General features: G+C 69.2%; 201 protein-coding genes and 27 pseudogenes (2 of these 228 only partly in view). 126 read left to right on the forward strand and 102 right to left on the reverse strand.

Going from position 1 to position 225,139, the window contains the following annotated elements:
* Positions 1–635, reverse strand: partial view of a TetR/AcrR family transcriptional regulator gene (locus ACGFNK_RS14170; protein WP_266841022.1) — the 5' portion only. Its footprint begins 13 nt before the window's first position; the window shows 635 of its 648 coding nt (coding positions 1–635); it begins with the start codon at positions 633–635; its stop codon lies beyond the left edge, outside the window.
* Positions 636–796: 161 nt separating this feature from the next.
* Between ACGFNK_RS14170 and ACGFNK_RS14175 the strand changes: the two genes are divergently transcribed.
* The 8 genes from ACGFNK_RS14175 (at position 797) to ACGFNK_RS14210 (ending at position 7,400) form a co-directional block, all read left to right on the forward strand.
* Entirely contained in the window at positions 797–2,014 is a 1,218-nt protein-coding gene (locus tag ACGFNK_RS14175; RefSeq protein WP_393415657.1) for a cytochrome P450, read from the forward strand.
* 122 nt (positions 2,015–2,136) lie between these two features.
* Positions 2,137–2,334, forward strand: a complete 198-nt coding sequence (locus ACGFNK_RS14180) for a ferredoxin (protein ID WP_266842203.1) — start codon at positions 2,137–2,139, stop codon at positions 2,332–2,334.
* Entirely contained in the window at positions 2,331–3,572 is a 1,242-nt protein-coding gene (locus ACGFNK_RS14185; RefSeq protein ID WP_393415659.1) for an NAD(P)/FAD-dependent oxidoreductase, read from the forward strand. The genes ACGFNK_RS14180 and ACGFNK_RS14185 overlap by 4 nt, the downstream gene beginning before the upstream one ends.
* A gap of 455 nt (positions 3,573–4,027) precedes the next feature.
* A complete protein-coding gene (locus ACGFNK_RS14190; protein WP_393415661.1) occupies positions 4,028–4,708 on the forward strand; it encodes an SDR family NAD(P)-dependent oxidoreductase in 681 nt (226 codons plus the stop codon).
* A 408-nt stretch (positions 4,709–5,116) separates the two neighbouring features.
* Entirely contained in the window at positions 5,117–5,632 is a 516-nt protein-coding gene (locus tag ACGFNK_RS14195; RefSeq protein ID WP_241267589.1) for a hypothetical protein, read from the forward strand.
* On the forward strand, positions 5,629–5,871 hold the full coding sequence (locus ACGFNK_RS14200) for a hypothetical protein (protein WP_241267588.1): 243 nt from the start codon (positions 5,629–5,631) through the stop codon (positions 5,869–5,871). Before ACGFNK_RS14195 ends, ACGFNK_RS14200 begins: the two co-directional genes overlap by 4 nt.
* A gap of 194 nt (positions 5,872–6,065) precedes the next feature.
* The gene (locus tag ACGFNK_RS14205) at positions 6,066–6,191 is read left to right on the forward strand and encodes a hypothetical protein (protein WP_241267590.1); all 126 of its coding nucleotides are present in this window, start codon (positions 6,066–6,068) and stop codon (positions 6,189–6,191) included.
* Positions 6,192–6,398: 207 nt separating this feature from the next.
* Positions 6,399–7,400, forward strand: coding sequence for a recombinase family protein (locus tag ACGFNK_RS14210; protein ID WP_165269956.1), 1,002 nt, complete (start codon positions 6,399–6,401; stop codon positions 7,398–7,400).
* Between the two features lie 393 nt (positions 7,401–7,793).
* Here the strand turns inward: ACGFNK_RS14210 and ACGFNK_RS14215 are convergent, their stop codons facing one another.
* The 11 genes and pseudogenes from ACGFNK_RS14215 to ACGFNK_RS14265 form a co-directional block, all read right to left on the reverse strand.
* Positions 7,794–7,943 (reverse strand): hypothetical protein, encoded by a 150-nt coding sequence (locus ACGFNK_RS14215; RefSeq protein ID WP_393415663.1) that lies wholly within the window; start codon positions 7,941–7,943, stop codon positions 7,794–7,796.
* Positions 7,944–9,253: 1,310 nt separating this feature from the next.
* Entirely contained in the window at positions 9,254–22,024 is a 12,771-nt protein-coding gene (locus ACGFNK_RS14220) for an amino acid adenylation domain-containing protein (protein WP_393415665.1), read from the reverse strand.
* A 119-nt stretch (positions 22,025–22,143) separates the two neighbouring features.
* Positions 22,144–22,824, reverse strand: a pseudogene (locus ACGFNK_RS14225) (CU044_5270 family protein); the annotation flags it as partial.
* 30 nt (positions 22,825–22,854) lie between these two features.
* Positions 22,855–23,412 (reverse strand): annotated as a pseudogene (locus ACGFNK_RS14230) (integrase core domain-containing protein); the annotation flags it as partial.
* 65 nt (positions 23,413–23,477) lie between these two features.
* Positions 23,478–24,551 (reverse strand): integrase core domain-containing protein, encoded by a 1,074-nt coding sequence (locus ACGFNK_RS14235; protein WP_393415667.1) that lies wholly within the window; start codon positions 24,549–24,551, stop codon positions 23,478–23,480.
* A 645-nt stretch (positions 24,552–25,196) separates the two neighbouring features.
* A complete protein-coding gene (locus ACGFNK_RS14240) occupies positions 25,197–25,898 on the reverse strand; it encodes a hypothetical protein (protein ID WP_393415669.1) in 702 nt (233 codons plus the stop codon).
* A complete protein-coding gene (locus tag ACGFNK_RS14245; RefSeq protein WP_393415671.1) occupies positions 25,895–28,156 on the reverse strand; it encodes a hypothetical protein in 2,262 nt (753 codons plus the stop codon). The genes ACGFNK_RS14240 and ACGFNK_RS14245 overlap by 4 nt, the downstream gene beginning before the upstream one ends.
* Before the next feature lie 54 nt (positions 28,157–28,210).
* The gene (locus tag ACGFNK_RS14250; RefSeq protein WP_393415673.1) at positions 28,211–29,026 is read right to left on the reverse strand and encodes a hypothetical protein; all 816 of its coding nucleotides are present in this window, start codon (positions 29,024–29,026) and stop codon (positions 28,211–28,213) included.
* Positions 29,027–29,128: 102 nt separating this feature from the next.
* Entirely contained in the window at positions 29,129–29,770 is a 642-nt protein-coding gene (locus ACGFNK_RS14255) for a Crp/Fnr family transcriptional regulator (RefSeq protein WP_393416255.1), read from the reverse strand.
* A 61-nt stretch (positions 29,771–29,831) separates the two neighbouring features.
* Positions 29,832–30,392, reverse strand: coding sequence for a hypothetical protein (locus ACGFNK_RS14260; protein WP_393415675.1), 561 nt, complete (start codon positions 30,390–30,392; stop codon positions 29,832–29,834).
* 218 nt (positions 30,393–30,610) lie between these two features.
* Positions 30,611–31,708: an integrase core domain-containing protein gene (locus ACGFNK_RS14265; RefSeq protein WP_393415677.1), complete on the reverse strand. Its 1,098-nt coding sequence runs from the start codon at positions 31,706–31,708 to the stop codon at positions 30,611–30,613.
* A 316-nt stretch (positions 31,709–32,024) separates the two neighbouring features.
* Between ACGFNK_RS14265 and ACGFNK_RS14270 the strand changes: the two genes are divergently transcribed.
* On the forward strand, positions 32,025–33,089 hold the full coding sequence (locus ACGFNK_RS14270) for a hypothetical protein (protein ID WP_393415679.1): 1,065 nt from the start codon (positions 32,025–32,027) through the stop codon (positions 33,087–33,089).
* 242 nt (positions 33,090–33,331) lie between these two features.
* On the opposite strand, the gene ACGFNK_RS14275 is transcribed toward ACGFNK_RS14270, so the two are convergent.
* From ACGFNK_RS14275 to ACGFNK_RS14285, 3 genes are all read right to left on the reverse strand, one after another.
* On the reverse strand, positions 33,332–33,496 hold the full coding sequence (locus ACGFNK_RS14275; protein WP_393415681.1) for a hypothetical protein: 165 nt from the start codon (positions 33,494–33,496) through the stop codon (positions 33,332–33,334).
* Positions 33,497–33,582: 86 nt separating this feature from the next.
* Positions 33,583–34,472, reverse strand: a protein-coding gene (locus ACGFNK_RS14280; RefSeq protein WP_393416257.1) for an IS5 family transposase whose coding sequence is annotated in 2 segments (ribosomal slippage) — positions 33,583–34,121 and positions 34,121–34,472 — 891 coding nt in all. Because the reading frame shifts where the segments join, the coding sequence is not laid out codon by codon here.
* Positions 34,473–34,509: 37 nt separating this feature from the next.
* Entirely contained in the window at positions 34,510–34,899 is a 390-nt protein-coding gene (locus ACGFNK_RS14285; RefSeq protein WP_393415683.1) for a RidA family protein, read from the reverse strand.
* Between the two features lie 72 nt (positions 34,900–34,971).
* Between ACGFNK_RS14285 and ACGFNK_RS14290 the strand changes: the two genes are divergently transcribed.
* Together ACGFNK_RS14290 and ACGFNK_RS14295 are read left to right on the forward strand one after the other, a co-directional pair.
* Complete coding sequence (locus ACGFNK_RS14290) at positions 34,972–35,880, forward strand: LysR family transcriptional regulator (protein ID WP_393415685.1); 909 nt, start codon at positions 34,972–34,974, stop codon at positions 35,878–35,880.
* Positions 35,881–36,171: 291 nt separating this feature from the next.
* On the forward strand, positions 36,172–37,269 hold the full coding sequence (locus ACGFNK_RS14295; RefSeq protein WP_393416259.1) for an integrase core domain-containing protein: 1,098 nt from the start codon (positions 36,172–36,174) through the stop codon (positions 37,267–37,269).
* A gap of 71 nt (positions 37,270–37,340) precedes the next feature.
* Here the strand turns inward: ACGFNK_RS14295 and ACGFNK_RS14300 are convergent, their stop codons facing one another.
* The 3 genes from ACGFNK_RS14300 to ACGFNK_RS14310 form a co-directional block, all read right to left on the reverse strand.
* Complete coding sequence (locus ACGFNK_RS14300; RefSeq protein WP_393415687.1) at positions 37,341–38,876, reverse strand: PQQ-dependent sugar dehydrogenase; 1,536 nt, start codon at positions 38,874–38,876, stop codon at positions 37,341–37,343.
* A 287-nt stretch (positions 38,877–39,163) separates the two neighbouring features.
* Positions 39,164–40,162, reverse strand: a complete 999-nt coding sequence (locus ACGFNK_RS14305) for a lytic polysaccharide monooxygenase (protein ID WP_393415689.1) — start codon at positions 40,160–40,162, stop codon at positions 39,164–39,166.
* 810 nt (positions 40,163–40,972) lie between these two features.
* On the reverse strand, positions 40,973–41,419 hold the full coding sequence (locus ACGFNK_RS14310; protein WP_386341236.1) for a hypothetical protein: 447 nt from the start codon (positions 41,417–41,419) through the stop codon (positions 40,973–40,975).
* 83 nt (positions 41,420–41,502) lie between these two features.
* On the opposite strand from ACGFNK_RS14310, the gene ACGFNK_RS14315 reads away from it, so the two are divergent.
* Positions 41,503–41,970, forward strand: coding sequence for a hypothetical protein (locus tag ACGFNK_RS14315; RefSeq protein WP_386341238.1), 468 nt, complete (start codon positions 41,503–41,505; stop codon positions 41,968–41,970).
* An 89-nt stretch (positions 41,971–42,059) separates the two neighbouring features.
* Here the strand turns inward: ACGFNK_RS14315 and ACGFNK_RS14320 are convergent, their stop codons facing one another.
* Entirely contained in the window at positions 42,060–42,452 is a 393-nt protein-coding gene (locus ACGFNK_RS14320) for a hypothetical protein (RefSeq protein ID WP_393415691.1), read from the reverse strand.
* Between the two features lie 262 nt (positions 42,453–42,714).
* Here ACGFNK_RS14320 and ACGFNK_RS14325 point away from each other — a divergent pair.
* Positions 42,715–43,478 (forward strand): annotated as a pseudogene (locus tag ACGFNK_RS14325) (integrase core domain-containing protein); the annotation flags it as partial.
* Positions 43,475–43,873 carry a hypothetical protein gene (locus ACGFNK_RS14330; protein WP_393415693.1) on the forward strand — a complete coding sequence of 133 codons (399 nt, stop codon included), beginning with the start codon at positions 43,475–43,477 and terminating at the stop codon, positions 43,871–43,873. The pseudogene ACGFNK_RS14325 and the gene ACGFNK_RS14330, both read left to right, overlap by 4 nt.
* A 22-nt stretch (positions 43,874–43,895) precedes the next feature.
* On the opposite strand, the gene ACGFNK_RS14335 is transcribed toward ACGFNK_RS14330, so the two are convergent.
* The 7 genes from ACGFNK_RS14335 to ACGFNK_RS14365 form a co-directional block, all read right to left on the reverse strand.
* Positions 43,896–45,590, reverse strand: coding sequence for an IclR family transcriptional regulator C-terminal domain-containing protein (locus ACGFNK_RS14335; RefSeq protein ID WP_393415695.1), 1,695 nt, complete (start codon positions 45,588–45,590; stop codon positions 43,896–43,898).
* A 187-nt stretch (positions 45,591–45,777) separates the two neighbouring features.
* Positions 45,778–46,554 (reverse strand): IclR family transcriptional regulator, encoded by a 777-nt coding sequence (locus tag ACGFNK_RS14340; RefSeq protein WP_393415697.1) that lies wholly within the window; start codon positions 46,552–46,554, stop codon positions 45,778–45,780.
* A 29-nt stretch (positions 46,555–46,583) separates the two neighbouring features.
* The gene (locus ACGFNK_RS14345) at positions 46,584–47,417 is read right to left on the reverse strand and encodes an ABC transporter ATP-binding protein (RefSeq protein WP_393415699.1); all 834 of its coding nucleotides are present in this window, start codon (positions 47,415–47,417) and stop codon (positions 46,584–46,586) included.
* 13 nt (positions 47,418–47,430) lie between these two features.
* Positions 47,431–48,213, reverse strand: a complete 783-nt coding sequence (locus ACGFNK_RS14350; protein WP_393415701.1) for an ABC transporter permease — start codon at positions 48,211–48,213, stop codon at positions 47,431–47,433.
* The gene (locus tag ACGFNK_RS14355) at positions 48,210–49,079 is read right to left on the reverse strand and encodes an ABC transporter permease (RefSeq protein WP_393415703.1); all 870 of its coding nucleotides are present in this window, start codon (positions 49,077–49,079) and stop codon (positions 48,210–48,212) included. The genes ACGFNK_RS14350 and ACGFNK_RS14355 overlap by 4 nt, the downstream gene beginning before the upstream one ends.
* Positions 49,076–50,050 carry an ABC transporter substrate-binding protein gene (locus ACGFNK_RS14360; RefSeq protein WP_393415705.1) on the reverse strand — a complete coding sequence of 325 codons (975 nt, stop codon included), beginning with the start codon at positions 50,048–50,050 and terminating at the stop codon, positions 49,076–49,078. Before ACGFNK_RS14360 ends, ACGFNK_RS14355 begins: the two co-directional genes overlap by 4 nt.
* A 228-nt stretch (positions 50,051–50,278) precedes the next feature.
* Positions 50,279–50,551 carry a glycoside hydrolase N-terminal domain-containing protein gene (locus tag ACGFNK_RS14365; protein WP_393415707.1) on the reverse strand — a complete coding sequence of 91 codons (273 nt, stop codon included), beginning with the start codon at positions 50,549–50,551 and terminating at the stop codon, positions 50,279–50,281.
* 92 nt (positions 50,552–50,643) lie between these two features.
* On the opposite strand from ACGFNK_RS14365, the gene ACGFNK_RS14370 reads away from it, so the two are divergent.
* A complete protein-coding gene (locus tag ACGFNK_RS14370) occupies positions 50,644–51,072 on the forward strand; it encodes a hypothetical protein (RefSeq protein WP_393415709.1) in 429 nt (142 codons plus the stop codon).
* Between the two features lie 40 nt (positions 51,073–51,112).
* Here the strand turns inward: ACGFNK_RS14370 and ACGFNK_RS14375 are convergent, their stop codons facing one another.
* Complete coding sequence (locus ACGFNK_RS14375; protein WP_393415711.1) at positions 51,113–52,633, reverse strand: carboxylesterase/lipase family protein; 1,521 nt, start codon at positions 52,631–52,633, stop codon at positions 51,113–51,115.
* 342 nt (positions 52,634–52,975) lie between these two features.
* Here ACGFNK_RS14375 and ACGFNK_RS14380 point away from each other — a divergent pair, with 342 nt between their 5' ends.
* The gene (locus ACGFNK_RS14380; protein WP_393415713.1) at positions 52,976–54,049 is read left to right on the forward strand and encodes an alpha/beta hydrolase fold domain-containing protein; all 1,074 of its coding nucleotides are present in this window, start codon (positions 52,976–52,978) and stop codon (positions 54,047–54,049) included.
* 27 nt (positions 54,050–54,076) lie between these two features.
* On the opposite strand, the pseudogene ACGFNK_RS14385 reads toward ACGFNK_RS14380, so the two are convergent.
* The 12 genes and pseudogenes from ACGFNK_RS14385 to ACGFNK_RS14440 form a co-directional block, all read right to left on the reverse strand.
* Positions 54,077–54,414 (reverse strand): annotated as a pseudogene (locus tag ACGFNK_RS14385) (sugar phosphate isomerase/epimerase and 4-hydroxyphenylpyruvate domain-containing protein); the annotation flags it as partial.
* 631 nt (positions 54,415–55,045) lie between these two features.
* A pseudogene (locus ACGFNK_RS14390) lies at positions 55,046–56,143 on the reverse strand (integrase core domain-containing protein).
* Between the two features lie 106 nt (positions 56,144–56,249).
* Positions 56,250–57,011 (reverse strand): enoyl-CoA hydratase-related protein, encoded by a 762-nt coding sequence (locus ACGFNK_RS14395; protein ID WP_393415715.1) that lies wholly within the window; start codon positions 57,009–57,011, stop codon positions 56,250–56,252.
* On the reverse strand, positions 57,008–57,220 hold the full coding sequence (locus tag ACGFNK_RS14400; RefSeq protein WP_393415717.1) for a hypothetical protein: 213 nt from the start codon (positions 57,218–57,220) through the stop codon (positions 57,008–57,010). The genes ACGFNK_RS14395 and ACGFNK_RS14400 overlap by 4 nt, the downstream gene beginning before the upstream one ends.
* A gap of 11 nt (positions 57,221–57,231) precedes the next feature.
* Positions 57,232–57,385 (reverse strand): annotated as a pseudogene (locus tag ACGFNK_RS14405) (dioxygenase); the annotation flags it as partial.
* 100 nt (positions 57,386–57,485) lie between these two features.
* On the reverse strand, positions 57,486–58,151 hold the full coding sequence (locus ACGFNK_RS14410; protein WP_393415719.1) for a GntR family transcriptional regulator: 666 nt from the start codon (positions 58,149–58,151) through the stop codon (positions 57,486–57,488).
* An 89-nt stretch (positions 58,152–58,240) separates the two neighbouring features.
* On the reverse strand, positions 58,241–58,912 hold the full coding sequence (locus ACGFNK_RS14415; RefSeq protein WP_393415721.1) for an RraA family protein: 672 nt from the start codon (positions 58,910–58,912) through the stop codon (positions 58,241–58,243).
* 10 nt (positions 58,913–58,922) lie between these two features.
* Positions 58,923–59,630 (reverse strand): 4-carboxy-4-hydroxy-2-oxoadipate aldolase/oxaloacetate decarboxylase, encoded by a 708-nt coding sequence (locus ACGFNK_RS14420; protein ID WP_329231922.1) that lies wholly within the window; start codon positions 59,628–59,630, stop codon positions 58,923–58,925.
* Positions 59,627–60,610, reverse strand: coding sequence for a hypothetical protein (locus tag ACGFNK_RS14425; RefSeq protein WP_329231924.1), 984 nt, complete (start codon positions 60,608–60,610; stop codon positions 59,627–59,629). Before ACGFNK_RS14425 ends, ACGFNK_RS14420 begins: the two co-directional genes overlap by 4 nt.
* A gap of 11 nt (positions 60,611–60,621) precedes the next feature.
* Positions 60,622–61,593 carry an amidohydrolase family protein gene (locus ACGFNK_RS14430; RefSeq protein WP_393415723.1) on the reverse strand — a complete coding sequence of 324 codons (972 nt, stop codon included), beginning with the start codon at positions 61,591–61,593 and terminating at the stop codon, positions 60,622–60,624.
* Positions 61,590–62,006, reverse strand: a complete 417-nt coding sequence (locus ACGFNK_RS14435; protein ID WP_393415725.1) for a RidA family protein — start codon at positions 62,004–62,006, stop codon at positions 61,590–61,592. The genes ACGFNK_RS14430 and ACGFNK_RS14435 overlap by 4 nt, the downstream gene beginning before the upstream one ends.
* Positions 62,007–62,051: 45 nt before the next feature.
* Complete coding sequence (locus ACGFNK_RS14440; RefSeq protein WP_393415727.1) at positions 62,052–62,669, reverse strand: RraA family protein; 618 nt, start codon at positions 62,667–62,669, stop codon at positions 62,052–62,054.
* 167 nt (positions 62,670–62,836) lie between these two features.
* Between ACGFNK_RS14440 and ACGFNK_RS14445 the strand changes: the two genes are divergently transcribed.
* From ACGFNK_RS14445 to ACGFNK_RS14480, 8 genes are all read left to right on the forward strand, one after another.
* Positions 62,837–64,702, forward strand: a complete 1,866-nt coding sequence (locus ACGFNK_RS14445; RefSeq protein WP_393415729.1) for an FAD-dependent monooxygenase — start codon at positions 62,837–62,839, stop codon at positions 64,700–64,702.
* 19 nt (positions 64,703–64,721) lie between these two features.
* Positions 64,722–65,480, forward strand: coding sequence for an alpha/beta hydrolase (locus tag ACGFNK_RS14450; RefSeq protein WP_393415731.1), 759 nt, complete (start codon positions 64,722–64,724; stop codon positions 65,478–65,480).
* Positions 65,481–65,492: 12 nt separating this feature from the next.
* Positions 65,493–67,091 (forward strand): acyl-CoA synthetase, encoded by a 1,599-nt coding sequence (locus ACGFNK_RS14455; protein ID WP_365123303.1) that lies wholly within the window; start codon positions 65,493–65,495, stop codon positions 67,089–67,091.
* Between the two features lie 186 nt (positions 67,092–67,277).
* Positions 67,278–68,264 carry an ABC transporter substrate-binding protein gene (locus tag ACGFNK_RS14460; protein ID WP_393415733.1) on the forward strand — a complete coding sequence of 329 codons (987 nt, stop codon included), beginning with the start codon at positions 67,278–67,280 and terminating at the stop codon, positions 68,262–68,264.
* A 17-nt stretch (positions 68,265–68,281) separates the two neighbouring features.
* Positions 68,282–69,091 carry an ABC transporter permease gene (locus ACGFNK_RS14465; protein WP_393416261.1) on the forward strand — a complete coding sequence of 270 codons (810 nt, stop codon included), beginning with the start codon at positions 68,282–68,284 and terminating at the stop codon, positions 69,089–69,091.
* Positions 69,088–69,870, forward strand: a complete 783-nt coding sequence (locus ACGFNK_RS14470; RefSeq protein ID WP_393415736.1) for an ABC transporter permease — start codon at positions 69,088–69,090, stop codon at positions 69,868–69,870. The genes ACGFNK_RS14465 and ACGFNK_RS14470 overlap by 4 nt, the downstream gene beginning before the upstream one ends.
* Positions 69,871–69,909: 39 nt before the next feature.
* On the forward strand, positions 69,910–70,719 hold the full coding sequence (locus ACGFNK_RS14475) for an ABC transporter ATP-binding protein (protein ID WP_329231942.1): 810 nt from the start codon (positions 69,910–69,912) through the stop codon (positions 70,717–70,719).
* A 158-nt stretch (positions 70,720–70,877) separates the two neighbouring features.
* Entirely contained in the window at positions 70,878–71,645 is a 768-nt protein-coding gene (locus ACGFNK_RS14480) for an alpha/beta fold hydrolase (protein ID WP_393415738.1), read from the forward strand.
* 153 nt (positions 71,646–71,798) lie between these two features.
* Here the strand turns inward: ACGFNK_RS14480 and ACGFNK_RS14485 are convergent, their stop codons facing one another.
* Positions 71,799–72,212 (reverse strand): DUF6262 family protein, encoded by a 414-nt coding sequence (locus ACGFNK_RS14485; RefSeq protein ID WP_393415740.1) that lies wholly within the window; start codon positions 72,210–72,212, stop codon positions 71,799–71,801.
* 401 nt (positions 72,213–72,613) lie between these two features.
* On the opposite strand from ACGFNK_RS14485, the gene ACGFNK_RS14490 reads away from it, so the two are divergent.
* The 3 genes from ACGFNK_RS14490 to ACGFNK_RS14500 all read left to right on the forward strand — a co-directional run bounded on the left by ACGFNK_RS14490 (position 72,614) and on the right by ACGFNK_RS14500 (position 74,409).
* A complete protein-coding gene (locus tag ACGFNK_RS14490; protein ID WP_393415742.1) occupies positions 72,614–73,519 on the forward strand; it encodes an alpha/beta hydrolase in 906 nt (301 codons plus the stop codon).
* A gap of 81 nt (positions 73,520–73,600) precedes the next feature.
* Complete coding sequence (locus tag ACGFNK_RS14495; protein WP_393415744.1) at positions 73,601–74,185, forward strand: TetR family transcriptional regulator; 585 nt, start codon at positions 73,601–73,603, stop codon at positions 74,183–74,185.
* Between the two features lie 5 nt (positions 74,186–74,190).
* Positions 74,191–74,409: a GNAT family N-acetyltransferase gene (locus tag ACGFNK_RS14500; RefSeq protein WP_393416263.1), complete on the forward strand. Its 219-nt coding sequence runs from the start codon at positions 74,191–74,193 to the stop codon at positions 74,407–74,409.
* 22 nt (positions 74,410–74,431) lie between these two features.
* Here ACGFNK_RS14500 and ACGFNK_RS14505 read toward each other — a convergent pair.
* Positions 74,432–75,067: pseudogene (locus tag ACGFNK_RS14505) on the reverse strand (IS5 family transposase); the annotation flags it as partial.
* A 92-nt stretch (positions 75,068–75,159) separates the two neighbouring features.
* Between ACGFNK_RS14505 and ACGFNK_RS14510 the strand changes: the two are divergent.
* Positions 75,160–75,747: a DinB family protein gene (locus ACGFNK_RS14510; RefSeq protein WP_393415746.1), complete on the forward strand. Its 588-nt coding sequence runs from the start codon at positions 75,160–75,162 to the stop codon at positions 75,745–75,747.
* A gap of 608 nt (positions 75,748–76,355) precedes the next feature.
* Here the strand turns inward: ACGFNK_RS14510 and ACGFNK_RS14515 are convergent.
* Together ACGFNK_RS14515 and ACGFNK_RS14520 are read right to left on the reverse strand one after the other, a co-directional pair.
* A pseudogene (locus tag ACGFNK_RS14515) lies at positions 76,356–76,876 on the reverse strand (transposase); the annotation flags it as partial.
* Positions 76,877–76,885: 9 nt separating this feature from the next.
* A pseudogene (locus ACGFNK_RS14520) lies at positions 76,886–77,413 on the reverse strand (winged helix-turn-helix domain-containing protein); the annotation flags it as partial.
* Between the two features lie 347 nt (positions 77,414–77,760).
* On the opposite strand from ACGFNK_RS14520, the gene ACGFNK_RS14525 reads away from it, so the two are divergent.
* The gene (locus ACGFNK_RS14525) at positions 77,761–78,216 is read left to right on the forward strand and encodes a hypothetical protein (protein ID WP_393415748.1); all 456 of its coding nucleotides are present in this window, start codon (positions 77,761–77,763) and stop codon (positions 78,214–78,216) included.
* Positions 78,150–78,557: a hypothetical protein gene (locus ACGFNK_RS14530; protein ID WP_393415750.1), complete on the forward strand. Its 408-nt coding sequence runs from the start codon at positions 78,150–78,152 to the stop codon at positions 78,555–78,557. The genes ACGFNK_RS14525 and ACGFNK_RS14530 overlap by 67 nt, the downstream gene beginning before the upstream one ends.
* On the opposite strand, the pseudogene ACGFNK_RS14535 reads toward ACGFNK_RS14530, so the two are convergent.
* Positions 78,508–79,011: pseudogene (locus ACGFNK_RS14535) on the reverse strand (ADP-ribosylglycohydrolase family protein); the annotation flags it as partial. The gene ACGFNK_RS14530 and the pseudogene ACGFNK_RS14535 overlap by 50 nt on opposite strands.
* 44 nt (positions 79,012–79,055) lie before the next feature.
* Positions 79,056–79,804: pseudogene (locus ACGFNK_RS14540) on the reverse strand (transposase family protein).
* A 136-nt stretch (positions 79,805–79,940) separates the two neighbouring features.
* On the opposite strand from ACGFNK_RS14540, the gene ACGFNK_RS14545 reads away from it, so the two are divergent.
* Complete coding sequence (locus ACGFNK_RS14545) at positions 79,941–81,458, forward strand: recombinase family protein (RefSeq protein WP_393415752.1); 1,518 nt, start codon at positions 79,941–79,943, stop codon at positions 81,456–81,458.
* A 40-nt stretch (positions 81,459–81,498) separates the two neighbouring features.
* On the opposite strand, the gene ACGFNK_RS14550 is transcribed toward ACGFNK_RS14545, so the two are convergent.
* Positions 81,499–81,675, reverse strand: a complete 177-nt coding sequence (locus ACGFNK_RS14550) for a hypothetical protein (protein ID WP_165259325.1) — start codon at positions 81,673–81,675, stop codon at positions 81,499–81,501.
* 163 nt (positions 81,676–81,838) lie between these two features.
* On the opposite strand from ACGFNK_RS14550, the pseudogene ACGFNK_RS14555 reads away from it, so the two are divergent.
* Positions 81,839–82,015: pseudogene (locus ACGFNK_RS14555) on the forward strand (ABC transporter ATP-binding protein); the annotation flags it as partial.
* Between the two features lie 75 nt (positions 82,016–82,090).
* Here the strand turns inward: ACGFNK_RS14555 and ACGFNK_RS14560 are convergent.
* Positions 82,091–83,032, reverse strand: a complete 942-nt coding sequence (locus ACGFNK_RS14560) for a LysR family transcriptional regulator (protein WP_393415754.1) — start codon at positions 83,030–83,032, stop codon at positions 82,091–82,093.
* 121 nt (positions 83,033–83,153) lie between these two features.
* Here ACGFNK_RS14560 and ACGFNK_RS14565 point away from each other — a divergent pair, with 121 nt between their 5' ends.
* From ACGFNK_RS14565 to ACGFNK_RS14605, 9 genes and pseudogenes are all read left to right on the forward strand, one after another.
* Complete coding sequence (locus tag ACGFNK_RS14565) at positions 83,154–84,158, forward strand: fumarylacetoacetate hydrolase family protein (protein ID WP_393416265.1); 1,005 nt, start codon at positions 83,154–83,156, stop codon at positions 84,156–84,158.
* The gene (locus tag ACGFNK_RS14570) at positions 84,155–85,126 is read left to right on the forward strand and encodes a cyclase family protein (protein ID WP_165259188.1); all 972 of its coding nucleotides are present in this window, start codon (positions 84,155–84,157) and stop codon (positions 85,124–85,126) included. Before ACGFNK_RS14565 ends, ACGFNK_RS14570 begins: the two co-directional genes overlap by 4 nt.
* 23 nt (positions 85,127–85,149) lie before the next feature.
* A complete protein-coding gene (locus ACGFNK_RS14575; RefSeq protein WP_393415756.1) occupies positions 85,150–86,235 on the forward strand; it encodes an amidohydrolase family protein in 1,086 nt (361 codons plus the stop codon).
* A gap of 24 nt (positions 86,236–86,259) precedes the next feature.
* On the forward strand, positions 86,260–87,198 hold the full coding sequence (locus tag ACGFNK_RS14580) for a VOC family protein (protein WP_165259185.1): 939 nt from the start codon (positions 86,260–86,262) through the stop codon (positions 87,196–87,198).
* A 104-nt stretch (positions 87,199–87,302) separates the two neighbouring features.
* Complete coding sequence (locus tag ACGFNK_RS14585) at positions 87,303–88,274, forward strand: fumarylacetoacetate hydrolase family protein (protein WP_165259183.1); 972 nt, start codon at positions 87,303–87,305, stop codon at positions 88,272–88,274.
* Complete coding sequence (locus tag ACGFNK_RS14590; protein WP_386347153.1) at positions 88,271–89,023, forward strand: SDR family NAD(P)-dependent oxidoreductase; 753 nt, start codon at positions 88,271–88,273, stop codon at positions 89,021–89,023. Before ACGFNK_RS14585 ends, ACGFNK_RS14590 begins: the two co-directional genes overlap by 4 nt.
* Positions 89,020–89,790: pseudogene (locus tag ACGFNK_RS14595) on the forward strand (SDR family NAD(P)-dependent oxidoreductase). Before ACGFNK_RS14590 ends, ACGFNK_RS14595 begins: the two are co-directional and overlap by 4 nt.
* An 11-nt stretch (positions 89,791–89,801) precedes the next feature.
* Entirely contained in the window at positions 89,802–90,557 is a 756-nt protein-coding gene (locus ACGFNK_RS14600; protein ID WP_393415759.1) for a CoA transferase subunit A, read from the forward strand.
* Positions 90,554–91,228: a CoA transferase subunit B gene (locus tag ACGFNK_RS14605; RefSeq protein WP_277611328.1), complete on the forward strand. Its 675-nt coding sequence runs from the start codon at positions 90,554–90,556 to the stop codon at positions 91,226–91,228. Before ACGFNK_RS14600 ends, ACGFNK_RS14605 begins: the two co-directional genes overlap by 4 nt.
* A 413-nt stretch (positions 91,229–91,641) precedes the next feature.
* Here the strand turns inward: ACGFNK_RS14605 and ACGFNK_RS14610 are convergent.
* Positions 91,642–92,204: pseudogene (locus tag ACGFNK_RS14610) on the reverse strand (ISKra4 family transposase); the annotation flags it as partial.
* 80 nt (positions 92,205–92,284) lie between these two features.
* Complete coding sequence (locus ACGFNK_RS14615; RefSeq protein ID WP_241266805.1) at positions 92,285–92,656, reverse strand: hypothetical protein; 372 nt, start codon at positions 92,654–92,656, stop codon at positions 92,285–92,287.
* A 312-nt stretch (positions 92,657–92,968) separates the two neighbouring features.
* Here ACGFNK_RS14615 and ACGFNK_RS14620 point away from each other — a divergent pair, with 312 nt between their 5' ends.
* Together ACGFNK_RS14620 and ACGFNK_RS14625 are read left to right on the forward strand one after the other, a co-directional pair.
* Positions 92,969–95,056, forward strand: coding sequence for a HelD family protein (locus tag ACGFNK_RS14620; protein WP_393415762.1), 2,088 nt, complete (start codon positions 92,969–92,971; stop codon positions 95,054–95,056).
* 78 nt (positions 95,057–95,134) lie between these two features.
* On the forward strand, positions 95,135–95,425 hold the full coding sequence (locus tag ACGFNK_RS14625) for a DUF4193 domain-containing protein (protein WP_165259173.1): 291 nt from the start codon (positions 95,135–95,137) through the stop codon (positions 95,423–95,425).
* A gap of 315 nt (positions 95,426–95,740) precedes the next feature.
* Here the strand turns inward: ACGFNK_RS14625 and ACGFNK_RS14630 are convergent.
* A pseudogene (locus ACGFNK_RS14630) lies at positions 95,741–95,833 on the reverse strand (IS630 family transposase); the annotation flags it as partial.
* 322 nt (positions 95,834–96,155) lie between these two features.
* Between ACGFNK_RS14630 and ACGFNK_RS14635 the strand changes: the two are divergent.
* Together ACGFNK_RS14635 and ACGFNK_RS14640 are read left to right on the forward strand one after the other, a co-directional pair.
* On the forward strand, positions 96,156–96,488 hold the full coding sequence (locus tag ACGFNK_RS14635; protein WP_165259171.1) for a transposase: 333 nt from the start codon (positions 96,156–96,158) through the stop codon (positions 96,486–96,488).
* Positions 96,476–97,396, forward strand: coding sequence for an IS3 family transposase (locus ACGFNK_RS14640; protein ID WP_393415764.1), 921 nt, complete (start codon positions 96,476–96,478; stop codon positions 97,394–97,396). The genes ACGFNK_RS14635 and ACGFNK_RS14640 overlap by 13 nt, the downstream gene beginning before the upstream one ends.
* An 83-nt stretch (positions 97,397–97,479) precedes the next feature.
* Here the strand turns inward: ACGFNK_RS14640 and ACGFNK_RS14645 are convergent, their stop codons facing one another.
* The 4 genes from ACGFNK_RS14645 to ACGFNK_RS14660 form a co-directional block, all read right to left on the reverse strand.
* Positions 97,480–98,136, reverse strand: coding sequence for a DsbA family protein (locus tag ACGFNK_RS14645; protein WP_165259159.1), 657 nt, complete (start codon positions 98,134–98,136; stop codon positions 97,480–97,482).
* 183 nt (positions 98,137–98,319) lie between these two features.
* Positions 98,320–99,153 (reverse strand): alpha/beta fold hydrolase, encoded by an 834-nt coding sequence (locus tag ACGFNK_RS14650; protein ID WP_053740676.1) that lies wholly within the window; start codon positions 99,151–99,153, stop codon positions 98,320–98,322.
* A gap of 206 nt (positions 99,154–99,359) precedes the next feature.
* Positions 99,360–100,601 (reverse strand): SDR family oxidoreductase, encoded by a 1,242-nt coding sequence (locus ACGFNK_RS14655; RefSeq protein ID WP_393415767.1) that lies wholly within the window; start codon positions 100,599–100,601, stop codon positions 99,360–99,362.
* 43 nt (positions 100,602–100,644) lie between these two features.
* Complete coding sequence (locus ACGFNK_RS14660) at positions 100,645–101,286, reverse strand: maleylpyruvate isomerase family mycothiol-dependent enzyme (RefSeq protein ID WP_393415769.1); 642 nt, start codon at positions 101,284–101,286, stop codon at positions 100,645–100,647.
* Positions 101,287–101,389: 103 nt separating this feature from the next.
* On the opposite strand from ACGFNK_RS14660, the gene ACGFNK_RS14665 reads away from it, so the two are divergent.
* Both ACGFNK_RS14665 and ACGFNK_RS14670 read left to right on the forward strand, forming a co-directional pair.
* Positions 101,390–101,830 carry a MarR family winged helix-turn-helix transcriptional regulator gene (locus ACGFNK_RS14665; protein WP_393415771.1) on the forward strand — a complete coding sequence of 147 codons (441 nt, stop codon included), beginning with the start codon at positions 101,390–101,392 and terminating at the stop codon, positions 101,828–101,830.
* 489 nt (positions 101,831–102,319) lie between these two features.
* Positions 102,320–103,777, forward strand: coding sequence for an NF041680 family putative transposase (locus ACGFNK_RS14670; RefSeq protein WP_393416267.1), 1,458 nt, complete (start codon positions 102,320–102,322; stop codon positions 103,775–103,777).
* A gap of 13 nt (positions 103,778–103,790) precedes the next feature.
* On the opposite strand, the gene ACGFNK_RS14675 is transcribed toward ACGFNK_RS14670, so the two are convergent.
* From ACGFNK_RS14675 to ACGFNK_RS14705, 7 genes and pseudogenes are all read right to left on the reverse strand, one after another.
* Positions 103,791–104,558, reverse strand: coding sequence for an SDR family NAD(P)-dependent oxidoreductase (locus ACGFNK_RS14675; RefSeq protein ID WP_393415773.1), 768 nt, complete (start codon positions 104,556–104,558; stop codon positions 103,791–103,793).
* Between the two features lie 262 nt (positions 104,559–104,820).
* Positions 104,821–105,599: pseudogene (locus ACGFNK_RS14680) on the reverse strand (fumarylacetoacetate hydrolase family protein); the annotation flags it as partial.
* A 23-nt stretch (positions 105,600–105,622) separates the two neighbouring features.
* Positions 105,623–106,586: pseudogene (locus tag ACGFNK_RS14685) on the reverse strand (cyclase family protein).
* Between the two features lie 11 nt (positions 106,587–106,597).
* Entirely contained in the window at positions 106,598–107,617 is a 1,020-nt protein-coding gene (locus tag ACGFNK_RS14690; RefSeq protein WP_393415775.1) for a dihydrodipicolinate synthase family protein, read from the reverse strand.
* A gap of 107 nt (positions 107,618–107,724) precedes the next feature.
* The gene (locus tag ACGFNK_RS14695; RefSeq protein WP_393416269.1) at positions 107,725–109,203 is read right to left on the reverse strand and encodes an NAD-dependent succinate-semialdehyde dehydrogenase; all 1,479 of its coding nucleotides are present in this window, start codon (positions 109,201–109,203) and stop codon (positions 107,725–107,727) included.
* A 16-nt stretch (positions 109,204–109,219) separates the two neighbouring features.
* Positions 109,220–110,194, reverse strand: coding sequence for an ornithine cyclodeaminase family protein (locus ACGFNK_RS14700; RefSeq protein ID WP_165264692.1), 975 nt, complete (start codon positions 110,192–110,194; stop codon positions 109,220–109,222).
* A gap of 31 nt (positions 110,195–110,225) precedes the next feature.
* A pseudogene (locus tag ACGFNK_RS14705) lies at positions 110,226–111,151 on the reverse strand (VOC family protein).
* Between the two features lie 208 nt (positions 111,152–111,359).
* Here ACGFNK_RS14705 and ACGFNK_RS14710 point away from each other — a divergent pair.
* The 6 genes from ACGFNK_RS14710 to ACGFNK_RS14735 all read left to right on the forward strand — a co-directional run bounded on the left by ACGFNK_RS14710 (position 111,360) and on the right by ACGFNK_RS14735 (position 116,717).
* The gene (locus ACGFNK_RS14710; protein ID WP_393415777.1) at positions 111,360–112,316 is read left to right on the forward strand and encodes a LysR family transcriptional regulator; all 957 of its coding nucleotides are present in this window, start codon (positions 111,360–111,362) and stop codon (positions 112,314–112,316) included.
* 179 nt (positions 112,317–112,495) lie between these two features.
* Complete coding sequence (locus tag ACGFNK_RS14715) at positions 112,496–113,878, forward strand: Rieske 2Fe-2S domain-containing protein (protein ID WP_393415779.1); 1,383 nt, start codon at positions 112,496–112,498, stop codon at positions 113,876–113,878.
* Positions 113,875–114,414, forward strand: coding sequence for an aromatic-ring-hydroxylating dioxygenase subunit beta (locus ACGFNK_RS14720; RefSeq protein WP_165264695.1), 540 nt, complete (start codon positions 113,875–113,877; stop codon positions 114,412–114,414). Before ACGFNK_RS14715 ends, ACGFNK_RS14720 begins: the two co-directional genes overlap by 4 nt.
* Positions 114,411–114,629, forward strand: a complete 219-nt coding sequence (locus ACGFNK_RS14725) for a ferredoxin (RefSeq protein WP_393415781.1) — start codon at positions 114,411–114,413, stop codon at positions 114,627–114,629. The genes ACGFNK_RS14720 and ACGFNK_RS14725 overlap by 4 nt, the downstream gene beginning before the upstream one ends.
* The gene (locus ACGFNK_RS14730) at positions 114,626–115,897 is read left to right on the forward strand and encodes an NAD(P)/FAD-dependent oxidoreductase (RefSeq protein ID WP_393415783.1); all 1,272 of its coding nucleotides are present in this window, start codon (positions 114,626–114,628) and stop codon (positions 115,895–115,897) included. The genes ACGFNK_RS14725 and ACGFNK_RS14730 overlap by 4 nt, the downstream gene beginning before the upstream one ends.
* The gene (locus tag ACGFNK_RS14735; RefSeq protein WP_393415785.1) at positions 115,884–116,717 is read left to right on the forward strand and encodes an SDR family oxidoreductase; all 834 of its coding nucleotides are present in this window, start codon (positions 115,884–115,886) and stop codon (positions 116,715–116,717) included. The genes ACGFNK_RS14730 and ACGFNK_RS14735 overlap by 14 nt, the downstream gene beginning before the upstream one ends.
* A 613-nt stretch (positions 116,718–117,330) precedes the next feature.
* On the opposite strand, the pseudogene ACGFNK_RS14740 reads toward ACGFNK_RS14735, so the two are convergent.
* Positions 117,331–118,096, reverse strand: a pseudogene (locus ACGFNK_RS14740) (transposase); the annotation flags it as partial.
* A gap of 698 nt (positions 118,097–118,794) precedes the next feature.
* Here ACGFNK_RS14740 and ACGFNK_RS14745 point away from each other — a divergent pair.
* The 3 genes and pseudogenes from ACGFNK_RS14745 (at position 118,795) to ACGFNK_RS14755 (ending at position 122,582) form a co-directional block, all read left to right on the forward strand.
* Positions 118,795–120,606, forward strand: coding sequence for a 3-hydroxyacyl-CoA dehydrogenase (locus ACGFNK_RS14745; protein WP_165264698.1), 1,812 nt, complete (start codon positions 118,795–118,797; stop codon positions 120,604–120,606).
* Positions 120,607–120,720: 114 nt separating this feature from the next.
* Positions 120,721–120,924: pseudogene (locus ACGFNK_RS14750) on the forward strand (Zn-dependent oxidoreductase); the annotation flags it as partial.
* 101 nt (positions 120,925–121,025) lie between these two features.
* Positions 121,026–122,582 carry a bifunctional 3-(3-hydroxy-phenyl)propionate/3-hydroxycinnamic acid hydroxylase gene (locus ACGFNK_RS14755; protein WP_165264699.1) on the forward strand — a complete coding sequence of 519 codons (1,557 nt, stop codon included), beginning with the start codon at positions 121,026–121,028 and terminating at the stop codon, positions 122,580–122,582.
* 142 nt (positions 122,583–122,724) lie between these two features.
* Here ACGFNK_RS14755 and ACGFNK_RS14760 read toward each other — a convergent pair.
* Positions 122,725–123,452, reverse strand: a pseudogene (locus ACGFNK_RS14760) (4-hydroxy-2-oxovalerate aldolase); the annotation flags it as partial.
* A gap of 46 nt (positions 123,453–123,498) precedes the next feature.
* Between ACGFNK_RS14760 and ACGFNK_RS14765 the strand changes: the two are divergent.
* Positions 123,499–123,684 (forward strand): hypothetical protein, encoded by a 186-nt coding sequence (locus ACGFNK_RS14765; protein ID WP_393415788.1) that lies wholly within the window; start codon positions 123,499–123,501, stop codon positions 123,682–123,684.
* Between the two features lie 458 nt (positions 123,685–124,142).
* On the opposite strand, the gene ACGFNK_RS14770 is transcribed toward ACGFNK_RS14765, so the two are convergent.
* Positions 124,143–125,075: an alpha/beta hydrolase gene (locus ACGFNK_RS14770; protein ID WP_338146004.1), complete on the reverse strand. Its 933-nt coding sequence runs from the start codon at positions 125,073–125,075 to the stop codon at positions 124,143–124,145.
* 444 nt (positions 125,076–125,519) lie between these two features.
* Between ACGFNK_RS14770 and ACGFNK_RS14775 the strand changes: the two genes are divergently transcribed.
* From ACGFNK_RS14775 to ACGFNK_RS14785, 3 genes and pseudogenes are all read left to right on the forward strand, one after another.
* Positions 125,520–125,993, forward strand: a complete 474-nt coding sequence (locus ACGFNK_RS14775) for a group II intron maturase-specific domain-containing protein (protein WP_393415790.1) — start codon at positions 125,520–125,522, stop codon at positions 125,991–125,993.
* A gap of 6 nt (positions 125,994–125,999) precedes the next feature.
* Positions 126,000–127,220, forward strand: a complete 1,221-nt coding sequence (locus tag ACGFNK_RS14780) for a PucR family transcriptional regulator (RefSeq protein ID WP_393415792.1) — start codon at positions 126,000–126,002, stop codon at positions 127,218–127,220.
* A gap of 29 nt (positions 127,221–127,249) precedes the next feature.
* Positions 127,250–127,388, forward strand: a pseudogene (locus tag ACGFNK_RS14785) (succinyl-CoA--3-ketoacid-CoA transferase); the annotation flags it as partial.
* 187 nt (positions 127,389–127,575) lie between these two features.
* On the opposite strand, the gene ACGFNK_RS14790 reads toward ACGFNK_RS14785, so the two are convergent.
* Positions 127,576–128,220: a helix-turn-helix domain-containing protein gene (locus tag ACGFNK_RS14790; RefSeq protein WP_393415793.1), complete on the reverse strand. Its 645-nt coding sequence runs from the start codon at positions 128,218–128,220 to the stop codon at positions 127,576–127,578.
* Between the two features lie 108 nt (positions 128,221–128,328).
* Between ACGFNK_RS14790 and ACGFNK_RS14795 the strand changes: the two genes are divergently transcribed.
* Positions 128,329–129,102, forward strand: a complete 774-nt coding sequence (locus ACGFNK_RS14795; RefSeq protein ID WP_393415795.1) for an IclR family transcriptional regulator — start codon at positions 128,329–128,331, stop codon at positions 129,100–129,102.
* 104 nt (positions 129,103–129,206) lie between these two features.
* On the opposite strand, the gene dmpG is transcribed toward ACGFNK_RS14795, so the two are convergent.
* The 5 genes from dmpG to ACGFNK_RS14820 are packed head-to-tail and all read right to left on the reverse strand — an operon-like array spanning position 129,207 to position 133,898.
* Positions 129,207–130,214 carry a 4-hydroxy-2-oxovalerate aldolase gene (dmpG, locus tag ACGFNK_RS14800; RefSeq protein WP_393415797.1) on the reverse strand — a complete coding sequence of 336 codons (1,008 nt, stop codon included), beginning with the start codon at positions 130,212–130,214 and terminating at the stop codon, positions 129,207–129,209.
* The gene (locus tag ACGFNK_RS14805; RefSeq protein WP_165264712.1) at positions 130,211–131,155 is read right to left on the reverse strand and encodes an acetaldehyde dehydrogenase (acetylating); all 945 of its coding nucleotides are present in this window, start codon (positions 131,153–131,155) and stop codon (positions 130,211–130,213) included. The genes dmpG and ACGFNK_RS14805 overlap by 4 nt, the downstream gene beginning before the upstream one ends.
* A gap of 18 nt (positions 131,156–131,173) precedes the next feature.
* The gene (locus tag ACGFNK_RS14810) at positions 131,174–131,974 is read right to left on the reverse strand and encodes a 2-keto-4-pentenoate hydratase (RefSeq protein WP_165264703.1); all 801 of its coding nucleotides are present in this window, start codon (positions 131,972–131,974) and stop codon (positions 131,174–131,176) included.
* On the reverse strand, positions 131,971–132,918 hold the full coding sequence (locus tag ACGFNK_RS14815) for a 3-carboxyethylcatechol 2,3-dioxygenase (protein ID WP_393415799.1): 948 nt from the start codon (positions 132,916–132,918) through the stop codon (positions 131,971–131,973). The genes ACGFNK_RS14810 and ACGFNK_RS14815 overlap by 4 nt, the downstream gene beginning before the upstream one ends.
* On the reverse strand, positions 132,915–133,898 hold the full coding sequence (locus ACGFNK_RS14820; protein ID WP_393415801.1) for a zinc-binding dehydrogenase: 984 nt from the start codon (positions 133,896–133,898) through the stop codon (positions 132,915–132,917). The genes ACGFNK_RS14815 and ACGFNK_RS14820 overlap by 4 nt, the downstream gene beginning before the upstream one ends.
* Positions 133,899–133,999: 101 nt before the next feature.
* On the opposite strand from ACGFNK_RS14820, the gene ACGFNK_RS14825 reads away from it, so the two are divergent.
* Genes ACGFNK_RS14825 through ACGFNK_RS14855 form a run of 7 tightly spaced genes read left to right on the forward strand, consistent with a single transcriptional unit; the run spans position 134,000 to position 140,870 of the window.
* Positions 134,000–135,352 (forward strand): SRPBCC family protein, encoded by a 1,353-nt coding sequence (locus tag ACGFNK_RS14825; protein ID WP_393415803.1) that lies wholly within the window; start codon positions 134,000–134,002, stop codon positions 135,350–135,352.
* On the forward strand, positions 135,349–135,684 hold the full coding sequence (locus ACGFNK_RS14830; protein ID WP_165264706.1) for a non-heme iron oxygenase ferredoxin subunit: 336 nt from the start codon (positions 135,349–135,351) through the stop codon (positions 135,682–135,684). The genes ACGFNK_RS14825 and ACGFNK_RS14830 overlap by 4 nt, the downstream gene beginning before the upstream one ends.
* Positions 135,681–136,895, forward strand: coding sequence for an NAD(P)/FAD-dependent oxidoreductase (locus tag ACGFNK_RS14835; RefSeq protein ID WP_393415805.1), 1,215 nt, complete (start codon positions 135,681–135,683; stop codon positions 136,893–136,895). The genes ACGFNK_RS14830 and ACGFNK_RS14835 overlap by 4 nt, the downstream gene beginning before the upstream one ends.
* 60 nt (positions 136,896–136,955) lie before the next feature.
* Entirely contained in the window at positions 136,956–137,531 is a 576-nt protein-coding gene (locus ACGFNK_RS14840) for a 3-phenylpropionate/cinnamic acid dioxygenase subunit beta (RefSeq protein ID WP_053740131.1), read from the forward strand.
* A gap of 29 nt (positions 137,532–137,560) precedes the next feature.
* Positions 137,561–138,418 (forward strand): alpha/beta fold hydrolase, encoded by an 858-nt coding sequence (locus tag ACGFNK_RS14845; RefSeq protein ID WP_393415807.1) that lies wholly within the window; start codon positions 137,561–137,563, stop codon positions 138,416–138,418.
* Entirely contained in the window at positions 138,415–139,251 is an 837-nt protein-coding gene (hcaB, locus tag ACGFNK_RS14850) for a 3-(cis-5,6-dihydroxycyclohexa-1,3-dien-1-yl)propanoate dehydrogenase (protein WP_053740133.1), read from the forward strand. The genes ACGFNK_RS14845 and hcaB overlap by 4 nt, the downstream gene beginning before the upstream one ends.
* A gap of 20 nt (positions 139,252–139,271) precedes the next feature.
* Positions 139,272–140,870 carry a long-chain-fatty-acid--CoA ligase gene (locus ACGFNK_RS14855; protein ID WP_393415809.1) on the forward strand — a complete coding sequence of 533 codons (1,599 nt, stop codon included), beginning with the start codon at positions 139,272–139,274 and terminating at the stop codon, positions 140,868–140,870.
* A 64-nt stretch (positions 140,871–140,934) separates the two neighbouring features.
* On the opposite strand, the gene ACGFNK_RS14860 is transcribed toward ACGFNK_RS14855, so the two are convergent.
* Entirely contained in the window at positions 140,935–141,273 is a 339-nt protein-coding gene (locus tag ACGFNK_RS14860; protein WP_165263474.1) for a hypothetical protein, read from the reverse strand.
* Positions 141,274–141,420: 147 nt separating this feature from the next.
* Here ACGFNK_RS14860 and ACGFNK_RS14865 point away from each other — a divergent pair, with 147 nt between their 5' ends.
* Positions 141,421–141,654 (forward strand): pentapeptide repeat-containing protein, encoded by a 234-nt coding sequence (locus tag ACGFNK_RS14865; protein ID WP_165263499.1) that lies wholly within the window; start codon positions 141,421–141,423, stop codon positions 141,652–141,654.
* Positions 141,655–141,787: 133 nt separating this feature from the next.
* Here ACGFNK_RS14865 and ACGFNK_RS14870 read toward each other — a convergent pair.
* Positions 141,788–141,933 (reverse strand): annotated as a pseudogene (locus ACGFNK_RS14870) (transposase); the annotation flags it as partial.
* Positions 141,934–142,056: 123 nt separating this feature from the next.
* Between ACGFNK_RS14870 and ACGFNK_RS14875 the strand changes: the two are divergent.
* Positions 142,057–142,426, forward strand: a pseudogene (locus ACGFNK_RS14875) (transposase); the annotation flags it as partial.
* 50 nt (positions 142,427–142,476) lie between these two features.
* Here ACGFNK_RS14875 and ACGFNK_RS14880 read toward each other — a convergent pair.
* Positions 142,477–143,544: an ADP-ribosylglycohydrolase family protein gene (locus ACGFNK_RS14880; protein ID WP_393415811.1), complete on the reverse strand. Its 1,068-nt coding sequence runs from the start codon at positions 143,542–143,544 to the stop codon at positions 142,477–142,479.
* A gap of 127 nt (positions 143,545–143,671) precedes the next feature.
* On the opposite strand from ACGFNK_RS14880, the gene ACGFNK_RS14885 reads away from it, so the two are divergent.
* Positions 143,672–143,950 (forward strand): hypothetical protein, encoded by a 279-nt coding sequence (locus tag ACGFNK_RS14885; RefSeq protein ID WP_393415813.1) that lies wholly within the window; start codon positions 143,672–143,674, stop codon positions 143,948–143,950.
* Positions 143,951–144,085: 135 nt separating this feature from the next.
* Positions 144,086–145,252 carry a glycerate kinase gene (locus tag ACGFNK_RS14890; protein ID WP_393415815.1) on the forward strand — a complete coding sequence of 389 codons (1,167 nt, stop codon included), beginning with the start codon at positions 144,086–144,088 and terminating at the stop codon, positions 145,250–145,252.
* Positions 145,253–145,336: 84 nt separating this feature from the next.
* Here the strand turns inward: ACGFNK_RS14890 and pssA are convergent, their stop codons facing one another.
* The 9 genes from pssA to ACGFNK_RS14935 all read right to left on the reverse strand — a co-directional run bounded on the left by pssA (position 145,337) and on the right by ACGFNK_RS14935 (position 156,349).
* Positions 145,337–146,155, reverse strand: a complete 819-nt coding sequence (pssA, locus tag ACGFNK_RS14895) for a CDP-diacylglycerol--serine O-phosphatidyltransferase (protein ID WP_386349727.1) — start codon at positions 146,153–146,155, stop codon at positions 145,337–145,339.
* 28 nt (positions 146,156–146,183) lie between these two features.
* The gene (locus ACGFNK_RS14900) at positions 146,184–146,840 is read right to left on the reverse strand and encodes a phosphatidylserine decarboxylase (protein ID WP_386349687.1); all 657 of its coding nucleotides are present in this window, start codon (positions 146,838–146,840) and stop codon (positions 146,184–146,186) included.
* Between the two features lie 167 nt (positions 146,841–147,007).
* The gene (locus ACGFNK_RS14905) at positions 147,008–148,213 is read right to left on the reverse strand and encodes an acyl-CoA dehydrogenase family protein (RefSeq protein WP_393415817.1); all 1,206 of its coding nucleotides are present in this window, start codon (positions 148,211–148,213) and stop codon (positions 147,008–147,010) included.
* Between the two features lie 2 nt (positions 148,214–148,215).
* The gene (locus ACGFNK_RS14910; RefSeq protein WP_393415819.1) at positions 148,216–148,728 is read right to left on the reverse strand and encodes a MaoC family dehydratase; all 513 of its coding nucleotides are present in this window, start codon (positions 148,726–148,728) and stop codon (positions 148,216–148,218) included.
* 6 nt (positions 148,729–148,734) lie between these two features.
* A complete protein-coding gene (locus ACGFNK_RS14915; RefSeq protein WP_393415821.1) occupies positions 148,735–149,754 on the reverse strand; it encodes an HpcH/HpaI aldolase/citrate lyase family protein in 1,020 nt (339 codons plus the stop codon).
* Positions 149,751–151,814, reverse strand: a complete 2,064-nt coding sequence (locus tag ACGFNK_RS14920; protein WP_393415823.1) for a protein meaA — start codon at positions 151,812–151,814, stop codon at positions 149,751–149,753. Before ACGFNK_RS14920 ends, ACGFNK_RS14915 begins: the two co-directional genes overlap by 4 nt.
* A 9-nt stretch (positions 151,815–151,823) precedes the next feature.
* Positions 151,824–153,161 carry a crotonyl-CoA carboxylase/reductase gene (gene ccrA / locus ACGFNK_RS14925; RefSeq protein WP_393415825.1) on the reverse strand — a complete coding sequence of 446 codons (1,338 nt, stop codon included), beginning with the start codon at positions 153,159–153,161 and terminating at the stop codon, positions 151,824–151,826.
* Positions 153,162–153,591: 430 nt separating this feature from the next.
* Complete coding sequence (locus ACGFNK_RS14930; RefSeq protein WP_393415827.1) at positions 153,592–154,404, reverse strand: TetR family transcriptional regulator; 813 nt, start codon at positions 154,402–154,404, stop codon at positions 153,592–153,594.
* Positions 154,405–154,543: 139 nt separating this feature from the next.
* Positions 154,544–156,349: a 3-hydroxyacyl-CoA dehydrogenase family protein gene (locus tag ACGFNK_RS14935; RefSeq protein ID WP_393415829.1), complete on the reverse strand. Its 1,806-nt coding sequence runs from the start codon at positions 156,347–156,349 to the stop codon at positions 154,544–154,546.
* A 367-nt stretch (positions 156,350–156,716) separates the two neighbouring features.
* On the opposite strand from ACGFNK_RS14935, the gene ACGFNK_RS14940 reads away from it, so the two are divergent.
* The gene (locus tag ACGFNK_RS14940) at positions 156,717–157,307 is read left to right on the forward strand and encodes an adenylosuccinate lyase (protein ID WP_393415831.1); all 591 of its coding nucleotides are present in this window, start codon (positions 156,717–156,719) and stop codon (positions 157,305–157,307) included.
* Positions 157,308–157,463: 156 nt separating this feature from the next.
* On the opposite strand, the gene ACGFNK_RS14945 is transcribed toward ACGFNK_RS14940, so the two are convergent.
* From ACGFNK_RS14945 to ACGFNK_RS14960, 4 genes are all read right to left on the reverse strand, one after another.
* A complete protein-coding gene (locus ACGFNK_RS14945; protein WP_393416272.1) occupies positions 157,464–158,003 on the reverse strand; it encodes a GNAT family N-acetyltransferase in 540 nt (179 codons plus the stop codon).
* Between the two features lie 14 nt (positions 158,004–158,017).
* The gene (locus tag ACGFNK_RS14950) at positions 158,018–158,416 is read right to left on the reverse strand and encodes a RidA family protein (protein WP_386349707.1); all 399 of its coding nucleotides are present in this window, start codon (positions 158,414–158,416) and stop codon (positions 158,018–158,020) included.
* A 73-nt stretch (positions 158,417–158,489) separates the two neighbouring features.
* Positions 158,490–160,079, reverse strand: coding sequence for an alpha/beta hydrolase (locus tag ACGFNK_RS14955; RefSeq protein ID WP_393415833.1), 1,590 nt, complete (start codon positions 160,077–160,079; stop codon positions 158,490–158,492).
* Positions 160,080–160,249: 170 nt separating this feature from the next.
* Positions 160,250–161,293, reverse strand: coding sequence for an Rv2578c family radical SAM protein (locus ACGFNK_RS14960; protein WP_393415835.1), 1,044 nt, complete (start codon positions 161,291–161,293; stop codon positions 160,250–160,252).
* 196 nt (positions 161,294–161,489) lie between these two features.
* On the opposite strand from ACGFNK_RS14960, the gene ACGFNK_RS14965 reads away from it, so the two are divergent.
* The 16 genes and pseudogenes from ACGFNK_RS14965 to ACGFNK_RS15040 all read left to right on the forward strand — a co-directional run bounded on the left by ACGFNK_RS14965 (position 161,490) and on the right by ACGFNK_RS15040 (position 177,657).
* Positions 161,490–161,879, forward strand: coding sequence for a VOC family protein (locus ACGFNK_RS14965; protein WP_393415837.1), 390 nt, complete (start codon positions 161,490–161,492; stop codon positions 161,877–161,879).
* Positions 161,880–162,010: 131 nt separating this feature from the next.
* A complete protein-coding gene (locus tag ACGFNK_RS14970) occupies positions 162,011–162,454 on the forward strand; it encodes an SRPBCC family protein (RefSeq protein ID WP_386341872.1) in 444 nt (147 codons plus the stop codon).
* Between the two features lie 214 nt (positions 162,455–162,668).
* A pseudogene (locus ACGFNK_RS14975) lies at positions 162,669–165,162 on the forward strand (SpoIIE family protein phosphatase).
* 150 nt (positions 165,163–165,312) lie between these two features.
* Entirely contained in the window at positions 165,313–166,035 is a 723-nt protein-coding gene (locus tag ACGFNK_RS14980) for a class I SAM-dependent methyltransferase (protein WP_393415840.1), read from the forward strand.
* 123 nt (positions 166,036–166,158) lie between these two features.
* Positions 166,159–166,299 carry a 3-methyl-2-oxobutanoate hydroxymethyltransferase gene (locus ACGFNK_RS14985; RefSeq protein ID WP_393415842.1) on the forward strand — a complete coding sequence of 47 codons (141 nt, stop codon included), beginning with the start codon at positions 166,159–166,161 and terminating at the stop codon, positions 166,297–166,299.
* A 217-nt stretch (positions 166,300–166,516) separates the two neighbouring features.
* Positions 166,517–167,761, forward strand: a complete 1,245-nt coding sequence (locus ACGFNK_RS14990; RefSeq protein WP_393415844.1) for an MFS transporter — start codon at positions 166,517–166,519, stop codon at positions 167,759–167,761.
* 343 nt (positions 167,762–168,104) lie between these two features.
* On the forward strand, positions 168,105–169,274 hold the full coding sequence (locus ACGFNK_RS14995) for an NAD(P)/FAD-dependent oxidoreductase (protein WP_393415846.1): 1,170 nt from the start codon (positions 168,105–168,107) through the stop codon (positions 169,272–169,274).
* Entirely contained in the window at positions 169,271–169,594 is a 324-nt protein-coding gene (locus ACGFNK_RS15000) for a (2Fe-2S)-binding protein (protein ID WP_393415848.1), read from the forward strand. The genes ACGFNK_RS14995 and ACGFNK_RS15000 overlap by 4 nt, the downstream gene beginning before the upstream one ends.
* Positions 169,575–171,002 (forward strand): FAD-dependent oxidoreductase, encoded by a 1,428-nt coding sequence (locus ACGFNK_RS15005; RefSeq protein ID WP_393415850.1) that lies wholly within the window; start codon positions 169,575–169,577, stop codon positions 171,000–171,002. Before ACGFNK_RS15000 ends, ACGFNK_RS15005 begins: the two co-directional genes overlap by 20 nt.
* Positions 171,003–171,285: 283 nt before the next feature.
* Positions 171,286–172,191, forward strand: a complete 906-nt coding sequence (locus ACGFNK_RS15010; RefSeq protein ID WP_393415852.1) for a dihydrodipicolinate synthase family protein — start codon at positions 171,286–171,288, stop codon at positions 172,189–172,191.
* 16 nt (positions 172,192–172,207) lie between these two features.
* On the forward strand, positions 172,208–173,209 hold the full coding sequence (locus tag ACGFNK_RS15015) for a proline racemase family protein (protein ID WP_393415854.1): 1,002 nt from the start codon (positions 172,208–172,210) through the stop codon (positions 173,207–173,209).
* Positions 173,210–173,254: 45 nt separating this feature from the next.
* Entirely contained in the window at positions 173,255–173,932 is a 678-nt protein-coding gene (locus tag ACGFNK_RS15020) for a GntR family transcriptional regulator (protein ID WP_393415856.1), read from the forward strand.
* A 120-nt stretch (positions 173,933–174,052) separates the two neighbouring features.
* Positions 174,053–175,048 (forward strand): branched-chain amino acid ABC transporter permease, encoded by a 996-nt coding sequence (locus ACGFNK_RS15025; protein WP_393415858.1) that lies wholly within the window; start codon positions 174,053–174,055, stop codon positions 175,046–175,048.
* 11 nt (positions 175,049–175,059) lie between these two features.
* Positions 175,060–176,052 carry a branched-chain amino acid ABC transporter permease gene (locus ACGFNK_RS15030; protein ID WP_393415860.1) on the forward strand — a complete coding sequence of 331 codons (993 nt, stop codon included), beginning with the start codon at positions 175,060–175,062 and terminating at the stop codon, positions 176,050–176,052.
* Entirely contained in the window at positions 176,042–176,914 is an 873-nt protein-coding gene (locus ACGFNK_RS15035; protein WP_393415862.1) for an ABC transporter ATP-binding protein, read from the forward strand. The genes ACGFNK_RS15030 and ACGFNK_RS15035 overlap by 11 nt, the downstream gene beginning before the upstream one ends.
* Before the next feature lie 2 nt (positions 176,915–176,916).
* The gene (locus ACGFNK_RS15040) at positions 176,917–177,657 is read left to right on the forward strand and encodes an ABC transporter ATP-binding protein (RefSeq protein WP_393415864.1); all 741 of its coding nucleotides are present in this window, start codon (positions 176,917–176,919) and stop codon (positions 177,655–177,657) included.
* 22 nt (positions 177,658–177,679) lie between these two features.
* On the opposite strand, the gene ACGFNK_RS15045 is transcribed toward ACGFNK_RS15040, so the two are convergent.
* Positions 177,680–178,927, reverse strand: a complete 1,248-nt coding sequence (locus ACGFNK_RS15045; RefSeq protein WP_393415866.1) for an ABC transporter substrate-binding protein — start codon at positions 178,925–178,927, stop codon at positions 177,680–177,682.
* Positions 178,928–179,118: 191 nt separating this feature from the next.
* Between ACGFNK_RS15045 and ACGFNK_RS15050 the strand changes: the two genes are divergently transcribed.
* From ACGFNK_RS15050 to ACGFNK_RS15080, 7 genes are all read left to right on the forward strand, one after another.
* Entirely contained in the window at positions 179,119–179,952 is an 834-nt protein-coding gene (locus tag ACGFNK_RS15050) for a M55 family metallopeptidase (RefSeq protein WP_393415868.1), read from the forward strand.
* Positions 179,945–181,258 carry a M20/M25/M40 family metallo-hydrolase gene (locus ACGFNK_RS15055; RefSeq protein WP_393415870.1) on the forward strand — a complete coding sequence of 438 codons (1,314 nt, stop codon included), beginning with the start codon at positions 179,945–179,947 and terminating at the stop codon, positions 181,256–181,258. Before ACGFNK_RS15050 ends, ACGFNK_RS15055 begins: the two co-directional genes overlap by 8 nt.
* Positions 181,259–181,419: 161 nt before the next feature.
* Positions 181,420–183,393: a prolyl oligopeptidase family serine peptidase gene (locus ACGFNK_RS15060; protein WP_393415872.1), complete on the forward strand. Its 1,974-nt coding sequence runs from the start codon at positions 181,420–181,422 to the stop codon at positions 183,391–183,393.
* Positions 183,390–184,313 (forward strand): LD-carboxypeptidase, encoded by a 924-nt coding sequence (locus ACGFNK_RS15065; protein WP_393415874.1) that lies wholly within the window; start codon positions 183,390–183,392, stop codon positions 184,311–184,313. Before ACGFNK_RS15060 ends, ACGFNK_RS15065 begins: the two co-directional genes overlap by 4 nt.
* A gap of 199 nt (positions 184,314–184,512) precedes the next feature.
* Entirely contained in the window at positions 184,513–185,073 is a 561-nt protein-coding gene (locus ACGFNK_RS15070) for a GNAT family N-acetyltransferase (RefSeq protein ID WP_386341310.1), read from the forward strand.
* Positions 185,074–185,078: 5 nt separating this feature from the next.
* Positions 185,079–185,981, forward strand: coding sequence for an arginase family protein (locus ACGFNK_RS15075; RefSeq protein ID WP_393416274.1), 903 nt, complete (start codon positions 185,079–185,081; stop codon positions 185,979–185,981).
* 67 nt (positions 185,982–186,048) lie between these two features.
* Complete coding sequence (locus ACGFNK_RS15080; RefSeq protein ID WP_388680666.1) at positions 186,049–186,453, forward strand: DUF5709 domain-containing protein; 405 nt, start codon at positions 186,049–186,051, stop codon at positions 186,451–186,453.
* 10 nt (positions 186,454–186,463) lie between these two features.
* Here ACGFNK_RS15080 and ACGFNK_RS15085 read toward each other — a convergent pair whose 3' ends face one another.
* Positions 186,464–186,817 (reverse strand): VOC family protein, encoded by a 354-nt coding sequence (locus ACGFNK_RS15085; RefSeq protein WP_393415876.1) that lies wholly within the window; start codon positions 186,815–186,817, stop codon positions 186,464–186,466.
* Positions 186,818–186,931: 114 nt separating this feature from the next.
* On the opposite strand from ACGFNK_RS15085, the gene ACGFNK_RS15090 reads away from it, so the two are divergent.
* Positions 186,932–187,468: a phage holin family protein gene (locus tag ACGFNK_RS15090; RefSeq protein ID WP_393415878.1), complete on the forward strand. Its 537-nt coding sequence runs from the start codon at positions 186,932–186,934 to the stop codon at positions 187,466–187,468.
* Between the two features lie 3 nt (positions 187,469–187,471).
* The gene (locus ACGFNK_RS15095; protein ID WP_393415880.1) at positions 187,472–188,542 is read left to right on the forward strand and encodes an SDR family oxidoreductase; all 1,071 of its coding nucleotides are present in this window, start codon (positions 187,472–187,474) and stop codon (positions 188,540–188,542) included.
* A 74-nt stretch (positions 188,543–188,616) separates the two neighbouring features.
* Here the strand turns inward: ACGFNK_RS15095 and ACGFNK_RS15100 are convergent, their stop codons facing one another.
* Complete coding sequence (locus ACGFNK_RS15100; RefSeq protein ID WP_393416276.1) at positions 188,617–189,708, reverse strand: enolase C-terminal domain-like protein; 1,092 nt, start codon at positions 189,706–189,708, stop codon at positions 188,617–188,619.
* A 181-nt stretch (positions 189,709–189,889) separates the two neighbouring features.
* Positions 189,890–190,855: an LLM class F420-dependent oxidoreductase gene (locus tag ACGFNK_RS15105; RefSeq protein ID WP_393415882.1), complete on the reverse strand. Its 966-nt coding sequence runs from the start codon at positions 190,853–190,855 to the stop codon at positions 189,890–189,892.
* 164 nt (positions 190,856–191,019) lie between these two features.
* Here ACGFNK_RS15105 and ACGFNK_RS15110 point away from each other — a divergent pair, with 164 nt between their 5' ends.
* Genes ACGFNK_RS15110 through ACGFNK_RS15170 form a run of 13 tightly spaced genes read left to right on the forward strand, consistent with a single transcriptional unit; the run spans position 191,020 to position 201,109 of the window.
* The gene (locus ACGFNK_RS15110) at positions 191,020–192,876 is read left to right on the forward strand and encodes an FAD-dependent oxidoreductase (RefSeq protein ID WP_393415884.1); all 1,857 of its coding nucleotides are present in this window, start codon (positions 191,020–191,022) and stop codon (positions 192,874–192,876) included.
* On the forward strand, positions 192,873–194,720 hold the full coding sequence (locus tag ACGFNK_RS15115; protein ID WP_393415886.1) for a transketolase: 1,848 nt from the start codon (positions 192,873–192,875) through the stop codon (positions 194,718–194,720). Before ACGFNK_RS15110 ends, ACGFNK_RS15115 begins: the two co-directional genes overlap by 4 nt.
* Before the next feature lie 54 nt (positions 194,721–194,774).
* A complete protein-coding gene (gene ligD, locus ACGFNK_RS15120; protein WP_393415888.1) occupies positions 194,775–195,698 on the forward strand; it encodes a non-homologous end-joining DNA ligase in 924 nt (307 codons plus the stop codon).
* 58 nt (positions 195,699–195,756) lie between these two features.
* On the forward strand, positions 195,757–196,119 hold the full coding sequence (locus ACGFNK_RS15125) for a gas vesicle protein (RefSeq protein WP_393415890.1): 363 nt from the start codon (positions 195,757–195,759) through the stop codon (positions 196,117–196,119).
* A 55-nt stretch (positions 196,120–196,174) separates the two neighbouring features.
* A complete protein-coding gene (locus tag ACGFNK_RS15130; RefSeq protein WP_393415892.1) occupies positions 196,175–196,612 on the forward strand; it encodes a gas vesicle structural protein GvpA in 438 nt (145 codons plus the stop codon).
* Positions 196,609–197,427 carry a GvpL/GvpF family gas vesicle protein gene (locus tag ACGFNK_RS15135; protein WP_393415894.1) on the forward strand — a complete coding sequence of 273 codons (819 nt, stop codon included), beginning with the start codon at positions 196,609–196,611 and terminating at the stop codon, positions 197,425–197,427. The genes ACGFNK_RS15130 and ACGFNK_RS15135 overlap by 4 nt, the downstream gene beginning before the upstream one ends.
* Positions 197,428–197,431: 4 nt before the next feature.
* Positions 197,432–197,689, forward strand: a complete 258-nt coding sequence (locus ACGFNK_RS15140) for a gas vesicle protein GvpG (protein WP_165343179.1) — start codon at positions 197,432–197,434, stop codon at positions 197,687–197,689.
* Between the two features lie 2 nt (positions 197,690–197,691).
* Positions 197,692–198,360 carry a DNA primase gene (locus tag ACGFNK_RS15145; protein WP_393415896.1) on the forward strand — a complete coding sequence of 223 codons (669 nt, stop codon included), beginning with the start codon at positions 197,692–197,694 and terminating at the stop codon, positions 198,358–198,360.
* Positions 198,357–199,478, forward strand: coding sequence for an SRPBCC family protein (locus ACGFNK_RS15150; RefSeq protein ID WP_393415898.1), 1,122 nt, complete (start codon positions 198,357–198,359; stop codon positions 199,476–199,478). The genes ACGFNK_RS15145 and ACGFNK_RS15150 overlap by 4 nt, the downstream gene beginning before the upstream one ends.
* Entirely contained in the window at positions 199,475–199,837 is a 363-nt protein-coding gene (locus tag ACGFNK_RS15155) for a gas vesicle protein (RefSeq protein ID WP_393415900.1), read from the forward strand. Before ACGFNK_RS15150 ends, ACGFNK_RS15155 begins: the two co-directional genes overlap by 4 nt.
* A complete protein-coding gene (locus ACGFNK_RS15160; protein ID WP_393415902.1) occupies positions 199,834–200,643 on the forward strand; it encodes a GvpL/GvpF family gas vesicle protein in 810 nt (269 codons plus the stop codon). Before ACGFNK_RS15155 ends, ACGFNK_RS15160 begins: the two co-directional genes overlap by 4 nt.
* Complete coding sequence (locus ACGFNK_RS15165; protein WP_386341340.1) at positions 200,640–200,828, forward strand: gas vesicle protein; 189 nt, start codon at positions 200,640–200,642, stop codon at positions 200,826–200,828. The genes ACGFNK_RS15160 and ACGFNK_RS15165 overlap by 4 nt, the downstream gene beginning before the upstream one ends.
* The gene (locus ACGFNK_RS15170) at positions 200,825–201,109 is read left to right on the forward strand and encodes a gas vesicle protein K (protein ID WP_388680628.1); all 285 of its coding nucleotides are present in this window, start codon (positions 200,825–200,827) and stop codon (positions 201,107–201,109) included. Before ACGFNK_RS15165 ends, ACGFNK_RS15170 begins: the two co-directional genes overlap by 4 nt.
* A 29-nt stretch (positions 201,110–201,138) precedes the next feature.
* Here ACGFNK_RS15170 and ACGFNK_RS15175 read toward each other — a convergent pair whose 3' ends face one another.
* From ACGFNK_RS15175 to ACGFNK_RS15185, 3 genes are all read right to left on the reverse strand, one after another.
* Complete coding sequence (locus tag ACGFNK_RS15175) at positions 201,139–201,309, reverse strand: hydrophobic protein (RefSeq protein ID WP_386341344.1); 171 nt, start codon at positions 201,307–201,309, stop codon at positions 201,139–201,141.
* 46 nt (positions 201,310–201,355) lie between these two features.
* Positions 201,356–202,171: a class I SAM-dependent methyltransferase gene (locus tag ACGFNK_RS15180; protein ID WP_393415905.1), complete on the reverse strand. Its 816-nt coding sequence runs from the start codon at positions 202,169–202,171 to the stop codon at positions 201,356–201,358.
* Between the two features lie 108 nt (positions 202,172–202,279).
* The gene (locus tag ACGFNK_RS15185) at positions 202,280–203,770 is read right to left on the reverse strand and encodes a bifunctional phosphatase PAP2/diacylglycerol kinase family protein (RefSeq protein WP_393415907.1); all 1,491 of its coding nucleotides are present in this window, start codon (positions 203,768–203,770) and stop codon (positions 202,280–202,282) included.
* A 79-nt stretch (positions 203,771–203,849) separates the two neighbouring features.
* Between ACGFNK_RS15185 and ACGFNK_RS15190 the strand changes: the two genes are divergently transcribed.
* Complete coding sequence (locus ACGFNK_RS15190; RefSeq protein ID WP_393415909.1) at positions 203,850–205,469, forward strand: ABC-F family ATP-binding cassette domain-containing protein; 1,620 nt, start codon at positions 203,850–203,852, stop codon at positions 205,467–205,469.
* A 48-nt stretch (positions 205,470–205,517) separates the two neighbouring features.
* Here ACGFNK_RS15190 and ACGFNK_RS15195 read toward each other — a convergent pair whose 3' ends face one another.
* Positions 205,518–206,657 carry a Vms1/Ankzf1 family peptidyl-tRNA hydrolase gene (locus ACGFNK_RS15195; protein ID WP_393415911.1) on the reverse strand — a complete coding sequence of 380 codons (1,140 nt, stop codon included), beginning with the start codon at positions 206,655–206,657 and terminating at the stop codon, positions 205,518–205,520.
* Between the two features lie 86 nt (positions 206,658–206,743).
* Between ACGFNK_RS15195 and ACGFNK_RS15200 the strand changes: the two genes are divergently transcribed.
* On the forward strand, positions 206,744–206,977 hold the full coding sequence (locus tag ACGFNK_RS15200; RefSeq protein WP_165343168.1) for a DUF6158 family protein: 234 nt from the start codon (positions 206,744–206,746) through the stop codon (positions 206,975–206,977).
* 75 nt (positions 206,978–207,052) lie between these two features.
* Here the strand turns inward: ACGFNK_RS15200 and ACGFNK_RS15205 are convergent, their stop codons facing one another.
* From ACGFNK_RS15205 to ACGFNK_RS15215, 3 genes are all read right to left on the reverse strand, one after another.
* The gene (locus tag ACGFNK_RS15205) at positions 207,053–207,592 is read right to left on the reverse strand and encodes a type 1 glutamine amidotransferase domain-containing protein (RefSeq protein WP_393415913.1); all 540 of its coding nucleotides are present in this window, start codon (positions 207,590–207,592) and stop codon (positions 207,053–207,055) included.
* 108 nt (positions 207,593–207,700) lie between these two features.
* Positions 207,701–208,141: a CBS domain-containing protein gene (locus tag ACGFNK_RS15210; RefSeq protein WP_393415915.1), complete on the reverse strand. Its 441-nt coding sequence runs from the start codon at positions 208,139–208,141 to the stop codon at positions 207,701–207,703.
* Positions 208,142–208,298: 157 nt separating this feature from the next.
* Positions 208,299–208,700, reverse strand: coding sequence for a DUF2795 domain-containing protein (locus ACGFNK_RS15215; protein ID WP_393415917.1), 402 nt, complete (start codon positions 208,698–208,700; stop codon positions 208,299–208,301).
* Positions 208,701–208,836: 136 nt separating this feature from the next.
* On the opposite strand from ACGFNK_RS15215, the gene ACGFNK_RS15220 reads away from it, so the two are divergent.
* Positions 208,837–208,968, forward strand: coding sequence for a hypothetical protein (locus tag ACGFNK_RS15220; protein WP_393415919.1), 132 nt, complete (start codon positions 208,837–208,839; stop codon positions 208,966–208,968).
* Between the two features lie 172 nt (positions 208,969–209,140).
* Here the strand turns inward: ACGFNK_RS15220 and ACGFNK_RS15225 are convergent, their stop codons facing one another.
* Positions 209,141–211,204, reverse strand: coding sequence for a PhoX family protein (locus ACGFNK_RS15225; protein ID WP_393415921.1), 2,064 nt, complete (start codon positions 211,202–211,204; stop codon positions 209,141–209,143).
* Positions 211,205–211,624: 420 nt separating this feature from the next.
* Here ACGFNK_RS15225 and ACGFNK_RS15230 point away from each other — a divergent pair, with 420 nt between their 5' ends.
* The 5 genes from ACGFNK_RS15230 (at position 211,625) to ACGFNK_RS15250 (ending at position 216,192) form a co-directional block, all read left to right on the forward strand.
* Positions 211,625–212,602: a PstS family phosphate ABC transporter substrate-binding protein gene (locus ACGFNK_RS15230; protein ID WP_393415923.1), complete on the forward strand. Its 978-nt coding sequence runs from the start codon at positions 211,625–211,627 to the stop codon at positions 212,600–212,602.
* Entirely contained in the window at positions 212,599–213,549 is a 951-nt protein-coding gene (gene pstC, locus ACGFNK_RS15235; protein ID WP_393415925.1) for a phosphate ABC transporter permease subunit PstC, read from the forward strand. Before ACGFNK_RS15230 ends, pstC begins: the two co-directional genes overlap by 4 nt.
* Positions 213,549–214,448 (forward strand): phosphate ABC transporter permease PstA, encoded by a 900-nt coding sequence (gene pstA / locus ACGFNK_RS15240; protein WP_393415927.1) that lies wholly within the window; start codon positions 213,549–213,551, stop codon positions 214,446–214,448. Before pstC ends, pstA begins: the two co-directional genes overlap by 1 nt.
* A gap of 54 nt (positions 214,449–214,502) precedes the next feature.
* Entirely contained in the window at positions 214,503–215,351 is an 849-nt protein-coding gene (pstB, locus tag ACGFNK_RS15245) for a phosphate ABC transporter ATP-binding protein PstB (RefSeq protein WP_393416278.1), read from the forward strand.
* Between the two features lie 91 nt (positions 215,352–215,442).
* The gene (locus ACGFNK_RS15250) at positions 215,443–216,192 is read left to right on the forward strand and encodes a winged-helix domain-containing protein (protein WP_393415929.1); all 750 of its coding nucleotides are present in this window, start codon (positions 215,443–215,445) and stop codon (positions 216,190–216,192) included.
* Positions 216,193–216,412: 220 nt separating this feature from the next.
* On the opposite strand, the gene ACGFNK_RS15255 is transcribed toward ACGFNK_RS15250, so the two are convergent.
* On the reverse strand, positions 216,413–217,117 hold the full coding sequence (locus ACGFNK_RS15255) for a low molecular weight phosphatase family protein (protein ID WP_393415931.1): 705 nt from the start codon (positions 217,115–217,117) through the stop codon (positions 216,413–216,415).
* 166 nt (positions 217,118–217,283) lie between these two features.
* Here ACGFNK_RS15255 and ACGFNK_RS15260 point away from each other — a divergent pair, with 166 nt between their 5' ends.
* The 5 genes and pseudogenes from ACGFNK_RS15260 (at position 217,284) to ACGFNK_RS15280 (ending at position 219,459) form a co-directional block, all read left to right on the forward strand.
* Complete coding sequence (locus ACGFNK_RS15260) at positions 217,284–217,655, forward strand: ArsR/SmtB family transcription factor (RefSeq protein ID WP_393415933.1); 372 nt, start codon at positions 217,284–217,286, stop codon at positions 217,653–217,655.
* Between the two features lie 29 nt (positions 217,656–217,684).
* A pseudogene (locus tag ACGFNK_RS15265) lies at positions 217,685–218,280 on the forward strand (pyridine nucleotide-disulfide oxidoreductase); the annotation flags it as partial.
* A gap of 140 nt (positions 218,281–218,420) precedes the next feature.
* A complete protein-coding gene (locus tag ACGFNK_RS15270; protein ID WP_393415935.1) occupies positions 218,421–218,747 on the forward strand; it encodes a hypothetical protein in 327 nt (108 codons plus the stop codon).
* The gene (locus ACGFNK_RS15275) at positions 218,744–219,004 is read left to right on the forward strand and encodes a MerR family DNA-binding transcriptional regulator (RefSeq protein WP_393415937.1); all 261 of its coding nucleotides are present in this window, start codon (positions 218,744–218,746) and stop codon (positions 219,002–219,004) included. The genes ACGFNK_RS15270 and ACGFNK_RS15275 overlap by 4 nt, the downstream gene beginning before the upstream one ends.
* Positions 219,005–219,123: 119 nt before the next feature.
* Positions 219,124–219,459, forward strand: a pseudogene (locus ACGFNK_RS15280) (YnfA family protein).
* Between the two features lie 94 nt (positions 219,460–219,553).
* Here the strand turns inward: ACGFNK_RS15280 and ACGFNK_RS15285 are convergent.
* Positions 219,554–220,294, reverse strand: a complete 741-nt coding sequence (locus tag ACGFNK_RS15285) for a TniQ family protein (protein WP_393415939.1) — start codon at positions 220,292–220,294, stop codon at positions 219,554–219,556.
* A gap of 105 nt (positions 220,295–220,399) precedes the next feature.
* Entirely contained in the window at positions 220,400–222,193 is a 1,794-nt protein-coding gene (locus ACGFNK_RS15290; protein WP_393415941.1) for a thiamine pyrophosphate-requiring protein, read from the reverse strand.
* 234 nt (positions 222,194–222,427) lie between these two features.
* Here ACGFNK_RS15290 and ACGFNK_RS15295 point away from each other — a divergent pair, with 234 nt between their 5' ends.
* Positions 222,428–223,222 carry an RNA polymerase sigma factor SigF gene (locus ACGFNK_RS15295; protein ID WP_386341365.1) on the forward strand — a complete coding sequence of 265 codons (795 nt, stop codon included), beginning with the start codon at positions 222,428–222,430 and terminating at the stop codon, positions 223,220–223,222.
* A gap of 176 nt (positions 223,223–223,398) precedes the next feature.
* Here the strand turns inward: ACGFNK_RS15295 and ACGFNK_RS15300 are convergent, their stop codons facing one another.
* Positions 223,399–224,532: a GAF domain-containing protein gene (locus ACGFNK_RS15300; protein ID WP_393415943.1), complete on the reverse strand. Its 1,134-nt coding sequence runs from the start codon at positions 224,530–224,532 to the stop codon at positions 223,399–223,401.
* Between the two features lie 110 nt (positions 224,533–224,642).
* Here ACGFNK_RS15300 and ACGFNK_RS15305 point away from each other — a divergent pair, with 110 nt between their 5' ends.
* Positions 224,643–225,139, forward strand: partial view of an ANTAR domain-containing response regulator gene (locus tag ACGFNK_RS15305; protein ID WP_393415945.1) — the 5' portion only. Its footprint extends 217 nt past the window's final position; 497 of the gene's 714 nt are visible here — the first part of the coding sequence; the start codon lies at positions 224,643–224,645; the stop codon falls past the right edge of the window.

Below are 225,139 nucleotides of genomic sequence, written 5' to 3' on the forward strand. Positions count from 1 at the left end.
GGCAGCAGTCTCCTCATCAACGCCTCCTCAAGCTCGCGCAGGATGGTGTCGTCATCGACAAAGGAATGCGGCAGGGTGTGCCAGAGGGCGAACTGACCGTGCAGGCCGGTCCACAGCAGGACCCCCAGCGTCTCGGCCTCCTCGCGTTGCTCGGGACAGGCTGCGGCGAGGTACTGGTCAACGGCATCGGTCCACGCGATCAGCACCCGGTCGAGCGGATGCCCGGTGGCGCGCCGGTCCTCCGCCGAAGTCTGCTGCTCCAGGCTGAACATGAGCCGATAGCGGCGGGGATTGTCGACGGCGAACCCGCGGTAGGTGCCCACGATGGCGCGCAGGACACCCCATGCGTCGGCACCGGCCTCGGCGGCCGCGCTTCCGGCCTCGCGCATGGTCGACGCCAGCGCGGCGTACCGGGCATCGAGCACCGTCCGCACCAGGTCGGTCTTGTCGTTGAAGTGCAGGTAGATACTGGGCGCGGCGATGCCCAGCTCGCGGGCGATGCCACGCAGAGACAGGGCGTCCTCGCGACCGGACTCCTCCAGGATGCGGGTCGCCGTGTCCAGGATGTCCTGCCGGAGGCGCTCCCCTTCACCCTGCCGGTAGGGCACACGCCGCCTCTGGGCTGCCAAGTCCACGCTTCCTCCTCCGTACCCCGCCGGTTGCGACTGGGCTTTCATCATCGGCCATCCACGGCTTGCCACCCGTCTGGAACGGGCCTCGCCAAAACCACCTAACGGCGTTAGGCTCACCTCGACAACCACCTAACGGCGTTAGTCAACCTAACGCCGTTAGGTCGATGAGAGGAGCCCTCGTGCCCCCTGGCCCCACGCCCGAATTCGTCCTCGCCCGGCCGAGGACCGCACCCCTCGATCCGCCTCCCGCTTACTCCCGCCTGTGTGAGGAGGCACCGATCAGCCGCGTCACCATCTGGGACGGCCGGCGCGGCGCCTGGCTGGTGACCCGCTGGGAGGACGCCCGTGCGGTGCTCGGCCACCCCGCCTTCAGCAGCGACCCCTCACAGCCCGGCTACCCGGACGTGCAGCCGGATCAGCCGCCCCAGCCGCCCGGCTTCTTCGCCAACGTCGACGCACCCGTCCACACCACGATGCGGCGCACGCTCACCCGCGAGTTCATGGTCAAGAAGATCGACGCACTGCGTCCCACCATCACCGGCATCACGGGACAGCTGCTGGACGAGATAGCCCGGTCACAGGGGCCGGTGGACCTCGTGGAGCGTTTCGCCCTGCCGCTGCCCTCGCTGGTGATCTGCGAGCTGCTCGGCGTGCCGTACGAGGACCACGAGTACTTCCAGGAGCGCTCGAAGGTCTTCGTGGACATCACGGCCACAGGGGAACAGTTCACCCAGGCATGGGGGGAGCTCAATGCCTATCTGCTCGACCTGCTCGCCGCCAAGCGGAAGGCCCCCGGCGACGACGTCCTGTCCCGCCTCGTCGAGCAGGTCGACGCGGGCACCGTCACCGAGGGGGACGCCACCGACCTCGCGGTGTTCCTGCTGTTCGCCGGCCACGAGACCACCGCGAACATGATCGCACTCGGCACCGTCGCCCTGCTGCAGAACCCCGGCGAGATACCCCGGCTGCTCGCGGGACCGGCCGAGACCGCGCAGGCGGTGGAGGAACTGCTCCGTTACCTGTCCATCGTTCACATGGGCCTGCGCCGCCTTGCTCGCGAGGACGTCACGATCGGCGGTGTCACCATCTCGGCCGGGGACGGCGTGATAGTCCCCATCCATCTGGCCAACCGCGACCCGGAGGCCTTCACCGACCCCGACCGCCTTGACCTCGGCCGGGCCAACGCGCGCCAGCACGTGGCGTTCGGGTACGGCATCCACCAGTGTCTCGGCCAGCCCCTGGCCCGCGCCGAACTCCAGATCGCCCTGCCTGAACTCTTCCAGCGGCTCCCCGGACTGCGGCTCGACGCACCCCTCGAGGACCTCGCCTTCAAGCAGGAAACGGCCGTCTACGGAGTCAGCGAACTGCCCGTGACGTGGTGAACGGACCGCCCCACCGGGCCCGAACGCGCCCCCACTCTGCCGAACCCGTCACCACTCGGCTCGGAACCTCTCCACCGAGTCGAACGACATCCTCGAACCAAGCGGAGCACAACCCCATGAACATGAAGGTGGAAGTAGACGTCCCCAAGTGCGTCGCCGCCGGACAGTGCGTGCTGCTCGCCCCGGAGGTCTTCGATCAACGGGACGCCGACGGCATGGTCGTCCTGCTCGACGAGACCCCGGCGGCCGAACTGCACGACAGCGTCCGTGAGGCGGCGCTGGTCTGCCCGGCCGCGGCGATCCGGCTGGTGGAATCGTGAGTACCGCCGGGCACCCCCAACGCTCCCCTGGCCTCCCGGACCGTATCGTGATCGTCGGCGCGTCCGCGGGCGGCCTGGCCACGGCCGAAGCACTGCGCAGACAGGGCTACCGGGGATCAGTCACCCTGATCGGCGACGAGCCGCATCTGCCGTACGACCGTCCACCGCTGTCCAAGCAGTTCCTCAACGGGCAATGGCAGCCCGAGCGGCTCAGGCTGCGCCCACCGGCGGAGATCGACGCACTGGACCTCGACCTACGGCTGGGCAACGCGGCCACCGACGTGGACCGCGCGGAGCGGACCGTGGTGCTGTCGGACGGCCGGATCCTGCCCTACGACGCCCTGGTGGTCGCCACCGGCGTCCGGCCGCGGCGCTTTCCGGGTAGTACGGGCGTATCCGGGGTGCATGTACTGCGCACCCTGGAGGACGCGACAGCGCTGAAGGCACGGCTGGCTCCCGGGCAGCGCCTGGTCGTCGTCGGCGCAGGTTTCATCGGCGCCGAGGCCGCCGCGGCCGCCCGCAGGCTCGGCATCGACGTGACGATGATCGAACCGGCGCCCGTACCGCTGGCGCACGCCGTCGGCGAAGCTGTGGGCCGGGCCCTGACCCGGACCCACCTCGACCACGGCGTCGACCTCCGCACCGGTGTCACGGTCAGCGAGATCCTCTTGCACGACGGCCGGGCCACCGGCGTCGGCCTGGCCGACGGGACCGTCGTCCCGGCGGACGATGTGGTGGTGGGCATCGGCTCGCACCCGAACGTCGAATGGCTTCAAGGCAGTGGGCTGCGGCTGGACGACGGCCTGGTGTGCGACCAGTTCTGCCAGGCGGCGCCCGGCGTGCACGGGGTGGGCGACGTGGCCCGCTGGTACAACCCGCTGTTCGGGACGACCATGCGGATCGAGCACCGCACGAACGCAGCCGAGCAGGGCATGGCGGTCGCCCGCAACCTGCTGAACCCGGAGAATCCCCGGCCGTTCGCCCCCGTGCCGTACTTCTGGTCGGACCAGTACGACATGAAGATCCAGGCGTACGGACATCTGCGCGACCACGACGAAGCGGTGATCGTGGACGGCGACTTGGCGTCCCGTCGCTTCATCGCCGCCTACCGCAAGGGCGACCGCCTGACAGGCGCCCTGTCGGTCGGCATGCCACCGAAGGCGATCCGCGCCTGGCGATCCGCCATCGCCACCCGACAGGAATGGTCGAAAACGCTGAGCGACGCGCACGCCGCGTGACCTCATGACGCCCAGTGGCGACACCCGAGGCCGAACACATAGGCAGGCCGGCGGGATCGGACGGCCTCCTCGCCTCACCTGCCGACCCACTGCCACCAAGCCGTACTCACCTCACCCGAGGGGAAGCGCCATGAAACCACCCACCGGATCCACCGGTCTCTCGGGCAGGCCCCTCATCGTCACCGGCTGCGGACGCGCATCGACGGCTCCACCGAGGTGCACCTGATCGACTTCACCGGCGACCTGGATGACCAGGTGCGTGCGCTCACCCACGGCGGGGTCGACGTGATGATGCACCTGGCTGGCGACGGCGCACAGCTCACGGGCCTGTTGCGGCCGGGCAGGAGACTCGCTTCCACACTGGCTCCGGCCCCGACCCGTCGAAGGACAGGCTCGCCCTCACCTGCTCCTGAACTCCTCCCGCCCCCTCCACCTCTACGAAAAGAGATCTGATCGTGCCCTCTCTCGCCATCGTCGGCGCCGGCCCCGGCATGGGCCTGGCCATCGCCCGTACCTTCGGCAAGCGCGGCTTCGACGTCGCCCTCATCGCCCGCACCAAGGGGAAGCTGGACTCCCTCGTCGACCAGCTCGGCCAGGAAGGCATCACGGCCGCCGCGTTCCCCGCCGACGTACTGGACCGCCCCTCCCTCACCGAAGCCCTCGACGCGGCGAAGGCCCACTTCGGTGGCATCGACGTACTGGAGTACTCCCCGGCACCGCACTCGCTGGTGCCCGGCCTCACCATGGCCACCCCGAGCGAGTCCACGGTGGAAAACCTGCAGCCGCAGATCGAGTACAACTTCTACGGCGCCGTCACCGCCGCCCGCGCCGTATTGCCCGCCATGCGGGAGGCCGGAGCCGGGACCCTGCTGTTCACCACCGGCGGCGGCTCCATCAACCCCGTCCCCATGCTCGGCAACGTCAACGCCGCGGCCGGAGCACTGCGCAACTGGGTGCTCAACCTGCACAACGAACTGGCGGGGAGCGGCGTGTACGCCGCGCACGTGGCGATCAGCACCTGGATCGGTGACGACGGCCCCGAAGGCATCCCCGCAGCCACCCCCGACCAGATCGCACCCTTGTACTGGGACCTGCACGAGCGCCGCGACCAACCCGAGGCCGTCTTCACCGGCTGACTCACGCCGGCACTCCGTCCGCTGCCCACGGGCGGCGGACGTCGTTCTCGCGGTCGGCCCGAAGCTGCCGGTATGGGCTCGATATCCCAAGTCGGCGATGGTGGGCGGTTCGTGACGGTCGGAGGATACGCCTGCCGGCACGACTTCCGGTGATCATGGAGTGTCGAGTTCGCTGATCACCACAAACGGAAGACCGTGCCTGCTGCGCAGCGCAACGCGTCGGCCCCGCCCTACGGGCCGTACGACCCGCCGCCCGCCGGTTCAGCCCAGACCGTCGGCGCCGACCGGGACGGCGGATTCGTTCGAGCAGGGCGTCGGTGACGGTACGGCGCAGTCATAGACCGTATCTCGCTCGCCGAGGTCGCCCGCCGCATCCAGGACGGTGTCCCGCCGTCCCTGCGCGGCCGGGTGTTCGCGGCGACCGCCGACCTGGCGGCGCTCGCGGGGTGGGTCAGCCACGACTGCGGCCGGTACGCCATCGCCCAACGCTTCTGGAGTTACGGCACGTACGCGGCCGGGGAAGCGGGGCGGCGCGACCGCGGGGTGGAGATCGTCACCCGCATGTCGCACCAGATGATCTACCTCGGCCACCCGCAGGACGCCCTCGGTCTCCTCGGCGTCGCCGCGAAGAAGGCCACCCTGCCCGCGACGAGAGCGCTGGTCGCCTCGCAGACCGGCCGGGTGCACGCGGCCCTCGGCGACGAGCGGGAGGCCGACCGGTACCTCGGCGACGCCGACGGCCTCCTGGCGGACGGACTCGGCGACGACGTCCCCGAGTGGGTGAGCTACTTCGACGCGGCCGAGCATGCCGGCGCCCGCGCGGTCTCCGCCCGCGACCTCGCCGGACTCCACCGCGGCCGCCGAGTGGCGAGCGGCCATTTCGAGGACGCCCTGAAGCTGCGCAAGCCCGGCTCGACCGCGTGAAGGTCATGGACCGCGTCGGGCTCGCAGCCGCGCTGCTCGACGAGGGCGAGGCGGAGCGGGGAGCCGCCGCGGCGCACCAGGCGCTCGACGACGCGGCCCGCGTCGACTCCACCCTCGTGGCCTCCCGCCTCAACATGCTGCTGGAGGCGGCCCGGCCGTACGAGACCGCCGCGGTGCAGGACGTACGTACCAGGGCTCGGGATCTCGCCACCGCCCGTCCGACCACCATCGCGGCCTGAGACCATCGAGCGCATGGGTAAGCACTCCCGACCCGGACCCCTGAACCAGCCGTCGCGCGCCGTCCCGCGCGTCGACGACGGCGACCCGCTCGCCGCGTACGAGAAACGGCGCCGCCCACCCATGGACGTCCACCGGCGTCACCGGCCCCTGCACGGCGGCGCCGGAACACCTCCGCCCGGACGAGCCGCGGGCCCTGGAGGAGTGGAACGGATTTTCGTACGAACCGGCGGGCACGGCGCCGAACCTCGCGGAGGCTCAGCAGTGGGTGAACGAACAGGTGTCCGGTGAACGCGGTGACGAGTCGGCGTCCGCCGCGTGACGCTCGCATCGCTGCCGCGAACGGACATGTAGCGCAGTGTGACGGCAGTCACCGGCGGTCATTCTCATAAATGACCCTTTGCCCGAGCAGGATCAAGAACGGGACGCCGGACCCTTGATGATCTTGAATTGGTTCCCGGAACCCGTTCTCACTCAAAAGTGGGAGCGACCCCCTTCTGAGACTTGCATTGTGCGAAGATCCGGGGTCATGACGGACCCTCAAGACCCTTCCGCGTCCGGCCGGTCGGACGCGGACGACGTCGAACGCCGCCCCTGCCCGAAGTGCGACGCACAGCCGGGCTCGCCCTGCCGCTCGCGCTCCGGCGCGGTCGCCTCCGCTTACCACACCGGCCGCTTCACCAAGGTGCCCCGGCTCGCCAAGCTCCTGCGGGTGCCCACCCCGGCCGACCGTGGGCCCGGACAGCCGTGGCGGCCCGGCACCCCGCCGCCGGCCCCCATCGACCCGGCCCTGCCGGGCGCGGACATCCGCATCGGGTACGCGAGATGCTCGCACCGCAGCCAAGAACTCGACTCGCAGCTCGACGCGCTCACCCAGCACGGCATCCCGCGGGACAAAATCTTCAGCGAGAAGATCAGCACCCGCATCCGCGTACGCCCACAGTTCGAGGAGGCGCTCAAGACCGCGCGGGAGATCAAGGCCCACGCCCCCCACTGCCGCGTGATCTTCACGGTGTACGAGATGAAGCGACTGGGACGGGACGCGGCAGAGCTGACCGCCCTCGCGGACCATCTGACCGCGCACGGCCTGGTCCTGGAGATGCTCGCCGGACCGCTGCCGGGAATGTACGACCCCAGCGGCCCCGGCAAGCTGCTGTTCGCGTTCTTCGCAGCGATGGCTGAGACCGAGCGGGAGAACATCCGGGAGTCGACGCTCGAAGGGCTCGACACCGCCGCCCGCAAGGGCAAGCACGGCGGCCGGCCGCCGGTCATCACCGACGACATGCTGCACACCGTGCTGCGGCGCCGGGCACTCGGTGAGTCCGTCGAGCAGATCCAGCCCGACCTGATCATCCCCACAGGCAAGCGCAAGGGACAGAACCCTTCGGTGGCAAGCGTCTACCGGGCCCTGGCCGAGTACGCCAGGCGCGAGGCGTACCCCGAAGCCGTCGAGGCGGCCCACGCCGACTTCGCCGCCCTCCAAGCCAGCGAGTTCCCGGGCCCGCGGGCCGAGCCCGAGACCGTACGGTGAGCCCCGCACGGTTCCGGACAGCACAACAGCCCAGACCCGAGCATGATCATTCCTTAGCGTTCAATCCTGGAGCGTTACCGGCGGGACCCCTGGGACGACCGTCGGCCAATCGGCGAAGAGCACGACGGCACAGAGGGCCTGCGCTGACCTGAGCGCACACACGGAAACGCCCCAGTGAGCGTCAGGGAAGTCACAGGGGTCGTCTGGGCCTGGCAGGGCGATTGTCTGCAGGCTGGTTCCGCGCGGCCTGTGCGGGCCGGTGCAGACTACCTCGACGGCGTCTTGGGCGACTGACGCGTTCCTGAAGTGTGGCTGCTGCTGGTGCGTCGGTACAGGCGCTTCGCTGTGCGGTCGCGCAGCAGTGCTGGAACACCGGCCTGGTGGGGGCCGTTTCTAGGCGGCGATCGGCTTCGACTCGGTCGGTTTGCGCGGGAGCAGGGCTTTGAGACGGTCCCGCTGCTCGGGGGTGAGTGGGGGCGCCTGGTCGGCCAGTTTCTGGGCGTAGCGCCGAATGTCGGCGATCTCCGCAGCGGTCAACGCCATCAGTGATCTCCTCACCAAGGCGTACATCCTCGACGACGGCCTTGATGCTGGACCGCGGCGTCACTGGGCCGGGCAGTTCGCGGCATACATTCCGACGGGATCGGCCGGCAGGGGAGTGAGGCAGCTGCGGGGGCTCCGGCAGCGCCGGCCGGTCGTCCGGCTCCCCGGGGACCGAAGCGCCCTCTGGTGAGGGCATCGGTATCTGTGTGATGTGCGGCTGCAGTCTGGGGTGTGGGTTCGCAGCCGCAGTGGGTTGAGCGCGGTGCCTGCTCGGCACCGGCTGCCGCCTTGCGAGCGCGGCGTGCCAGGGCTGTCAGCCCTGCGTGGTGTGCGGCTATCGAAGCGGCAACGGCGCCCCCGGCCTGGATGGCCAGTAGGGGGATCGGACGGAGGGCGACAGCGGCCGCAGCTGCAGCCTGTGAGTTGCTGGGGCGCTCGGCAGGCGTCGCAGGGTCGGGACGGGAAACGGTCCTTGACGAACGCAGTGTGTGAAGGGCCGGAGCGTGGCTGCGGGGCCAGCCACGCATGGGCCGGTGGTGCCGAGAGTGTTGCCATGCTCCACGATTCTATCGCGGGGAGTCCCCTATGCACATTTCTTCCTGAATGCCTCTGATGAACTGTTCCGCTCGCTTTGTGTGAATATGTGTAATGCTCACCTGGAGCAGGGGACCTGCCCCCGAGTGGTGGTCCCGACCACGGTCGGCCGGTGCAGGGTTGCTCTCCTCGTGTGTCTCCCCCAACGCGCGATGTGCACCATGCCCGCGCATCCACGCCGGCGGAGGCATCACTCGCTGGCGAGTTAGCCATGGCGCAACCTTCGCCCGGCGCCCACGGCGGATGATCGTGCGCCCGCCACACGGCCGCGCGATCCCGTCAGCCAGCGCGGGGGCTCATCGACGGGCCCGCGCCTCTCCGCGAACGCCAACGAGATCTTCCGCGACCTGGCAGGGCTGACACTGGCTTCTGGCGAACCTGGCCACGATCAGCGGGGCTGCTGTGGGTGTGAGGGGGTCGGGTAGGGCCGTGCCAGCCCTGGCTGACCTGGCCGTGGGGGCAGGTGACATGCTGACGGTCGTAGTCGATGTGGAAGTGGTCCCCGGCGAAGCCCCCGCCCCGGCGGTGCTGACGGGTGGGGTTGCTCCGCGTCCCGTCGGGCCCGCTTGTATCCATTGGCCGCGTTCCTGGGCCTGTCCGGGCTCAGACCACCGGTGCGCCGGCGCAGGCCGCGTCAGTCACCGTCACCAACGCAGCCCAGTACGAGCCGACCTTGATCACGCTGCCCCGAGCTCGCGGGCGAGGGCCGGGGCGGCTCAGCGGGGTCGCTGCGGTGGGGGCAGTGCGCTCAGGGCCTGCGGTGGGACGGTGTGGTCGAGGAGGTGGAGGGGGGCGGGGCGGACTCCTGCGGCTTCGGCGGCGTCCCAGTGGGCGAGGGCCCGTGGCAGATCGACGAGACCGTGGATCAGGGGGAGTTGAGCTCCGCCGGGGCGCCGGTAGGTGAGGTGGGCGTGGAGGAGGGACTCCAGGCGGCAGGAGGCAAGGGTGCCGGGGAGGTGCAGGGTGGGATGGTGCTGGGTGCGGGCGGTGGCGTGGCCGGTGAGTGCGGCGGCCGGGAGGTCCGGTGCCAGGTGGGTCTCGGTGGCATCCAGGGCCAGCAGGCCGCCTCCGAGGATCAGTACGTCCCGGGCGTCACGCATACGGTGCAGGGCGCGCGCGGTGTCGAAGCAGTGGGGGAAGGAGTCGTCCACGACGATCGTGCCGGGTCGCAGCCGGTCCACGTCCAGCAGGGTCGTGGTGCTGCCGCTGACCGCCGCGACGATGACGTCGGCCGCCTCGTAGATCTCGGCGGGGAGGGTCCTGGAGACGTCTGCTTCGGCGACCCGCACGGCCGTCAGCGGGTGGTCGGCCGACAGTTCGGCGGCCAGCTCGCGCAGACGGGGCGCACTGCCGGGCAGGTCGCAGAGCAGCAGGCGGGCCGGCGGGTGGGGGCTGCGGGCCAGGAGCAGGCGTAGGGACGACGTGCCGATGGAACCGCAGCCGACGACGGCGAGGGCGAGTTCGCCGAGGTCGCGGCCGGTCGCGGCGAGGGCGGTGTGGACGGTTTTGACGACGGCGACGGTCGTCGTGGCGTGCCCGGTGGTGAGGGAGGCGGGCGTCGGCGTGGCGCCGGCCGCCGGGGTTTCGCGCAGTACGTCGTAGCCGTAGCCGGTCAGGGACGGGATCATGCCGGCCAGCGAGACACAGCGGGCGCCGAGGGACGCGGCGTGGTCGACGGCGCGCGCGGTGAGGCCGGCCAAGCCGGTCTGGTCACCGGTGCGGAGCGGGCCCGTGAGTTCGTCCGCGAACAGCGGGAGGGACACGAAACCGGATCTACCCAAGGGAGTGGTGAGGTGCTCCAGGAGTCTGGCCCTGCCGTCGGGGAACAGGAGGGTCCGGATGTCCTCGCGGCTGGGCGCCGCGTGTGCGGGGAGTCCGGCGAATGCGGCCAAGTGGTGGGGCGCGGGCAGGTATCCGATGAGCGCCGCGTCGAGCCTGCCGTCGAGGGAAGCGGAGGACGACGGGGCGGAGATCCTTTCGCGAGGGGCGGGTTCCGCCAGCTGACCTTGCAACTCGACCGCGAAGTCGGCGAGTTGCGCGGCGGTGAGGCCGGTCGCCGACGCGCGGGCCGTGACGCGCAGGCCCTCGCCGTCGTCGGAGGGGCGTACGGCCAGGAAGACGTCGGTGCCCAGGGGAGGCGGGGTGAGTTCGGTGTCGGCGTCGTCGGGTTGGAGGGTCAGGGCCGTGTCGGGGAGCGTGCCGAGAGCGGTGAAGTCGAGGAAGGTGAAGAAGAACTGGGCGGTGCGGGGGAGCCCTTGGGGTGTGCGCAGGTCCAGGGGGCCGGCGGCGCGGGCCGCGATCGACTCTGCGGCGACACGGCGCAGGTCCTCCTCGAAGCACGGGACGGGGGAGGGCGACTCCGCAGAGTCGAGTCCTGGGCGCAGGGCCACGGCCTCGCTGAACGGGCCGAAGACGCGGTGGGCGTCCTGCGTGGTGTCGTCCCGTCCGGTGACGGCCATGCCGAGAACCAGGTCGCGGCGTCCGGTGAGGGCGGCGAGGGCGCGGAAGTACGCGGTCAGGACCGGGGCGTGCAGCGTGGTGCCGCAGCTTTGGGCGAGGCCTCGCAGGGCTCGGGTGCGGTCCGCGCCGAGCGTGAAGGCGGCAGTGTGGAAGCCGGGGGTGGCGTCCTCGGGGCGGAGGGCGCGCAGGACGGGCGCGGTGTACGGCGTGTGGTGGCGGGTGCGGTACTCCTCGGTCTGGGGGTCGGGAGTCTGTGGGGTCGTCGACCGGCGCTGAGCGGTGCGATGCAGGACGTGGTCGCGGAAGGTCGAGCGCAGAGGCTCCAGCCCGTGGGGGAGGCCGCGTGTGAAACGGTCGTACATGGCGAGGAGTTCGCGGGTGAGGAGCGCCGCACTGAATCCGTCGCCGATGAGGTGGTGGGCGTGGACGAGGAGGACATGTTCGTCCGGTGCGACCGTGAAGAGGCGCAGCCGCAGCAGGGGCCATGCCCAGGGTTCGAAGCGGCGGCTTGTCTCCTCGGCCACGCGTCGCTCCAGCAGTGCGGAGTGGCCCAGTACCTCCGTCGCGACGGGGAGGCGCAGCGAGGCGGGGAGTTCCTGCTGCACGGGCGGGCGGGCGCCGGCCGGGAAGACCGTGCGGAGCATGGGGTGCCGCGCCACGAGCACGTCGACGGCGCGCTGGAACATCTCCGGGTCGAGGGGGCCGCGGATACGGAAACGGGCAGACCAGGCGGGGTTGCTGCCGGAGGCGCCGGACGGATCGGCGGTACCAGGTGTGCCGGAGGTGAGGGCGTCGGCGAGGAGGAAGCCCTGTTGTGAGGGGGTGAGGGGGTAGGGAGTGAGGAGGTCCGTGGCGGCCCCTCGTTCAGGCCCCTGGGGTGTGGTCGGCGGCTCGGCGGCGGCCGTGCCGATCTCCGTGCCGTCGTCCGTGCGTGCGGCGGTGTCGGTGGCGGCGTCGATCGCGGTGGCCAGGGCGCTCAGGGTTCGGTGCGTGTAGACGGCGGTCGGGCGGGGCAGCGCGGGGCGTTCGTGGCGCAGGCGGGCAAACAGTTCCAGCACGGTGATGGAGTCGCCGCCGAGTGCGAAGAAGTCGTCCCGGCGGCTGATGCCGGACTGCGGGACGTCCAGCAGCTCGGACCAGGCCTTCGCGAGGAGGTGCTCGGTGGGCGTCGACGCGGGGGTGCGCGCAGGTTCGAATTTCTCGGACGGGGCGTGGAGCTGGGGGAGTTGCGCGTGCTCGGTGATTCCGGGCTCGGTGGTGGTGCGTTCGCTGTTGTCGGGCGCGGTGTCCGCGGGGTCTCCCAGGGGCGCGAGCCGGGTGCGGTCGATCTTGCCGGTGCCGGTAAGCGGCAGGGCCGGGAAGGAGTGGATGCGAGCGGGGAGCATGTACGGGGGGAGGGTGCGGGAGAGGAAGCCGCGCACCTCGCTCGGGTCGAGGGTGTGTGCGGCGGTCCGGGGCTCGGCGTACGCCACCAGCCTGCCGTCGCGCAGCAGTACGGCAGCACGGGCGACGCCGGGGTGAGTGAGCAGCGCGGCCTCGACTTCGCCGAGTTCGACGCGGTGGCCGCGGATCTTGACCTGGTCGTCGAGCCGGCCCAGGAACTCCAGTACTCCGTCGGCCCTGCGGCGGACGCGGTCGCCGCTGCGGTACCAGCGGCGGCCGTCGCGTTCGGTGAAGACGGCGACGGTGAGTCGGGGCTCGCCCAGGTAGCCGGGGGTGAGGCCGGTTCCGGCGATGAGGAGTTCACCGGCTTCGCCCGGGGCGCACGCGCGGCCGTCCTCGTCGATCACCATCAGTTCGGTCCCGGCGACGGGGCGGCCGATGGGGAGGTGGCGTACGTCGTCGGCGGGCCGGGCGTCGATGATGTAGCAGGTGGCGTTGATGGTGGCCTCGGTCGGACCGTAGAGGTTGGAGATCCGAGGGACACGCGGGGTGCGGGGTTTGTCGGCCGGGGCGTCGAGGAGGTCGAACCAGCGGCGTACATGAGCGGCGGGCAGGGCCTCGCCGCCCACGTGGACCCAGCGCAGGGCGGAGAGGTCAGGGGCCGTGCCCGTGCGGCGGGCGCGTTCCTCGGCGGCGGTCAACAGGCGTTCCCAGAGCGTCGGAACCGAGCTCCAGACCGTGATCCGGTCCGCGACGACATGGTCGAGCAGCGCCTCGGGGTCGCGCAGCAGGTCGCGCGAGAGGGTGTGCACAGTGGCTCCGCTCAGCAGCGGGGCGAGCAACTGCCTCACGGAGGCGTCGAAACAGACCGACGCGGTCTGTGCGAGCCGGTCGCCCGGGCCGTAGCCGAAGGTGGCCAGTGACCAGTCGAGGTAGTTCGTCATCGACCGGTGGGTGATGGGGACGGCTTTGGGACGGCCGGTCGAGCCGGAGGTGAAGATGACGTAGGCAATGGCCTCGGGGTCGGTGGCGCTGTACTCGGGGTCGGCGACCGGTGCGTCGTCCAGGGGGTCGGACGCGGTGACTGCTGTGATGCCGTCCAGAGCGGCGACTGCCGGGCGGCTCGCCGCGTCGCAGACGAGCACGCGTACACCCGTGCGGGTCAGCTGGTCCCGGTGGCGCGCGGTGGGGTGGGTGGCGTCCAGCGGGACCCAGCCGGCGCCGGCCCGGAGGATGCCCACGACCGCGGTGACCGTGTCCGTGCCGCCCGGTTCGGTCAGCAGCCCCACCAGGTCGCCGGAGCGTACGCCGTGGGCGCGGAGCCGGGCTGCGAGAGCGGCCGACGCCGTGTCGAGGGCGGCAAAGGTGAGCGGGGACCGGTCGGCGCCCACGACTGCCACGGACCGTGGCGTGGCCCGGAATCGGGCACACAGACGGGCGACGATCCCGCCACCGTCCCCGTCGAGCGCGTCGGCCGCGGTGTCCCCGCCGTCAGCGCGGCCCAGGGCGCGGACCGGTGTGGGGGCGTGAGTTCCGAGGCAGACCGGAGTGGATGAGGGGTCGGTGACGGTGGCGCGCAGCTCGGCGACGTACTCGTCGGCGAGGCGGCGCACGGTCTCGGGGCGGAACAGCCGGGCCGGGTAGTTCCAGGACAGGCGCAGGGCGGCGTCCGCCTCCCAGCAGAGCAGGCTGAGCCGGGTCACGGCGGACGCGGTGGCCGCGGCCGTGGGGGTCACGGTGACGGGCCAGTCCGGGCCGTGGACCACCGGGAAGCGGGCGAAGCTGAAACCCGCCTCTGCCGCGGTGCGCGGGGCTGGGCCGGTGGCGGGTCGCAGTTCGGAGAACAGTCGGGCGAAGTCCGTGCTGCTCAGGGTCGCGTGGGTCTCGGCCTCGCGCCAGATCAACCGCAGCCGCTCGGCGAGCGTGCCGACCGGCTCGCCGGGGTCGACGTCCACGAACACCGGCAGTGTGTCGGCGAGGGGTCCCACCAGACGGTCGATGCCGGCCACGCGCGATTCCCGCCGGGACCGGGCCACGTTGACCGCGACGGTCTGCCGTCCGCTCCACCGGGCCAGACAACGGGCGTACGCCGCCAGAAGCAGGTGGAACAGTGATACGCCGTTGCGAGCCGCGGTCTCGCGCAGCTCGGCGCTGAGGGCCTCGTCGACGCCGGTGGCGTGGTGGACGAGGGGTGGGGCGGGAGCTCCTTCGGGGTCGCCGTCGTACGGCAGGGAGGGGGTGGTCGTCGGTGTGGCGGGCGGGTGCTCGGCCAGGCGTTCGCGCCAGTACCGCTGGTCCTGTGCGAACTGGGGGGACCGGCGTTCGGCGGTGAGCGCGGCCACGTAGTCGGCGAACTCGGCCCGGCAGGCGGGCAGCGAGGCGTCCTTCTCGCCCTCGCCCACGTGCTCGCCGCCTCTCTCGCCCTGGTCCACGCTGTCTCGCCGGGCTTCGTCCTCTCGCGTGAGGGCCGTGTAGAGCGACCAGAGTTCCTCGCAGAGCAGCTTGAGGCTGAAGCCGTCGGCCGCGGCGTGATGGACGACCAGGAGCAGGTGCGCGACGTGTGCGTCGTCACCGTCGTGGACGACGACGGCTCGTATCGGGCCCTGTGCCGTCAGGTCGAACGGGCGGTTGCACAGCTCCTGTTCCAGCCGCGCGATGTCGAGCGGCTCACGGACCTCGTACCAGTGCGGCGATATGTCGACGGGCCCGGCGGGTGCGGCGTACTGGCGGGGGCGGGCGCCGCCGGTGATTCGCATCCGCAGCATGGGGTGGCGGGCGGCGAGGCGTGCCAGGGCCCTGCCGAGGAGGGCGGTGTCGAGCGGGCCGGTGACACTCTGACGTACGTAGCCGTAGGCGTTGACGCCCTCGTGGAGGGTCTCGGTGGCATGGAAAGCGAGCTGCAGGGGGGTCAGGGGGAGGGTGCTGCCGCTATCGGCTGCGGCTGTCGCTGGGGCCATGGCCGTCGGGGAGGGCGGGGCCGGGGAGGGACTCGGCGTCGGCGGGATGGTCGCCAGGTGGGCGGCCAGTTCGCCGATGGTCCGGTGCTCGAAGAAGAGGGTGGCCGGCAGCGGCCTTCCCAGTTCGTGTTCCAGTCGGCGGGCGAGATCGACGGCGCTGAGGGAGTCCAGGCCGAGGCCGAGGAAATGCTCGTCGACGCCGATGTCCTGAGGCGAGCGGTGCAGAGCGTCGGCCAGGAGGCGGCGGATGAGGCCGGTGTGCGACGGCTCCGGTGAGGGCGAGGTGGTGGGGGTGCGGTCGGTCGCCGGGGCGTGGGCGGGGGACCGGTCGGCGGGTGCGGGGGGCTCGTTCGGGTCGGCGCGACGGTCGCTGCGGGCCTGGGCGGCCGTTGGGGAGTCCGCCGTCGCGGAGGCGGGAACGGGGTCCGTGACGCCCGTGCCCGTGACGAGGACGTGTGCGGCGTCCAGACCGACCGCCGCGTGAAGTCCTGTCAGAGCGGCACGTGAGGTCATCGGGGCCTGGATGCCCGCGGGACCGTGGGGTCGGAGTCCGGTCGGTGCGCCGGTTCCGCTCGCCAGACCCGTGTCGGACACAGGGCCGAAGGCGATCGTCTGCCAGGGAAGACCGGCCGCGCGTTGTGCGGTGGCGAAGGCGTCGAGGAAGGAGTTGGCGGCGGCGTAGTCGCCGAGGGCGCCGGCCAGGCCGGGCAGCACGGCGGAGACGGACGAGAAGACCAGGCAGACGGTGTCCTGCCGGCCGTGTCGGCGCAGGGCCTCGGCCAGCAGTGCGGTGCCGTGCACCTTCGCGGAGAGCACGGCCTCGATCTCGTCGTCCGGCTTGGCGCGTAGACTGCCGGGGCGCACCGTGCCCGCTGCGTGGAACAACGCGTCCAGGGACGGCAGGCTGGCGATGAGCTCATCGACGGCGTCCGCGTCGCAGACGTCGGCGGCCTGATAGCGGGCGCGAGCGCCGAGGGCGCGGAGTTCCGTGAGCAGGGCGCGCGGTGGGGTCGGGGTCCGGCCGGTCAGGACGAGGGTGGGGGTGCCGCGTCGGGCGAGATCTCGGGCGAGCGCGCCGCCGAGACCGCCCGCGCCGCCGGTGATCAGGTAGGTGCCGTCGGGGGGCAGAAGCGTCGGGCGGTGTGACGGGGCGGGGGTGCTGTGCGCAGGAGTACGGGCCAGTCGTCGCCCCGTCCTCCAGGCGACGGTGCCGCCCGCGCCGCCGCGGACTCCGGGAGGAGGCGTCTTCGCGTGCAACTCGGCTTCCAGCGCCCGGAGTCGAACGCTCAGGGGATCCTGGGAGGACAGGTCGACGCTCAGCGAGGAGAGCCCCGGGATCTCCTCAGGCAGGGCCAGGGCGAAGCCGTGCAGGAGGGCCTGGACGGGGCGGGGATGGTCGAGGGCGTCGCCGCTGCCGGTGACGTACGCGTTCTCGGTGACCAGCAGCAGACGGGTCGGGGAGCTGCCGAGCGCCGCCAGTGTCTCGCGCAGGGCGGAGACCGAGGCGCGGGTGTCCGGCTGCGGCCCCTCCGTCTGGCCGGCGAACCACAGGACGGTCTCCGGGGAGTCCGTCGTCTCGGGTGCGGCCGAAGCTTCGTCACCGCCCGGAAGCGGGGCCGGCCACGATCCCGGCACCGTCACTCCGCTCCGGGTGAGCCGCTCGGCGAGAGAGCGCCGCAGTGGTGTGTCGGCGCCGGTAAGCCGCACGACACAAGGGCCGGGCCCTGCGGTCAGGGGTGCGTCGCGCCAGAGGAGGGGCTGCGCGGCGGCGGCCGGACCCTGGGGCGAGGGAGGAGGCGTTCGGGGTGCCGGTGCCGGTGCCGATGCCGGACGGATCCGGGACGCTGGGTGGAGCCTGTCGGGCCAGTGGCGGTCGCGTTGGAAGGGATACGTCGGGACGGGAACGCGGCGGCGGTTCGTGCTCCGCGCCGGGGAGGACGGGAACAGCGGGGTCCCGCGGGTCCAGAGCCGGCCCACGGTCTCCAGCAGCGCGCCGGCTCCCGCCGCGGCATCGGCGGGAAGCGCGGGCAGGATGGCAACACCTGAGGCCGTGACGCCTGAGGTTGTGACACCTGTGGCCGTGACGCCGGAATGCGCGGCAGCCGCCGCGTGGATCGGGCCGGAGAGTGAGGCGCCGGGGCCGAGTTCGACGAAGGTGTCGTACCCCTCCTCCAGCAGCCGGGAGACGGCCGCGCCGAAGCGGACGGGGCGGATCGCGTGGTCGCGCCAGTAGCCCGAGCCGGGGGTCAGGTCGGGGTCCCACCGGCCGGTGACCGTGCTCAGCATCGGGACGGCTGCCGGTCCGACCGTCAGGGCCTTCGCCGCGTTGTGGAGGGGGTCGAGCACGGGGTTCAGCATGGGGGAGTGGAAAGCGTGGGAGACGCGGAGGCGGCGGGCCGCCACGCCGCGTGCCGTGAGGTCCGCGACTGCCCGGTCGACGCTCGCCGCCTCGCCCGCCAGCACCAGCTGGGTGGGGGAGTTGACGGCAGCGACGCACAGCGCGCCGCCGGATCGCGCGAGCACGGCGGCGACGGTGTCCTCGTCGCCCCGTACGGCCGCCATGGCGCCCGGCAGGGCCAGCTCGCCCATCAGGCGTCCGCGCTCGGCGGCGAACGCGACCGCCTCGGCAGGCGACAGGGCGCCGGCGATGCACGCGGCGGTGATCTCGCCGACGCTGTGCCCCACGACCGCGTCGGGCGCCACGCCCCACGCGGCCAGTTGCCCGGCCAGCGCCACCCCGAAGGCGACCAGCAGCGGCTGGGTTACCTCGGTGCGCGCCAGGTCGGTGGGGTCGGCCTCCTCGTCCAGGCACCAGGCGGCCAGGCTGCGGCCGAGGACCGGCCCGGTCAGGGACGACGCTTCGTCCAGCAGATCGCGGAACACCGCCGCCGAGCGGTACAACTCCCGCCCGGCAGTACCCCATCGGGTCCCATGGCCGGGGAGGACGAACACCGTCCGGGGCCGGGTCCTTACGGGGGCTGTCGCCGTGCCGACCGGGCCCGGCACCGCCGCCGACGCGACTTCCACTTCCGCCATGGAGTCTTCGAGCTTCCGCGCGAGGTCCCCCTGCGTCACGACGGCCAGTCGGTACGGCCCTTCGTCCCGGGCGGTGTTGACGGTGGCGCACACGTCGCCCTCGTCCCGGTCGGGGTGTGCCCGCGCATACGCGGCCAACTCGGCGGCGGCCACACACAGTCCGCCCTCGGTGCGCGCGGACAGCGTCAGGAGGTGAGGGCCGCCCGTCGCCTCGGGTGGCGCAGCGGAAGCCGCCTCCTGTGTGGCGTCGTTCGGCGCCTCCTCCAGGATCGCGTGCGCGTTGGTGCCGCCGAACCCGAACGAGTTGACGCCCGCCGTCAGCGGCCGACCCCGCACCCCCGTCCACTCCTCGTCCCCGGCGACCAGGCGGAACCCAGGGGCGCTCCGCTCAAGGAAAGGCGCGGGCGCGGTGGAGCCGAGGGAGGGCGGAAGCCGCCGGTGGGACAGGGCGAGAACGACTTTGACCAGGGCGGGCATGCCGGCGGCGTTGAGGAGGTGCCCCAGGTTCGCCTTGACGGAGCCGACGAGCCGTGGAGCCCCGTCGGCGCGGGGTGGGAACGCCTGGCCGAGTGACTGCGCCTCCACGGGATCGCCGATCGGCGTGCCCGTTCCGTGCGCCTCGACGTACGACACATCGGCCGGATCGACGCCGCACTCCGCGTAGGCCCGGCCGATCACCTCGCGCTGACCGCGCGGCGTGGGGGCCAGGAGGCCGAGCGAGTGGCCGTCATTGTTCACCGCCGTGCCCCGGACGAGTGCGAGGACTGGGTCACCGGCGGCGCGGGCGTCGTCCAGGCGGGCCAGGACGATCGTCGCGCCGCCTTCTCCCAGCACGAAACCGTCTGCGTCGGCGGTGAACGCGCGGCACCGGCCGGTCGGCGACAGCGCTCCCGTCGCCTCCAGGAGGCGGTGGCCGGTGGGCGTCAGGCTCAGGTTGACCCCGCCGACCACGGCGAGGTCGCACTCGCCGGCCAGCAGGCTGCGCCGGGCCAGGTGCAGGGCGACCAGTGCGGAGGAGCAGGCGGTGTCGACGGCCAGGGCGGGGCCGTTGAGGTCCAGTGCCTGGCTTACGCGGGCGGCGATCAGGTTGGGGAGGTTGCCGGTGAGGGCAGCCGGGTGGCCCGCGAGGTCCCCGTCGGCGGCCTCGGTGAGGATCTCGCGGTAACCGCTGTCGCTGGTCGCCGCGAAGACCCCGATCCGCCGGCCGGCGCGCCGGGGGCCCGCGTATCCGGCTCGTTCCAGTGCTTCGTGGGCCAGTTCCAGGAAGATGCGGGCCTGAGGTTCGGTCGCCCGCGCCTCCGCCTCGTCCATGCCGAAGAAATCGGCGTCGAAGGCCGCGGGATCCGGGAGGAAGGAACCGACGCGGCGCATCGAGCGCGGCCCCTCGTGCTCACGCCGGCCTACGGGCACCTCACCGACCGTGTCACGTCCGGCGGCGAGCAACTCCCAGAACGACTCGGGCGTGTCGGCACCGGGGAACCGACAGGCCGCGGAGAGCACGGCGAGAGCTCCACGCCGGGAACCGGGGTCCGCAGGGACCGAGAGCCGTGTCGGCGCGGAGGAGACGCCATCCGCATCTGAAGGAGAGGCTGAATCTCCCCCTGCCCCTGCATCCGCATCCGCGTTTGAGTTCGCCAGCAGCGCGAGCACATGCCCCGCCTGACCGGCCACCGTGTCGTGGTCGCGCAGCGCGCCCGGCTCGACCGGCACGGAGAACGTCTCCTCCAGTCCGGCGAGCACGGCCATCGCCTTGAGCGAGGAGCCACCGAGGTCGAAAAAGCGCTCCTGAAGCCCTACTTCCGACACTGGTAGCCCCAGCGCACGCGCCCAGATCCCTTGTACCGATTCCTGAACCTCACGCAGCGAGCGACGGGAAGCGAAAACTCCCATTCCCGCCGCTCCGCCCCCCGCCGTGACCGCGGGGTCGGCCCAGCGGCCCTCCACCGTGGCGTATCGCCCGGCCTCGAAGCGCGCCCGCAGCTCCCCGCGGCGCAGTTTCCCGCTGGTGGTGCGCGGGAAGCCCCCCGGCGGCAAGGGCAGCACCCGGACATCGTCATGGCCGAGGGCCTCCCTCAGCCGGCCGGCAGCGGCGCGGAGCACCGGTGCGGCGGCGGTGGGATCGGGACGCGTCCACTGCACGAACGCGACGACCCGCTCGCCCCCGCCGTCCGGATCCGTCGATCCCACGACCGCAACGGCCCCGGACGGCAGTCCCGGCGTCGCCGCGACCGCCGACTCCAGGTCCGATGCGTGGAAGGTACGGCCGTTGACGAACACGACGTCCTTGTGGCGCCCGGTGACACACAGCCGCCCGTTCCTCAGGAAGCCGAGGTCACCGGTGCGCAGCCAGCCGTCGCCGCCGAACGCGGCCGCGCTCGCCTCGGGAGCCCGGTGGTACCCGCGGGCCAACTGCGGCCCCCGCACCTCGACATGCCCCACCCGCCGGTCACTCACCGGGATGCCGGAATCAGCGGTGATCCGGACCTCGCACCCCTGCACCGGCCGGCCCAGGTCCATCAGCTCCACCGCGTGCCCGCCCGGATCGGTCTCCACCACCCGGTTCCGACTGAGCGCGGCGCGATCCAGCACGAGCGGCGTGGCGGTCTCGCCGAGCGGCGGTACGGTCACGGCGAGGGTGGCCTCAGCCAGGCCGTACACCGGGAGCGGGGCCCGGGGGTCCAGGCCGGCCGGACCGGTCCGGGCCGTGAACTCCCGCCAGACACGCGGTGAGATGGGCTCGGCGCCGACGAGCAACAGGCGCACGCAGCTGAGGTCGAGGCCGGCGAGGGCGGAGGCCGGAACGCGGCGTACCGCGAGGCCGAGGGCGAAGTTCGCCGCCGACAGCAGCGTGGCGCGGTGGCGGGCGGCGGCTTCGAACCACAGGGTGGGCCGCTTGGCGAAGGACAGCGGTTCTATCCGTATCTGCTTCAGGTGCGCGGCCATGGGCACGAGATGCGTGCCGATGAGGCCCATGTCGTGGAAGTAGGGCATCCAGGTCGCGATCACGTCCTCTGAGGTGATCGCCATCGCGGCGCGGATCTGGCGGAGGTTGGCGAGGACCGCGGCGTGGGACAGCTCCACCCCCTTGGGGGCGCCCGTGCTGCCGGAGGAGAACTGCAGGAAGGCGACGTCGTCGGCGGCGGGCCGGGGGAGTTGCCGCGGAGGCCGGCCGCGACGAAGGCCCTCCAACCTCAACAGCCTTATGGAGCCGTTGAGTTCGCCACGTGGCCCGGTGCCGTCGCTGTCGTCGTAGCTGTCCCCGACGGCGGTGGCGACGGCGGCCGTCGACTCGTCCGCCATCACCGGTGGCCTGCCGAGCAGTTCCCACACCGGCCCGATACGGCGCGGCTCGGCAGCGAGCGGGACGGGTACGGCCCCGGCTGCCAGTGCGCCCCAGAACATCGGCTGGAAGGTGTCACCACGGTCGGCGATCAACGGCAGCGGGGTGCCCGGTTGCACGCCCGCCGCGAGGAGACCGCCCGCCACGCGCAGTGCGTCGTCGCAGAGTTCGGCGAAGGTGACCGCGTGCTCGGTGCCGTCTCCCCGGACATGCACGACGGTCTGGCCCGGGGCCTCCCGCGCCGCCTGGAGCAGGATGCCCAGCAAGGTCGACGCGGTCACGTCGTTCACGCCCATGTTCGATCTCTCCATTGTCCGGACTCTACAAGTGTGGCCTTGGGGCCCCGGGTTCGCCGTCGAGTGCCCGCGAGTCCTGTGCGACAGGGGGCTTTGGGGTGGGACGGCAGGGTCGGCGGAGCGGTGCTCCGCGGTCAGCGCAGCCAGGCGCTGTACTCCAGTACGGTTCCAGCCCTGATCCCGTACCGGGGATCGTCCCGGGTGGCGGTGGTCTCCAGGCCCAGGACGGTGCCGGTGCCGGGATCGAGGATCAACATGCGCCGGGCGCCGGGAACGTCGTACACGTATGCCTCGCCCGGTCGTCCCAGCCGGTCGGTGAGCCGACCCGACGGACGCAGCCCGTCGGCGCCGGCCAGAAGTCGGACCAGTGCGGCCGACTCGCGGGCGCCGAGCGTCCAGTGCCCCAGCAACTCCTCTACCGCATCCAGGAGTTGCCCGGTGGTCAGGGGAGCCGTGCTGTGGGTGTGAGCCACCTCGGCGAGGTAGGCCCGCAGGGCTGCCGGAGTGTGCGGAGGCCGTGCCTCCGGCGGGGCGTCGCTCCAGCTCGGCGGATAAGTGGTCCGGCTCAGCACACGGCCGTCCGAGACGAGGTGCGGTGTGTCGCCGTCGTCGGTGAGGACGGGACGGCCCGGATGGCTCGGGTCGGTCGCCACGACCACCTCGGTGCGGCTGTCGTCGGGGTTCCAGCGCACCACACGCTCCTCAGGCAAGGACACCGGCGGCCCGTCGTCGCTCATGCCGAGACTCCATGACTGGACGTGGGTGCCCTTGCGTAGCCCGGGGGAGACAGCCGAGGCGGCCGCGTCCGCCAGAGCGTGTGCCGCTCGGAAAGTCGTCGTTGCAGGTCACACGGCATATCTGTACTCATTGATCAGGCCGCCGAGGATCCGGGTCCGCAGCACTCGGCGAGCGTCCAGGTCGTGCACTGCGGCGTTGGGCTGTTCCTGGGCGTCGGGTGGTAGCTGGTGTCGGGCTTGGTGGGGGCGGTGCGCGTTGCAGTGCCGCTGGCAGGTGGCCAGGACCTGCCGGGCATGTGTCTCGCCCACGATCAGGACCTGGTCGAGCGCCTCGCGCCGAATGCTGCCGATGATCCTCTCGCAGTGGGCGTTCATCCGAGGAGCCTGCGGAGCACTCAAGATCACCTCCAGCTCCTCTGCCTTGAAGACCGCGTCGAACGCCGCACCGTACTTGGCGTCGCGGTCACGCAGCAGGAACCGCAGGGACTCCATGCGCATGCCCAGATCGGTGGCGAGATTCCTTGCCTGCTGCACGGCCCACTCTCCTGTGGGATGGGTGGTGACCCCGGTGATGTGCAGGCGCCTCGTGCCGTGCTCGAGGAACGCCAGGGCGTACAGCCTCCTGCCGAGCGCGATGTCGATGTGGAAGAAGTCTGCCGCGATGACGTGTTGGGTGCCAAAAGTCCCCACATGCGTTGAGCTGGGCGTTCGCCAGACTGTCGTGATCTTCGTCAGGCTGTGTCGCGGTACTCGTGGATGAGTCCGCTGAGGACGTCGTGGCGCTGGATGTGTTGGGCGGGGAAGGGGATGACGTCCGGATCGTCGGCTGGTGCGCGAAGGTGCAGGGCCCGGTGCGGCCTTCCGGAGTTGTAGTGCTCGGCGTATTCGGCGAGGACACGCCGTGCGTGTTGCTCGTTGTAGATCAGCATCCGGTCGGTGCACTCGGCCCGCACGCTGCGGATGAACCTCTCCACGTGGGCGTTCATCCGCGGTGTCTGTGGCGCGCTCTTCAGGATCTCGATGCCGTCGGCGGTGAAGGCGGCGTCGAACGCCTGGGTGTAGCGGCTGTCGCGGTCGCGTAGCAGGTAGCGGAAGCCGGCGGCGCGGTCTGCGAGGTTGGCGAGGAGGTTCCTCGAGAGCTGGGTGGCCCAGGCTGCGGTCGGGTGGGCGGTGACGCCGAGGATGTGCACGGTGCGGGTGCCGACCTCCATGACCACGAAGGCGTACAGCCTGGTCAGCGCGGCGGTGTCCACGTGGAAGAAGTCGGCGGCGAGCAGGCCGGAGGCCTGGGCGCGTACGAACTCGTGCCAGGTCGGGGCGCCGCGGCTTCGTCTGGGTGCGGGGCCGAGGCCGGCGCTGCGCAGGATGCGTCGGATGGTGGAGGCGCCGACGCGGTGGCCCAGGCGCCGCAGCTCGCCCTGGATGCGGGTTGAGGCCCAGGTCGGGTTCTCGTGGGCCAGGCGCAGGATCAGGGCGGTGAGTTCCTCGGAGATCGGCGGGCGGCCGGTCCGTGCGGGTTTCTGCTTCCACTTCCAGCGCAGTAGTCGCCGGTGCCAGGTGAGCAGGGTGCCGGGTGTGAACAGGCGGTGTCGGCGCAGCCGGGAGGGTAGGTGCCGGGCGAGGGCGGCGAGCACTGCGCGGTCCGGCCAGGTGAGGTGTGGCCGGCCGCCGAGCTGGCGGCGCAGCACCGCGTTCTCGTGGCGCAACGCGAGCAGCTCGGCGTCCTTGGTCTGTTGCGAGCGGGAGAGCAGCAGGAGCAGTCCGAGGAGTCGGAGGAAGACCAGGTAGAGCATGCGCAGTGCCATGGGGTCCGAGCTTGTCGTGATCGCCCGGAGTCGCAAAGTGCCTGGTCAGATGCTGTACGTCACTTCTGGAACCCTACAGGGGGCTCACCGTCACACGAGGGGCTAGAAGTTGACTGACTCCCACGGAGCGTTTGATGGCGTCGCAGGAAGCCTGCGAGATCGTGAAGAGTCCACACCTGCGCCTCATGGCTGGTCCAGAAGGGAGTCTCGCTCTACGAGGTTCAGCATCTCCTCGGTCACGAGAGCTTCCAGACCACCCAGCCCATTACACCTGCAGCCGGACGCCCACGAGGCGGTGCCCGGAGCCTGGGAGCGTCTGGACGCGCCGCTGACCATTGCCGCATGAACGTTCTTTGCCCTGTCCATCAGGACAGGGCAAAGGTGTTTGTGGAGACGTCGGTCAGGGGAGCCGGTCGGTCGGCTCGTCCTTCTTTGGCGGGGTCAAGGGTGACTGAGCACCGGATGCCTGGTGGGGTGCGGTGGCTTGGTGACCGTGGAGTCGATAAACCATTTCGTCGGGACAACGGTCCAGGCGGGCCTGGCGCCAGGCAACGTCGTAGGACAGGGGTGTTGCACTGCGCCGTTGAATGAACAGGGCTCGGAGGCTGGTCAGGGGGGCTAACAGCATCCGCCACAGGGCGAGCTTCATGGGTGCGCCCTTCGGGGTGCTCCGTCAGACCCGGACATGTCCACCGCTGCGATGCCGCTGGGGAGACTGCCGCCGTTGAGAGCCTTGAGTGAGTCGGACAGCACGATCATGGCCTGCTGTCGCTTCTCGATGTCCGTGAACCCCTGGCCAACCTTCTCCCATTGCTCCAGGAGCGGGAACCACCAGCTGTCGCAGGAGTAGATCAGACGAGCAAGGCGCTGGAGTTCGACAACGTGTTCGTCACCCAGGGCGCCCGGGGCGTGGTGTTCGAGTTGGTCCAGGACGACAAGGTCCGGATGATCGTAGAGGTTGTCCTTCAGGAAGCGCAGGCGGCTGATTCGTTGCTTGTCCGCGGCCTGCTGCGCGAGTAGGTCCTGTGCCGATTTGGGCAGACCGAGAACCGCGTGGACGTTCAGCAGGCAGTAGTCCGGCGCACGACGAGGCAGTCGGCCGAGGGCGGCGTTGATGGCGTCCTGCGCGGCGGGCACGTCCGAGGCTCCCAGACGCGCCGCTGTCTCACAGGCCGTGGCATGCACTGCTGTGCGTACTGCCTCCTCCACATTGGGAGGCACCCGCCAGAGTGGTCGCCAGCTGATCGTGTACCCGGCCTCGAACGCGATGCCGTCGGTGGCACTGGGCAGGAGGCGCGGCTGGACGGATGTACTCGTACGGGCGGCGCGGTGCCATGGCCACCTCATGCGATGTTCTCTTCGAGCGGGAAGACCGTGTGCAGACGGCGGTCGACGAGGTGGTTGTAGAAGTCGTCGGCCACGCTCACACCCTCAGCAGTGGAGATGTCACGCAACCTGTTCATGAGCTTCATGCCGGCCTCGAACATGTTGTGGCCGCGCAGCGCCGGCAGGAGCCGGTCGCGCAACTGCGTGTAGACGCTGGGATCGTCGGCACACGAGCAGATCCAGTCCGTCAGACGCGAGATGACCTCGGTAGCGGTGTCAGAGGAGGAGAGCAGGTCGTGGACGGCTCGTTGTACGTCGATTTCCGTTGGTGGCGTGCACACGAGCCACGGTGCGCCGTCCCGGTCGACAGTCATCAGCGCGAGGAAGGCCAGTGCGCCGCTGCGTGCGGAGACCTTGCCCTGCTGCCAGCCGTGGACCTCACCGACCAGCCGCTGGGCCACGGTGGGGTGTTGGACCAGATCGTCGAAGGCAGCCAGGACCTGGCCAATTACGGCGCCGTCGGTGTTCTTGTGCGCGACGCGGCGCAGCCGCACCATTGCACGCTTGGTCAGAGACGCGGCGACGGAGGAGTCCTCCAGAATACGTCGGCACAATGCAACCACGGCAGGCGCGTAACTCTCCTTCTCCGCCCATCCGTAGAGCGCCTCCCATGCCAGACGGCCGACGTGTTCGTCGCGCACTGCCCTTTCCAGGACCGCACCGAGCACCTTTGGCCGACTGCTGCCGACGAGTTCGCCCAGAGTGGTGAGGTAGTCCACCGTTCCGTGCCGCACGGTGAGTTCGGCCAGCGCTGCCACCGCGTGGTCTTCCGGATCGGGATCCTGCGCTGTTGCCACGAGCCAGGTCAGCAAGGGTTTGCGCATGACATCGTAGTTGTCCCAGACGTACTCCAGCACTGCGCGTCCGTATGCAGGCCGGTCGAAGACCACTGTGTCCTGTAGGCCGACCCGGCCCCCAACATCCTGGATGCGCCGGCGCATTCCTCGTCCGGCCAGGGCACTGAGGGTGGGCGAGATTCCTGGTGCTGCGCCGGGAGTGGCGGGGGCGTCCCCGATGGCTTCCAGCAGAGCGGCCGCACTGCGCGCGACGGTGGGCATGGGTGCGGACTGCTGCACGGCCAGGGCCACCAGCAGGCAACGGTCTTCGACGGTGAGTGAGGGATTGTCATGGGTGTGTCGGCTGTTCATCTCACCGAACCGGCTGTCGAGTTCACCGCGCCAGTCGGTCAGCGCCGTGATGATGTGTTCTTCGAGTGTGCTCTCGGTTTCACCTTCGCCGTCGGCCTGTACGAGTGACTGCTGGGAGCGGGTGAAGCTGTGTTCCTTCCAGGCCATCACGACGGTGTGCGCGGCCCGTACGGCGGCCACTGTTGTCAGTCCGCGCAAGGACGTGGTGGCTTTGGGGAAGGAACGCAGTGACGTGACCAGTTGGTCGTAGCCGTGGGCGGTCAGATGTGCTTCAACCACGCGCTGCGCATCGGGCGCCTCATGCAGATGAACAACTTGGATGCCATCGCGATCGCTGAGACGGTGATCCATCCACAGGTCCTGCGCGACGGTCAGGGCGAGATAGGAACGGCAGTCGCGGAGATGGGAGGCGTGTTTCGACAGGGCGTTCAGGAAGTCGGCGGATACCTGGTCGTTCTCCGGGTGCTTGAGATCGAGTTGGTACGCATGCGCCTTCTCCAGGGGCAGGCGCCCCTGACGGGGGGTGTGCCAATCCGCGTCCAGCTGGACGATGGTGGTGTGGCCAGCAGTGTGCTCGGCCAGTAGCCGCAGAGCGAAAGTCGTGGAGCCACATGAACGGGGCGCCACAATAACGATCACGGGCTGGCGAGGACGGCCGGTGACGGGGTTGACGATCTGCTCCCAGACCGTGTCCCAGTGCCGGTCCCGAACGAACGGCTGGGACAACAGTTCCTCGTGACTGAACTCGGTGCCCTCCAGCAGATCCCGCTTTCGGGTCTCAAGGATCAGTTCTTCGATGACGTTGGCGACGACATCGACGTCGCCGTGGAGGTGTGTTGCCGCACCGGCGGTTCCATGCAGGTGCGGTGCGGGCTGACCATCATTTGTCGACGGGGGAGCGAGTGACGGGCTTGGGCTGTCGAGGCTCGGTTCCGGGTGACCGGGGGCGGCGGCGCCCGGACGCCAGCGACGTGGCAGCCAGCCGCCAGAGCCGTTGGACTCGCTGTCACCGGGGTCGCCGGTCGGCGCGTCGGTCTCGGAGCGGGTGGGGTTGAACGGATCGTCAGACATGCGGGAACTCCTGGGCGAGTGTGGGGAGAGCGGCAGGGGAGGTAGTTGCGTGCCTCACCGCTGGCGACGGTCGATCCGCACGGTTCCGATGTGATCGGCGATCGTCGCGTCGCTGACCTGCTGGTGGAACTGGAAGGTGCCGCCGCTGCCCACAGTCGGTGTTGCCTGCGCGTCCCTCGGCTGCGGGGCAGAGGAGGAAGAAGCCGTCGGCGGTGCGGCGTCGGCGAGGTAGGGGCGTACGGCTGGTCCGGTCAAACCCGGCACGTGGATCCGGCAGGACTGCTCGAAGCCAGGCTTGTCGCTGACGCGGGCTACCGCATTGAGGAAGTGATGTGGGCCGAGATCTGGCGTGCGCCCCGCCTGTACGGTCCGCTGGTACACGACCTCGGAGACCGCGGCCGCGAGGAAGGCACCGCAGTCCTTCGCGGCGCTCAGCGCCTGGCGGGTTGCCTGGCTGTCGAGAAGCCGGACGGTCTCGTTGATGGCCTTGCCGCGGTGGTCGGGGAGGGACAGGGGACCGACGTGCACGCTGGCACGCAGCCGCAGAAGCGGACTGCTGGCCAGCCTCTGCCGCTCGTAGCGCACCAGCGCCGCATTGAGCCGGCCCAGCAGCGGGTCCACGAGCCGAGCCAGCACCGAGGGCGGGAACAGCAGAATCGCGCCGTCGCCGCTGTCCTTGTAACCACCGGGCAGCTCCTGAGGATCGGGCAGCTCACATTCGGCGAGCACGGTTGCCACGATGTCGTCCACGTCGCACCGGGCGGCGGCCATCTTCGCCTCGGGGATCTGGCTGTACTTTTCCATGTCGATCGCCACGAGAGCGAGTTCGGCGGGAACGTCCAGGGGCTCTGCGTGTAGCGGCGCATCCATCGGGCACCGTCCTTTCAGCACAGGCGGTCAGGGAAGTGCCCATGCTGATCCGGCGGGATAGCTATCGCTGCCCAGTAGTGGGCACGCCTCAGGTGCGGCCTGTCACGCCTGCGTACGCGCGTGCGATTGAATCGAATGGATGTCGCGAACGAGAAGCCCGCCGCCGGAGGCGGTGCGGATCCAGTCCTGCTCGCGCCACGGTTTGAGCGCGTTGACGACCGCATTGCGCGAAGCGCCGATCATCTGAGAGAGCTCCGTCTGCGTCAGACGCACGGCGAGATCCGAGGTTGAAGAGGATGCGGCGTCGACCAGTCGGGACAGAGCTGAGGCGAGGCGCAGTGGTACTGACGCGGTGGCCAGTTCAAGACGGACGGTTTCCGACTCTCTGACCCGGGCGATGGCATGGCGCAGCAGAGGAGCGAGCAGATCATGTTCCTCGACGAATGTGAGGAAGGCGGCAGCCGGGATAACGCGGATGCGGCAGCTCTCGGCGGCGATGACCGTGGCGGTACGCGGCTGAGAGTCCAATACGGCCAGCTCTCCGAGTAACTCGCCGGAGCCGCGCACAGCAAGAAGCGTCCTTTCCCCGCAATTGCCGGCCAGGGTGATCAACGTTGATCCCGACTCCAGCACGATCACGTGCGTTGCTGGATCTCCCTGGCGGAGTAGCACACTCCGAGCGGGCCTCACGTGCTGCGGCGCGAGTGCCTTCAGGCAGGCCCATAACTTGTCGCCGATCACCATGGCATGCGGCTGATACACACGTCCCCCTGCTGTGCGGCCCCGGCACACTTAGGCGATCGTCTCAACTAACCAGAATTTTGTTCAATAGACATATTCCAGCCATCAAGAGAGCTGCCAGGGCAAAATCGACGGACAGGCGAACCGACCGCAGCTTCCTGTCCGCCAGCCAGGCAAGCACCTGCAACCGGTGGGCCTCGACATGCCGTTCAAGCTCCCCGCGCGCGTCCGCACTCACACCGCCGCGGTCGCTGACGGCCGCCTCGCTCATCAGCTCGGCCCGCAATCCCGACCTGGGGACTACGGGGCGTAGGGCGAGCAGCGCAGCCCCTATCGCGGCAATCAGTAGGAGGCACATCAGTACTAGGGAGGTCGTCGCGAGCAGGTGCCTGCCATCTGCGCTCGACAGGACAGCAACTCCTGCGGCCAGCAAACCACCGGCTATTCCACACAACGCCGTGGCTTTCGTATCCGCTCGCTGCACCTCGACAAAGGCACGTTCGGTATGCCCTTGCAGCCGCTGTACCTCCGAGGGAAGACTCCAAGGCTCTTGCATACCGCCCACGCCCTCCGCAGCTGTCGTGTGTTTGTCCATGGCAGTGGTCAGCTTGCTCGCGGCCGCCAACGCGTGTTGCCTACGGCAGGGCACGAGGAGTGCCGGGTTCCTCACTTTTCGACCGTCCGAAGGTGGTAGCCGTGAAAGTGCCGGTGTCGGTGAGTCGGCGCGGACGCCGGGGCGCACGGCGGAGCTCGACGTCAGCCGGTAGCGGCTGTCACGACGGAGGAAGCCATAGAAGAGTGCGCTCTCGACCTTGTCCCTGCCGAGAATGTCGTCCGTGCAGGTCAGGCCGCATGCTGGTACGCGTGGAGGGTGCCGCCGAGGCGGTCGTGTCGTCGTATGTCGAGGTGGGCGATGGCGTCCGGGTCGGTGATCGGCGGTGGCAGGGGGTGCAGCGGGCGGGCGTCTGCGATGCCTTGGTGGGGCCGGTGGGAGTTGTCGTGCTGCTCGAACTCGCGCAGGGCGTGGAGCAGGTGGCGCTGGTTCCAGACCAGCGTGCGGTCCAGCAGTTCGTGCCGGCAGGTCTGTACCCAGCGTTCCGTGAGCGCGTTCATCCGCGGTATGCGGATGCCGCTGAGCACGACCTCGATGCCCGCATCCTCAAGGACGGTGTCGAACAGGGCGGGGTACTTCCCGTCGCGGTCGCGGATGAGGAACCGTGCCCGGCAGCCGGTGTCCTCGAGATCCATGACGAGGCTCCTGGCGGCCTGCACCGCCCAGGAGGCGGTCGGGCGCGCCGTCGCGCCCAGGACGCGGATGCGCCGGCCGGCGTGCCCGATCACCGCGAACACGTACAGCCGCGCCCCGGACAGGGTGACCGCTTCGAAGAAGTCACACGCCGGCAGGGCATCGGCCTGGGAGCGCAGAAAGTCCGTCCAGGTGCTGGAACCCCGCTCGGGTACCGGGTCGATCCCCGCCTCCTTCAGGATCTCCCACACCGTGGAGGCGGCCACCTGCACGCCCACAACCAGCAGCTCACCGTGGATGCGCCGATATCCCCAGCCGGGATTCTCCCGCGCCGGACGCAGCACGAGCACGCGGATCGAGCGCACGGTACGCGGCCGCCCCGCACGCCCCGGCCGGGAACGGGCCGCGTGGCGGCGCGAGATGAGGTCACGGTGCCAGCGCAGCACGGTGTCCGGGCGCACCAGCAGCCGTGCCCGGCGCAGCACACCGCGCGGGAGACGGTGCAGCAGCGCGGCCAGGAACACCCTGTCACTCGGGGCGAACTGCACCCGATCCGTGCCGAGTTGGCGTTCCAGCACCGTGATCTGATGACGCAGCGCGAGGATCTCCGCGTCCTTGTCCTGGTTGCTCACCGGCAGCAGCCGCAGCAGGGCGAACACGTTCGCCACACCCAGACAGGCAAGTCGAAGCAGCACGACAGATCATCCTGCCGGGGCGCTCACCAGGTGCCCAGAGCACCTGCCCGAGCGCCCGCGCTCGACACCACCCGTACACCAGCCCCCACCAGGACGGATGAGTTTTTCGGCAGGCGCAGGGCTCGCCCGTCGAGGCGTCGCGTATTCCTCGGTGGGGTCAGTCCCGACGTCACCGTATTCGGCAACTTCTGACTCTGAACCTTCGTCCCCGCGCGGTCCCTGCCGCCAATTCCGGCCTGGGGCACCTCTGTTCGATCTCCGACTGCGGCCGGTCAAAGCACTGTTGGGGGCGCAGCCGGGGCGCCACAATCGGGGCATGGAGTTGGATTCGACAACCCCCAAACGATGGAGCCTCACGTACTTCTACTTTGGGCTTGCATCCGCGCTGATTCTCGCCGCTGACGTCCTCCTGGCCTGGATTCTGTCGGATCGATGGACTCCCGTCATAGCGATCACGGCCGTGGCGCTGGTCGTGGTCCTTCAACGGATCAGCCCTGTACACGTCCGCAGGCTGCTGTTCAAAGCCGGCCTGACCGGGAAGGACCTGTCGGTCGACGACCCGCGCAACCTGTACCGCAGCCTCTGGACCACGTTCGGCATTCAGACCGCGGCTGCGGCCACGGTGTTGGTCGTTGGCGACATCTATGTCGTCCGGCGGGGTCAGGATCAGTGGTCGCCTGCGGTGTTCTGGTCAGTGGCTGGAGCGGGCACTCTCCTGCACCTGATTTGGGGGCATCGGGTGGTGCGAGCGTTCGGGGATGTTTTCGGTCTCAGGCGAAGCCCGTTCCGGTTCAGCAGCACCCCGCGGAGGACGAGGACCTTCAACGTGGGCTCAACGGATCACCTCAAGCTGTGGGTTACTCCTGCGGCCTGGGCGGTCATGTGCTGCCTCCTGTTCGCAGTGGCGTGGTTCTCGATCAGGGAAACCGCCGAGTCGGCCGGGGCAAGCCACTTCGGGCCCGTCGATGCCAGTCTTGTCACGGCTGGGGCCGCGGCTGCGGCAGCTCTCGGCGGTGCTCTCTTCCTGGGTGTGTCACGCCTGATCAGGGCGCTGGGCGCTCACGCCAAGGGGACGGGCGAGGGCGCCAAGGCCGAGCACGAGGGACACGCTGCACGGGAGCGCATCGGGGTGGAGCGCATGCTCGCCGAGGCGGACAAGGAACGGGCGGCGGCCGAGCGGGAAAATGCAGCGGCGACGCGGATGCAGGCGGAGGCGTCGCTCAAGCTGGCGGAAGCCGAGGGGAAGCGGGCAGATGCAGAGCTTCTGCGGGCCCAAGCAGAGTACTTGCGGGCCGACAGGGGCCTGCCGCCACTCGCGTCCGGCGATGCAGGAACGAATGGTGTCAGCGGGCAGTCTCCGGCGCTGCCCCCGGGGAACTAAACCGGAAGACATGTTGTCTTCGCCCGTACTTCCGCGACCCCGTTGTGCGCTGCGAGACCGAAATCTGCTCGGCGACCATGCCGCGCCCGGTTCGACGCCGACCACTTCGAGGGCTGGCCTGCTGTTCAAGGCCGGGCGAATGAGGGAGCCAGGGGGACCCGTTGGACATCCAGAGCAGCCAGACCTATCGGTGGATGCTCGACCAGGGCCGGATCGTGGGCTGGGACTTGGACGAAACCGAGTCAATGCAAGGTGTGGGGGCGCCGCGCCGGAAGATCCTGCTGATGTGGGCGGTGATCGCTCTGACCGCCGGGCTCACCCCGGCGCAGACCGCTCAACTGGCCGTAGGGTTCGGCGTCACCGAGGAGGAGCTGCGGGCCGTGTACGAGCCCGAGAGGCGTGAGCATGAGATGGCCGAGCTCCTCGGCCCCCCCCAGACTTGCAGAAGATCGACCAGCGCCTCGACGAACTCGACTAGGGCCTGTCCGGCGGATCATGGTCGGAGCCATAAGCGGATCGTGGCGAGGGTGACCGTGCCGTGGAAGACGTAGGCACGCTTGTCATAGCGCGTGGCCACGGCCCGGAAGTTCTTGAGCGCGTTGATGGTGCGTTCGACTTCGTTGCGACGTCTATAGATCGCTTTGTCGAAGCCAACGGGTCGGCCGCCCCTGCGTCCGCGTCGCTGCCGGTTGGCCCGTTGGCTTCGCGGTTCGGCGATGGTGTGCTTGATCTGGCGCCTGCGAAGGTAACGGCGGTTGCGGCGGGAGCTGTACGCCTTGTCACCGCTGAGATGGTCGGGGCGGGTGCGGGGGCAGCCGGTAGGGAGCCGGGGGACGCTCAGCCGGTCCAGCACCGGGATGAGCTGCGGAGCATCGCCCCACTGGCCCGGGGTGATCAGGAACGTCAAGGGGCGGCGTCCGCCCTCGCCGACCAGATGAATCTTGCTCGTCAGACCGCCCCTCGAGCGTCCCAGCCCTTCATCGGGCCGATGCTGAGGGGGCAGAGCCCTGCGCCCCGGGATGCGCGGGGTGTGGTGCGTGCGCCAGCCGCGTGTTGATGGGCTCGGCAGGAGGTGGAGTCGATGCTGACCACGCTCCAGTCGATCCGGTCTTCGGCGTTGGCGTGTGCCAGGAGCGAGCGGAGGATCTTGTCCCAAGTGCCGTCAGCCGACCAGCGTCGGTGACGCTCGTAGGCGGTCTTCCACGGGCCGTACTGCGAAGGCAAGTCACGCCAGGGCGCGCCCGTCCGCAGGCGGAAGAGGATTCCGTTGATCACTGTGCGGTGGTCGCTCCACCGTCCGCCCGGCAGTCCGCCGCCGGGCAGCAGTGGTTTGAGCCGTGTCCACTCGGCATGTGTCAGATCGCCCCGCCCGACCTCGGGCACGGTGCCCCCGTTCACCCAGATCAGATTACGTGGGCGGTTACGCGGTGATCCGCCAAGCGTACACCTCGATCTCGATTTTCATGCGGGGGTCGGCGAGGCCGCACATGAGCATGGTGGCGGCCGGCCGGGCCTCGCCGAAGGCGCGACGTAGTGCCGGCCAGCAGGGCTCGAAGTCGGCCCGGTCGGGCAGCAGGTAGCGCACCCGCACCACGTCAGCGAAGGTGCACTTCGCTTCGGTCAGTGCGGCCTCGATGTTGCGCAGGCACTGGTCGGCCTGCTCCACCACGTCCTCGGCAATCGTCATGGTGGTGTAGTCGAATCCGGTCGTCCCGGACACATGAACCCAATCACCGTCGATCACAGCGCGGGCATAGCCGATCTGCTCCTCGAACGTCGAGCCGCTGAGGATGGAACGTCGCTCTGTCATGCGCCGAACGCTAAGTGACCAGTACAGATACGTCTAATACAACTTCAGGCATGGAGTGATATCTCTAAGCGTATGGAGCGCCCTGAACTTCCCCTTCCGCAGCTGCACGCCTTCGTCGTTCTTGCCGAGGAACTCCACTTCGGCCACGCCGCCTCCCGCCTGGGCATCGCCCAGCCGCCGCTGAGCCAGCAGATCCGTCGCCTGGAGGACAAGGTGGGCTACGCGCTTTTCAGCCGCGAACCCGGGCGCATCTGCCTCACCTCGGCGGGCCGACAACTCCTCCCCGCCGCCCGGCATGCCCTCACCGGTCTCGCGGAGGGCCTGGCCGCAGCCCGAGAAGTCGGCAGCGGCAGGGTCGGCCGCCTCCGGATCGGCTTCGCTGCCTCCCTTGCCCTGACCGTCCTCCCCGGCCTGCTGCGAACCTTCCGGGAACGGTTTCCCGCCGTGGACCTGGACATCCAGGAAATGACGACCACGCCGCAACTGGCCGCTCTGCGCGAAAGGACGATCGACATCGGCCTGTTGCGCGAGCCGCCTGCCCATGACACGGAACTCGGATTCGAGACCGTGCTGGCCGAACCGTTCGTGGCGGTCCTGTCCTCCTCGCACCCGCTCGCGGCACAACGAGCCGTTCGAGTCGAGCAGTTGGCGGACTTCCCCTTTGTGCTTCTGCCTCGCGCCGTCGGCCCGCCGCTGTACGACCAGATCACTAACCTGTGCATCGCGGCGGGCTTTACCCCACAGGTGACTCAGCACGCCGTGGAATGGCAGACCGTCTGCGCCCTGGTGGAAACCGGCCTGGGCGTGTCACTGGCCCCGGAAAGCATCCGCCGCATTCGCCTCAAAGGCGTTGCCTTCCGCAGGATCGAGCCCAACGCCGCGCGCACACGAGTCGCCGTCGCTTGGCGCAAGAACGACTCAAACCCCCTGGTCCCACACCTCCTGGCAGCTCTCGATCAAGATCCGCCGGACAGGCCCTAGTGAGCCAAGGGCCGACGCCTCGCCGCGGGCGGGACGAGGGAGGCGAGCACGGTTCCCGGCGATCGGCGAGCACCCATGCGGGCGGACGGATCCATCACGCGAATTCCTCTCGCCAGGTTGCCAGGACGGACCGCACAGCGCTGGGGTCGATCCGGACGTGGAGGCCGCGCTCACCGCCACCCTGGACGAGCACGGCGAACTGACCTGGCCCCAGGTTCGGACCGCAGTCGGCCCGTCGCCGCTGGATTCCCTGGACCTCGAAGCCTTGATCTTGAAGCGTGGCTGGGCATGGTGCTGCTGAGACTGGCGTACCTGGGTGTGACGAACGCGTTCGCGATGCTGCGACTGCTGCCGATGAGCGACCGGGAGAAAGATGTCGAGATCCTGGCCTTGCGCCACCAGATCGGCGTTCTGGAACGGCAGCTGAACGGGCAGCAGGTCCGGTTCCACGCGAGCGACCGGGCGTTTTTGGCGTCGCTCCTCCATGGCCTGCCACGGGAAGTGCTGCGCCGGATGCGGCTGCTGGTGCGGCCGGACACGGTACTGCGCTGGCACCGCAACGTCATCGCCCGCCGACACGCTTCCCAGTCCCGGCCGAAGCGCGGAGGCCGGCCCCGCACCGTGCACTCGATCCGGGCGCTGGTGCTGCGCCTGGCCAGGGAAAATCCAAGTTGGGGCTATCGGCGCCTGCACGGTGAGCTGCTCATACTCGGGGTGAAGGTGGCAGCATCCACGGTCTGGGAAATCTTGAAGGAGGCCGACGTCGCCCCGGCGCCCGAGCGGGCCTTGAGCACTTGGGCGGACTTCCTGCGCTCCCAGACCGACGCGCTCCTGGCGTGCGATTTCTTCGAGGCCGTCACTCTGTCCGGGGCCCGCTTGTACGTGTTCGCCGCGATCGAGCACGCGAACCGCCGGATCCGGATCCTGGGCGCGACCGCGCACCCGACCGCGTCCTGGGTGGTGCAGGCTGCGAAGAATCTCGTCATGGACCTCGAGGACGCCGGCTGCCGGGCGCGCTATCTGATCAGGGATCGGGACGGGAAGTTCCCACGGCCGTTCGACGAGGTGCTCAAGGACGCGGGTATCGAGGTGGTGCTCAGCGGCGTCCGGATGCCGCGCATGAACTCGATCATGGAGCGGTGGGTGCAGACCTGCAGGCGAGAGTTGCTAGACCGTACGTTGATCTGGAACCAGCGCCATCTCCTGCACGCCCTGCGCGAGTTCGAGACGTTCTATAACGAGCACCGGCCGCACCAGGGTCTTGCGAATGCCCGCCCTCTCCACTCGCTGCCCGCTCCGATCGAGGACCCGGACCGGATCGCCCATCTGGACATACGACGGCGAGCGCGACTCGGCGGCACCCTCCACGAGTATCAACATGCCGCCTGACCAGCATGGAGGAGGTATTCGGCAAGCGCAGGGCTCCGTTCGGCGGCCAGGGCCGGCGAACGGAGCCCGGGTCAGTCGCCGATGGTGCAGGCGTGTCCGTTGAGGGTGAATCTCTCAGGGGCCGAGGTGTCGCCCGTGTGGTTGGCCAGGTAGCCGATCTCGACGCTGTCGCCCGGCGCGATCGTGCCGTTGTACGCGGCGTTGGCCGCGGTGACCATGTCGCCGTTCTGGACGAGGTCGGTGTTCCAGTCCGAGATGATCGTCTGGCCCAGGGCGAGGGGGAAGACGAGCTTCCAGCCGGAGACGGGTGTGGTGCCGGTGTTGGTGAGGGTGAGGTTCGCGGTCAGGCCGCCGCCCCAGGCGTACGCGGTCTGGGTGATCCGGCAGGTCGGCGCGACCCTCTCGAACGACACCCGGTGCAGTCCACCGGGCAGGTCGTTGACGACGTAGAGCTCCCCCTCCGGCGTGGCGCCGAACGCCGTGACCTGGGTCGGCGTCTGTCCGATCTCGGCCTGCAGGTAGCCGCCCGCGCCGTCGTCGCGCAGCGCCCAGACGGTGGACGAGCAGTAGTCGGTGGCGATGTACGTGCCCCCGACCAGGTCCGCGAACTGCTTGCCGCGGTACACCTGCCCGCCGATGACCGCGCAGCTGCCGGTGCGCGGTGAGTAGGTGAAGACCGGATCGGTGAGCTCGGCGCCGCCCCCGCACTGGGCCTCGTCGAACACCACCAGCCCTTCGCGGCAGGACCAGCCGAGGTTTGCCCCGGGCTGCTCCGCGGGGCGCAGCCGGTCGATCTCCTCCCACCTGCCCTGACCGACGTCGCCGATCCACAGCGAGCCGTCCGCGGGGTCGAAGGAGAACCGCCAGGGGTTGCGCAGCCCGTAGGTCCAGATCTCCGGGCGGGCTCCCGCGACGCCGGCGAACGGATTGTCCTCGGGCACGCAGTACGCGAGGTCCCCGCAGCTCCGGCTCACGTCGATGCGCAGGATCTTGCCCAGCAGGGTGTCCACCCGCTGCCCGGAGTCGAAGGGGTCTCCGGAACCGCCGCCGTCGCCGATGCTCCAGTACAGGTGGCCGTCGGGGCCGAAGGCGAGCTGGCCGCCGTTGTGGTTGCTGTACGTGGCGTGCTCCTGGGACAGCAGCACCTCCAGGCTCGCGTCGTCGAGGTCGTATCGGGCCAGGGTCACCGCTGCGTCCGGCAGCGCGGTGTACGCCAGATACAGTTCCCGGCTGTCCGAGAAGTCGGGCGCCGCCGTGATGCCGAGCAGCCCGCGTTCGTTCCCCGACTCGTCCACTGCGGCCGTGATGTCGATGAGCGGGGTCTGCGCGAGGCCGGTGTCCGGGTGGTACACCCGCACCCTGCCGCGCTTCTCGGTGATGAACAGTCGGCCCGAGCCGTCGTCCGGCGCGGCGATGGCGGTGGGGCGCTTCAGGCCGGAGGCGACCTGGGTGGTGTGCGCGGCGATCTCCGGCAGCGGTACGGACGACTCCGCGCCGGCGTCGGCGGGTTTCGGGGGCTCCAGCGGGGAGGCGGAGGCTGCCGGCAGGGTCGAGAGGGACAGCAGTGAGGCGATCAGCAGGGGTATTGCCCAGCGTCGTTTCAGCATGTCGGCTCCACGGGCGAGGGAGAGCCGCCTCATGGGCGGGAAGGAGTCGGCTCCACGGTCGAGTGAGTGCGAGCTTCATCCGGCGGATGCGCGAGCGCACCCGCCGACCGTCGCTGTGGCGCGGCCTTGAGGCGGCGACGTTCGCTGCCTCAAGGCCGCGCCTGGTGTCAGGGCCTGTCCGGCGGATCATGCCGCGGTAAGCGACGGCCCCTTGCGGGACCGCACCGGCGGGTACTGCACCCGGTGCTGCGACACGATCCACCGGACAGGCCCAAAGGGGATGGGGATCACGGTCGGGCGTCGGCCTGCCGGCGGCGGCGCCGTCCGCGGTGGAACGCCGCACCCGCGACGCAGGCCACCAGGACCGCGGCTCCCGCCAGCGAGCCGGCCAGCGTGGTGAGCGGCGAGCCGCTCGTTGCCTCGCCGGCGGCGTTCACCGCGTCCACGTCCGGCGCCGCGGCGGCATGCGCCCCGTGCCCGGTGTGAGCCGCCGCTGCCTGGATGCCGGTGGACCCCGCCGCCTTCGCAGCGATCGCGTCGGCCGTCGTCCGGCCTCCGCCCAGACCCGTGACCTCGCCCTGACCGCCGTCGAAGACGACGTCGGAGCAGGAGAAGAAGTTCTCCTGGCTGTCCGAACGGATCCACTGGACGAAGAGCATGTGCGGACCGGACCGCGCCGGCAGCCGCAGGTCCCAGTAGTAGTGGCCGCCCACGCCACCCGGGCCACTCGTCTGCGGCGGGTCGGTGACGGTCTGCAGATGCGTCAGGTCACCCCATGCCAGGGGAGTGGTGGGCAACCAGCCGTTCTTGGTGATGTACACCTCGAACCTGCCCGGGTGGTGTGCCCAGTTGCTGTAGTTGATCTGGATGCTCGAGCCCGAGGTGAGGTGCGTCGTCGGCCAGTCTGTGCGGGCCGCGTTGTAGGGGGAGAAGTTGTACGGGCTCCTGTCGCCGGCGCTGCAGAGCTTCCCGTCAGGGACGTAGCCCACACTCCTGCCACCGGCGTTGGAGTCCAGCACGGCGAACCAGTTGTACAGCGGCGTGGTGCCGGCCTGCTGGACGGCGGCGCGACAGGCCGGGTTGGAGGGCATCTGGGTCGATTCGTTCTGGAGCAGGTCCAGGTAGCAGAGATACGTGCGCGAGCCGGGCCCCATGGCGACGCCGTGCGCCGCCGCCGGGGACGGCAGCGAGGCCACGGCGAGGGCCAGTAACACGGCTCCCAGCAGGGCGGATAAGCGGTGGAAGCGGAGCCGCTTCCGGCTCCGGCCGACGTGTCCGATGATCATGTGGGGGATCTCCTCCGCGGTGATGCGGCACGGCGGGCAGCCGACCGGCATCGGCGCGCAGACGTCAGGTCGGCCGAGCGGCGACTCGCCCGCCGAACCGCCCGACTGTAGAAGTGCCGCGCACCCACCAAGGCGCCCGGCCGGTCCGGGACCGGATCGCCGTAAGGCGAATGGGAGCGCTCCCATACCATAGTGGCCAGCGGGACATCCGTGAATGCCCCCGTCGCATCCTCTTCTCCCCTGCCGAAGGCGGCCGGCTCGTACGCTTCCTGCCTCCTGGGAGCGCGCAGTACGCGTAGACGGCCGAGGCGAGGGTGGCGGGTATGAAGGTCCCCTACACGGTGGCTTGCGGGCCCTTGCCGCTGGCCGCCGACCGCGATCAGGACGAGTACGGCGGTGTAGATCCACACCACGGCGGGAGTCGGTGTCGGGTGCACAGGATCAGCCGCACCACCCCGGCCACCAGCGTGGCGGCGACCACGACGTGCCAGGTCAGCCGACCAACCCGAGCAGGTGCCAACAACGATGACCAAACGGCGCCAACTATCGAGACCAGAGTGGAGCATCGAGCCTGCTCGGCGGACCCCGCTGGTGTCATCTACCTCGACCAGTCACAAGAGTGGGGCTCGGCACAGGTAGCGACGACGTCTACGCGGAGCTCCATGGGCGGAGTGGTGCGGGTGCCGGCGGACCGCCTTACGCAGGGCACGGGCCCCTCTTCGACGTGCGGGAGCCGCCGGTCGGCCCGTGCCGATGCCCGGCGGCTGCGCGACGCGGAGCCTCCAACGCCTGAACTGTTGAGGCGAGCGCTCAGTTCTCGGTCTGTGCCGGGAAGAACCCGGCGCGCTCCGATCCCTCCGTACTGAAGGCGTACACCGTGGCGTACTCGCCCAAGTCCCCGGGCGGGTCGCCGTTCTCCACCACGACGATCTGCCCCGGGACGTCGCTGAGCAGACCCCGGTAGAAGTGCTCGACGACGTTGTGCGTGAGCTGCACGTCCTGCTCGTGTGGCTCCCGATAGGTGAGGACCGGTGAGTCGAGGACGACGAAACCGGGGTGCGGCAGGTCGCGGGCGGCTGTGTATCGAGCGAGTGCGGTGGAGAAGGCGGCGTGGATGACCGAGCGCATGCCTTTGCCGCGGCTGTGCCGGGCGCGGCCGTCGACGGTGATCTCTGCCGTGTTCTGGTCGTAGGTGACGCGATTGTCGCCGGGCACCTTCCAGGTGATCTTTCGCAGTGAAGGTTGTGCATTTCTCATCCAAGATTGGTGGCCGCCGGGTCGTCGCAGTCGGGTTTGCCGCGTACTACCGCAGGCCGCAGGTCGTTCGTAGGATCACCGACGTGGACTGGGCAGCGCCGATCAGTGCCGTCATCGGTGGCTCTATCGCGGTTGGGGCGACCTTGGTCGCTGACCGTGTGCGATGGCGCCGGGAGGGAAGCGAGCGCGAACGTGAGCGGCGGCGAGTTTTGTACGCCGATTTCCTGGGGGCCGTCAACCAAGCTCGTGAGCAGCTGTGGTACGCCTCCCGTTGGGAACCACGTTCCGGTGAGGAACGCGTGCGGCTTGCGCAGTCTGCGCTACGCGATCATGACGTGTACCCCAAGCGGTTCCAGCTCGCGTTGTCGTCCTCCTCGGCTGTAGACGAGCGCTGCCAAGCGGTGCTTGACGTATTGATCGCCTACCGCGACGCCGTGGTGGGCGGCGCGAACCACGATGATCAAGCCGCGGAAGATCAGCGCCTTGCCTTCCAGCAGGAGCGTCGCCAACTGATTGCCGCCATGCGCGAGGACGTGGACGGGACGCGGTGAGTATGAGTCGAGATCGGACGACGCCGCTCAACCTTCGGTGAGACTGCACAGACTTCGCTGCGAAGGGACACCAGCGGGGCGCCAGACCATCAGTCTCGAAGGAGCACGATCAGCACGCCGTCCCGCCGGGGACCTGCCCCTGGCTTCTTCTTCGCGGACGGCTTCGTGGTCGCCTTATGCGCCGCGGTCTTGGAGGGCGCCTTCTTGTTCGCGGAGGCCTTCTTCGGCATCTCGTGGACGGCGGCCTCTTCGGCCTCGTCGGACTCGCCGCGGGCGGCCTGTGCCTTGCGCACGGACTCTTGCAGGGCGCTCATCAGGTCGACGACCTCGCCTGTCGGCTCCTGTGCCGGCATCGTCGGCGGCGCGTGTCCTTCGCGTTTGGCTTTGATGACCTCGGCGACGGCGTCGGTGTAGTGGTCGACGAATTCCGGGCCTTCCAGGTCGTCGAGGGCCATGCTGCGTGCGGGCAGCCTCGATGTCATCCGGGGAGGGGATGATGCCGCCCGTAGGGCACGTGGCGGCGGGCGCTGAAGCGGCATCCCCGGGAAGGGGCCGAATCTCGGCAGCACCCCGTTCCGGTGGTGCACTGGGGCGGTTGCCCTGCGTGCCTCTCCGGAGCCGGTAGGGGCGGACCGATCATCATGCCGCGCCAACCGGCGCCGCGCGATACCGGCGACTCGATCGGCCTCGGCCAACGCCGAAACCCGATCCCACCTGCGTGGATGAGGTATTCGGCAAGGGCAGCGTTCCGTCCGCCTGCTCATCCTGCGCCTGGCACGGGAGAATCCCGCCTGGGGATACCGGCGCATCCACGGCGAACTACTCGTCCTGGGCGTGCCGGTGGCCGCATCCACCGTCTGGGAGATCCTCAAGGAGGCCAGGATCGACCTGGCACCCGAGCGGGACTCGACCACCTGGACGGACTTTCTTCGCTCCCAGGCTGATGCCCTGCTGGCCTGCGACTTCTTCGAGACGGTCACCCTGACCGGCACCCGGCTGTACGTGCTCGCGGTGATCGAGCACGCCGGCCGCCGGATCAGGATCCTGGGCGCCACCGCGCACCCGACCGCCTCCTGGGTGGCACAAGCCGCCAGAAACCTTGTCATGGATCTCGAGGATGCCGGCTGCCGGGCCGGTTCATGATCCGCGACCGCGACGGGAAGTTCCCCGCCCTGTTCGACACCGTCCTTGAGGATGCGGGGATCGAGGTCGTACTCAGCGGGATCCGGATGCCGCGGATGAACGCGCTCATGGAACGGTGGGTGCAGACCTGCCGACGCGAGCTGCTGGACCGCACGCTGGTCTGGAACCAGCGCCACCTGCTCCACGCCCTGCGCGAGTTCGAACAGCACTACAACTCCCACCGGCCCCACCAAGGCATCGCAGACGCCCGCCCGCTGCACCCCCTGCCTCCGCCGATCACCGACCCAGACAGGATCGCCCGTCTCGACGTACGACGACGTGACCGCCTCGGCGGAATCCTCCACGAGTACGAACATGCCGCATGACCTGCACGGACGAAACTTCCGGCAAGGGCAGGGTCGAAGAGGACTTTCAAGGAGCCAAGGGCCTCACCGGCCTCGACCAGGGCCAGGTCACCTGCTGGACCTCCTGGCACCGCTGGAGCCTGATGTCGATGATCGCCGACGCGCTCCTCGCCGTCGGCGCCCTCCGCGAGCGGCAACGCACCACCTCCGGTGAGAGCGACGACGCGCTGGCCATGGTGCCCGTCAGCCCGCGTGAACTCCTCGCCCTGCTCCGGGTCTTCGTCCTTTCCCGGCCCCGCCAGGACGCCGATCCTGCGCACGCGCTCCACTGGTCCCGCTGGCGCCGCCAACACCAGCAACGCGCAGCCGACTGCCACCGCCGCTGGAACAACGTCACGGTAGCAGCCGTCACTTGACGGGAACCCCACTCCTCACCAACTACAGCTGCCGTGTCGGAACTCGCACGAATCGCCCGGTTATGTGCAGGTCGGCCTCGATGTGAGCAGCCGTGGCCCGCAGTTCCGGCAAGATGGTCGTGACGCACTCCGCAGCGGGGCGGCGACCGCTGTGCATGGTGACGTTGATCGCCGCCATGAGGCCGCCGTCGCGGTCACGTACCGGTACGGCGATCGAGCGAAGCCCTTCTTCCAGTTCCTCATCGACCAGGGCATAACCGTCCTCGCGCACTCGGTCGAGAATCACCTCGAGGTCGGTGGGCCGGGTGACGGTGCGAGCGGTCAGCGCCCCCATCCGCAGGCGCGCCAGCCGGGCAGTGCGCTCCTCGGCCGGCAGCCCCGCCAACAGCACCCGGCCCGTGGAGGTCACATAGGCGGGCACGCGCGCGCCCACGGCGATATCAGCGTCCATGATGCGTCCCGCGGCGACCGAGGCCGCGCACTGGACGTCGTCACCGGCGAGCACTGCCAGGGACGTCGAGTCCTCCACCTTGCGGGTGAGGGCGGCGAGGTGGGGGTGCGCGATCCGGGTGAGTGTCGTCTTGGACAGTGGCGGGAAACCGAGGGCGAGGACTCGGGGAGTGAGCCGGAAGACCCGCCCCTGCAGCGTGACGTAACCGAGGTACCCAAGGGTTATCAGGGCACGGCGAGCCGTGGCGCGGGACAGGCCGGTGGCTTCGGCGACCTCGGAGAGCGTCAGCTCCGCACGGCCCTCACCGAACGCGGTGACCACGGTCAGGCCGCGGGCCAGGGATTCGATGAACTCCCCGCCCAGTTCCTGTTTGGACGCGCTCGTCCAGGTGGCGAGTCCGACGGGAGTGCTCTTGCTCGGCGGCTCGGGAGGCGGAGCGTCGGCCAACTTCCGCTCCATGACGGTCACGGCAGTACGGAGCCTGGGGAGAAGGGAGTCGCGCAGCGAGTCCGCGCTGTGCCGACTGGTATGGCTCACGACGCTCGCCACACAGGCGATCCGGCCGTCGGGGGCGCGAACCGGAACGGATGCGGCGACGAGCCCCGGCTCGATCAACTGGTCGTCCATCGCCCAGCCATGGGTGCGCGCCCGTTCCACCCGTTCTTCGAAGTCTGTCGTGGCGGTACGGTGCGATCGAGGGGGGACCGCCGGGAAGCCGAGGTCCTCGGGGTCGGCGTCCTGCCGCTTGTGCCACCGCGCCCAGTCCTCCGCGCTCCACTCGGTTGCCAGCAGCGGGCCCGGCGCGGTGCGTTCGGCGGGCAGCAGGTCGCCGATGCGGAAGCTCAGCGACAGGGCGCGGCGGCGGATCGCTTGGTGGACGAAGCGGATGCCGTCACCGTCCGCCACCGCGAGGGACACCGACTCGTCGAGTTCCTCGGCGAGGGCATCGGCGTGCGCACTCAGCAGCGCGGGAAGACGCAGGCCGGCCAGGTACGCGTTCCCCAGCTCCATCAGGCGGGGGGCAAGGACGGCGTTGCTGCCGTCCATCCGCATGTACCCCATGTGAGCGAGTGTTCCGGTGACCCGGTCGATGGTGGCGCGGGCCAGGCCGGTGGCCCGTCCCAGATCGCTGAGGCCGGCCGTCCCTCCGGCGTCGGTGAGCTCGCGCAGCACGGCGATCCCCCGGATGAGAGGGGCCACGGCTTCCTCGGGTGGCGCGGGAGCCGCCTTTGGGTCGGTCGGCGTCAGGGCGTGGGGCGATGTCATGGGCTCTCCGCGGCGACTGTCTCAGCACTGTAGTGAATGATGCCTGGTGGGGGCAGAGAGCCGACAGGTCTGGGTGGCCATGACGAGCCCACGGAAACGCCCGTCGCGCAGGGCGGTGTGTTCCGGCCAGTCGCCAAGGCCGGTGCTGCTCCGTGCTGCCGTCGCGGGGGCACGGCATCCGGACCTGCTAGCCGGGGACCTTCAGCTCGGCCTCGATGTCGGCGGCGGTGGCCAGGAGCGGCGGCAGCAGATCGTGGCGTATCGAGTCCGGCGTTCGCCGACTGACGTGGGTGGAGAGGTTGATGCCTGCCACCACCCGTCGTGCCTCGTTCCGGATGGGTACGCCGATCGATATCAGGCCCTGTTCCAGTTCCTGGTCCACCAGACACCAGCCCTGTGCCCGCACGTGTTCCAGTTCGGCGGCAAGTGCCTCCCTTGAGGTGATGGTGCGGGGGGTGAGCGGCTTGAGGGAGGCGGTGTCCAGGTAGTGCCGCAGCCGGCGCTCGTCGAAGTGGGCGAGCAGGACCCGGCCGAGGGAGGTGGCATGGGCAGGGAAGCGGGTCCCGATACTGATGGAGACCGTCATGATCCGCCGGGTGGGTACCCGGCTGACGTACACCACGTCCTCGTCGTCGAGCACCGCCACCGACGAGGACTCGTGGACCTCGGCGACCAGTTGCTCCAGGTGGGGCTGGGCGATATCCGCCAGGGACATGCTGGACAGGTAGGCGTAGCCCAGTTCCAGGACCCGGGGCGTGAGGCGGAAGTGGCGGCCGTCGGTGGCCATGTACCCCAGGTCGGCGAAGGTGAGCAGGAAGCGCCGTGCGGTGGCACGGCTCATGCCAGTGATCCTGGCGACCTCCGAGAGGGTCATCTCGGGTGTGTCGGCGGTGAACGCACGGATGACGGCCAGCCCTCGTTCGAGGGACTGCACGAAGTACCGCCCGGGTTCGTTGTCATCCATGTGCTACGGCCCCTGTGTCGGACGGTGTGTCAGGACTCGGACTTCTGCAGGGCGAGCTCGTCGCTGCGGTCGGCCACTGCTGTATCCGTGTCGCCGTTGTGGTGCTTGGCCCGCTGGATCTGCTCGTAGACGTGGGCGCGCAGTTCGGCGAAGCGGGTGCTGGAGCGGGTGTGCAACTGGTCGCGCTCGTCGGGGAGATCGATCGTCAGATCCTCCATCACCACGGTCGGCGAGGTGGACAGGATGATGGTGCGCTGGCCGAGATAGACGGCTTCGTCGATGTCGTGGGTGACGAACAGGACGGTGACGCCCAGTTCGCGCCACAACCGCCGGATGAGGTCCTCCAGTTCGGCGCGGGTCTGCGCGTCGACGGCGGCGAACGGCTCGTCCATGAGCAGCACCTTCGGCTCGAAGGCGACGGCGCGGGCGATGGCGACGCGCTGCTGCATTCCGCCGGACAACTGCCACGGGTAGGCCTGGTGGGCGTCGGCGAGCCCGACCACCTCCAGCGCATGGTCGACCAGTTCCTTCTCGCGGGCCTTGCCGAGCTTCTTGCGGCGCAGGGGCAGGGCGACGTTGTCGCGTACGTTCATCCAGGCGAAGAGGGAGCGGCCGTACTCCTGGAAGACGACCGCCATGCCGGGCGGGGGTCCGTCGACCGGGCGGCCGTCCAGGCGCACTTCGCCGCCGGTCGGGTCGATCAGTCCCGCCATGCACTTCAGCAGCGTGGTCTTGCCGCACCCGGACGGGCCGACCAGGCATACGAGTTCGCCGGCACCGATATGGAATGTGAGATTCCGAAGTGCTTCGACGCTGCGGTTGCGTCCGGTGTAGATCTTCTGCAGGTTGCGTACGTCGAGCATCGACGTCTCCTTGTCAGGGGTTGCGCTGGGCCCGGCGCAGGCCGTGGTACCAGGCCAGGACCCGGTTCTCGGCGATGCGGAAGAGCAGGGAGAGGGCGAATCCGAGCAGGCCGAGCAGCAGGACACCGCTCCACATCTCGGGGATGGCGAAGGAACGCTGGAACTGCACGATGGTGAAGCCGAGTCCGTTGCTGGCGGCGAACATCTCGCTGATGACCATGAGAATGATCGCGATGGAGAGGGCCTGGCGCATGCCGGTGACGATCTGCGGGCTGGCCGAGCGCAGCACCAGGTGCCACAGCCGGGACGAGCCGGTGATGCCGTAGGAGCGGCAGGTGTCGCTCAGGACCTCGTCGAGGGCTCGGACGCCTTCGACGGTGTTGAGCAGGATCGGCCACATGCAGCCGCTGACGATGACGATGACCTTCATGGTGTCGCCGATGCCCGCGAACAGCATGATGACGGGTACGAGCACCGGGGGCGGGATGGCCCGGAAGAGTTCCAGGACCGGCTCCAGTACGTCGCGCACGCCACGGTGCATGCCGACCACCAGGCCGAGTCCGACACCGACGGCGACGGCGAGGAGATAGCCGGCGAGCAGGCGGACCAGGCTGGGTACGACGTCCGACAGCAGTCGTTCGCCCGTCCATACCTCCCCGAACTTGCCCAGGATGCTGGACAGCGGGGGGACGTAGAAGTCGGTGCTTCCCGCGGTGGCGAACCACCAAACGGCGAACAGGACCGCGGGCAGGCCCAGGACCAGCCCGGTCCGCCGGGCGAGTGTGAGGACGGTCATCGCTGTCCCTCCCTGCGCATCGATTGGTGCCAGTGCAGTGCCCGCCGCTCGACCGCCCGGGCCACCAGGTTGACCGCGACCCCAAGGAGTCCGGTGACCAGGACCAGGGCGTAGACCCGCGGTACGGCGCCGGAGGTCTGCGCGACCGCGAGCTGGTTGCCCAGGCCGGGCGAGCCGATGACGAGTTCGGCGGTGATCGTCAGGACGAGTGCCACGGTCGCGGCCAGCCGCACGCCGGTCATCACGTACGGCAGCGCGGTGGGCCAAAGGACGTACCGCACCCGCCCCCAACCGCCCATCTGGTAGCTGCGGGCGGTGTCCTCGGCGACCGGGTCGACGTCCTGCATGCCCGCCAGGACCTGGACGAGCACCTGCCAGAAGGAGGCGTACACGACCAGCAGCAGCTTCGACTCCAGGTCGGTGCCGTAGAGCAGCACCGCCACCGGGATCAGCGCCACCGACGGGATCGGACGCAGGAACTCGATGGTGGAGGCGGTCACCGCCCGCAGCACCGGCACCGATCCGATCACCACCCCGGCCACCACCCCGGCCACCACGGCGATGGCCAGGCCCAGGCCCCAACCGGTGAGGGTGTCACCGAGCGCGGTCCAGAACGCGTCTTCGCCGAGCATCTGCCACAGGGCCCGGCCCATGTCGGAGGCGGGCGGGAGGTAGTCGGCGGAGACGACACCGGTGTGCGGCAGCACCTCGAGCAACACCACCAGCCCGGCCAGGCCTGCCAGTCCGCGCAACGGGGTGCGCGCTCTGTCCAGAGTGCGCCGCACGCGGCCACCGCCCACCCCGCCGGGACCTGTCGCGGTCCCGGCGGGCTTCGTCAGTACAGGAGTGCTCCCGGACGCGCTCATGAGAACAGGGCATCCAGGTCGGGCTTCTTACCGCCGAAGATGCCGTCCTGCTCGCCGAGCGAGGCCAGCTTCTCCAGGGAGGCCATGTCGTACTCGGCCGGCCAGGTCGGCAGCGTCAGGTTCTTCAGCACCTCGCCGTCGATCTTGGTGTAGGTCGTGACGATCTGGCGTGCCTCGTCCGGGTGCTCGGAGGCGTATTTCAGCGACTCGGTCACCGCCTCGGTGAACTTCTTCACCAGGTCGGGGTTCTCCTGGGTCAGCTTGGTGGAGGCGAAGTACGTCGCGATCGTGAGGTTCGGGTCGGTCTCGGCGAACGGCGACGCCACGACGCGGGCGCCCTGGCCCTTGGCGATGGTCAGCGCGGGCTCGCCCACCCAGGCAGCGTCCACCTGCCCGCCGTCCAGCGCGGCCGGCATCTGGTCGAACGGCATCTCGACGAACTTGACCTTCGAGGGGTCGCCGCCGTCCTTGCGCACCACCTCACGGACCGTGGTGTCCCCGATGTTCTGCAAGGTGTTGACCGCCACCGTCTTGCCGGCGAGGTCCTTGGCCGACTTGACCGGGCTGTCCTTCTTGACGGCCACCCCGCTGATGTCCTTTCCGGTGTCACCGGTGGAGGCGGTCCCGTTCACCACTGACTTGATCGGCACACCCTTGGTCTGGGCGATCATCAACGACGTGACGTTGCTGAATCCGAACTGGAACTGACCGCTCACCACGCCGGGGATGATCGCGGCACCGCCCTGAGCGGTCTCCATTTTCAGGTCGATGCCGCGGCTGCTGAAGAACCCCTTCTTCTGCCCCAGATACAGGGGTGCCACATCGACGATCGGGATGATCCCCACTTTGACCTGGGTGGTCTTGTCCCCGTCCGAGGAGGACGAACCACCGGCCCCGGAAGAAGATCCGCATCCGGCCGCGGCTGCGACCGTCACTACCGCTATGGCAAGCCCGAGAACGCGCCTTTGCATGGGGACTCCTGACAGGAACGAGTGTGTGCGCATTGCGAACATCTGTCCGTGTGCCGAACAAATGCAAGCGGAGATTATGTCCCTGCCCGAATCGCGTCAATAGGTCCGCCGAGGCTCCTCCCGGAACCGCGCCCTGCCGCCTTCTCCAGATCCAGACATGTTCCGACGGGTGCACCGCGGCAGCAGCAAGCCTGAGGTGCGGACGTGTTCAGCGAAGACCCAGGAGTCCTACTCCGCGCCGCGGTCGACCACCTTGGTCACCCGCTCGTGGGGGTCCTCGCCCCGGTAGGCCGGGTACTTGTCGGCGTGGTTCGTGCCCGCGACGAGGACGATCGTCACGGCGTCGGAGTTGTCGACCCGCACCTTGGTGTCCGTGCCCCCGACCGAGCCGCCCTCGGCGGTCACGTAGAGCTGGGACTCGAAGCGCATCTGGTTGTCGTTCAGGTTGCCCGGGACCGTCAGCCGTGCGCCCTCGCGGGTCAGGCGCTGCGCACCGCACACGTCGCCGACTGCCGGGGGCTCTTCGACCGGTTTTCCCTGGACCCCGGCCAGCGCCTCCCCGACGCCGCGCGCTCGTCTCCCGCGCAGACAAGGTGATCGTCCACGAAGCCGTCCCCGGCCCCGGCCGGACGATCGGCACCACGCTGAGCGTCGGCACCGCCCTCGACGGCCTGCCTTCGAGCGTGGGCTTCACGACCAGGGCCACCGTCGCGAGCGGCTCCTGCCACCTCGATCTGCGCGGCGCCTACCCCTCCGGGCAGGGCGCGTACAGCTACGAGGGCGTCACCCGCGCCGTCGCCACCGACACGGGTGACGCCGTGACCGCCGGCGGCTCCACCATCGTGGTGGCGAGAGCCACCAGGATGATCCTGCTGACCGAGCCGGCCCGCTACGCGGCGTCCACCGGCTGGGAACCGGCGGCTCATCGGCCTGTGACCGGCCGTGTGCACAACGAGTGCCGGGGCCGTGGTTGTTGCCGGTCCTCGACCGGTGTCGAAGAACCGCGGTCGGCCAGGCGGTGACCTGGCCGACCGCGGGCCGGATGGTGGGGAGCGGAGACCGCTACGCCGTCGTCAAGGGCAACGCGGCGAAGGTGTGCCGCTCCCAGAGGCGGCGGGAGGCCTCCTCCGGGTAGGCGGCGACCGTCGGTTCCGAGTCAAGGACCTGGACGAGGCGCTGCTCGCTGTCGTAGGCCGCCCAGCCCGGGTCGCCCGTGGCCGCGAACGCGGTCCACGCGGAGCGGAAGCGGGCGGAGAGCGCCTCGGTCGCGGGCGAGGGCGCCGGTCCGGTCAGCATGCCGCCGAGCCCGCCGTACACACCGAAGGCCAGCGGTACATCCAGGCCATGGCAGGCACCGAGAGCGCCGCCGTTCGCCGGAGCGGACCAGGTGAGGTCGTACATGTGCGCCCGGCCGCCACCGGCCACCTGGGCCTCCACCAAGTGCAGCGATGGCATGCGGAACAGCCAGTCGGACTGGACCAGTTCGAACAGGTACTCCGCCGAGGCGTCCGGGAACGCGGCGCGGTAGGCGTGCTCGGCGTCCGGCGTCGGCCCGAACAGGCCCAGCGCCATCGAAGCCAGACCCTCGTCCACCCGCCCGAGCATCCCGCCCAGCATGAGGAAGAGACGGTACTCGTCCCGGTTGTGCCCGGCGATCAGCTCCACGTCGCGTGCGGCACCGCTTGCCAACGCCTCCCACGGCGTGGTGGGCAGAACATCTCCGTCGACGACGGGCGAGAACGGGGTCGGGGTGAGGGCGACCGGACCCCAGCGGTGCACGTACTCGCGCATCCGACCACTCAGCGCGGCACCCGCCTCGGGCAGCTTGCGCGGGTCCACACCGGACAGGTCGGCCACCGTCGGACGCAGGCCGAGCTCACCGGCCAAGGTCTCGGCGATGTCCGCGGCCAGCGCCTCCGAGAAGAAGGTACCCGGCACGCTCTGCGCGATGGCCCGCCGGAACAGTCCCCGCGCCCGGGGCATGGCCATCAGCGCGGCGATGGACCCGGCGCCGGCCGATTCGCCGAAGACGGTGACCCGGTCGGGGTCGCCGCCGAAAGAGGTGATGTTCTCGCGCACCCACTCCAGAGCCGCGACCTGGTCGAGCAGAGCCCGGTTCGCGGGAGCGCCCTCGATCGAGGCGAACCCCTCGATGCCGACACGGTAGTTGAGAGTGACCACGATCAGGTCGCCGTCCCGCGCCAGGCGGCTGCCGTCGTAGGCGGGGTCGTCGGCGGAGCCGAACTTGTAGGCGCCCCCGTAGATCCACACCATCACCGGTCGGCGCGCCGCCGGGTCGGCGTCCGGCGTCCAGATGTTGACCGTCAGCCAGTCGTCACCTGCCGGAGGGGGTCCGGCGGGAGCCGCCTCGGGCCCGAACGGCTCCTGCGGGGGAGGCGGACCGAACGCGAAGGCCTCCCGTACCCCGTCCCAACGGTCCGCCGGTCGCGGCGCCGCGAAGCGTGCCTCGCCCACCGGTGGCTGCGCGTACGGGATGCCGCGAAAGACTGCCAGGCCGCCCTCACGGCGGCCACGGACCGCACCGGCCGCCGTCATGGCCTCCGGAAACTCGCTTTTGGTCATGGATGACTCCTCACAGAACGCCGCGTCGCAGCCGGTACGGGCAAGGGTCGGGATCGGGAATCGCCTCGCGCAACACCATTGACACTCGCCCACCGCAACCTGAGACTCATGCCTGCTCAGAGTGAACCACACTTCACCAGGCGAACGAATTGCGTGCTCACGATCTCCTTCGTGTCGCTCGCCCGGCGGATCAGCCGGAGAGACACCACGGTCCCGGCACCCGTCACGGCCACTGTCGGCGCGGGCGCATCGGACAGTCGGCGTTCGGTCTCCCGGTCTCGTTCGTTCCATCGCTCCATTCGGCTTCAGCTCACACGAACCCCTCGAAGAGGAGTCGGCACGATGCAGCTACGCACAGGGATACACCTGAGTCAGTTGCGCTCGGGGCGCATCCCTCGGGCACTGGCGGCGGCCGCCGCAGCCGTGGTTCTCATCACGGCTGCGGGGGCCGCAGCCCCCGCCCGGGCGCAGACCGATGTGGAAGTCACCAAGGACCTCGCCTACGCACCCGCCCAACCGCCCGGCACTCAAGGCCACTTGCTGGACCTCTATGTCCCCAGGTCCGCGCAGCCGGTCCCGCTGGTGATCTTCTCCAGCGGCTCGGGCTGGCTGGCCGACAGCGGACGCCGCGGCGCCGACAGGGTGGCCGCACAGCTCAACCCGCGGGGATTCGCCGTCGCGGGCGTGGCGATCCGCTCCAGCGGGCAGGCGCAGTTCCCGGCGCAGCTGTACGACATCAAGGGCGCCATCCGCTGGCTGCGCGCGAACGCCAGAACGTACAACCTGGACCCGCACCGCGTCGCGATCATGGGCGACTCATCGGGCGGCTGGACGACCGCGATGGCCGCGGTCACCGGCGACCGTCCGGAGCTGGAGGGCGACGTCGGCCCGCGCGGGCCGTCCAGCGCTGTCCAGGCGGCCGTGCCGTTCTACCCGCCGACCGACTTCCTGCAGATGGACGCGCACATGCCGGACGACTGCAGGGTGTTCAACTCGGCGTTCGGGCTGACGGACTGCCACTCCGACGCCCGCTCACCCGAGTCGCTGCTGCTCGGCTGCACCATCACGGTCTGCCCTGGCAAGGTCGTCGCGGCGAACCCGCTCACCTACATCGGCGAGCGGCACACCCCGCCGTTCCTGATCTTCCACGGCGAGCAGGACCCCTTCGTGCCGTACCACCAGAGCCGCCTGCTCTACGACGCCCTCGCGGCCGCGGGTGAGGAGGCACGACTGATCTCCTTCCCACGAGCCGGGCACGGGCCTCTGGAGGACATGCTCACCGACGACGAGACCCGCCAGGGTGCCTACCAGGAGACCACACGCAACGGGCACAGCACGCCGGCCCGCCCCGTGACTCCGACGTGGCCGACCGTCGTCTCCTTCCTGGAACAGCGGTTGCGCCCGGTGTCCCGCTGAGGCACTGGTCCTCGCCGCCCAACGGGTCTACCGTCGTTGGGCGGCGAAGCGTACGAAGGCGTTGGCGGCGCCGTATCCGCGGTAACCGCCGGTCCGTTGGACGATCTCGAAGAAGACGTACCCGACCGTATCCGTGTAGCAGCGGCGGAACTCCCCGCCCTGTTCGTCCTCCCCGCCTGCTCATCGCGGTCGCAGAGAATGCCAAGTTCGCGGTACGTCTCCAGCTCCCCGTCGGGGCATTCGTACGGTGCCGCCAGGTCGTCGCAGTAATTCGCCGGAATCCTGAGGAGTTCGGCGCCCGCCGCACGGACGTGCCGCACGGCCTCGACGATGTCCTCGACGGCGAACGCCGCATGTCGGGGCCGGACCTCGCGGGCCACCGCGTTCTGATTCGTCGTCACAAACAATCACGATGCAGGTGGCCGTACCCATGCCCACAGGTACCCCACTCCGCCACACTGACCAGCGACGACGCCCTACGCCTCACGAACTACAGCTGCCGTGTCAGTAGCTCCTTCTCCTGGGTCAGGAGCCGCTGCGTGATGCTGAGCGCATCTGGGCAGCCATCACGCTCATGACCAGCCGCAGTCACCCGCCGGACCTCCCGCAGAAGCGGACAGGCGGCCTCCCGCGAGGCGGAACGGGACTGATCGTTGTGAAGGTGGTGGTCACCACCGCAACCCTGTTCCGGCCGCGTTCCAGGCTCCTTCACTCTCCCACTGCATCGCCCAAGCCGGCAGTCGTTAGGGGACCAGGGTCCCGGCCGGCGACCGCGAGTCAGTCGACCCCGGCGTCTACAACTGGTGTCCGAGCTGGGCTTCCGGGGCCGTAGAGGCGTTATCCACGGCGGCGAACCCCCACGATCACGAGCGTAGCGATGAACGCCACGATAGGCCCCCCGGCAACCGGGTGGAAAAGCACCTTGACGCTGCCGTAATCGTCGAAGTCAAAAACGCCCACCGACACTGTCCTTGCCGAGAATCTCGTCCGTGCAGGTCAGGCCGCATGCTGGTACTCGTGGAGGGTGCCGCCGAGGCGGTCGCGTCGTCGTATGTCGAGGTGGGCGATAGCGTCCGGGTCGGTGATCGGCGGAGGCAGGGGGTGCAGCGGGCGGGCGTCTGCGATGCCTTGGTGGGGCCGGTGGGAGTTGTAGTGCTGCTCGAACTCGCGCAGGGCCTGGAGCAGGTGGCGCTGGTTCCAGACCAGCGTGCGGTCCAGCAGCTCGCGGCGGCAGGTCTGCACCCACCGTTCCATGAGCGCGTTCATCCGCGGCATCCGGATCCCGCTGAGCACGACCTCGATCCCCGCATCCTCAAGGACGGTGTCGAACAGGGCGGGAAACTTCCCGTCGCGGTCGCGGATCATGAACCGGGCCCGGCAGCCGACATCCTCGAGATCCATGACGAGGCTCCTGGCGGCCTGCACCACTCAGGAGGCGGTCGGGTGCGCCGTCGCGCCCAGGACGCGGATGCGCCGGCCGGCGTGCCCGATCACCGCGAACACGTACAGCCGCGCCCCGGACAGGGTGACCGCTTCGAAGAAGTCACACGCCGGCAGGGCATCGGCCTGGGAGCGCAGAAAGTCCGTCCAGGTGCTGGAACCCCGCTCGGGTACCGGGTCGATCCCCGCCTCCTTCAGGATCTCCCACACAGTGGAGGCGGCCACCTGCACGCCCACAACCAGCAGCTCGCCGTGGATGCGCCGGTATCCCCAGGCTGGATTCTCCCGTGCCAGGCGCAGGATGAGCAGGCGGACGGAACGCACCGTGCGCGGCCGCCCCGGGCGTTTCGGCCGGGAGACGTCAGCGTGGCGGCGCGAGATGAGGTCACGGTGCCAGCGCAGCACAGTGTCCGGGCGCACCAGCAGCCGTGCCCGGCGCAGCACACCGCGCGGGAGCCGGTGCAGCAGCGCGGCCAGGAACACCCGGTCACTCGGGGCGAACCGCACCCGATCCCGGCCGAGTTGGCGTTCCAGCACCGTGATCTGATGACGCAGCGCGAGGATCTCCGCGTCCTTGTCCTGGTTGCTCACCGGCAGCAGCCGCAGCAGGGCGAACACGTTCGCCACAGCCAGATAGGCAAGTCGAAGCAGCACGACCGGCCATCATGCCGGGGCGACCACCAGCCGCGCGAGTACCCTGCCCTCCAGACAGACCCTCACCTGCATGGATGAGGTTTCCGGCAAGCACAACGTCGGCCGCTCAGGTGCCGGTGAACTTCGGCTTGCGGCGATCCTTGAAAGCGGCGACGCCCTCGGCGTAGTCCCTGCTGCGCAGCAGCTCGGCCTGGCCTGTGCGTTCGATCTCCAGCGCGCGGGCGAGGGCGGGCATCGCTGCCTCGTCGACCGCTCGTTTGATCCGCGCGTACGCGAGGGGCGGACCGGCGGCCAGTCGTGTGGTCACGGAGGCGACCTCCGTGTCGAAGACGTCGTCGTCCACCACCTGGCTGATCAGGCCCCACTCGGTGGCCGTCTGGGCTGGGATTCGCTCAGCGAGCATGGCCATCCGCATGGCCCGGGCGCGGCCCACCGCTGCCGGTACCAACGCGGTTGCGCCGCCGTCAGGCATCAGCCCCACGTCTGCGAAGGCGAGCAGGAAGTACGCCGACCGTTTCGCGATCACCAGGTCGCAGGCCAATGCCAGAGAACAGCCCACCCCTGCCGCGGCCCCGCCCACGGCCGCTATCACCGGCTTGCCGATCCGGCGCAGCGCAAGGATCGCCCGGTTGGCCGCGTCCACGGTGCTCGCGTCCACCACGCTGGCAAGGTCAGCGCCGGAGCAGAAGGCCCTTCCCTCTCCGGCCAGCAGCACCACCCGTACGCCGTCGTCGTCGGCCGCCGCCTCGACCGCTTCGGTGAGATCGATGAGGTCCGCCGTGCGCAGCGCGTTGAGCCGGTCCGGCCTGGACAGCAGCACCTGCAGTTCGGCACCTTCGCGGGTCGTGCGAACACCGTGCGGGTTCACTTCGCCGTCTTCTCACTCGGCCGTCGCAGGATGTAGCGCAACGCTCGTTCCAGGACCGGTCCGGGATCCGGAGGTCCGGTCATGCTGCGCCATCCGACATGCTGGTCCGGACGGATCGGGACGGCGCCGTCCGGGCCGGCTTCGCGTTGCGCAGCCCAGGCGCCGGTGGCGTCGATCCACATGTTCTCCGGAGTTCGGGTTGTGGTCACAGCTTCTCTCCTCAGCTCGGGGTGTGGGCGCCGGTCATCAGGGGCGGCAAGGTCCTCGGGGTGGAGGAACGACGGCGGGGGCGGCGGGCGCCAGTTGTAGAGACCCTTGGCTCCTTCGAAAGCGCCCGGCTTCCACAGTTGGTCGTCGAGGATGCAGTCGAGGTCGCGGCCCGGCCGACGCATCGCGAAGACCGGCTGAGGGCAGTCACCGCCGGAGTCGGTGCGCCCCGGCATCAGCGAGCCCCCTCCGGGGAGGTTCCGCCCTCTAGTCCCCTATGGCGGATCGGGCGCCGATACCGGTGCTGCTGCGATGGTCGTTGATGCTCTTCAGTAGCCGTGTGCGGCTGCGTGCGGCGAGCGCCTTGATGATCCGCTCATGCTGGGCGACGGTCTGGCGCCGGTGGGCCATCGTCGCGTAGTCGATGGCGATGAAGGCATCGGCCAGCGTCCACAGCCGTTTTACCTCATCGAGGACGAGGTTCAGTGGCGAGAGGCCGAAGATGCGGAGGTGGAACTCGTGGTTGAGGGCCACCATCTCCACCCATCCCTCGCCGGGTACCAGTTCGCCCATGCGCTCATTGAGCAGCCGCAGCTCCAAGATGAAATCCTCGTCGGGCCAGGGAATCGTGCGCGCGAGTTCCTCCTCCAGCAGCGTGAGCATGAGGCCGATCTGGGAGAGTTCCTCACGGGACCGTTTGGTGACGAAGTACCCCTGGTGGCGGCGGTGGGTGAGCAGCCCCTCGCTGGCGAGAACGCTCAGGGCCTCCCGCACGGGGACCCGGCTGATCCGCAGCTGCTCGGCGATCTCCTCCTGACGGATCTGCTCGCCGGGAAGCAGTTCGCCGAGAAGGATCTTGTTCCGCAGTTCGCGCAGCGTCCGCTCTGCACTGGCTCCTTCTTTGACGAGCGCACGCCCATTACGACCGGCCACGCGATCACTCCCCGGCTGGATACAATTTTGCACTCAGTATAAGAACCATTCTTCCGGGGCGGCCGCAACGGGGTTCGGAACAGGGGGAGTCATTCCTCTGAGCTCAGGCGGGTCTGGAGAGTGTGGTAGCCCGCTCTGGCACGTGCTTTCGCCAGAGGGACGCCCTGCTCCACGTCGGCCCGGATCCGGTTCTCGGCGTCGCGGATCTGCTCGGCCGCCGCGATCACCTCCTCGGCCCGGCCCACGGGGATGGCCACGACGCCGTCGGCGTCGCCGAGCAGCAGGTCGCCAGGTTCCACGCGGACTCCGCCGATGGTGACGGGTACCTGGTAGCCGTCGACGCGGACCCGGTCCTTGCCGGTGCGCATCCAGCGGCCCCGGCTGTAGACGGGGTAGCCCAGTTCCAGCGCGCGGTCGGAGTCACGGCACACACCGTCGATGACGGTGCCGCCGATCCCGCGCCGCGAGGCGGTGGCGGTCAGCAGATCGCCCCAGACCGTGGCGTCCATGCGGCCGGCGTTGTCGAGGACGACGAGGCTGTCGGGCTCCAGGTCGTCGATGTAGTCGCCGACGGTACCGGGGTCGGTGCCGACCGGCCCGTACCGTACGGTGAACGCCCGGCCGGCGAGGCGGAAGGTACGGTCGAGTGGCATGATTCCCAGGCACTGTCCGCCGATGCCCAGGCGGTCCAGTGCGTCGCTGACGTGGCTGGTGTCGAGGTTGCGCAGCGCCTTCGCCGCGGCCTCCGGTGAATCCGGCATCTGGGGCTCCCTAGCGGTCGAGCATGTTTTCGTAGTCGGCGGACATCACATCGGCCATCGGGTGGCCAGCCCGTACGCGTTCGACCATCGCCCGTTCCTTCGCCGCGATGGCTTCGGCCGTGGAAAGCACCTGCTCGGTGTGGGCGGCCGGTACGAAGACGACACCACTGGCGTCCGCGATGACCAGGTCACCGGGTGCGACCGGGACACCGGCGATGTCGACGGGTACGTTCCAGGCCCGCTCGAGGACCCGGCCGCGCGCGGTGACTGGTACTCCTGCCGTCGCGTACACCGGGAGGTCGAGCTCGCGCGCTTCGTCCACGTCGCGGCAGGCGCCGTGGACGACGACACCGGCGACTGCGTTCCGCTTGGCGCCCGCGGAGAGTACGCCTCCCCAACCGGCCGCGTGCGTCCTGCCGTAGTGGGCGACCACGATGACGTCGCCGGGACCGGAGGCGTCGACCGCCGCGGTGCCGAGGTGGCGGCCGGAGGCCACGACGCCCGGGCCGGCCTCCACGAGGTCGATGGTGACCGCGCGTCCGGTGATCCGGCGCGGTGCCGCCAGGGCAGCCAGTCCGAGGGCGGCACCCGGCAGGCCGAGCTTGTCCAGTGCGTCGGAGACGGCGCAAGCGTCCAGCCGCGCCAGTCTGGCGAGTGCTTTGTCCGGGCCGATCGTCTTCACTGCGGTCTCCTCGGTGGCGTGGGCGTGGCTGGTCATGCCCACAGTCCGAACGCCAGGCCGATGCCGGTGCCTGCGGGGCTGCGGTAGGCGGGCAGGTAGTCGACCCATTTCGCGGACAGGTGGCTGCCGGCGCCGGCAGCGGTGATCCAGTTGCGGATCTCCGACGTTCCGGAGTCCAGTCGGCGGACGGGCAGGCCGCGCAGGGTGGCGCGGTCATGATCGGTCATCGCGGTGAGCAGGGTGTTGTCCAGCTCGGCGTCGACGACGAAATGGCTGAGCCCGCCGGAGGCGACGACGCCCACCCTGGCATGTCCGGGGGCGGATTCGACGGCCTGGCGCAGGGCCACCCCGAGGTCGAAGCAGCGGGCCGGGGTCGGCTGGTTGGGTTTGAAGTACGTGTTGAGCAAGACCGGTACGGCGGGAACCGGGTGGCCCTTGAGTAGTTTGCCCGTGACCCAGGCGAACGCGTGCCCGAAACCGGTCTCCTCCGGGGTGGAGTCGCTGGAGGAGACGTCGAAGCCCTGGTCCACCAGGGACTCGATGAGGTGCCTGCCCAGTACGGCATCGCACGGGTAGGTCGCACCGTCCATCCCGAGGTTGCGCTGGACCTCGATGATCTGCGGCCCCAGGCCCATGTCGATGGGGTGGTGCGTGGTCATCTCCGCGCCATGGTAAAGCGCGATCGAGGGAAGGTTCCGGTGGGAGAAGAGTTCGTCCTGGTCGTCCCCCACGATGATGATCGCGTCCAGAGCGAGCGAGACGAGATCCTCGGAGAGCCGGCGGATGTCGGCCTCGGCCTGGGCGAACTTCCGGTCCCAGACCTCCGGGACGAGTTCCGGGAAGTAGCGGTCGCCCGCGCGCTCGGCCAGTTCGGCGTAGGGCCGTATCACGCCGTCGGTGTCGTACAACTCGGTGTTGGCCTTGTCGTGTTCGGCGCGCAGGCGCCACATCTTCTCCGGCTCCATGCCGAGCATGGGGCTGTGGGAGGTGCCGGCCACGGCGACGATATTTGCCATCGCGGACCCCCTCAGCCGTTCAGCCGTGAGTAGACCTGGAGGGCGTTGCCCTCGAACACCGCTCGCCGGTCGTCGTCGGACAGGGCGGGGATCTTCTCGACGACCGGCTTGAGGTTCTCCAGGCTTCCGCCGCTGCCGGGCCGCTCGGTCCCGAACAGCACCCGGTCCGCACCGACCACGGCGAACAACAGCTCCAGGGCTTCCTGTGTGTACAGGCAGGTGTCGAACCAGAAGCGCCGCAGTGTCTCGTGGAACGTCTCGCGGTCGTCCGGCCGTGTGCTGAGGATGCCGCGGTCGTGGGCGATCCACCGGCCGAGTTGGTACGGGACCGAACCGCCGCCGTGCGGCACGATCACCTTCAGCTCGGGGAAGTCACGGAACACCCCCGCGCGGATCATGCTGGTGATCGCGAGGCTCTCCTCACTGATGAAGTGCTCGCTGTAGGTCTCACGGCCGTAGCAGGCCGCGGGGTGCAGCAGCGCCGGTACGTCCCGTTCGACGAGCCGTTCGTACAGCGGGTACCAGTACTCGTCGCCCATCACTGGAGTGGTACCCGCGCCCTCACTGGGATCGGGATTGAGCAGGACGCCGACGAATCCTCGCTCCAGGTTGCGGTCCAGTTCGTCGAAGACCGTACTGACCGGTTCGTCCGCCACCTGGGGCAGGGCGCAGACGCCGCGCAGCCGGTCGGGATAGGCGGCGACCTGGGTCGCGATGGCGTCGTTGTTCTCCTCGATCCACCAGTGCACGATCTTCGAGGGCCGGGCGGAGTGCTTGAGCACGAAGGGACGCGGCGACGTCAGCTGGACGTCGGTGCCGACCTCGTCCATCAGCGCGATCTGCCGCCGGGCGGAGGCGAGCAGGTCTTCCTCACCGGTCTTGGACGGAATCCGCCCGTGGAAGGTGCCTGCGGCCTCCAGCATGGTCCACAGACCGTAAAAGGAGTCGGGCGCCACCAGGTGGGCGTGGCTGTCGATGATCACGGTTGCTCCTGCGAGGGTTCGGCGGGCACTACTGCGGTGAACTCGGCCTGGATGAGCAGCGGCGGCTGGAGCGTCGAGGGCACGGTGTGGCGTACCGGCCGGTCGCGCTCGTCGGGGAACATCGCCAGCCACTCGGCGTTCAGCGGTTGCCGCGCCTGTCCCTCACCGAGGAAGACTGTGACCTTGGCAATGTCAGCGGTGGCGGCGCCCGCCGCGTCGAGGATCCGGCGGATGTTGGCGAACACCCCGGCGGTCTGGGCTTCGAGCCCGTCGGGGACCTTCCCGGACAGCGGGTCCATGCCGTGTACGGCGCTGGAGACCAGAAGGTCCCCGAGCCGGACCGCGAGCGGGAACGGGGCGCCGCCGTGATGGAGCCCAGGTACCTCGATCGTGTGTCTGCGTGATGTGGTCAACGGTCCTCCCGTGTCGGACGAGGGTGCGCGTCGGGGCGGTCAGGGTCAGTGCCAGCCGTAGAGGCCGAGGGTGCGCTCGCCGGCCCGGATGCGCCGCATCAGCTCGGTTTCCTTGGCGTCGCGCTCGACGGCGGCTTTCAGTACAGCCTCCGTGTCCGACTGGGGAATCACCACGACACCGTCCGCGTCGCCGACGACCAGGTCGCCCCGGCTCACGAACACCTCCCCGACACGCACGGTGACGCCCAGCGAACCGGCGGCGCCGTGGTCCTTGCCGGTGCCGCGGATGCACAGGCCGGTGGAGAAGACCGGCAGGCCGAGGTCGGTCAGGGCGTCCTGGTCCCGCACACCGCCGTCGATGACCAGTCCCGCGAGCCCGCGGGCGATGGCGGCGGTGCTCAGGATCTCTCCCCAGTAGCCGAACTCGGTTCCGCCGCCGGTGTCCACGACCAGGACGTCACCGGGTTCGGCGGCGTACAAGGCGCGGTGGATCCACAGGTTGTCGCCCGGCGGGCAGCCCACCGGGAACGCCGGTCCTGCGACGCGGGCACCCGGGAAGGCGGGGCCGATCGCTGAGGGCAGCGCTCCGATACGGCCTGCCGCTTCGTGCAACGTCGCCGAGGACGGAGTTGCTGAGCCCGGTGAGGTGTTACTTGCGGTCACGGTATGCCGTCCCTTCGTCGGTCGGCTGGCGCCGCTCACCATAGGCGCATGCAGAATTGAATGCAATCTGTGGATCGATGAATCTCTATTGGCGTCACTATTGCATTCAATGATGGGCGGTCTTACGGTGCACGCAGCGCAGCCCGCTTTGGCAAAGGAGCCATCCGATGAGCAGCCATCCACATCGCGCGCCGACCGTCCTGATCGTCGGCGGCGGCCCAGCCGGACTGTGTGCGGCCGCTTTGCTCGGGGCCAGGGGAATCGACGTCCTCCTCGTCGAGCGGCACCGGGCCACCTCGACGCTGCCTCGGGCGCACTTGCTCAACCAGCGCACCATGGAGATCTTCACGGAGATGGGCGTGGCCGACGCCGTGTACGCCCTCTCCCCGTCGGAGGACCGCTGGCACAAGGTGGCCTGGCACACCACGCTCGCCGGCTCGGAGGCACCGTACGGGCAGCTGCTCGGTGCGCTCCCGGCGTGGGGCGGCGGCCCGGACGCCGAGCGGTACGCCCGGGCCAGCCCGTGTCGTTACGCCAATGTCCCGCAACTGCGCCTCGACCCGCTGCTGCGGGCCAGGGCGGAGGAAGTGTGCGGGCCGGAGAACATCCGCTTCCACCACGAGCTGACGGCCCTCTCCGCCACCGGCGGGCGTCCGGGCGAAGGGGTTGTGGCGACCGTCGTGGACCGTGACAGCGGCCGGTCCCACGAGGTCCGCGCCCGGTACGTCATCGCCGCGGACGGCGGCCGCACCTGCGCCGACCTGCTGGGCGTCGAGATGGACGGCCCCACCGGGCTGCTCGACATGGTCACTGTGCACGCCACCATGGACCTGTCGAAGTGGATCACCGACGACAACGTGCTGCTCCGCTACTTCATCAATCCCGACGGACAGGGCACCTTCGCCGGCGCCCTGTGCGCGATGGGCCCCGACCGTTGGGGGCGCGACTCGGCCGAGTGGGCCGTGCACACCGGCTTCCGCACCGGCGACCCCGACCGTACCGACCGTACTGCTGTCCTTGGCCGCGTCCGCCGCATGCTCGGCGTCCCCGACCTCGACATCCAGGTACATGCCATCAGCCACTGGGAGTTCGAGGGCGTCGTCGCCCGCCGTATGCGGGTCGGGCCCGTCTTCCTGGCGGGGAACGCCGCCCACCGCCATCCGCCGACCGGCGGCCTGGGGCTGAACATGGCCGTTCAGGACGTGCACAACCTCGTCTGGAAGCTCGACGCGGTCCTGTCTGGACAGGCATCCGACGCACTGCTCGACAGCTATGAGGCCGAGCGCCTAGCGGTGGACGAGTTCAACGTGAGGCACTGCCTCAGTAACGCGGGCGGGCACGCACGCATTGCCGCGGCGCTCGGCCTGCGGGCCGGTTTGCCCGAGACCGAGGGCTGGGACGCCGTGGGTGAATGGCTCGCGGACACCCCCGGCGGCGCCGCCAAGCGAGCCGCGGTGGCCGAAGCGATCGAAAGCAACGCCGACGACTACAGCCAGCTCGGTGTGGAACTCGGCTATCACTATGCCTCCGGCGCCCTGGTGCCCGACGGCACCGACGCACCCAACGGGGAGCACCCGCTGCGCGACTACGTGCCTACCACCCGTCCCGGCCACCATCTCCCTCACGTATGGGTCAGTCGTAAGGGATCCCGACAGTCTGTGCAGCAACTGATCGCCCCGGACGGCCTCACGCTGCTCGTCGGTACCCGGTACGCCGCACGATGGGCCGCGGCCGCACGGACCGCAGGCGATGCCACAGCGACCGTCCATGTACGAGTCATCGGCGCCGACGCCGAGCGGACGGACTCCGACGCCGAGTGGACCGATCGCATCGGTGAGTGGGCCACCGTCCGCGGTGTCGACGGCAGTGGGGCGCTGCTCGTCCGTCCGGACCGGCACATCGCATGGCGCGCACCTGGCTGGTCCGACGACCGGCCCGCCGAGCTCCGCCGGGCCGTGTGCTCGATGCTCGGTCTCCCTGTCGCCTCGCACGCACACCCCCTGCCCGCGCCCGCGAGCCTTCCGACCGCATGACCTTTGACAGGAGAAGCGCATGAGCCCGTCGTCACCGGACTACGTCGCGCCCGACCCCCTCAAGCCCGTCCCTGTGAAGCCCGACCTCCTCCTCGTTCACGGTGCCTGGTTCGGCTCCTGGTGCTGGGACCCGATCACCGAGCCGCTGCGTGAGCGCGGCTTCACAGTCCACACGGTCGACCTGCCCTCGGTCGGCGCCGCCGGGCCGCGCGGCGACCTGTACGACGACATCGCCGCGGTCGAGGCGGCGCTGGCCCGGATAGCCGGCCCGGTCGTCCTGTGCGGGCACTCCTACGGCGGACTTCCGGTGAGCGAGGCCGCGGCGGGCAGCAGCAACGTCGTAGCACTGCTCTACATCTGCGCCTTCGTCCTGCCCGCAGGCGTGTCGCCGTTGGCGGCCCTGGGCGGCGAGCCCATGCCGTGGTGGGTCCCCTCCACCGACGGCACCTCGATGACGCCTGCCGACCCGGCACGGCTCTTCTTCAATGCGTGTCCGCCCGAGACCGCGGAACGAGCGGCCCGGCGACTGGTACCGACCTCCACCGCCCCTGTCGGCCAGCCCCTCAGAAAGGCCGGATGGCTGAGCACTCCCAGCGGGTACGTCGTCTGCACGCAGGACAACTCACTGCCGGAACCAGTGCAGCAGACCATGGCCGAAGTCCTCACCCGTACCTACACGCTCGACGCCGACCATGCGCCGTTCCTGTCCCGCCCGGACGAACTCGCCGCGACGCTTGATGCAGCGGTGGCCGAGCTGACGTCCCTGGCGAGAGCCTGATCCGGAGCAACGATGTTCAACGACGAACTCTCCCGGCGGATCTCTCGCGCCAGAAGCAACTCGATAAGCGACCTGCTGCGCCGCTCGGCCGCCCGGGTGCCGGACAAGACCGCGATCGTCCACCATGGCCTGCGGCAGACCTATGCCGAGTTGGACGAGACCGTCAACCGCACGGCCAACGCCCTGGCCGCCCGCGGTGTCGGCAAGGGCGACCGGATCGCTGTGTTCAGCCACAACAACCACGCGTTCGTGGTCGTCTACTTCGCCCTCGCCCGGCTGGGCGCGGCATCCGTCCCGGTCAACTTCATGCTGGCCGCGGGCGAGGTCGGCTACGTTCTGGAACATTCCGGCGCGATCGGGCTGATCGTTGAGGACGCCCTGCTGCCGGTTGCGGAACAGGCACTGGAGGACGCGGGGCTCACCGGCACGGTCAGGGTGCGAGGCATGATTCCTGCCGACCGCCCGCAGCCCCAGCCGGGCTGGGAGTCCGTCGCGGACTGGATGGCGCACGGCGATGCCTCGCCTCCGGACGTCTTCATCGCCGACGACGACCTGACGCAGCTGATCTACACCAGCGGCACCGAGTCCCGCCCCAAAGGGGCGATGCTCACCTCCCGCAGTCTGATCGCCCAGTACGTCACCTGCGTCATGGACGGCGAGATGACCGCCGAGGACATCGAGGTGCACTCGCTGCCGCTCTACCACTGCGCACAGCTGCACTGCTTCCTCACCCCGGGCATCTACCTCGGTGCCACCAACATCGTGCTGCCCGGCCCCGACCCCGAGCTGATCCTGCGGACCGTCGAAGCGGAACGCGCCACCAAGCTGTTCTGCCCGCCGACCGTGTGGATCTCACTGCTGCGCCACGCCGACTTCGCCCGGCGCGACCTGTCCTCGCTGCGCAAGGGCTACTACGGCGCATCCATCATGCCGGTCGAGGTACTCAAGGAGATCGGAGACCGGCTGCCCGGGGTACGGCTGTTCAACTTCTACGGACAGACCGAGATGGCGCCACTGGCCACCGTCCTCAAACCGGAGGACCAGGTCCGCAAGGCGGGCTCGGCCGGCCGCCCCGCCCTGAACGTCGAGACGCTCGTCGTCGACGACGACGACCGGCCGGTACCGCCTGGGGTGGTCGGCGAGATCGTGCACCGCAGCCCTCACGCGATGCTCGGCTACTGGAACGACCCGCAGCGCACCGAAGCCGCGTTCGCGGGCGGCTGGTTCCACAGCGGCGACCTGGGTGTGATGGACGACGAGGGCTACCTCACCGTCGTCGACCGGAAAAAGGACATGATCAAGACGGGCGGGGAGAACGTTGCCAGCCGAGAGGTCGAAGAGGTCCTCTACCAGCACCCGGCCGTGGCCGAGGCTGCCGTCTTCGGCATGCCGCACCCACGGTGGATTGAAGCGGTCACCGCCGCGGTCGTCCTGCGGGACGAGGAGTCGGTCTCGGCCGACGAACTCGTCACTCACTGCCAGAAGGGACTGGCCCGGTTCAAGGTGCCCAAACACATCGTCTTCGTGGAGCAGTTGCCCAAGAACGCCAGCGGAAAGTTGCTCAAGCGCCAACTGCGCACAGAGGTCCAGCCTCCCTGGCCGTCGGCGTGACACGTCGTCGCCATAACAGGTCCGTGTGACACAAAACCCCCAACGTGCTGCCGTAACCGGATCCGGTCCCACGAAAGTCCCCCAAGGCCCGCAGAGCCATGCCCGGCACAGCGGCACGGGCCCCCGATCCTGTGAGGTTCGCGCTGTGCCCTCCCTCCCAGCATCCCTCAGACATCAGGAGACACGATGAGACGAAGACGACTTGCCGAACTCGCCATTGCAGTGGTGACGGTGACGACGGCGGCCGCCTGCGGCACCTCCACCCCTGCTTCTCCGGGCAGCGACGCATCGGGGTCGGCCGGTACGCAAACCACGCACGTCAAGGTCGGGATCATCCCGATCGTCGACGTGGCGCCCCTCTACCTGGGAGAGAAGAAGGGCTTCTTCCGCAACCAGGGCATCGAGCTGACGATGGAGTCCGCGCAGGGCGGCGCCGCGATCGTGCCCGGTGTCGTGAGCGGTCAGTTCCAGTTCGGTTTCAGCAACGTGACCTCACTGATGATCGCCCAAGGCAAGGGCGTGCCGGTCGAAGCGGTGGTCAACGGAGCAACCTCCACCAGCAAAGTCGGGGCCGACGTCACCGGGGTGACCGTCAGGAAGGCCAGCTCCGTCAAGTCCGCCAAGGACCTTGCCGGCAAGACGGTCGCCGTCAACACCCTGCAGAACATTGGGGACACCACTCTGCGCGAATCGGTGCGCAAGGACGGCGGCGACGCCTCCAAGGTGCAGTTCGTGGAAATGCCGTTCGACCAGATGCCAGCCGCACTGGACGGCGGCCAGGTGGACGCCGCCTGGATGGCTGAGCCGTTCCTGACGATCGCCAAGTCCCAGGGCGGGCGCGTCGTGGCGTCGCCGTTCGCCGAGACCGCCCCCAACCTCACCATCGCGGCGTACTTCACCTCCACGAAGCTGGCGACGCAGAACCCTGGCCTGATCAAGAACTTCACGGAGGCGATGACCAAGTCACTTACCTACGCCGACCAGCACCCGGACGAGGTGCGCCAGGTGCTCTCCACCTACACCAAGATCCCCAGCCAGCTGACCAATTCGCTCACCCTGCCTCGTTGGCCTGCCACGATCAATCTGCGCTCCGTGAAGGTACTCGCCTCGCTCGGCGAGAAGGACGGCATCTTCGGCGGCAAGAAGCCGGACCTGGAGGCCCTGTTCCGATGACCGGAGCAGATCTCACCATGAAGACGAAGGCCGCCGGGACCGGTGCCGGTCCCGGCCGGGCCGCCGGGCCGCTGCGCGGCCTGGCTGGGCTGGCCGGACTGGTCGCGGTGCTCGAAGTACTGCCGCACAGCGGCCTGGTGTCGGCCGACTACCTCCCGCCGGCCTCGGTGACCGTCCGCGCCCTGTGGCAGCTGCTCGCCGAGCAGGCGTTCTGGACCGCGCTCGGCGACACCCTCACCGGATGGGGCCTGGGCCTGGCCATCTCCGTCGTGGCGGGCGTGGTGGCCGGACTGGTCATCGGCTCCGTACCCGTGCTGCGCGCGGTGACCGCCTCCACCATCGAGTTCCTGCGCCCCATCCCGTCCGTCGCCCTGATCCCCGTCGCGGTCCTGCTCTACGGCACCGACCTCAGGTCGAAGCTGCTCCTCGTGGTGTACGCCTCCTTCTGGCAGGTGCTCGTCCAGGTCCTGGCCGGCATTCAGGACGTCGACCCGGTCGCGGACGACACCGCCCGCAGCTATCTGCTCGGCACCTGGGGGCGGCTGCGCCACGTGATGTGGCCGACCGCGCTGCCGTACGTGATGACGGGCGTACGACTGGCCGCCACCGTGGCGCTGATCCTCGCGGTCACCGCCGAACTCGTCATCGGCGCACCCGGCCTCGGCCACGAGATCGCCGTCGCGCAGACCTCCGGGGCCGTCCCGCAGGTCTACGCCTTGGTCCTGGTCACCGGGCTGCTCGGCGTCGCCGTCAACCTGGTGGCGCGGGCTGTCGAGCGACGGGCGCTGCACTGGCACCAGTCCGTACGCATCGAGGTGGCCGCATGACCGTACTCACCGTCCTCCGACGCGTCCTGCTCGTTCTGGGCCTGCCCGCGGTCCTCTTCGCCGTGTGGTGGTACGCCACCGCCGACAGCACCGACTTCTACGTCCCGCCGCTGGCCACCATCCTGGACAGGTTCGGGAAGGTCTGGACGGGGGAGCGGCTGCTGTCGGACGTCGTACCGAGCCTGCTGCGCCTCGCGGCCGGCTACCTCCTCGCCGTGGCCGTCGGCGTGGGACTCGGCCTGGTGATCGGCATGCGGCGGGCCGTACGCGACGTCCTGGAACCGGTCCTCGAACTCTTCCGGGCCATCCCGCCGCCCGTGCTCGTGCCGGTGATCATCCTCTTCGCGGGCATCGGCGACACCATGAAGGTGCTCGTCATCGTGAGCGGCTGCATGTGGCCGATCCTGCTCAACACCGTCGAGGGCGTCCGCGCCGTGGACGAGGTGCTCAGCGACACCTGCCGGTCATACGGCATCACCGGAGCCGCACGCCTCCGGCATCTGGTGCTGCGCGCGGCGAGCCCGCAGATCGTCACGGGCATGCGCCAGGCCCTGTCGATCGGGATCATCCTCATGGTCATCAGCGAGATGTTCGCCGCCAGCAACGGCCTGGGTTTCACGATCGTGCAGTTCCAGCGCTCGTTCGCCATCCCCGAGATGTGGAGCGGCGTCCTACTGCTCGGCATCCTCGGATTCCTGCTGTCCCTGCTCTTCCGATTCGCCGAGAACCGCGCCCTGGCCTGGTACCACGGCCTGCGCCGCGCCCAGCGCAATCCCTGACCGGCCGTTCCACCAGACCCTTGTACCAAGGAGGCGTCGATGCTCGACGTACGAGATCTGCAGAAGATCTACACCGGTCGGCACCGCAACGTGGAGGCGTTGCGGAGCCTCAGCTTTCACATCGACGCCGGCGAACTGGTGTGCCTGGTCGGGCCGTCGGGCTGCGGCAAGACCACCCTGCTGAAATGCATGGCGGGGCTGCTCGCCCCCACCGGGGGCGAGGTGCGCCTGGAGGGCCGGCCGGTCGCCGGGCCCCCGCCCGGCATGGCAGTCGTCTTCCAGGAGTACGGCCGTTCCCTGTTCGCCTGGATGAACGTCCGTGACAACGTCGCCCTGCCGCTCCGCCGCAAGAAACTCGGCAAGGCACGCGAGCGGGAACTCGTGGACCACGCCCTGGAGGTGGTCGGCCTCGGCGACGCCCACCAGGCCTACCCCTGGCAGCTGTCCGGCGGCATGCAGCAGCGCGTCGCCATCGCCCGCGCCGTCGCGTACGAGCCGAAGGTCCTGCTCATGGACGAGCCCTTCGCGGCCGTCGACGCGCAGACCCGCGCCGAACTCGAGGACCTCATCCGGCGCCTGTGGCACGAACTCGGCGTCACCGTCCTGTTCGTCACCCACGACATCGACGAGGCGGTCTACCTCGGCCAGCGCACCATCATCCTGTCGAGATCCCCGACGGTGGTGCAGGAGGACCTGGCCATCGATCTGCCCGACGAGCGCGACCAGCTGCACACCCGGTCCAGCGCGCGCTTCGCCGAGCTGCGCGCGCACGTCTACGAGCAGATCCAGCGTGCCAAACAGCACAGCGGCGACACAGGTCTTATCGAGTCCTTTTGTGGATCACATTGACTGGCATTGTTCTCTAGTGAAGATTCCTTCACACGGGTGCACGTTCCTGCCCGTGGCCGCGTCGGCCGAGACAAAGGAGTGGCCATGACATCTACACCCCTGCTCTTCCTGCACGGTTACTGGCACGGTCCTGGTGCTGGAGTGAGGTCATTGCCAAGGTGACGGCGGCCGGTCGCCAAGCAGTCGCAGTGGACATGGCAGGACATGGGCTGTACGCCCGCCGGCCGGAGTGCCTCTCTCGGCGTCCCTTCGATCCTGACGCGGTCGCCACGGAGGCCTCTCCGGTGGCGGGTGTCGGCCTGGACGAAGCGGCCGAGCTTCTCGCCTCGCAGATCAGACAGGTCGGCGGCGGAGGTCCGGTCACCGTGGTGGCCCACAGCATGGGCGGCACAGTGCTGACTCGTGCGGCCCAGCAAGTGCCAGAGCTGGTCGGACACATGGTGTACCTGGCGGCGTTCATGCCAGCCTCGGACGTCCCGGCTGTAGGGTACATCCAGTCGGCCGACAACGAGGGCGAACTCGTCGGGCCGTCCCTGCGTGCCGACCCCGCCGTGATCGGCGCGCTCCGTTTCGACCTCGCGTCGGAGGATGCGGCCTACCGGCAGCAGTTGCGTCAGGCATTCTTCGGTGACGTGGATCCGGTCGTCGCCGACGCCGCCCTCGGCCTGCTGTCACCCGATGCCCCGGTCGGTATCGCGGCGGGTGCCACCACTCTGACCCGAGACGGCTGGGGATCGATTCCGCGAACCTATGTCACCTGCGCGCAGGACATGGCGATACGCCCGGCGGTGCAACGCAGATTCATCACGGAAGCCGACGCCGCTTTCCCGGACAACTCGACATCCGTGGTGGCGCTGGACGCCTCCCACTCGCCGTTCCTGTCGGTGCCGGACCAGGTTGCAGACATCGTCACGAAGCTGGGCTGACATCCGGACACCTTCGCCCTCGAGGTCGAGGAGACGCCGGCCTTCAAGAAGCGATCGTCATCTTGAGCTCCGAAATGCTGTGCCCCGCCGACCTGGAGCGATGTGGCAAGGACAGTGTCCATGAGGCAGCTCACGAGGCTGGCCAGGGCCCTGTCAGCAAGGCCCGATCGTTGCCGAACCTCGACCTTGGCGGCGGGCCTCCGGAATGGGCGGGCTCTGGAGTCTGGCAGCGCGGAGGTTGCCGGGCGCGTGGGCGAGTTGTTCTCGGAGCTGGCGGTTCTCCTCGGTGAGGCGGCGGTTGCGTTCGTTGGCGGCCTCCAGGCGTCGGATGAGCGAAGCGTCGGAGGCTCGCTGTCGATGGGCCCGCAGGCGTTCGATCTCGCCTCGCAGGTCGGGCTGGGTGTAGAGCCAAGATCTTGAGACGCTGGCGGCACGGGCCACGATGTCGAAGGTGACGACCGTTCCTGCGGCGTCGATCTCGCGTAGGGCCTTGATCGCCTTGGCCCGGGTGTACTCGTGGCGGTTGCCGGCCGCCGCGACGATATGGCGGGAGTTGTCAGCCCGCATCAGGCACCTCCGCTCCGTCGGGAGCTTCGTCGTCCTCCCAGTGAAGCGATGATCCGGCCGAGGTTGCCGACGGCCTGCTGGTTCATCTCGACGGCGCGGAGCGGGCCTCGGCCGCCGAGACGATCTGTAGGAGTTGCTGGCGCTGCTGCCGGTGCTGGGGCAGGAACTCCGGCGTTGTCACGAACATCGGGCACGTCAGTAGGTGTTTTTCAACCAGTGGTTCTTAGTGAGCGTTGCACAAAACCACGGGCAACCAACCGGTTGGTTGCCCTATTGGTTATGGTTCTGTAGTGTCGGATCATCTGATCGGTTGCCTCGGTGCTCAGCCGCTGCGTGACCAATCGCGTTGAGCCGGAGGGCCCCTTCGGCCCCGGAACCCAGAAACAAGCAGGGAGCACACCGTGCCTATCGACGTTCACTTTCGCAGCGGCGGTATCACTGTCGCGGGCCACCTCTACCTTCCGGAGGATTACAAGGAGGGTCAGAAGCGGGCCGCCGTGGTGACAGTGACCCCAGGTAGCGGGATCAAGGAGCAGACTTCCGGTCGCTACGCCCGTGAATTGTGCGACCGGGGTTTCGTTGCCCTGGCCTTCGATCACCGGTCGTATGGCGAGAGTGAAGGCTTTCCCCGCTACGACGAGGACCCGTTCGCGAAGATCGAAGACATCAAGAACGCAGTGAGCTATCTCCGTAACCGCCCGGAGGCGGATCCCGACCGTATCGGCGCTATGGGCATTTGCGGCGGGGGTGGCTATGCGTCCGCCGTGGCAGCCACCGATCGCCGGATCAAGGCCGTCGCCACTGTGAGCGGAGTGGGGGATCAGCGTGGCGCGTTTCACGAGCAGACAGGTTCCGACCACGGTGTTCTGGTCGCCATGCTGGAGGCGTGCGGTGCGGCCAGGCAGGCGTTCTCACGCGGGGACGAACCCACGTACTGGCCCGTCATCCCGGGTCCGGAGGTCGAGAACGTGTTCGCTCCCCTCAAGGAGGCTCCGGACTACTACTACGACTCAACGCGTGGGGCTCACCCCCGATGGGAGAACAAGGTGCTGGCCTGGTCGCTGGAGAAGCAGCTGACCTTTTCCGCATTGGATGTGGTCAGTCTCATCGCGCCACATCCCCTTCTGCTGATTGTCGGCACCGAATCCACCAGCCGGTCCCACAACGAAGCGACGTACGCGGCTGCCGCGGACCCCAAGGAGCTCTTCCTGATCGACGGGGCCTCTCACCTCGACCTGTACGATCTGGACCAGTACGTCAAGCCGACTGCCGACAAACTGGCAGATTTCTTCAGCCAGAGTCTGTGACTCACCTTGCTCCGGTAGGCACTACCGATGGCGGCGAAAAGGTGAACAAGAAGGTTTCACGCCTCTATTATCCTGCAGCGCATGATGTCTGATTCCAGCGCGAGCAGAGCCCGGCTGCTCGACGCCGCCGCCTCCGAGTTCACCGCGCATGGCTTGGCCGGCGCCCGGGTCGCTCGCATCGCAAGCAACGCCAAATTGAACAAGGAGCGCATCTACGCGTATTTCGGCGACAAGGAAAGGCTGTTTGACGCGGTGATGGACCAACGGCACGTCGAGGTGATGGCGGCAGTCCCGCTGGACGCCGACGATCTGCCGGGCTACGTAGGCCGCCTCTTCGACTACATCATCTCCCACCCAGACCTCATGCGGTTGGCCGCCTGGAAGCAGCTTGAACGCCCCCTAGGCCAAAGCGGCAAGAATATCGGCTCTTACGAACACGCCCTCGCCCCGCTCACCACCGCGCGGGACGAAGGGCGGATCGACACCACCTTCAACCCGGTCGACCTCGCCGTCATCCTGTACGGCCTGGCCAGCGCCTGGCATCACATCTTTGCTGCGCAACGCGATACCGAGTCGGGGACAACGGACGACGTCTGGTCGGCGCAGCGGCTCACCGAGCACCGTGAGGCGCTGATCGAGGTGGTGCGCAGGCTCATGACCAGCTGAACACCATTCATGAGACTGGCCAGGCGCAAGGAGCGGGACTGGGGCGGGGATTGCTCCAGGCTACCGAAGTCGCTGCCCGAGAGTTGGGGGCTGCGCGGGTAGTGCTGGAGACTAGTACGCAGCACGCAGCGGCCCGCGCGATGTACGAGGCGCACGGTTACCAGGAGACGACGCCGTATAACGATCATGGCGTTCCTGAGCATTGGTATGCCAAGGTTCTATGACGGACCAGGTGCATTACGTGGACTTCTTCGCCCAACCGTTGGTGCGCGGGGTCTTGCGGGTGAGACGCCGGGTCATCATGGTGATGAGTGCCCAGTTCAGGTGTGCTTCGGAGTGCTGGGGCAGCCGCTCGTAGTCGCGTGCATTGCGGCGGGCGTTCATGCACCAGCCGATCGTGCGCTCGACTTTCCAGCGGCGGGGCAGGACGACGAAACCCTTGGTGCCTTTGGGGCGGGAGACGATGCGCAGGGTGAGCCAGAGGCGTTCGCGGGCCCAGTCGACGAGTTCGCCGGCGTAGCCGCGGTCGGCCCAGACCTGGGTGATCTGCGGCTGGGTGAGGCGCAGCCGCCAGAACACGTCGCGGGCGGCGTCGCGGTCCTGGATGTCGGCGGGCGTCACCGTGATCATCACCGGCAGACCGAGTGTGTCCACGGTGATATGTCGCTTGCGCCCGTTGATCTTTTTCGCGGCGTCGTAGCCGCGGCTGTTCCGGCCGACGGTCGAGGCTCCCTTGACCGACTGGGAGTCCACGATCAGCGTCACCGGGTGCGGGCAGCGGCCCTTGCCGGTACGGATCCGGCGCCGGAGCTGGTCACGGATGTAGGTGACAACCCCGGCCCGGTTCCACCTCCAGAAAAACCCGTAAACCGTCTCCCACGGGGCTCTGTGGAATCAGATTTGTCAAGGTTGTGTCGCTTTTGCCGTGAAGAAAAGCAGTGGACGGTGATCAAGCGAACGGGACACTGGGTTCGATGACTGAATCAGACGCGAAGGCGGATCTCCGTCTCTATTTGCAGGATGCCCGTGACGCGCTGTTGTGGAAGCTGGAAGGCTTGTCGGAGTACGACATCCGCCGACCCATGACTCCGACAGGCACCAACCTGTTGGGGCTGGTCAAGCACCTGACCGGCGCCGAAGCAGCGTATTTCGGCGAGACCTTCGGCCGGCCGATTGAGGCGCCGCCGCTCTGGATCGCGGGGTATGCCGAGCCGAACACTGACCTGTGGGCGACCGCCGACGAGACACGTGAGCAGATCGTCGACGATTACCGCCGGGTGTGCGCTCACTCGGACGTGACGATCGAGTCGCTTGCCCTCGACGCTGTCGGCCAGGTGCCGTGGGGTCCGCGGCCTGAGCTGCCACTCCGCCGGATTCTTGTCCACATGATCGCCGAGACTCAGCGGCATGCTGGGCATGCCGACATCGTCCGTGAACTCATCGACGGGACCACAGGACAGCGGCCCGGGAGCGACAACGTGGCGCCCGGCGACTCGGCCTGGTGGGAGGACTACCGAAGCCGACTGGAGCAGGTGGCCAAGGAGGCAGACTCAGGCTCGTAGATCAAGTGCCCTCCGGCCCCGCTCAGTCCCCTCTTCCCTGGCGGACTTCCACGATGGGCAGCCTCGTGGCGGTGGAAGGGTTGCCGAGCCCGCGAGGAGTGGGGCGGCGGGTGTGGGGACGTCCGCGAGGCGACCCAGGAGGCGGTCCAGCGCGAGCTGGCCGTCTTGAACGGCGGCTTGCTCGTCATCGGTGAGCGGAATGGCAGCAAGCATCTTCTGCAGGTTCTCCTTCGCCTCCTGCAGCTGGCCCTTGCCGGAGTGCTTCGGAGTGTAGAAGTCGCAGCGTGCGCAGGCCATGCGGTGCTGGCACTGCTCGAAGAAGGTGTAGGTGCACCAGCCGTGGCCGAGGTCGTAGTACTGCCACGGTTCGCCGCGGGCGGCGGCGCCGGAGGCGACCGCGTCTCGTTCCCAGTTCCGGGTCTGTCTTCAATCCCGCCGTACTCGCCGAACCCCCCGCCTTCCCGTCCGCGGCGGACGGCCCGGTCCTGGTTGGCGCGGGCGGCCTCGATGCGCTCGCGCACCCCTCGGCGTAGACCAGCCAGTTCGACACCCCGGCCTCCTTGGCGACAGCAGCGAAGGTCACCGTGTCGTTGTCGCCGTGATGTCGTCAAGGTGAGGCCGGTTTCGGCGAGGCATCCGTTGATGAGGTTGCTGCGGTACTGGATCTGGCGGAGACCATGTCGGATCGTGCTGATGAGGTGGTCGGGGTCGGTGAAGGCGGTGTTGACCTGGCTGCTGCGCCGCAGCAGGGACCAGATGCCCTCGACGGGGTTGAGGTCGGGTGCGTAGGCCGGCAGGAAGTAGCAGGTGATCCAGTCGTGGGTGTCGATGAACTGCCGCAGTCGGCGGTCCTTGTGGACGTTGAGGTTGTCCCACACGAGCACGATGGGTGCGCCGAGCTGCTGGTGGGCGGCGATGAGCAGGTCGCGGTAGTCGGTCCAGGTGAAACTGCGTCTGCGCCGCGCTTGTGATCGAGGTGGCGCTTGGGCCGGTAGATCAGTCGTGAGCGTTCACCGCGCTTGTAGCAGGCCAGAGCGGCGATGGAGAAGCGGCGCTGGGAGCGTCCCCGGACCCGGATGACGGGTGTGCGTCCGCGCCGGGCCCAGGTCCGTGCAGTGGGCGGCGTCATCGAGAAACCGGGTTTCGTCTTCGAAGCACAGCCAGGCGTCGAGCGCCGCCACGGACCTTCCACCTGTGCCCATGTCTCCTTCAGCCAGCCCGCCACGGCCTCCTCGTCGCGCTCGACCGCTCGGCGGGCCGGGACCTGGTGGCTGAAGCCGTGCCGGTGCAACATCTGCGCGATCGCCGACAGCGTCATGCTCTTGTGGAACCGGCGCCCGATCAGCGTCTTGATCCGCGCCAGCGTCCACGTCTGGTCCGGCCAGCCGTGCGCGAGCGGCCCTTTGGCGAGTTCCTGCTCGAGCACGGTGAACAGCGCCTCACTCAGCTTGGGCCGTGACACGGGCCCGGCAGACCGCAGCCCCTCAGTGCCGGTGTCGTGCCAGGCTCGGCGCCAGCGCTGTACCGAGCGCACACTCACCCGTAAGTCCTTGGCGACCTCGGCATTGGAGGCACCCGCAGCGAATCGCTCCGCGGCCTGCAGCCGGATCCGCTCGCGAAACGCCTGCCGTTCAGGCGTCAGCCCACCACCCTGCGGATATCTCACACAACAGGCATAGCGCGACGATCACACATCGTCAGCCCTCAACGACATCACGCCGCAAAGGTCAGTAGTGAACATGTGGCGATCGCAGTGGATTGGTCTGTTCGCACTGATATCGCAGGGGTGATTTTGCCTCATAAACGAGCGCACCAAGTCACTGATACGCACTCCCCCGGGTCCATGTCCTTAAGCGATCAGATGATGATCCGATCTGCGTGGGCCGCATTTGGCCTGGTCAGCCAGCTTTCCTGAGCTTCGTTCTAGAGCGCGAGCACCAACGACGACTGGTCGTCCGCTCGACATGTTCCGGGTCTGGCCGGCCCCGGGGAGCGCTCCCGGAGAATGGAGCCATGGAACGACTGATCGACTTCTCGCGCGACCGGCAGATGCTGTGCGGCGGCTGCGGCCGTCGCTTCGTCGTCGACCTTGACTGGATCGACCGATGGGAGCGGGGCGGAGAGCAGTGCCCCGGCTGCGGCCTGACGTGCGAGCACGAGGACTCGCCCCGGGTGACGGTCGATCCCGGCGACCCGGCGCTCGACGACGACCGGGCAGCGCGGTTCTTCTGGTACCACACGAGCACGCTGCCGGACTGGCCGACGCGTAACTTCGATCCGGCGGTCGTCCTGACTTCCGAGACCCGCAGGATGATGGGCGGGGGTGAGCGGGTCGCCGAGTGGGCCGCGCGGCAGCGGGCGAAGGCCCTCCACGTCGGACGTACGAGGCCGCTGTCCACAACATGCTGCGTCGGATCCGCGACCAGGCCGACCGGGGCAGCCAGTTCTACCTGTACCGAGTCCATCTGAATCCGTCCGTCGTGGTTCGCGAGGGCTGGCTCGTCGATCCCAGCGACTTCGTCGGTGACGTCGTCCTCGACGAGGTCTGCCCTCCAGGCGTCGACGTCGCCCGCTACCTCAACTACCACGAGGACCCCGGCGGGCTCTCCCTGGCGCTGGGGCGGGAAGTGATCGCCGGCGTTCAGCAGGTCCCAGTTCCGCTCCCGGATGCCTGGTACACCGACTGGGTGAGAGAGGCCGTCGCGGCCCTCGAGACCGCTTCCGACGCCCCCGTCCCGGCGACCGGCAAGCTGGCCCGCTTCAGCCCTCCGCCTGCGCCAACCGCACCGTCCGCTCCGCCAACTCGCTGATCCGCACTCCGTCGAAGCCGAACACCGCGCTGCGCACCGTGTCCTCCAGCGGGTCCTTCCACTGCGCGGGGATGGCGTCCGCGCCGGTCAGGACGCCGGCCACCGAGCCCGCGGTCGCGCCGTTGGAGTCGGTGTCCAGGCCGCCGCGGACGGTGAGCGTGATGGTGCGGGTGAAGTCGCCGTCGCCGTACAGGAGCCCGGCGGTCAGTACGGCGGCGTTCGGGATGGTGTGGATCCAGCCGAGCCCGGCGGTCTCCCCGGCCACCGTGGTGAGCGTGTCCTCCCAGGTCATCCGCGTGTCGTGGAGGGAGACGACCCGGCGTACCGTACGGGCGAGCCGGCAGCTCGCCGGAATCACGGCGAGCGCCTCGTCGACGGCGTGCCGCACGGTCGGCGCCGTGAACGCCGCCGAGATCAGGGCCGCCGCCCAAAGCGCGCCGTACACGCTAAAGCCCCGTTCTTAGCGCTACCTTGGAAGGGGGCAGGAAGTGGGCCTTTTCAGCGTTGCCGCTCCAGGGTGAGGACGGCGGCGGCGATTGATGTCATTCGATTCGGGCTGCACCGAGTTCTGTGGAAGATCCGCCATGCCTTCAGCCGCGCGATGCCGCGCTCGACCTGTGCCCGGGCTGAGGACAGCGCACGGTTGAGGCTCTGTTGGGTGGGCGTGAGGTCACTGCCCGGCGGACGTCTGAGGGCTGTCGTCACCCACGAGCTGGCTCCGATGTAGGCGCGGTCGGCGAGGACCGGGACGCCTTGGCGCTCGCAGATCCGGATGATCCGGTGGGTTCGGGCCGCAGTGAGGACGTGTGTGCGGCCGGGCAGCGCAGGCGAGATCCACAGCAGTCGTCCGGCCGGGTCGGTCACGACCTGCGCGTTCACCCCGTGTCGGCGGTGTTTGTGGGAGAAGTCGGCTCGGCTGTCGCTGACCCGGTCGCACTCCGCGAGAGTGCTGTCCAGCAGGACGAAGTCGGGATCGGCCTCGCGCAGGGCGCGCAGCAGGCCGGGCGCGCGGTTGGCCAGCAGGTCGACGACGGCTGCTACGTAGGCGTGGGCGGTGCCGACGGAAATACCGAAGCCGACCGCGAGCTGGGCGAGGGTGTTATGTCGGCGGAGGTACACCAGGCCGACCAGCGCACGCTGGTGCGGCGGAGCTTGCAGCGGCGGTCACCCTCCCGGGTGACGATGAGCAGGGTGACCCACTCAACCAGGGCATGCGGCAGGTCGAGTGCGGCAGGATAGGGAAGCAATAGGGCTCCTGCGCCGATGAGTTGAGACGTCGAACACCTCCCTCAACGGCACAGGAGCCTTGTCTGTTGCGGACGTCGGCGTCGTCACCCGATCAGTGGCCGTGCTGAAAGGGCTCAGTGACTCTGGGGAGGACCGATGACCACAGCCACAGCGACGCTCACCGCCCGCGAGTACCTGCGCGTCAGCGTCGACAAGTCGGGTACCGAGCGCAGCCCCGAGCAGCAACACTCCGAGCACGCGGAGACGGCTGCCGAACTCGGCATCACCCTCGGCAAGCCCTACAAGGACATCGGCTCCGCCAGCCGCTACGCCAAGAAGGCCCGCGACGACTTCGAGCGGTTGCTCGCCGACCTGCGTAACGACCGGTTCGGCGCCGACCTGCTGTGGCTGTGGGAGTCCTCGCGCGGCAGCCGGAAGACCGGCGAGTGGGTGACGCTGCTCGACCTGTGCGAGGAGAAGGGCGTGCGCTTCTACGTGCAGACCCACGAGCGCATCCTGGACCCCCGCAACGGCAACGACCGGCGGACGCTGCTGCTGGACGCGGTCGACTCCGAGTACGAGTCCTACAAGACCCACAAAAGGGTGACACGCGGCGTGAAGACCAACCTCAACCACTCCGGCGGCGCCAGGGGGCACGGCGTATGCCCCTTCGGCTACGAGCGTGGCTACGAGCGCGTCCGGGACGCCAACGGCCGCCGGGTCATGCGCCCCACCGAGCAGAGGCCCGAGCCCAACGAGGCGCAGGCCGTCATCGAGCTGTTCTTCCGCATCCACGCCGGGTACTCCATGGCCGCCATCGAGCGGGACTTCAAGGCGCGCGGCCTCGTTGGCCGCCAGGGCAAGCCGCTGAGCGCGCGGACCATGCACGGCATGGCGCAGCGCGTCGCTTACATCGGCAAGCGCACCCACAAGGGCAAGGAGCTGCCCGCGTCGTGGCCGGTCGTCGCCGACTTCCCTGGCGCCAGCTACGACGGCAAGCCAGTCAGCGTCGCGGAGTTCGTCAAGGTGTTCCACGAGGTGCAGAACATCCTGAAGAACGGCGACCGGCGCACCAACTTCTCCGGCGGCGCCCGGCACGCCTTCAGCGGCACGCTGGTGTGCGACGTCTGTGACGCCCCCATGACCGTCACCTACCGCAAGGCGGCCGGTACTCCCCAGCCCCCGGCCTACCAGCGCCATGGCCGGGGCTGCACCCGCATCAACAAGGAGAAGACGGACTGCCTGCTCCGCACGGTGGTGTTCGCATACCTCGGCGCGAAGCTGGTTACCGTGCAGGCTGAACTGATCCTGAAGCGGAGCCAGTTGGAGGCGTTCGAGGCCGAGGACGTGGAGACCCCGGGCGAGGCGCGGCTCATCGGCCGCAAGATCGAGAGGCTGTCCGGCGAGATCCGTGAGCTGGAGAATGGCGAGATGGAGCTGACGCCCGGCCCGTCGCCGCTGGCCGCCCTGTTCGGCTACGGGCCCGACGTGGAGAAGCGCTGGGATGCCACGCCCGTGGAGGCGCAGCGCTCCATTGCCCGCATGCTGCTGGCGCCTGACGTGCTCGGGCAGGTGCGGGTCAAGCAGGTGTCCGCCAGCGCCTCGCCGGACGTCACGGACCGGCTCACGTGGGTGGACGCCGACGGCCGCGACGTGACCCCGTCGAGCCGCTGAGCGGCCGTCGCGTGACGGGGGCTCAGTGCTGTGCGGGGGACTACTTGCCTCGGTGACACCCGCATCTGCACCGGCGCACGAGCAGGATGCCGCCGCTGTGGATCAACGGCACGTCCTTGGTCTGGCGACAGTCGGCGTGCAGGTCGGCGTACTCGGGCCCGAACTCCGGCACGGTGCACTCCGCCTGCCGGCTGATCCCGAAGTACCGACAGGACATCGCGAGACGTTCCCGGTGACCTCTTCGACGTGGCGTATCACCGCCAGGCGCCGCTTGGACTCACGGTCAAGCGGCGGAGTGGTGGGAGCGGACTTCGGCATGCGGATCTCCATAGCGATCGGAGACCCAGGTGTCAACGGTGATCGTCAGTTTTAGACGACACTTCCTGCTGTGCACCTGGGCCACGCTCGCCGCCCTGGCCATCACCGGCCGCATCGCCCTCCCGATCGCGGCCACCGCGGTGGTTGCCGTCGAGACCACCCTGGCCGCTCTCGCCCAGATCGTCATCAACTGCGCCGCAATGTTCCACACCTCGCTCTACCTCGCCGACATGCAGGCCTTGCCGAGGGGCACCTCCCCCTGGCCACCACCAGCTTCATCCGGGCCTTGGACGCTGGGCACCTGTAGGAGCCCGCTATCTCGGTGCGACCGTGGCGCTACGGCCGGGATCGGAAGCGGCCAGCTGCGCTCCCACGCGGGCCGCGGTCTCGCGCAGCCAGATGTGGGCCGCGTCGTGGGTGTGCACCGGGTGCCACCACAGTGCCTCCTGGAGAGGGACAGCCCCGTAGGGAGGTTCCATGAGGCGTACGGCGGCCACGCCGCGCAGCAGCTCGGCCAGGCGCTGCTGTACCAGGGCGATCCGGCGGGTCCCGGCGACCAGGAAGGGCAGCGACTGGAAGCTGTCGACGGAGATCTCCACGCGGGGATCGACACCGAGCATGCTCAGCTGCCGGGCGGCCGGAGAGTCGTAGGCGCGCTGGTAGATGACCCAGGGCAGCCGTGCCAGGTCGTCCATGGTCAGCTGGTCGCCGATCTCGTCGTTGGTCTCGGCCACCAGGAAGGCCCAGCGGTCGGTGAACAGGTCGACGGCGGGGAAACCGCTGATGATGCCGTGCGGCATCAGAAGCCCGTCGGCCGTGCTGAGTTGCGCTGCGGTGTCCTCCATGAAGTCGAGGGGCGTCCGCTGGAAGCGCAGCCGTACCCCCGGGGCCTCGGCGTGCACGGTCCGGGCGAGCTCGGCGCCGAACACGGCGACTGCGTAGTCGGAGCCAAGCAGGGTGAACTCGTGCTCCTCGCTGCCCGGGGCGAAGTCGGCCCTGCTGCTGAAGACTAGTTCCAGCAGGTCGCAGGCGGTGGAGGTGCGGTCCAGCAGAGCGCGGCCGAGGGCGGTCAGTTCGTACTGTTTGCCGACGCGCGCGAGCAGGTCGTCGTCGAAATGGCGGCGTAGGCGGGCCAGGGCCGCGCTCATGGCCGGCTGACTGAGCCCGACGCGCTGCCCGGCGCGGGTGACGTTGCGCTCCTCCAGCAGGGCCCGCAGGGACAGGACGAGATTGAGATCGAGGCCGGCGAGGGACACGACGCCTCCAGAGCGAGGCCGCAGGCAGCGGCATTTGCACCACGGATGATCAACATCTAAAGAATCGATTTCCCAGATTACTCGTTGAGGGCGACAGTGGTCCCACCGCAATCTGGAGGACATTCCCGTGAAACCCGCAGCTGCTCCCGCGTCCTTCTCCGGACCCTTCGCCCTTGGCGTTCTCTCGGCCTCTGACCAGGCGCCTTTCCCCGGTCTCGTGATCCCCGGGGGGCGCGTGCTGGATCTTCGCACGGCCCTCGGGGAGCCGGCCCTGACGGCCCGGGCGATCTTCGACCGCTGGGACGAGATGCTCCCTCGCCTGCACGAACTCGCGGCCGACGAGACGGCCGACTGGCTACCGTCGGAGCGCCTGCGGGTGCACGCGCCGGTCGAGCCCCGCCAGGTCTTCCAGTCCGGCGCCAACTACCGGCAGCACGTGATCGACCTGGAGGTCGCCCACCGCTCGCCCGACGACCCGCGCACCGTGGAGGAGGCGCGCGCGGAGGTCGCCGCGGTCATGGACCGCCGGGCCGCCGAGGACCTGCCGTACGTGTTCATCGGCCTGCCGAGCGCGATCACCGGCCCCTTCGACGATGTCGTACTCCCGGACTGGGCCGAACAGCCCGACTGGGAGCTCGAGTTGGCGGCCGTCATCGCCAAGCCCGCCTACCGGGTGACGGTCGAGGAGGCCCTGGAGTACGTCGCCGGGTACACAATCGCCAACGACCTCACCGACCGCGCCACCGTCTTCCGCCGGGACATGAAGGCCATCGGCACCGACTGGCTGCGCAGCAAGAACGCCTCCGGCTTCACCCCGCTGGGCCCGTGGATCGTGCCCGCCGAGTCAATCGCCGACCCGGGCGACCTGCGGGTCACACTGAAGCTCAACGGCGAGACCATGCAGGACGAGTCCACCAAGGACATGCTCTTCGGCATCGCCCGGCTGGTGTCCTACATCTCCCAGACCTCCCGGCTGCTGCCCGGCGACCTGGTGCTGACCGGTAGCCCGGCCGGCAACGGCATGCACTGGGGACGGCTGTTGCGCGACGGCGACGTCATGGAGGGCTCCATCACGGGTCTGGGCGCGCAGCGCACCCGCTGTGTCGCCGACAGGACCGCGTCGTGACGGCCCCGCTCGACCCCACGGACGCCGAGGGCGCGATCAACGAGGCCGCCAAGCGGTATTCCAACTGGGGGCGTTGGGGCGAGGACGACGTGCTCGGCACGCTGAACTTCCTCGACGAAGCCAAGCGACGCGAGGGTGCGGCACTGGTCCGCCGGGGCGTGAGTTTCTCGTTGTCGCAGCCGTTCGACATGGACGGCCCGCAGAAGGGCTGGCGCCGCCGCACCAACCCCGTCCACACCATGCTGGCCACGGGAACGGACGCGGCCCTCGGCAACCAGGGCATGCCGCACGGCTTCGGCGGCGCCGACGACGTGATCGCGATGCCGCTGCAGTGCTCCACCCAGTGGGACGGGCTCGGGCACATCTTCGACCATGGCAAGGCATGGAACGGTCGGGCGGCGGAGAAGGTCGTCACCTCCGACGGCGACCTCGTCACCGGCATCGAGCACATGGCCCCGTACGTCGCCGGGCGCGGAGTCCTCCTCGATGTCGGCCGGGTGATCGGCGGTGAACGCGGAGAGCTGCCGGACGGTTTCGCGATCACCGAGGAACACCTGACCGCGACGGCCGAGGCGCACGGCGTGGCCGTCGGCCGCGGGGACATCGTCGTCGTCCGGACCGGGCAGCTGGCGCGCGCCCGCCGCGAGGGCTGGGGCGACTATGCGGGCGGCGACTCTCCCGGCCTGTCCTTCACCACCGCCGGCTGGCTGCACACGAGCGAGATCGCCGCCATCGCCACCGACACCTGGGGCTTCGAGGTACGGCCGAACGAGTTCGACCGCGCCTTCCAGCCGCTGCACCAGGTCGTCATCCCCCACATGGGCCTGCTGATCGGCGAGATATGGGACCCCGACGCCCTCGCGGACGACTGCGCCTCCGACGGCGTGTACGAGTTCTGGCTCACCGCCGCGCCCCTGCCCATCACCGGAGCCGTCGGCTCCCCCGTCAACCCGGTCGCCGTCAAGTAATCCGCCCAACAAAGGAGTTGGCGATGGAAGGCCAGAGAGCACTGGTCATCGGAGGAGGCACCCAGCCCCCGGCTACCGCCGGGAGCCGCCCCTCGTCGAGCACGGACGCGCACACTTCCCCGACGGTCGACGTCCACGCGCACGTCCTGATCCCCGAGGTCGATGCCCTGGTGGCCGGCCTGCCGGGCCTGGCACAGGCCAAGGCCCTCGATGCCCGTCGCAACGGGCCCGCGGCCCTCGCCGTCACCGGCCCCATGGTCGCCGAACGCATCCCGAGGCTGACGGACGTCGCCGTACGACTGGCCGCGATGGACGCGCAGGGCGTGGACGTCCAGCTGGTCAGCCCGTCGCCCTCGCACTACCACTACTGGGCGGACGAGGAGACGGCGGAGAAGGTGTACCGCCTGGCCAACGAGGCGACGGCCGCCCACTGCGCCCAGGTGCCCGGCCGGCTGCACGGTCTGGGCCTCGTCCCCCTGCAGCACCCGGAATCGGCGGTGCGCGCGCTCGAACTCGCCGTGAGTATGGGCCTGTTGGGTGTCGAAATCTCCTCGCACGCGCCTGGCCGGGAGCTGTCGGACCCCGCCTACGAACCCTTCTGGACCCGGGCCGAGGAAACGGGAGCGATCCTCTTCCTGCACCCCTTCGGCTGCACGCTCGACGAACGCCTCGACCAGTGGTACCTGTCCAACACCGTCGGCCAGCCCACCGAAAACGCCGTCGCGCTCTCGCACCTGATCTTCTCCGGGGTGCTGGACCGGCATCCGGAGCTGAAGGTCATCGCCGCGCACGGGGGCGGCTATCTGCCCACCCACATCGGCCGCTCCGACCACGCCTGGTCGGCCCGTTCCGACGCGGGCGCGGGCTGCGCCCACCTGCCCAGCAGCTACCTCAAGCGCCTGTACTTCGACTCGCTGGTCCACGACCCGCAGGTACTGCGGGCACTGATCGGCGCGGCCGGCCCGGACCGTGTGCTGCTCGGCTCCGACTTCCCCTTCGATATGGGTACCGAGGACCCCGTCGGCGCACTGCGCGCCGCCCGCCTGCCCGACGACGACTTCCACGCCGTGCGCGGCGGCAACGCCGCAACGCTGCTGCGCCTCACCTGACCCCCCGCAGGAGGAAAACCCATCATGAGCGCACGCCTGCTCACCCATCTCCGGCACGTCGACCTCGCCGTGCCCGACTACGACAAGCAACTCGACTTCTACGCCGACGTCTGGGGCCTGACCAAGGTCGCCGAGGACTCCGGCATCTCCTTCCTCGCCGCCGAAGGCAGCCCCGAGCAGTACGTGGTACGGCTGCGCAAGGCCGAGGAGAAGCGCCTCGACCTCGTCTCGTACGGCGCCGCGAGCGCGGCGGACGTGGACACCCTCGCCGAGCAACTCCTCGCCGGAGGAGTGCAGTTGATCTCCCAGCCGGGCAAGGTCGACACCCCCGGAGGCGGGTACGGCTTCCGGTTCTTCGACGTCGACGGACGCACCATCGAGGTCTCCGCGGACGTCAACGTCCGGCAGCACCGCAAGATCGAGGAGAAGGAGGCCATCCCGGTCAAGCTGTCGCACGTCGTCCTCAACTCCCCGGATCTGAACCGCACTCGGGAGTGGTACGAGCGTCACCTCGGATTCCGGCTCTCCGACACGCTGATGCATCCGAAGATGGGCGAGGCGATGCACTTCATGCGCATCAGCAACCAGCACCACTCCATGGCCATCGCCCAAGGGCCGCACACCGCCCTGCACCACGTCTCCTTCGAGATGCGCGGCATCGACGAGTACATGCGCGGCTCCGGCCGCGTGATCCGCGCCGGCTTCCAGAAGGTCTGGGGGCCCGGCCGGCACCTGGCGGGCGACAACACCTTCACCTACTTCCTCGACCCGCACGGCAACACCGTCGAATACACGACGGAACTGGAGCTGCTGGACGAGGACACCTGGCACCCCCACGTCTATGACTTCTCCCAGCCCGGGGTCGCCGACCAGTGGGGCACGGCGAACCCGATGAACGAGCTGATCGCCAAGGAGTCGTTCAACGACGTCGACCGCGGCTGCTTCGTCGCCCCGCCGGTCTGACGCCTCGAACCGCGGGGACGCGGTGGCCCTGTCACCGCCCTGACGCCCTTGCCGCGTCCCCGCTTCCCACCGCTGTCGAAGACCGCCAGAGCCTGGAGCCGTGCATGCGTTTCGCCACCTATGAACACCGACACCAGCGCAGGGTCGCCGTCGTGGAGGAGGACGGCACCCTCCACCCGGTTCCCGGGGCGCGCTCGCTCACGGAGCTGATCAGCGGCGGCGACGGACTCGACGCACTCCTGCGCGCCGGCGCCGCCACGCTCGACGTCCCGCCGGGCCCTCACGTGTCCGAGGTGCGGCTGCTGCCACCGCTTCAGCCGCCCACCGTGCGGGACTTCGTCACCTTCGAGGAGCACGTCGAAGGGGTACGGCGGTCCATGGACGGCGTCGGCGGGGCGCCCGAAGCCTGGTACGACGCCCCGACGTTCTACTTCACCAACCCGTACGCCGTCATCGGCGCCCACGACGACGTCCCGGTGCCGCCGGGCAGCGAAGTCCTCGACTTCGAGCTGGAGGTCGCCGCCGTCATCGGCCGCGAAGGGCGGGACCTGACGCCGGAACAGGCACGGGACCACATCATCGGCTACACGGTCTTCAACGACTGGTCGGCCCGCGACCTGCAGTCCCGCGAGATGCAGGTCCGCCTCGGCCCGTGCAAGGGCAAGGACACGGCCACCACCCTCGGCCCGTACCTGGTCACCGCCGACGAACTGGAGCCGTACCGGGACACCGACGGCTTTCTGCGCCTGGCGCTGACCGCGTCGGTGAACGGCGAGGTCATCGGCAAGGACCTGCTGTCCAACATGAGCTGGACCTTCGAGGAGATGGTCGCCTACGCCTCGCGTGGCACCGTCGTCCGCCCCGGCGACGTGCTCGGCTCCGGCACCTGCGGCAACGGCGGCTGCCTCGCCGAGCTGTGGGGCGTCCGGGGCGAGCAGTCCCCGCCCCCGCTGAAGCCGGGCGACACCGTCACCCTCACCGTGGAGGGCATCGGGACCGTCTCCAACACCGTGGTCGCGGGGAGGAATCCGGAGCCCCTGCCGACCGCCCGCCGCCGCACCCGGGAACGGCCGTGAACGACCTGCACCCCAAGAGACTCCTCGGCAAGGTCGTCGTCGTCACCGGCGCCGCGCGCGGCCAGGGCGCCGCCGAGGCCGAGGCCCTGACCCGCGAGGGCGCCCGCGTCATCGCCACCGACGTCACCGAGGCCCCCGGCTGCCGCCAACTCGACGTCACCGACGAGGAGCACTGGGCGGAGCTGGCCGCCGAACTGCGGGAGTCGTATGGCCGGGTGCACGGTCTGGTCAACAACGCGGGCATCACCTGGCGTGCCCGCCTCGGCGAAGTGACCCCCGACGACTTCGCCCGCGTCCACACCGTCAACGTCACCGGCCCGCTCCTTGCCATCCAGCACCTGACGCCGCTGATGCCGCCCGGCTCGTCCATCGTCAACGTCGGCTCCACCGCCGCGCTCACCGGCCACTACCCGGTCGCCTACACGACCAGCAAATGGGCACTGCGCGGCCTGTCGAAGACCGCGGCCACGGAGCTGGGCCCGCGCGGCATCCGCGTCAACACGATCCACCCCGGCTTCATCGAGACCGAGATGACCGCCTCCGCCGCCCCCGCCTTCCGCGAGGCGAACATCCGCGAGACCCCGCTCGGCCGCACCGGCACGGTGGACGAGGTCGCCCCGCTCGTGGTCTTCCTCCTGTCCGACGAGTCCTCCTTCATCACCGGCGCCGAGATCCCGGTCGACGGCGGACTCACCGCGCACGGCGGCGTGAAGTCCATCGCCGACGCGTTGCGCCCGGAGGCGTCATGAGACGCCTCGAAGGCAAGGTGGCCCTGATCTCCGGCACCGCCCGTGGCCAGGGCCGGGCGGCGGCGCTGCGCTTCGCGGCCGAGGGCGCGATCGTCGTCGGCGGAGACCTGCTGCACGAGGCGGCGCTGGAGACCCAGCGGCTCGTGGGGGAGGCGGGCGGCACGGCCCTGACTCCAGGCCCGCTGGACGTCACGGACGAGGCGTCCGTCCGCGCGTGGGTGCAGGAGGCTGTGGACGCCTTCGGCGGGATCGACATCCTCTACGCCAACGCCGGCGCCGTCCGTTTCGGAGCCGTGGACACCCAGCCGTACGAGGACTTCACCTTCACCCTGCGCGCGGAGCTGGACTGAGTATGGCTGGCCGCGCACGGCGCCTGGCCGCACCTGGTGCGCAGCCGCGGCTGCGTCCTCACCGTCGGCTCGACGGCCGGACTGACCGGCTCGCTGACCAACCAGCGCTCGGCGCACTCCGCCTCCAAGGGCGCCGTGATCGCCCTGACCCGCCAACTCGCCGCCGAAGGCGCCCCGCACGGCATCCGGGCCAACTGCGTCAGCCCCGGGATGGTCGACACCGAGGGCTCGCGCGGTGACCTGCTCGCCGCCGATCACCCCATGTGCACCATCGCCCGCCACATCCCCCTCGGCCGCGTCGGCCTCCCCGACGAGGTCGTGGGCGCCGCCGTCTTCCTCGCCTCCGACGAGGCCTCGTACATCACCGGCGCCAACCTCGTCGTCGACGGCGGCTGGTCATCCGTACTCCCCGGCTGAAAGGTCGCTCAGTGAACAAGGTCAGCACGAACGCCGCCGAGGCGGTCGCCGACATTCCCGACGGCGCGTCACTGGCCGTCGGCGGCTTCGGCCTCAGCGGCATCCCCGAAGTGGTGATCCGGGCCCTGCACGAACAGGGCGCCACCGGCCTGCAGGTCGTGTCGAACAACTGCGGCGTGGACGGCCGCGGGCTGGGCGTGCTGCTCGCCGCTGGCCGGATCGCCCGCGTGACGGGCAGTTACGTGGGCGAGAACAAGGAGTTCGCCCGCCAGTACCTGTCGGGCGAGCTGGAGGTGGAACTGGTGCCGCAGGGCACACTGGCCGAACGGCTGCGCGCCGGCGGCGCGGGCATCCCCGCGTTCTACACCCCGGCCGGTGTGGGCACCCAGGTCGCCAACGGCGGTCTGCCGTGGAGGTACGCGGCGGACGGCTCGGTCGCCGTGGCCTCCCCGCCCAAGGAGACACGCGACTTCCACGGCCGACCGCACGTCCTGGAGCACGCCATCACCACCGACTTCGCCCTCGTCCGGGCCTGGCGGGGGGACCGGCACGGCAACCTGGTCTTCCGCCGCGCCGCGGCCAACTTCAACCCGCTCGCGGCGATGGCCGGCCGGATCACGATCGCCGAGGTCGAAGAGCTCGTGGAACCGGGCGAGCTGAGCCCCGACGCCGTCCACCTCCCCGGCGTCTTCGTCCAGCGGATCGTGGAGCTCACCCCCGCTCAGGCCGCCGACAAGCAGATCGAGAAGAGGACGGTACGAGCATGAGCCCGACGATGGACACGCCCCGGGGCTGGACCCGCGACCAGATGGCCGCCCGCGCCGCCGCCGAACTCACCGACGGCTCCTACGTCAACCTGGGCATCGGCCTGCCCACCCTCATCCCCGGCCACCTCCCGCCCGGCGTGCAGGTGGTGCTGCACTCCGAGAACGGCATCCTGGGCACCGGCCGCTATCCGACCGCCGACGAGGTCGACCCGGATCTCATCAACGCGGGCAAGGAAACGGTCACCGTCGTGCCCGGCGCGTCCTTCTTCGACTCGGCCCTGTCCTTCGGCATGATCCGCGGCGGTCACATCGGCACCGCGGTGCTGGGCGCCATGCAGGTGTCCGAACGCGGTGACCTGGCCAACTGGATGATCCCCGGAAAGATGGTCAAGGGCATGGGCGGAGCGATGGACCTGGTACACGGCGCCCGCCGCGTCATCGTCCTGATGGAGCACACCGCCAACGACGGCAGCCCGAAGATCCTGACCGAGTGCACCCTGCCGCTCACCGGCGAACGGTGCGTCCACCGCGTCATCACCGACCTCGGCGTCCTCGACATCACACCCGACGGCCTTGCCGTCGTCGAGACCGCACCCGGCATCACCCTCGACGAGATCACCGCGAAGACGGCCGCGCCCCTGCGGACCGACTCCGTCACCGCTGCCTGCTGAACGCGGTCGTCCACGACCCCGCTCGCAGGTTCGGGCAGCGGCCCGTCACCACTGCCCGAACGCGGCCGACCCGGTAGGTCTCGGGCATGCCCGCAATCGCGGTCCGCTTCCGCCCGAACCGCTTGAGCGGAACCGGCACCGATCGGTTTGGCTGCGGCTTTCCTCACGCCGGATGAGATCTTCGGGGCACCGTTGACTGCTGACTACACCATGCGACAGTTGCAGCGTGTTCCCGTGGAGGTAGTTCTGCGCTTCTGTGCCATGGTCCTCAACGCCCTGACCGTTCCCGGGGCTTCTGCCGCCGCAGTCGATCAGGGGTTTGTCGACCTGGTGTTCAGCGAGCCGGTCCGTAGCAGTGTTCTCAACCCGCTCAATTGGCGACGGGTGCGGCTCTTTGAAGTGAAGGTCGTGGATCAGGCGGTCGGTGTGTGTCCGGCCTGGTCGGGGCTGGGGTAGAGCCGCTGGTGTTCGCGCTGGGTGTGGAAGGTCCAGTAGGCGTCGAGGTCGTTGTTGGCGGTGAGGGCGCGGAGGCGGAGGACGGCTTCGGCTCCTTCGAGTCTCCAGCGGGCGCCGGTGATGTCGAGGCGGTCGCCGATGAGGTGGCGGCAGGTGCCTTCGATGGCGCCGGTGGCGATGGGCCAGCCGGCTTCGAGTGCGGTGTCGTTGTGGAGCTGGTCGAGGTGGCCGGTGAGGTAGCGGTGGCATGCGGTGACGGCCTGGCGGCGTGAGCCGGGCAGGCGTTCACGGTCGGCCTGGGTCAGCATCTCGTCGGCGGCGCGGAGGGCTTGGCCTGCGAGGATCGTGGTGAGATGGTCGGCGGCCCATGTCTCGGCCTCGCGGTTGCCGGGGTGTGGAAGGCGTGTGCGGCGGCCCAGACGTACTCCGCGACGTGGACGAAGTCGAGCAGGATGTGGACGGTGATGTTGCGGCGTTCGGCTTCGGCGTGGATGAGGCCGAGCTGGTGGTGGGCGCCGTTAAACTCCGCTGCTCGACGACCCGGACCACGAGCCTTGTCCAAGCCGTCCTGGTCCTCCAGCTCGCTGCCACGTGCTGAGATCAACCCGCAGCATTTACCAGGTCCGTCAATTCGGCCTCGGTCGTCCCAGCCCGCAGACAAACGTCGAAGGTGTAACCCTCATCGCAGAACACCAGGTCAAGGTCCATGGGTGCCAGCCTGCGGAAGACGATCGCCAGCCAGATCGCGTCTTCCTCCCAGACGTCCATGTACAGGCAGGTCCCGTCTTCGTGCAGATATGCCTCCCCTGGACCGTTCCCCGTCTCAAATTGCCATACGAGGCTGCGCGCTTCACTGCGGTGCACCGAGTGGATCTCGACCTCAGACCACCGGTCACGGATCGCGTCTGTCAGCGCGTCCCGATCGATGCGCCATCCGCCGGCCTCACCCTCGACCACCGCCAAGAAAGTCATAGCCAGGGTCTACCAGATGCCCGTGACACAGCGCCGATCGGCTGTCGCCTGAGGTTGGAATGGGCTCAGTAAATAAAGATCCAGGTATACATCCATGAGACCCTTCAAAACCGAAGACAGGATCACCGCGACTCCTACGCGATGCAGACAAAATCACTCTTGACAAAAACACGCACGCGTGAGCACTGAGACGGAGGCCAAAGCGGCTCAGCATTACCTCTGGTGACGGTGACTACTTTCTCGAATAGGTCAAGATTTACTTTCCCTGGGCTCTAGTCGATAGTGGGCACCCGAATCGAGAGGAGCCCTCCGTTGTCACTGTCCAACGACTCCGCTGCGCGTCAGGTCGAGTGGGAACGGGCGCGAGTTTCCACGCTGTACGAGCTGCTCACAGAGCGGATCTCCGAGGCACGGACACGTCTGGCGGAAGTACTCAGGACCCCGGCCGAGAGTGCGAGCGAGACATACGAGCGCGGGATCGCCGCCGACCGCCTGACGCAGGAGATCGGACGGCTCGAAGGGGCCGAAAACGGACTGGCCTTCGGCCGCATCGACTGGGCGGACGGCACCACACTGCACATAGGCCGGATCGGCCTGCAGACAGAGGACGACGACCTGCCCCTGCTCGTCGACTGGCGTGCGCACGCGGCGCGGCCCTTCTATGAGGCCACGCCCGTTCACCCGATGAACCTGCGGCGACGCCGGCACCTGCGCCTGGACGGGCGCGCGGTGGTCTCGGTGAGCGACGAGCTGCTGGACGGTTCCGCCCCGACCACCGAGGACGTCGTGGGCGACGGCCCGTTGACCGAGGCCCTTTCGGCACGGCGTACGGGCCGAATGCGCGCGGCCGTCGCAACGTTGCAGACCGAGCAGGACAAGATCGTCCGCTCCGCGCACCGCGGCGTGACGGTGGTGCAGGGCGGGCCCGGGACGGGCAAGACGGTGGTCGCGCTGCACCGGGCGGCGTATGTCCTGTACGCGTTCCCGCGCGCTGCGAAGGAAGGCGTCCTGGTGGTCGGGCCCAACGCGCGGTTCCTCGACTACATCTCCCAGGTCCTGCCCTCGCTCGGCGAGAACGACGTCGTGCTGGCGACATGCCAGGAACTGGCCGGAGTGGTCCCCACCGCGGTGGAGTCGTTCGACACCGCGCGCCTCAAGGGCAGTTCCGCTCTCGCTGACGCACTTGCCGACCTGCTGCGCACCCGTCAAAGTCCGCGCGGCGACCTCACCTTGCGTGTCGGGCAGGACGTGGTTCACCTTACGGAAGCCACAGTCCGCACCGCACGCGACGCCGCTGTGGCGACCGGGCTGGGACACAATCCAGCGCGCCAGGTGTTCAAGGAGCTTCTGGTCGACGCCCTCACCGAGACGCTGGAACGCAATACGGCTGACCTCTTGGAGCAGATCGACAACGAGGTGGCCCAGCTGACGGGCCGGAACCTCGACCGATTCACGGCGGCGGACCTGGCCCACCCCAGCCCCGACGATGCAGCCGCCTCGGGATCGGCCGCCCTTTTCGACGCGGACGTCGTCCGGGCCGAGCTCCTCGACGACCCCCACGTCGACCAGGCCGTGGAAGCGCTGTGGCCGCACTTGACACCCGGTGGCCTCGTGCGGGCTCTCCTGACAGACCTCGGCACTCTCGCCGAGTACCTTCCCTGGCTGACACCGGACGAGCGGTCGCGTCTGCTGCGTGCCCCGGACGCGCCGTGGACCGATGCCGATGTAGCGCTGCTGGACGAGGCGGCCAGCTTGGTCGACGGCCCGCCGGAGCGCGTGTACGGGCACGTTGTCGTCGACGAGGCACAGGAGTTGACCGCCATGCAGTGGCGGATGATCGTCCGCCGCTGCCCGGCAAAAGCCATGACGCTGGTGGGCGACTTCGCCCAGGCGGGCCCGGTCACGACGGCGCATGACTGGAAGGAGGCGTTGAGTCCGCATGTCGGCCCGCAGTTCCAGCTGCACAGTCTGACGGTCAGTTACCGCACCACGCAGGAGATTCTCGCGAGTACCCGAGAACTGCTCGCCCGGATCGCTCCGGACCAGGAGCCGACACGGTCACTGCGCACTGGCGAGACTCCCCGCACCGTGACCACACCTGCTGAGAAGCTGGTCGCCACCGTCGTCCAGGAACTTCGCGACCAGAGCTCCGCGTACCCGGGCGAGTTCCTCGGGGTCATCTGCGCAGAGGCGAGGGTGGACGACCTGACAGCCTCTGACATCGCACAGCACGCACGCATCGTTCCAGCATCCGAAGTGCGCGGGCTGGAGTTCGACGGAGTCGTCGTCATCAGCCCCGAAGAGATCACCACGGCGCGCCCCGGCGGGGAGAGGGACCTGTACGTAGCCCTGACCCGGGCGACCAAGCGGCTCTGCACGATCACCGTCCAGCCCGCCTGACACACTCCGTCCGCTTCCCACCGCTCAGACAGCGCAGACATACGCGAGCACGGCAAACACCAAGACAAAGAAGGCAAGATGGCGAAGGACTTCGACACCCCACGCAACGACGGCATCATCGACAACCTTGAGGAGCTCAACACCCGAAGCACCAGCAAATCCACTCTTGCCATCGACATGGACGAGTCCGAGGCCGCCGAGGGCCTCGAACTGCCCGGTGCCGATCTTTCGGGCGAGGAGCTGACAATCCAGGTGCTTCCGCAGCTGGACAACGAATTCATCTGTACGGTCTGCTTCCTCGTGCGCCACCGCAGCCAACTGGCCGATGCGAGCAGCGGCCCTCCCGTCTGCCGCGACTGTGACGTCTGACCGTGCGCGCGTGATGTCGTCCTTGGGAGGTCAGTCGCGGCGAGGTAGCTGTCGATGGGGTCGGACCGGTATGGGATCTTCTGAAGTCTGCGACACAGAACCGGCGCTGCCGCTTGGTCCACGTGTCCTTCACTCAGCCGGTCACTGTGTCCTCATCGGGGGCGTTGCGGGCACCTCCACCGAAAAGTAGGTCCTCGCGGCCGGCCGGCGCGTACCCCAAAGCACGCGAACCCCCACGTCAGACCGCGCGTGACCGGGTGCAAGTTGCCACCAGTTCCCGGTCTGAGACCTTCAGGATTCGGCTTTAGAAGCTTAGGTGACGTGAGTGTTCAGACGGTCCCAGACCAACAGGATCGGCGCCTTGACGAGTTGGTGGACGCCGTCGACGAGTGCGATGAAGTCCCGCTGGAGGGCGGGTTCGATCCCGAGGGACGTCAGATCATCGCCAACGTCGCCGCCGACGTGGAGGCGGGCCGGCCCGCCCCGGGAGCGTCGTCTCCTACACCGCTCTGGGCTGGACCCCGTACGCGCTGGCGGCCAAGGAGCGCGGGGTCCTCGAACGCCGTCCCATGTTCACCGCGATCGAACCGGGGGAGTGCGCGAGGAGGACGGCTCCTTCACGCCGGTCGACGTGATCCTGTGGGCGGCCACGGGTTTCAAGGCCGCACTCTCGCACCTTGAGGTTCCCCTCCTACTGTGGAGACCGTGACCGGAGGGATAGTTGGGGGTCATGGCATCCAGGAAGCGCATCTACGACGCTGAGTTCCGCGAGGGAGCGGTACGGATCGTGACGGAGACCGGGAAGCCGATTCCGGAGGTGGCTGAGGATCTGGGCATCCACTCGGGGACGTTGCACAGCTGGGTGTCGCGGGCGCGGCGCAACGGGTCGCCGTCGCGGGACCAGCCGGTGGCCGAGCCGTCGCCCGGCGGTCGTCTGCGGGAGAGTGAGCGGGCGGAGCTGGAGCGGCTGCGGGCCGAGGCTCGGGAGAAGGACAAGCGCATCCGCGAGCTGGAGATGGAGCGTGATGTGTGCAAGCGATTCGTGGCCTTGTGGGTGAAGTAGCTGAGGCGGACCCGGCCGTTGCGGTCGGGGTGATCAGCAGCTGCAAGGCCGAGCAGAAGATTCCGTACCGCACCGCCTGCCGGGCGCTGGGGGTGTCCGAGTCGTGGTTCTACAAGTGGCGGGATCGTCCGCCGACAGCGCGTGAGGCGCGCTGGCAGCAGCTGGCAGAGGAGATCGAGGAGGTCTTCCACGGCTCGGGCGGCACTTACGGCTCGCCGAAGGTGTTCATCGAGCTGGCGCGCAGAGGCTGGCGAGTGTCGGTGAACACGGTCGCGAAGGTCATGGCCGAGCTTGGGCTGGCCGGACGGAAGGTGCGCCGCCGCCGGTCGCTGACCAGGCCGGGCAAGCGGCCTGCCGCCCCGGACTTCGTGCGCCGGGACTTCACCGCCGAGGAGCCCGATCTCGTCTGGGCGGGCGATCTCACCGAGATCGAAACTGGCGAGGGCAAGCTGTACTTGGCGACGGTCATCGACCTGTTCTCCCGCCGCCTGCTCGGCTACGCGATGGCCGAGCGTCACGACGCCGACCTGGTCGTCGCCTCGCTGAACATGGCCGCGGCCACCCGCGGCAGCGACGTGCGCAGCGTGATCATGCACACGGACAGGGGTAGCGAGTACTGCTCGCGGCGGTTCAGGCGGGCCTGTCGCAAGCTCGGCGTGGTCCAGTCCATGGGCAGAGTCGGATCTTGCTTCGACAACGCCGTGAGCGAGGCGTTCAACAGCGTCCTCAAAGTCGAGTACGTCCACCGGCACACCTTCCGCACCTGCACCGAGGCACGCATCAAGATCGCCACCTGGATCACCGACTTCTACAACGCCAGGCGGCTACACAGCGTGTGCGGGTTCAAGAGCCCGATCGACTACGAACGTGACTACCGAGCCACCCTCGCCGAGGGACTGGCCGCATAGATCGTCTCCACGCTGCGATGGGATTGACACAACCCCTTCGACCCTCCCGTGAAGATGCCCAAGCCCGATTGAGCCCCGCTCCCTCACAGGTTGCTGAAGTCCGGACCCGCCGTGCGGGTGCGCTTGATCTCGTAGAAGCCCGGGACGGAGGCGACCAGCAGGGTGCCGTCCCAGAGTTTGGCGGCCTCCTCGCCCTTGGGGGTCGGCGTGACGACGGGGCCGAAGAAGGCGAGCTGTTCGCCGTCGGCGCCGGGCACGGCGATGACGGGGGTGCCGACGTCCTGGCCCACCTTGTCGATGCCTTCCTTGTGGGAGGCGCGCAGCTCCGCGTCGAACTCGAAGTCCTCCTGGTCCGCGTACTCGATCAGGTCCGCGGGGAGGCCGGCGTCTTCGAGGGCGGCCGCTATCACCTCGCGGGTCGGGCCCTCGCCCTGGTTGTGGAATCGGGTACCCATGGCCGTGTAGAGCGGGCCGAGCACCTCGGCGCCGTGCTTCTGCCAGGCGGCGGTCACCACCCGGACCGGGGCCCAGGCCTTGGTGGACAGCAGCTCCCGGTACTCCTCGGGCAGCTCGTCCAGCTTCGGCTCGTTCAGGACGGCGAGGCTCATGATGTGCCAGCGGACCTCGATGTCCCGGACCTTCTCCACCTCCAGGACCCAACGCGAGGTCATCCAACTCCAGGGGCACAGGGGGTCGAACCAGAAGTCGACGGGGGTCTTGACTGAGGCCTGCTCGGACATGGCTCTCCTCGAAAAAGGGCAAAAGGGGCGGCAACGGTCGCTGCCTGAGTGCTGTCGCCGGACCGCCCGGCGTCGCCGGCCTGCTGGGACGTGGCCGCCTGGTCGAGCAGGTAGGCGGTGAGGGTGGTGACGACCTTGCCGACTGTGGGAGGTTGCGGCTCAAGCCGCTCACCGTGCGGGGAGTCAGCCGAAGAACTTTTCCAGTTCGGCTGCCAGGGCCTCCGGCTGCTCCTCCGCGACGAAGTGGCCGCTGTCCTCGATGCCGCTGTAGCGGATGTCGTTGGCCTTGTCTTCCATCATGGGCCGCATGAAGTCGCCGCCGATGGCCAAGACGGGCATCTCCAGCGGGGGATACGAGTCGTTGTCGGCCACATCCTGGTGGAAGGTGTGGAATACGCCGAAGCCCGCGGTCAGTGCCTCGGGTGTGTCGTAGGCCCGGGCGTAGATGGCCCGGCTCTCCTCGCTGATCCGCTCGGGGTGGCGCGCGAGGTGTTCGGCCGACCAGTCGATCACGTGCCGAAACCGCCCCGCGAGAAGCTTGGCGGGCAGTCCCTCGATCTGGCTCAACGGGTATGTCCACAGGTTCAGATCACCGGGCCCGGGGAACGGCTTGGCGAAGTGCTGGAATGCCTGCGAGAAGGGGGCGCCTTCCCACAGGGCGAGCTTCTTGGTGGCCTGCGGATAGTTGGCGGCGAAGCTGTAGGCGACCATCGCACCGATGTCAGCACCGGCAATGTTCACCTGCTCGTGGCCCAGGCCGCGGACGAGTTCGTAGATGTCCTTCGCCATGGTCTTCTTGTCGTAGCCGCCCTCGGGCTTGTCCGACTCTCCCTGGCCGCGGTAGTCCACGGCGATGACGCGGAAGTGTTCGGCCAACGGGGTCATGATCTTGTGGAGGCCGTGCCAGGTGCGCGGAAACCCGTCCATGAGGACCAGCGGCTCGCCTTCGCCGCCGATGACGTAGTGGAGCCGGGTGCCGTTCACGTCGGCATAACGGTCTTCGAATCCTTCAAGCATGTGTGGCTCCTATTCGGGCTGATCATTTCTGCGGTGGGGGCTCCCGCGTGCGGGACGGCGCATACGGGAGGAGGTACGACCAAGTTGACGATGCATCAACTATTGATGTGGTCAACGCCCCCCTCCCGCCTGTTCAAGGCGTGGCGCACTGGAGGCAGGGCCTGGTCAGGTTCGTTTGTTGGTGGCGTGGCCGGTCGAGGGCTGTGTCATTGACCGGTGCGTGATGCCTGAAGTCCGGTGCGGACTGGAGGACTTCGCGGCGATGTGTTCGAGCCGTTCGCTCGGGCGGATCGGCGCCGGCGGGGCGGGGGTGCATCTGCGGTGCCTACTGCTGGACGGGCAGTGGAAACAGGTGGAGCACCCGCTCGCGGTGTCGCTGACCAGAGGAAGCCGCAGGCGACGTCACGCAGTTGCTGCCGTTGCTGGGCAAGGTCCCGGCGGTGGCCGGCGCCGTGGGCCGCCTTGATGCCGCCACCGATGAGCACCACCCCGAACGACTGCCCGTCGAACAGTCGGCGCAGCTCGGCCTCGGCCTCGTCGGGGTCCAGGCTGACATAGCCCGCCTCGCCGTCGATGCCTGTGGCCTGGAGCGCAGCCCAGCTGCGCTTCCTCATGGCGAGCAGATCCTCGAGCGTCTCAACCCCCGGCGGGAAATCGTCCGGCGAAAGCGCGTCAGACCAGGGCATGAAGTAGCCGGTGAGGGCGTCGGCCAGCTTGCGTTCGGCCGCTTCCTGGTCGGTGGCGCGGACCAGGCAGACGACGTGGGCGTCGCTGCGGCGCAGCAGGTCGAACAGGAGGTGGGCGCCGAGGAATCCGGTGGCGCCAGTGAGGAGGATGCGGCGGGGTTCCACGGGGTCGGGGGCGGCGACGAAGGGGAGGGCGTCGGCGCGGGCGAGGTCACCGAGGATGAGAGGGAGGCTGGCGTCGGGGGTGGCGAGCGCACCCTCTACGACGCCTTTCCGACGAAGGCGGCGCTGTTCGGGCACACCCTCGGGGTTGCGACCGTGGGCGACGAGGAGCCGGTCGCCGTACCGGACCGGCCGGAGATGCGGGCTGCCCGTGAGGAAACCGACCCCCGCGCGGCGATCGCCGACGCCGTCGCGTATGCCACCGATCTGCTGGAGCGCGCCGGAGACCTGATCATGGTCAGCGTCGAGGCGGCGGGCGCGGACCCGGACATGCGCGCAGCCGCCGACGCGGGCTCGCAGGCCACCCACGAGGTCTACCTGGCGCTCACCACGGCCCTTCACCAGCAGGGCGCCCTGCGCCCGGGCCTCGACGCGAACACCGCTGCCGACATCTTCTACGCCCTGGGCTCCCCTCATATGCACCAACTGCTGCGCCGTTACCGCCGCTGGCCGGCCAAGAGCTACCGCGCCTGGCTGGAACGCGTACTGACCAGCGAACTCCTGGGCTGACACCCGCTCCCCCACCGTCGCGACGATCATTGCCGTCGAAGACTCTCCATGGCTCTGCTCCACCGCATGCCCTTCAGCGGTCGGCCAGAGCGCGGGCACGAAGGACGGCGGCTCCCGGTCCTGTGAGCCGGGACAGGGCGGCGTGGCGGCCGGAAACAAGGAGCAGCAGGTCGGCGATCGGGCCGTTGATCTCGGCGCCTTCCCCGCTCGACCACGGGACATCGGTGGCCACGAGGCGGAAGCCGCGCAGCCGCTTGCGGGCGCGGAATGGGAAGCCCATCCTCCAGGTGTGCTCGGCGGAGTAACGGGCGGCCTCCAGCGGCATCGGGCGATCGATGCCGAGCGGGATGGCGATGTCCTGACCGTGGACGAGGACATCCATCATGACGACGGCGAGTTTCTGGCCCGGCGCCAGGCGCCGGGATCCGGATGCCGCCTGGAGTGCGGCCACGAGCTCGACCGGGGGACGTGCCGCTTCCCGCCGGGCGGTGTTGTCGACCATGCGGTTGAAGCTGCCGCGCGCGCGGACGGCCTCGATCAGGATCGGCACCAGCCGGGCTCGCGGTCCGCTGCTCAGATGGGCTGCCACTTCGCGCACGGTCCACCCCTCGCAGAGCGACGGGCAGGTCCACTGCTCTTCGGTCAGTGAGGCGAGCAGATCGGCCAGACCGGCCCGTTCGTCATCGATGACCTGCCACATCGCCGCCTTCTCCATGCCCACTCTCCCAGCGTTTTTGGTACGATGACCTGACCAGTTAAGTCAGCCTCACTGACTAAACTAATAAGAACCTCTGACCATCGTCAAGTCAAGGAGTGGCGTGGCCGAAGACCTCAACATCGGGCTCCTGCTCTTCATCCCCTACCGGGCCTTGGAGAATCGAGTCTTCGCCGCCGTGGCCGCAGCGAGCCACAACGACATCACACCGGCACAGGCGAAGCTCCTGCAGCGCGTCAACGACAACGGCTCCAGGCTCAGCGAGCTCGCGGAAGCCGCCCAGGTGACTAAGCAGACCGCCGGCTACCTCGTCGACCAGCTCCAAAACGCCGGATACGTGGAACGCACCCCCGATCCCACCGACGCCCGCGCCCGCCTGGTGCGCCTGACGGATCGCGCACGCTCCCTGCGCCCCATCGGCGACGGGGCCATCGCCGAGATCGAGGCGGAGTGGACCGCCCACCTCGGCAAGCGCCGCATGGACCAGCTCTGCGACACCCTCGCCCGGCTTCGCGAGATCACCGACCCCTATATGGAACGCTGAGCCCCCACCGCCGGCCGGAACCGGGGCCGAAGATTGTCGCTGGCCGGCTCTGCCCGGCGCGGATGCTGCGGTCCTCTCGCTGCGTCAGCTCATCGACGCCCTCGCCGCCGACTCATAGCATCTCTCAGCTTCAGGCAGAGCCCCGTCTCGACTGTCCGAAGTCCGGGGGGAACGGCGTATCGGCAGCAGGTAATTCCAGTGAGGGCCCCATGCCAAGGCGACAGCCGGCGGCACTGGCACTGCCGCGAGACCCGTATGAAAGCCGAGAACCTCCGCGGTCCTTCCTCGAGCGCCTTCGAGAGCCTCCTGCGGTACCTGGAATGGGCCACGGACGCGGCACGCATGCTGCGCTCTCAGCTTGTTCTTTTTCTTCCGGCCTCGAACGGTGTCCCGAACGAGGTCACTCACCTGGGGATTCGCCGGACACGAGGGCGGCCTTCGTCTGATCCTGTGCTCCGTCACGAGGAGAACCAGTCGAAGGCCGTTGTCATGAGTGTGGTGTGCCCGGATGTCCGGCGGGAAGCGTTCGCGGAAGCGTCACGCTTCCGAGCAGAGTTCTACGAGTGTCTAACCGCCCGGCGTGACGAAATGTTCGAACTGGCCGACGCGCTGTTGTGCGCCGACGGGCCGGTCACCTCGCCGGTGGACCTGACGATGGTGCCCGAGCACCGGCGTGGGCACGGCACGTTGTACGGAGCTCTCAACCGGGGCCGGATCGACGTCGAGAGGCTGCGGACCTTGCTCGCCGGGCTGCCGTTGCCACGGTTCGAGGGCGGGCGCCTGGTGCTGGCGGTCGACGTGTCGCCGTGGCTGCGCTCGGACGCGCCGTGCTCGGCAGACCGGCTGTTCTGCCACGTCTACGGCCGAGCGAAGTCCGCCTCCCAGTTCATCCCGGGTTGGCCGTACTCCTTCGTCGCCGTCCTCGAACCGGGAGCCACCTCGTGGACGTCGATCCTGGACGTGGTCCGGCTCGGACCCGAAGACGATGCGACCGCCATCACCGCCACCCAACTCCGCGCCGTGACCGAGCGGCTCATCTCAGCCGGCCAGTGGGTGCCCGGCGACCCGGACATCACGATCGTCATGGACGCGGGTTACGACGTCACCCGCCTGGCCTGGGTCCTGCGGGATCTTCCTGTCGAGTTGGTCGGGCGGATCCGCAGTGACCGGGTGATGCGGCTGCCGAAGCCCTCGCTCAAGGAGTACGCCCTGGCCTATCCCCAGGGCGGGCGGCCGCCGAAGCACGGCAAGGAGTTCCGCTTCGCCAAACCCGAGACCTGGCCCGAGGCGGCGATCACCACCATCACCGACACCACCAACTACGGCAAGGCCGAAGCCCAAGCGTGGGACCGGGTCCACCCGAGGCTGACCCACCGCTCGGCCTGGCTGGAGCACGACGGTGAACTCCCCATCGTCGAGGGCACCTTGGTCCGGTTGAAGGTTGAGCACCTCTCCAAGGAACGGGAAGCGCCGCCGGTTTGGCTGTGGTCCTCCAAGACCGGCGCCACTCCGGCAGACGTGGATCTGTGGTGGCAGGTGTTCCTCAGGAGATTCGATCTTGAGCACACCTTCAGGTTCGGAAAGCAGATTCTCGGCTGGACCACCCGGAAGGTCCGTACTCCGGAGGCCGCGGACCGGTGGACCTGGCTCGTGGTCGTCGCCCACACCCAACTCCGCCTCGCCCGGCCGCTGGCCGCCGACCTCCGTCGGCCCTGGGAGAAGCCGACCAAGCCTGAACGCCTCACCCCGGCCCGGGTCCGCCGAGGGTTCAGGAACATCCGAGCCCACCTGCTCTGTCCGGCCCGTGTTCCCCAACCTCGCGGCGCTGGTCCCGGACGACCGCCCGGGACGAAGAACCGCCATCCCGCACCCCGCTACGACGTTGGTAAAACCGTCAAACGCCCCGAGACCCTCAAGGCCATCGGCAGACCTGGCCGATCTTGGTAGATAAAGAACAAGCCTAGTGCATCCGGATACCACCGTCGACGTTGAACGCCGCGCCGGTGATGTGCCTGGCCCGGTCGGAGGCGATGAACGCGATCATCTCCGCGATGTCGCGGGGAGTCTGGTACTCGCGCTGGGGAACGAGGTTGCGGAAGTGCTCCTTGGCTTCCTCCAGTGTCATGCCTTCCCGCTTTGCCCAGTCGTCGAAGTCGTGCATTCCGGTCTCGAGCAAGCCCGGGTACACGGAGTTCACCGTGATGCCGCGCGACGCGTATTCCGCCGCCAGAGCATGGGTGATCCCGATGATCGCCGCCTTGGACGCGGTGTAGGGAAGAATGAAGGGCGTTCCCATCTGACCCACGATCGAGGAGAGGTTGATGATCCGCCCGCTGCCTTGCTCGATCATCCCGGGCAGGAACGCTCTAGTGGTCACGAAGGTCCCGCGCGCGTTGGTGTCCATCACGCGGTCCCACTCCTCGTCAGAGATGTCGGTCACCGCAAGCGTGGGCGAGTTGACCCCGGCGTTGTTGACGAGGATGTCCACCCGACCGAACACGTCCTTGGCGCGCGCAGCGAGAGCGACCCCGGAGTCGCTATCGCGAACGTCGTGCTCCACGCCGATCGCTTCGCCCTCGAGCGCAGCCGCAACCTGCGCGGCCTCCGAGCCGCGCAGATCAGCCACCACGACCCTGGCGCCCTGCTCTGAGAGGCAAGCAGAGGTTGCTCGGCCAATGGCGCCGGCGCCACCCGTCACCACCGCCACGCGTCCATCGAGGTCCGGCATCATGCGCTCCCTTCGATGGAACCGACTGACGATCGGCCAATGTCGAACGGGCGAGCGATCGCGAGGTCGGGCGGACAGCCCCCGTTCCGTTGCGTTGCCGCGGACCACATCGAACGTTGCACTACGAACCTCCCGGTATCGACTCGAGATGTGACCTGCCAATGGACACTAGTCTCACGTGTTACATCCTGCTAATAATGATTGGTGATCTCTGTGTATTGACGAGGACAATGCCTCGTCGCCGAGTGGCTCGTCGTACGAGGCCGTTGCCGCAGGTCCCGGAGCCGAGGACGTCACCCACGTTCACCCAGGTGCCGCGGGATGCGTACGAGATGAGCTCCTCGAACGTCCAGCTCATGTTGCTCAACAGGTCCTGGCCGACCTCGGTGCCGTTGACCGACACCCGCATGTCCAGCTGCAGGAAGCCCTCGTCGTCGCGGTAGGCGTCCAGCTCGTCGGCGGTCACCAGCCACGGTCCCAGGGTGGTGGCGAAGTCCTCCTTTGACGGGCCCGAGGCCCACCTTCATCTCGCGGCCTTGCAGACCCCGCGCGGACCAGTCGTTGAGAACGGTGTGGCCGAACACGTGGTCCCGTGCTTCGTCAGGGGTGAGTGAGGCGCCGTCTGCCGATGACGGTGGCCACTTCGAGTTCGAAGTCCAGCACGTGTGATCCCGGCGGGACCGGGACGTCGTCGTGCGCGCCGATCAACGCATAGGGGTTGGTGAAGTAGAAGGCCCGGGCCTCGTACCATTCCGGTACGACCACGCTGCCTCCGACCGACTGCACGACATCCTCGACGTGCTCCTCGAATGCCGCGAAGTCCCGCACGGTCGGCGGTTCCGGCGGCGGCAGCAGCCGTACGGAATCGATCGGTGTCGGGGCGGAGTCGTCGAGGGCGGCGGCACCGGCCTCAAGGGCGGCCGGCAGTCCGGCCCGTACGAGGTCCAGGACCGTCGTCGTACCGGGGAGGGCGTGCAGCCCGTGCTCGCCGACGACCCCGGCGAAGGAACGGCCGGCGCTTTCCCAGGTAGCGAAGCGCATGGTGTGCGTCCCTTCCGGGGGCTCTACTTGATGGCGATGGGGTTGACCGGGGCTCCGACGGCACCGGTGACGGGGAGGGGGGGCGGCGGTGAGGAAGAAGTCGTAGATGCCGTCGGCGGCGCAGTCGGCCGCGAGGGCGTCGAGATCCCATATCTCGCCGATGAAGAGGCCCATGTGCGGGATGGCCACTTGGTGCAGGGGCTGGAAGGCCCGATCGAATTCGTTGGGCCGGACCTCGAAGCCCCAGGTGTCGGTGGCGATACCGGCGATCTCGCGGGTGTGCAGCCAGTCGGCGGTGGTGAACGAGAGGCCGGGTGCCGGCCCGCCCGCGTAGTCGCCCCAGCCGTCGCGACGCGTCCGCGCCATCTGTCCCGTACGGACCAGCAGCAGATCACCCCGGCCTACTCGGGAGGAATCGCCCTGTGCGGCGATCGTGGCCTCGAGGTGCTCGGCGGTGATGGCGAAGCCGTCCGGCAGTTCGCCGTCGGTGCCGATCGCTCGGCCGACGTCGAGCAGCACTCCTCGGCCTGCTATCCGGTCGGCCACGGTCTCGATACCCGTGAGCTGATCGCCGTCGCTGGTCACCACCGCGGAGGCGCGTCGTCCGTTGTAGGCCATGCCGTGGTCGAAGATGTGTCCAAGGCCGTCCCACTGCGTCGACGCCTGCAACGGCATGAACACCACGTCGTCGGCACCGCCGATGCCGTGCGGGAACTCCCGCGGACCGAACTCGGCGTCCAGGCCCGAGGAGAGCATGGTGTGCACGGGATTGGTCCTGCGGCGCCAGCCTTTCTGCGGACCGTTCGTGTCGAAGCGCTGGGCGAGCGAGAAGGAGACCCCGCGTCGGATCAGGGCTGCGCCTTCCCGCCGTTTGCCCTCGTCGAGGAAGTTGAGGGTGCCCAGTACGTCGTCCTGTCCCCAACGCCCCCAGTTGGAGCAGCGCTTGGCGGCATCGGCAATGGCGCCGGCGGGGTTGGCACGGTCCAGTTAGTCCGGGGTCACGCCGGGTTCCTTCCGATGAAGAACTCACGGAACGGGTCCATGCTGGGTTCGAGGCCGGCGTCGAGGAGTCCCTTGCGCAGGGCGTGCATCTGGGCGTCGTGGATGCGCTGGGTGGGCTGGCGCAGCGGTCCGCCGTTGTAGCCCTGCAGCCACCCCTGGAACTTCCATGCCTGCCGGTTGATGAAGGCACCGCCGTTCAGCACCTGAGCAAGGCCGCCCTTGATCTTGCGGGCCGGATGCAGCTGCCAGTAGATGTCGGTGGCGTCGTCGTACTTGCCCTCGCGCAGCAGCTGCATGACGCGCGGGATCATGGGCCCGTAGTATTCGTGGTCGCTCGTGGCGGACAGCTGGATCGGCATGACCTGTGCCAGCGGGATGAGCTCGCTCTCGATGGGCACCGAGATGACGACCTCGTCGCCGAAGAGCCGGTGGCACTCGATAGCGCTCTGAATGCTGGGGAAGCCGCCCTCGGCCTTGATGACCGCGATGTTGGGGCAGTCGTCGATGAGGCGGCGGATGAGCCGCGTCGGGATGTCCGAGGGGTGCACCCGGGGACTGAACCCCCACAGGAACATCGGGAACAGCATGACCGCGAGGTTCGTGGCGTCGCAGACGGCCTTGGTGTAGTCGTAGATCTCCTGTTCCGACTCCGGGTAGAAGTTCGGCGGGTAGGACAGGAGCACCAGGTCGGCACCGGCCTCTTCGGCGCCGCGCACCGCCTCGATGTTCCGCTCCAGGGTGCTCCAACTGCCGTGGTGGACCACGACGAAGTCGTCGCCCGCCTCATCACGGACGATACGCAGGAAGTCGAGGTACTCGGGCAGGGTGATGCTGACCTCGGAGACGCCGAGGGTGCCGAGGAATCCGTGCTGCTGGGCGAGCCTGATGTCGTGCCTGATGCCCTGCTCGTTGATGCCGCGAAGGTCGGCGGTGAACGACGGGATCGTGCAGTTGACGGCTCCGACGAGCTTTTCGCGGGCCCAGTCCCGGGCCTCGGTGCGGGTGTATGCGGGCATGGTCGTCCTTTGCCTCGGTGCGTGGGTGATGGGGGTGGTGACTCAGCGCCTGGCGGGTTGGTCTCGGCGCGCTCGTCTGTGCTGCGGTGTCCGGCGCGGCAGTCGGCTCAGGGCGCGCCGGTGCCTTCCCAGGCGAGGTACTTCATCTCCAGGTACTCGTCGATGCCGTAGACGGAGCCCTCCCGCCCCAGCCCCGACTGCTTGACGCCGCCGAAGGGGGCGACCTCGTTGGAGATCAGGCCGGTGTTGATGCCCACCATCCCCGCTTCCAGGGCGGCCGAGACGCGCCAGGTCCGCTCGGCGTCGCGGGTGAAGAGGTAGGCGGCCAGACCGTAGTCGGTGTCGTTGGCCATGCGGACGGCCTCGGCCTCGTCGGTGAAGCGGATGAGCGGGGTGAGCGGGCCGAAGGTCTCCTCGCGGGTGACGAGCATGCCCGGGGCCACGTCCGCCAGCACTGTGGGCTGGAAGAAGAGCCCTCCACGCCGGTGCCGCGAACCGCCGCACAGGATCCTGGCACCCCGGTTCGTGGCGTCGGCGAGATGTTCCTCGACCTTCGCCACCGCTGCCTCGTCGATGAGCGGTCCCTGCTGCACGCCGTCGTCGAAGCCGTCTCCGACGACAAGGTCCTCGACCCTGCGGGTCAACGCCTCTGCGAACCGGTCGTGGACTCCCGCCTGCACGTAGACACGGTTGGCGCTGATGCAGGCCTGGCCGGTGTTGCGGTACTTGGTGGCGACGACACCGGCGACGGCGGTCTCGACGTCGGCGTCGTCGAAGACGAGCACCGGCGCGTTGCCGCCCAGCTCCATCGAGGTCTTCTTCACCGTCTGGGCGGACTGGGCCAGGAGCAGCCTGCCGACCTCGGTGGACCCGGTGAAGCTGACCTTGCGGACCAGCGGATTGCCGGTCAGCTCGGGCCCGATCTCGCGCGGGTCGCCGATCACCACGTTGAGGACCCCGGCCGGTACACCGGCCCGCTCGGCAAGCTCGGCGAGGGCCAGTGCCGTCAAGGGGGTCTGCTCGGCGGGCTTGACGACCATCGTGCAGCCCGCGGCCAGTGCCGGAGCGGCCTTACGGGTGATCATCGCGGCGGGGAAGTTCCACGGGGTGATGGCCACGCACACCCCGACCGGCTCCTTGAGCACCAGCACCCTGCGCGATGCCTCCGGTGCCGCGAACACGTCGCCGCGGATCCGTTTGGCCTCCTCGGCGAACCACTCGATGAAGGAGGCGGCATAAGCGACTTCCCCGCGGGCCTCAGCGAGTGGCTTGCCCTCCTCCAGGACGATCAGCCGAGCCAGGTCCTCCGTGTGCTCGGTGACAAGGTCGAACCAGCGCCGCAGCACCTGTGCGCGCTGTTTGCCCGACCGCGCCCGCCACTCGGGCAGAGCACGATGAGCGGCGTCGACGGCCTCGGCGGTCTGCGCTCTGCCGAGTGCCGGAAGCTCCGCAATGAGGTCACCGGTAGACGGGTTGCGGACGGTGAGCCGACCGCCGTCGCCGGCTTCCAGCCACTTGCCCTCGACGTAGGCGGCCGTGCGCAGCAGCGTGGGGTCGGACAGACCGAGTGGAACGGTCGTCTCCATGGTCATGGCGGCTCTCTCACTTCTGCACGGGATGAATGGTGGCCGGCATCCGGGTTCCGAGTCCCAGCCGCTCGGCGTTGCGCGCGCACATGCCGGCGACCGCCAGGTCCTGGGCCGCTGAGCCGACCGACTTGTACAGCGCGATCTGGTTGACGTGGGTGCGCCCGGGGACGCGCTCGCCGACGAGGTCGGCCAGCGAGCAGATCTCGCCCGCCACGTCGAGACCGGCGGCTCGCGCGGCGATCAGGTCCCCGGTGTCGTCGAGCACCTCCTCGACCATGTCCGCCACGATGACGTCGGCACGGGCAATGACCTCCGGGTCCACCTCACGCTGCTCGGGCAGGGTGGATCCGATGGACACCACGGTCATGCCTGGTCGGAGCCACTTGCCGAGCAGGGTGGGGGTCTCGTCGCGGGACCGGGCGGCGCAGACGACCAGCGTGGCGCCTGCGACGGCCTCCTCGGCGCCGGCCGCCTGCGTGATCGGCAGGTCGGACAGTTCGGCGACGAATCGGGCTCGGCTCTCCGGTCGTGGGCTGTACACCCGTACGGCCTTGAGGTCTCGTACGACGGCGAGGGCGCGCACATGGTTCTGCGCTTCGAAACCGGAGCCGATCACGGCGACGGTCAGGGCGCCGGGCGGCGACAGCAGGTCCGCCGCGACGGCCGAGGTGGCCGCCGTCCGGTAACCGGTGATGGAGTGGCCGTCGAGCAGGGCCACCAGCTCGGCCGTCCGCTGGTCGAACAGGGGGATGAGGTAGGAGGCGCGGCGCGTCGGCATCGCGGCCGCGATGATCTTCGCTCCCATCAGTTCGCGGCCGGCCGGTACGCCGGTGAGGGTGCGCAGCCAGCCGTGGTCTCCGCGGGCCATGCCGCGGGCCGGATAGCGTGCTCCGTCCACGCTCGTCGCGTATGCCTCGCGCACCGCCGAGGTAGCCAGCTCCCAGTCGAAGGCCGCCCGTACCGCTGCGTCATCAAGGAAAAGAGTCACTTCAGTGGCCTTTGCGAAGGAGGGGGAGGGATCAGATCGGCGAGGGGGTCCACAGACCGCCGTCCGTCTGCTTGAGCAGCACCGGCAGCATGGTCTCGGTCATCGACCCACCGGTCCCCCACTGGTCCTGCGACTGAGGAGAGGTGCTGTCGAAGACGCGGGGCTCCCACGCTTCCTCGTCCTCGATCGTCTCCAGCCCCGTCGTGTACTCGACGACGTTCTCGTTCGGGTCGAGGAAGTAGGTGAAGGTGTTGTCTCCCGGGCCGTGCCGGCCTGGCCCCCACAGCGGGCGGTGACCGGCGCGCATTAGACGCCCGGTCCCGCGCATGTACTCGTCGATGCCGCGCATCTCGAAGGAAATGTGATTCAGCGAGACGCTCGGTGCTCGGGAGATGGCGAGGATGTGATGCTGGGTCCCGCTGCGCATGAAGCACATCAGGTCGCCGAGCCAGTCCGAGAGGCGGAAGCCGAGGTACGTCTCGTAGAACGCCTTGGTCGCGGCCACATCGGTGGAGTTGATCACCACGTGGCTGAGCTTCTTCGGGACGGATTCGCGTTCCTCGAGCTCCCGGAAGGGCTTCTGCGCGACTCCGGCGGACACCTCGACGAGTCGGCCGTCGGGGTCGAAGAACCGGACGCCGTATCCGCCGCCCGGGGTGTCCAGCTTGTCGGGCTCCCGGTCGAGAGTGATCCCGCCAGCCGCCGGGCCAGCTCGTCGACTTCTTCGGGAGAGTTCACACCGAAGGCGATGAGGTCCAGTCGCTTGTCCTGGTCCTGCCGGACGCGAAGGACGTACTGCTCCGGGTCCGCGGGAGTGGCGAAGAAGATCACACCGCTGTCGTCGGCCACCGGCTGCAGTCCCCAGATGTTCTTGTAGAACTCCAGAGCCTTGCCGTAGTCGGGCACACCGATACCCACATGTCTGAGATGGGTGATCGGACGGAAGGCCGCGGTCATCGTCGACTCCTGCTCTCCAGTGACGCTGAACAGGACGTTCGCGTCGCTTTTCCCGTTGCAAGACGCTAGACAGACGCACTCCTCGATACAAACAATCGATAGTGATGCGTTCGGATTGATGACATCAATCCGTGGTCGAAGTCGACCGTCGAGCCGCGGCAGCCGACTTCTTCCGGCATGCCTTCAGCACAGACAGGAATTCCGGTCGATGCCCACCACCAATGCGCCCCTGGATCTCAACCGGGTGGATCTGAACCTGCTCGTCGCCTTCGACGCCCTGATGGCGGAACGGAGCGTGACCGCGGCCGCGGCGCGTCTGTCCGTCGGACAGCCGGCCATGAGTTCCACGCTGGCTCGGCTCCGCAAGCTCCTGAACGACCCGATCCTCGTCAGGCAGGGGCGGACCATGGTCGCCACACCGGTTGCCGAGTCGTTGGTGCAGCCGGTGCATAAGACGCTGACCGACATCAAGTCGCTGCTGTCACAGCGCGACAGCTTCGATCCCGCGACCAACCACAGGACGTACTCGGTGATGGCGACCAGCTACTCGGCCGTCGCTGTACTGCATCCGCTGTTGGCGCAGCTGCCTGCCGAGGCTCCGAACGTGCGGTTGCGCATCCAGCCCTTCGCGGAGGAGTACGCGGAACAGCTGGCCCGCGACCAGATCGACCTCGTCATCGTTCCGCGCGAGATGGTGCCCAGCGGACTGGACGTGTGCAGTGAGGCCGCGTATACCGACTGCTACATGCTGGCGGTCGATCAGGAGCACCCCGATGTGGGCGAGAGCATCTCGGTCGAGGAGTTCAGCGAGCTGCCGTACCTCGCGATCAGCCCCGACCGACGACCCGCCCTGGCCGAACTGCAACTCGACATGCTCGGCATCCCGCGCCGCGTCGAGGTCACCACGAGTTTCGAAATCGCCCCGTTCCTGATCCGCGGTACCCGGCTCATCACCTTGATCCCCAGAACGTTCGGGCGCCGCATCGCCCCGGCGACAGGCCTGCGGCTGCTCGAACCTCCCATGGAGCTGCCGTGGGCCACCGAAATGATGGTCTGGACGAAACGCATGGACGACGATCCGGGCCACGCCTGGCTGCGGCAGCGCATGCACCATTTCGCAGATGCCTACATCCAGGGCACACCGCCCGCCCCGGCAGCCGGCTGAGACAGGACCGGTCAGGAGGAGCCTGGCCGCGTTCCATCGATTGGATCAATGCCGACGCATCGACAGGAGTTGTTTTTCACCATGTGATGACAGTCCTAACCTGACGTCTCGAGCCGCAGGCAGGGCCACGGAATTCCGCTGATCGTCCCTGCCAAGCACGACTGAGGCAAGGGAGCCCCATGACTGCCATCTCTCCAGAAACGGCTGATGCCGCTGCAATCCTGGACCGCGTCGAGGCCTCGCTGAAGAACGATCTCGTCCCGGTGGAAATCTTCAACGACGAGGCGGTGTTCCGCGCCGAGATCGAGCAGATATTCACCAAGTGCTGGGTGTTCGTGGCGCACGAGAGCGAGATCCCCAAGGCGGGTGACTTCGTGCAGCGCAGAATCGGCCTCGATCCGGTGATCGTCACGCGCGACGGCAAGGGCGGCATCAACGTGCTGTCGAGCTACTGCCGTCACAGGGGCACTCAGCTGTGCCAGACCGATGCCGGCAACTCCCGGTTCTTCAAGTGTCCTTACCACGGGTGGACCTACAGCAACAATGGCGACCTGGTCGGCACCCCGCACATGCACGACGCCTACGGCGAGCGTCTCGACCCCAAGGCGTGGGGCCTGATACGTGCGCCCCGGGTGGCCACCCGGCAGGGCTTCGTCTTCGCCTCGCTGGACCCGGACGGACCGTCGCTGGACGAGTACCTGGGCGGGGCCGGGTGGATGCTCGACCTGATCGTCGGGCTGGCACCCGGCGGCATGCGGGTCGCCGGGCCTCCGGAGCGCTACCGGCTGCACGCCGACTGGAAGACGGCCGCCGAGAACTTCGCGGGCGACGGTTACCACGTCGACACGCTGCACTGGAGCACGGAAGAGGTCGCGGTCGCCCAGGGGCTGCAGATGACGTGCGAGATCGCGCGCATCTACGAATTCGAGAACGGCCACGCCTTCGCCGGCCACGCCTGGACCAAGGCAGTCCATCCCGGCTACGTGCTCTGGGGCTACGCGCCGGAAATCACCCAGCACTTCGACCTGTCGGGCCTGGACGAGGCACAGCTCCACGTAGTCAACCACGAGCCGCCGACGGTCGGAACGATCTTCCCAAACCTCAGCTTCATCCGGGTGAACACCCCGTCTGTGTCGGGCGGTCCTCTGTCGGTGATCACCAGCTTCCGGCAGTGGCAGCCGATCGGCCCCGGCGAGATCGAACTGTGGAACTGGCAGTTCGTCTGGGACTTCATGTCGGAGGACGAGGCCCGCGACTCCTACGTCAACGGCCAGTTCACCTTCGGCTCGGCAGGCATCTTCGAGCAGGACGACACCGTCGCCTGGGAAGGCGCACCGCGCGCCGCCCACAGTCCATGGATGCGCAAGGTCGGCATGGAGTTCCACTTCCAGCAGGGCAACAACAGTCAGGTCGACCAGTCGCACGACCCCTCGTGGACCGGCCCGGGCCGCAAGCGCAACACCGGCTACGGCGAGCACGCGCAGCTCCACTTCTACCGGCACTGGCTGAACGTGATGCGCGGGAACACCGGCGCCGGCACCGAGGGAGCTGAGTCAGCATGACCACGACCGACACACCCCGCATCGTCCCGCCCGTGAGCGCCAACCCCGAACTTCAGGCCTTGGCCACCCAGTTCCTGGCACTGGAGGCCCGGCTACTCGACGAGGGCCGCGAGGAGGAGTGGTACGGACTCCTTGACGACGAACTTCTCTACACCGTGCCGATCCGACAGGCAGCGGAACCGCGTTCCAAGGAGATCGACCGCAACGCCTTCCGGGTCCGGGACACCAAGGCCCACGTACGCACGCGCCTGGACCGGCTCAACACCGACCACGCGTACTCGGAAATACCTCCGTCCCGCACCTTGCGCATCGTGGGCAGCGTCGAGGTCGAGGAGATCGACCGCCCCGACGTCATCAAGGTGTCGAGCGCCCTGCTGGTCTACCGCCAGCGCGGCATCGACCCGCACTTCGATCTCATCCCGTGCAGGCGCTACGACCAGCTCCGCCTAACACCGTCGGGCCCACGCCTGCTGTCCCGCGAAATCGTGCTGACCGAAACGGCGCTGGCCACTCCGAACCTTGGAGTCTTCCTGTGAGCGCCAACCTCTCCGTCTCCCTCGACGGCACCCGCTGCAAGTCCTACGGCATCTGCGTCAGCGTCATGCCCGACGTCTTCGACACCCCGCCCGGCAGCCCGACGGCTGTTCTCCTGCGCGACACCGTCGACGCCGACGAGCGGGAGGACCTCGAAGAGGCCGCCCGCGCCTGCCCCGCACAGGCCATCGCGCTCAACTCGGGACCCAAGCCGTGACTGGCGGCTCCGAGCGAGTCGTCGTGGTGGGAGCCTCCGCCGCCGGCCTCAGCGCCGCCGACGGCCTCCGGGAGGCCGGATTCACCGGCTCCATCACCGTCCTCGGCGCCGAGCTGCACCAGCCGTACGACCGGCCCACGCTGTCGAAGGCCCTGCTTGTCGCCGAGGAGGACCCGCAATTCCTCGAACTCCGCTCTCCCGAACGCATCGAGGCGAACCGCCTCGACCTGCGTCTCGGCCACGCCGCGGCGGGGCTCGACGTCGACCGCCGCTATGTGGTGACCACCTACGGCGAGGCTCTTCCCTGGGACGCTGTGGTCATCGCCTGCGGCAGCCGCCCCCGCGAGATGAGGAGCCTCGCGGGTGAGGTACTGCCGGCCCTGCGCACCCCCGAGGACCTGCGGGTGCTGCGCGAGGCCGCGGCGCGATACGGCGAGATGACCCTGATCGGCTCCGGCTTCATCGGACTGGAGGTCGCGGCCGCCCTCGTCGCGCGGGGCGTGGCGGTCACGGTCCTCGACGCGCTCCCGCTGCCGCTGGAGCCCGTACTGGGGACCGAGCTGGCCACCCGTCTCCGCGACCTGCACACCGCACGCGGGGTCCGCTTCCGCAGTGCCGTCGCGGTGGCGTCGGTCACGGGACAACCAGGGGCGTACGAGGTCCGGCTCACGGACGGAAGTGTGCACCGGACCCCGTTCGTGCTGACGGGTATCGGCGCCGAACCCGCCGTCGACTGGCTGGCGGGCTCCGGGATCGAGGTGACCGGCGGGATCGTCACCGACGCCGCCGGCCGGACCAACGTACCCGGCGTGTGGGCCGCCGGTGACGTGGCCGCGTTCCACCACCCGCTGCTGGGACAGCGCGTACGCGTGGAGCACTGGACCCATGCGGTCGAGCAGGGCCGGCACATCGGCTTGAACATCGCCCGCGGCGAGACCACGCCCTACCAGGGAGTGCCGTACTTCTGGACCGACCAGTACGGCATGCGGTTCCAGTGCTACGGCCGCCGCCGTGCGGGCGACCGCAGCCTCGTCGTCGAGGGTTCACTCGACGCGGGCGAGTTTCTCGTCCTGTTCGGCCACGCCGGCGAGTTCCACGCCGCGTTCGCCTGCGGGCGTGTCCGTTCGCTGCGCGACTACCGCAAGCTGCTCGCACGCGGCGGCACCTGGGACGAGGCACTCGCGCTCGCCCGCACGAACAATCCCGCGCTCGACACCACCGTGTCGTGCGTCAACCGGAAGGAATGCACCACCCATGAAGCTGCTTGACGACCACGTCGTACTCATCACCGGCGGCGGCTCGGGCCTCGGTCTCGGCGTCGCCCGCCACTGCCTCGAACAGGGCGCGCAGCTCGCGATCCTCGAGTACGACGAGGCCAAGGTACTCGGGCTGAAGAAGGAGTTCGGCGACGATATCCTCGTCGTGCACGGCGACGTACGCAACATCGACGATCTTCGTGCCTGCCGATCTCAGATCGAGGACCGCTACGGCCGGCTCACCTCCCTCATCGGCGCGCAGGGCATCTTCGACGGTAACGTCCGGCTGGCCGACATCCCCGTCGAGCGTGTCGGCGAACTGTTCGACGAGGTCTTCTCGATCAACGTCAAGGGCTACGCGCTGACCGCGCGGATCATGCACGACCTGCTGCAGGCCGAGGAAGGGGCGATCGTGCTCACCGCGTCCCAGGCGGCGTTCGCAGCCGACGGCGGCGGTGCGGCCTACACGTCCAGCAAGGGGGCGGTGGTCAGCCTGGTGAACCAGCTGTCGTTCGAGTTCGCCCCGCGGGTACGGGTCAACGCCGTCGCCCCTACGGGCATCGCGGGCAGTCAGCTCCGCGGGCCCGGTGCTCTCGACCTGCACGAGTCCAAGCAGTCGGACATTCCTGCGGACGCCTTCCGCGCGGAGTTCGAATGGGGCACGCCCCTTCAGCACCTGCCCACCCCGGAGGAGTACGGGCCCTTCTACGCACTCCTCGCATCCCGGCACAACAAGGTGATGACAGGCCAGACCGTGATCGCCGACTCGGGCACCCTGAACCGGGCCCTCATGAGCATGGGCCAGCTTATCAGCAGCTACCCGTCGGCCTGAGTGCTGCGCCTCTGCGCACCACACCGGGTCGCAGAGGCGCGCATGCCGTCTTCCTGCTGGACGTGCGTCAACCGTACGACCATTGACGTGCATGCTGTTGCCGCTTGGCCAGCCTATCCCGAACTCCACCTTAAACCGCATCCGGACACTCTGGACGTCATCAGAAACCGGCACACCAACGCGGACAGCTCAACCATGCCGTCCCCGAAATCCTTCAGCTCCAGCGCCGAATCCGCCGCTGCAACGCCGACACTGGCGTACCGCACGGAGACATCGTCGCTCTCGCCCTCGACATCTGGCTCCGCGCAAAGGGCTACCCGCCCGAGCTCAAGCCGCGGGAGACAGAAACCTTCTGAGCAGCCCTCTCGGGCGACGTTCCTGCGACCTGGTCGACGTAGTCTCGCAGCATGTCTCTTGCACACAGAGGCCACGGTCACGATGCCGACTGGACGACGAGCGCCTAGGAGCGTGTCCCAGTAACCGGCTACTGTCCGGGCAGTCGTGATCGGCGAGAGCCGGACGTGATCGCCCGGCTCTCGCCTCGTGCTCGGAAGCGTCGCGTCTCGTTGGTTCGTGGCTCGGTGGGGGCGTGGTGGCTGGTGCGCCGGGCTGTTCAGCCGGTCATGGCAGCGATTCCTGCTGTTCCGGCGTGTCGGAAGATCTTGAGGAGGTTGTGGCAGGCGGCCAGCAGCCGCCATTCGCCGCGGGCGCCGTCCTGGCCCCGCAGCAGGAGCTGGCGGCCGTTCTGGCAGGTCACGATCTGTCCGAAGACGGGTTCGACGATGGCTTTTCGACGGGCGTAGGCGGCTTTACCGGGCTTGGTCCGCAGCTTTCGGGCCATGCGTTCCTTCAGCGTGGCGTCCTTGGGGATGCGTCCGCGGGGTGCGGGCGGGACCTGTTCGTCGTGGCCGAGGCGGCCGGTGGCCGCAGGCCAGTTGGCGTTCCTTCGCCGCCTCAAGGTTGGTCTCGGAGCAGTACCCGGCGTCGACGAGCGCCTGCTTGGGGTGGCAGCCGGTGTTCTGTGCGGACTGGTCGAGCATCTCGGTGTAGTTCAGCGCGTCCGAGGGGTTGCAGGTGATGTCGGCGGCAGTGATGACCTGGTGTTCTTCGTCCACGACGGCTTGGGCGTTGTATGCCTGGATGTAGGCGCCGTCGCTGTTCTTCATGATCCGCGAGTCGGGGTCGGTGAAGTTGGCCTGAGCCTTCGGCTTGGGCCGGGCCCTGACGGCAGCCTTCTGACCGGCGTCGGTGACAGCCTGCTCGTCGCTGGCGCCGGCACGTTCCTGGCGGCGGCGTTCTTTATCCTCCGCGTGGCGACGGGCCTTGTCGGCGGCCTCGGCCTCGATCTGCGCGCGGGCGGCCTGCAGCGCAGCGTGCCGCACGTCGGCACGCACGGTGGTACGCACGAGTGTCCTCCCCGAAACTCGTCCTGTGTTGCTGCTATTGCCGTCTCCCAGAACGCGACCGACCCTCTCTCTGGCGTGGGTGATCCAGGATGTTCCCGTCCCTGAGGTTCTGCCCGGCTGGTCCCTGGTCAAGGTGGCCAGCTGCCTCGCATCCTTGGCTGCGACGCCGTCGTTCATGACGAGCAGGGTCGCCGGTGATCGTGTACGCCGTCATCGCGTCACCAGAGCGCGGCAACGGCGACGAGACCCTGGACCCGCAGTGGGCCCTTCTGTCGAAGCGCCACGACGGCGCGTTCACCTGCGGTTGCGGACCAGCGCACAAGGTCACGGCCTCGCGGACACCACGTTCAGGTACTGGCACGTAGACGTTCGCCGCGGGAGGCCGTGGCCTGTTCGTCAGCCTGTCTCGCCGAGGATCCTTTCGCGAAAGCTGCGGGGATTGCGGTCGGCGACCCGATCTGTGTGCCGCACTGCGGAACGACGATTGGTTCGCTCGCCTGTGATGGTCGACAGTTGTCTCGCAGGTCCTAACGACAAAGGCACGGTAGTTCGTTGGGGCATGCCCCAGTTCACATTTACGCGAGGCGACGACTCGATGAGCCGCGGCCCCGGGCCAAGGATCGCGAGGTCGAACTGGCCACCACCGATCGAAAGCGATGGAGCTTTCTGACATGACCACTTTCAAGGACATCACCGTGCTGGGAACGGGAGTCCTCGGATCGCAGATCGCTTATCAGACGGCATTCCGCGGGTTCCAGGTGACGGTGTGGGACATCGACGGTCCCGCCCTCGAGCGGGCAAAGGAGCGGTTCGCTCAGCTGGCCAGCGTCTACGCCTCTGAGGTCGAGCTCCCGAGCCCGGATGCCCCGCAGGCCGCGCTCGAGCGGATCCGCGGGACGAGCGACTTCGCCGACGCCGTGAAGGACGCCGATCTCGTCATCGAGGCCGTGCCGGAGAACCTTGAGCTCAAGCGCGACGTCTGGGCGAAGGTCGGCGCGGCCGCGCCGGAGAAGACGATCTTCGCGACCAACACCTCGAGCCTTCTGCCCAGCTCGATGGCCCTCGCTACCGGTCGGCCGGACCGCTTCCTCGCGCTGCATTACGCGAACAACATCTGGCAGCGCAATATCGCCGAGGTCATGCGCACCGAGTACACCGACCCGGACGTCTTCCAGCAGGTCGTCACCTTCGCTGAGGAACAGGGCATGATTCCGATCCGGGTGCAGAAGGAGCAGCCGGGGTATGTGGCCAACACGATCCTGTTCGCGACCCTGCGCGCGGCCATCGAGCTCTACCTCAACGAGGTCGCGGACATGCCGACGATCGACGAGGCGTTCCGTGTCTCCATGGTCACGCCTCTTGGGCCGTTCCAACTCCTCGACATGGTCGGCATGACGACCGTCTACAACGTCTACTCGGTCGGCAACGAGGTCGAGCAGCGCTTCGCGAAGCTCGTCAAGACGGAGTACATCGACAACGGCAAGCTCGGCAGGAGCACCGGTGAGGGCTTCTACCGCTATGCCGACGAGAGGGTCGGCGGATCGACCGCCTCCCCGATCACCGGAATGATTCAGAGGAATCCCATGTACGAAGACGTCACCTTGTCGCTCCCGGACGTGCAGCTCCACGGCCGGATCTATCGACCGGACGGCGACGGCCCTCACCCGGTCGTCATCTTCCACTCGGGCCTCGGCAGCGTGGCGGAAGGGAACTACGGGTTCGCTGACCTGTTCACAAGCCTCGGATTGGCTGTCCTCTTCTACGACCACCGCGGGTTCGGGTACAGCGGTGGAGACCTGCGTCAGGAAGTCGACCCGCTCCTCTTCGCCCGCGATCTCCGGGACGTCATCACGCTGCTCGCGGATCGCGACGACGTCGATGAGCGACGGATTTCCCTTTCGGGGTTCAGCCTCGGCGGGATGATCGATCTGCTGGTCGCCGGCGTCGACCGTCGGGTTGCGGGTGTCGTCTCGGTCGTCGCCCCGATCAGCGGCTTGGCGGCGCGCGATTTGTTCCCGCCGGAGGCGCTGCCGACGGTCGACGCCGCGGTCGAGGCAGGTCGCCGTGAGCAGTTGCTCGGCGGCCAGTCCCCCGTCCTGCAGGCCACTGGCGAGCGTGTTCCCGGCGGACCGGAGGTCATGTTCGACGACCCCATCGGCGCGGAGTTCATCAAACAGTTCGACGGGCTGCCGAGCTACCGCAACGAGGTGACCCTGACGTCACTCGGTCGCCTCTTCGAGACTGAGCTGCTGCCGTTCGCTGCCAGGATCACCGCCCCGCTCCTGCTGATCGTCGGGAGCGAGGACACTATCTCCCGGGTTGAGGACGCCCGCGAGTTCTTCGAGCAGGTGCGCAGCCCGAAGCTCCTTGAGGAGCACCCCGGCCAGCACTACGCCGTCCTCATCGGAGATGGGTACAAGCAGCTCGTCGCGCGATCCGCGGAGTGGCTCGCCGAGAACGCGACCGTCCCGGTGTCCCGCTAGGTGTGCTGTTGACGGACCTCGGCCGGGTCTGTCAGGAACTTTGTTTTTCTGACAGGCCCACAACGCCGGCTGACGGCGAGTGAGATCGCCGAGATCGGAGCGGAGTACTCGGTGCCGGACGGGCTCAGCATGGACGAGGCCGCTTGCATGCCGGTCGCCTGGGGCACGGCGTATCGGATGCTCTTTACCCAAGCCGGGGTCCGCGCCGGCGATCAAGTCCTGGTCCAGGGCGCCGGAGGAGGCGTGTCCTCTGCTGCCATCGAGCTGGATCTCGCAGCAGGCGCAGTCGTGTACGCCACCTCCAGGTCGCCTGAGAAGGCACTACCTCCGCGTTCATAGAAGGAACGGCCGGCCAACCCGTAGTAACGGCCCAGCACGAGCATCGCCGTGGGATCTACGGAATATTGAGAAGGATGAAGATGGACGACCAGTTCGACGCCGATGTGGCGATCATCGGCTACGGACCGACCGGGGTCCTGGCGGCCCTGTCGCTGGCGCACGAGAGTGCCACGACGATCGTGTTCGAACGCGAGGAAGGGATCTACCAGCGAGCGCGGGCCATGACGGTCAACGACTGGACGGTGCGGATCTTTCAGTCCCTCGGGGTCGACGACCGGGTTGCACCTACGCTGGAACCGCAACGCGCGTCGCGCTGGTTGACCTACGACCACGCTGAGATCTACCGCGTCGAGCACCCCCCGTCGCTCCTCGGCAAGGAACCGCGTTTCTACAACATCTACCAGCCAGCCCTGGAAGCCGAGCTGCGCGCCTGCGCCGAGGAGCGTGCTGAGATCGACACCCGTTTTGGCTACAACGTCACGGACGTCAATCAAGACGCCAACGGAGTGACCGTCACCGCTACCGAAGTCGCCACCCGCCGATCGACATCCGTGCGAGCGCGCTATGCCATCGCAGCCGACGGCGGTTCCTCCAAGACGCGTTCGGCGATCGGTGCACGGTTGGTCGGCGAAACGCTGAATGTGACGTGGGTCGTCATCGACTGCCGGGTCAAGCGCTGGTGGCCCGACCGCGACATCCTGACCTTCTGGTCCGACAAGGATCGCCCCGCCGTGGACGTCGCCCTTTCGGCAGGCAATCACCGTTGGGAGATTCCGCTGCGGCCTGACGAGTCGCCGGCGGACTATCCGACCACCACGGAGGTTTGGAACCTGCTCCAGGCCCTCGGCGTCTCCGAGGATGACGTGGAGATTCTTCAGCACGCCTTCTACCAGCACCACACGCGGATGGCGGACACCTGGCGAGTTGGACGCGTCTTCCTGGCCGGCGACGCGGCCCACATGATGCCGCCATGGGCGGGCGCCGGGATGCAGTCCGGCATCCGTGATGCTCACGACCTGGGCTGGAAACTTGGTCGGGTGCTCAACGGGAGGCTGTCACCGCAGTGGCTCGACACCTACGAGGTAGAGCGGCGCCCGAACGTCGCCTACTACACCGATCTCGCCGTACAGCTCGGCCGCATCATCAAGCAGGAGCTCTCCCCGGAGGAGCAAGCTCGCCTCACCCCACGAACCGGTGCACAGGACTCGACTGTGGAGCGCTCCACTCCACGGCTAGCGGCCGGCTGGTTCCGAGGTCAGTTCTCGTCCGGCTCACTCGTAGGTCGGATGATCCCGCAGCCGCTGGTCACCACGACGCACGGCCGGCGAATGCTTCTCGACGACTTTCTCGGCGACGGCTTCGTGCTGCTTGGAGCTGGCGTTGATCCCGCCACCGTGCTAAGCCCTGCCGAGAAGGATGGGTGGGATGAGCTGGGCGCCCGCTACGTGACAGTCAGTCCTGCCAACGCGCACGCATCCGGACCCGATACGTGCGTCGACACCGCACGAACGCTGCTCCCGTGGTTGGAGGAGAGTGGCGTACGCGTCCTGGCAGTACGACCGGACCGCTTCATCGCCGCCACCGACGTCGACGGTCTGGCGGTCCCGGAGTTTCCCGCCGTCGCCCCTGCCAACTGATGGTCTCCCAGACCGCGTGGTGGACGCGGCCCGGGGAACCATCGAGCCCGCAGCGCTCAAGACAGCCGATCACATCCGCAAGCGGCACAAGCCAGGTTCGCTTCGCGGGCGGAGCCGCGCTTGCCTGAGGATCAGCGCGTCCTCATGCCTTGTGCTCCCGCGCGGCAACCTCGGTAAGGGCGATGTCGTAGATCATGTCCTCCTGACCACCGACGAGCCCGCGACGGCCGCACTCCATCAGCAGGTCCCGCACGTCAACCCCATAGCGCTCAGAGGCAACTTCCGCGTGCCTCAGGAATGACGAGTACACGCCGGCGTACCCCAGGGTCAGGGTCTCCCTGTCAACACGTACCGGACGGTCCTGCAACGGTCGCACCAGGTCGTCGGCGGCGTCCTGGAGTACGAAGAGGTCGCAGCCGTGCTTGAAGTCCATCAGGTCCGCAACCGCGATGAACGGCTCGATCGGGCAGTTTCCCGCGCCGGCGCTATGCCCGGCGAGCGATGCGTCAACACGATGGACGCCGTTCTGCACAGCCGTGACCGAGTTCGCGACCTCAGGAAACCCGAGACATCCATGCCGATCTCGCGAGCTGCAGCGATGTGCTGCGCGGAGATGTCGGCTTCAGTGCAGTGGGTGGCTATTCGCACCGAACGGACGCCCATCTGGTAAGCCTGCTTCAGCTCGTGGATCGTGCCGACTCCCGGGAGGAGAAGCGTGGTGAGACGCGCGCGCTCGAGAACGTTGGCGGCCGCCTCGATCCACTCCCAGTCAGTGTTCGAGCCGGGCCCGTAGTTCACCGATGAGCCGGCGAGTCCATCGCCATGAGCAACTTCGATGGCGTCGACACCCGCGTCGTCCAGGGACGCCACCCTCATCGAGACCGGCACCGAGTCCTATCGCTAGTGTCGATGTGTCGTGGGATCGGATCGATCCGCTGCTGCCGTGGAGGGGCTGCACTCCCATTGCACCATCGGGCTGCCGGCCCTGACCAACCTCACGGCGGCCGAGCTGGGCACCGAGGTACTCCAGGTGGCTTGTGAAGCCCTGGCGGACGGCACCTCGCTGCCGAACGCCCAGCGATTGGTGGCGGGAGGGGGCTAACCTGGGGCTTCGCAGGGAAATGTGCGTTGACCTGGGAAAACTTCTCTCCGTAGTCCCGCGGGTCAACGTCGTTTCCCAGGCTCATTGCCCTGGATGTGCCCTCGCAGCGTCTCACCAGAGGGCGCCTTGCACTGCTGGCAGACGGGTAGTGGGCGGCGTCGCCGCCAGGCTCAATGAGCGGTGTGCATCGTGAAGTTGCAGGTCACGGGTCTGGTGTGAATGGCGAGTTGGGTACTCGTGCTGGTCGGCGGCCGATGACCATGGCGTAGATCATCGGGCAGGTCTGGCTCCGGCGGGATGCCGGGTTCGGCTGCGCCCACGACCGGCCCCCGGCCTACGATCCGTCAGCAGGTCGGCACGCCGTGAGACCGCGGGAGGGCGCCGGGGATCTTCGCTGCGCGAGGCCAGGAGTTCGCCGAGCCGGTCGTTCGTCGAGGCGTCCATCTTCTGACCCTTCGTCAGCGCGGCGCGGTGGTGCCGATGGGCACGTGGCGTTCGATGAACTCGATCTGGTCGGCGACCACCGTCTCGAACAAGTCACCGACGTAGATGTCGAAGTGGCTGGCGTCGTATCGCTTGATCTCGCCCCGCGGCGCGCGGTGAGCCAGTTCTTCGGTCGCCTTGGCAGGGGTCACCACGTCCCGTTCGCACAGCGAGATCAGCAGCGGCGACGTCACGTCGGTCGCGCGAAGACCGGGCCGGTAGCTTGGGACCTGGAACATGTACCGAGCTGGAATCTGGGGGATCTCGAAGGGCATCCCTGCGGCCGCGTAGATCGCACGGAACCCTGGGAGGGAATCCGGGGACGTCATCACCGCCACGTCACCTGGGGCTCCGACGACGGCCATGCGCACCGGTGGACGGCCGAGCATTGCAACCACCCGGTCCTTCAGTGCGGTCCGCATCAGGCGCAGGGCTGCCTTCTTAGGCATCGCGCTCACGGTGGCCTTTCCGTCCGAGAAGGGGCACTGCGCGATCACCGCGGCGACTCGGTGGTCGTCCGCTGCCGTGATCATCACGTGTCCACCGGCGAAGGAGGTGCCCCAGAGGATCACACGCTCGGGGTCGGCGCCGTCGATGGTCCGGGCGAACGCCACCGCGTTTCGCCAGTCCTCCAGCTGCAGCGGGATGTCGACGAACTCTCTTGGCTCGCCCGTGCTCGCACCGAAGTGGCGGTAGTCGAACGTCATCGCCAGGTAGCCGCGTTGCGCGAACCTCTCGGCATAGGTGTCGAGCCGGAGGCTCTTGACTCCTGACAGCCCGTGCGCGAGCACGACGATCGGCAGGAGCCCTCGATCGTCGGAAGCGGCGGGACGGAAGATCGAGGCTTCGCACTCGCCGTCCCCGGACCTGAATCGCGCTTCAGTCCGAGGCCCTGATACACCAGTCACCTGACTCTCCCATCGCCGTTCGTCTTTGTCCGATCGCGGGCCGGGCCGAGAGCACCGGTGCACTCATGGTCGATCAGTGACGGGCGCTACTCAATGTCGGGTTGCACATTCTTGAGCGGGTGATCTGTGCTACTTGCACAGGTGGGTCTCGTATTGTTGCGTGTCGCGTCCTGGTTCGGAGGGAGCAAGATCGCGGGCCGTAGCGTCAAGCGAACTCTGTAGGCTCGTCAGAAGTGCAGCGAAAGAGCCGAGCCGTTCATGTCACTGCGAAGGCCATGTCCGGCAGGCCCTGGTCCGGGGTTCGCCTGTCGGGTCTTGCCGGGGTAGGGGAGATGGCACGTGATCAAGGTCTCGTCTGGAGGCAGGAGAGACCCGTCTGCGGCCGGGCAGGGAGGGGTTCGATTTCCTGGGCTGTCACCTGCATGCCTGCATGTTGGGTCGGCTGTGGGAACAGAAGCGGGTCGTCCGCTACTACCTGCACCGTTGGCCCTCGCAGCGGTCGATGAAACGGGCGCGGGTCAGGTTCAAGGACCTCACCGATCGTCGCCGGGTCGGGATGAAATTGGAGGACGTCATCGACGCCCTGCACCTGTTCCTTCGGGGTGGGGCAACTACTTCCGCACTGGCAACGCAGCCGACAAGTTCATCGAGCTCGACCGGTACGTCGCGTGGCGGCTGAAACGGCTTCTGATCAAGAAGCAGGGGCCACAACCTACGCGCCGGACAGGCGGGGCGCTGGACCCGGACCTGGTTCCACGACCAGGGGCTTCACCAGCTCATGGGCACCATCCGCTACCCGAAGGCAGCGTAACCATGCATAGAAGACCGTCGGCACGCCGTATGCGGGAAAACCGCACGTACGGATTGAAAGGGGGATGGGGAACCCGGACCGCCAGGCGGCGGCACCGGCGCCCCTGACTACCAATGCCGAGCAGCAGTTTGCGGGGCGCTACGGATGAGTTGCTGCGCAACACGTCCAAGGTGCTCCTGGCCGATCCGACCCTCTTGCGGCCTATCCAGGAAGCTGTCGCCAACGCCACCGACCGCCGCTTCGGATCGGACCCCTCCATTGCAGAGGCGATAGGTGAGGCCACCCGGGCCAACGCCCAGCATTGGGCACGCTCAATGTACGAAGACCCGCAGCGGGACGTCGAGCCCAATCTGACCAGCCAGATCGTCGGCATCGCTCGCGATGGATATCGCTGGGGCGAGGAGGACACCTTCCGCGCCTCGTACCACGCCGGCCAGCAGGTGATGTGGTCCATCTGGATGAAGATCGCCTTTTCGCTGTGCGACGAACCAGAGGTCCTGCTGCCTGCTCTTGACCGGGCCTCCCGCTCACTGTCGCTCTGGATCGAGGGCACGGTCAGTGCCCTGATCGACATCCTCGAGCAGGAGCGCGCAGCTCTGTCGGGCGACCAGCACGTGAGACGCCTTGAGCTGATCAATCTCATCCTGGGCGGGGCACCGGTTCCCGCGACCGCTGTTGACCAGAGACTCGGATACCCGCTGCGGGCCAAACACCTGGGCGTGATCCTCTGGGCGCCAGCACAGGTCGCCGATCGCGAGACACTCGTGCAGGTCGCGAGCCGGCTCGGCCGGGTCGCGGAGTCCAGGAACCAACTGCTCGTCCAGGCCAGTGCTTCGTCGCTGTGGCTGTGGCTGACGCCCGGAATCCCGGTTTCACCCGAGGCGCTCGAGGCAGCCGTAGCCCCTTACCGCGACGTCAGGCTTGCGATCGGCTCTCTGGACGAGGGGGTGGACGGCTTCCGACGCACCCACGACCGTGCGGTCGAGACCCAGCGGCTGGTGCAGACCCACAACGCCCACCGGGTCGCCTTCTATGACGAGGTCGCGGCCGTCCTCTTGCTGGCCCGAGACGACGCCCGGCTGCGCGAGTTCATTCACGCCATTCTCGGCCCGCTCGCCTCGGGTCCACAGGAACTACGTGACACACTGCGGATGTTCATCCACCAGCGGTACAACGCATCGCGGACAGCAGAGCTTCTGTTCGCCCACCGAAACACGGTCCTGCAACGCATTCGCCGCGCCCAGGACCGCCTTCCCGTCACCCTGGACCGGCACGGCACCAATGTCGGCATCGCCCTGGACGCGATGCACTGGCTGAACCTCCAGTACGAGTGAGCACGGTGCATCGTGAAAGCTGCACGTCAGAGCGCGGGGTCGGCGGTCTCAGCATGGTCTCCAACAACTGCGGGGCGATGGAGACCGGGCTGGCCGTGCTGCTCGCCGCCGAGCGGATTGCCCGGGTGACCGGCTCCTACATCGGGCGAACAGGAGTTCGCGCGGCAGGGAGCGGTCGTGTGGCTGCTTCCGTCGACGGGTTACGCCGCCTCGGTCGGGCTGGCCACCCACGGGTGCGGGCTGCGGCGGCGCTCGGGGTACCGCGGGGTCGGTAGACCGTTGGTGGCGGTGGGTTCGCTCCGGTCCGCGCGCTTCGGTCACCACGCGTCCGCTTGCTCAGATCGCCTCCCCGGGTCTACGCGACGGAATCTGGGGACGCGTCGCCCATTGCCGCTGTGACTCCCCTGGTGATGGTCGGGCCGAACTGTCGGACCTGGGGGATCGTGGTCACCATGTGGGCCGCGACCCGTTCACTGAGGCAGAGGAGCCGGTGCGGGACGTCGCCGGGGAAGCGGACGAAGTCGCCCGCGGCCAGGTCCACCGGTTCGTTGAGCGGTCCGGTGCGCAGCTTGCCGGTAATCACGTAGACATGGTGCAGGGTGCCCGAGGCGTGGGGCGGGACCACTTCCGGGGCTTTGCCGCTGCGCTCGAGGCGCAGAAGCAGAGTGCGGACATACCCGGAGCCGTAGGTCTCGTCCAAGAGGCGCTCCGTCCAGTTGACCCCGTCCGCCCACGCACCTTCGTCCTGGCGCTGTACGTAGACCGGTGTGCCCCATTCCGTGAGCAGTCGGCGCGCCGGGACGTCGAGTGCCGCACCGAGCAGGGACAGCGTCTCGACCGTGGGATTGCCCGAGCCCTGCTCGATCTTGGACAGCGTCTGTTTCGACAGGCCCGACCGGCGCGCGAGCTCGCCCAAAGACATCGCCCGCTCCAGCCGGAAGCGCCGTACATTGCGGGCCACGAGTTCGTTCTCACGCGGGGTGTCACTTTTAATGTGCATGGCGTCATTATTGACGGACGTAGGGTCTAGTTCGCATTCTTGTCACGTAAAGATTGCCGAGTGGTCAACTGAAAGTGACGCCGCTCACGGGAACCGAGGTGAATGACCATGATCGCGACCCTCGCCGACGCCGTACGTGACGACCGGGCCGCCATCGACAAGGCGGTGAGTCTTCTCGTGGCGCTGGGTGACCGGTCCGGCAGGGGAGCCGGCGTCAGCGAGCTCGCGCGCAGGGCCCAGCTGAGCAAGTCCACCGCCTACCGCGTGCTGGGGATGCTCGAGCGCAATGGCGTCGTGGAGCGTCACGGCACCGGGTACCGACTCGGCGAGCGCCTGCACCGCCTGGGACAAGCGGTGCACGGCCCGGAAGCCGAGCACGTGCGCGACGTCCTGCTGCCCTTCCTGACCGACCTGTACGAACTGACCCGGGAGACGGTGCACCTGGCGGTGCTCCACGACACCCACGCCGCCTACCTCGCCAAGCTGTACGGTCACCGCTCGACGGCCGTGCCCTCACGCATCGGCGGCCGCCTCCCGGCCCACGCGACGGCGGTGGGCAAGGCACTGCTGGCCTTCGACGTCGACGCGGCCGAAGAGGCGGTGCGACGGCCGCTGCCGCGTTTCACCCACCGCACCATCACCGAACCCGAGGCGCTCTCCGCTGAGTTGGAACGCATCCGCCGCACCGGGGTGGCCCTCGACGACGAGGAGTACCAGCCGGGTCTGGCCTGCGTGGCCGTACCGGTTCTCAGCCGCAGCGGACGGGCGGTGGCGGCGCTGTCGGTCGCCGGTCGGCGCGGGGACATCGACACACGACAGGTGAGCGGCCAGGTCCGCCGCATCGCCGCCGCCGCGTCGCAGGCGTGGGCCCGGCGGATGTGACGGCGGGTCGGGAATGCCTTGAGCAGGCGCGCGAGGGCGGCCGGTGACATCTCGTCCCCGGCCGCCCGCTCCATGCTTCGGTGCCGGCCTCACCTCGTGGCCTGCTAACGCTCCAGCAGGTCGAGTGCGATGTCGACGATCATGTCCTCCTGGCCGCCGACCAGGCCGCGCCGGCCGACCTCCAGCAGGATGGTGCGGACGTCGACGCCGTACTGCCGTGCGGCGGCCTCGGCGTGCCGCAGGAAGCTGGAGTAGACGCCGGCGAAGCCGAGGGTGAGGGTCTCGCGGTCGACCTGGACCGGGCGGTCCTGGAGCGGTCGTACGAGATCGTCGGCCGCGTCCTGGAGAGCGAACAGGTCGCAGCCGTGCTTCCAGCCCTGGAGGGTGGCGACCGCGACGAAGGGCTCGATCGGGCAGTTGCCGGCGCCGGCGCCGTGCCCGGCCAGGGAGGCGTCAACTCTGGTGACCCCCTCCTCGACGGCGACGACCGAGTTGGCCACCGCCAGGGAGAGGTTCTGGTGGGCGTGGATGCCGATCTGGGTCTCCGGCTCCAGCACGTCCCGGTAGGCGCGGACGCGTTCGCGGACGCCGTCCATGGTGAGCCGACCGCCGGAGTCGGTGACGTACACGCAGTGCGCGCCGTACGACTCCATGAGCTTGGCCTGCTCGGCCAGCTTCTCGGCGGGGGCCATGTGGCTGAGCATCAGGAACCCGGAGACGTCCATGCCGAGTTCCCTGGCCGTTGCGATGTGCTGGGCCGAAACGTCGGCCTCAGTGCAGTGGGTGGCGATGCGGATGGACCGCACGCCGAGGGAATAGGCGTGTTTGAGCTCGGCGATGGTGCCGATGCCGGGCAGCAGCAGCGTGGTGAGGGTGGCGCGCTCCAGGACGGAGGCGGCGGCCTCGATCCACTCCCAGTCGGTGTTGCTGCCGGGGCCGTAGTTGACCGAGCCGCCCGCCAGGCCGTCGCCGTGGGCGACCTCGATCGCGTCGACGCCGGCCGCGTCCAGGGCCGCGACGATCCGGGACACGTCGGCGGGCGCGATCCGGTGCCGTACGGCGTGCATGCCGTCCCGCAGGGTGACGTCCTGGACATACAGGTCGGTGGTCATGCCGTTGCCCCCTGGTCTGCGTGCTGAGCGATGCGCTCGGCGGTGCGCAGGGCGGCCGAGGTCATGATGTCGAGGTTTCCGGCGTACGCGGGCAGGTAGTGGGCGGCGCCCTCGACCTCCAGGAACACCGAGACCCGGGTGGTCACCGCGGGCGCTCCTTCGGGCAGCAGGGTGTGTACGGGTTCGTCCGCCGGTACGGGGGTGAACTGGACGTCCTGCTTGAGGCGGTAGCCGGGCACGTACTTCGCCACCTCGGCCACCATGTCGGTGACGGAGGAGCGGATGGCGTCGTGGTCGGTGTCGCCGATCAGGCAGAAGACGGTGTCCCGCATGATGAGCGGTGGTTCGGCCGGGTTGAGGACGATGATGGCCTTGCCGCGGGCGGCGCCGCCCACTTTCTCGATGGCCGCGGAGGTTGTCTCGGTGAACTCGTCGATGTTCGCCCGGGTGCCGGGGCCCGCCGACTTGGAGGCGATGGAGGCGATGATCTCGGCGTAGGGGATCGGGGTGACGCGGGCGACGGCGTGCACGATCGGGATGGTGGCCTGGCCGCCGCAGGTGACCATGTTGACGTTCCTGGCGCCCAGGTGGGCGTCGAGATTGACTGGTGGGATGACGAACGGCCCGATCGCCGCCGGTGTCAGGTCGATGAACGTCTTGCCGTACGGCTGCAGCCGTGCTGCGTTGGCGACGTGCGCCTTCGCCGAGGTCGCGTCGAAAACGATGTCGATGTCCTCGAAGCCGTCCAGGGCGATCAGGCCGTCCACGCCCTCGTGTGTCGTCGGCACCTTCAGGCGGCGGGCGCGGGCGAGGCCGTCGGAGTCGGGGTCGATGCCGACCAGCGCGGCCATCTCCAGCGTCTGCGACAGCCGAAGGATCTTGATCATCAGGTCGGTTCCGATGTTGCCGGAACCGATCACGGCCACTTTCGTCTTCTTCATGACGGTCATGACGGGTCCCTAAGAATGGTTGGCGGTGAAGGTGGCGCTGACCGTGCCGAGGCCGGAGATCTCCGCGGACACGGTCATGCCGGGGGAGACGCTGACCATGGGGCCGAGCGCGCCGGACAGGACGACCTGGCCGGTGCGCAGCGGGTCTCCGTAGTCGCGGGCCGTACGGGCCAGCCACAGCAGGGCGTTGAGGGGGTCGCCGAGACAGGCGGTGCCGTTGCCCTCGGAGACGAGGGTGCTGTCGGCGTACATGCGCATGGTGACCTCGCGCGGTTCGAACGCGTCGAGGGGAAGCCATGTCTCGCCGAGGACGTAGAGGCCGCTGGAGGCGTTGTCGGCGACGGTGTCGGTCAGAGAGATGTCCCAGTCGGCGACGCGGCTGTCCACGATCTCCAGGGCGGGGACCGCGTAGGCGACGGCCGCGCGGACGGCGGACAGGCCGAGATCGTCCCGGTCCAGGTCCTTAGCCAGCACGAAGGCGATCTCCGCCTCCGCCTTCGGCTGCAAGAGCCGGGAGGTGGGCACCTCAGCGAGGCCGGAGGCGTCCATGTCGGCGAAGAGGACCCCGAAGTCCGGCTGGTCCACGCCGAGTTGCTGCTGCACGGCCGGCGAGGTGAGTCCGATCTTGCGGCCGGTCACCACCGCGCCGGCGGCCAACCGGTGCTCAGTCAGACCGCGTTGGACCCGGTAGGCGGCGTCGAGGTCGGCGGTGCCCAGCAGTTCGCGGACCGGGGCGCATGGCTGCCCCTTCTCGGCGGCGGTCCGCAGCCGGTCGACGGCGGCGGTGATCGCCTCTGCGTGGTCGGTCATCGGGTCGGCTCCTGTTCTGCCGTGGCGACGGCGAAGCCCGCGATCCACTCGGGGATCGGGGTGTAGAAGCGGGAGGTCATGCGGTAGGAGCCGGTGGCGGCGAGCGAGGCGAACGCGGCGATCCAGGTGCGCACCTCGTGCGCGGAGCCGCCGCCCTCCTTGGCCATCCACTCCACGGTCCAGTCGTCCACGTCGGTGAGGCGGCCGCTTTCCAGGGTGTCGAGGACGTGGTTGTCCCAGTTGGGGTTGATCGGGACCATCAAGGTCGAGCCCGCCGCGTAGTCGTGCCCGGCCTGGATCACCCGCTGCTCGCCCCGGGCCCGCTGGTCGGGCGTGGGCGGACGGCCCTCGATGAGGGCGTCGGCTACCCGTGGCGGAGCGCCCTCCAGCACCGGTACCGGCGGGTCGTGCGACAGGCCGCCGGAGCCCAGGAAGAGCACCCGCCGGTCCAGTTCAGCGGCGGCCTCGCCGAGCGCGGTCCCCAGGGCGCGGATACGGCCGACCGGGCCGAGCGGTGTGGCGACGCCGTTGACGAAGACGGGGACGACCGGGACGTTGTCGATGCCGCCGAAGAGGACCTCCAGGGGCTGGACGAAACCGTGATCCACGGTCATGCGGGCCGAGACGGTCAGATCGATGCCTCGGTCCAGGACGCCGCGGGCCAGCGTCCGGGCGGCGTCGGTGTCGACCGACACCGGGCCGGCGCTCGAGCCGAAGTCGCCGACCGCGTGCGCGTCCGTGCCCAGGCAGAAGGGGGGCATCTCCTTGTAGAAGAAGCCGTTGTAGTGGTCCGGGGCGTACAGGACGACCAGGTCGGGATCGAAGGCGCGCACGAAGCCCCGTGCCGTCTCGACGGCCTCGTCGACGGAGGCGACCACCTCTGCAGCGGGGTCGTTCTTGCCGATGAGGGGGGAGTGGGACAGCCCTATGGCGGCAGCGTTCACGACGGTTCTCCCTGGAGGCGGATGACGAGCTTCCCGGTGAGCCGCCCGTCGATCATGAGCTGGAAGCCCTTGTGGATCTCGTCCAGCGGCAACGTGCGATGGATCACTGGGCGCACACCGGTGCCGTCCATCAGCTTCAGCAGTGCGACGAGCTCGCTGCGGGTGCAGCCGGTCGAGCCGAGGATGCGCTGCTGGAGGTAGAAGATCCGGGCCAGGTCTGCGGGCGGGTTAGTGCCGCTGGTGGCACCCGCGATCACGATGGTGCCGCCGGGACGCAGGGAGCGCATCGAGTGGGCCCAGGTCGCCTCGCCGACCGTCTCCACCACGACATCCACCCGCTCGGGCACCCGCTCGCCGGTGGGTACGGCCTTGCGCGCACCCCAGGACTCGGCCTGTGCCCGCTTGTCGACGCTGCGGCTGGTGGCATACACCACGGCACCCGCAGCCACCGCCAGCTTGATTGCGGCCGAGGCGACCCCGCCGCCGGCGCCCTGCACCAACACCCGGTCGCCCGCGCGGATCTGTGCCTGGGTGAACAGCATCCGGTACGCCGTCCCCCATGCGACCGGCAGGCAGGCGGCCTCGTCGAAGGTCAGCCAGGACGGCTTGGGGACGAGGTTGCGGGTGGGGACGGACAGGTATTCGGCGAACGCGCCGTTGTGCCGCTCCGACAGCAGGGCACGGCCGGGATCGAGTGTCTCGTCGCCGTCGCCGGCGTCCGGGTCAGCGATCACCGGGTGGACGAGGACCTCGTTGCCGTCCTGGTCGTAGCCCGCGGCGTCGCAGCCGAGGACGATCGGCAGCCGCTCGGGCGGGTGGCCGACCCCGCGCAGCGTCCACAGGTCGTGCATGTTGAGTGAGGACGCCGCGACGCGGACGATTGACCAGCCGGGCCGGGGCTCGGGCTTGGGAACGTCGCCCAGGACCAGCCCGGCCAGCGGGTCGGTCGCGCTCTGGGCGACGGCGGTTGCAGCAAGCATGCGGCCACGCTCCCCCGGCAGTACGGTCCGCGGACAGTCAGCGTGCCGCCGTACGGAACGAGCCGTGGCAGGGATCTGTCGTACTGCTGTTGCCTGTCGCCATGACCTCCACGAACGAACCCCAGGGCGGGGCGCCGACCACGCCGCGCGGAACCCTGCGGCGCCCGGCGGACCTGGCCCGCACCATCGACGTCTCCGGGCTCGTGGACACCGAGGGCGGACTCCTGGACCGGGTGATCTTCACCGACCAGGAGCTGTACCGGCAGGAACTGCGCCGAGTCTTCGCACCGAGCTGGCTGTTCCTCGCGCACACCGACCAGTTCCACAAGCCCGGCGACTTCTTCACCACGTACATGGGTGAGGACCCGGTCATCGTCACCCTCGACCGCGACCGCCGGATCCGGGCCTACCTCAACTCCTGCCGGCACCGCGGCGCCCGTGTCTGCCGGGCCGACGTCGGCACCACCCGCAACTTCACCTGCACCTACCACGGCTGGTCGTACAACCTGGACGGTTCACTGGTCAGCGTGCCCAACCAGGACGGCTACCCGGACTCCTTCCGCACCGAGGACTGGGGCCTGGTGGAAGTGCCGCACGTGCAGACCTACCGCGGGCTGGTCTTCGGCACCTGGAACCCCGACCCGGTGCCGCTGCGCGAGCAGCTCGGCGACATGGCCTGGTACCTGGACGCGATGCTCGACCACGACGAGCACGGCACCGTTGTGGTGGGCGGTGTCCACAAGTGGGTGCTGGAGGGCAACTGGAAGCTGGCGGCCGAGCAGTTCGCCACCGACTGGTACCACGTGAACATGAGCCACGCCTCGGCGCTCATGGTCCTCTCGTCCTCCGGGAAGACGCCCAAGGCCGAGGTCGTGCACCGCACCGGCCGCCAGTACTCCGACGCCAATGGCAACGGCGCCGGCTTCCCGGTCCACCCCAAGAACCGCTTCGACGCGCAGACCGTGCACAAATGGACGGACTATGAAGCTCTGCGCGAACGCCTCGGTGACGCCCGCGTGGAGGGCCCACTGACCAACGGCCACGCCACCGTCTTCCCCAACTTTTCCTATCTGCCGGTCAACGGCTCCATCCGCGTCTGGCACCCCAAGGGACCCGACCGCATGGAGGTGTGGTCCTGGACCATCGTCAACACGTCGATGCCCGAGGAAGTGCGCGAGGCCCAGCGCCTGTACAACCTGCGCACCTTCGGTCCCAGCGGCATCTTCGAGCAGGACGACGGTGAGAACTGGAGCGAGGTGCAGGCCATCTCGCACGGTTTCGTCACCAACAACGTGGCCCTCAACTACCAGATGGGCATGGACTCCGAACGCGAGGACGGCCGCCACCCCGGCACGACCAGCGAGCTGTACAGCGACGCCGCAGGGATGGCCTTCTACGGGCGCTGGCGCGAACTGATGAACACCCCCGCCTGGCACGAGGAGCACGAAAAATGAGTGACGGCATCCGCGTCGCCGCCCTGGACGACATCCCGCAGGGCGAGGGCATCGCCATCGACAAGGCAATCACCGGAACGGCCGACAACATCGCCCTGCTGCGCGACACCGACGACATCGTCTACGCCCTGGACGACACCTGCACCCACGAGACCGCCTCGCTGGCCGACGGCTGGGTGGAGGACGGCTATGTCGAGTGCCCGCTGCACTCCAGCAAGTTCTGCCTGAAGAACGGCGAGGTCCAGGGGCTGCCCGCGACCAGGAACGTCTGCCCGCACCGCGTCGTGGTGCGGGACGCCGAGGTCTACCTCTTCCCGGGGGAGACGCCGTGAGCAACCGTGTGGTGATCGTGGGCGGTGGCGTCGCCGGGGTCAGCACGGCCAGCGCCCTGCGCGCGGGCGGCTTCGACGGCGACCTCACCCTCGTCGACGCCGGCGAGTTCCCCTACGACCGGCCCCCGCTGTCCAAGGACTTCCTCGCCGGCACCAAGGACATCGGCCAGATCGCTCTCCAGTCCCCGCAGTGGTACGACGAGCAGCGGGTCCGGCTGGTGAACCGGACCACAGTGACCGCCCTGCGGCCCAGCGAGGGGGCCGTCCAACTCGCCGACGGCGGCCTGCTGCCCGCCGACGGTGTCGTGCTCGCCACCGGAGGCGCCGCCGCCCGCCCGCCCATCCCCGGCGCGGGCAGCACTCGCGTCCACGTGCTGCGCACCGCCGACGACGCCGACCGGCTGCGCAAGGCACTCGTGCCCGGCGCCCGTCTGCTGGTCGTCGGCGCCGGCCTGATCGGAGCCGAGACCGCCTCCACCGCCGTACAGCTCGGCTGCGAGGTGTTGCTGGTGGACCCCGTGGCCGCGCCGCTGTCCACCGCGGTCGGCCCGGAGCTGGCCAACTGGCTGCACGCGCAGCACGCCCGCCACGACGTGGCTACTGCACAGGCCACCGTGGAGTCCTTCACCGACCACGCCGACGGCATCGAAGCCCGTTTCGCCGGAGCGGCCGAGCCCCGGCTCTTCGACGCGGCGCTGCTTGGCGTCGGCATGGTGCCGCACACCGAACTCGCCCGCGCAGGAGGGCTGGAGGTGGATCGCGGCATCGTCGTCGGCCCCGACCAGGTCACTTCCAACCCGCACGTGCTCGCGGTCGGCGACCCCGCGCGCACCAGCCTGGACGGCGTCCTCCTGCCACGCACCGAGCACTGGGAGGCGGCCCAGCAGGACGGGGCCCGCGCGGCGGCCACCCTTCTCGGTGCCGAGCCGCCGGCGCCCACCGCACCGTGGTTCTGGTCCGACCGGCATGGCTGCCACCTCGAGAGTGTCGGTCACATGCACGAGGCCGCCGAGAGGGTCGTACGCGGCTCCTTCGACAATCCCAGCTTCTCGGTCTTCGGCCTGCGTGACGGGCACGTGGTCGCTGCTGCGTCGGTGGACGACCCGCAGGCCGTACGGGCGGCACAGCGCATGATCGACCGCCGCCTCCCCGTGGACGCCGCCCGGCTGGCCGACCCGTCCGTGAACCTGCGCGCGCTGCTCCGCGGCTGATGTGCCGCACAGCGGCACGGCGCGTACCGCCCCCGGTCCGAGAAGGGATCGAATGACACCGTGAGCACAACCACTGAGCCGACCCGGTCGCAAGTTGGCGCCCGCGCCGACCGCGACACCCACTTCGAGGTCGAGCAGTTCTACTACGAGGAAGCCGACCTCCTCGACGCCGGCCGCTACACCGACTGGCTCGACCTGCTCGCCGACGACCTCGACTACTGGATGCCCACGCGCACCAACCGCCTGCGCCGCCAGCAGTCCCTGTCCGTCGCGGCACGTGGCGAGGCGGCCTTCTACGACGAGACCAAGGACAGCCTCGCCTGGCGCATCCGCCGCTTCGACTCCGGCATGGCCTGGGCCGAGGACCCGCCCTCGCGCACCCGCCACCTGGTGACCAACGTGATGGTCCGGCACGCCGACCCCGCCGAACACGACGGGGTCGGCGAGAACGATCTGTGGGCACAATCGGCGTTCCTGGTCTACCGCAACCGCCTGGAGCGCGAGGAGAACGTCTTCGCCGGTTCCCGGACCGACCTTCTGCGCCGTACCGCAGGCGGCCGCCTCCAGGTCGCCCGCCGAACCATCCTCCTCGACCAGAACATCCTGCTGGCGAAGAACATCTCGACGTTCTTCTGAGCCGCCGCTCCACTTTGATGGGACACCTCGTGACCGACCTCGACCTCAGGCACCACCGCGTTCCCACCACCCTCGGTGAGATCACCGTGGCCGAAACCGGTGAAGGCCCCGTGCTGGTGATGCTGCACGGCGGCGGGCCCGGCGCCTCCGGCGTCAGCAACTATCACCAGAACCTTCAGGCCCTGGCCCGGAACTTCCGTGTGGTCCTGCCGGACCAGCCGGGCTTCGGCGGCAGCTACCGGCCCACCGAAGAGGACCTGGAGAAGCGGTCGATCACCGAGATCACGGTCGACGCGTTGTACCAGGCACTCGACTCGCTCGGCATCGACACCTTCCACCTGTTGGGCAACAGCCTGGGCGGGGCCGCCGCCATCGCCATGGCCCAGCAGCGCCCCGAGCGGGTGACCGGGCTCGTCCTCATGGCGCCCGGCGGGGGCTGGCTGCCCTTCGGCCCCACGCCCACCGAGGGCCAGAAGGAGATGTTCCGCTACTACAATGGCGGCGGGCCCAGCGAGAAGAAGATGGCCGCGTTCATCCGCACCATGGTCTTCGACCACAGGCAGTTCGGCGAGGACGTTGTCCGCGCCCGCTACGAGGCCTCCCTGGACGAGAGCCACAGCGCCTTCTACCACCACTACAACGCCGCGTTCGCCAAGCGCGGCGGCATGGACCCGCTCTGGCGCGACCTGCACAGGATCAAGGCGCCGACGCTGCTGCTGTGGGGCCGCGACGACCGCACCATCACCCTCGACGGCGCCCAGCTCCTGCTCAAGCACATCCGCGACGTACAACTGCACGTCTTCGGCCGCTGCGGCCACTGGGTACAGATGGAGCGGCAGCGCGAGTTCGAGGAACTGATCACCGGCTTCCTCACGGAGCGATCATGAGTGGCGGCTGGCTGGACGGGTACGCGGCGCTGATCACCGGCGGCGGCTCCGGCATCGGCCGCGCGGTCGCCGAACGCTTCCTCGCCGAGGGCGCCTCCGTCACGATCCTCGGCCGGGACAAGGACCGGCTCGACGACGTCGTACGCCAGGCCGCCGACCCGGAGCGGATCCACACTGTCACGGCCGACGTCCGCGACAGCGAGGCCATGCACGCCGCCGTCGAGCAGACCGTCGAACGCTTCGGCAAACTCGACACACTCGTCACCAACGCGGGCGTCTGGGACTACCAGCGACAGCTCACCCGTCTCACCGGCGGGGAACTGCACACGGCCTTCGACGAGATCTTCTCCGTCAACGTCAAGGGCTACCTCCTGGCCGCCGAGGCCGCCTGGCGCGAGCTGGTGAAGACCCGCGGCAGTATTGTGATGACGTTGTCCAACGCCTCCTTCTACGTGAACGGAGGCGGCCCGCTCTATACCGCCAGCAAGCACGCCTGCCTCGGCCTGATGCGCGAGCTCGCCTACGAGCTGGCCCCCAAGGTCCGTGTCAACGGTGTCGCCTGCGGTGGCATGAACACCGACCTGCGCGGCCCCTCAGCGCTGGCGCTCGCCGACCGCTCGATCTCGGCGTCGTTCGCGAAGAAGGCACCGGGCTCCCCGCCGCCGCCCATCCCCCTGCACGACTGCAGCACCGACCCCCGCGACTTCACCGGGCCGTACGTGCTGCTCGCCTCCCGTGCCCAAAGCGGCCCGATCACCGGGCACGCGATCACCGTCGACGGCGGCATCGGCGTACGCGGGTTCGCGACCGCCGCCGGCGGCGACCATCTCTGAAGCTCAACGAGGAGCCGCTCGTGACCACGCTCTCAGCCGTGACCCCGCACCCGGCCAACTCCGGCCTGCGGGTCGACCTGAACCCTGCCGCCGCGGTCGAACGCAACGCCCGCTACCACGGTGACACCGTCGTCATCCGCTACCCCGGGGGTGACCTCACCTACGCCGAACTTGACGACAAGGCTGCCCGCCTGGCCGGAGTCCTCGCCGACGGCGGCGTCGCGGACGGCGACCGGGTCGCCTACCTCGGTCTCAACAGCAGCTCCTTCCTGGTGACGATGCTGGCCGCGTTCCGGCTCGGCGCCGTCTTCGTGCCGGTCAACTTCCGGCTCGCCGAAGCGGAGCTGGAGGCTGTGCTCGACGGCAGCGGAGCCACGGCTCTGATCTGCGAGGAGGGGCACCGGCAGAGCGTCGACAAGGTACGCGGCCGGACGAGCCTCGCCCGCTTCCTTCTCGTGGACGACGACCCGGAAGCCCCGACGACGGGGGCGCCGGGATGGGAGCCCTGGGCGCCACTGCTCGGGGCGGCCCAGCCGGCCGCCGGTGTCCCGGCCAAGGGCGCCAACGATCCCGCGATCCTCATGTTCACCTCCGGAACCACCGGCACGCCCAAGGGCGTCGTCCTGACCCACGGAAACATCTGGTGGAACTCAGTGAACGTGGAGCTGCGCCTGGACACCCGGCGCGGCGACGTCACGTATGCCGCGGCCCCGCTGTTCCACATCGGTGCCCTGAACAGCTTCGTGATGCGCACCCTCGTGCGCGGCGGCACGGTGGTGATCCGGCGGGGCTTCGAGCCACAGACGTGTCTCGACGACCTCGTCACCCACCAGGTGAACTCCATATTCGGGGTGGCCCAGATGTTCTCAGCGCTGGCCCGCGTTCACGGCGTCTTCCAGGCGGACCTCAGCCGACTGCGGTCCGTCGTGGTCGCGGGAGCGCCGGTGCCGCCTTCCCTGATCGAGCTCTACGCCCAGCACGGCATCCTGCTCCAGCAGGCATGGGGACTGACCGAGACCGCTCCTTTCGCCACCCACCTGCCGGCCGAACGCACCCTGGAGAAAACGGGTTCCGCCGGTATACCCATGCCCTTCACTGAAGTCCGCGTCGTCGACGCGGCGACCGGCCTGCCGGTCAAGGCGGGGGAGAGCGGGGAGATCGTCGTCCGCGGCCCGAACGTCACCGCCGGCTACTGGAACAACCCCGAGGCGAACCAGGCGGCCTTCGACGAGGACGGCTGGTTCCACTCGGGCGACATCGGCTACCTCGACGAGGACGGCTACCTCTACATCGTCGACCGCCTCAAGGACATGATCATCAGCGGCGGCGAGAACGTCTACCCCGCCGAGGTCGAGCGCGTCCTGTCCGCCATGCCCGGTGTGGTCGACGTCGCCGTCGTCGGAGTGCCCGACGACCAATGGGGGGAAACCGTGGCGGCGGTGGTGAGCGTGGAGGAGGCCTCGGAGATCACACTGGAGGCTGTGCACGCCTGGGCAGCCGGACGCCTGGCCCGCTACAAGCTGCCGAGACGGCTGACGATCGTGCCCGCCGTCCCCAGAAATGCCTCCGGCAAGCTCGACAAGGCCCACGTCCGACACCTGGCCGGAAGGGACGGCTGACGTGCTCTCGATCCCCGCGCTCCCACAGTTGGACGTCGAAGGCACATGGCAGACGACGAGGGAGTCATGGAGCCGCCTTACGGGCACGTTGCGCCTGCGCCGGCGCGACACCGACGTCCTCGTCCGCGTGGAGCGCTGCGCGGCCGGCCGGCTCCGGGACGCCTATCCCGTCGCGGCCCATGACGTGGAACTCGTCCTGGAGTCGGATCAGCGCGCACAGACGGTACCTGCCCTTCTGCGAACACTGCTGGAAGCCGTTCGAGTAGCTGATCCACGCTGTCGCCGGGTGGTGTACGCGGTGGGGGAGGGAGACCGCGTCGCCCAGCAACACGCGGAGGCGGTCGGCTTCCGGTTCGTCGTCGACGTCGACCTCCAGGGCCGGCAGCTGAGCCTTCTGGTCCACGAACCCGAATGGGTCACACGCACCGATACGGACCTGGGTCACCTACCGGGTACGTGATCGGCGGCGGCCCAACGGCGAGCGCGGCGGCAGCGCCGGCGCTGACCTGCCCGGCGCGTACCTGACCGCGCGAACTCGGCCCGCGCGAATCTGCCCGGCGCGGACCTGGCCGACGCGAATTTGAGCCACGCGGACTTGGTCGGCACGAACCTGAGCCACGCGGACCTGACCGAGGTCGTTTGGTCAGAGCGAACGCGTTGGCCCGATGTCCTTGGTGAGAGCATGCGGCGGCGCTGTGTGCCGATCGGGGGCGGCAAGTGGCGTATTCAAGGGGCGGGCAACAGTGGGGCGGACCTAGAGGTGCCACCGGTACCAGTGCCCTAAGGCAGTCCCCACGGCGGCAATTTTTTGGAACCCTGGCAGTCAGTCCGGGTAACCCCTGCGGTCCCGGCCCTGCGCGGGCAGGGACGATGTCGACGTCGATGCCTAGGGCGGCGCCGTGCTCGATCGCCTTCTACTTGTAGCCGGTGTCGACCATGCCTTGCTGATGGTGGGGTGGTCGGTGACGCGGGTGAGGAGCTGTATGCCGGCCTCGTTGTCCGAGACGCTGGCGGCGGTCACCATGACCAGTAGTAATAGGCCGAGAGTGTCGACGCCGACTGCGAGCGTCAGCACACGTCAGTCTTCTTTGAGGGCTCAAGGCCCGGATCGTCGGCAGACGTTGTGCTGACGCCTGCGGCCGGCGCCGAGGAGGCGCCATCAGCGACCTCAGCTACCGCCCATTAGATCGTGGGCCGCAAGCGGAGCATTGTCGTCGACACCGTCGGCTTGCTGCTGGCGGTGCTGGTCACGGCCGCGAGCGTGCAGGACTCCGTCGCCGGCCAGGCCCTCATCGAGAAGGTGGCCGCCGAGCATCCCACCGTCCGCAAGACCTGGGTCGACGGCGGCTACCGCCAGCACCTCGTCGAGCACGCCGCGACCCTCGGCATCGACATGCACATCGTCCGCCGCGATCCCACCTGATGAGCCACCGTCGCCTGGCCCGCGACTACGAAGCCAAACCGCATCGCTCCGAAGCCATGGTCCACTCGCGATGATCAACCTCATGACCCGTCGCCTCACAGCCGAATCCACCCCGAGCTGGCGCGGCACGTGAACCGCCCCAATCCGGCAATCCGGGATGAAACAACGGAAGAAGACGCCCTCTCAGCCCTCCGCCCCCACCAACCGCACCGTCCGCTCCGCCAGTTCGCTGATGTGCACCCCGTCGAACCCGAACACGGCGCTGCGCACCCTGTCCTCCAGCGGGTCCTTCCACTGGTCCGGGATCGCGTCCGCGCCGGTGAGCACCCCTGCCACCGAGCCCGCCGTCGCTCCGTTGGAGTCGGTGTCCAGGCCGCCCCGGACCGTCAGCGTGATGGAACGGGTGAAGTCGCCGTCGCCGTACAGCAGCCCCGCGGTCAGGACGGCCGCGTTGGGGATCGTGTGGATCCAGCCGAGCCCCGCAGTCTCCTCCGCGACCGTCGTCAGGGTGTCCTCCCAGGTCATCCGGGTGTCATGGAGGGAGACCACCCGCCGTACGGTCCGGGCGAGCCGGCTGCTCGCGGGGATCACGGCGAGCGCCTGGTCCACGGCCTGCCGCACGGTGTCGACCGTGAACGCCGCCGAGATCAGCGCCGCCGCCCACATTGCCCCGCAAACGCCGTTGGCGGTGTGCGACAGGACGGCGTCCCGGCGGGCGAGGGAGGCCGCGCGTCGAGGGTCGCCCGGGCTGGTCCAGCCGTAGATGTCGGCGCGGATGAGGGCGCCGATCCATTCCTGGTAGGGGTTGTCGTGCGTCGCGGTCAGCGGCGGTTTCAGACCGTCCGCGAGGTTCCGGTACGCGACGCGCTCCGCCGTGAACGTCTGCAGATACGGCAGCCGCAGGAGCCACAGCTCGCCGACCTGCTCCGTACTGAAGCCGAAGCCGTACGTCTCGAGGAGATCGAGGCCGAGGATCGCGTAGTCCACGTCGTCGTCCCGGCAACTGCCGTGGATCCGGCCGCGTACGCACTCACGCCACTCGGGGCGCAGCTCCAGTTCGACGCCCGGCTCGACGGGCTCGGGCAGATAGTCGGTGAGCGGCAGGGCGGCGGCCTGCCGCAGATAGCGGTCGATGCGGTCCCGCGTCCAGTGGTCGCCCTGCTCGACCGGTTTGCCGAGCATGTTGCCCGCGATCCGGCCCAGCCAGCCCCCGAGAACGCGGTCCGCGACGTCAACACCGACAGGGGTCATACGTCCGGTGTACCGAATTCCTGCCCGTCCTGCCTGGTTTATGCCGATCCCGCCTCGCGCCACATGAGAGTCTCGTCGGGTTTTATTCGTATTGCGGGTTTGGAGATCCATGCGTTCCGTGCGTTCCGTGCCTTCCGTTCAGTCCCTGTGTTCCGCGCAGCCGAAGAGCCGTACGACCTTCCTGGCGGTCGCCGCCGCTGTCGCCGCCCTGTCCGCCACCGCGGCGGCCCCTGCCCATGCCGCGCCCGGCGATCCGCTGGTCAGGACCGGGGACGTCGGCAACGTCCGGATGGGCGACACCGACACCCTGGAGGACGTGCTGGAGCACATCAGCGTGCCGTTCGGCGGCAGCGGGACGCTGACGCACCAGATGTACGACTCCCCGGGCGCCGCGACGGCCGAGTAAGAGCCGTTCACTGTTCACTCAGGCACTGTCCGGCGTGCGGGATTCCGCCTGGGCAGCGCCCGCCTCCGCCGGTTAGGGTCACAGCGGCGCGACTGCCTTGACATGTCAAGGCCCGGAGAACAAGGGGAGTACAAGGTGGCGGACGCTGCAGTGAACCGGACCCGGGGGCGTACCCAGCGGGTGCTCATCGCCGCGGACAAGTTCAAGGGCTCGCTCACGGCCGTGGAGGTCGCGCAGCGGGTGACGGCGGGGCTGCACCGGGTCGCGCCGCGCGTCGAGGTCGAGGCACTGCCGGTGGCCGACGGTGGCGACGGCACGGTCGACGCCGCGGTCGCGGCCGGGTTCGAGCGGCGTGAGGTACGGGTCGCCGGGCCGCTCGGGGACGAGGTCACCGCCGCGTACGCACTGCGCGGCGACACGGCGGTCGTGGAGATGGCCGAGGCCAGCGGCTTGCAGCGGCTGCCTCTCGGCGTCCTCGCTCCGCTCACCGCGTCCACGTACGGGTCCGGAGAGCTGCTCCGGGCCGCCCTGGACGCCGGGGCACGGACGATCGTCTTCGGGGTCGGCGGCAGCGCCACGACGGACGGGGGCGCGGGGATGCTGGCCGCGCTCGGGGCCCGCTTCCTGGACGAGGACGGGCAGCCGCTGCCTCCCGGCGGCGGGCCCCTGCGGGAGCTCGCCACGGCTGATCTGTCCGGTCTTGATCCCCGTCTCGCCTCGGTCGACGTGGTGCTCGCGAGCGACGTGGACAATCCGCTGACCGGGCCGAAGGGGGCGCCTGCGGTGTACGGCCCGCAGAAGGGGGCCTCTCCGGATGACGTGGTGGCCCTCGACGCCTCCCTCGCGCATTTCGCCGCGGTTCTGGAGAAGGCGATCGGGGACAGGGCCGCGGAGTGCGCCGTCGTGCCCGGTGCGGGGGCCGCCGGCGGTATCGGCTACGGGGCTCTTGTGGGCCTCGGCGCGAGCTTCCGGCCCGGGATCGAGGTGATGCTCGACGTTCTCGGCTTCGCGCCCGCGCTGGAACGGGCCACGCTCGTCATCACCGGCGAGGGTTCCCTCGACGAGCAGACCCTCCACGGCAAGGCTCCCGCCGGGGTCGCAGCTGTCGCGCGCGCCGCCGACAAGGAGGTCATCGCGGTCTGCGGCCGGCTCGCCCTTCCTCCGGAGGCCCTAGGCCGGGCGGGCATCCGCCGGGCGTACCCCCTGACGGACGTGGAGCCCGACGTGGCGCGCTGCATCGCCGAGGCGGGGCCGCTTCTGGAGGACGTGGGGGAGCGGATCGCGCGGGACTTCCTGGTCTGAGGTTCGGAGCCGCTGGGCTGAAACGGGTGTGGGCCCGAGCCGTATCGGCTCGGGCCCACACCCGTCTGTCTGTCCGGCCTGCCGCTAAGGCAACTGGGCCGCTCGCGCCTCACGTCGGTTGTCGCGGAAGTTGTTCACCCTTCGCGCCGTGGCGAACAGGGGAATCACCGCGCCGGTGACCAGCTGGAGTGCGCAGCCCGTCTGGAGGAGGAGCTGGCCGCCGGGGGCGTCGAAGGCCCAGGAGGTCAGCAGGCCCATGCTGAGGACGATCCAGGAGAGCATCGCCACCGCGAGGCGGCCCCGCGGCTTGGGGTACTCGACGCGGCTCACCATCAGCCAGGCCGTGCCCAGGATCGCCATGAGCGTGGCGACGAAGGGCAGCTCAAGCAGCACGATGGACACCACGGTCAGCGCGCCGAATGGTGACGGCATGCCCTGGAACGTGCCGTCCTTCACTGTCACGCACGAGAATCTGGCGAGCCGCAGCACGACCGCCAGGAGGACCACGATGGCCCCCACCGCCGCCACTCGCTGCTGCGCGTCGTCCGCGACCATGCCGTAGACGAGGACGAAGTACGCGGGTGCCAGACCGAAGCTGATCAGGTCCGAGAGGTTGTCGAGCTCCGCACCCATGGGAGAGGAGCGCAGCTTGCGGGCCACCAGTCCGTCGAAGAGGTCGAAGACCGCCGCGCACAGCATCAGGATCACGGCCGTGGCCGCGCTGTTCCGGGCCATGCCCGACTCCTGGCTGCCCGTGAGGTGCGGGATCAGGATGCCGGTGGTGGTGAAGTACACCGCCATGAAGCCGCACGTGGCGTTGCCGAGGGTCAGCGTGTCCGCTATCGAGAGGCGGAGTGACAGCGGCATCTCCTCCGCGTCGTCCGCCTCGTCGGTATCCGGCACCCAGCCGGTGCCGGCCTGAGCCTCCGGATCAATCACGGTCAATGCGAGTCACCCCAGCCACCGTCTTCTGACCGACCTCCACCGCGACCTCGACGCCCTCGGGGAGGTAGATGTCGACGCGCGAGCCGAAGCGGATCAGACCGATGCGGTCCCCCTGCTCGACCTTGGTGCCCTGCGGAACGTACGGCACGATGCGTCGCGCGACCGCACCGGCGATCTGGATCATCTCGATGTCGCCGAGCTCGGTGTCGAAGTGCCAGACGACGCGCTCGTTGTTCTCGCTCTCCTTGTTGAACGCCGGAACGAAGCCGCCGGGGATGTGCTCGACCGACGTGACCGTGCCGGAGAGCGGGGCGCGGTTCACGTGGACGTTCAGCGGGCTCATGAAGATTGCGACGCGGGTGCGGCCGTCCTTCCACGGCATGATGCTCTGCACCACTCCGTCGGCGGGCGAGATGACCCGGCCCGAGGTGATCTCGCGCTCGGGGTCACGGAAGAACCACAGCATGCCCGCCGCGAGCGCGGTGGCGGGTACGGCCACTGCCTTGGCGGCGCCGGACTTGCGCGCGCGTACCAGGCTGAGGGCTGCGGTGGCGACGGTCGGGAGGAGCCACGGCGATGCTCCGCGCGCGAGGCGTGCGCCGACCAAGCTGTCGCGAGGTGCAGAGATTGGGCTGTGGGGCATGGATGACCTTCGTAGCGGATGATGCCGCGCTGCAGGAGGGGGACGGCGGCTTCCTGGGATCGTACCGGTCGCGGGCCACAACTGGGCAAGCCAGGAAGCCGAGTCAACGGCCGAAGTCCTGACGGGGTGTGATGTTCACCTCGAGCAAAACACCCCAATCGGCACGTCTAACCCTGGAATCGATACTCTTCGAGCAGCCGGCGCCCGATGATCATTTTCTGGATCTCGGCCGTACCTTCGCCGATCAGCAGCATCGGAGCCTCACGGTAGAGGCGCTCGATCTCGTACTCCTTGGAGAAGCCGTAGCCGCCATGGATCCGGAACGCGTCCTCCACGACTTCCTTGCAGTATTCGGAGGCGAGGTACTTCGCCATCCCTGCCTCGAGGTCGTTTCGCTCCCCTGAATCCTTTTTGCGAGCTGCGTTCACCATCATCGCATGGGCGGCCTCGACCTTGGTGCCCATCTCGGCCAGCTTGAACTGAATGGCCTGGTGCTGGGCGATCGGCTTGCCGAAAGTGTGACGCTGCTGGGCATACGAGACACCGAGCTCGAATGCACGCTGAGCGACGCCACAGCCACGTGCCGCCACATTGACGCGGCCGACTTCGACACCGTCCATCATTTGGTAAAAGCCGCGGCCGGTGACTCCGCCGAGCACGCGATTGGCCGGAATGCGCAGGCCATCCATGATCAGCTCGGTCGTGTCGACCCCCTTGTAGCCCATCTTGTCGATCTTCCCGGGGATCGTGAGGCCGGGCCGGACCTCACCGAAGCCGGGCTCCTTCTCGACCAGGAAGGTCGTCATCGACTTGTGGGGCGCGGTGCCCTCTGGGTGTCCTTCGTCACTTTTGACGAGGACGGCCACGAGCGTCGACGTACCGCCGTTGGTCAGCCACATCTTCTGACCGTTCAGGACGTATTCCTCGCCGTCCTTGACCGCCTTGGACGTGATCGCCGACACGTCCGAGCCGAGCGCCGGCTCCGACATGGAGAACGCGCCGCGCACCTCGCCCGCCGCCATACGCGGCAGGAAGTACTCCTTCTGCTCCTGCGTGCCGTGCTGCTTGAGCATGTACGCCACGATGAAGTGCGTGTTGATGATGCCGGACACCGACATCCAGCCGCGCGCGATCTCCTCGACGCAGAGGGCGTACGTCAGGAGCGACTCGCCCAGGCCCCCGTACTCCTCGGGGATCATCAGCCCGAAGAGGCCCAACTCCTTGAGGCCGTCGACGATCTGCTGCGGGTACTCGTCGCGGTGCTCCAGCTCGGTCGCGACCGGGATGATCTCCTTGTCCACGAAGTCCCGGACGGTGGACAGGATCTCCTGCTGGATGTCGGTCAGACCGGCGGTCTGGGCGAGTCGCGCCATGGCTACTTCTCCTGCTCCTTGAGCTGGGGCCGGCCGGGCTGCTCGCCGCCGCGCTCCTTGATGTACGTCTCGGTGGGAACCATCACCTTGCGGCGGAACACGCAGACCAGCGTGCCGTCCTGCTTGTAACCCTTTGTCTCGACGTAAACGATTCCGCGGTCCGACTTGGACTTGGAGGGCGTCTTGTCGAGGACGGTCGTCTCGCCGTAGATCGTGTCGCCGTGGAAGGTCGGCGCTACATGGCGCAGCGACTCGATCTCCAGGTTCGCGATCGCCTTGCCGGACACGTCGGGGACCGACATGCCGAGCAGGAGCGAGTAAATGTAGTTCCCTACGACGACGTTCTTCCCGAAGTCCGTCGTGTTCTCCGCATAGTTGGTGTCCATGTGGAGGGGGTGGTGGTTCATCGTCAGGAGACAGAAGAGGTGGTCGTCGTACTCGGTGACCGTCTTTCCGGGCCAGTGCTTGTAGATGTCCCCGACGGTGAACTCTTCGTAGGTGCGGCCGAACTGCATGGTGTCTTACGCCTCCGGGGCCTCGAACTTGGACGTACGGGTCATGCCGGCCGCCCGGCCCTTGCCCGAGATGACGAGCGCCATCTTGCGGCTGGCCTCGTCGATCATCTCGTCGCCGATCATCGCGGAGCCCTTCTTGCCGCCCGCCTCGGACGTGTAGTACTCGTACGCGTCCAGAATCAGCTCGGCGTGGTCGAAGTCCTCCTGGGACGGCGAGAAGATCTCGTTGGACGCCTCGACCTGACCCGGGTGCAGCACCCACTTGCCGTCGAAGCCGAGGGCGGCGGCGCGCTGGGCGACCTCGCGGTATCCGTCGACGTTGCGGATCTGCAGGTAGGGGCCGTCGATCGCCTGGAGGTTGTTGGCGCGCGCGGCCATAAGGATCTTCATCAGGATGTAGTGATAGGCGTCCGCCGGGTAGCCGGGCGGCTGCTCGCCCACAACTAGCGACTTCATGTTGATCGACGCCATGAAGTCGGCCGGGCCGAAGATGATCGTCTCGACGCGCGGGGACGCCTGGGCGATCTCGTTGACGTTGTTGAGACCCTGGGCGTTCTCGATCTGCGCCTCAATACCGATCTTGCCGACCTCGAAGCCCATCGTCTTCTCGATCTGGGTGAGAAGGAGGTCCAGGGCCACCACCTGTTGGGCGTCCTGGACCTTCGGCAGCATGATGCAGTCGAGGTTCGGACCCGCCCCCTCGACCACCGTCACGACATCGCGGTACGTCCACTCCGTCGTCCAGTCGTTGACGCGCACGACCCGCGTCTTGCCCGTCCAGTCACCCTCGTTGAGGAACTTGACGATGGTGTGCCGCGCCTCGGGCTTGGCGAGCGGCGCGCACGCGTCCTCCAGGTCCAGGAAGACCTGGTCCGCGGGGAGGCCCTGGGCCTTCTCCAGGAAGCGGGGGTTCGAGCCGGGGACGGCCAGGCACGAGCGCCGCGGACGGAGACGGTTGACACTAGGAAGGTGCGCGGCGAAGCCGCTCGTTGGAGGGGTGGTGGCGGGAGACGGGCGGGCGGTCATGCGGGGACCTCCAGGGGGTCGAGCTTGTTCGCGGTCCGGATCTCGTCGACGATGCGGCCGATGATTCCGGTGATGTCGAAGTCCTTCGGGGTGAAGACCGCGGCCACTCCTGCGGCACGCAGCTGATCGGCGTCACCATTCGGGATGATGCCACCCGCGATCACCGGGATGTCTGTGGCTCCTGCCACACGCAGCCGTTCCAGCACGTCCGGCACCAGCTGCGCGTGCGAGCCGGACAGGATGGACAGACCGACCGCGTGCACGTCTTCGGCGACGGCCGCGGCCACGATCTCCTCGGGCGTGAGCCGGATGCCCTGGTAGACCACCTCGAACCCGGCGTCGCGGGCCCGTACGGCGATCTGCTCGGCGCCGTTGGAATGCCCGTCCAGGCCCGGCTTGCCCACCAGGAAGCGCAGCTTGCCGACGCCCATTTCACGGGCGGTCACGTCGACCTTGCGGCGCACCTCCGCCAGCGCGCTGCCCTCCTGCGCGGCGACCGCGACGGGCGCCGACGAGACGCCGGTGGGTGCCCGGAACTCGCCGAACACCTCCCGCAGGGCGCCCGCCCACTCGCCGGTGGTGACCCCCGCACGGGCGCACTCCAGTGTGGCCTCCATCAGGTTGCCCGTCCCGGCAGCTGTCTCCTTCAGCCGCTCCAGTGCCGCTCCCGCGCGTGTGTGATCGCGTGCGTCACGCCATTCACCCAGGGCCCGTACGACGCGCTCCTCGACCGTCGGGTCGGCCGTATGGATCGCCGTGTCCAGGTCGGCCGTCAGCGGGTTCGGCTCGGTCGTCTCGAAGACATTGACGCCCACGATCTTCTCTTGACCGGACTCGATGCGGGCCCTGCGCTCGGCATGCGAGGAGACGAGCTGCGACTTCAGGTAACCGGACTCGACGGCCGCCATCGCGCCGCCCAGCTCCTGGATGTGGTCGATCTCGGCGAGCGACTCCTCGACGAGCTTGCTGACCTTCGCCTCGATGACGTGCGAGCCCTCGAAGATGTCCTCGTACTCGAGCAGGTCGCTCTCGTACGCGAGCACCTGCTGCATGCGCAGCGACCACTGCTGGTCCCAGGGGCGGGGGAGGCCCAAGGCCTCGTTCCAGGCGGGGAGCTGCACGGCACGCGCGCGTGCGTCCTTCGAGAGCGTCACGGCCAGCATCTCGAGCACGATCCGCTGGACGTTGTTCTCCGGCTGGGCCTCGGTCAGACCGAGGGAGTTGACCTGGACCCCGTACCGGAAGCGCCGGTGCTTGGGGTTCTCGATCCCGTACCGCTCGCGCGTGATCCGGTCCCAGATGCGGCCGAACGCCCGCATCTTGCACATCTCCTCGATGAAGCGGACGCCCGCGTTCACGAAGAAGGAGATGCGCGCGACGACGTCACCCATGCGCTCCTGCGGCACCTGGCCCGAGTCGCGGACCGCGTCCAGTACCGCGATGGCCGTCGACATCGCGTACGCGATCTCCTGGACCGGAGTGGCTCCGGCCTCCTGGAGGTGGTAGCTGCAGATGTTGATCGGGTTCCACTTGGGGATGTGGCTGACCGTGTACGCGATCATGTCCGTCGTCAGACGGAGCGAAGGCACCGGCGGGAACACATGTGTGCCCCGCGACAGGTACTCCTTCACGATGTCGTTCTGTGTCGTCCCCTGGAGCTTGGTGATGTCCGCACCGTGCTCCTCCGCGACGACCTGGTAGAGCGCCAGCAGCCACATGGCCGTGGCGTTGATCGTCATCGAGGTGTTCATCTGCTCCAGGGGGATGTCCTGGAACAGCCGGCGCATGTCACCGACGTGCGAGACGGGGACCCCGACCCGGCCGACCTCGCCGCGGGCGAGGATGTGGTCGGGGTCGTAGCCGGTCTGTGTCGGCAGGTCGAACGCGACCGAAAGACCGGTCTGGCCCTTGGCGAGGTTGCGCCGGTACAGCTCGTTGGACGCCTCGGCCGTGGAGTGACCGGCGTAGGTCCGCATCAACCACGGCCGGTCCCGTTCTTTTTGCGCCTGCGGCGCGGGCGGCTCGCCCTGTGCCGCAGGCGCAGTCTGACGCTCACTCATGTACGGACCTCAGATGTTCCGGAAGCGGTTGATGGCGTCGATGTGCTTGGCGCGCTTCTCCTCGTCGCGCACGCCCAGGCCCTCGCGGGGCGCCAGTGCCAGCACGCCCACCTTGCCTTGGTGGAGGTTGCGGTGCACGTCGTACGCGGCCTGCCCGGTCTCTTCCAGTGAGTACACCTTGGAGAGCGTCGGGTGGATCTTGCCCTTCGCGATGAGCCGGTTGGCCTCCCAGGCCTCGCGGTAGTTGGCGAAGTGCGAGCCGATGATGCGCTTCAGGGACATCCACAGGTAGCGGTTGTCGTACTCGTGGTTGTAGCCCGAGGTCGACGCGCAGGTGACGATCGTGCCGCCCTTGCGGGTGACGTACACGCTGGCGCCGAAGGTCTCGCGGCCCGGGTGCTCGAAGACGATGTCGACGTCCTCGCCGCCGGTCAGCTCACGGATGCGCTTGCCGAAGCGCTTCCACTCGCGCGGGTCCTGGTGGTGCTCGTCCTTCCAGAACTTGTAGTCCTCGGCGGTGCGGTCGATGATCGCCTCGGCGCCCATCGAGCGGCAGATCTCCGCCTTGGTCGGGGAGGACACGACGCAGATGGGGTTGGCGCCGCCCGCGAGCGCGAACTGCGTGGCGTACGAGCCGAGTCCGCCGCTCGCGCCCCAGATGAGGACGTTGTCGCCCTGCTTCATGTCGGCGCCGTTGCGGGACACCAGCTGCCGGTACGCGGTGGAGTTGACCAGGCCGGGAGCGGCGGCCTCCTCCCAGCTGAGGTGATCCGGCTTCGGCATCAGCTGGTTGGACTTGACGAGGGCGATCTCGGCGAGACCGCCGAAGTTCGTCTCGAAGCCCCAGATGCGCTGCTCCGGGTCGAGCATCGTGTCGTTGTGGCCGTCGGACGATTCCAGCTCGACCGACAGGCAGTGCGCGACGACCTCGTCACCGGGCCGCCAGGCGTTCACGCCGGGACCGGTGCGCAGGACGACACCCGCGAGGTCGGACCCGATGATGTGGTACGGCAGGTCATGGCGCTTGGTGAGCTCCGAGAGCTTGCCGTACCGCTCCAGGAAGCCGAAGGTGGCCAGCGGCTCGAAGATCGAGGTCCACACCGAGTTGTAGTTGACCGAGGAGGCCATCACGGCCACCAAGGCCTCGCCGGGACCGAGCTCGGGCACCGGCACCTCGTCCAGGTGCAGCGACTTGCGGGGGTCCTTGTCGCGGGTGGTGAGGTCCGCGAACATCTCCGTCTCGTCCTTGTGCACGGTGATCGCGCGGTACGAGTCGGGCAGCGGCAGTGCGGCGAAGTCGGCGGAGGTGGACTCCGGCGACTGAATCGCGTCCAGGATTTCCTTCACGGTGTTGCCTCCGGCGAAGCGAGCGCTCGGGGAGCGCTTGAGGGTTACGTCGGGGTGGTTGCTGCTGATGTGAGGCGTGCCGTCGGTTCGGCCAAGGTGGAGCTGGCAGCGCTTTGTGGCGCGGAAGGTTGCCTGTGACGCAGGCGTCCGGGCGCGCAGGCCATAAAGCTTGCGGGGACAGCCGGCGTACGAAGGTGCTCTGCACGCCGGCCGCCCGGACTACTCCAACGTATGGCACCGCGTGTCACGTCGCAAGGCACGGAGTGCCAGAATTTTCTCTCATCTGTCATTCGCCCGTAACAGATGAGCGATGATCGATCAGTACTCGCTCCAGAACCGCCCTGAACAGTCCGGTGGATGGTGAACGGCGGGTGAACGGCGGGGGTCGCGGTGCCGCGGCCGAAGTCCCTACGCCCGCTGTACGGCCCTTCTACGACCGTTCTCGCAGCGCCTGCTCGATCGTCTTCATGACCTCGTTGAGCGGTGCGTCCGTCCTGGCCACCGTCACCAGCACCTCGCCCTGCGAGGCGACCGAGGCCGCCGCTGAGCGAGGCGCGGTCTCACGCCCCACCCCGATGCCCGTACCGAAGGTCTTCTGGACTATGGCGAACGCGTGGTCCAGCTGCGCCTCCACGTCGCCCTGCCCGCCGGCTCGCAGCCACCGCCGCAGCACATGGTTGTGCGCCGTGACCACGGCCGAGGCGGCGACCTCCGCGAGGAGCGGATCGTCGTTCGCGTCGTCGTCGTGTGCGTGCTCGTCGAAGTGCCCCAGCAGATAGCGCGTGAACAGCCGCTCGTACCGCGCCACGGACGCGATCTCCGCCTCCCGCAGCGTCGGCACCTCACGCGTGAGCTTGTACCGCGACACCGAGATCTCCGGCTGGGCCGCGTACATCTTCATGACTTCCTTGATGCCGCGGCACACGGTGTCGAGCGGATGCTCGTGCGCCGGCGCGGCATTCAGTACCGCCTCTGCCCGGATCAGGGTGTCGTCGTGATCGGGAAAGATCGCCTCTTCCTTGGAGCGGAAGTGCCGGAAGAAGGTGCGCCGGGCGACCCCGGCCGCCGCGGCGATCTCGTCGACGGTCGTCGCCTCGTAGCCCTTGGTCGCGAACAATTCCATGGCCGCGGCCGCCAGCTCGCGGCGCATCTTGAGCCGTTGGGCGGCGGCGCGGCTGCCCGCGGCACTCTCCGGAGCGTCGGGCGTGGCTGGTGTACGGGAGGACTTGACCGGCTGGGACATGCCCCGAACGTACTGCATTCGTGGAGCGGGGCGCTCAAGATCCCCTCTCCCCCCGTCCTGTGCAGGGGGAGAGGCACCGGCCGGGTCGAGCAGTCCGCCCCAGTCCGCGCGGTCCGTGAACCAGTCGCCGGGCCGTCGCTCAGCGCCGTGCATATTCGCGGAAGCCGCGGCCGGTCTTACGGCCGAGGCAGCCCGCGGCCACCAGGTGCTCGAGAAGCGGCGCCGGGGCAAGGCCCGGGTCGCGGAACTCGCGGTGCAGGACCTTCTCGATGGCCAGCGAGACATCGAGACCGACCACGTCGAGGAGCTCGAAGGGGCCCATCGGGTAGCCGCCGCCGAGCTTCATCGCGGCGTCGATGTCGTCGAGCGAGGCGTAGTGCTCCTGGACCATCTTGATCGCGTTGTTCAGATACGGGAACAGCAGCGCGTTCACGATGAAGCCCGCGCGGTCGCCGCAGTCCACCGGGTGCTTCTTGATCTTCGTGCACAGCTCGCGGACCGTGGCGTGCACATCGTCCGCGGTGAGAACGGTGCGGACGACCTCCACCAGCTTCATCGCCGGGGCCGGGTTGAAGAAGTGCATGCCGATCACGTCCTGCGGGCGCGAGGTGGCGCGGGCGCAGGCGACCACGGGCAGCGAGGAGGTCGTGGTGGCCAGGATCGCGCCCGGCTTGCAGACCTTGTCGAACACCGCGAACAGCTGCTGCTTGATCTCCAGGTCCTCGGCGACGGCCTCCAGCGCCAGATCGACCTCGGCGAAGGCGTCGTACGAACCCGCCGGAGTGATCCGCTCCAGAGTCTCGGCGGCGGCCTCGGCGGTCATCCGCCCCTTGTCGACAGAGCGCGAAAGCGACTTGCCGATACGGGCCTTGGCGGACTGCGCCTTCTCCTCGCTGCGCGCGGCGAGCACGACGTCGTACCCGGCCTTCGCGAAGACCTCGGCTATGCCGGACGCCATGGTGCCGGAGCCCGCGACACCGACCGAGCGGACGGGGCGCCCAGGGGTTTCGGGGCCCGAGGAGAGCGGCGTCAGCGCGTCGCGCACGACGGTCCCGCTGCCCGGAGCGTCGTAGGTGTAGAAGCCGCGGCCCGACTTGCGGCCGGTCAGGCCCGCCTCGCTGAGCTGCCTGAGGATCGGCGCCGGCGCGTGCAGCCGGTCGTGCGAGGCGGCGTACATGGCCTCCAGGACCGTACGCGCGGTATCGACGCCGATGAGGTCGAGCAGTTCGAGCGGGCCCATGGGCAGTCCGCAGCCCAGCCTCATCGCGGCGTCGATGTCCTCGCGGCTCGCGTACTTCGCCTCGTACATCGCGGCCGCCTGGTTGAGGTAGCCGAACAGCAGACCGTCGGCGACGAAGCCGGGGCGGTCGCCGACGGCGACGGGCTCCTTGCCGAGTTCGAGGGCGAGATCCGTGACGGCGGTGACGGCGCCGGGCGCGGTCAGTACGGACGAGACGACCTCGACCAGCTTCATCGCGGGCGCCGGGTTGAAGAAGTGCAGCCCGAGAACACGCTCGGGACGGGCCGAGTCGGCGGCGAGCCGGGTGACCGAGAGGGCGTTGGTGCCGGTCGCCAGAACTGTCTCCGGGCGCACGATGCCGTCGAGCTCGCGGAAGATCTGCCGCTTGATCTCGTACGACTCCGGGGCCACTTCGATCACCAGGTCGGCGTCGGCCGCCGCGCGCAGATCGGTGGAGGTGCGGAAGCGTCCGAGGAGCTCCTCGCGCTCCTGCTCGGTGAGCCGCTCGCGCCGAACGGCACGGGCGGTCGCGGCCTCGAGCGCGGTCTGGGCCCGGGCGGCGGCGGACTCGCTGATGTCGATGCCGATGACCTCGCGGCCGGCCCGGGCGAGAACCTCCGCGATGCCGGTGCCCATCGTGCCGAGGCCGACCACGGCGACGATCTTGAGATGGGGCAGAGGGGTGTCGGACAGGGGAGTGGCCATCACGGGACTCCAGGGATGAGTGACGACTGAGGGACGCATCTGGATACGCCGACCGGCGCACACAGTGCGGGAGTTGTGCGGGTGTGGAGCCGGGCTGCGAAGCGCACACGCCCGGTGCCGTCCGCGGGCCGGACACGCAGGCCCGCGAGGCGGTGAAGACCGACCGGCCCTGTCCCGGAGCCGAGTCGTACTGAGGTACTCGAAGTACCGAACCGACCGACACTCACGGCGGCTGCGTCACCAGGCCGCCGTAAGCAGGTATGCGAGTGGGTAACTCGCTCGATTGAGCTTAACTCGCGGGTAACGAGCGCGCCAGTGTGCGGAAGAGTCGAGGTTATGTGACGTACGTCGCGGATAAGCTCGCGCCATGGACGAAGAGTTTCGGTCGCTCACTGGGCGCTTACGGTTTGAGGCGGGTGCTGGGGAGGCATTCGCGTACGAACGTCTGGTTTCCACCGGTGATCTCGATGAGCTGGCCGATGTGCTCACCGCGCCCCAGCAGCCGCTGTGGGCGCGGGAGTTGGCGGCGTTCCGGCTTGGGCTTGTAGGGGATCGGCGGGCCTTTGAGACGCTTGTTCTGCTGCTCAATCATCGGGATCCGCAGCGGTGTGCTTCTGCTGCGTATGCGTTGGCGCGGCTTGGGGATCCGCGTACCGCCCGGGCGGCGGCTGCGCTTGCCACCAATGAGCTGCGGGTTGCTTATGCGCTTCATCCGGTGCGGTTGTTGGTGGAGCTGCGGGCTCCTGAGGCTGTGCCTGCGCTGATTACTACGCTGGCGCGGCGGTTTCGGCCGCATGATCCGTATCGCAGGGTTGCGCTTGCTTGTGTGGAGGGGCTGGGTGCGCTGGGGGACGAGCGCGCGCGTGCCATCTTGAACGAGGCGCTTGCGCATCCTTCGCTGGCGCAGGCGGCGGCCGGTGCGCTCAAGCGGTTGCCGGTTCAGCGATCTCCTCGCTAGTGCCGGGTGGGGTTTTCGCCCCCGCCGCCCCTACCCGTTCCTATCCCTTGGGGCCCCGCCCCAGGCCCCGGCAGGGCGGAGTATGTGAACTGCGGGTGCGTCGTGGCTGGTCGCGCCCGCGCGGCGGAGCCGCAGATTGATACAGTCCCGCGCCCCTTACGGGGCTACGGCCAGTGGCCCGGAGTAACGCACCTCGGGTACCGAGACGCCGGCCACCTCCCACGGCTCCTCCGTGCCGTCCGGAGTGAAGCCGGCCCGTTCGTAGAAGCGGCGGGCGCGAGCGTTCTCCTTGAGTACCCACAGCAGCATCCGGTCGTGGCCTGCGTCGGTGCAGCGGGCCTTGGACTCCCGTAGCAGGGCGTGGCCCACGCCCTGGGAGAGCCGGTCGGGGTGCACATAGATCGCGTACAACTCGGCATCCTTCGTGGGGAGTTCACCGTCTCGGTAGGGACCGTGACACGCCCAGCCGACCACCTCGCCGTTCCTCCCCCAGTGCCTTAAGGGCCTGGGAGGTGCCCCCACCGCGACCAGGTTCACCACGCCCTCGCCGGCCTGCTCGAAGTGGGCCCGGCGGCGCGACACCTCGGCCGTAAGGTCGAGCCCGTCGAGGTAGGACTGGGGTATCAGGCCCGCGTAGGCGCTCTGCCAGCCGCGTATCCGGATCTCGGCCACGCGCTCGCAGTCGGCGAGGGTCATTTCACGGATGTGGATCACTCGGGCAGTATCGCGTACGCCTCGATCTCCATCAGGAACTCCGGGCGTACCAGGCCGGCGACCTGCACGGCCGTGGACGCCGGCAGGCGGTCGGGGGATATGCAGGCGTCGCGGGCCGCGCGGACGGCCGGGATGTGGGCCATGTCCGTGACGTAGTAGGTCAGTTTGATCACGTCGTCGAACGTTGCCCCGGCGGCGGCCAGGCAGCGGCGGAGGTTCTCGAAGGTCTGGCGGGCCTGGGCCGCGGGGTCGTTCTCGCCGACCAGCTTGCCGTTCTCGTCCAGTGCCAGTTGGCCCGAGATCGCCACGAAGCGGCCGGTGCCCAGGACGACATGGGTGTATCCGGTGGCGGGGGCGACCCCGTCGGGGGCGGGAATGCGGGTCAGTTCGGTCATGGGTCCATCGTGGACCATGGCACTGACAATGCCCCCGACGGGCAGCCGCTGCTCACTGATCACATACCGAGGCTCAGCCTCGGAATCCGAGCATGCCGTGCAGTGTCGCGCCGCGCGAAGCCGAGGCCTCCTGTGCGGTCAGCGGCTCGGGATCCGGCAGTGTCTCGCACACCGCGTCGGCCTCGCCGTCGCTGCGCGGAACCTTGCCGGTGGACAGGTACGTTGCCAGGTGCTGGTCCAGGCAGGTGTTCCCGGACAGCGTGATGCCGTGGTTTCCGCCGCCCTGCTCGACGACCAGGCTGGAGCCGCGCAGCAGGTGATGGACCGTGACACCGCCCTCGTACGGGGTGGCCGCGTCGTCGGTCGCCTGGAACAGCAGCGCCGGCGGCAGCGAGTCGTTGGCGACGTCGACCGGGTCGAGCGAATCCGTCGGCCAGAACGCGCACGGCGCGTTGTACCAGGCGTTGCTCCAGGTCATGAACGGTGCCTTCTCGTGCACCTTCCAGTTGTCGTGGCGCCACTGGTTCCAGTCCCGCGGCCAGGACGCGTCACGGCACTCCACAGCGGTGTAGACGCTGTAGCCGTTGTCGCCCGCCGCGTCGACGGCGGCGAAGTTCTGGTACGCCTCGACCAGCGGGTCGTCGTTCTTGTCGTTCACGTAGGCCGCGAACGCCTCGGCGAGGTAAGGCCAGTAGCCGTTGTAGTAGCCGCCGGGGAGGAACGTGTCCTCCAGTTCGGACGCGCCCACCGTGCCGTCCGCGGGCTTCTTCGCCAGCGCCGCCCGCATCGCGTACCACTTGGCCTCGATCTTCGCCGGATCGGTGCCGAGCTTGTAGGTCGCGTTGTACTTGGCGACCCATGCCATGAAGGCCTTGTGGCGGCTGTCGAAGGCGTAGTCCTGATCGATGTTGTCGTCGTACCAGACACCGGTGGGGTCGACGATGGAGTCGAGCACCAGGCGCCGCACGCGCTCCGGGTAGAGCTTCGCGTACACGGCGCCCAGGTAGGTGCCGTACGAGTAGCCGAAGTAGTTGATCTTCTTGGCGCCGAGTGCGTGCCGGATGGCGTCCATGTCACGGACCGCGCTCACCGTGTCGATGTACGGCAGCACGTCCGCGTATTTCTTGCCGCACTCCTCGGCGAAGGCCTGTACCCGGGCGAGGTTGGCCTTCTCCAGGGCAGGGGTGCTCGGCACGGAGTCGGGGCGTACCGGCGCGAAGTGACCGGGCCGGCAGTCCAGCGCGGGCTTGCTGGCGCCGACGCCGCGCGGGTCGAAGCCGACGACGTCGTACTGCGCCGCCACCTCCTTCGGCAGCGAGGACGCGACGAACCCGGCGAGCGTGAGACCGCTGCCGCCGGGACCGCCCGGGTTGACGAGAAGTGGCCCCTGGTACGTCTTCGAGGTGTGGGGGATCCGCGACAGCGCGAGCGTGATGCGTTCGCTGTACGGGTTCGAGTGGTCGAGCGGCACTTTGAGGGACGCGCACTGGAGCGTCGGGTAGTCCTCGGTGCCGCACTTCTTCCAGGTGAGCTTTGCCGCGGGGGCGGACTGGTTGGAGTGCGGTGCGGTCGCGGCGCCCGCGTTCGCGTCGGCCGGAACCGCGGTCACCAACCCGGCCAGCACGGCGGCGGCACCGCACAGAGCGGTTGCTCTTTTCTTCATCAAGGCCTCCCAGGACGGAGGAATTTGAACCGTGCACATCACGGCCCGCCCCGCATCGTCCCGGAAATGACCCTCAGGAAGGACAGGTTCTGCGAAGAGTTGACACTATTGGGCAGCGCGATGCCGCCGGATGCCGGGCAAAGGCGCTGGTCGGAGCAGGGAAACGTTCGTCAGAGCAGAGTGAGTTGAGTGGGCCCCGGTACGACCGGCTCCGGCTCCGGCTCCGGCTGGGGCCTCCGGCGAGGCATCCCCGCGCGTGTGGGACCGATGCCGTACTCCTGGGCCAGTTCGTGCACCTGACGGGTGATCCGGCGCTGGTACCACTTCGGGGCGTACGCGCCTTCCGCGTACAGACGCTCGTAACGGCGTACCAGATGCGGGTGATGGTGCTCGAGCCAGCTCATGAACCACTCGCGCGCTCCCGGCCGCAGATGCAGCACGAGCGGGGTCACCGAGGTCGCTCCGGAAGCCGCGATCGCCCCTACGGTGGCGCGCAGTTGGGAGGGGTGGTCGCTCAGGAAGGGGATCACCGGGGCCATCAGTACGCCACAGCCGATGCCGTTCTCGTTGAGCGTCCGCACGACGTCCAGGCGCCGTTCCGGGGCGGGTGTGCCCGGTTCGACGGTCCGCCACAGCTCGTGATCGGTGAAGCCCACGGAGACGGATATCCCGACCTCGGTGACGGCGGCGGCCTGCTTCAGGAGGTCGAGGTCGCGCAGGATCAGGGTGCCCTTCGTCAGGATCGAGAAGGGGTTCGCGTGGTCGCGCAGGGCGGCGATGATGCCGGGCATCAACTGGTAGCGGCCCTCGGCGCGTTGGTAGCAGTCGACGTTCGTGCCCATCGCGATGTGCTCCCCCTGCCAGCGACGCGAGCCCAGCTGACGGCGCAGCAGCTCCGGTGCGTTCACCTTCACCACGATCTGGCTGTCGAAGCCGAGGCCCGTGTCGAGGTCCAGATAGCTGTGGGTCTTGCGGGCGAAACAGTAGACACACGCGTGTGAGCAGCCGCGGTACGGGTTGACCGTCCACTCGAAGGGCATGCGTGAGGCTCCCGGCACCCGGTTCACGATCGAGCGGGCCCGGATCTCGTGGAAGGTGATCCCGCGGAACTCCGGCGTGTCGAAGGTGCGGGTGGTCACCGCGTCCGCGCCGAACAGCGCGGGGTTCTCCGGCGGATTGCCGCCGGACTCCACTGTGAGGTTCTCCCAGCGCATGAGGCCTCCTCGGTAGCACTGAGCACAGAATAGAACACTTGTTCCCTTGATTGTGTGTGGAGTGAGTCAAACTTTTCGGCAGGGCGTTGAGCAGGGAGTTGAGGTGAAGGGTCGGGAAGGATGGCGGGTTGAGCAGACAGCAGAAGCCGTCACAGCAGGTGTCGGCGGACCCGCTACTCGACTGGGAGGTCCTGACATGGCCAGTAAGTTCACCGAGCTTGCGATCGACTGTGCCGATCCCCGCGGTCTCGCCAGGTTCTGGTGCTCGGTCCTTGACTACGAGGTGCAGGACGAAGACGACGGAATCGTCATCATCGGCTCCCCTGCCGTGCCCGAAGGCAAAGACCGCCTTGGCCCGGTGCCACCGGCGTTGACATTCGCGCAGGTGCCCGAGGGCAAGACCGTCAAGAACAGGCTCCACATCGACGTCAACCCGACCGACAGGGAGCAGGAAGAAGAGGTCCGTCGCCTGCTCGACCTGGGGGCCCGACACGCCGACGTCGGCCAAACCGGCGATGAGAGCTGGGTGACACTTGCCGACCCGGAGGGGAACGAGTTCTGCGTCCTCGCGGGCCGCCGCCCCTGATCGGAGGCCGCACACCGCGCCGGTTCCGCCGCCCTTTCTGCGCCCCTTGGGGGACCCCGATTTGGGCGGCTCGGCCGCCTGGTGGTTGGCTGACCGTGCCACCCCCGAGTTTCCAAGTGCTGGAGGAACCAATGGCGCAGGTCGAGGCCACCACGGAGCGAGTCGTAGCGGCTCAGCCGGACGACGTTTTCGACGCCCTGGCCGACTACAGCGGCACGCGCGGGAAGATCCTGTCCGAGCACTTCAGCGAGTACGAGGTCCGCGAGGGCGGTGACGGCGAAGGCACCCTCGTGCACTGGAAGCTCCAGGCCACCAGCAAGCGCATCCGTGACTGCCTGCTCGAGGTGAGCGAGCCCACCGACGGCGAACTCGTCGAGAAGGACCGCAACTCCTCGATGGTCACCACCTGGCGGGTCACCCCGGCCGGCGAAGGCGCGGCCCGCGTTGTCGTGACCACCGTGTGGAACGGCGCCGGCGGCATCGGCGGCTTCTTCGAGAAGACCTTCGCGCCCAAGGGCCTCGGCCGGATCTACGACACGGTGCTGGCGAAGCTCGCCGCCGAGGTCGAGAAGTAGCCCAAAGAATCCCAAGAGGTCCCTGTGCAGGGCGCGTTGAACGCGCCCTGCACTGACGCGCTCTGTCGCGGCGTTCCCGATGTTTCCGCCGGCGGCGCTCCGTCGCGTACGCCGGAGCAATTCCCGGGTTGCCACACATGGCAACCGTACGCACCCGTACCGTGGTGGGTGCGGCACAGATCTTGCGGGACCGTGGGGAGAAGGGGCCTTGGCCATGGACCGTGGCACCGATGGGGGCGCGGCTTCAGGCGGCGGAGCCGGGAACGGCGCTGTGGTGGAGACTGTCGCGGTCGGCCGCATTCCGCTGGCCGTGGTCGTCGTCGACCGCGAGGGGCTGGTCTCCCACTGGAGCCGGGGCGCCCGGCGCCTGTTCGGGACCCCCAAGGATGAAGCGGTGGGCCGCCCCGCCGCCGATCTGCTCCCCGTGTCCGGCGCCCTGACCGAGGACGACGAGATCACGCCGTACGGAGCGTATGCCGCGTACGACGGACTCGGCCCCGACCTCGAATCGTCCCTCGACGGGCGGCTGTCCTACCCGGCGGCGGGCCGCGCCCGGCTCTCGGTGCCGGGCTCCGAACGGGTCGACGTCCTGTGGTGGGCGTATCCCCTGGTGGGCCCCGGCCGGGAACGGCTGCTCGTGCTGGCCGCCGACGCGGACGGGACGCGCCGCGACGACGCCGCCGATGACACAGGGGCGAGCGAGCCCGTCGAGCGCATCGCGCCCGGCTTCGCGCTGCACACCGACTTCCCCGGCGCCGAGGACCTCGCCCGCCGGCTGCCCGAGATCCTGCCCAGCATGAGTGTCGGCGAGAGCGCCCGCATCGTCGGGCAGGTTCTCGAACTGGGCTATCCCGTCCTGGAGTTCAGCCAGAACGAACGGGTGCCCGTCACTCCCGACTGGGGTGTGCCGCGGCGCATCGAGCGGAAGGCACGCCAGGAGCGTGCGGCCCGGGCGGCGGCGTCCGGTGAGCCCCTGCCCGCGGACCACGAGAATGACGTGGAGGACCTCGAGTACGCCGCGGTGCGTGAACGTCTGGAGTTCCTGAACGAGGTCAGCGGGCGCATCGGCACCTCGCTCGACCTGTCCCGCACCATCATCGAGGTCAGCAAGGCCGTGGTGCCGCGGTTCACCGACGTCGCCGGGACGTACCTGCGCGAACAGGTCGTCGCCGGTGAGGGCTTCCCCGACGGTGTGCCCGACACGACCACCATGTGGCACCGCGTCGCCGTGGAGCACACCGACGAGCCGGGCCGCTGGGACGATGTCGTACCGGTCGGCGAAGCCATGCCGTTCCCGGCGCACACGCCGTTCTTCCAATGCATGACCACCGGCGAACCCGTTCTCGTGCCGCGCATCAGCGAGCAGATGGGCCACATGATCGCCGCGCAGTTCGAGAAGCGCGACATCCGGCCCCTCATCACCGGCCGCTCCATGCTGGTCGTCCCGCTCAAGGCCCGAAACGTGGTCCTCGGGTTCATGATCCTGCTGCGCCACCCGGAGCGCGTCGAGTTCAACGACATGGACCGGGTGACGGGTGCCGAACTCGCCGCCCGCGCCGCGCTCGTGCTCGACAACGCCCGCATGTACACGTACCAGGAGAGCGTCGCCGAGACCCTCCAGGACAGCATGCTGCCGCACATCGCGCCCCGTATGTCGGGCTGCGACATCGCCACCCGCTATCTGCCGGGTACGTTGCTGGGGCGGGTCGGCGGCGACTGGTTCGACTCGGTGAAGCTGCCCGGCTCACGGACCGCGCTCGTCGTCGGCGATGTGATGGGGCACGGGCTCAACTCGGCCGCGATGATGGGCCAGTTGCGCACCGCCGTACAGACCATGGCGGGCCTCGACCTGCCGCCCGCCCAACTTCTGCGAAACCTCGACGACTTGGCGCAGCGGCTCGGTGAGCACTATCTCGCGACCTGTCTGTACACGGTGTACGACCCGATCGCCGACGAGCTCCAGATCGCCAACGCGGGCCATGTTCCGCCGGTGTTGGTCCGTGCCGAGGACGGCCGCAGCGAACTGCTCGACCTGCCGACGGGGGCGCCCATAGGGGTCGGCGGAGTGCCCTTCGAGACCGTACGGGTGCGGGTGGCGCCCGGCGACCGGCTTGTGATGTGCACGGACGGACTGGTGGAGGTGCGCGGTGAGGACATCGGCGTCGGGCTCGCCACGCTGTGCGAGTCCGCCGCGCATCCGGCGGCGTCCATGGACGACGCCTGCGACACCATCATCCGGTTCCCTTGCCGAGACGTTTTCGAAAGCGGGGCGCGGCGGGCGTAAGGACGATGTGGCGTTGCTGATGGCTCGGCTGGGAGGCATCGAGCCTGAGGATGTCGCTACATGGGGGCTCGCGGCTGAGCCGATCGAGGTGAGTCGTGCGCGGGACGTGGTTCGTGAACAGCTCCATGAGTGGGGGCTCAACTCGCTTGCTGATCAAGCTGAGTTGATGGTCGGCGAGCTCGTCACCAATGCCGTACGGCATGCCCGTAGCCGGCGGATCGAGCTGCGGGTTGTTCGTGGGGACACGTTGCTGTGCGAGGTGGATGACGACGATCCCACGTTGCCGACGATGCTCAGTGCGGGGCCACATGACGAGTTCGGCCGCGGCGTGCGTGTGGTCAGCAGGCTGGCCCGGGAGTGGGGCGCCAGCCGCACGGCTTCCGGCAAGACCGTGTGGTTCGAGATGACGCTGCCTCGTCGTTAGCCGCGGGGGCGCGCGGCGGCGTACGTGCGTCGAATGAGTCGTGAAAGGTACGAAAGGTGTGTGCCGTGCGCTTGTCGCCTCACTCCGGGCGCGGTACACCGATCTGGCCCGCCCGTTTTGGCGGGCGCTGTCGCATCCTGGGGAGCGGGCATGAGCGTGACTACTCGGTACAGGGACGCGTGGGAGGGCTTCTGGCGAGAGGCTCCTGACGAACAGGGGGCCGTCTTCTGGGACGCGGAGCCCGCCCTCACCGTCGGGGTCCATCTCCCGCTGTTCGAACCGCACTTGGCCGCTCCGGGGCTGCCCTTCGTGGACCTCGGGTGCGGTAACGGGACCCAGACGCGGTTCCTCGCCGATCGGTATCCCCACGTTGTCGGCGCCGATTTGTCCGCCGCTGCCCTTGAGCACGCCCGGCACGCGGACCGGGCGGGGCAGGCCTCGTACCGCCTCATAGACGCCGCCGAGAAGAACGAGGCGGAGACACTGCATGCCGAACTCGGCGACGCCAACGTCTATATGCGGGGTGTGCTTCACCAGTGTGAGCTCGACGATCGGCAGCCGCTCGTCGATGGCGTTGCCGCATTGGTGGGGGAGCGGGGGCGTGCCTTCCTCGTCGAACTCGCCGAGGCCGCCGGGGTTGTACTGCGTGGGCTCGCCCAGCGGCCGGAGGGGCCGCCGGCCAAGCTTGCGCCTGTCTTTCGGCATGGCATCGCGCCCGGCGAGGTGGCCGATGACGCGGTGATGGAGTATCTGCGGTCCGCCGGGCTCACCATCTTTGCCAGTGGTGAGCTGCCCCTGGTCACCACGGAGTACCAGGGCGACGGTACGCGGATTGAGTTGCCGTCCAAGTGGGTGGTGGCGGGGCGGGGTTGAGGGTGCGGGTGGGTGGGGGTGGGGTTTTCTTTCCCCGGACCCGCCCCCTTCCCGAACTGGGGCTGCGCCCCAGCCCCCAGGCAAGCGGTTCTTCTTCCTGGACGACGTCGACCGCGACAGGACATGGCTGGGCTGCGGACCCGGCGTCTGCCGCGGTTCGTGAAGCAGTATGCCGACGTGCAGTATGTACTGCGCGACGCGGCCCGGGACTTCGCGGCCGAGGTGAGTGCGGGGGCGTTCCCGGCGCCTGAACACACCTTCTAGGGAGGGATGGCGAGCCGGCCGAAATGCTCGGCCGCTGGGCGCGCTGGGCTTTGCCGAAACTCTGGATTTCCAGCGTCCGGCTGCTATGGCAGTGTCGCTTGCCTGGAACAGGGCGTTGCCGCCGGCGTGGCTGAGCCCCCGGGCCGGCAGGAGGGCTCAGCACGATCATCCACCCGCTGGTATTGAATACGTTCGCGTGGAAAGAGCACGGTTTCTCATGGATCTGGCCACGCGTCGCCGTCGAGCGGCGCTGTTCCTCTTCTTCCTCATACCCGGTCTGTCGATTTCCTCATGGGTGACCCGAACGCCCGACATCCGAGACCAACTCGGCGTCTCGACCGCGCAGATGGGGATCGTCCTGTTCGGGCTGTCTGTCGGCTCCATGATCGGCATTCTCAGTTCCGGCACGCTGGTGGCCAGGTTCGGCACCCGGCCCGTCATGGGCGCCGCCACAGTGCTGATCATCCTCAGCATGACGGTCATCGGTAGCGGGACGCTGCTCTCCTCCGCCCCCGTAGCCACAGCCGGTCTCTTCCTCTTCGGTGCCGGCATGGGCGGGGGAGAGGTTGCGATCAACATCGATGGCGCCGATGTCGAGCAGATCACCGGACGGACGGTACTGCCCACCCTGCATGGCTTCTTCAGCCTGGGCACCGTCGTGGGAGCCGCGCTCGGCATCCTGTGTACCGCTGCCTCCATCCCGGTTCAGTGGCACCTGGCCGCCATGGCCCTTGTCACGGCAGCCATGCTTGCCCATGCCTTCCGTGCCATCCCCAAGGCAGTGGGGATACGCCGGAACGACGATGTGCAGCCCGAAGCCGGCACCTCGACGGCGCACGTGAAGGTCTGGAAAGACCGGAGGCTGCTGCTGATCGGAGGCGTCATCCTGGCAATGGCGCTGGCCGAGGGCTCCGCCAACGACTGGCTGCCCCTGCTCATGGTCGACGGCCACGGCATGGATCCCGCCATGGGGTCAGCCGTCTACACGGGCTTCGCCGCGGCCATGACCATCGGCCGCTTCGCCGGCGGATCCCTCATCAACCGCCTCGGCCGCTCCCACGTTGTCCGGGGCAGCGCCATCTGCGCCAGCCTCGGCATCGCCCTTGTCGTCTTCGCCGACTCCCCCGTCCTGGCCGGCGCCGCCGTTCTCCTGTGGGGCCTGGGAGCCTCGCTCGGTTTCCCGCTCACCCTCTCGGCGGCCGGCGATTCCGGACCCGACCCGGCCGCACGTGTCAGCCTCGTGGCGATGATCGGCTACGTCGCGTTCCTCGTCGGCCCGCCCAGTCTCGGCTTCCTCGGCGATCACTACGGCCTGCGCCTCGCCATGATCGTCGTCCTCGCCTTCACCACTGCGGCCATCCTGCTCGCTCCCGCAGTCGGTGCGCGCTCCGCTGCGGCCTCACCCGCCCCTGACCCGAGAGCCCCAACCCTCCCGGCCAAGGACGGCTGCCGAGGTTCGTGAAGCAGTACGCCGACGGGACGGCCCACTGCTTCTTCACGCAGTTGGTCCGGCGCCGGAGAACCCCTCCGGACCGCGTCAGCGCCGTCCCTTCCGTGCACCGCACGCTCCTCGCCCGCTGCCAGTCGCTCGACGGCAGCCAAGGACGTCCCGGCAGTCCCGGCCCAGCGCAAGGCCCGCCGCGAGTACGAGAACCGCGTCAGCACCTCGCACCGATCGGGCCATGATCGTTCTAAGCGGCAACGGCTGTACCGACGTTCCCGAGGCCGGGCTGGTGGCGCAGTTCCCCGCGCCCTTAAACGGGCGCACCCTTGGCGTCGCTTGTGACATGTGACATGGTACTGGGGTGAGTGTGGTGTTGACCTGCGATGTTGTTGTCGTTGGGGCCGGGATGGTGGGGGCCGCCTGTGCCCTGTATGCGGCTCGGGCGGGGCTCGATGTCGTTCTCGTGGACCGTGGGGCTGTGGCCGGGGGGACTACCGGGGCGGGTGAGGGGAATCTGCTCGTGTCCGACAAGGAGCCTGGGCCTGAGCTTGAACTTGCTCTGTTGTCCGGGCGGTTGTGGGGTGAGCTCGCCGGGGAGCCCGGTATTGGTGCGGCTGTTGAGTACGACCTCAAGGGTGGGCTCGTTGTTGCCTCCTCGGGGGAGGGGCTTGCGGGGCTGGAGGGGTTTGCCGGCGGGCAGCGGGCGGCCGGAGTTGAGGCTGTGGCGGTCGATGCCGACCAACTCCCGGACCTGGAGCCGCAGTTGGCGGGAGGGCTCGCGGGTGGGGTGCTGTATCCGCAGGACGCCCAGGTCATGCCTACCCTCGCCGCTGCCCATGTCGTACGGCTCGCTCGGGCTGCCGGGGCCTCGTTGCGGACGGGGTGGGCGGTCACGGAGGTGCTGCGTACGGGGGCGGGGGCGGTGCGGGGAGTGCGTACCTCTGAGGGGGAGATTCATGCTCCGGCCGTCGTGAACGCTGCGGGGACCTGGGGCGAGGAGGTGGCCGCGCTTGCCGGTGCGTCCCTGCCTGTGTTGCCTCGGCGCGGGTTCGTTCTTGTCACCGAACCGTTGGCGCCTCGTACCGTGCGGCACAAGGTGTACGCCGCTGACTATGTGGCCGATGTGGCCAGTGACTCGGCGGCGTTGCAGACCTCGCCGGTCGTGGAAGGGACGGCTGCCGGGCCGGTGCTGATCGGGGCCAGCCGGGAACGGGTCGGGTTCGACCGGGCCTTCTCGCTGCCGGTCGCGCGGGCGCTGGCGGCGGGGGCCACGCGGCTGTTTCCGTTCCTGGAGGGGGTGCGGGCGATGCGCGCTTACCTCGGCTTCCGTCCGTACATGCCCGACCATCTGCCCGCGATCGGGCCGGACGCACGGGTGCCCGGGCTCTTCCACGCGTGCGGGCACGAGGGGGCGGGGATCGGACTCGCCACGGGTACGGGGCGCTTGATCGCCCAGGTGCTGAGCGAGAAGAGCCCGGATCTCGACCTCACCCCGTTCCGTCCTGATCGATTCCCCGAGGAGGGCCTGTGAGACGTACGAGATCTCCGCTGGAGCTGGTGGGGGCACGGCCCGGTTCCGCCTTCACCGTCACCTTCGACGACCGTGCGATCGCCGTCCTGCCGGGACAGACGATCGCCGCCGCGCTCTGGGCGGCGGGCATCACGTCGTGGCGTACGACGCGGGGGAGCGGTGAACCGCGCGGTGTCTTCTGCGGGATCGGGGTCTGCTTCGACTGTCTGGTGACCGTCAACGGGCGGGCGAACCAACGCGCTTGTCTGGTTCGGGCGGAGGCCGGCGATGTGATCCGTACGCAGGAAGGGACGGGGCGCGATGGGCAGCAGCATGGCTGAGGGGACGCCGCACGTCGCGGTGGTCGGTGCGGGCCCTGCCGGGCTTGCGGCCGCGATTGCCGCTGCCGCGCGTGGTGTACGCGTGACCCTGATCGACTCCGCGGCGGAGGCGGGCGGTCAGTTCTACCGTCAGCCCGCCGCAGCGCTCGGCGCCCGCCGTCCCCAGGCCTTGCACCACCAGTGGCGTACCTGGGAACGGCTGCGTGATGGCCTTGCGGCGCACATCGCGAGGGGCCGCATCACGCATTTGACGGATCACCACGTGTGGTTCGTGGAGCGGCAGTCGGACGGATTTGCCGTGCACGCCCTCCTCGGCCCCGAGCAGGAGCAGCCCGTCGCCGTTCATGCCGATGCCGTGCTGCTTGCCACCGGGGGGTACGAGAAGCTTCTGCCGTTCCCCGGGTGGACCCTTCCGGGAGTGGTCACCGCGGGCGGGGCGCAGGCCATGCTCAAGGGTGGGCTGGTGTTGCCGGGGCGGGTGGTCGTGGTGGCCGGGACCGGGCCGTTGCTGATGCCGGTGGCGGTCGGGCTCGCGGCGGCCGGGGCGGAGGTTGCCGCGCTCGTCGAGGCCGCGGATCCCAAGGTCTTCGTGCGGCACGCGAGAGCGCTGGCCGCCCATCCCGCCAAGCTTGCCGAAGGCGCCCGGTACGCCGCCGAGTTGGCGCGGCGGCGGGTGAGGGTCCACGTCCGTCACGCCGTCGTCGCCGCGCACGGCAGGGAACGGGTCGAGGCCGTGACCGTTGCCGCTCTCGACGGCGACGGGCGGGTCCGGCCCGGCAGCGAGCGGCGCATTCCGTGCGACACCCTCGCCGTCGGGCACGGCATGCTGCCGCACACCGACCTCGCCGAGGCGCTCGGCTGCCGGCTCGACGGGCCGGGCGTCGCCGTCGACGACGAGCAGCGTACCGATGTGCCCGGCGTCTGGGCGGCGGGGGAGACCACCGGGATCGGCGGCGCCGTACTGTCGCTCGCCGAGGGGAGAATCGCCGGACTCTCGATCGCGGCGCGGCTCAACTCCCTTACACCCGACACGTGTTCGTACGAGGCTGCCGCCAAGGTGCGTAGCGGACTGCGGGAGTTCTTCGCCCTCCTCGACACCGTCTACGACCCGCCCGCCCACTGGACCGAACAGGTCACCGACGACACCGTCGTCTGCCGCTGCGAGGAGGTGCCCGCCTCCGCGATCCGGCAGGCGGTGGGCGAGCTCGGCGCCGGTGACGTACGCACCGTGAAGCTGCTGACCCGGGCCGGGATGGGCTGGTGCCAGGGCCGGATGTGCGGACCGGCGGTGGCAGGCCTCGCGGGGTGCGAGTTCCAGCCCTCGCGACGGCCGTTCGCCCGGCCCGTACCGCTCGGCGTGCTGGCACGGGCCGGGGACACAGACCACCAATCACCTTCTCGGCCGTGAACACCCGAGCTTGTGTAGCCGGTCGTTCACACCTCGTCGCGCTCCCGACTGCCCCCTACGACAGGACGGTCACAGGTCGCATCCACCGCATGACGGCCGGACCGCCATGCAGTGCGGGACCGGTGGCAAGGCCCCATGCCAGGAAGTCCTGGCGACGTCGATCCGGTCAACACCACGTACAACCGTCTCCCCGGCCAGGCCGGTTCGTGCCTTCAAGGGCTCACAGAACGACCAGGCCATCATACCGGAAATGTCCCCCTCTACTGATCGGATGGGACCGCTCATGACCGTCACCGACGTCACCGAGAACCGCCCCTGGCGCGGTGTCCTCGTCGCCACAGCCCTGCCCCTCGACGACGATCTCTCCGTGAACTACGACAAGTTCGCCGAGCACTGCGCCTGGCTCGTCGCGAACGGCTGCGACGGAGTCGTACCGAACGGCTCCCTCGGCGAGTACCAGGTGCTCACTGGGGAGGAGCGCGCCAAGGTCGTCGAGACGGCCGTGGCCGCGATCGGCGGAGAGCGCGTGATGCCCGGGGTCGCCGCCTACGGGTCCGCCGAGTCCCGCCGCTGGGCCGAGCAGGCGCGCGACGCCGGCTGCCGTGCGGTGATGCTGCTGCCGCCCAACGCCTACCGTGCCGACGAACGCTCGGTCCTTGCCCACTACGCCGAGGTCGCGAGGGCGGGGCTGCCCATCGTGGCGTACAACAACCCCATCGACACCAAGGTGGACCTCGTACCCGAACTGCTCGCGAAGCTGCACGGCGAGGGGCACATCCAGGGGGTCAAGGAGTTCTCGGGCGACGTCCGGCGCGCCTACCGGCTGGCCGAACTCGCCCCGGAACTCGACCTGTTGATCGGCGCCGACGACGTGCTGCTCGAGCTGGCGATCGCGGGCGCCAAGGGCTGGGTGGCCGGCTATCCGAACGCGCTGCCCAAAGCCTCCGTCGAGCTCTACCAGGCCGCGGTCGAGGGCGACCTCACCACCGCGCTGCCGCTCTACCGGCAGCTGCATCCGCTGCTGCGCTGGGACTCGAAGGTCGAGTTCGTGCAGGCCATCAAGCTGTCCATGGACATCGCCGGGCGGCACGGCGGACCCGTACGCCCGCCGCGCGTCCCGCTCCTGCCGGAGCAGGAGGCCGCCGTGCGCGCGGCCACCGAGAAAGCCCTCGCCGCCGGACTCGCGTAACGGAGGATCGACACTCATGCGCAGCAAACTCGTCCTGCACGCCGTCGACTCGCACACCGAGGGCATGCCGACCCGGGTGATCACCGGCGGCATCGGCACCATCCCGGGCGCCACCATGAACGAGCGGCGCCTGTACTTCCGTGAACACCGCGACCACATCAAGCAGTTGCTGATGAACGAGCCGCGCGGGCACTCCGCGATGAGCGGCGCCGTCCTTCAGCCGCCCACCCGCCCCGACTGCGACTACGGGGTCGTCTACATCGAGGTCTCCGGCTATCTGCCCATGTGCGGGCACGGCACGATCGGGGTGGCGACCGTGCTCGTCGAGACGGGCATGGTGGAGGTCGTCGAGCCGGTCACCACCATCCGGCTCGACACCCCGGCCGGACTCGTCGTCGCCGAAGTCGCTGTGGAGGACGGGGCCGCCAAGGCCGTCACCCTCCAGAACGTGCCGTCGTACTCCGTCGGCCTCGACCGCAAGGTCACCCTCGCCGACGGGCGGACAGTGACCTACGACCTCGCGTACGGCGGGAACTTCTACGCGATCCTGCCGATCGACCAGCTCGGGCTGCCCTTCGACCGGGCCCGCAAGGACGACATCCTCGCCGCCGGTCTCGCCCTGATGGACGCCATCAATGCGGAAGCAGAGCCCGTCCACCCCGAGGACCCCTCCATCCGTGGCTGCCACCATGTGCACGTCGTCGCCCCGGGCTCCGACGCCCGGCACTCGCGCCACGCGATGGCGATCCACCCCGGCTGGTTCGACCGCTCTCCCTGCGGTACGGGGACCAGCGCGCGCATGGCGCAGTTGCACGCGCGTGGTGAACTCCCGCTGCACACCGAGTTCGTGAACGAGTCCTTCATCGGGACGCGGTTCACCGGGCGGCTCCTCGGGACCACCGAGGTCGCCGGGATCCCGGCCGTGCTGCCGAGCTTCACCGGGCGTGCCTGGGTGACCGGGACCGCCCAGTACCTGCTCGATCCGTCCGATCCGTTCCCGGCCGGGTTCGTGCTCTGAATCCTGCCGCCCGCCTGTACGTCGTAAGCCGCAAGGAGACACCCGATGCCCGCCCAGCGCACCAGCGCCCCCGCCTTGCCCACCCTGGGGGGACAGAAGCGCAACTACCGCGAGCGCGTCGCCGACGCCCTGCGCGCCGCGCTGATCGCGGGCGAGCTGCGCCCCGGCGAGGTGTACTCCGCGCCGACCCTCGCCGCCCGCTTCGGTGTCTCGGCGACGCCGGTACGGGAGGCCATGCTCGACCTCGTCAAGGAGGGCCTGGTCGACACCGTGCCGAACAAGGGTTTCCGGGTCACCGCCGTCTCCGAGAAACAGCTCGACGAGTACACCCACATCCGCTCGCTCATAGAGATCCCCACGACCGCCGGGCTTGCCACCACGGCCGACCCCGTCGCCCTGGAGGCACTACGCCCCGCCGCCGAGGAGACCGTCACGGCCGCCGTGGCGGGCGACCTCATCGCGCACGTCGAGGCGGACACCCGCTTCCACCTCGGCCTGCTCGCGCTCGCCGGCAACGAGCATCTGGTCGAGGTGGTGCGCGACCTCCGCAAGCGCTCCCGTCTTTACGGCCTGCACGCACTCGTTGAGGCGGGCCGCCTGGAGAACTCCGCGCGGGAGCACCTGGAGATCCTCGACGCGCTCATCGCCCGCGACGAGGAGGCGGTACGCGCGGTGATGACGCGGCATCTCGGGCACGTACGGGGCCTGTGGGCAGCCGGATGAGATGACCGCCGGATGAGAGACCGCACTGGGCAAAGGCGTCCGCTGAGCCTGCCCGAGTCACCACTCTGTCCTGCGCTTACACTGAGTCACAAGGGACGTTCGTGACATACCGGAACCGCCGTGCGCTATCAGCGGATGCTCGTACCGGCCCTCGCCCTGGTATTCGTGATGGTGCCCGCGATCTCCGCGCGGGCCCAGGGTGAGGCAGTTCCGCGCGGCCCCACGTTCGGTGCACGCGCTCTGCAGGCGCTGATCGACGGTATCCAGTTCGGGGTCATCATCGCGATCACGTCGGTCGGACTCTCGCTGATCTTCGGCACCATCCACTTGATCAATTTCGCGCACGGCGAGTTCGTCACGATCGGAGCCACCTTCGCGTTCTTCCTCAACGTCTCCGCGGCCGGTCCGGGCTGGCACCTGATCCCCGCCGCCATCGCCGCGGTGGTCTTCGGGGCCCTGCTGGGCGGAGCCGTCGACCGTGGCATCTGGCGCCCGCTGCGGGCCCGGGGCACCGGGCTGATCAACATGTTCATCGTCACCATCGGGCTCTCACTGGTGCTGCGGCATGTCGTGCTCGTGCTGTACGGAACCCGGCCCGGCTCCTACGCGCAGTACGACATCCAAAGCACGATCGGCCTCGGGCCGGCCGGCATCACCCCGCGGGACCTCACCGTCACCCTGCTCGCCGTGCTGGTGCTGCTCGGCATTGCCGCGCTCCTGCAGAAGACCCGGATCGGTACGGCTGTCCGAGCCGTCTCCGCCAACCGGGACCTCGCGGAGGCGTCGGGCATCGACGTGCAGCGGGTGGTGCTGTTCGTGTGGATGCTCGCCGGCGGACTGGCCGCACTCGGCGGGGTCTTCTTCGGCCTGGTCGAGATCGTCACCTGGGACATGGGCTTCAAGCTTCTGCTGCTCATGTTCGCCGGGGTCATCCTGGGAGGGCTCGGCTCCGCCTACGGCGCGATGGTCGGCAGCCTCGTCATCGGCATCGTCGCCCAGATGTCCACACTGTGGTTCCCGGTCGACCTGCAGTACGCCTGGGCGCTGCTCGTTCTGATCCTCGTCCTCCTCGTCCGGCCGCAGGGCATCCTCGGCCGGGCCGAACGTGTCGGGTGAGGGGGCGCGCCATGGACTTCTCGGCCATCGTCTCCGACGCCCTGCGCTCCGGCATCGGCCCCATCGCGGCCATCTACGCGCTCGCCGCGATGGGCCTGAACCTGCACTTCGGTTACACGGGGCTGCTGAACTTCGGCCAGGTCGGATTCATGCTGGTCGGCGGCTACGGGCTCGCCATCACGGTGGCGACGTACAACGGCCCCATGTGGCTCGGTGTCCTGGGCGGCATCGCCTGCGCGATCGTGCTGGCCCTGCTGCTTGGCCTGCCCACCCTGCGGCTGCGCGCCGACTACCTCGCGATCACCACGATCGCGGCGGGGGAGACGCTACGGCTGTTCTACCGGTCCAGCTGGGCCGAGCCCGTCACCGGTGGGGTGTTCGGGCTGCAGAGGTTCGCGAACGACTTCTACGCGCTCAACCCGATAGAGCCCGGCACCTACGGCCCGTGGCTGGTCAGGTTCAGCTCCCGCGACCTCTGGGTGATGATCGTCGGATGGGCGCTGGTGCTCGTGGTCGGACTGTTGCTCGCCCTGCTGATCCACAGCCCATGGGGCCGTGTCATCCGGTCGATCCGTGAGGACGAGGTCGCCGCGCGCAGCCTCGGCAAGAACGTCTACGCGTACAAGATGCAGAGCCTCGTGCTCGGCGGCGTCATCGGGGCGGTCGCGGGCATGGTGCAGGCGATCCAGGTGCAGTCCGTGAACCCGGACAACTACGATCCGGGCGTCACGTTCTTCCTGTACACGCTGCTCGTCCTCGGAGGTGCCGGGCGGATCCTCGGGCCGGTCGTCGGCGCGATCCTGTTCTGGTTCGTCCTCAGCTTCCTCGACAGCGCGCTCCGCCAGGCCATCGACGCCGAGTACATCTCGCCGGACCTCATCAGCACGTCGGAGGTCGGCGCGGTGCGCTTCGCCCTGGTCGGCATCGCCCTGATCCTGCTGGTCGCGTTCCGGCCACAGGGCATCCTCGGCAGCCGGAAGGAGATGCTGCTCAGTGGCCGCTGACCCCGCCGTGTCCCACCCGGGCCGGCTCTCCGCGATCGATCCCGAGCCGGGGGTGCGCAAGCCCGATCCCCTGCTGGTCCTGGACCAGGTGACCCGTAACTTCGGCGGTCTTGCCGCCGTGCGGGTCGAGCACCTGGAAGTGCAGCGCGGGGGCATCACGGCGCTCATCGGGCCGAACGGGGCGGGCAAGACCACACTGTTCAACGTGGTGAGCGGGTTCGACCGGGCCGACGGCGGCCGGTGGTCGTTCGACGGACAGCCGCTCACCGGCGCCCCGGCGCACCGGGTGGCGCGGCGGGGAATGGTCCGTACGTTCCAGCTCACCAGGACGCTCGCCCGGCTCACCGTGCTGGAGAACATGTTGCTCGCCGCGTCCGGGCAACGCGGCGAGCGGGCGCTGCCCGCGCTGCTGCGACCGCTGTGGCGCGGGCAGGAGCGGGAGTTGGAGCGCCGGGCCGACGAACTGCTGGACCGGTTCCGGCTCGGGCCCCTGCGCGACGACCATGCCGGCACTCTCTCCGGGGGTCAGCGCAAGCTGCTGGAACTGGCCCGCGCGCTGATGGCCCGGCCGGTCATGCTCCTGCTCGACGAGCCGATGGCCGGGGTGAACCCCGCGCTGACCCAGTCGTTGCTCGGACACATCACGCAGCTGCGGGACGAGGGGCTGACGGTGTGCTTCGTCGAGCACGACATGGACGTGGTGATGGGCATCAGCGACTGGGTGGCCGTCATGGCCGACGGCCGCCTGGTGGCCGAGGGCCCACCGCACACGATCGGCCGGAACGCCGCCGTCGTGGACGCCTACCTGGGCAAGCGGCACGACGAGCCGGAGGCGACCGAGGAGAAGGGCGGAGAGGAGTAGAGATGTCCGCCGAGGAGCAGGCACCGGTGCTGGCGGCCGACGACATCGTCGCCGGTTACGTCCCCGGTGTCGACGTGCTGCGTGGATGCAGCATCGAGGTGCGGCCGGGCGAGGTGGTCGGCGTGATCGGCCCCAACGGCGCCGGCAAGTCGACGCTGGTCAAGGCCGTCTTCGGGCTGCTGCGGGTGCGCGGCGGGACCGTGCGGCTGCGCGGCGAGGACGTGACCGGCCGGCCCGCGCACGAGCTGGTCCGGCGGGGCGTGGGCTACGTGCCGCAGCTGCAGAACGTGTTCCCCACGCTGACCGTCGAGGAGAACCTGCGGATGGGCGTGTATCTGCGGCCCAAGGACCACGCGCGGCGGGTCGCGGCGGTCGAGGAGCTCTTCCCCGTGCTGGCCGACCGCCGCAGGCAGAAGGCCGGCGCGATGTCCGGCGGCGAACGCCAGATGCTCGCGATGGCCCGCGCCCTGATGATGGAGCCGCAGCTGCTGCTGCTCGACGAGCCGTCGGCCGGCCTGTCACCGCTCCATCAGGACCACGTGTTCGACCGGTGCAGAGTGATCAACAGCGCGGGCGTCGCCGTGCTCATGGTCGAGCAGAACGCCCGCCGGTGCCTTCAGCTCTGCGACCGCGGTTACGTCCTCGACCAGGGCCGCAACGCGTACACCGGCACGGGTACGGCCTTGCTGCACGACCAGAAGGTGATCGAGCTCTACCTCGGCACGCTCGCCCGCGTCCGTTGACTCCCGCTGTCGGTCCTCCCGGTCACTCCTCGGCCCTGCTGATCTCGGTACGCAGGGTTTCCAGCTGTCCCTTGTCGTTGTAGCCGTACACCTCGATCGACGCCTGACCGGGTTCGCCCTTGTCGGTGAAGTCGAGCGGACCGCTCACACCGTCGTAGTCGATGTCCCTGCCGTCCGCGAGCAGCTCCTTGCAGGCGGCGAACGAGTTGCACTTCTCGCCGTCCTTGGTGATCCCGTTCATCTCCTTCACGTATTCACCCGGGTCGTCGGACTCCGCCTTCTCGGCGGCCAGCGCGATCGTCGTCACGCAGTCGAACACCTGCGGTGCGAACTGCAGCTCCTTCAGATCCGGCGCGAATTCCTTGAGATCCTTCACGTACTGCTCGTTCTCCGCCGATGCCGGCGCGGTCCCCTTCATCCCGGAGAGCCTCTCGGGCTGGCCCGGGGCGACCAGCGAGGGCAGCTCCTCGCTGCGCAGTCCGTCGGCGCCGTAGACGCCGATCCGGTCGGGCCCGAGTCCGGACTCGATCATGCCCTGCAGGATCTGGGTGCCTTCCTCGAACGCGATCACCACGGCGGCGTCCGGCCTGGAGTTCTCCACCTGCTGGACGACCTGGTCGAAGTTGGTCGCCTTCGGGTCGTAAGTCTCGGCGAGCGTCACCGTCGCACCGCGGTCCTCGAGTGTCTCCCGCGTGGCCTCCATGAGGCCGCGCCCGTAGTCGTCCGCCCGTGCGACCAGGGCCACCCGGTCGTGGCCGTCGTCGCGGATGACATCCGCCAGGATGGGCCCTTGCAATGCGTCGCTCGGGACGGTACGGAAGTAGAAGCCGTCGTCCTCGTAGTCGGTGAAGGTGGGAGCGGTGTTCGACCCCGAACACTGCACGACGCCCGCTCCGGTCACCCGGTCGATGAACGCCAGCGACATGCCGGAAGCCGCGGCCCCGATGATCGCGTCCACGCCCGCCGCGAGGACCCGGTCCGCCGACTGCGCGGCAACGGCCTCCTGGCCCGCCTCGTCACTGGAGACCACAGCCGGCACGGACTTGTCCAGGACCCCGCCGGCGTCGTTGATCTTCTGTATGGCGAACTTCAACGACTCGATCTGGGGCGGGCCGAGGTAGGCCAGCTGTCCCGTCTCCGACAGGACGTAGCCGAACTGGAGCTCACCATCGCCCGGGTCCGCCTGGGCTGTGCCCGTCGTACCGCAGACGGCTATCACAAGAGCAGCCGCGCTTGCGAAGATCGCGGACCGCCGTATCGACGCTTTCATTTCCGCCTCCGCTCGTCACAGGCGGCGGTGGTCGACAGGCCGGCCATCGCCCGCCATCTGTACTGAGCGTAGAGCTCATGGCGGAGGTCTGAGAAGTGCGAATTATCAGGGTTTGCGAGTGGGTCGGAAACTGGAGCTGGGCCCCTCCTGATTCCTGGCCGGTTTCCGGTCCGGCGCGTAACGTGACGCAGATGAAGATCCTCATCAGCGCCGACATGGAGGGAGCCACCGGCGTGACCTGGCCGGCAGATGTGCTGCCGGGCACGCCGGAGTGGGAGCGCTGCCGGTCGATGTTCACCTCGGACGTGAACGCCGCCGTGCTCGGCTTCTTCGACGGGGGCGCCGACGAAGTCCTCATCAACGAGGCGCACTGGACCATGCGCAATCTGCTCCTCGAGCGGCTGGACGAGCGGGCGCAGATGCTCACCGGACGGCACAAGTCGCTGTCCATGGTGGAAGGCGTACAGCACGGCGACGTCGACGGCATCGCGTTCGTCGGCTATCACGCCGGGGCGGGCATGGAGGGGGTTCTCGCCCACACCTACCTCGCCAACTCGATCACCGGCGTGTGGGTCAATGACGTACGCGCCAGTGAGGGCCTGCTCAACGCGCATGTCGTCGCGGAGTACGGCGTCCCCGTCGTGCTGGTCACCGGCGACGACGTGGCCTGCGAGGACGCGCTCGGCTACGCGCCCGAGGCGCTGAAGGTCGCCGTCAAGGACCATGTCTCGCGCTACGCGGCGGTGTGCCGGACGCCGGCGCGGACCGCGTCCGACATCCGCGCGGCGGCGAAGGAGGCGGTCGCACTCGCCGTGCGGCACGAGCCCGTGGACGGCGGTCCGTTCACGGTGGCGCTGGAGTTCGACGCCGAGCATCTGGCGTCGGCGGCCACCGTCGTGCCGGGTGTGGACCGGATCGGGGAGCGGAAGGTCGCGTACACGAGCGCGACCATGTACGAGGGCATCCGTACCTTCAAGGCGGTCACCACGATCGTCTCGGCCGCAGTGGAGGAGCAGTATGGCTGACCAGCAGGCTCTGGACGAGGTCGTGGAGTTCACCTCCGACCTGATCCGTGTCGACACGACCAACCGCGGGGGCGGGGACTGCCAGGAGCGGCCCGCCGCCGAGTACGCCGCCGCGCGGCTCGCCGAGGCGGGCCTGGAGCCGACGCTGCTGGAGCGCACGAAGGGGCGTACGAACGTCGTCGCACGCCTCGAAGGCAGCGACCCGTCGGCCGACGCGCTGCTGGTCCACGGTCATCTGGACGTGGTCCCCGCCCAGGCCGAGGACTGGAGCGTGCACCCGTTCTCCGGGGAGATCCGTGACGGGGTCGTCTGGGGCCGGGGCGCGGTCGACATGAAGAACATGGACGCGATGATCCTCGCGGTCGTACGCCAGTGGGCGCGCGACGGCGTCCGTCCACGCCGTGACCTCGTCATCGCCTTCACCGCCGACGAGGAGGCGAGCGCCGAGGACGGCTCGGGCTTCCTCGCGGATCGGCATCGCGAGCTCTTCGACGGCTGCACCGAGGGCATCAGCGAGTCCGGGGCGTTCACCTTCCACGACGGCGCCGGGCGGGAGCTGTATCCCCTCGCGGCCGGCGAGCGCGGCACCGGCTGGCTGAAGCTCACCGCGCGGGGCCGGGCCGGGCACGGCTCCAAGGTCAACCGGGAGAACGCGGTCACCCGTCTCGCCGCCGCCATCACACGGATCGGCGCGTACGAGTGGCCGCCGCGGCTGACGCCGACCGTCCGCGCGGCCCTCGTCGAACTCGCCGCGCTGTACGGCATCGAGCCCGAACCGGACTACCTCAACGATGTCGACGGGCTGCTGGACAAGCTCGGCCCGGCGGCGAAGCTGGTCGAGGCGACCGTCCGCAACAGCGCCAACCCGACCATGCTGAACGCCGGTTACAAGGTCAACGTGATCCCGGGGGAGGCCGTCGCGTACGTCGACGGACGCTATCTCCCCGGCCACGAGGACGAGTTCCGCGCGACGCTCGACGAACTCACCGGGCCGGACGTGGAATGGGAGTTCCACCACCACGAGGTGGCCCTCCAGTCGCCGCTGGACTCGCCGACGTACGCGAGGATGCGCGCCGCCGTCGAGGAGTTCGCGCCCGAGGGACATGTCGTGCCGTACTGCATGTCGGGCGGCACGGACGCCAAGCAGTTCTCGCGGCTCGGCATCACCGGATACGGGTTCTCTCCGCTGAAGCTCCCCGCGGGCTTCGACTACCAGGCCATGTTCCACGGCGTCGACGAGCGCGTACCGGTCGACGCGCTCCACTTCGGCGTCCGCGTACTCGACCGCTTTCTGCGCGCGGCCTGAGCGCTCCGCTGGGAATGCGGTTCGAAGCTGCGGGTACGTCGTGGCTGGTCGCGCCCGCGCGGCAGAGGCGCATATGTCACAGCCCGCGCCCCTAAGAGCCTGCGGCCTCCTCAGGGGCGCGGTACCGCACCGCACTTTGGCAAGTCCACTTCGGCAGGGAAATGGGGGACATCGTGCAGACCCTGGCCTACGGTTCCTGGCCCTCGCCCATCGACGCGTCGCTCGCCGCGGCGCACGACGGGCACCCCGAGTACGTCGGCTTCGTCGGCGACGAGGCCTGGTGGACCGAGCCTCGGCCCAACGAGGCCGGCCGCCGCACCCTGGTGCGACGTCGTGCCGACGGCCGCGAGGAGTCGGTGCTGCCCGCCCCGTGGAACGTGCGCAGCCGTGTCATCGAGTACGGCGGACAGCCCTGGACCGGCACGATGCCCGACACCGGCCCGCTGGTCGTCTTCGTCAACTTCGCCGACCAGCGGCTGTACGCGTACGAGCCCGCCGCCCCCCACAGCGAGCCGCGTCCCCTCACACCCTTGTCGCTCGTGGGCGGCGGACTGCGCTGGGTGGACCCGCAGTTGCACCTGGAGCGGGGCGAAGTCTGGTGCGTACTGGAGGAGTTCACCGGCGACGGGCCCACCGACGTTCGCCGGGTCGTGGCCGCCGTGCCGCTGGACGGCTCGGCGGAGCAGGACCGGGACGCCGTACGCGAACTCACCGACGACCGGCACCAGTTCGTCACCGGCCCCCGGGTCTCGCCCGACGGGCAGCGGGCCGCCTGGCTCGCCTGGGACCACCCGCGGATGCCGTGGGACGGTACGGAACTGATGCTCGCCGACGTGGCCGGCGACGGGACCCTCCAGGGCGCCCGGCGGGCCGCGGGCGGGCCCGACGAGTCGATCGCCCAGGTCGACTGGGCCGCCGACGGGTCCCTGCTGTACTCCAGCGACCGCACCGGCTGGTGGAACCTCTACCGCGACGGCGAACCCCTCTGCCCGCGCGAGGAGGAGTTCGGCGGACCGCTGTGGAAGATCGGCCGGAGCTGGTTCGCGCCCCTAGCGGACGGACTGATCGCCGTCGTGCACGGGCGTGGCGCCACCGCGCTCGGCATCCTCGACCCGGAGACCGGCGAGGTCGTCGACACGGCCGGACCCTGGACCGAGTTCGCGTCGAATCTCGCGGCGAACGGCAGCCGCGTCCTCGGCATCGCGGCCAGCCCGCGCAGCGCGTACGAGGTCGTCGAACTCGACGCCGGCACCCGCCGAGCCCGTGTCATCGGCGACGCCCACGACGACCCGGTGGACCCCGCGTACTACCCGGAACCGCAGATCCGCACCTTCAACGGCCCCGCCGGACGCGAGATCCACGCCCATGTCTACCCGCCGCACCACCCCGCCTGCATCGCCCCCGGCGACGAACTCCCGCCCTACGTCGTCTGGGCCCACGGCGGCCCCACCGACCGGGCCCCGCTCGTCCTCGACCTGCAGATCGCCTACTTCACCTCGCGCGGCATCGGTGTGGCCGAGGTCAACTACGGCGGATCCACCGGCCATGGCCGCGCGTACCGCAACCGGCTGCGCGAGCAGTGGGGCGTCGTCGACGTCGAGGACTGCGCGGCCGTCGCGCTCGCCCTCGCCGACGAGGGCACCGCGGACCGCGACCGGCTCGCCATCCGGGGCGGCAGCGCGGGCGGCTGGACCGCGGCCGCGTCCCTGACGAGCACCGACGTCTACGCCTGCGGAACCGTCCTCTACCCGATCCTCGACCTCGCGGGCTGGAGCGCCGACGAGACGCACGACTTCGAGTCCCAGTACCTGGAAACCCTCGTCGGACCGTACGCCGACGTACCCGGCCGGTACGCCGAGCGGTCGCCCACCGAGCACGCCGACCGGATCACCGCACCCTTCCTGCTGCTCCAGGGCCTCGACGACGTCGTCTGCCCTCCCGCCCAGTGCGAACGGTTCCTGGCCCGGATGGAGGGACGAAACGTGCCGCACGCGTACATCGCCTTCGAGGGCGAGGGCCACGGCTTCCGGCGCGCGGACACGACGGTGCGCGTCCTGGAGTCCGAACTCTCCCTGTACGCCCAGGTCTTCGGCCTCAACCCACCCGGCATCCCCACGCTGGAGCTGACCAAGTGAAGCCCCTCCTGCGCCCCCGCAGACTGGCCCCCGGCGCCCGTGTCGCCGTCGTCGCGCCCAGCGGTCGGGTCCCCGAGGAGCGGCTCGAGGCGGGCCTGGACATCCTGCGCGGCTGGGACCTGGACCCGGTCGTGGCATCCCATGTCCTCGACCGCCACCCGGAGTTCGGCTACCTCGCCGGCACGGACGCCGACCGCGCCGCCGACCTTCAGGCCGCCTGGTGCGATCCGGCCGTGGACGCCGTGCTGTGCGCCCGCGGCGGCTACGGCGCCCAACGCATGGTCGACCTTCTGGACTGGGACGCGCTGCGCGCCGCCGGCCCCAAGGTGTTCCTCGGCTACAGCGACATCACCGCACTGCACGAGGCGTTCGCGACCCGCATGGACCTCGTGACGCTGCACGGCCCGATGGTCGCGTCCGTCGACTTCCTGAAGAACGCGCGGGCACAGGAACACCTGCGGTCGACACTGTTCGACCCGGAGTCGGTCCGGACGATCACATCCGCCGGCCGCGCCTTGGTGCCGGGCCGAGCCAGTGGCGTCCTCCTGGGCGGCTGCCTGTCCCTGCTCGCGGCCGAGCTGGGCACGCCATGGGCCCGCCCCTCGGCACGCGGCGGCCTGCTCTGCCTGGAGGACGTGGGCGAGGAGACCTACCGCCTGGACCGCTACCTCACCCAACTCCTGCGCGCGGGCTGGTTCGAAGGGGCCGCCGGGGTCCTGCTCGGCTCCTGGGCGCTGTGCGCCCCGTACGACGAGGTACGAGCCCTGCTCCTCGACCGCCTGGGCGGCCTGGGAATCCCGATCACGGAGGAGTTCGGCTTCGGCCACGGCGAGGGCTCGCTGACGATCCCGTTCGGGGTGGGGGCGGAACTGGACGCGGAGGCGACGAGCCTGACACTGGACATACCCGCGCTTCGATAGCACTCGGACTTACCTGCGCCAGCGCTTGACGTCCCTGCACATCCATAGCGCGCGCTCAGCACAAGTAGGGGCGCGGGGCTGCGACATTTGCGGCTCCGCCGCGTGGGCGCGATCAACCACGACGAACCCGCAGCCGCAGAATCCCAGAACCCCCCGAGCTCTTCGAACCGCACAACCAGCGGAGCGTTACCGTAGAGAAGTGCCGGAACCGAACCGCTTTCTCGCCGAAGGCCCGCGCGTAGGCATACGCCACTACCGCTATGACGACGCCGTCGAGTTCACCAGCCGCGCGCGCGAAAGCAAAGACCTGCACCACCCCTGGCTGTTCCCGCCCACCGGCGCAGGCGGCTACACCGCGTACGCGAAACGCCTCCTCGAGGACCCCACAAAGGCTGGCTTCCTGGTCTGCGAAAAGAGCGGCAGCGAAAGCGGCGGCCGCGAAATCGCAGGGTTCATCAACATCAACAACATCGTCGAGGGCGCCTTCCTCAACGGAGCCCTGGGATACGGCGCCTTCGCCCACGCCGCAGGCCGCGGCCTGATGACCGAGGGACTCGACCTGGTCGTACGGTACGCGTTCGGCAGACTCGGCCTGCACCGGCTGGAGATCAACGTCCAGCCGGACAACGCCGCCTCGATCGCCCTCGCCCGCCGCTGCGGCTTCCGCCTCGAGGGATTCTCGCCAAACTTCCTCTTCATAGACGGCGACTGGCGGGACCACGAACGATGGGCCCTCACCGCGGATATGGTGCCAAGGTGAGCCCGATACGCAACCTCGTCGTCCTGGACGCCCCCTCCAACCTGGGCCTGCGCCCACCGGCCCCGGGAACGGTACCCGGCTGCTATAAGCTCGCCGGCGCCCTGCGCGAGCAGAGGATCGTGCAGCGGCTGGGCGCGCTGGAGGGCGGGGTCGTCGTACCGCCGCGTTACGACCGGGGCGACTGGCAGGAGGGCGACGGTGTCTTCAACGCCGCCGCGATCGCCGCGTACACCCGTAAGCTCGCCGATCGCATCGAGCACCATGTCCGCGCCGGGGACCTGCCGGTCGTCCTCGGCGGTGACTGCTCCATCCAGCTCGGCGCCTCGCTCGCGCTGCGCCGCATCGGACGGTTCGGGCTCGCGGCCGTGGACGCTTCCGCGGACTTCCGGCACCCCGGCAACTCCGAGCGGGTGGGTGCCGCCGGGGGAGAGGAACTCGCGCTCGCCACGGGGCGCGGCCAGGAGAACCTGACCGACCTGGAGGGCCTCAAGCCCTACCTCAAGGACGAGGACGTACGGCTCTTCGGCATCCGCGACTACGACGAGGAGCGCGCCGAACTCGCCGCGCTGAAGATCCCGACGGTGACCGTCGGTGATCTGCGCGAGTGGGGTGCCGATGCCCTGGCGCGGGCCACGGTCCAGTCGTTCGAAGCGCCGGATGTGGGCGGATTCTGGGTGCACCTCGACGCCGACGTACTTGATCCGTCCGTCATGCCCGCCGTCGACAGTCCCGATCCCGACGGACTGCTGCCGGACGAACTCGTCGCGCTGCTGCGCCCGTTGGTGAACTCACCGCACTGCGTCGGCTTCAACGTCACCATCTACGACCCCGACCTGGACCCCGAGGGCACGGCGGGCGCGCTGCTGGCCGACATCGTGGCCGCCGCCTTCACGGACACTCCCCTCTGACTCCCGTGTGAACCGCGCGGCCCATGGGAACCCGGTCGTCCCGCACATCGGGAAGGAGGCGGATCCCATGAACACCAGGCCGCACGATCCCGGGGCCGACCCCGAGGACGAGGGCATGCCGGATCTGCAGGACGGTACGCCCGAGCAGCAGGAGGCGAGCGATCCGCAGCAGCTGCCCGTGGCCGGTGACGAGCCGACGATCGCCGAGGAGCGGGACACCACCGTGAACGAGGTGATCGAACGGGAATCGCTCGACGAGCGGCTCGCGGACGAGGAGGCCGAGGTCGACGCCGAGGGCGAACCAGGCCCGCCCGAGGAGCAGGCGGGGCTGCTCTACGACGAGCCGGACCCCGATCTGCCGCGCAACCAGGACGTGTACGCGCAGGAGGGCGCGACCCGCGGGCTCTCGGCCGAGGAGGACGCGGTGCGGATCAGGGACGAGGAGGACTTCGGGGAGGACGAGCTGACCTGACAGCGGGCCCCTACGCCGGTGCGCGCCGGTCCGCGTACTCGTACACCGTGCCGTCCGGGTGCAACGCGATCAGGTTGCGGCCCGCCGGGGTGGCCACGGGCCCTGCGAGGACCTGTGCGCCCGAGTCGGTGAGGACCTGACGGGCTTCGTCGACGTCCTTCACGGCGATCGTCGCCGAGACCTTCCGGAGGACCTCCAGCTCGGCCTCCGGTCCGCTCATCAGCAGGAAGCAGCCGACCGCGGCGACCGAGACGCCGCCGCGCTCGAAGCGCATCGCTCTGCCGCCCGCCAGCCTCTCGTAGAAGGGGACGGTAGCGTCCAGGTCTTGTACGCAGATGCGCAGCGTGGCTCCCAGAATCTCCATGCCGACGAGCCTAGTTGCGGCACGCCGGGAACGAGATCGTTTCAGCCGGATCCCGGGCGGCGTGCCGGGTCCCGCGCGGCGTTACGGCGGCGGGGGCGCGGGTACCCGGCCGCCATGGACCGCATCGATCACCTGGAACACCTGGACAAGAACCTGGTCGACGAACTGGCGCAGGTGGCCCGGGACGCCGTACGCGACGAACTGCGGGAGCAGACCCGCAAGCAGCGCCGCGCCGCCGCCCTGTACGCCGCGTCCGGCGCCGTCGCCCTCTACGCGGGCGCCGCCCTGGCCCTGACGCTCGGGCTGCTGCTCGCGCTCGGGCTGCCAGGCTGGGCGGCCGCACTGATCACCGCCGTCGTGCTCGCCGCGGTGGCGTACGTGCTGCGGGGCGCGGCCCGGCCCTCGGCCTCCCCCCGGCCCTCGGCCACTCAGCCCATCCCGGAGCAGGCCGCCGCGGCCCACGACGAGCGTGGGGTCGTCGGCGGTACGCCGCCCGCCGGGCCCGGCTCCTCCGCGTACCCGCCGATGCCGCCCGTCGCGCCCGGCGGCGTGGGCGGAACGACCGGCGCACCCGGTGCGGGAGCGCCGCCGACCCCGCCCACGCAGGGCGGGCCCGCGGACCCCGAAGCGCCGCACCACCGGGCCCGGTGAGCCGTGGCGCGCCGCAGAGCAGTCGTGGTGACCGGGGCCAGCGGTGGCGTGGGCCGGGCCACGGCCCGGGCCTTCGCCGCCCGCGGCGACCGGGTGGCCCTGCTCGCGCGGGGCCGCGACGGGCTGGCCGCCGCTGCGGACGAGGTGACACAGGCCGGTGGTGAGGCGCTCGTCGTCTCCGTCGACGTCGCCGACGCCAAGGCCGTGGAGGACGCCGCCCAGCAGGTCGTCGACGCCTTCGGGAAGATCGACGTCTGGGTCAACAACGCCTTCGCCGGCGTCTACGCGCCGTTCACCGAGATCACCCCCGACGAGTTCCGCCGGGTCACCGAAGTGACGTACCTGGGCTATGTGTTCGGAACCCGCGCAGCGCTGCGGCACATGCTGCCGCGCGACCGGGGCGCGATCGTGCAGGTCGGTTCGTCGCTCGCGTACCGCGGGATTCCGCTGCAGTCCGCGTACTGCGGGGCCAAGCACGCCATCCAGGGCTTCAACGAGTCGGTGCGCTGTGAACTGCTGCACGAGGGCTCGCGGGTGCGTACCACCATGGTGCAGCTGCCCGCGGTCAACACGCCCCAGTTCGACTGGGTGTTGAGCCGTATGCCGAGCCGCGTCCGTCCTGTCGCGCCCATCTACCAGCCGGAGGTCGCCGCCCGGGCCATCGTGCACGCGGCTGCGCATCCGCGGCGCCGCGAGTACTGGGTGGGCGGCTCCACGGTCGCCACGCTGGTGGCCAACGCCGTGGCCCCCGGGCTCCTCGACCGCTATCTGGCCCGCATGGGGTTCGACGCTCAGCAGGAAGCCGGACGAGAACGAGAAGAGGCGGCCCGCTACGCCCGTTACGACGGTCACGGCAACCTGTGGACTCCGGCCGACGGTCCGCACGGCCATGACTTCGGGGCGCACGGGCGCTTCGACGGCGAGTCGCTGCCGGGGAGTTCGCAGGAGTGGGTTTCGCGGAACCGGGGGCGGATGGGGGCGGGGCTGGCGGTGGGAGGAGCTCTCGCGCTTGCTGCGCGGCTCACGCGCACGCCGCTTGCCGCACAGCTCAGGCGCAAACACCGAGGCCACTGAGAGTCGACCACTGAGAGTCGACCACTGAGAGTCGACCACTGAGAGTCGACCACTGCGAGTCGACCACTGTGAGGTCACGCCACCCGGTACTCCTGCACCTCCTCCGTCCGCAGCGTCAGCCCGTGGCCGACGCCTCCGTCCGGGTGGACCTCGCCGCCGGTGGGATCCAGGGCGCCGTCGAAGAACATGGACTCGATGCGGACGTGGTCGTGGAACCACTCGATGTGGCGGAGGTTGGGGATGGCGGCGGCGACCGAGGCGTGGGCGTGCGGGGCGCAGTGCGCGGAGATCTCCAGGCCGTGGGACTGGGCGAGGGCGGCGGCGCGGAGGAACTCGGTGAGCCCGCCGCAGCGGGTGGCGTCGACCTGGAGACAGTCGACCGCCCCGGCCGCGATCATGCGGGCGAAGTACGGCAGGTCGTAGCCGTACTCGCCCGCCGCGACGTCGCACAGCAGCGCGTCCCGCACAAGCCGCAGACCCGTCAGGTCGTCCGAGGACACCGGTTCCTCGAACCAGCCCACGCCGTACTCGGCGAGCGCACCCCCGATGCGTACGGCCTGCTTGCGCGTGTAGGCGCCGTTCGCGTCGACGTACAACTCGGTCCGCGGGCCGATGACTTGACGCGCGGCGCGTACCCGGTGCAGATCCCGGGCCACCTCCCGCCCCCAGCTCTCCCCGATCTTGATCTTGACGCGCGGGATGTGCTGACCGTGCACCCAGCCGTTCAACTGGGCGGCCAGATGCGTGTCGTGGTACGTCGTGAAGCCCCCGCTGCCGTACACGGGCACGGCCTGGTGGGCGGCGCCGAGGAGGCGGGTCAGGGGGAGTTCGAGAAGGCGGGCCTTGAGGTCCCACAGGGCGATGTCGAGCGCGGAGATCGCACAGGCCGCGACGCCGGGACGGCCCGCGTTGCGCACCGTGTGGCACAGCGCCTCGTGGACGGCCGGGATGTCGAACGCGTCGCGTCCGGTGACGACCGGCGCGAGCTGTTCACGCAGCAGATCCCCGACGGCGGCCGGCCCGTAGGTCCAGCCGGTGCCGGTCGCATCGCCCGCGGACACCTCCACGACCACCATGGTCGTGGAGTCCCAGGCAAGCGTGCCGTCCGCCTCGGGCGCGTCGGTCGGCACGGTGTAGGTGGACACGACGGGCACCCGGAGACCCACCTGGACGTTCACCGTGCGGTACCGCGCCCTGAAGGGGGGCGTAGCCCCTTCTTCAGGGGCGCGGGGCTGTGACATATGCGGCTCCGCCGCGCGGGCGCGACCAGCCACGACGCACCTGTAGTCGCCGAACGACACAACCCCCCGAGCTCTCCGAACCGCAGAACCCGCGGAGCGCCTGGCATCAGCGAACCCCCTCCTGAAGCTGCGGCAGCACCTTCGTGCGGTAGAAGTCGAAGAAGCCGCGCTGGTCGGGACCGATCTGGTTGACGTAGACGCGGTCGAAGCCGGCATCCGCGAACGCGGCGAGCGCGCCGACGTGTTCTTCCACGTCGTCCCCGCACACCACGTTCTGGCTCACCATGTCCTCGGTGATCAGCGGCTCGAGCTGCTCGAAATGGCGCGGCGAGGGAAGGACCTGGCCCATCTCGCCGGGCAGCAGCTGGTTGGCCCAGAGCCGGTGGACGGTGCGTACGCACTCGTCGCGGTCCTGGCCGTAACAGACCTTCGTGCCGCCGCTGACCGGTTTGCCGCCACCGCCGCCCTTGCGGAACTGCTCCACCATCGACACCTCGGGCATCATCGTGATGTAGCCGTCGCCGACACGGGCCGCGAGGGCCGTCGCCTGGGGGCCGAAGCCGGAGATGTCGATCGGGACGGGCTCGTCGGGGACGGTGTAGAGGCGGGCGTTCTGGACCGTGTAGTGGGGCCCGGAGTGGTTGATCTCCTTGCCGGTGAAGAGCTGGCGCATCACCTGGATCGACTCCTCCAGCATCTCCAGGCGCACATGCGCGGGCGGCCAGGCGTCACCGAAGATGTGCTCGTTCAGGGCCTCGCCGCTGCCGACGCCCAGCCGGAAGCGGCCGTTGGTCATCACCGCGCTGGTCGCCGCGGCCTGCGCGACCACCGCCGGGTGCATCCGCACGGTCGGGCAGGTGACCGCCGTACCGATCGGGAGGGACACGGCCTCGGACAGGGCGCCGATCACGGACCACACGAAGGGACTCTGCCCCTGCTCGTCGTTCCACGGGTGGAAGTGGTCCGAGATCCACAGCGACTGGAAACCGGCCTGTTCGGCCATCCTCGCCTGCTCGACCAGATCGGAGGGACCGAACTCCTCGGTGGACAGGAAACAGCCGTACTCGACCATGGGGCACCTCCGCGGCGGGGCGGGTCGGGGTCCTCGTCCGGGTATCCCCGGGGTACGGCGCGAAACGCCGCTGCCCAGGGCAGGCGACGTTTGGGTGCCCGGGCCAGGGGGACGCGGAAAGCCCGTATCAGCGACCCCTATGAGCGACCACGCCGGAGGCGAACATGAGTCGACCCCGCGTCGTGATCGTCGGTGCCGGCTTCGCCGGGTACCAGACGGCACGCACCCTGTCCCGGATCACCCGAGGCAAGGCCGAGATCACTCTCCTGAACCCGACGGATTACTTTCTGTATCTGCCCCTGCTGCCCCAGGTCGCCGCCGGGGTGCTCGAACCGCGCCGGGTCACCGTCTCGCTCGCCGGCACCCTGCCGCGCGTACGGCTGGTGCTCGGGGAGGCCGACGGGATCGACCTCGAAGGGCACTCCGTGCACTACACGGATCCCGAGGGTGACGGCGGCACGCTCGCGTACGACCGTCTTGTGCTGGCCGTCGGCAGCGTCAACAAGCTGCTGCCCGTACCCGGTGTCGCCGAGCACGCGCACGGGTTCCGGGGGATGCCGGAGGCGTTGTATCTGCGCGATCACGTGACGCGGCAGGTGGAGCTCGCGGCGGCCTCCGACGATCCCAAGAGCTGTGCGTCGCGGTGCACCTTCGTGGTGGTCGGCGCCGGCTATACGGGGACCGAAGTCGCCGCGCAGGGGCAGATGTTCACCGACGCGCTGGTGCGCAAGCAGCCGCTGCGGCAGGGCATACGGCCGCGCTGGCTGCTGCTCGACATCGCTCCGCGTGTGCTGCCCGAGCTCGACGAACGCCTCTCGCGTACCGCCGACCGTGTGCTGCGGGGGCGCGGGGTCGAGGTCCGCACGGGGACCTCGGTGGAGGAGGCCACCCCGACCGGAGTGCGGCTCAGCGACGGGGAGTTCATCGACACGCAAACCCTTGTGTGGTGTGTCGGCGTACGGCCCGATCCGCTGGTCGAGGGGCTCGGGCGACCGCTGGAGCGCGGCCGGCTGCTCGTCGACCCGTACCTGCAAGTACCGGGCCACCCCGAGGTGTTCGCGTGCGGGGACGCTGCCGCTGTGCCGGATCTGGAGAAGCCCGGCCAGTACACGCCGATGACCGCTCAGCACGCCTGGCGGCATGGCAAGGTCGCGGGCCGCAACGTCGCCGCCTCGCTCGGCTTCGGCGACCGCCGCGTCTACCGCCACCGCGACATGGGCTTCACCGTCGACCTCGGCGGCGTGAAGGCCGCCGCGAATCCGCTCGGTGTCCACCTCTCCGGCCCGCTGGCCGGAGCCGTCACCCGCGGCTACCACCTCGCCGCCATGCCCGGCAACCGCATCCGAGTGGCCGCCGACTGGTTCCTGGACGCCGTACTCCCGCGCCAGGCCGTCCAGTTGGGCCTGGTCCGCTCCTGGTCGGTTCCCCTGGACACGGCTTCCCCGGAACTGGCCCGGGTGGCGGGCCCGCCGGCCGCGAACCACCCCGCTCCGGTCACGCGCGGTGCGCCAGTCGCGACGCAGGGGCCCGACACCCATGCGGTCCCGGACCCCGGCAGGCCGGGGGCGACGGCGCCGAGGAAGTCGGCGGTGCTGGACCCCGGGAGGCCGGGGTCGCCCAGTGACGATCAGCCTGGTCATGCTGACGCGACGAAAACGGGCCGTGGCGGCCCCGGTGCCGACGGTTCCGGTCCTGCCGGCTCCGGCCCGGGCGGGCCCGCGACGCCGGGCGCCGAGGAGCCTGCCTCCGGCAGGTCTGCGGCGTCTGGTCCGGGTGGGTCCACCGCGTACAAGCCCATGGCGTCCGGTTCCGGCGAATCCGGCTCCAGCGGGCAGGCGGCGTCCGGTTCCGAGGGGGATGCCTCTGCCGCGCCGGAGGCATCCGGTCCCGGCGGACCCGGCTCCGGTCAGCCGGAGACATCCGGTCCCGACAAGCCCGCCTCCGCCGCGCCGGAGGCATCCGGCCCCGGCAACCCCCGTCCCGCCCGGCCGGCACGACCCCGCACAGAGGGAGAGTCATGAAGAGCCGTCAACTTGTCGATCTTGGACAGCAGTTGCGGGTGGACAGTGTGCGGGCTGCGGCCGCGGCCGGGTCCGGGCATCCGACCTCCTCGATGTCTTCTGCTGATCTGATGGCTGTGCTGCTTGCCCGTCATCTGCGGTATGACTTCGAGCGGCCCGCTCACCCCGCGAACGACCGGTTCGTCCTGTCTAAGGGGCATGCCTCGCCACTGCTGTACGCCGCGTACAAGGCGGCCGGAGCCATCAACGAGACCGAGCTGATGACCTTCCGGCGGCTCGGGAGCCGGCTCGAGGGGCATCCGACGCCGCGCCGGCTGCCATGGGTGGAGACGGCCACCGGGTCGCTCGGGCAGGGGCTGCCCGTGGGGGTCGGGATCGCGCTGTCCGGAAAGCGGCTCGACCGGGTCGGCTACCGGGTATGGGTGCTGTGCGGCGACAGCGAACTGGCCGAGGGCTCCATATGGGAGGCGGCCGAGCACGCCGCGTACGAGCATCTCGACAACCTCACCGCCATCGTCGACGTCAACCGGCTCGGCCAGCGCGGCCCGACCCGGCACGGCCACGACCTCGACGCGTACGCCCGCCGCTTCCAGGCCTTCGGCTGGCACACGATCGAGGTCGACGGACACGACGTGGACGCCGTGGACCGCGCGTACGGCGAGGCCCTCTCCACCGTCGGACAGCCGACCGTGATTCTCGCCCGCACCCTCAAGGGCAAGGGCGTCGAAGCCGCCCAGGACCGAGAGGGACTGCACGGCAAGCCGCTGAAGGACGCCGACGAGGCGATCGAGGAACTCGGCGGAGTGCACGACATCCGCGTCGAGGTCCAACCCCCGCCCGCCGCCCGGATGCTGCACGCCGTACGGACCGGACACCTGGACCTGCCGCGCTACGAGCTCGGCGACCAGGTCGCCACCCGCGATGCCTTCGGCCAGGCGCTCGCCGCGCTCGGCACGGCACGCGGCGACATCGTCGCCCTCGACGGCGAGGTCAGCGACTCCACGCGCTCCGAGTACTTCGCGAAGGAACACCCCGACCGGTTCTTCGAGTGCTACATCGCCGAGCAGCAGCTCGTCGCCGCCGCCGTGGGACTCGCCGCACGCGGCTGGGTGCCGTACGTGTCGACCTTCGCGGCGTTCCTCACCCGCGCCCACGATTTCGTCCGCATGGCGTCGATCAGCGGCAGCGGCATCAACCTGATCGGCTCACACGCGGGCGTCGCGATCGGCCAGGACGGACCCTCGCAGATGGGCCTGGAGGACCTGGCGATGTTCCGCGCGCTGCACGACTCGACCGTGCTCTACCCGTGCGACGCCAACCAGGCGGCGAAGCTCGTCGCCGCGATGGCGGGCTGCGAGGGCATCCGCTATCTGCGGACCTCGCGCGGCGCCTCGCCCGTCGTCTACGGACCGAACGAGGAGTTCCCGATCGGCGGCAGCAAGGTGCTGCGCGTCTCCGCTCAGGACCGGCTGACCATCGTCGCCGCCGGAGCGACCGTGCACGAGGCCCTGACCGCCGCAGACCTGCTCGCGGCGGACGGCATCCCCGTCCAGGTCATCGACCTCTACTCCGTCAAGCCCGTCGACCGCCGCACCCTGCGCGAGGCCGCCGAACACACCGGCTGCCTGATCACCGTCGAGGACCACCGCGAGGAGGGCGGCCTCGGCGACGCGGTCCTCGACGCCTTCCTCGACGGCCGCCCGATGCCCCGCCTGGTCCGCCTCGCCGTGCGCACCATGCCCGGCTCGGCCTCGCCCGCCGAGCAGCTGCATGCCGCGGGCATCGACGCCGAGTCGATCGCGGCTTCGGCAAAGCTGCTGGTCGAGCACGCGGTCGTGCGATGAGAAGGCATGCGATGAGAGCGGGATGACAGCCACCGCTGTTCGCGTACGGAGGGAATGAGCATGGGCGGCACACGGACCGTAAGGGCCGGTCGGCGCACCGTGGAGGTGCACCGGCCCGACAAGGTGCTGTTCCCCGGCGAGGGGCGGGCCAAGGAGTACACCAAGGACGACCTCGTCTCCTACTACCGGGAGGTCGCGCCCTTCATGCTGCCGCATCTGCGCGGCCGGCCACTGATGCTGGAGCGGCACCCGGACGGTCTCGACGGCCCCAGGTTCATGCAGAAGAACCTCCAGCCACACGATCCGGACTGGATCAACCGCATCGAGGTGCCCAAGGAGGGCGGCACCGTCTGCCACCCCGTGTGCGACGACACCGCCACTCTGCTCTACCTCGCCGACCAGGCCTCTCTGACCCTGCACCGCTGGCTGGCCCGCGTCGACGGGATCGACCGTCCCGACCTGCTGGTCTTCGACCTCGACCCGGCGGGCGACGACTTCGGCACCGTACGCCGGGCGGCCCGGCAGCTCGGCGAACTCCTCGACCGGATCGAGCTGCCGTCCGCGCTGATGACCACCGGCTCCCGCGGCCTGCACGTCATCGTGCTGCTCAACGGACACCACGACTTCGACGAAGCACGCGAGTTCGCCAGGGCCGTCGCCGACACACTCGCCGACGCGCACCCCGACGAGCTCACCACGGCCGCCCGCAAGAAGGACCGCGGTGACCGGCTCTACCTCGACGTACAGCGCAATGCGTACGCCCAGACCGCCGTCGTCCCCTTCACCGTGCGCGCCCGGCCCGGCGCCCCGGTGGCCACGCCCATCAGCTGGGACCAGCTGGACGATCCGGACCTGGGCCCCCGGCGCTGGAGCATCGACAACGCCGTCGACCAGGCCCGTACCGACCCCTGGTCCGCCCTGCCGCGCCGCGGACGGGCGCTGGGGCCCGCGCGGCGCAAGCTCGACGCCCTGCGCTAGACGCCCTGGACCAGAGGTTTGGCCAAGGGCCTAGGGGCACTCGGAAGGCGAGGTGGCCATGTCGAATACATCCAACACATCCAGAAAATCAAGTTCACAAGATCCTGCGGACTCCCGGAAAGACCGGCAGAACGGTCGGGGGGACGAGGCGCCGGGCCCCATGGAGGTGCTGCGCCACGCGCGCACTCAGCTCGCCGAGCTCACCGGCATGGCGGCCGAGTCCGTGTCGTCCTTCGAACGTACCGAGGACGGCTGGGTACTGGAGATCGAGGTCCTGGAACTCACCAGGGTCCCCGACACGATGAGCCTGCTCGCGAGCTACGAGGTGACCCTCGACCCCCATGGCGAGCTCACCGGCTACCGGCGCGTTCGCCGTTACGAACGCGGGAGGGCCGAACCACATAGGCCCGGCGGCCGGTAGGCCGCCGACCCGCGCATCCGCACACACTCGCAACCCACAAGGAGGAACGGTCGGTATGACCGTCGTCCCAGCTCAGCAGACCGGCGGCGGAGGCGGCTCCAGCGGCCTCTATGACGTGCTGGAGCTCGTCCTGGACCGAGGGCTCGTCATCGACGCCTTCGTCCGGGTCTCCCTCGTCGGTATCGAGATCCTGAAGATCGACGTCCGTGTCGTCGTCGCCAGCGTCGACACCTATCTGCGCTTCGCCGAGGCGTGCAACCGGCTCGACCTGGAGGCGGGCCCGCGCAAGAGCCCCGGCCTGCCCGACATGGTCGGCGAGATCACCGAGTCCGGCGCGCGCGGCAAGTCCAAGGGAGCGCTGTCGGGCGCCGCCGAGACCATCTCCGGCGCCTTCAAGCAGGCCCGTGAAGAGGGCCAGGGCGAACGCCAGGCCGAGCCCAGGCCGCGCGCCCGCAAGTCCACGGCGACGCGCAAGAAGGAGGAGCCGGAGTGAGCACGTACGTCTACGGCATCACCGCCGACTCCCACCCTTCGCTTCCCGAGGGCATGGACGGCGTCGGCGACCCGGCGTGCTCCGTGCGGGTCGTCAAGGAGGGCGGTCTCGCCGCTGTCGTCAGCGACGCTCCCGAAGGGCTGCGGCCCAAGCGCAAGGACTTGCTGGCCCACCAGAACGTGCTGGCCGAGGTCGGCGCGGGCGGCCCGGTGCTGCCCATGCGGTTCGGCAGCATCGCGACCGACGACGCCACCGTCGCCGGCGTGCTGGCCGAACGCGCGGACCACTACAAGGAACGCCTCGAGGCGCTGGCCGGCAAGGTCGAGTACAACGTCAAGGCCAGCCACGAGGAAGAGGCCGTACTGCACCGCGTGATGTCCGAGAACCCGGAGGTCCGTGCGCTCACCGAGGCCAACCGGCAGTCCGGCGGCGGCAGTTACCAGCAGAAGCTACGGCTCGGCGAGATGGTGGTGGCCGCGGTGAAGTCCCGTGAGGCGGAGGACGCCGCCGAGCTCCAGCACGCCCTGGAGCCGGTCGCCGACGCCGTGAGCGCGGGCCCCGAGTCCAGCGGATGGCTGGCCAACCTGTCGTTCCTGGTGGCCCGCGAGACGGCGGAGGTGTTCCTCACCGCCGTCGAGCAGGTCCGCAAGAGCCATCCGCACCTCGATGTGCGGGTCAACGGACCGCTGCCACCGTACAGCTTTGTCGACCCGGGCCCCTCCGAGCCGGCGGACACCACGATCGGCTCGGACGCCGCAACGGACGCCGAAGCGGAGCGAATTCAGGAACGGATGCAAGAGCGGATCCAGGAGTGAACTCATGGGACTGATCGGTGAAGTGCTGCTGCTGCCGCTCGCCCCGGTGCGCGGCAGCGCATGGGTCGTCAGACAGGTGCTGAACGAGGCGGAGCGGATCTACTACGACCCGGCCACCGTGCGGACCGAACTCGCCCGGCTCGAGGAGCGGCTCGAGTCGGGCGAGATCGATGAGGAGGAGTTCGACCGACTAGAGGACGAGCTTCTCGACCGGCTGGAGATCAGCATGCGCGGCAACGCGGGAACAAGCGAGTGGACGTGACCATGAACCGAGTGGGACTGGGCCTCGCGGTAGGGGCCGGATACGTCCTCGGACGTACGAAGAAGATGAAGATGGCGTTCGCCGTCGGCTCTCTGGTGGCCGGTAAGAAGATGAATCTGAGCCCGCGGGCGCTCGCGAATCTGGTGAATGAGCAGCTGCAGAACAACCCGCAGGTCAAAGAGATCGGCGACCAGCTGCGCGAGGACCTGAGTGGAGTCGGCAAGGCGGCGTCCGGTGCGCTGGTCGAGCGGCGGATCGACGCGCTGGCGGACCGGCTGCACGGCCGGACCGAGCGGGTCCGCGGACAGCTCGCGGGTGTGACACCGGACGTGCCGGGTCTCCGGGACGAGGAGCAGCCCGAGGACGAACGCGAGGAATCCGAAGAAGAGGCATCCGAAGAACCGGATGAGGCTGCTGAGGCCGAGGGCGAGTCCGAAGAGCCGGAGGCTGAGGAGCGCGAGGAGGCCGAGGCCGAGGAGCCGCAGCAGGGCGCCGCCAGGAAGGCGGCGAAGAAGGCACCGGGCAAGAAGTCGGCCTCGAAGGGACCTGCGAGGAAGGCCCCCGCCAAGAAGACAGCGGGCAAGAAGACGGCGGCGAAGTCCACCAAGAAGGCCCCCGCGAAGAAGACGGCCGCACGCGGCCGAGCTGCCGAGGGGAGGCAGGGACGATGACGGACACCCTCGGGACGGCGGCGGGCCGGGCCAAGAACGGCCTCGGCACGGCGACGGAACAGACGAAGGAGACGAAGGGCGGCCTCGGCGGTCTGGGAGGCGTCGCGCAGAGCGAAGCCGCCGACCGGCTCAAGGCGGAGCTCCAGGAATACCTCGCGGCCCAGGCCCAGCACCTGCTGGTCGGCTTCGGCCGCAAGCTCGGCGAGACGACCGGCAAGCTCAACGACATCGCCGCGGGCAACAGCCCCGGGTTCGCCAAACTCGCTCTCGACGGCGGCCGCAAACTCGCCGAGGGCAAGGGACCGTTGAGGTCCGCCCTGGAGCTCGGCGCGGGCCGGGCCAAGGACAAAGTGGTCGGCGCCTTCAAGGGCATGGCCGGCGGCGGCGGAAAGGGCAAACTCAAGGGCCGCGCCGGCAAGAAGCCCACGGTCATCATGGAGTTCATCGACGTCGGCGTGCCACTGCGCACGGCGTACGACCAGTGGACCCAGTACCAGGACTTCAGCACCTTCGCAAAGGGCGTCAAGGGCGCGAACCGCGTCGACGACACCACCTCCGACTGGCAGCTCAAGGTCTTCTGGTCCAACCGCAGTTGGAAGGCCAACACCACGGAACAGGTGGCGGACGACCGGATCTCCTGGACGTCGGAGGGCAGCAAGGGCACGACGAAGGGCGTTGTCTCCTTCCACTACCTCGCAGAAAACCTCACTCGCATCCTGCTGGTCATCGAGTACTACCCCCAGGGGTTCTTCGAGAAGACCGGCAACATCTGGCGCGCCCAGGGCCGCAGGGCGCGCCTCGACCTCAAGAACTTCGCCCGCTTCATCACGATCAAGGGTGAGGCGGAGGAAAGCTGGCGCGGGGAGATCCGCGACGGCGAGGTGGTCCGCAGCCACGAGGACGCGCTCGCCGAGGAGAGCGAGGAAGCAGAGGAGGAAGAGGGCGCCTACGAGGAGGAGGGCCCGAGCGGCGAAGAGGAAGAGGAAGCGGAAGAGGAGCCTGAGGACGAATACGAGGACGAAGAGGTGCCTGAGGGCGAGGAGGAACAAGAGGAGCCCGAGGGCGAGTACGAGGAGGAAGACGAGTACGAGACCGCCCAAGGCGGGAGCCGCCGATGACCACTCCCGGCCGACTTCCCGAACCGTACGGGCGCGACACCAGCGCCAATCTCGCCGACATCCTTGAGCGCGTGCTCGACAAGGGCATCGTGATCGCGGGCGATATCCGGATCAATCTGCTCGACATCGAACTGCTCACGATCAAGCTGCGGCTCATTGTCGCCTCCGTCGACAAGGCGAAGGAGATGGGGATCGACTGGTGGGAGGACGACCCCGCGTTGTCCACGCGTGCGAGGCGCGACGAACTGGCCCGTGAGAACGCCGAGTTGCGGGCACAAGTCGCCGAACTGGAACGCGGGGCAGACGAGCGCGGGGTAGTCGAGCGTGGTCGTGCCCGTACGGAGGAGGAGGCCCCATGAGCGGTCTGCGTTATGTCTATGCCGTCTGCCGCCCTTTCGGCTCCACCCTTCCCTCCCAGCTGACGGGCGTCGCGGGCGTGCCGCCCAAGCAGCTGACCCATCACGGACTGGTCGCCATCGTCAGCGCCGTACCTGAGGAGGACTTCTCCGAGGAGCCGCTGAAGGCCCACCTGGAGGACCTGGACTGGCTCAGCGCGACCGCGCGGGCCCACCAGAGCGTGATCGACGCACTCACCGTGGTCACCTCGCCCTTGCCGCTGCGGCTCGCCACCGTCTTCCGGGACGACAGCGGCGTACGCACGATGATGGAGGCCGAGGAGGAGACATTCCGCCGGACACTCGACCGGATCGAGGGACGGGTGGAATGGGGTGTAAAGCTCTACGCGGAATTCGCGGAGTCCTCCCAGCCCTCTCAAGTCTCCCCCTCCACCCAGGTTTCTGAGGAGCCTGGCGCGAAAATCGCGAAAGGCGGCTCGGGGCGCGACTATCTGCGGCAGCGGCGACAGCAGCGCAGAGCTCACGACGAGAAATGGGAGCGGGCCGAGGAATTCGCGCGCCGGCTGCACGAAACTCTTTCCGAGTTCGCGGAGGACGCGCGAATCCACGCGCCGCAGAACCCGGCGTTGTCCCGGGCCTCCGGGCGCAATGTACTCAACGCCGCCTATCTCGTACCGCGTGCGGAATCCGAGGAATTCGTGGAACTGGTGGACCGTACGAAAGGTGAGGAGCCGGGCCTTCGGGTGGAACTCACCGGGCCCTGGGCCGCGTACTCCTTCAGTGGCCCGGCGGGACAGGAGGGCGCATGACCGTCGTCGAACGCCGGGAGATCGCCCTCGTCGACCTGCTCGACCGGCTGCTCGCGGGCGGGGTCGTGATCACCGGTGACCTGACCCTGCGGATCGCGGACGTCGATCTCGTACGTATCGACCTGAACGCGCTCATCAGCTCGGTGAACGAACAGGTCCCCTCGCCCTGGCAGGAGCTGCTGTGACAAACCGGAGGAACCGTCTGGACCTTGATCCGGACACCGTGGAACGCGATCTGGTCAAGCTCGTGCTGACCGTCGTCGAGCTGCTGCGGCAGCTGATGGAGCGGCAGGCGATCCGGCGTTTCGACACCGGGGAGCTGACGGAGGACCAGGAGGAGCGGATCGGGCTGACGCTGATGCTCCTCGAGGACCGGATGGCCGAACTGCGCGATCGCTACGGACTGCGGCCCGAGGACCTCAATCTGGACCTCGGGCCGCTTGGACCACTGCTCCCGAAGGAATAGCGGATAGTGCACTTCCGCAGGGAAAGGGCCTACCAGCGATACCAACGGGACCTGGTGCCGGTCGTGGTGGTGCTACGCATCAAGAATCCGAGCAGCCACACGACAAGAACCGCCACGGCAATCCACCAGAGCACTTTCACCGCGAATCCGGCACCGAAGAGAATCAGCGCCAGAAGCAGTACCAGCAGGATGGGAACCATAATCTTCAACCTCCTCCTGCTGTCCGGGTAGCCCGAACGGGGGGAATCAGACCGGCTTTCGGCAGAGAATTTCTCCGTGCAGGCAGGAGAACCACGCGTCCTCCTGCAGTCCCCACTCCCGCCACCCCGCAGACACTGCTCGGAGTTGATCCTCCGTCGCATGGCCGCCCTGTGTGGCGCGCTCCGCGTACGCCGAGGCGAGGGTGCGGTCCGCCCACAGGCCGCTCCACCAGGCGCGCTCCGTGGCGGTGGCGAAGCACCAGGTGCTGGAGGAGGCGGAGATGTCGGTGCAACCGGCTTGCAGCGCCCAGGACTTGAGGCGCCGCCCGGCGTCCGGCTCACCGCCGTTGGCGCGGGCCACGCGCAGATACAGGTCCAGCCAGTCGTCCATGCCGGGCGTCCGCGGATACCAGACCATCCCCGAGTAGTCCCCGTCCCGCGCGGCCACGAAGCCGCCGGGCTTGGTGACCCGGTACATCTCGCGCAGCGCCTGCACCGGATCCCCCACGTGTTGCAGCACCTGATGGGCGTGGACGACATCGAAGGTGTGGTCGGGGTAGTCCAGCGCGTGGACGTCCGCAACCGCGAACTCGACGTTCTGCAGGCCTCGTTCGGCGGCCGTGGCGCGGGCCTGGTCCAGGATGCCCGGCGCATGGTCGACCCCGGTGACCCGGCCGTCCGGGACCAGCTCCGCCAGGTCGGCGGTGATGGTGCCCGGCCCGCAGCCGATGTCCAGGATCGCCATGTGGGGCTTCAGTGAACCGAGGAGGTACGCCGCCGAGTTGGCGGCCGTGCGCCAGGTGTGCGAGCGCAGCACGGACTCGTGGTGCCCGTGGGTGTAGACGGCGGTCTCCTTCGACATGGCGTCCCCTTCCGTGGCCGTACCAGGTGAGGTCACCGTACGCCGGCATGCCAAATAATGAGACCCGCGTCTTGCGATACGAACAGGAGATCGATGTCGACCGGGTGATCAGCGGTGGTCGAGCGGCCGGTAGACCGTCAGCGCCTCCGGCAACTTCTCCAGCGTCAACTCGCCCTCTACCTCCGTCACTTCGCCGTCATACGCCAGGAGTGTGCCGGGTGCGACGCCGTCCACGCGGAGGCCGCCGACCCGTACCGCCGCATGGACGGGGGAGCGGGTCAGCGGTCCCGCGACGGCCGCGGCGAGCAGCCGGACGGCGGGTTTGCGGCCCCCGTGCACGACCCGTACGTCCAGCCGGCCGTCCGCGAGGTCGTAGCGGCGGCCGGGGATCGGGCCCATGCGGTGGTACATGCCGTTGCCGGCGAACAACAGCCACAACGGCCGTTCCGTGCCGCCGATCTCGGTCCGCAGCGGATGCCGGTCGGCCCGCAGCACGCGCAGCGCCGCGAGCACCCCGGCGGGCCAGCCGCCGATCCGCCGCGACCAGCGGTCCCGCTCCCGCACCAGCTCGGGATAGACGCCCAGGCTGCAGGTGTTGAGGAAGCAGCCGTCGACGGCGCCGGCCTTGAAGTAGCCCACGTCCACGCGGACGGCGTCGCCGTGCCGGAGGGCCTGGCACAGATCGCGTGCGTCCTCCACGCCCAGGTCGTGTGCGAAGTGGTTGAGCGTTCCGCCGGGCAGCACCGCGAGCGGGAGGCCATGGCGCACGGCCACCTCGGCTGCCGCGTTCACGGTGCCGTCGCCGCCGCACACGCCCAGCACCACGGCCCGTTCCGCCGCCTTCTCCAACTCGGCCCGAAGCTCGGCCGCTTCGCACTCGACGACCTCGGCACGCGGCAGCACATCGTGCAGCAGACGTACGCGGTCCGGGGTGCCCGCCTCTTTGTTGGCGACGAGCACCAGGCCCTGGCCCTCGGGGAGCGCGGGCGCGTCCACGCGCGGGCGGCCCGGCGGCGGCAGCTGGTCACGGGTCGGCACAAGGCCGCGTACGGCATAGGCGGCGCCCGCGCCGAGTGCCGCGCCCGCGAGGACGTCGCTCGGGAAGTGAACACCCGTGTAGACGCGGGAGAGGGCCACCGCGACGGCGGCCGGGGCGACACTCGCGCCCAGCGGCCGGGACTCCAGGGCGACGCCTGTCGCGAAGGCCGCCGCCGACGCCGAGTGCCCCGAGGGGAACGAGGTGGTGATCGGCTGCCGCTCCAGCTGACGGATCAGCGGTACCGCGTGCAGCAGCGGGCGCGGGCGGCGCACGGTGCGCTTGCCGAGCGTGTTGATGGTCGCCGAGGCCAGGGCCAGCGAGGCGACACCCCGGGCGGCGGCGCGGCGGGCCTTCGGCGAGCGCGTCGCGGCGAGGGCGGTCGCCGTGGCGAACCACAGCACGCCGTGGTTGGCGCTGCGGCTGAGCCTCGGCAGGACGTGGTCGGCGCCCGGCCAGTGCCGGGCCGCCACGGCGTCGAAGAGCCGGCAGTCCAGGGCCAGCAGCCGGTTGCGCAGGCCATGGCCGGGTTCCGGGACGGTGAGGTCTACATCTGCGCTCATGAGCTGCGGGTACCCCGCAGACGCCGGACCGCGCATAACCGTTTGCCGCCCGCTGCCGCCGCCCGGACAATGCCCAACCATGGGACATCTGGAAGCGGCGCATCTCGAGTACTACCTGCCCGACGGGAGGGCGCTCCTCGGCGATGTGTCCTTCCGGGTGGGCGAAGGGGCCGCGGTCGCGCTGGTCGGCCCGAACGGCGCCGGGAAGACAACCCTCTTGAGGCTGATCTCGGGGGAGCTGAAGCCGCACGGCGGCACCGTCACCGTCAGCGGCGGGCTCGGGGTGATGCGCCAGTTCGTGGGGTCCGTACGCGACGAGACCACCGTGCGCGAACTGCTCGTCTCCGTCGCGCCGCCCCGGATCCGCGAGGCGGCGAAGGCCGTCGACACCGCCGAGCACGCCATCATGACCGTCGACGACGAGGCCGCCCAGCTCCAGTACGCGCAGGCGCTCGCCGACTGGGCGGAGGTCCAGGGGTACGAGGCCGAGACGCTGTGGGACATCTGCACCATGGCCGCGCTCGGCGTGCCGTACGAGAAGGCGCAGTTCCGCGAGGTGCGCACGCTCTCCGGCGGCGAGCAGAAGCGGCTCGTGCTGGAGGCTCTGCTGCGCGGCGGTGACGAGGTGCTGCTGCTCGACGAGCCGGACAACTACCTCGACGTGCCCGGCAAGCGCTGGCTGGAGGAGCGGCTGCGGGAGACACGCAAGACCGTCCTGTTCGTGTCCCACGACCGGGAACTCCTCGCCCGCGCCGCCGAGAAGATCGTCAGCGTGGAGCCGGGCCCTGCGGGCGCCGACGCCTGGGTGCACGGCGGCGGCTTCGCCACGTACCACGAGGCGCGGCGTGAACGCTTCGCGCGCTTCGAGGAGTTGCGCAGGCGCTGGGACGAGAAGCACGCCCAGCTGAAGAAACTGGTGCTGAATCTGCGTCAGGCGGCCACGATCAGCCATGAGCTGGCCTCGCGCTACCAGGCCGCGCAGACCAGGCTGCGCAAGTTCGAGGAGGCGGGCCCGCCGCCGGAGCCGCCCCGCGAGCAGGACATCACGATGCGTCTGCACGGCGGACGTACCGGCGTAAGAGCCGTCACCTGCAAGGGACTTGAGCTCTCCGGCCTGATGAAGCCCTTCGACCTGGAGGTCTTCTACGGCGAGCGGGTCGCCGTACTGGGCTCCAACGGCTCCGGCAAATCGCACTTCCTGCGGCTGCTCGCGGGCGGCGACGTCGCGCACTCGGGGGAGTGGAAGCTCGGCGCGCGCGTCGTTCCCGGCCACTTCGCGCAGACCCATGCCCACCCTGAGCTGGAGGGCCGTACGCTCCTCGACATTCTGTGGAGCGAGCACGCCCAGGACCGCGGCGCCGCGATGTCCCGGCTGCGGCGTTACGAGCTGACCGCCCAGGCCGAGCAGCGCTTCGACCGGCTGTCCGGCGGTCAGCAGGCCCGCTTCCAGATCCTCCTGCTGGAACTGGAAGGGGCCACGGCCCTGCTCCTCGACGAACCCACCGACAACCTCGACCTCGAGTCGGCCGAGGCACTGCAGGAGGGTTTGGAGGCATACCAGGGCACGGTTCTCGCCGTGACGCACGACCGCTGGTTCGCCCGCTCCTTCGACCGCTACCTGGTGTTCGGCAGCGATGGGAAGGTGCGCGAGACGACGGAGCCGGTGTGGGACGAGCGGCGAGTGGAGCGCGTCCGGTAGCCGACGGGGCCGTATCTACGGGCCGTATCTGCCGGGGCTACGACCTGGTCACCCGGGTTGCGGGGGCTCGCTCCAGCGGAGCAGCGCGCCAAGGCCCCCCACCGGAGCCGTCTGGGGCCCGGCCTCGGGCACGGCGGGCGTCAGCGACATCGCCGCGGCGCCCGACGCGATGACGGACCGCAGCAGTGCGTCGTCCGCCCGTGCCGACCAGGGGCGCGGTTCGCCCAGCGTCTTCGTGTCCGTGCGCCGCACCGCCAGCTGGTCGGGGGCCTCGCCGACCCACACCTCTCGGTGGGTGTCGGGCCCCTCCGGGATGATCAGCAACTCGTCGATCCGGTGCTCCCGGGCCGCCTCGATCACCGCAGGTACGCCCTCGACGGCGCCGACGTTGCCGTCCGCGTCCGGCGCCCGGGCCGCCATGAACCGCTCCAGGTCCTCTTCCGCCCTGCGCCGCACATGCTCCGCGCGGATCCGCTCCACGTCCTCGTCGAGCAGCCTGCTGCCGGCCCCGTGCGGTGCCTCCATCGTGCGGTCGTGCAATCGCTGCGGCAGCCGTTCGTGCACGGCCCGCCGCTCGCGGTCGTCGCCGACGAGAATCAGCAGGTCGGCCCGGGTCTCCTCCTGGCACACGGCGAGCGCGTCGGCGATCTCCGCGGCGTTGTGCTCCCAGGTGTTCTCCACCCTGAGCTGGAAGTGCCGCTCCGACCAGTCGACCGTGCTCGTACGGTGCAGGGGCCATCGCCGCCCGGTCACCGAGCCCGCGTCCCGGCTGCCCAGCGCGGAGCGCAGCTCGAAGTCGGCGCCCCGCCGGTCGACGTAGGCCACCACACAGACCGGGTCCTCACCGAGCAGATCGAGCAGCGGGGCGGTGTGCGGGAGCGCCGACCAGGTGACGGACAGTCCGCCCGGCGGGGGCGCGGCCAGCGCGGGGTCGAGGACGACCTCGCCGCCCGTGGCGAACAGGGCCCGGCCATGCGGTTCCGTGGAGTGCCGCAGCTCCTCCAGCGCGGACTCCACGGCCTGGCACGTGCGCTCGTCCGCGCCCTGGTCCGCGAGCTGCCGGGATGCCGCCTGTGCCGTCAGTGACCGCTCGTGAGGGGTGCTCTCCGTGTGCTGGGAGGTGCCGACGTACACGGAGGCCCAGGGTCCCGGATGTTCGTACAGTGGACGCAGAAAGGCGAGATCCATGGCTTCCTCCCGGATGCCGTTCGGGATATTGCTTGCCGGGCGGGTACCCGGACGCTTCGAAGGAACACGACGATCGGGGTACCACCATGACCGGAGTCGACCCGGGTCTTCTGGACGACCAGCAGCTGATGAAAGAGCTGGAGACGATCCACCGCACACGCCACGACACGCTGCTGCACGGCTCGAACGACGCGCTCCGCATCCACAACGAGCGGATGGCGCAGCTGGAGGGCGAGTATCTGCGCCGGAATCCGCGCCGCCCTGTGGCCCCGGGCCGGACACGGGAAGGCGCGCGGGAACGGCAGCCGGGCGGGGCGTGAGGTCACGCCCCGCCCTCGGTTCCCGGGTCGGCTGGTCAGTGGATCAGCCGGCCGGCTGGTTTGCAGGCCGGCAGCTCAGCGGCGCTTGGCGAACTCCTCCAGGAACGCCTCGCAGAACACCTTCAGGTCGTCCGGCTTGCGGCTGGTGACCAGTGTGGACGGCGCGGCCTCACAGACCTGGACCTGCTCGTCGACCCAGGTGCCGCCGGCGTTGCGGATGTCCGTACGCAGACTCGGCCACGAGGTCAGGGTGCGACCGCGGACCACGTCCGCCTCGACGAGCGTCCACGGGGCATGGCAGATCGCGGCGACCGGACGGCCCTGCTCGAAGAAGTCCCGTACGAACGACACGGCCTGCCCGTCCATGCGCAGCGCGTCCGGGTTGGCCACGCCGCCCGGCAGCACCAGGCCGTCGAAGGAACCCGCGGACGTCTCGGACACGACCTCCTGCACGGGGAACACATCGGCCTTGTCGAGATGGTGGAACGCCTGGATCTGACCGGGCTTCGTGGACACCAGGACGGGTTCGTGACCCGAGTCGATCACGGCCTGCCAGGGGTCGGTGAGTTCGATCTGCTCGACGCCTTCCGGCGCCATCAGAAACGCGATTCGCATCAGTTCTCCACGTCCTCTCCGGACAGGTCTTTCTCGACCCGTCCTCTCGGCACGTCCTTCCTCGACGGCTCGCCCCTTCCGGCACAGGCCGCCCTTCCTCCCGCTGATTCAGCGGATCATGCTGCCCGGCGAGTCGTCCGGCGCGGCGCGGCTGATCTCGGCCAGAGCCGAGCCGGGGTCCTCGGAGACCGCGAGGTCGCCCAGGCTGACCACGCCGATCGGGTGGCCGTCCTCGACGACCGGCAGACGGCGAATGGCGTGCTCGCGCATCAGCTCGACCGCGGCCGAGACCGCGTCGTCCGGACCGATCACCACAGGGTTCGGCGTGCACACGGCCTGGGCGCTCACCGTCAGCGGATCGACGCCGTCCGCGACCGCGCGCAGCGCGATGTCACGATCCGTCAGAACGCCCAGGAGGCTGCGGTCCCCGGCCACCAGGACATCCCCGATGTCCTGGGCGCGCATGAGTTGCGCCGCTTCGACGAGCGAGGCATCCGGACGCACCGCGACGACGCCTGGCGTCATGACTTCCCTCACGAACTGGGCCATGGTTGTGGGCCTTCCTGCATTCCCCGGTACCGGGGGTGTGGCACTGCTACTGGTACGACGACGTGATGTCGCCCGCAGTACCCCTGCGGGGGCGGCCTATGCCTCCGTCGCAGATTCGCCGCGGTTTCCTCAAGGGGTGCTCACCTCTCACCCGTTCTCACCGGTTCTCACCGGTCTCGCCGCTCGCGGCCCGTACGACCGCTTCGGCCAGCTCCTGAGCGGTGTGGTAGACCGCCTTCCTCGGCAGCCGCTCCAGCGGTTCGACGAGCCCGTCGGGTGCGTACCTGCTCCGCAGGAGACGGATCAGTTCACGAGGGGCCGCGGGGAAGGCCGTACGGCCCAGCAGCCGCGCCAGTTCGTAACGCACCGCCTCCTCGGAGCTCCGGCCGGCGTCCGGCCTGACCGGTCCGCCCGCGACCCACAGGTCGTCGTCGGCGGTCGGCTCCGGGTCGTGCCACTCCTCGGTCCTGGTCGGATGGCCCGACCGGAGCAGGCCCTGCAGTTCATGCTTCATCTCGTCGTCCTTGTGGACGTTGAGCCGGTCGCTGCCTCGCTGCATGTCTCCCTCCAGACACTCGGGGGTGGACCCTCGTGTACCCGCGCCCCCGATATCGACACGAAGGGTTTGTCCGCCCGTGGTCTGGAGACCCGATTTGCGCCCCCCAATCGCAAATCTCCCGGGGAAGGACAAGGCCATGGCGGTATTCGCTGTGATGATGCCGGTCCTGATGCTCGGCGTCGTCCTGGCGCTCGGCCGCTACGAGGAGTGGCTTCTCCCGTCGGCCCGGCACCCCGACGAACCCGAAGAGCCCGCACTGCCCCAATGATCAGTGACCGAGCCGGACGGCATCGGCCCCCGGCGTCGGGGGAACGCCGGGGGCCTGTTCGTGGAGCTCGGCATCTGCGGCGAACACGGAGGCCCGGGGACCGGAAGCGCGGGCCCGAGCGGCGGGACGGCCGGTGCCGTCTGTTCGGACCGTCTCGGGAGTCGGCCTGGGGCTACCGGCGCTTCTGCTCCCACACCGTCACGACCGACGGCCGCGGAACGCTGCCCGTTCCGTCGGGCCAGCGCGAACCCGGATTCTCCGCGGTGGCGCCATCCGTCTCGCCCGGATGCTGCGGCGCGACCAGGATGCGGTCCCTGGTGATGATGGGGCCGCAGCACTCGGCGCCCTTCGGCATCGACAGGAACTGCTGCACGTGCCCGCGCTCGGCGCCCTTGACCGGGACGGCGAACAGACCGTCGTGGAAGCCCAGGGCCGCGCCGTCGGTGGCGATCCACAGGTTGCCGTACTCGTCGAACGCCACGTTGTCCGGGCAGGAGATCGGGCTGACCTGGGACTTGTCGAAGCCTGCGAAGTACGTCGAGGGGTCCTCGGGGTCGCCGCAGACCAGCATGAGCTTCCACTGGAAGGTCGTGGCGGCGGCGTCGGAGCGACGCTCCTCCAGTTCCAGGATGTGACCGTGCTTGTTGCCGGTGCGCGGGTTGGCCTCGTCGGGTCCGGCCTTGCCCGCGGCGCCGCGGTCCTTGTTGTTGGTGAGCGCGACGTAGACGCGGCCGGTGTACGGGTGGGGCTCTACGTCCTCCGGACGGTCCATCTTGGTGGCGCCCGCCTTGTCCGCGGCCAGGCGCGTGAAGACGTACACCTCCGCGGCGGTCATGCCCGTTACGTGCGAGACGTCGCCCGTCGCGAGCGGGATCCACTCGCCGGTGCCGTCGAACTCTCCGTCGCCCGGCAGCTTTCCGGTGCCGTCGATCTCGGCGGCCGGGCTGTCGCCGGTGAACTTGGCGACGTACAGGGTGCCTTCGTCGAGCAGGCGCATGTTGTGCTCGCGGGCGGCGCGGCTGGTGCCCTTCTGGAATGCGTGCTTGGAGACGTACTTGTAGAGGTAGTCGAAGCGTTCGTCGTCGCCCATGTAGAGGGCGACCCGGCCGTCGGCGGTCAGGCGGGGCTCGGCGGCCTCGTGCTTGAAGCGGCCCAGCGCGGTGCGCTTGCGGGGAGTTGATGTCGGGTCGTACGGGTCGATCTCGACCACCCAGCCGTGCCGGTTGGGCTCGTTGGGCTCCTTGCCGATGTCGAAGCGGGAGTCGTACAGCTCCCACTTGCGCTCACTCGCCCCCGTGGGCAGGCCGTAGCGGGCCAGGCGCGCCTTGGCCACGGGGTCGGTGACGGCGGCGGCGTTGGCGAAGTACTGGTTGAAGTTCTCCTCGCCCGACAGCACGGTCCCCCAGGGAGTCGTGCCGCCGCCGCAGTTGTTCAGGGTGCCCAGCACCGTGCGACCGGTCGGGTCGGTGCTCGTCTTGAGCAGGTCGCTGCCGGCTGCCGGGCCGGTGAAGCGGAACGGAGTGGTGGCGGTGATGCGGCGGTTGAGGGCGTCGCCGGTCACCGGCCACAGCTTCCCGGAGTCACCGTCCGCGCGTACGACCAGGACCGTCAGGCCGTGCGCGGCCCAGGCGATCTCGACTTGCTCGCGGGTCGGGTTGGCGGGGTCGTACCCGTAGAACATGATCTGTTCGCTGGTGTACTCGTGGTTGACCACGAGCAGTTGGTGGTCGCGGCGGGGCGCGTCGAGCAGGGCCATGTAGTCGGCGTTGTATCCGAACTGCTTGGCCTGGGCCTTGGCGCTCTGCTTGCGGGCGTCGAAGCGGGGGGCTCCGGCGAGGATCGGGTCGCCCCAGCGGATGACGACCTGCTGGCTGAAGCCCTCGGGCACGGTGACCGCGTCGTTGGTGTTCGGGGGGACCGGCTCGAAGTCCAGGCCGCGTGGCAGGCGCGTACCGGAGGGCGTGGGGGAGGCAGCGGCCGTAGCGGCGGCTGCCCCGGCGCCGGTGGCCAGGGCCACGACGGTGGCCGTCTTGAGGACGCCTCTGCGGGACAGGGCCCGCTGCACTATGTCGCCGAAATAGGGGTTCAGTGAGCGGTTCGGCGCCGCGTGGGAGCAGGCGTTGCCGCACCGGTAGCGGCACGTGAGCGACGACCGGGCGGTGTTGTGGCTGACGAGTACGGGAAGTTCGGGGCGTTGACCTGTGCGATCTGTGCCGTCGTCGGACTGGCGGTGCACGGTTGCCTCCACGCGATCGGGACGGTCCTTTTCGGCCACCCGCTTGATAGGCAGCCATCGATGCGGGACGCTATGGGCTCTTCGCCCGCCCGGAGGCGGCCGAACGGTGAACTTCGATCGAACACTGCTTTTCGGTCCGGACCCGGTCATCGTGCGCCGGTGTATTCCACTTCCGCGCCGACTGCTCGCCGTTCACCCGGCGCGCGCTGGCGGTGAGTCGTGAACCAGCAGCTCATGAGACCCTTCCGTGATAATTGAACAAGATCCTTCTATATAGATGACCGGCTATCGTTCATGCTCGAGGCGCACCTCGTACACCATGCGTTCATATAGCCGCACTTCGATCAATGGTGTCCGAACGGAGCGCGCTGCGCACCGATCCACCGCCGGAGGAACCGGCAGACATGAGGATCGAGAGTCGTGAACATTTCCCCTTCATTGCGCCGGGCCAAGGCTCCCCTGGCCCTGACGGCAGCCGTCCTGCTGGCCGCGAGCGCGTGCGGCGGTGCCGACGCGGGTTCGGGCGACGGTAGCGGCGACAAGCTGGCCGGAAACATCAAGGTCGACGGCTCCAGCACGGTGGCTCCGCTGTCCACGGCGGCGGCCCAGCTCTTCCAGGCGGAGAACTCCGGCGTCAAGGTGACCGTCGGCACCTCCGGTACGGGTGGCGGTTTCGAGAAGTTCTGCGCGGGCGAGACTGACATCTCCGACGCCTCCCGTCCGATCAAGGACGAGGAGAAGGCCCTCTGTGACAAGGAGGGCATCAAATACGAGGAGTTCACGGTCGCCAACGACGGCCTGTCCGTCGTGGTGAGCAAGGACAACGACTTCGTCGACTGCCTGACCGTCGACCAGCTCAAGAAGATCTGGGAGCCCGGCTCCAAGGTCAACAACTGGAACCAGGTCGACCCCAAGTTCCCGAACCAGAAGCTCGAACTCTTCGGCGCGGGCACCGACTCGGGCACGTTCGACTACTTCACCGATGCCATCAACGGTGAAGAGGGCGCCTCGCGTACCGACTACAGCCCGAGCGAGGACGACAACGTCACCGTGCAGGGTGTGTCCGGCTCCAAGGGCGGCATGGGCTACTTCGGTCTGTCGTACTTCGAGGAGAACAAGGACAAGCTAAAGGCCCTGGAGATCGACGGCGGTGACGGCTGCGTCGCCCCGGGCGTCGAGACCGTGCAGGACGGCAGCTATAAGCCGCTGTCGAGGCCGCTGTTCATCTACCCGAAGGCCACCTCCCTGGACAAGGCGGAGGTCGAGGCGTTCGTCGAGTTCTACGTCGAGAACCACGCGGACATCGCCGAGAAGGCGCAGTTCGTGCCGCTCAACTCCGAGCAGGAGACCGAGCTGAAGAAGGCCCTCGAGGACCTCAAGGCGCAGCACAAGTCATGAGTTCCCCCGGCATCGGGCGCAGGGCCGCTTCGGGAAGCCCCGGCTTCCTGAAGCGGTCCCAGCCGCGCTATGGCGAGAAGGCCATCAAGGCTCTCCTGGTGGCCGCCTCGCTGGTCTCGGTGCTGACCACCATCGGCATCGTCATCGCCCTGATCCCGCCGGCCGCCGAGTTCTTCGGAAAGGTGAACTTCGGCGACTTCATCACCGGCACCGACTGGGCGCCCCTGTTCAAGCCGCCGACCTTCGGTGTCCTGCCGCTGATCACAGGCACGCTGATGGTCACCCTCATCGCGCTGCTGGTGTCCGTGCCGCTGGGGCTCGGTGCGGCGGTGTACCTGAGCGAGTACGCCAACCCTCGCGTCCGCGCGGTCTTCAAGCCGCTGCTGGAGGTGCTCGCGGGCATCCCCACCGTCGTCTACGGCTTCTTCGCCCTGAAGGCGCTCACGCCTCTGCTCCAGGACGTCTGGCCGGCCGGTGACGGCCCGCAGGTCTTCAACGTCCTCTCGGCCGGCTTCGTCATGGGCATCATGATCATCCCGACGATCGCCTCGCTCGCAGAGGACTCCATGAACGCCGTCCCGCGCGCCCTGCGCGACGGCGCCTTCGCTCTCGGTTCCTCGCGTATGCAGGTCTCCACCCGGGTGGTCTTCCCGGCCGCGCTGTCCGGCATCGTTGCCGCCATCGTGCTCGGCGTCTCCCGGGCGCTCGGCGAGACGATGATCGTCGCGGTCGCCGCAGGCGGGCGCCCCAATCTGTCCTTCAACCCGCTGGAAGGCATGCAGACGATGACCGCGTTCATCGCCGCCGCCGGTATCGGTGACCTGCCCACGGGCTCGACCGGCTACCAGACGATCTTCGCGGTGGGCGCGCTGCTGTTCGTGATGACCCTGGTGATGAACCTGGTCAGCATTCGCCTGGTCCGCAAGTACCGGGAGGTGTACGAGTGATGACCGATGTCATGGACAAGGTCCCCGCGACCGAGCTGCCCCGCCTGAAGGGCAAGGGCACCCCGTGGCGCGAGCGGTTCTTCCAGCTGAGCCTGTGGGCGTCGCTGGCGGTCGGCGTGGTCTTCCTGGCCGCGCTCCTCACGTACAACGTCGTGGAAGCCTGGCCCCGGCTCGACTCCCGTATCTGGTCGAACTTCCCGGACATCATCGACCCGACGAACGCCGGCGCCCAGTCGGCGATCATGGGCACGATCTGGGTGATCGCCTTCACCGCCCTGTACTGCCTGCCCACCGGCATCATGGCGGCGATCTACCTGGAGGAGTACGCCGATCCGAACCGCTGGTGGAACCGCGTCATCGAGATCAACATCCAGAACCTGGCGGCCGTACCGTCGATCGTCTACGGCATCCTCGGGCTCGGCATCATCTCCCGCGGCCTCGGCTTCGGCCAGACCGTCCTGACGGCATCCCTGACACTGTCGCTGTTGGTACTGCCGACCGTGATCATCGCCTCGCGGGAGGCGATCCGCGCCGTACCGCAGTCCATCCGGCAGGCATCCCTGGCGCTGGGCGCCACCCAGTGGCAGACCATCTGGCGCCAGGTGCTCCCGGCCGCCGTGCCCGGCATGGCGACCGGCTCGATCCTCGCGCTGTCCCGGGCCATCGGTGAAGCCGCGCCCCTGCTGCTGCTCGGCGGACTGACCTTCATCACCTTCAACCCGACCGGTGTGGAGAGCCCGTTCACGGTCCTGCCGATCCAGATCTTCAACTGGATCAACCAGTCCCGCGCCGAGTTCACCTCCCTCGCCGCCGCCGCGATCGTCGTCCTGCTGGTGATCCTGCTCGCGATGAACTCGCTCGCGATCTGGCTCCGCAACAAGTACTCCCGGCGCTGGTGACCCATGACCGCTGACTCCACCGACAAACTCCGCAAGCGCGACCAGGAGGCCGCCATGTCCCAGCCCTCCGAACCCACCGGAGGCACCAGGACCCCGCGGGTCGCCTACCGTGCGGCCCCGTCCCTGGCCAGCCCCGTCTTCGAGATCGGCAGCCTGTCGGTCTTCTACGGCGACCACGAGGCCGTACGCGATGTGAACATGCTCATCGGGGACCGCCAGATCACCGCGATGATCGGCCCCTCCGGCTGCGGCAAGTCCACCGTGCTGCGCTGCTTCAACCGCATGAACGACCTCATCCCCACCGCCCGGGTGGCAGGCAAGATCCACTACCACACCGAGGACCTGTACGGCCGCGAGGTCGACCCCATCGAGGTCCGCCGCCGGATCGGCATGGTCTTCCAGAAGCCCAACCCGTTCCCCAAGTCGATCTACGACAACATCGCGTACGGGCCACGGGTGGGCGGCTTCAAGGGCAACCTCGACGACCTGGTCGAGGAGACCCTCACCCATGCCGCGCTGTGGGACGAGGTCAAGGACAAGCTCAAGACCTCGGCGCTCGCCCTGTCCGGCGGCCAGCAACAGCGGCTGTGCATCGCGCGCACCATCGCGGTCAAGCCGGAGGTGATCCTGATGGACGAGCCCTGCTCGGCCCTGGACCCGATCGCCACCGCCAAGATCGAGGACCTGATGGAGCACCTCTCCCAGGAGTTCACGATCATCGTGGTCACCCACAACATGCAGCAGGCCGCGCGCGTCTCGCACCGCACCGCCTTCTTCACCGCGGACGTCGACGACAAGGGCGAACGCCACGGCCGCCTGGTCGAGTACGACGAGACGGAGCGCATCTTCTCCAACCCTTCCGACCAGCGAACCGAGGACTACATCTCCGGCCGCTTCGGCTGAGAGAAGGTCCCGCGTGACGTCCCTTTGCGCGGAACACGTGAAGGAGAAAACACGGGTGTCACTCGACCCACACCGGCCTGTTCAGCCTGCCGTGAGCAGTCCGGAAGACGGCAAGAACCCCGATCTGCTGCTGGCCGAGCCCGACGAGCACCTGGCCGCCAAGACCCTGGCCCGCTTCGAGGGTGCGGGCGTCCGTACCGTGGTCTGCCACGACGGCGCCGAGGCGCTGCTACAGATCGGCGCCTGCCACCCGCGCGCGGTACTGCTCGGTGCTCCGCTGCCGGTGGTGAGCGCCGCACGGGTCACGGAGCTGATCGCCCGGCTCCACCCGGTGCCCGTCCTTGTGGGAGCCGGGCCCGAGGGAGCCGCGGAGGCGACGGCCGCGGTGGCGGCCGGCGCCATCGCCTTCGTGGCCCGTCCCTACCGAACAAGGGAGATAGTCCCCCTGCTCATGTCCGGCGGCAGGGAGAACGACAGCGACGCGCAGCCGCTGGTCGTCGGTGACATCGAGCTTGATCCTACGGGCTTTCACGTGTATGTACGCGGCCACTCACTGCAGTTGCCGGTCCGTGAATTCATGCTCCTGCGCTACCTGATGGAGAACGCCAGCCGGGTCGTCAGCCGCGCCGAGCTGACCCGCGCCCTGTGGGGCACCGACAGCCTCGACAGCAACACCCTGACCGTGCACATCCGACGGGTGCGCAACAAACTCCGGGAGGACGGGAAGAGCTGCTGCACCATCGATGCCATCCGGGGCATGGGGTACCGGCTGGAGTGCGGTACGTCGTGCTCTGACGGGGCGCAGGCGGAACCGTCGGGCACCCCGACACCCATGGCATAGGACGTACGGGGTGACCGGGCACCGCGGCCGAGGCGCGGACGCTGATCTCCCTGTGCCTCACCGACGCAGACCCTTGACTACGGGCGAGCGTCCCCAGATTCCGGCCGACGGGCTGCATGGCGGTGCCCCGTCGGCCGGTTCAGTTCAACTCGGCTCGCGCCGTGGTGTTCACGAGTTGCCGGACTGCCTCCCGGAAGTGGCGATCTGAGCGGCTACGACGCTACCTACCGCCTTCACTCGGGCAACTCACCCGGGGTGCCCCGGTTGGCAGCAGCTCCCGTGCCAGTACGTCGATCCGCGCGGCCAGCGCATCCCCCACCGCCCGCGCGCTCTCGATGTCCAGCCCGCCCAAGTCCGGCAGATCCCAGTCCAGATAGCGCCGCCCGGGCCTGACCGGGCAGGCGTCGCCGCATCCCAGCGTGACGACGACGTCGGCGGCCGTGACAACCTCGGCGGTGAGCGGCTTGGGGAACTCGTCGTGCGCGTCCAGCCCCTGCTCGGCCAGCAGTTGGAGCACCACCGGGTCGATCTCCGTGCCTGGTTCGGAGCCCGCGGTCAGTACCCGGATCCCGTCGCCCGCCCGATGTCGCATCAGCGCGGCGGCGAGCTGCGAGCGGCCCGCGTTCTCCGTGCACACGAACAGCACTTCGGGCACCGGCTTCGGCGACAGTCCCATGCCGCGGGCCAGCGCGCCGAGCCGCTGGTCGGCGAACCGCTCGACCAGGACCGGGAGATGGTGTCCCACGCGTGCCTTCGCCGACAGCAGCCAGGAGCACTCCTCGACGTAGTTCTCGACCGTCTCCCGCGAGAAGGACCTGCTGTGCCGGGCGGCCAGCCGGTAGGTGATGCGCTCGAGTACGGGGTTGATGTCCCGCAGGGGTTGGGCTGCTCGGCGGCGACGGCCGCGAGGGCTTTGCTCGTCCATGGGGCGGCTCCTCGATGGGCAGCTCGCAGTGGCTCTCCCGGCGTCAACAATAGGTGTACATCTATGTATTGGATAGACGGCAACCTAAGTGAACGCTTGGTGAACAAGGCTCATCGTGTGGCTTCGGACACATGGCGGATGCCTGACGCCCGCTTATGGTTCATAGATGGCTATCACTGAATTGGGCGCCGCGGAGGTAGCGGACGAGACGAAGGCCGATACCTGTACGCCGAGCCTGGCGTGCCTGCTCATCGACCGCGATGAAGCCGAACGTCTCGCCGTCATGCTCAAGGCCATTGCCGACCCCACGCGGCTGCAGATATTCCGCATCATCGAGCGCGCACCGGCCGGCGAGGCATGCGTGTGCGACCTGGCCGACTGCCTGGGCTTCCGGCAGCCGACGGTCAGTCACCACCTGAAGATCATGACCGAGGCGGGTCTCCTGAACCGCGAACGCCGCGGGACCTGGTCCTGGTACTCGGTGAACCATGACGGCTTGAACAGGGTGCGCGGGATCCTGGAGCCTGCGGCCGCCTGATCCTGCGTCAGCCGCAATTACGTGGCCGTGTCGAATGCCGCAGGCCCCAGGACTTCGCGGGCCGCCGCGTGATCGTGGTCGGCGGCGGCAACTCCGGCGCGCAGATCGCTGCCGACCTCGCTCACGACACCGAGCTGACCTGGGTCACCCAGCGCCCACCGCGCTTCCTGGCCGACGACATCGACGGCCGCGCCCTCTTCGACGCGGCCACCGCCCGCCGCCACGCCCTCGACGAGGGCCGAACCGACACCGGTGGAGTGGCGTCCCTGGGCGACATCGTCGCCGTCCCGCCGGTACGCGCGGCACGTGACCACGGCCTGCTCAAGGCCACACCCATGTTCACCCGCCTCATCCCCGGCGGCGCTGAATGGGCCGATGGCACACGCGCCGAAGCCGACGCGATCATCTGGTGCACCGGCTTCCGCCCGGCGCTCTCCCACCTGTCCCCCCTGGGACTGCGCGGCACGTGCGGCCACATCGCCACCACGGGAACCCGAGCAGTGGACGAACCGCGGCTGCACCTTCTCGGCTACGGCGACTGGACCGGGCCGCCTCCGCCACGCTCATCGGCGTCGGCCGACCCGCCCGTGAGGCGGCACGCCAGATCGCGGACCAGCTGCGCTGACACCGGCCGGCCAAAGTGGACGCCACCCCTCGGCATATTGGCCGGTGGGCCGGGGTTGCATCCGGTACCCAGGTACAGGCTTACCTTCAGGTTCCAGGCCACTTCAGCCCAAGGTGGCGACGACCGAGATGGGGTGCGCGATGACGTCGTGGGTGCCGGAAGCATGCACGCTGCCGACCGTCGAGCAGCCGCTGCGGATCGCAGAGTTCGACGCGCTGTTCGCCGACGCGCTGATCGGCCTCAGCAGGCAAGAGCCCGGCCGGGTGCGGCTGGTGCTGCACCAGACGGTGGAGGAACGGGCCCGGGAACTCGCGCAGCGGGAGACCGGCTGCTGCTCCTTCTTCTCCTTCACCTTCCACGGCGATGAGCAAGGCCGGCTGCTGATGGATATCAGCGCCCCTGCTGAGTACATCGCGGTCGTCGAGGCGCTCGCGGTGCGGGCCGAGGCCACGCGGACGGCATCATGAGCGCCGGGACGCTGCGCAGTGGGCAGGTCGCCGAGGCAGCCGGGGTGAACCCGCAGACGCTGCGCTACTACGAGCGACGCGGTCTGCTGCCTGAGCCGCAGCGGTCCAACGGTGGGCACCGGATGTATCCGCCGCATGCGGTCACCGTGCTGCGGGTGATCAAGGCCGCGCAGCGCCTTGGCTGCGGTGGTCGGATGGCTGCCCGCCATGGCCCTGGCGTTGGCCATGGCCGCGGTCGGGACATGGTGGCTCGGTAGGCGGCGCGAGAGGAAAGGATGGTCCTGCGCGCGGTCGGCTGCCGGGAGCGCGCATGGGTGCCCGGGCAAGGCTGCCCCGGCGGCGGGCGGGCGCCAGTGACCTGGTTAAAGTCGCGCGCATGACCGTCGCACGTTCCGTTGCCCTGTTCGTTGTCGCCGCGCTGTTCGAGATCGGCGGCGCGTGACTGGTGTGGCAAGGCGTGCGGGAGAACAAGGGCTGGATGTGGGCGGGTGCCGGCGTCATCGCGCTCGGTCTGTACGGGTTCGTCGCCACGCTGCAGCACGACGCCAACTTCGGCCGTGTCCTCGCCGCCTACGGCGGCATCTTCGTCGCCGGATCCATCGCCTGGGGCATGATCGCCGACGGCTACAGCCCCGACCGCTACGACATCATCGGCGCCCTCATCTGCCTGGCCGGCATGGCCGTCCTGATGTACGCGCCCCGCGGGAACTGACCCAGCCCCACGCAAATCCGAGAGAACACCGTGAAGCGCTCCAGCACAGGAGAGTCGGCACCTTCCAGGTGCTGAGGTCTTCCCAGGAAGAGTGTCATGTCAGCCACCGCCGCCAAGTCCGCGAAGTCGGCGCGTGCTGACTCAGCCCCCGTCTCCTCATCGAGATGCTGCTGGAGTCTGCCTTGCAGATCGACGAGCCACGCATCCTGCAGGGCAGGGGCTCGCATCTCGTGAATCGGCACGGAGCATCGGCGTGCACCGCTTCAAGGGGATCCCTCACGTAGCCACGGCACACCCCGTCGGCGAGGCTTACTTCGCCGACGCGGACGGGGGAGCGGCAGGTCGGGCAGCCCATCAGCAGATAGCAGTCGTGCACCAGGCAGGCGAAGGCCCACGGAGTACACCAGGCCAAGGGCCACCGGCCATTCCGCTCACGGACGCAGGCGGGACAGAAGCGCATCTCGCCTGCGTCGATCCAGCTCGCCCGGACCGTACGACGGGCAGTGGCGTTCGGATCGTTGTCATCGACCTCGGCCAGCAGCGCGCGGCCGGCGACGCGCGTCCACGTCATACGGCGTACGACCCGCGGCTCCAGCCCAGTAGCAGCTCGGACGCGCTCCACGTCGCCGTCTCCCAGGCCGAAGACGGCGGATCGCGCGCCGGTGGCCGAGACCCGGGCCGCACCGTCCCGCGCGGTCATGATCCCGGAGGCTTGCGCCGCCACAGTCCGCGTGACGCCGTACACCGAGGACAAGTGATCCAGCCAGCTCAGCAGCGATTCGTCCGGGAACGGGACGGGCACCACCGGAAGGCGTCTCGGCAGGGCAGTGGACACGCCGTAAGGTATGGCACTGAACGGTTCACTGCGCCACTGAACCGACTGCTGAACTGTTTCGTGCGCAACTGAACTACTCAGTGCCGTTCAACAGTGGAGCCGTCGTCAGGAGCGGTCGCGCCCCGGCAGGAATTCCTGGATCTTGGCCTTGAAGCCCTGCCGGACCATGGACGTGCGGTCGAAGTCGCCCTTCAGGATGGCGGCGGCGGTGGCCTCCATCTGCTCCCACGTGGCGTGCGGCGGGACCGGCGGTACGGCGGGGTCGGTCAGGAACTCGACGACCGCGGGACCGTCCGCCTCCAGGCCCGCGCGCCAGCCCGCCTCGACGTCCTCCGGCTTCTCCACGCGGATACCGGTCAGCCCGAGCGAACGGGCGAAGGCGGCGTACTGTACATCCGGGATCTCCTGTGAGGGCAGGAAGGACGGGGCACCCTCCATCGCCCGCATCTCCCAGGTCACCTGGTTGAGGTCGTGGTTGTTCCAGACGCCCACGACGAGCCGCGGGTCCTCCCAGCGGTCCTGGTACTTCGCGGCCGTGATCAGCTCCGCGAGCCCGTTCATCTGCATCGCCCCGTCCCCGACGAGCGCGATCGCGGGCCGGTCCGGATGCGCGAACTTCGCACCGATCGCGTACGGCACCCCGCAGCCCATCGTGGCGAGGGTCCCCGACAGCGACGAGCGCATCCCGGACCGGTGCGTCAGATGACGCGCGTACCAGTTCGCAGGCGACCCCGAGTCGGACGTGACGATCGCGTTGCCGGGCAGCAGCGGATCCAGCGCCCGGGCCACGTACTCCGGGTTGATCGGATCGGCGGACAGATGGGCCCGGCGCTCCATCACCTCGCGCCAGCGCGTCACGTTCGCACACACCGTGTCGTACCACTCGCGCCCGCGGTCCGCGTCCAGCAGCGGGAACAGCCGCTCCAGGGTCGCCTTCGCGTCCCCGACGAGATTCACCTCGTACGGATAGCGCATCCCGACCATGTGCGGATCGATGTCGATCTGCACGCCCCGCGCCTTGCCGAACTGCGGCATGAACTGTGTGTACGGGAAGGAGGAGCCGATGGTCAGCAGGGTGTCGCAGTCGCGCATCAGCTCGTACGAGGGCCGGGTGCCGAGGAGGCCGATCGCGCCCGTGACGTAAGGGAGTTCGTCGCTCAGTGCGTCCTTGCCGAGCAGCGCCTTGGCGACGCCCGCGCCGAGCAGTTCGGCGATCCGTTCCACTTCGGGCTGGGCCCCGGCGGCGCCCTGGCCGATCAGAATGGCCACCTTGTCACCGGAGTTGAGCACCTCGGCCGCCCGCTCCACCGACTCCTGTGAGGGAATCGCGGTCCACTCGCTGCGGCCCAGGCTGGAGGGGACCATCTTGAACTCGTGGGTGGGGGCGGAGTACTCGAGGTCCTGCACGTCTCCGGGGATGATCACGGCGGTCGGGGCGCGGCGCGCGTAGGCGGTGCGGATCGCCCGGTCCAGGACGTTCGGCAGCTGTTCGGGCACCATCACCGTCTCGACGAAGTCGGAGGCCACGTCCTTGAACAGCGTGTGCAGGTCGACCTCCTGCTGGTACGAGCCGCCCATCGCCGTTCGGTGCGTCTGACCGACGATCGCGAGCACCGGCACATGGTCGAGCTTGGCGTCGTACAGGCCGTTGAGGAGATGGATCGCGCCGGGGCCCGAGGTCGCCGTGCACACTCCGAGCCGGCCCCCGAATTTCGCGTAGCCGACCGCTTCGAACGCGGACATCTCTTCGTGCCGCGACTGGATGAACTTGGGGTGGTCCTCGGCCCTGCCCCAGGCGGCGAGGAGGCCGTTGATGCCATCCCCGGGATAACCGAACACATGTTCCACGCCCCATTCGCGCAGGCGCTGCAGGACGTGATCGGCGACCTTGGTGCTCATACGGGACCTCCCGGGGGTGACAGCTGTACGGCCCGAGTCACCCGCGCGCCGCCGGAAAAACCTTCGGGTGTTTGCCGACCATGCGGCGGGGCAGGCGAATATCAGTGCTTCGGACAGGAGGCACATTCCGTGGGAGCGGCGAAAACCCGCCACGGGTGTGCCTGTCAGGCTGTAGGCGCGCTCCCACGGTGACCGTCCAAACCAAGGCACCACTCAAGGGAGTTGCGACGCACCATGCAGACTCACGCGAGCGCCAAGCACCACCCGCACGACGACGCCCCCGACACCGCGGAGGCGTTTCGTACCCTCGCCAAGCTTCCTCCGGGACAGCAGCGCGACACACTCCGTGCGGAGATCGTCGAAGCCTGGCTCCCCATGGCCGAGCGGCTCGCGGGACGATTCCGCAGCCGCGGCGAGAGCTTCGAGGACCTGCGCCAGGTCGCGGCGCTCGGTCTCGTCAAGGCCGTCGACCGGTACGACCCCGAGCGCGGCAACGCCTTCGAGAGCTACGCCGTGCCGACCGTCACCGGTGAGATCAAGCGGCACTTCCGCGATCACATGTGGACCCTGCACGTGCCCCGCCGGGTCCAGGACCTGCGCAATCGGGTCCGTTTCGCCAGTCAGGACCTGTCCCAGACGATCTCCGGCCGACAGCCCACCGTCAAGGAGATCGCCGAGCACGCGCAGATGAGCGAGGAGGACGTACGCGTCGGACTTGAGGCGCTGGAGAGTTTCACCGCCCTCTCGCTCGACGCCGAACTCCCGGGCAGCGAGGACGGATACTCCCTGAGCGACGCGCTCGGCGCCTCCGACCCGTCGCTCGACGTCGTCGTCGACCGCGAGGCGGTCAAGCCCCGGCTGCAGGCGCTGCCCGAACGCGAACGGGCCATTCTCTACATGCGGTTCTTCGGCGACATGACGCAGAGCCGGATCGCCGAACAGCTCGGCATCTCCCAGATGCATGTGTCCCGGCTGATCAGCCGCTGCTGCGGCAAGCTGCGGGACCAGGTCATGCAGGATGCGGCGTAAGCGCGTAAGCGCTCCGCTGCGGGCCGTCTTGAAGCTGCGGGTTCGTTGTGGCTGGTCGGCTCCCCCACTCTCGGCTTCGCTCGGACGGGGCCCCATCGCGGCGGAGCCGCAAACCGATCCAGCCCCGCGCTCCTGAAGGAAGGTCTGCGGCCTCCTTCAGGGGCGCGGGACCGCACTCAGCGGCGGTCCAAGTTCCTTAGTGCCAGGGCTATGTGACGGGACATCATGTCCAGTATCTGTGCCTCGGCCATCGAGAAAGCGAGACGGGCCCCGCAGCGGAACAGGGTGATGACGCCCTGCACGGCGCCGTTCACGGTCAGCGGGACGCACAGCAGCGATGTGACGTTCGCGCTGACCAGGACGGGGGCGCCGGAGGCGTCCTTGCCGAAGGCGTCCGGGTCATCCGGGCGTACCTGAAGGGCCGTGGAACCGCCGCGTGCCGCCTCGACGACGAGCGGGCACGAGGCGGGATCCTGCGCCTGGAGTTCCTCGACCTGCGTGCCGGGCTGGTCCGTCGGCCCGAGGACGGTCATACGACACAGCCGCGCGGCCCCCTCGTCGGTTATCACCCAGTCCGCGAACCGCCCGTGCAGCACTCGGGCCGCCTGCTCCAGCACAGCGGCCCGGGTCTTCGCGGGCTCGGCCAGCAAGGCCGTGGACATGGCGTCGACCAGGTCCAGCTGCGCCGCGTGCCGTGTCGTCTCAGCGAGGTCCGGCAGCGGGCCGGGGGCACCCTCGGCAGACGGCACCCGCGGGCCCTCGGGCTGGAGCACCATCAGTACGGAGGTACGTGGCTCGCCGCTCGTCCGCACCGCGGTGAGCGTCGCGCGCACGGAAACAGAAGGGCGTTGCTGGAGGTGAACGGTGAGACTGCGGTCGCCCTCGCCCCGGGCCACGGCGGCGACCTGGGAACGGAACGCGGCCCGGTCCGCGTGCGCGAGGAAACCGGTCAGCGATCGGCCCGTCGCGTAGCCCGACCGTATTCCGGTGAACTGGGCGGCCGAGTGGTTGAGTCTGCGGACCACCGTCTCGCGGTCCATCATCGCGACGGGCAGGGGAAGACGCTGGAAGATCGCCCGCAACAGCTGCTGCTCCTGGCGGTCGGTGGAGGGCCCATTGGGTGTGCCGCCGCCCGAGTTCAGCCGCTCGTACCACGGCCACAACTGGCCGGCCACATGGTCAAGTTCGAAAAGTGCCGCGTCGAGCACTGTCTGAAGGTCACCGCTCGGTACCGACCGCGCCGCCTTCAACTCCGCGACACGGCGCACGAAATCCTCAAGTTCTTCGCCGAACTCATCCGTCTGCGCCATGCACAGAAAGTATCCCGTCCCCCGCCGCCGCGGTGCGGCCGGAGTGGAATCGGCCATTTTCGTTTTCCCTGGGAGCGTGTGGGCAGGCCACAAGTCAAGGAGGTGAAACCATGCTGGACACCGAGCACATCGGCCATCTGGGCACGGAGTCCCCGGAGTCCGCGCTTCCTGCTCGTCGGCTGTCGGAACTCGCCGAGCAGGCCGTGCGCTGCACCAGCGACTGCTGCGGCGCGAGCACCACGATTTCCAACGGTGGTACGGAGCGGCCGGCCGCGGTGACTCATCCCGACCTGGCGGGCCTCGTCGCCGTCCAGCTCAACTCCGGCGAGGGGCCGATCCCCGTCGCCGTGGACGGCGGTGAAACCGTCGAGACGGGCGACCTGCTGCGCATGGAGCGCTGGCCGCAGTACCGGGCCGTGGCACTCGACGCGGGCGTACGCTCCTGCGTCACGATGCCCTTCCGGCGCGCGGGACTGACAGTGACCCTGAGCCTGTACAGCTTCCGCCCGGACGCACTCGAGGACGCCGCGCACGGTCCCGCCCGGGCCCTCGGCGACCTCGCCGCGAGCAGTCTCGTACGCGACCGCTCCTACCGCGCCGCGCTCAC

The organism is Streptomyces sp. NPDC048825 (assembly GCF_043198355.1).
Lineage (GTDB): Bacteria > Actinomycetota > Actinomycetes > Streptomycetales > Streptomycetaceae > Streptomyces > Streptomyces xiangluensis.

Bases quoted from the DNA above. Each gene is read 5' to 3' on its own strand.
- ACGFNK_RS15180 (WP_393415905.1), bottom strand. From the start codon at position 202,171: ATGTCGAAGGAGACCGCCGTCTACACCCACGGGCACCACGAGTCCGTG.
- pstB (WP_393416278.1), top strand. From the start codon at position 214,503: ATGTCCCAGCCCTCCGAACCCACCGGAGGCACCAGGACCCCGCGGGTC.
- ACGFNK_RS15210 (WP_393415915.1), bottom strand. From the start codon at position 208,141: ATGGCCCAGTTCGTGAGGGAAGTCATGACGCCAGGCGTCGTCGCGGTG.
- ACGFNK_RS14530 (WP_393415750.1), top strand. From the start codon at position 78,150: ATGCTGCGTCGGATCCGCGACCAGGCCGACCGGGGCAGCCAGTTCTAC.
- ACGFNK_RS14240 (WP_393415669.1), bottom strand. From the start codon at position 25,898: ATGAGGTGGCCATGGCACCGCGCCGCCCGTACGAGTACATCCGTCCAG.
- ACGFNK_RS14605 (WP_277611328.1), top strand. From the start codon at position 90,554: ATGAGCCCGACGATGGACACGCCCCGGGGCTGGACCCGCGACCAGATG.
- ligD (WP_393415888.1), top strand. From the start codon at position 194,775: ATGAGCATGGGCGGCACACGGACCGTAAGGGCCGGTCGGCGCACCGTG.
- ACGFNK_RS15155 (WP_393415900.1), top strand. From the start codon at position 199,475: ATGACCACTCCCGGCCGACTTCCCGAACCGTACGGGCGCGACACCAGC.
- ACGFNK_RS14805 (WP_165264712.1), bottom strand. From the start codon at position 131,155: ATGAAGAAGACGAAAGTGGCCGTGATCGGTTCCGGCAACATCGGAACC.
- ACGFNK_RS14220 (WP_393415665.1), bottom strand. From the start codon at position 22,024: ATGGAGAGATCGAACATGGGCGTGAACGACGTGACCGCGTCGACCTTG.
- ACGFNK_RS14580 (WP_165259185.1), top strand. From the start codon at position 86,260: ATGAGCGCACGCCTGCTCACCCATCTCCGGCACGTCGACCTCGCCGTG.
- ACGFNK_RS14250 (WP_393415673.1), bottom strand. From the start codon at position 29,026: ATGGATGCGCCGCTACACGCAGAGCCCCTGGACGTTCCCGCCGAACTC.
- ACGFNK_RS14825 (WP_393415803.1), top strand. From the start codon at position 134,000: ATGACCTCCACGAACGAACCCCAGGGCGGGGCGCCGACCACGCCGCGC.
- ACGFNK_RS14450 (WP_393415731.1), top strand. From the start codon at position 64,722: ATGAGCCCGTCGTCACCGGACTACGTCGCGCCCGACCCCCTCAAGCCC.
- ACGFNK_RS14340 (WP_393415697.1), bottom strand. From the start codon at position 46,554: ATGGATGACAACGAACCCGGGCGGTACTTCGTGCAGTCCCTCGAACGA.
- ACGFNK_RS15275 (WP_393415937.1), top strand. From the start codon at position 218,744: ATGAGCGCCGGGACGCTGCGCAGTGGGCAGGTCGCCGAGGCAGCCGGG.
- ACGFNK_RS15020 (WP_393415856.1), top strand. From the start codon at position 173,255: ATGCCCGCCCAGCGCACCAGCGCCCCCGCCTTGCCCACCCTGGGGGGA.
- ACGFNK_RS15050 (WP_393415868.1), top strand. From the start codon at position 179,119: ATGAAGATCCTCATCAGCGCCGACATGGAGGGAGCCACCGGCGTGACC.
- ACGFNK_RS15295 (WP_386341365.1), top strand. From the start codon at position 222,428: ATGCAGACTCACGCGAGCGCCAAGCACCACCCGCACGACGACGCCCCC.
- ACGFNK_RS14690 (WP_393415775.1), bottom strand. From the start codon at position 107,617: ATGCCCGCATACACCCGCACCGAGGCCCGGGACTGGGCCCGCGAAAAG.
- ACGFNK_RS14575 (WP_393415756.1), top strand. From the start codon at position 85,150: ATGGAAGGCCAGAGAGCACTGGTCATCGGAGGAGGCACCCAGCCCCCG.
- ACGFNK_RS14660 (WP_393415769.1), bottom strand. From the start codon at position 101,286: ATGGAGAAGGCGGCGATGTGGCAGGTCATCGATGACGAACGGGCCGGT.
- ACGFNK_RS14465 (WP_393416261.1), top strand. From the start codon at position 68,282: ATGAAGACGAAGGCCGCCGGGACCGGTGCCGGTCCCGGCCGGGCCGCC.
- ACGFNK_RS15060 (WP_393415872.1), top strand. From the start codon at position 181,420: ATGGGGGACATCGTGCAGACCCTGGCCTACGGTTCCTGGCCCTCGCCC.
- ACGFNK_RS15115 (WP_393415886.1), top strand. From the start codon at position 192,873: ATGAAGAGCCGTCAACTTGTCGATCTTGGACAGCAGTTGCGGGTGGAC.
- ACGFNK_RS14900 (WP_386349687.1), bottom strand. From the start codon at position 146,840: ATGCCCCACAGCCCAATCTCTGCACCTCGCGACAGCTTGGTCGGCGCA.
- ACGFNK_RS15160 (WP_393415902.1), top strand. From the start codon at position 199,834: ATGAGCGGTCTGCGTTATGTCTATGCCGTCTGCCGCCCTTTCGGCTCC.
- ACGFNK_RS14495 (WP_393415744.1), top strand. From the start codon at position 73,601: ATGATGTCTGATTCCAGCGCGAGCAGAGCCCGGCTGCTCGACGCCGCC.
- ACGFNK_RS14290 (WP_393415685.1), top strand. From the start codon at position 34,972: ATGGAGCGCCCTGAACTTCCCCTTCCGCAGCTGCACGCCTTCGTCGTT.
- ACGFNK_RS14335 (WP_393415695.1), bottom strand. From the start codon at position 45,590: ATGACATCGCCCCACGCCCTGACGCCGACCGACCCAAAGGCGGCTCCC.
- ACGFNK_RS14735 (WP_393415785.1), top strand. From the start codon at position 115,884: ATGAAGCTGCTTGACGACCACGTCGTACTCATCACCGGCGGCGGCTCG.
- ACGFNK_RS14345 (WP_393415699.1), bottom strand. From the start codon at position 47,417: ATGCTCGACGTACGCAACCTGCAGAAGATCTACACCGGACGCAACCGC.
- ACGFNK_RS15010 (WP_393415852.1), top strand. From the start codon at position 171,286: ATGACCGTCACCGACGTCACCGAGAACCGCCCCTGGCGCGGTGTCCTC.
- ACGFNK_RS15105 (WP_393415882.1), bottom strand. From the start codon at position 190,855: ATGGTCGAGTACGGCTGTTTCCTGTCCACCGAGGAGTTCGGTCCCTCC.
- ACGFNK_RS14755 (WP_165264699.1), top strand. From the start codon at position 121,026: ATGGACGACCAGTTCGACGCCGATGTGGCGATCATCGGCTACGGACCG.
- ACGFNK_RS14910 (WP_393415819.1), bottom strand. From the start codon at position 148,728: ATGCAGTTCGGCCGCACCTACGAAGAGTTCACCGTCGGGGACATCTAC.
- ACGFNK_RS14245 (WP_393415671.1), bottom strand. From the start codon at position 28,156: ATGTCTGACGATCCGTTCAACCCCACCCGCTCCGAGACCGACGCGCCG.
- ACGFNK_RS14425 (WP_329231924.1), bottom strand. From the start codon at position 60,610: ATGGCAAATATCGTCGCCGTGGCCGGCACCTCCCACAGCCCCATGCTC.
- ACGFNK_RS15145 (WP_393415896.1), top strand. From the start codon at position 197,692: ATGAACCGAGTGGGACTGGGCCTCGCGGTAGGGGCCGGATACGTCCTC.
- ACGFNK_RS15200 (WP_165343168.1), top strand. From the start codon at position 206,744: ATGACCGGAGTCGACCCGGGTCTTCTGGACGACCAGCAGCTGATGAAA.
- ACGFNK_RS14795 (WP_393415795.1), top strand. From the start codon at position 128,329: ATGATCGCGACCCTCGCCGACGCCGTACGTGACGACCGGGCCGCCATC.
- ACGFNK_RS14470 (WP_393415736.1), top strand. From the start codon at position 69,088: ATGACCGTACTCACCGTCCTCCGACGCGTCCTGCTCGTTCTGGGCCTG.
- ACGFNK_RS14375 (WP_393415711.1), bottom strand. From the start codon at position 52,633: ATGACCAAAAGCGAGTTTCCGGAGGCCATGACGGCGGCCGGTGCGGTC.
- ACGFNK_RS14420 (WP_329231922.1), bottom strand. From the start codon at position 59,630: ATGACCAGCCACGCCCACGCCACCGAGGAGACCGCAGTGAAGACGATC.
- ACGFNK_RS14210 (WP_165269956.1), top strand. From the start codon at position 6,399: ATGACGGACCCTCAAGACCCTTCCGCGTCCGGCCGGTCGGACGCGGAC.
- ACGFNK_RS14180 (WP_266842203.1), top strand. From the start codon at position 2,137: ATGAAGGTGGAAGTAGACGTCCCCAAGTGCGTCGCCGCCGGACAGTGC.
- ACGFNK_RS15130 (WP_393415892.1), top strand. From the start codon at position 196,175: ATGACCGTCGTCCCAGCTCAGCAGACCGGCGGCGGAGGCGGCTCCAGC.
- ACGFNK_RS14930 (WP_393415827.1), bottom strand. From the start codon at position 154,404: ATGTCCCAGCCGGTCAAGTCCTCCCGTACACCAGCCACGCCCGACGCT.
- ACGFNK_RS14645 (WP_165259159.1), bottom strand. From the start codon at position 98,136: ATGTCCGAGCAGGCCTCAGTCAAGACCCCCGTCGACTTCTGGTTCGAC.
- ACGFNK_RS15030 (WP_393415860.1), top strand. From the start codon at position 175,060: ATGGACTTCTCGGCCATCGTCTCCGACGCCCTGCGCTCCGGCATCGGC.
- ACGFNK_RS14255 (WP_393416255.1), bottom strand. From the start codon at position 29,770: ATGGTGATCGGCGACAAGTTATGGGCCTGCCTGAAGGCACTCGCGCCG.
- ACGFNK_RS14330 (WP_393415693.1), top strand. From the start codon at position 43,475: ATGACCTGCACGGACGAAACTTCCGGCAAGGGCAGGGTCGAAGAGGAC.
- ACGFNK_RS14880 (WP_393415811.1), bottom strand. From the start codon at position 143,544: ATGACCCCTGTCGGTGTTGACGTCGCGGACCGCGTTCTCGGGGGCTGG.
- ACGFNK_RS14380 (WP_393415713.1), top strand. From the start codon at position 52,976: ATGCAGCTACGCACAGGGATACACCTGAGTCAGTTGCGCTCGGGGCGC.
- ACGFNK_RS15255 (WP_393415931.1), bottom strand. From the start codon at position 217,117: ATGGACGAGCAAAGCCCTCGCGGCCGTCGCCGCCGAGCAGCCCAACCC.
- ACGFNK_RS14905 (WP_393415817.1), bottom strand. From the start codon at position 148,213: ATGGCGCGACTCGCCCAGACCGCCGGTCTGACCGACATCCAGCAGGAG.
- ACGFNK_RS14305 (WP_393415689.1), bottom strand. From the start codon at position 40,162: ATGATCATCGGACACGTCGGCCGGAGCCGGAAGCGGCTCCGCTTCCAC.
- ACGFNK_RS14285 (WP_393415683.1), bottom strand. From the start codon at position 34,899: ATGACAGAGCGACGTTCCATCCTCAGCGGCTCGACGTTCGAGGAGCAG.
- ACGFNK_RS14460 (WP_393415733.1), top strand. From the start codon at position 67,278: ATGAGACGAAGACGACTTGCCGAACTCGCCATTGCAGTGGTGACGGTG.
- ACGFNK_RS15190 (WP_393415909.1), top strand. From the start codon at position 203,850: ATGGGACATCTGGAAGCGGCGCATCTCGAGTACTACCTGCCCGACGGG.
- ACGFNK_RS14475 (WP_329231942.1), top strand. From the start codon at position 69,910: ATGCTCGACGTACGAGATCTGCAGAAGATCTACACCGGTCGGCACCGC.
- ACGFNK_RS15270 (WP_393415935.1), top strand. From the start codon at position 218,421: ATGACGTCGTGGGTGCCGGAAGCATGCACGCTGCCGACCGTCGAGCAG.
- ACGFNK_RS14935 (WP_393415829.1), bottom strand. From the start codon at position 156,349: ATGGCCACTCCCCTGTCCGACACCCCTCTGCCCCATCTCAAGATCGTC.
- pstC (WP_393415925.1), top strand. From the start codon at position 212,599: ATGAGTTCCCCCGGCATCGGGCGCAGGGCCGCTTCGGGAAGCCCCGGC.
- ACGFNK_RS14485 (WP_393415740.1), bottom strand. From the start codon at position 72,212: ATGCGGGCTGACAACTCCCGCCATATCGTCGCGGCGGCCGGCAACCGC.
- ACGFNK_RS14635 (WP_165259171.1), top strand. From the start codon at position 96,156: ATGGCATCCAGGAAGCGCATCTACGACGCTGAGTTCCGCGAGGGAGCG.
- ACGFNK_RS14790 (WP_393415793.1), bottom strand. From the start codon at position 128,220: ATGCACATTAAAAGTGACACCCCGCGTGAGAACGAACTCGTGGCCCGC.
- ACGFNK_RS14445 (WP_393415729.1), top strand. From the start codon at position 62,837: ATGAGCAGCCATCCACATCGCGCGCCGACCGTCCTGATCGTCGGCGGC.
- ACGFNK_RS15045 (WP_393415866.1), bottom strand. From the start codon at position 178,927: ATGAAAGCGTCGATACGGCGGTCCGCGATCTTCGCAAGCGCGGCTGCT.
- ACGFNK_RS14830 (WP_165264706.1), top strand. From the start codon at position 135,349: ATGAGTGACGGCATCCGCGTCGCCGCCCTGGACGACATCCCGCAGGGC.
- ACGFNK_RS15015 (WP_393415854.1), top strand. From the start codon at position 172,208: ATGCGCAGCAAACTCGTCCTGCACGCCGTCGACTCGCACACCGAGGGC.
- ACGFNK_RS14960 (WP_393415835.1), bottom strand. From the start codon at position 161,293: ATGCGCTGGGAGAACCTCACAGTGGAGTCCGGCGGCAATCCGCCGGAG.
- ACGFNK_RS14545 (WP_393415752.1), top strand. From the start codon at position 79,941: ATGACCACAGCCACAGCGACGCTCACCGCCCGCGAGTACCTGCGCGTC.
- ACGFNK_RS14915 (WP_393415821.1), bottom strand. From the start codon at position 149,754: ATGACCGCCCGCCCGTCTCCCGCCACCACCCCTCCAACGAGCGGCTTC.
- ACGFNK_RS15040 (WP_393415864.1), top strand. From the start codon at position 176,917: ATGTCCGCCGAGGAGCAGGCACCGGTGCTGGCGGCCGACGACATCGTC.
- ACGFNK_RS15215 (WP_393415917.1), bottom strand. From the start codon at position 208,700: ATGCAGCGAGGCAGCGACCGGCTCAACGTCCACAAGGACGACGAGATG.
- ACGFNK_RS15150 (WP_393415898.1), top strand. From the start codon at position 198,357: ATGACGGACACCCTCGGGACGGCGGCGGGCCGGGCCAAGAACGGCCTC.
- ACGFNK_RS14625 (WP_165259173.1), top strand. From the start codon at position 95,135: ATGGCGAAGGACTTCGACACCCCACGCAACGACGGCATCATCGACAAC.
- ACGFNK_RS14300 (WP_393415687.1), bottom strand. From the start codon at position 38,876: ATGCTGAAACGACGCTGGGCAATACCCCTGCTGATCGCCTCACTGCTG.
- ACGFNK_RS14615 (WP_241266805.1), bottom strand. From the start codon at position 92,656: ATGACTTTCTTGGCGGTGGTCGAGGGTGAGGCCGGCGGATGGCGCATC.
- ACGFNK_RS14985 (WP_393415842.1), top strand. From the start codon at position 166,159: ATGGCTGGGCTGCGGACCCGGCGTCTGCCGCGGTTCGTGAAGCAGTAT.
- ACGFNK_RS14175 (WP_393415657.1), top strand. From the start codon at position 797: ATGAGAGGAGCCCTCGTGCCCCCTGGCCCCACGCCCGAATTCGTCCTC.
- ACGFNK_RS14675 (WP_393415773.1), bottom strand. From the start codon at position 104,558: ATGCCGGACCTCGATGGACGCGTGGCGGTGGTGACGGGTGGCGCCGGC.
- hcaB (WP_053740133.1), top strand. From the start codon at position 138,415: ATGAGTGGCGGCTGGCTGGACGGGTACGCGGCGCTGATCACCGGCGGC.
- ACGFNK_RS15080 (WP_388680666.1), top strand. From the start codon at position 186,049: ATGAACACCAGGCCGCACGATCCCGGGGCCGACCCCGAGGACGAGGGC.
- ACGFNK_RS15185 (WP_393415907.1), bottom strand. From the start codon at position 203,770: ATGAGCGCAGATGTAGACCTCACCGTCCCGGAACCCGGCCATGGCCTG.
- ACGFNK_RS14920 (WP_393415823.1), bottom strand. From the start codon at position 151,814: ATGAGTGAGCGTCAGACTGCGCCTGCGGCACAGGGCGAGCCGCCCGCG.
- ACGFNK_RS14780 (WP_393415792.1), top strand. From the start codon at position 126,000: ATGCCGAGCAGCAGTTTGCGGGGCGCTACGGATGAGTTGCTGCGCAAC.
- ACGFNK_RS14350 (WP_393415701.1), bottom strand. From the start codon at position 48,213: ATGACCGTCCTCACACTCGCCCGGCGGACCGGGCTGGTCCTGGGCCTG.
- dmpG (WP_393415797.1), bottom strand. From the start codon at position 130,214: ATGACCACCGACCTGTATGTCCAGGACGTCACCCTGCGGGACGGCATG.
- ACGFNK_RS14970 (WP_386341872.1), top strand. From the start codon at position 162,011: ATGGCGCAGGTCGAGGCCACCACGGAGCGAGTCGTAGCGGCTCAGCCG.
- ACGFNK_RS15090 (WP_393415878.1), top strand. From the start codon at position 186,932: ATGGACCGCATCGATCACCTGGAACACCTGGACAAGAACCTGGTCGAC.
- ACGFNK_RS14965 (WP_393415837.1), top strand. From the start codon at position 161,490: ATGGCCAGTAAGTTCACCGAGCTTGCGATCGACTGTGCCGATCCCCGC.
- ACGFNK_RS15220 (WP_393415919.1), top strand. From the start codon at position 208,837: ATGGCGGTATTCGCTGTGATGATGCCGGTCCTGATGCTCGGCGTCGTC.
- ACGFNK_RS15125 (WP_393415890.1), top strand. From the start codon at position 195,757: ATGTCGAATACATCCAACACATCCAGAAAATCAAGTTCACAAGATCCT.
- ACGFNK_RS15110 (WP_393415884.1), top strand. From the start codon at position 191,020: ATGAGTCGACCCCGCGTCGTGATCGTCGGTGCCGGCTTCGCCGGGTAC.
- ACGFNK_RS14950 (WP_386349707.1), bottom strand. From the start codon at position 158,416: ATGACCGAACTGACCCGCATTCCCGCCCCCGACGGGGTCGCCCCCGCC.
- ACGFNK_RS14715 (WP_393415779.1), top strand. From the start codon at position 112,496: ATGACTGCCATCTCTCCAGAAACGGCTGATGCCGCTGCAATCCTGGAC.
- ACGFNK_RS14235 (WP_393415667.1), bottom strand. From the start codon at position 24,551: ATGGCACTGCGCATGCTCTACCTGGTCTTCCTCCGACTCCTCGGACTG.
- ACGFNK_RS14455 (WP_365123303.1), top strand. From the start codon at position 65,493: ATGTTCAACGACGAACTCTCCCGGCGGATCTCTCGCGCCAGAAGCAAC.
- ACGFNK_RS15290 (WP_393415941.1), bottom strand. From the start codon at position 222,193: ATGAGCACCAAGGTCGCCGATCACGTCCTGCAGCGCCTGCGCGAATGG.
- ACGFNK_RS14955 (WP_393415833.1), bottom strand. From the start codon at position 160,079: ATGAAGAAAAGAGCAACCGCTCTGTGCGGTGCCGCCGCCGTGCTGGCC.
- ACGFNK_RS15140 (WP_165343179.1), top strand. From the start codon at position 197,432: ATGGGACTGATCGGTGAAGTGCTGCTGCTGCCGCTCGCCCCGGTGCGC.
- ACGFNK_RS14320 (WP_393415691.1), bottom strand. From the start codon at position 42,452: ATGACATCGAGGCTGCCCGCACGCAGCATGGCCCTCGACGACCTGGAA.
- ACGFNK_RS14710 (WP_393415777.1), top strand. From the start codon at position 111,360: ATGCCCACCACCAATGCGCCCCTGGATCTCAACCGGGTGGATCTGAAC.
- ACGFNK_RS14940 (WP_393415831.1), top strand. From the start codon at position 156,717: ATGGACGAAGAGTTTCGGTCGCTCACTGGGCGCTTACGGTTTGAGGCG.
- ACGFNK_RS15085 (WP_393415876.1), bottom strand. From the start codon at position 186,817: ATGGAGATTCTGGGAGCCACGCTGCGCATCTGCGTACAAGACCTGGAC.
- ACGFNK_RS14275 (WP_393415681.1), bottom strand. From the start codon at position 33,496: ATGCTCACGCCTCTCGGGCTCGTACACGGCCCGCAGCTCCTCCTCGGT.
- ACGFNK_RS14510 (WP_393415746.1), top strand. From the start codon at position 75,160: ATGACTGAATCAGACGCGAAGGCGGATCTCCGTCTCTATTTGCAGGAT.
- ACGFNK_RS14525 (WP_393415748.1), top strand. From the start codon at position 77,761: ATGGAACGACTGATCGACTTCTCGCGCGACCGGCAGATGCTGTGCGGC.
- ACGFNK_RS15195 (WP_393415911.1), bottom strand. From the start codon at position 206,657: ATGGATCTCGCCTTTCTGCGTCCACTGTACGAACATCCGGGACCCTGG.
- ACGFNK_RS14945 (WP_393416272.1), bottom strand. From the start codon at position 158,003: ATGACCCTCGCCGACTGCGAGCGCGTGGCCGAGATCCGGATACGCGGC.
- ACGFNK_RS14310 (WP_386341236.1), bottom strand. From the start codon at position 41,419: ATGAGAAATGCACAACCTTCACTGCGAAAGATCACCTGGAAGGTGCCC.
- ACGFNK_RS14655 (WP_393415767.1), bottom strand. From the start codon at position 100,601: ATGATCGTCGCGACGGTGGGGGAGCGGGTGTCAGCCCAGGAGTTCGCT.
- ACGFNK_RS14650 (WP_053740676.1), bottom strand. From the start codon at position 99,153: ATGCTTGAAGGATTCGAAGACCGTTATGCCGACGTGAACGGCACCCGG.
- ACGFNK_RS14720 (WP_165264695.1), top strand. From the start codon at position 113,875: ATGACCACGACCGACACACCCCGCATCGTCCCGCCCGTGAGCGCCAAC.
- ACGFNK_RS15260 (WP_393415933.1), top strand. From the start codon at position 217,284: ATGGCTATCACTGAATTGGGCGCCGCGGAGGTAGCGGACGAGACGAAG.
- ACGFNK_RS14360 (WP_393415705.1), bottom strand. From the start codon at position 50,050: ATGCAAAGGCGCGTTCTCGGGCTTGCCATAGCGGTAGTGACGGTCGCA.
- ACGFNK_RS15205 (WP_393415913.1), bottom strand. From the start codon at position 207,592: ATGCGAATCGCGTTTCTGATGGCGCCGGAAGGCGTCGAGCAGATCGAA.
- ACGFNK_RS14550 (WP_165259325.1), bottom strand. From the start codon at position 81,675: ATGTCCTGTCGGTACTTCGGGATCAGCCGGCAGGCGGAGTGCACCGTG.
- ACGFNK_RS14270 (WP_393415679.1), top strand. From the start codon at position 32,025: ATGGAGTTGGATTCGACAACCCCCAAACGATGGAGCCTCACGTACTTC.
- ACGFNK_RS15165 (WP_386341340.1), top strand. From the start codon at position 200,640: ATGACCGTCGTCGAACGCCGGGAGATCGCCCTCGTCGACCTGCTCGAC.
- ACGFNK_RS15175 (WP_386341344.1), bottom strand. From the start codon at position 201,309: ATGGTTCCCATCCTGCTGGTACTGCTTCTGGCGCTGATTCTCTTCGGT.
- ACGFNK_RS15005 (WP_393415850.1), top strand. From the start codon at position 169,575: ATGGGCAGCAGCATGGCTGAGGGGACGCCGCACGTCGCGGTGGTCGGT.
- ACGFNK_RS15300 (WP_393415943.1), bottom strand. From the start codon at position 224,532: ATGGCGCAGACGGATGAGTTCGGCGAAGAACTTGAGGATTTCGTGCGC.
- ACGFNK_RS14415 (WP_393415721.1), bottom strand. From the start codon at position 58,912: ATGCCGGATTCACCGGAGGCCGCGGCGAAGGCGCTGCGCAACCTCGAC.
- ACGFNK_RS14980 (WP_393415840.1), top strand. From the start codon at position 165,313: ATGAGCGTGACTACTCGGTACAGGGACGCGTGGGAGGGCTTCTGGCGA.
- ACGFNK_RS14820 (WP_393415801.1), bottom strand. From the start codon at position 133,898: ATGCTTGCTGCAACCGCCGTCGCCCAGAGCGCGACCGACCCGCTGGCC.
- ACGFNK_RS14810 (WP_165264703.1), bottom strand. From the start codon at position 131,974: ATGACCGACCACGCAGAGGCGATCACCGCCGCCGTCGACCGGCTGCGG.
- ACGFNK_RS14215 (WP_393415663.1), bottom strand. From the start codon at position 7,943: ATGGCGTTGACCGCTGCGGAGATCGCCGACATTCGGCGCTACGCCCAG.
- ACGFNK_RS14585 (WP_165259183.1), top strand. From the start codon at position 87,303: ATGCGTTTCGCCACCTATGAACACCGACACCAGCGCAGGGTCGCCGTC.
- ACGFNK_RS14990 (WP_393415844.1), top strand. From the start codon at position 166,517: ATGGATCTGGCCACGCGTCGCCGTCGAGCGGCGCTGTTCCTCTTCTTC.
- ACGFNK_RS14695 (WP_393416269.1), bottom strand. From the start codon at position 109,203: ATGGAGACGACCGTTCCACTCGGTCTGTCCGACCCCACGCTGCTGCGC.
- ACGFNK_RS15055 (WP_393415870.1), top strand. From the start codon at position 179,945: ATGGCTGACCAGCAGGCTCTGGACGAGGTCGTGGAGTTCACCTCCGAC.
- ACGFNK_RS14355 (WP_393415703.1), bottom strand. From the start codon at position 49,079: ATGAGCGCGTCCGGGAGCACTCCTGTACTGACGAAGCCCGCCGGGACC.
- ACGFNK_RS14745 (WP_165264698.1), top strand. From the start codon at position 118,795: ATGACCACTTTCAAGGACATCACCGTGCTGGGAACGGGAGTCCTCGGA.
- ACGFNK_RS14670 (WP_393416267.1), top strand. From the start codon at position 102,320: ATGAGTGTGGTGTGCCCGGATGTCCGGCGGGAAGCGTTCGCGGAAGCG.
- pstA (WP_393415927.1), top strand. From the start codon at position 213,549: ATGACCGATGTCATGGACAAGGTCCCCGCGACCGAGCTGCCCCGCCTG.